This is a genomic window from Micromonospora sp. M71_S20 (genome assembly GCF_003664255.1).
In the GTDB taxonomy this organism is placed as follows: Bacteria; Actinomycetota; Actinomycetes; order Mycobacteriales; family Micromonosporaceae; genus Micromonospora.
On sequence record NZ_RCCV01000001.1, the window covers coordinates 3,310,060 to 3,540,745 of the forward strand.

The following is a 230,686-nucleotide window of genomic DNA, read 5'->3' on the forward strand; positions in this document are numbered from 1 at the left end:
GCTCGGCGCAGTCGGAGCATCCGGGTCGTATCGTCCTGGCGGATGTCGCCGGTGACGTGGACGCCGGTCTGTTGGGTGTGCTGGCTGTGGTGGCTGAGGAGCCGGTGGCGTTCGGCGGTCAGGTGGCGGTGCGGTCGGGTTCGGTGTTCGTGCCGCGTCTGGTGCGCGCGGTCGCCCCGTCGGCGGTGGAGATGCCGGTCGTGGGTGACGGTGCGGTGTTGGTGACCGGTGGCACGGGTGCGTTGGGTGCGTTGGTGGCGGAGCATCTGGTGTCGGCGTACGGGGTGCGGTCGCTGGTGCTGGTGTCGCGGCGTGGCCCGGAGGCCGCGGGTGCGGGTGAGTTGTCGCAGCGGTTGTCGGCGTTGGGTGCGTCGGTGCGGGTGGTCGCGTGTGACGTGACGGACCGGGACCAGGTCGGCGCGTTGGTGGCCGAGGTTTCCGCGGGGGGTCGGCTGGCGGGTGTGGTGCACACGGCCGGTGTCCTGGACGACGGTGTCGTGGAGGGGCTGACCGTCGAGCGGCTCGGTGCGGTGTTGGCGCCGAAGGTGTCGGCGGGTTGGCTGCTGCACGAGGCGACGGCATCGCTCGACCTGGATCTGTTCGTGGTGTTCTCGTCGGTGGCGGGTGTGTTGGGTTCGCCGGGTCAGTCGGCGTACGCGGCGGGCAACGCGTTCCTCGACGGGTTGGCGGTGTACCGGCGGCAGCTGGGGTTGCCGGCGGTCAGCCTGGCGTGGGGCATGTGGGACACCCCCGGCATGGCCGCGTCCCTCGACGAGGCGGACCGGGCGCGATCGACCCGGGGCGGCCTCACCGCGATGAGCGCCGAGACCGGACTGCGGCTGTTCGACGCGGCGCTGACCGCCGACCGCCCCGCCCTGGTGCCGGCCGTGATCGACCTGGCCGCCCTCCGGGCCGCCGCCGGCGCCGGCCTGGTGCCGCCGATGCTCCGCAACCTGGTCGGCACGACCACGACCCGCCGCCAGGCGGGACAGGGCACCACCTGGGCGACCCGCATCAGCGGCCTGACCGCCGACGAGGCGCGCGCCCAGATCGACGTGCTGGTGCGCGGCCTCGTCGCGCAGGTGCTCGGGCACGGCGGCGCCGAGGCCGTGCCGGCCGACCGGGCGTTCCGCGAGTTGGGCTTCGACTCGCTGACGGCCGTGGACCTGCGCAACCGCGTCAACGCGGCCACCGGCCTGCGGCTGCCCTCGACGCTGGTCTTCGACTACCCGACGCCCCAGGCGCTCGCCGCACACGTGCACGCCGAACTGGCCGGCGCCGCCGGCGGCCCCGCCGCGCCGGGCGCGCGGACCACGACCCGGGCCGACGAGCCGCTCGCCATCGTCGGGATGGCCTGCCGCTACCCGGGAGGCGTCGAGACGCCCGATCAGCTCTGGGCGCTGCTGGCTGCCGGCGGCGAGGGCATCGGGGAGTTCCCGACCGACCGCGGCTGGGACCTGGAGAGCCTGTTCGACCCCGACCCCGACCACCCCGGCACCTCGTACACGCGGCACGGCGGCTTCCTCTACGGTGCCGCCGAGTTCGACCCCGGGTTCTTCGGGATCTCGCCGCGTGAGGCCCTGGCGATGGACCCGCAGCAGCGGCTGCTGCTGGAGGCGTCGTGGGAGACGTTCGAGTCGGCCGGTCTCGATCCGCAGCGGCTGCGGGGCAGCCGGACCGGTGTCTTCGCCGGGGTCATGTACCACGACTACGCCTCGCAGCTGATGGAGCTGGCCGACGAGGTGGAGGGCTACGTCGGGACCGGCAACTCGGGCAGCGTCCTGTCCGGCCGGGTCGCGTACACCTTCGGCCTGGAGGGCCCGGCGGTCACCGTCGACACCGCCTGCTCGTCGTCGCTGGTGGCGCTGCACCTTGCCGCGCAGGCGTTGCGCAGCGGTGAGTGCGATCTGGCGTTGGCCGGTGGCGTGACGGTGATGGCGACGCCGGGCACGTTCATCGAGTTCTCGCGGCAGCGGGGCCTTTCCCAGGACGGCCGGTGCAAGTCGTTCGCCGCCTCCGCCGACGGCACCGGCTGGTCCGAGGGCGTCGGCGTGCTGCTCGTGCAGCGGCTCTCCGACGCCCAGCGGGAGGGCCGGCGGATCCACGCCGTCCTGCGCGGCACGGCCGTGAACCAGGACGGCGCGTCGAACGGCCTGACCGCCCCGAACGGCCCGTCGCAGCAGCGCGTGATCCGGCAGGCCCTCGCGAACGCCCGCCTGACCGCCGCCGACGTGGACGCGGTCGAGGCGCACGGCACGGGCACGACGCTCGGCGACCCGATCGAGGCGCAGGCGTTGTTGGCGACGTACGGGCAGGAGCGTCCGCAGGACCGGCCGCTGCTGCTCGGGTCGGTGAAGTCGAACATCGGGCACACGCAGGCCGCCGCCGGTGTGGCCGGTGTGATCAAGATGGTGCTGGCGATGCGGCACGGCCTGGTGCCGCCGACGCTGCACGTGGACGAGGCGTCGCCGCATGTGGACTGGGCCTCCGGGGCGGTGGCCCTCGCGACCGAGGCGACGCCGTGGCCGCAGGTGGACCGGCCGCGTCGGGCGGCGGTGTCGTCGTTCGGGATCTCCGGCACCAACGCCCATGTGATCATCGAGCAGCCGCCCGCCGAGGCGGCCGACGGGCGCGCCGCCGACCGTCCGCGCGCCGGCGTCGTACCCCTGGTGCTCTCCGCCGTGGACGCCCCGGCGCTGCGCGACCAGGCGGCCCGGCTGGGCGCGCACCTGGCGGCGCACCCGGAGCTGGAACCGGCCGACGTCGCCCACGCCCTGGTCACCACCCGGGCCGCGTTCGGACACCGCGCCGTCGTCCTCGGCCGCGACACCGTGGGCCTGACGCGGGCACTGGAGTCGTTCCAGCTCGGCGAGGCCACCCCCGCCACGGTCACCGGCACCGCGCTGCGCGGCGGCGACCCGGTCCTCGTCTTCCCCGGCCACGGCGACCCGTGGCCCGCCACGGCGGTCGAGCTACTGGACCGGTCGCCGGAGTTCGCCGCCGCGATCGCCGAGTGCGAGGCGGCCCTCGCACCCCACGTGGACTGGTCGCTCACCGCCGTGCTGCGCGGCGCGGACGGCGCCCCGACCCCGGCCGACCCCGGGGTGACGCACCCCGTCCGGTGGGCCGTGGCGGTCTCGCTGGCCCGCTGGTGGCGTTCGCTCGGCGTCCGGCCCGCCGCCGTGGTCGGGCACGCCCACGGCGAGGTCGCGGCCGCCTGCGTGGCCGGCGCGCTGTCGCTGGCGGACGCGGCGAAAACGATCGCCCTCGGCAGCCGGACCGAGGTGGACCCGGACGCGCTGACCGGGGTCACCCTCCGGGCGGCCGAGCTGCCGCTGTACTCGGCGGCGACCGGCGGACGGGTCGACACCGACGGCCTCGACGTCGCCCGCTGGTACCGGGGACTGGCCGACGGCGTCGACGTCGACCCGGTCGTACGCGCCCTGCTCGACGAGGGCCACCAGATCCTCGTCGAGGCCGCCCCCGCGCCCGTGCTCGCCGCCGGGATGCGGGAGATCGCGCACGTCGCCGACGCCGTCGTGGTGGCCGCCGCCGACACCGACGCCGGCGGTTGGCTCCGGATGCTGACCGTCCTCGCCGGGCTGCACGTCCACGGCGTGCCCGTGGACTGGACGGCGATCCTGGGCGCCCGCACCGGCCCGCCGGTGCAGCTGCCGACGTACGCCTTCCAGCGCCAGCGCTACTGGCCGCAGGCGCCGGTGGCGACCGGCCCCGCCCTCGCCGGGGCCGACGAGACGGACCGGCACTTCTGGGAGGCCGTGGAGCGCGCCGACCCGCAGGCGTTGGCCGCCGCGATGCGGATCGACGAGACGGCGGCCCGGTCCCTCGACCCCGCGCTGCCGCTGCTCTCCTCGTGGCGCCGCCGCCGCCGCGACGAGTCCACGGTGGACTCGTGGCGGTACCGGGTGACCTGGAAGCCGGTCACGGTCGCGCCGGAGGCCACCCTCTCCGGCGCCTGGCTGCTGCTGGTGCCGGCCGCCGGCGCCGAGCAGCCCCTGGTCGACGGCGCCGCCCGGGCCCTCACCGAGGGCGGGGCAGAGGTCGTCCGGATCGACGTGACGGACCCGGACCGGCAGGCGCTGACCGACCGGCTGGCCCGTACCGGCGTCGCCCCCGGGGCCGTCGCCGGCGTGCTCTCCCTGCTCGGCCTGGACGACGCGCCGCACCCGACCCACCCGGTGGTGCCGGCGGGCCTCGCCGGCACGTACGCCCTGGTCCAGGCCCTCGGCGACGCCGGTGTCACCGCCCCGCTGTGGTGCGCCACCGCCGGCGCGGTCTCCACCGGCCGGGCCGACCCGCTCGACCGGCCCCGCCAGGCGATGCTCTGGGGGCTCGGCCGGGTGGTCGCCCTGGAGCACCCGGACCGCTGGGGCGGCCTCGTGGACCTGCCCACCGAGCCGGACCCGCGGGACCGGGCCCGGCTCGTGGCGGTGCTGGCCGGCGTCGACGCCGAGGACCAGCTGGCGCTGCGCCCCTCCGGGGTGTTCGCCCGGCGACTGGTCCGGGCCCGCACCGACCGGACGGCGACCGGCGACTGGCGTCCCGGAAGCGGCGCCGTCCTGGTCACCGGCGGCCTCGGGTCGATCGGGGCCCAGGTGGCGCGCTGGCTGGCCCGCGAGGGCGTCGGCGAGCTGGTGCTGACCGGCCGCCAGGGCCCCGCCACGCCCGGCGCCGACGAGCTGGCCGGCGAACTGCGCGCCGCCGGCGCCACCGTCACCGTGGCCGCCTGCGACGTCGCCGACCGCGACGCCGTGCGGGCCCTCGTCGAGCGGCTCGCCGGGCAGGGCACCCGCGTCGGGGCCGTGTTCCACACCGCCGGGGTCGCCCACGCCGGGCCGATCGCGGCCACCGACGTGGCCGAACTCGCGGACGCCCTGCGGGCCAAGGTGGCCGGCGCGGTCAATCTCGACGAGGTGTGCGGCGACGACCTGTCGGCGTTCGTGCTCTTCTCCTCCGGGGCCGGCGTCTGGGGCGGCGGGCACCAGGGCGGCTACGCCGCGGCCAACGCCTTCCTCGACGCGCTCGCCGAGGACCGGCGACGGCGCGGCCGGGCCGCTACCGCCGTCGCCTGGGGCGCCTGGGACGGCGGCGGCATGGTCGACGCCGAGGGCGCCGCCGACCAGATGTTCCGCTCGGGCGTACGGGCCATGCGTCCCGACCTCGCGGTCTCTGTCCTGGCCGAGGCGCTCGACCACGGCGACACCACGCTCACCGTGGCGGACATCGCCTGGGACCGGTTCCTCCAGACCTACGCGCTGGCCCGCCCCCGGCCGCTGATCGCCGACGTCCCGGAGGTGGCCCGGCTGCTCGCCGCCGGGCAGCGCGACGACACGACCGACGCGGCCTCGCCCCTGCGCGGCCGGCTGGCGGGACTCGCCGCACCGGAACGGCGCCGCGTCCTGCTCGACCTCGTCCGGGTCCACGCGGCGGCGGTGCTGCGCCTGTCCTCGCCGCAGGCGTTGGCGGCGGACCGGTCGTTCCGGGAGATCGGCTTCGACTCGCTCAGCGCCGTCGAAATGCGCAACCGGCTCGCCGAGGCGGTGGGGCTGAACCTGCCGGCGACCCTGGTCTTCGACCGCCCGACGCCCGAAGCCCTCGCCGAGCACCTGGCGACCCGGCTCACCGGCGACGACACCCCGGCGACCGCGCCCGTGCGGGCCGCCACCGCGCTGGACGAGCCGATCGCCATCGTCTCGATGAGCTGCCGCTACCCCGGCGGCGTCGCCGGTCCCGAGGACCTGTGGCGACTGGTCGCCGAGGGCCGGGACGGGATCGCGGAGTTCCCGACCGACCGGGGCTGGGACCTGGAGGCGATCTACCACCCCGACCCCGACCGGCCCGGCACCTCGTACGTGCGGGAGGGCGGCTTCCTCACCGACGCCGCCGGCTTCGACGCCGCCCTGTTCGGCATCTCCCCGCGCGAGGCGATGGTGATGGACCCGCAGCAGCGGGTGCTGCTGGAGAGCGCCTGGGAGCTGTTCGAGCGGTCCGGCACCGCGCCGGCCGACATGCGGGAGACCAACACCGGCGTCTTCGTCGGCACCAACGGCCAGGACTACGCGACGCTGCTGATGGCCGCCCGGGTCGAGACCGAGGGCTACCAGGCCACCGGCAACGTCGCCGCCGTCATCAGCGGTCGGCTCGCGTACCACTTCGGGTTGCAGGGCCCCGCCGTCAGCGTCGACACCGCCTGCTCGTCGTCGCTGGTGGCGCTGCACCTGGCCTGCCAGTCCCTGCGGCAGGGCGAGTGCGACGTCGCGGTCGCCGGCGGCGTGACGGTGATGGCCACCCCCGGGCCGTTCCTGGAGTTCGCCCGGCAGCGCGGGCTGGCCCTCGACGGCCGGTGCAAGTCGTTCGCCGGGGCCGCCGACGGCACCGGCTGGGGCGAGGGCGTGGGCCTGCTGATGTTGCAGCGGCTCTCCGACGCCCAGCGCGACGGCCGGCGGATCCTGGCCGTCGTGCGCGGCTCGGCGATGAACCAGGACGGCGCCAGCAACGGACTGACCGCGCCCAACGGCCCCGCCCAGGAGCGGGTGATCAGCCAGGCGCTGGCCAACGCGCGCCTGACCGCCGCCGACGTGGACGCCGTCGACGGGCACGGCACCGGCACCCGGCTCGGCGACCCCATCGAGGCGCAGGCGCTGCTGGCCACGTACGGGCGGGACCGGCCCGCCGACCGGCCGCTCTGGCTCGGCTCGGTCAAGTCGAACATCGGCCACACCCAGGCCGCCGCCGGCGTCTCCGGCGTGATCAAGATGGTGCTGGCGCTCCAGCACGACCTGCTGCCGCCCACCCTGCACGTGGACGAGCCGTCGCCGCACGTGGACTGGTCGGCGGGCGCGGTCGCGCTGCTGACCGAGGCGCAGCCGTGGCCGGAGGTGGACCGGCCGCGCCGGGCGGGCGTGTCGTCGTTCGGGGTCAGCGGCACCAACGTGCACGTCATCCTCGAACAGGCGCCCGCCGCGCCGCCGGCCGACGCCGGCACGTCCCGGCCGGCCGACGGGCCGCCGGTGCTGCCCTGGGTCGTCTCGGCCGACACCGCCGACAGCTTGCGGGCGCAGGCGGCACGGCTGGCCGACTGGCTGCCGCGCACCGCGACGCCCGCCGCCGACGTGGCCCGGGGACTGGCCACCGGACGGTCCCCGCTGCGGCACCGCGCGGTGCTGCTCGCCGCGGACGCCGACGCGGCCCTCGCCGGCCTGCGGGCCCTCGCCGCCGGGCAGGACCACCCCGGGCTCACCCGGGGCGTCGCCGAGCCGGGCGGCGCGCTGGCGGCGCTCTTCTCCGGCCAGGGCGCCCAGCACGCCGGAATGGGCCGCCGCCTGTACGAGACGTTCCCCGTCTTCGCGGCGACCTTCGACGAGGCGTGTCAGCACCTGGACGCGTACCTGCCGCGACCGCTGCGGCCGGTGCTGTTCGCCGAGCCCGGCACCGCCGAGGCCGACCTGCTCGACCAGACGGCCTTCACCCAGGCGGGACTCTTCGCCGTCGAGGTGGCGCTGTTCCGGCTGCTCGAACACTGGGGGATCCGGCCCGACTTCGTGGCCGGGCACTCCGTCGGGGAGATCAGCGCGGCCCACGTCGCCGGGGTGCTCGACCTGGCCGACGCCTGCGCGCTCGTCGGCAACCGGGGCCGGCTGATGCAGGCCCTGCCCGCCGGTGGCGGGATGCTCGCCGTCGCCGCGCCCGAGGTCGACGTGCTGCGCGCCCTGGACGGCACGGCGGGACAGGTCGCCGTCGCCGCCGTGAACGGGCCGGCCGCCGTCGTCGTCGCCGGCGCCGAGGACGCGCTGACCGGGCTGGCCGCCCACTTCGCCGACCTCGGGGTGCGCACGAAGCGGCTGCGGGTCAGCCACGCCTTCCACAGCCCGCTCATGGAGCCGATGCTCGCCGAGTTCGCGGCCGTGGCGGCGACCCTGGAGTACGCCCCGCCGACGGTGCCGCTGGTGTCGAACCTGACCGGCGCGGTGATCGACGCCGACCAGCTCTGCACCCCCGACTACTGGGTCCGGCACGTCCGCGAGGCGGTCCGCTTCGCCGACACCGTCACCCACCTGCACGCCAACGGGGTGACCCGGTTCCTGGAGATCGGGCCGGACACCGTGCTGACCGCCCTGACCGCCGACGCGCTGCCGGCCGACGCCCCGGTCATCGTGACCGGCGTGCAGCGGCCCGGCCAGGACGAGGTGGCCACCCTGCTCGGCGCGGTGGCCCGACTGCACTGCCACGGCGTGGCCGTAGGCTGGTCGCGGCTGCTGCCCGGCGCCGGCCCCGTGGACCTGCCCACGTACGCGTTCGACCACCAGCGGTTCTGGCCGACCCTCGCGGCGACGACGGCGCACACGCCCGCCGCCACCCACGACGACGTCGACTCGGCGTTCTGGCGGGCCGTGGCGTCGGGCGACGGCGACGCGCTCGCCGACCGGCTCGGCCTCGACGCGGACCGCCCGCTGCGGGAACTGCTGCCGGACCTGGCCCGGTGGCGGCACCAGCAGCAGGAGGACGCCCTCGCCGGCGGCTGGCGGTACCGGATCACCTGGCGTCCGCAGGCACTCGCCGCAGGCGCCGTCGACGGCACGTGGACCCTGGTCCACAGCGGCACGGACCAGCCGGTCGTCGACCGGCTCGCCGAGCTCGTCACCGCCCGGGGCGGCACCGTGCGGCAGCTCGCCGTCGACCCGGCCACGACCGACCGCACGGCGCTCGCCGCGCAGCTGGCCGGCGCCGCGCCGACCCGGATCGTGTCGCTGCTCGCCCTCGACGAGCGTCCGCAGCCCGAGCGGCCCGCCGTGCCCCTGGGCCTGACCGCGAACCTCGCACTGGTGCAGGCGGTCACGGACGCCCTGCCCCCGGTGCCGCTGTGGCTGCTCACCCGGCAGGCCGTCAGCACCGCCGACGGCGACCCCGTCGCCCGCCCCGCCCAGGCCACCACGTGGGGCCTCGGCCTGGTGACCGCGCTGGAACACCCCCGGCACTTCGGTGGCCTGCTGGACCTGCCCGAGACCCTGACCCCGGCCGCCGCCGAGCACGTCCTGGCGGCGCTCACCGCCGCCGGGCACGAGGACCAGCTCGCGGTGCGCGACTCCGGGACGTACCTGCGCCGGCTGGCCCGCGCGCCCCGCGCCGAGGCGCCGGCCGACTGGCAGGCGCCGGACACCGTCCTGGTCACCGGCGGCACCGGCGCCGTCGGCCGGTACGCCGCCGGCTGGTTCGCCCGGCACGGCGCGCGGCGACTGCTGCTGGTCAGCCGGCGCGGCGCGGCGGCCCCCGGGGCCGACGAGGCGGTGGCGGAACTGGCCGCCCTCGGCGCCGAGGCGCGGGTGCTGGCGTGCGACCTGGCTGACCGGGACGCGGTCGCGGACCTGGTGCGCTCCCTGCGCGCCGACGGCGAGACCGTGCACGCGGTGGTGCACGCCGCCGGGGTGGGCCGGCTCAACCCGGTCGCCGCGGTGACCGGGGAGGAACTCGCCGACGTCGTCTCCGGCAAGATCGCCGGCGCCCGCCACCTGGACGAGTTCCTCGACCCGGAGCCGCTCGACCTGGTCGTGCACTTCTCCTCCATCGCCGCCGTCTGGGGCGTCGGCGACCACGGGGCGTACGCCGCCGGCAACGCCTTCCTGGACGCCTGGGCGCAGTCCCGGCCGGCCGGGGGTCCCCGGCACCTCTCGGTGAACTGGGGACCGTGGGCCGGCGGCGGCATGGTGACCGACGCGCACGCGGCGGCGATGAGCCGGCGCGGGGTGTCCCTGCTGGACCGGGAACCGGCGATGGCCGCCCTGCGCGCCGGCCTCGACGGCGACGACACCGCCCTCACCGTCGCCGACATTGACTGGGACCGCTTCGCGCCGGTGTTCGCCTCCGCCCGGCCCCGGCCGCTGATCAGCGAGATCGCCGAGGTGGCCGCCCAGGCCGCGGCGGCACGGACCGACGCCGAGGACGGCGACCAGGTCGCCGGCGAACTGCGAAAGCGGCTCGGCGAGCTGTCGCAGGCCGAACAGGCGCGGCTGCTGGTGGACCTCATCCGCACCGCCGCGGGCGAGGTCATCGGCCACGACAGCCCGTACGCGGTGGAGGCCGGCCGGCCCTTCCGGGACCTCGGCTTCGACTCGCTCACCGCCGTGGAGCTGCGGGGCCGGCTGGCCCGCTCGACCGGACTGAGCCTGCCCAGCTCGGTGGTGTTCGACTACCCGACCCCGCAGGCATTGGCCGAACACCTGCGGGCCGAACTGCTCAGCGAGGCGTCGGTGGAGGCGCTGCCGACGCTGGCGGAACTGGACCAGTTGGAGAGCGCCCTCGCGCTGCGCGACCCGGACGACATCGGCCGGGTGCGCATCACGATGCGGCTGCACAGCCTGCTCGAACGGCTCGGCACGGTCGAGGAACGCCGGGAGGAGACCGCCGAGGTGGCGGACCGGCTGCGGGTGGCCAGCAACCAGGAGCTGTTCGACCTCATCGACCAGGACCTCGGGCTCTCCTGAGCAGCCCGGGGACCTGTGGTGTCACGAGAAAGCGAGATGTCATGGCGGACGAAGAGCGGCTGCGCGAGTACCTGACGCGGGTCGTCGCCGAACTTCAGCAGACCCGCCAACGGCTGCGCGAGGTCACCGCCGAGGAGTCCGAGCCGGTGGCGATCGTGGCGATGAGCTGCCGCTACCCGGGCGGCATCACCTCGCCCGAACAGCTGTGGGAGTTCGTGTCGTCCGGCGGGGACGCCATCGGCGACTTCCCCACCGACCGGGGCTGGGACCTGGAGCGGCTCTACCACGCCGACCCGGACAACGCCGGCACCTCGTACACCACCTCCGGTGGGTTCCTGCACGACGCGGGGCAGTTCGACGCCGCGCTGTTCGGTATCTCGCCGCGCGAGGCGGTCGCCATGGACCCGCAGCAGCGGCTGCTGCTGGAGGTCACCTGGGAGCTGTTCGAGCGGGCCGGCATCGCCCCGCTGTCGCTGCGCGGCAGCCGCTCCGGCGTCTTCGTCGGCACCTCCGGCCAGGACTACGCCGCCGTGCTGCACCGGGCGCCCGGCGTCGAGGGGTACGTGCTGACCGGCACCGCCGCCAGCGTGGTCTCCGGCCGGCTGGCGTACACGTTCGGGCTGGAGGGCCCCACGGTCACCGTGGACACCGCCTGCTCGTCGGCGTCGGTCGCCATCCACCTCGCCTGCCAGGCGCTGCGCCAGCGCGAGTGCGGCCTCGCCCTGGCCGGCGGGGCGACCGTGCTGGCCACCCCCGGCCCGTTCGTCGAGTTCTCCCGGCAGCGTGGTCTCGCCGCCGACGGCCGGTGCAAGTCGTTCGCCGCGTCCGCCGACGGCACCGGCTGGTCCGAGGGCGTCGGCATGCTGCTGCTGGAACGGCTCAGCGACGCCCGCCGCAACGGCCACCCCGTGGTCGGGATCATCCGCAGCTCCGCGGTGAACCAGGACGGCGCGTCCAACGGGCTCACCGCCCCCAACGGCCCGTCCCAGCAGCGGGTCATCCGGCAGGCCCTGGCCGGCGCGAAGCTCACCCCCGACCTGGTCGACGTCGTCGAGGCGCACGGCACCGGCACCACCCTCGGCGACCCGATCGAGGCCCAGGCCCTGCTCGCCACGTACGGCCGGGAGCGCGGCGACGCCGCGCCGCTGCTGCTCGGCTCCATCAAGTCCAACATCGGCCACACCCAGGCCGCCGCCGGCATCGCCGGGGTGATCAAGATGGTGGAGGCGATGCGGCACGGGATCGTGCCGGCCACCCTGCACGTCGACGAGCCCACCCCGCACGTGGACTGGTCCGCCGGCGCGGTCACCCTGGTCACCGAGGCCACGCCGTGGCCGGCCGTGGACCGGCCGCGCCGCGCCGCCGTGTCCTCCTTCGGCATGAGCGGCACCAACACCCACCTCATCCTCGAACAGCCCGAGCCGGCCCGCGCCGAGGCCGACCGGCCGGAGGCGCCCGCGCCCGCGCCGGTGCTGCTCACCGGCCGCACCCGCACCGCGCTGCGCCGCCAGGCCGAGCGCTGGTCGCGGTACGTCGCCGACGACGCGGACCTGTGCCCGGCCGACGTCGCCTGGACCTCGGTGGTCTCCCGCTCGCCCCTGGAACACCGCGCGGTCGTCCTCGCCGACGATCGCGACGGACTGCTCGCCGCCCTGCACGCCCTCGCCGAGGACCGGCCCGCCCCCGGCCTGGTCACCGGCGCCGCCGCCGAACGCGGCGGGGTCGCGTTCCTCTTCTCCGGCCAGGGCGCCCAGCGCGCCGGCGCCGGCCGGGAACTGTACGAGACGTACCCGGTCTTCGCCGAGGCCCTCGACGAGGTCTGCGCCCACCTCGACCACCGGCTGCCCCGCCCGCTGAAGCCGCTGCTGCACGCCGAGCCCGGCACCGACGAGGCCGCGCTGCTCGACCAGACCGCCTTCACCCAGGCCGCCCTGTTCGCCGTCGAGGTGGCGCTGCACCGGCTGCTCGGCTCCTGGGGACTGGCCCCCGACATGGTCGCCGGGCACTCCGTCGGCGAGCTGACCGCCGCCCACGTCGCCGGCGTGCTCACCCTCGACGACGCCTGCGCCCTCGTCGCCGCCCGGGGCCGGCTCATGCAGGCGCTGCCCGCCGGCGGCGCGATGCTCGCCGTCGCCGCCGACGAGGCCCGCGTCGCCGAGTCGATCGCCGCGCTGACCGACCGCGTCGCCGTCGCCGCCGTCAACGGCCCCGTCGCCGTCGTCGTCTCCGGCGACGGCGCGGCCATCGACGAGCTGGCCGAACTCTGGACCGGCCGGGGGGTGAAGGTGCGGCGGCTGCGGGTCAGCCACGCCTTCCACAGCCCGCTGATGGAGCCGATGCTCGCCGATTTCGCCGCCGTCGCCGCCGGCCTCGACCTGCGCGCCCCCACCCTGCCGGTGGTGTCCAACCTGACCGGCGAGCTGGCCGACCCGGCGCAGCTCACCGACCCCGGTTACTGGGTGCGCCACGTCCGGGAGGCGGTCCGCTTCGCCGACGGCGTGCGCACCCTGCGCGCCCACGGCGTCGGCACCTTCGTGGAGGTCGGTCCCGACGCCGTCCTCACCGCCAGCATCGAGCAGACCCTCGCCGGGGCCGAGGCCGGCGACGCCGCCTCCGCCGTGGTGGTGCCGGTGCTGCGCCGGGACCGCCCGGACCGCCGCGCCCTGCTCGCCGCCCTCGCCCAGCTCCACGTCGCCGGCACCCCGGTGCGCTGGGCGGACCTTTTCGCCGACCGGCCTGGGCGGCTCGTCGGCCTGCCCACCTACCCGTTCGAGCGGCAGCACTACTGGGTGCCGGCCGAGGCACCCGCCGACGAGGCCACCGCCAGCGGGACCGGCGTGCTCGACCAGCGGTTCTGGGCGGCCGTCGAACGCGCCGACCTCGACGCGCTGCGGGACACCCTCGCCGTCACCGACTCCGCCGCCGCCGAGTCGCTGCGTACCCTGCTGCCCGTCCTCGCCGACTGGCGGCGGCAGCGGCAGGAACACTCGGTGCTCGACGGCTGGCGCTACCGGGCCGACTGGCAGGTGACCGGCGAACCCACCCCCGCCCGGCTGGGCGGCACCTGGCTGCTGGCCCTGCCCGCCGGCGGCGCCGACGACCCGGCGGCGCGGACCGTCCGGGCCGCGCTGACCGGTGCCGGCGCCGACGTGCTGCCGCTGACCGTCGAGCCGGACGCCGACCGGGCCGGCCTCGCGGCGTCCCTCGCCGGCACCGACCCCGCCGGCGTCGTCTCCCTGCTCGCCGCAGAGCCGCCCGCCACCGACGGCGCCGTCCTGCCCGGCCTGACCGCCACCCTCGCGCTCGTGCAGGCGCTCGGCGACGCCGGCCTGGACGCGCCGCTGTGGCTGGTCACCCGGGGCGCGGTCGCCGCCGCCTCGTACGACCGGCTCACCGATCCGGCCCAGGCCGCGATCTGGGGCCTCGGCCGGGTGGTCGGCGTCGAGGCACCGCACCGCTGGGGCGGCCTGATCGACCTGCCGCCGGAGCCCGACGACCGGGCCGCCACCCGGCTCGCCGCGATCCTCACCGGATCGACCGGCGAGGACCAGCTCGCGGTACGCGGCCCCGGCGTCTTCGCCCGCCGCCTCGTCCGCGCCGCCCTCGGCGACCGCCCGCCGGCGCGCCGGTTCACGCCCACCGGCACGGCCCTGATCACCGGCGGCACCGGCGGACTCGGTGCCCGCGCCGCCCGCTGGCTCGCCGCCGCCGGAGCCGAACACGTCGTGCTGGTCAGCCGGCGCGGACCCGACGCCCCCGGCGCAACCGAGCTGGAGGCCGAGCTGACCGGCCTCGGGGCCCGGGTCACCGTCGCCGCCTGCGACATCGCCGACCGGGCCGCCCTCGCCGAGCTGCTCGACCGGATCGAGGCCGACGGCCCGCCGGTGCGCACCGTCCTGCACACCGCCGGCATCGCGCAGGCCACCCCGCTGGCGGAGGTCACCCCCGCCGAGCTGGCCGAGGTCACCGTCGGCAAGACCGCCGGCGCCGCCCACCTCGCCGACCTCCTCGCCGACCGGGAACTGGACGCCTTCGTCGTCTACTCGTCCATCGCCGCCACCTGGGGCAGCGGCGGGCAGGCCGGGTACGCGGCCGGCAACGCCTACCTGGACGCGCTGGTGCAGCGGCGGCGGGCCGAGGGCCGGGCCGGCACCGCCATCGCCTGGGGACCCTGGTCCGACGGCGGCATGCACGCGGCGGACGCCGAGCGCAACCTGCGCCGCCGGGGCCTGCCCGCCATGGACCCGACCGTGGCCATGGGCGCGTTGCAGCAGGCCCTCGACCACGACGACGTCACCGTGACGGTGGCCGACGTGGACTGGTCCCGGTTCGCCCCCGCGTACGCCTCCGCCCGCCGCCGGCCGCTGCTGGAGGGCGTACCGGAGGCACGGGCCGCCCTCGACGGCGGCGTCGCGGTCGACGACGGCGACGAGGGGCCGGCGGCGACCCTGCGCCGGCGCCTCGCCGGACTGGCCCCGGCGCGGCGTGAGGAGGCCGTCGCCGACCTGGTCCGGGAACTCGCCGCCGACGTGCTCGGCCACGACGGCGGGGCCGCGGCCATCCCGGCGACCACCGCGTTCCGTGACCTCGGCTTCGACTCGCTGACCGCCGTGGAGCTACGCAACCGGCTCGTCGCCGCCACCGGGCAGGCGCTGCCCACCACCCTGGTCTTCGACCACCCCACCCCGGTCGTGCTGGCCCGGCTCCTGCTCGCCGGCCTCTTCGGCGCCGACGCCGACGCAGGGTCGGCCCACGTCGCCGCCCCGGCCGCCGTCGACGACGACGAGCCGGTGGCCATCGTCGCCATGGCCTGCCGCTACCCCGGCGGCGTCGACGACCCCGAGCGGCTGTGGCGCCTCGTCGCCGACGGGGTCGACGCCATCGGCGACTTCCCGACCGACCGGGGCTGGGACCTCGACCGGCTCTACGACCCCGACCCGGCCAACCCCGGCACCACCTACGCCGACAAGGGCGGCTTCCTGCACGGGGCGGCGGAGTTCGACCCGGGCTTCTTCGGGATCTCGCCCCGCGAGGCGGCGGCGATGGACCCGCAGCAGCGGTTGCTGCTGGAGGTTTCGTGGGAGGCGGTCGAGCGGGCAGGGGTTGAGCCTGGGGTTCTTCGGGGTTCGCGAACAGGGGTGTTCGTGGGCACGAATGGTCAGGACTATGGGGCCCTGCTCATGGCTGCGGGGGAGCAGGCCGAAGGGTTCGGGGCCACGGGCAACGCCGCCAGTGTGGTGTCGGGTCGGGTGGCGTACGCGTTGGGGTTGGAGGGGCCGGCGGTGTCGGTGGACACGGCGTGTTCGTCGTCGCTCGTGGCGTTGCACCTGGCGGTGCAGTCGCTGCGGCGCGGCGAGTGCGACCTCGCCCTCGCCGGCGGCGTCACGGTCATGGCCACCCCCGGCACCTTCTTCGAGTTCTCCCGGCAGCGCGGCCTGGCCGCCGACGGCCGGTGCAAGGCGTTCGCGTCGGCCGCCGACGGCACGGGCTGGGGCGAGGGCGTCGGCGTGCTGCTCGTGGAGCGGCTGTCGGACGCGCGGCGCAACGGCCACGAGGTCCTCGCGGTCGTGCGGGGCAGCGCGGTCAACCAGGACGGCGCGTCGAACGGCCTGACGGCGCCGAACGGGCCGTCCCAGCAGCGGGTGATCCGGCACGCCCTCGCGGGTGCCCGACTGGGCACGACGGACGTGGACGTGGTGGAGGCGCACGGGACGGGCACGACGCTCGGCGACCCGATCGAGGCGCAGGCGCTGCTCGCCACGTACGGGCAGGGCCGCGACGGGCACGAGCCGCTGCTGCTCGGCTCGATCAAGTCGAACATCGGGCACACGCAGGCCGCCTCGGGCGTGGCGGGTGTGATCAAGATGGTGCTGGCGATGCGGCACGGCCGCGTCCCGGCGACGCTGCACGTGGACGAACCGTCCCCGCACATCGACTGGACCTCCGGCGCCGTGGAACTGGCGACGGAGTCGCGGCCGTGGCCGGCGGTGGACCGGCCGCGTCGGGCGGCCGTGTCGTCGTTCGGCATGTCCGGCACGAACGCCCACGTGATCATCGAGCTGCCCGACGAGCCGGAGGCGGTGGCCCCGGCGGTGTCCGGGCCGGGCCTGATGGCGTCGGACGTCGTGGTGTGGCCGGTGTCGGCGCGCTCGAAGGGCGCCCTGTCCGGCCAGGCGGCCCGCCTGGCGGAGTTCGTGCGCGAGCGCGGCGAGGTGGATCCGGCGGCGGTGGGCTGGTCGCTGGCCACGACGCGGTCGGTGTTCGACCAGCGGGCCGCCGTGGTCGGGTCGACTGTCGAGGACCTGCTGGCGGGGCTCGACGCCCTGGCGTCGGGGTCGCCGGCCGGCAACGTGGTCGCCGGCACGGCCTCGCCCCACGGCGCTGGCCCGGTGTTCGTGTTCCCGGGTCAGGGTGCGCAGTCGGCGCGGATGGCCGCCGGTCTGGTGGGTCGTACGCCGGTGTTCGACGCGAAGCTGGCCGAGTGTCAGCGGGCCCTGGCGCCGTACCTGGACGTGGACCTGGTGTCGGTGTTAACGGGCGACGACGAGTCGTGGTTGGCGCGGGTCGAGGTCGTGCAGCCGGTGCTGTGGGCCGTGGGCATGGCGTTGGCGGCGGTGTGGCAGCACGCGGGGGTGACCCCGCAGGCGGTGATCGGTCACTCGCAGGGCGAGATCGGTGCGGCGTGCGTGGCCGGCATCCTGTCCCTGGAGGACGCGGCGAAGGCCGTCGCCCTGCGCTCCCGGGCGCTGACGGTGCTGCGCGGCACCGGCACCATGGCGTCGATCGACCTCTCCGCCGACGCGGTCGCCGAGCGTCTGGGGGAGTTCCCGGGCGTGGGTGTCGCGGCCGTCAACGGCCCGTCGACCGTGGTGGTGTCCGGGCCGCCGCAGCCGGTCGCGGACCTCGTCGAGGCGTGTCAGGCCGAGGGTGTGCGGGCGCGGTTGATCCCGGTGGACTACGCGTCGCACTCGGCGGCGGTGCAGGAGGTCGCGGAGCGGTTGCGCGTCGACCTGGCCGACGTCACCCCCCGACAGGGGCACGTCCGGCTGGTGTCGACGTTGACCGGTGACTGGGTCGACCCGGCGTCGATGACGGCGGACTACTGGTACGAGAACCTGCGCCAGACCGTGCGGTTCGACCCGGCCGTCCGCGTCGCCGTCGAGGCGGGGCACACCACGTTCGTGGAGATCAGCCCGCACCCGGTGCTGACCATGCCGGTGACGGCGATCCTCGACGACACCGGCGCGACCGGCCACACCCTGGGCAGCCTGCGGCGGGGTGACGACGACGCGACGCGGCTGCTGACGAACCTCGCGACCGCCCACGCGATCGGCCTGCCCGTCGACCTGACGGCCGTCCTGGCCCCGACCGGCACCGTCGCGCTGCCCACGTACGCCTTCGAGCGGGGACGCTTCTGGCTGGAGGCGCCCGCGCACCGGGTACGCGACGTCGGCTCCGCCGGCCTCCAGGACACCGACCACCCCCTGCTCAGCGCGGCCGTGCCCGTCGCCGACGACCAGACGGTGGTGCTGACCGGTCGGCTGTCGGTGCGTACCCACCCGTGGCTGGCCGACCACGCCGTCGGCGGGACGGTGATCGTCCCCGGCACCGGCCTCGTCGACATGGTGGTCCGGGCCGGCGACGAGGTCGACGCCGGCCAGGTGGGCGACCTGACGCTGATCAACCCGCTGGTGCTCCCGCCGGCCGGCGCGGTGCAGGTGCAGGTACGCGTGGGCCCGCCCGGCGACACCGGCGAGCGGAGCGTCACCGTGCACTCCCGCCCCGAGGAGGCCGCCGACGCCGAGTGGACCCGGCACGCCGAGGGCCTGCTGCTGCCGCAGCTGCCCGCCCCGACGGTCGTACCGGCGCAGTGGCCGCCGGCCGACGCCGTCGAGGTCGACGCCGACCTGGACGCCTGGTACGCCGAGATGGCCGAGGGCGGCCTCGGCTACGGCCCCGCCTTCCGTGGCCTGCGCCGGGTGTGGCGCGGCGACGACGAGGTCTACGCCGAGGTGGCCCTCCCCGAGGAGGCGAGCGCCGACGCGTCCCGCTTCGGGCTGCACCCGGCCCTGTTCGACGCGGCCCTCCAGGCCAGCGGGATCACCGCCCTGCTCGGCGACCCGGCGGACGCCTCCGGGACGGGCTGGATGCCGTTCGCCTTCCGCGCGGTCGCCCTGCACGCCCACGGCGCCACCCGGCTGCGGGCGCGGCTGCGGTCGCTCGGCCCGGACACGGTCGCGGTCACGCTCGCCGACACCGCCGGCCAGCCGGTCGCCACCGTCGAGTCGCTGACCTTCCGCCCGGTCGCCGCAGGCCGGGCCGACGAGGCCGCCGCCCTGCGCCGCACGTCGGTGTTCCACCTGGACTGGACGCCGCTGCCGCGCACCGACGCGCCGGCGGGGGACGCCCGCTGGGCGCTGCTCGGCGACGACACCCTCGGCCTCGCCGGAGCGCTCACCGCGGCCGGGCACCAGGTGCGGGCCCACGCCGACCTGGCCGCACTGGTCGCGGAGGCCGGGGACGTACCCGACGTGGTGCTGGACCTTCGCTCCGGCGCGGAGCCGGACCCGGAGCGGGCCGGCGCGGCCGCGCACGACGCGGCCCGCGACGCGCTCGCGCTGGTGCAGCAGTGGTTGGGCGAGCCCCGGCTGGAGGGGGCCCGGCTGGTCCTGCACACCCGGGGGGCGGTCGGCGCCGCCCCGGGCGAGGCCCCGCGCGACCTGGCCCGGGCGAGCATGTGGGGCCTGGTGCGCTCCGCGCAGTCCGAGCACCCCGGCCGGTTCACGCTGCTCGACACCGACGACGCCGCCGCCTCCCTGGCGGCGGTCCCGGCGGCCGTCGCCTCCGGCGAGCCGCAGCTCGCGGTCCGCGACGGCGCGCCGCTGGTGCCCCGGCTGGCCCGGGCGCGCGACGCCGGGGTGCTGCCGCTGCCCGCCGACGAGGTGCCGTGGCGCCTCGACGTCACCGAGAAGGGCACGCTGGAGAACCTGGCCCTGCTGCCCGCCCCCGCAGCGACCGGGGAACTGCCGGCGGGCCACGTCCTGGTCGGGATGCGCGCCTCCGGGCTGAACTTCCGCGACGTGGTGCTGGCCCTCGGCATGGTTCCCGACCAGGAGGTGCTGGGCAACGAGGGCGCCGGCGTGGTGCTCGGCGTCGGGCCGGGGGTCACCGACCTCGCCCCCGGCGACCGGGTGATGGGCATCTTCTCCGGCTCGTTCTCCTCGGCCGCGGTCACCGACCGCCGGCTGCTCACCCGCATCCCCGACGGCTGGTCGTACACCGACGCCGCCGCCGTGCCCGTGGTCTTCCTGACCGCCTGGTACGGCCTGGTCGAGCTGGCCCGGCTGCGCGCCGGGGAGTCCGTGCTCGTCCACGCGGCGGCCGGCGGCGTCGGCATGGCCGCCGTGCAGATCGCCCGCCACCTCGGCGCGGAGGTCTACGGCACGGCCAGCCCCGGCAAGTGGCCGGCGCTGCGCGCCAACGGCTTCGACGACGCGCACCTCGCCTCCTCCCGCAGCCTCGACTTCGCCGGGGAGTTCGCCCACCGCACCGGCGGGCGGGGCGTCGACGTGGTGCTCAACGCGCTCAGCGGCGAGTACGTCGACGCGTCGCTGCGGCTGCTCGCCGAGGGCGGCCGGTTCGTCGAGATGGGCAAGACCGACAAGCGGGACCCGGCGCGGGTCGCCGCCGCGCACCCCGGCGTGAGCTACCAGGTCTTCGACCTCATCGAGGCCGGCCCGGAGAAGATCGGCGCGATGCTGGGCGAGCTGATGGCGCTCTTCGCCGGCGGGGCGCTGCGGCCGCTGCCCCGGCGCACCTGGGACGTCCGGCGCGCTCCCGAGGCGTTCCGCTTCCTCAGCCAGGCCCGGCACGTCGGCAAACTCGCCCTGAGCGTCCCGCAGGTGCCCCGGCTCGACGGCACGGTCCTGGTCTCCGGGGCGACCGGCACCCTCGGGGCGCTGCTCTGCCGCCACCTGGTCACCGCGCACCACGCCCGGCAGCTGCTCCTGGTCAGCCGGCGCGGCCCGGACGCCGAGGGCGCCGACGAGCTGCTCGCCGACCTCAAGGCGCTCGGCGCGGACGTGTCGATCGTCGCCGCCGACCTGGCCGACCCGGACGCCGTGACGGACGTGCTGTCCATGGTGGACAGGCGGCACCCGCTGCGCGCCGTCGTGCACGCCGCCGGCGTCCTCGACGACGCCACCGTCGAGTCGCTCACCCCCGACCGTCTCGACGCGGTGCTGCGGCCCAAGGTCGACGTGGCCTGGAACCTGCACCGGGCGACCCTCGGCCACGAGCTGACCGCGTTCGTGCTCTTCTCCGCCGCCGCCGGCGTGTTCGGCGGCCCCGGCCAGGGCAACTACGCCGCCGGAAACGCGTTCCTCGACGCCCTCGCCGAGCACCGGCGGGCCCTCGGCCTGCCGGCGGTCGCGCTGGCCTGGGGCCGCTGGGCCCAGGCCAGCGGCATGACGGGGCACCTCGACTCGGCCGACATCCGCCGGCTCGACCGGGGCGGCATGGCCGCGCTGTCCAACGACGAGGGCCTCGCCCTGTTCGACGCGGCCTGGCGCTCCGAGCGGGCGACGCTGATGCCCGCAAAGATCATGACCGGGGTGGCGGCGCCCGGGGCGCCCGTGCACCCGCTGCTGGCGAACCTGGTCCGCGCCGCCGGCCGTCGGGCCGCGGCCGGCGAGGCCGCCGACGGGCAGGCGTACGCCGAGACGCTGCGCGCCCTGCCCGACGACAAGCGGGTACGCGCCCTGCGCGACTTGGTGCTGTCGCACGTGGCGGTCGTCCTCGGCCACGGCGACCCGGGCGGCATCGAGCCGACCCGCGCGTTCCGCGAACTCGGCTTCGACTCGCTCACCGCCGTCGAGCTGCGCAACCGGCTCGGCGCGGCCACCGGGCTGCGGCTGCCGGCGACGCTGGTCTTCGACAACCCGACGCCCGAGGCGCTGGCCGCCCACCTGGCCGGGCAGTTCGCCCCGGCGACCCCGGCGGGCGAGCCGTCGACGGCGGGCCGGGAACTCGACCGGCTGGAGGCGGCGCTCGTCGGGCTCGACCCGACCGACGACGAGTTCCGCCGCATCACCGACCGGCTGCACGGCCTGCTGGGCCGGCTGACCGAGCGGCAGGCGGACGCGGACGGCGACGACGACCTGGAGTCGGCCACCGCCGAGAACATCTTCGACCTGATCGACCGCGAGCTGGAGACGTCGTGACCACCAGCCGCAACGACATCGGCATGCCGAGTGAGGTAGGTCCACGGTGAGCAACGAGGACGAGAAGTACGTCGAGTACCTGAAGCGTACGACCTCGGAGCTGCGGCGTACCCGGCGGCGGCTGCGCGAGCTGGAGACCCGGGACTCCGAGCCCATCGCCATCGTGGCGATGAGCTGCCGCTATCCGGGCGGGGTCGACAGTCCCGAGGCGCTGTGGCAGCTCGTCCGCGACGGCGGGGACGGGATCGGGCCGTTCCCCGCCGACCGGGGCTGGGACCTGGACCGCCTCTTCCACCCCGACCCCGACCACCCGGGCACCAGCTACGTGACCGAGGGCGGCTTCGTCTACTCCGCCGCCGACTTCGACGCCGACCTGTTCGGCATCTCGCCCCGCGAGGCCGTCGCCATGGACCCGCAGCAGCGGCTGCTGCTGGAGACCTCCTGGGAGGCGTTCGAGCGGGCCGGGCTGCCGCTGCCGGCGGTACGGGGCAGCCGCACCGGCGTCTTCGTCGGGGCGTCGTCGCACGGCTACGACGGCATGATGGCGCAGGCCGAGAACGGCGAGGGGCACCTGCTCACCGGCAACGCCACCAGCGTCATCTCCGGGCGTGTCGCGTACACCCTCGGGCTGGAGGGGCCGGCCGTCACCGTCGACACCGCCTGCTCGTCCTCGCTGGTCGCCGTCCACCTGGCCGCCCAGGCACTACGCAACGGCGACTGCGAGCTGGCGCTGGCCGGCGGCGTGACGGTGATGCCCACCCCGGCGGTCTTCGTCGGCTTCAGCCGGCAGCGCGGCCTCGCCGCCGACGGCCGGTGCAAGGCGTTCGCCGCCGGCGCGGACGGCACCTCCTGGTCCGAGGGCATCGGCATGCTGCTGCTCACCCGGCTCTCCGACGCGCAGCGGCACGGGTACCCGGTGCTCGCCGTGGTGCGGGGCAGCGCCGTCAACCAGGACGGCGCGTCCAACGGGCTCAGCGCCCCGCACGGCCCGTCGCAGGTTCGCGTCATCCGCCAGGCCCTGGGCAACGCCCGGCTCACGCCCGAGCAGGTCGACGTGGTGGAGGCGCACGGCACCGGCACCCGGCTCGGCGACCCGATCGAGGCGCAGGCGCTGCTGGCCACGTACGGGCAGGACCGGGGGGACGCCGCGCCGCTGCTGCTCGGGTCGGTGAAGTCGAACATCGGCCACACCCAGGCCGCCGCCGGCGTGGCCGGCGTGATCAAGATGGTGATGGCGATGCGGCACGGCGTCGTGCCGCCCACCCTGCACGTCGACGAGCCGTCCCCGCACATCGACTGGACCGCCGGGGCGGTCACCCTCGCCACCGCCGCGACGCCCTGGCCCGCCGTGGACCGGCCGCGCCGGGCCGCCGTGTCGTCGTTCGGGGTGTCCGGCACCAACGCGCACACCATCATCGAGCAGGCCCCGGCTCCTGCCGAGGTCGAGACCGAGACTGAAACCGAGCCGAGGGTCCCGGCGGCCCGCACGGTGGCGCCCGTGCTGCTTTCCGCCCGCTCCGACGCCGCGCTCGCCGCCCAGGCCGGCCGCTGGGCCGCCCGGTTCGCCGCCGACGACACCCTGCGCCCGCTCGACGTGGCCTTCTCGTCGGTCACCTCCCGCTCCACCCTGGACCGGCGCGCCGTGGTCGCGGCGACCGACCGCGACCACCTGCTCGCCGGGCTGCGCGCCCTCGCCGCCGGGGAACCGGCCGGCACCGTCGTCGCCGGCGCCGGGTCGCCGCGCGGCCAGCTCGCGGTGCTCTTCTCCGGCCAGGGCGCGCAGCGCGCCGGCATGGGCCGGGAGCTGTACGCCGAGTTCCCCGTCTTCGCCGCCGCCCTCGACGAGGTGTGCGGGTACCTGGACCGGGCCCTGCCGCGCCCCCTGCGCGAGGTGCTCTTCGCCGCCGAGGGCTCGGCCGACGCCGAGTTGCTGGACCGGACGGTGTTCACCCAGGCCGGCCTGTTCGCCGTCGAGGTGGCGCTGTTCCGCCTCGTCGAGTCGTTCGGCATCGCCCCCGACATGGTCGCCGGCCACTCGATCGGCGAGGTCACCGCCGCGTACGTGGCCGGGGTGCTGTCGCTGGAGCACGCCTGTGCGCTGGTGGCGGCGCGGGGCCGGCTGATGCAGGCGCTGCCCTCGGGCGGCGGGATGCTGGCCGTCGCGGCGATTGAGGCCGAGGTGCTGGCCACCCTGGACGGTCTGGCCGACGTCGGGATCGCCGCGGTCAACGGGCCGTCGTCGGTCGTGGTCTCCGGTGCCGTCGACGCGCTCGACGAGGTGGAGCGCGTCTGGCGGGAGCGGGGCGTACGCACGCGCCGGCTCGCGGTCAGCCACGCGTTCCACAGCCCGCTGATGGAGCCGATGCTCGCGAGGTTCCGTGCGGTCCTCGACAGGCTGGAGTTCGCCGCGCCGTCGCTGCCGGTGGTGTCGAACGTGACCGGCACGCTCGCCGACGCCGAGGAGATCCGCACCGCCGACTACTGGGTGCGGCACGTGCGGGAGGCCGTCCGGTACGCCGACGGGGTAGCCGCGCTGCGGGCCGCCGGGGCGGACACGTTCCTGGAGATCGGCCCGCAGAGCGTGCTGACCGCGATGGCGGCGGACATCCTGCCCGGCGACGACGGCGTACTGGCCGTCGCCGTGCAGCGCAAGGACCGGCCCGAGGCACAGGGGCTGCTGGCCGGGCTGGCCGAGCTGCACGTGCACGGGGTGGCCGTCGACTGGCGGCCGTGGTTCGCCGACACCGGCGCCCGGCGGGTGGACCTGCCCACGTACGCCTTCCAGCACCAGCGCTACTGGCCCGAGCTCGGCGGCACCGCCGGAGCGACCGCGCCGACCGACACCGCCGAGGGGGACTTCTGGGCGGCGGTGGAGCGCGGCGATCTGACCGGGGTCGCCGCCCACCTGGCCGTGCAGGACGATCCCGCGGCGGTCGAGGCCCTCGCCCCGGCCGTACCGGTGCTGTCGTCGTGGCGGCGGGCCCGGCAGCGCGACGCCGTGGTGGACGGCTGGTCGTACCGGGTCGACTGGGAGCCGGTCCGCCCCGCCGCCGCGCCGGCGCTGACCGGCCGCTGGCTGGTCGTCACCGCCGACGCCGACGACGCCGGGGTGGCCGGGACGCTGACCGGCGCGGGCGCCCACGTCGACGCCCTGACCGTCGCCCCCGGCACCGCCCGCGCGGAGCTGACCGAGCTGCTGCGCCACCACGGCGACCAGGGTTGGACCGGGGTGCTCTGCGTGCTGCCCGCGCACGACCGGGCGCTGCCGGACGCCCCGGCCGTCTCCGCCGGCGCCGCGCTGCTGCTCACCCTCACCCAGGCGCTCGCCGACGCCGGACTGCCCGGCCGGCTCTGGTGCCTCACCCGGGGCGCCGTCCGCGTCGGCGGCGGCGAGGGCCTCGCGGACCCGTGGTCCGCCCTGGCCTGGGGCCTGGGCCGGGTCGTCGCCCTCGAACAGCCCGACCGCTGGGGCGGCCTGGTCGACCTGCCGGCCCGCGCCGACCGCACCGCCGGCGACGCGCTGCTCGCCGTCCTCGCCGACACCGGCCACGACCAGGTGGCGATCCGCCCGCAGGGCGTCCTCGGCCGGCGGCTGGTGTCGGCCGCGCCGCCCGCCGGGTCGGGTTGGCGGCCCGCCGGGACGGTGCTGGTCACCGGCGGTACGGGTGCGTTGGGTCGGCACGTGGCCCGCTGGCTGTTGGCCAACGGGGCAACCGAGGTGGTGCTCGCCTCGCGGCGGGGCCCGGCGGCGCCGGGCGCCGCGGAGCTGGTCGACGAGTTGGGTGCGGTGCGGGTGGTGGCGTGCGACGTCACCGACCGGGCCGCGGTCGACGCCCTCGTGGCCGGCCTGCCGGAGCTGACCGCCATCGTGCACACCGCCGGGGTGGTCGACGACGGCGTCCTCGACGGGCTCGACCTGACCCGGATGCAGACCGTCCTCGACGGCAAGGTCCGCGCCGCCCGGGTGCTGCACGAGGCCACCGCCGACCGCGACCTCGACGCGTTCGTGCTCTTCTCCTCCCTCGCCGGGGTCATCGGCAGCGCCGGACAGGGCAACTACGCGGCGGCCAACGCGTACCTGGACGCGTTCGCGGCCTGGCGACGCGACCAGGGCCTGCCGGGCACCGCCATCGCCTGGGGCGCCTGGGCCGAGGACGGCATGGCCGCCGCGCTGACCGCCCGGCTCGCCCGGGGCGGGGTCAACGCGCTCCCCGTCGCCGAGGCCGTCACCGCCCTCGGCCGGCTGGTCAACACCGCCGAGCCGGCCGTCACCGTCGCCGACGTCGACTGGGGACGCCTCGCCGCCTCCTGGGGCCGCCCGACGCCACTGATCGCCGCCCTGCCCGGGGTGCCCGCCGTGCCCACCGGCCCTGCCCGCGCCGTGGTGGTCGGCCGGTCCCTGCCGCAGCTCGCCGACCTCGTGCGCACCCAGGCCGCCGTGGTGCTCGGCTACCCGGCCGGCCAGCCGCTGCCCGACCGCACCTTCCGCGACCTCGGCTTCGACTCGCTCACCGCCGTCGAGCTGCGCAACCGGCTCACCGCCGAGACCGGCATGACGCTGCCCGCCACGCTGGTCTTCGACCACCCCACGGTCGCCGAGCTCGCCGCGCACCTGCACGGCCTCACCGCCGGGCACACCACCGGCGAGGTGGTCGCCGACGGCACCGGCCGCGACCGCGAGCCCATCGCCATCGTCGCGATGAGCTGCCGCTTCCCCGGCGGGGTCACCTCGCCCGAGCAGCTGTGGGACCTCGTCGCCACCGGCACCGACGCGATGAGCCTGATGCCCGGCGAGCGCGGCTGGAACCTCGCCGAGCTGTACCACCCCGACCCCGAGCACCTCGGCACCAGCTACGTCCGCGAGGGTGGCTTCGTCGCCGGGGCCGGCGAGTTCGACCCGGCGTTCTTCGGCATCAGCCCCCGCGAGGCCCTCGCCATGGACCCGCAGCAGCGGCTGCTGCTGGAGGCCACCTGGGAGGCGTTCGAGCGGGCCCGCATCGACCCGACCGCCCTGCGCGGCAGCCGCACCGGCGTGTACGTCGGCACCAACGGCCAGGACTACGGCTCGCTGCTGATGGCCGCCGGGGACGTCGACGAGAACTACCTCGCCACCGGCACCTCCGCCAGCGTCATCTCCGGTCGCCTGGCGTACACCTTCGGGCTGCACGGCCCGGCGGTCACCGTCGACACCGCCTGCTCGTCGTCGCTCGTCGCGATGCACCTGGCCGCGCAGGCCCTCCAGACGGGGGAGTGCGACCTGGCCCTGGCGGGTGGCGCCACCGTGATGGCCACCCCCGGCATCTTCGTCGGCTTCTCCCGCCAGCGCGGCCTCGCCGCGGACGGCCGGTGCAAGCCGTTCGCCGGGGCCGCCGACGGCACCGGTTGGGGCGAGGGCGTCGGCCTGCTGGTGCTCCAGCGCCTCTCCGACGCGCGCCGCGACGGCAACCCGATCCTCGCCGTGCTGCGCGGCAGCGCCGTCAACCAGGACGGCGCCTCCAACGGCCTCACCGCCCCCAACGGCCCCGCCCAGCAGCGGGTCATCCGGCAGGCCCTGGCCAACGCGGGCCTGACCGCCGACCAGGTGGACGCCGTCGAGGCGCACGGCACGGGCACCACGCTCGGCGACCCCATCGAGGCGCAGGCGTTGCTGGCCACGTACGGCCAGGACCGTCCCGCCGACCGGCCGCTCTGGCTGGGGTCGGTGAAGTCGAACATCGGGCACACCCAGGCCGCCGCCGGTGTGGCCGGCGTGATCAAGATGGTCCTCGCGATGCGGCACGGGGTGCTGCCGCCCACCCTGCACGTGGACGAGCCCACCCCGCACGTCGACTGGAGCGCCGGCAGCGTCGAGCTGCTCACCTCGGCCCGGCCGTGGGAGCCGGCCGACGGCGTACGCCGCGCCGCCGTGTCCTCGTTCGGCATCAGCGGCACCAACGTGCACACCATCCTCGAACAGGCCCCCGCCGACGAACCCGAGCCCGAGCCGGTGGCCGACGGACCGACCGGGGAGCTGCCCTGGGTGCTCTCCGGGCGCACCGTCGACGCCCTCACCGCCCGCACCCGGGACCTGCTCGACCACCTCGAGACGGTCGACGACGACGAACTCGCCGACGTCAGCTGGTCGCTGGCCGCCACCCGCGCGGCCCACGACCACCGCGCCGTCGTCTTCGCCGCGGACCGGGACGACCTGACCGCGGCCCTCGACTCGCTCGCCGCCGGCCGGCCCACCGCGCAGACCGTCACCCGTGCCCCCGGCACGCCGGGCGAGGTCGCCTTCGTCTTCCCCGGCCAGGGCTCCCAGTGGGTCGGCATGGCCGCCGAACTCCTCGACACCGCCCCGGTCTTCGCGGAGAAGTTCGCCGCCTGCGCCGAGGCGCTGCGCCCGTACGTCGACTGGTCGCCGACCGACGTGGTGCGCGGCGCGCCCGACGCCCCGTCGCTGGAGCGCGTCGACGTCGTGCAGCCCACCCTGTTCGCGGTCAGCGTCTCGCTCGCCGCGCTCTGGGAGTCGTACGGGGTGCGCCCCTCCGCCGTCGTCGGCCACTCGCAGGGCGAGATCGCCGCCGCGTACGTCGCCGGCGGCCTCACCCTGGACGACGCGGCCGCCGTGGTCGCGCTGCGCAGCCGGATCATCGCCGGCATCGCCGGGGACGGCGGCATGGTCTCGGTCGCCACCACCGCCGACGAGGCCACCGCGACGATCACCCGCTGGGCCGGCCGGGTCGCCCTGGCCGCCGTCAACGGGCCCACCTCGGTCGTGGTCTCCGGCGACAGCGCCGCCCTCGACGAGCTGGTCGCCCACTACGAGTCCCGCGAGGTGCGGGTGCGCCGCGTCCCGGTGGACTACGCCTCCCACTCCGCCCACGTCGAGCAGCTGCGCGAGCAGCTCCTGGAACTGCTCGCCGGGCTGCGGCCCCGCACCGGCGAGGTCCGGTTCCGCTCCACCGTCGAGGGGGACTGGCTCGACACCGCCGCCCTCGACGCCGACTACTGGTACCGCAACCTGCGGCAGACCGTCCGCTTCGACGAGGCGGTGCGCAGCCTCGTCGCCGCCGGCTACCAGACCTTCGTCGAGGTCAGCGCCCACCCGGTGCTGACCATGGCCGTGCAGGAGAGCGTCGAGCTGACCGCCGCCGACCCGGAGGCGGTCACCGTCACCGGCAGCCTCCGCCGAGGCGAGGGTGGCCTCGGCCGCTTCCTGCGCGCCCTGGCCGAGGTCTGGACCGGGGGTACGCCGGTGGACTGGCGGCCCGCGTTCACCGGCCTCGCCGGACGCCGCCGCGACCTGCCCACGTACCCGTTCCAACGGCAGCTCTACTGGCCGCAGCCGTCCGCCACCCCCACCCCGGCCACCGGCGGCACCGCTCCCGTGGCCGACGACGAGGTCGACGCCCGGTTCTGGGCGGCCGTCGAGGCGGAGGACCTGACCGCGCTCACCGCCGAACTCGCCGGCGCGACCGGGTCGGAGCCCGTGCCGGACGCCGCGTTCGCCGACGTGCTGCCGGTCCTCGCCGCCTGGCGTCGCCGGCACCGCGACCAGGCCACCGTGGACTCCTGGCGGTACCGGGACAGCTGGACATCCGTCGACCCCGACGCCGCCGGCGAGCCCGCCGTCACCGGCACCTGGTGGCTGCTCACCGGCCCCGACGACACCGGCGCGGCCGAGGCCGCCTTCTGTGCCGAGGCGTTGCGGCGCCACGGCGGCACCGTCGTACCGCTGGCGTTGGACGCCGACCGCACGGACCGCGAGGCGCTCGCCGCCCGGCTGCGCGACCTCGCCGCCGGCGGCGCGCCCGCCGGGATCGTGTCGCTGCTGCCGCTCGACGAGACGCCCGCCCCGGCGCATCCGTCGGTGCCGGTCGGCTTCGCCGGCACCGTGACCCTCGTGCAGGCGCTCGGCGACGCCGGCGTCCGCGCACCGCTGTGGTGCCTCACCCGGGGCGCCGTCGCCACCGCCCCGGCCGACCCGCTGCCGCACCCGCTCCAGCAGCTCACCTGGGGCTTCGGCCGGGTCGCCGCGCTGGAGCACCCGGACCGCTGGGGTGGCCTCGTGGACCTCCCCGACGAGCTCGACGACGCGGCCGGCCGCCGGCTGGTCCGCGTCCTCGCCGGCGCCGACGGGGAGGACCAGGTCGCGCTGCGGTGGGCCGGCGCGTTCGGCCGGCGGCTGCTGCACGCCCCACTCGGCGACGCCCCCGCCCCGCGCACCTGGCGACCCTCCGGCACCGCCCTGGTCACCGGCGGCACCGGCGCGCTCGGCGGCCACATGGCCCGCTGGCTCGCCGCCAACGGCGCCGCGCACCTGGTGCTGGTCAGCCGGCGCGGCCGGCAGGCCGAGGGCATCGCCGACCTCGAGGCCGAGCTGGTCGGGCTGGGTGCCCGGGTCACCGTCGCCGCCTGCGACGCCGCCGACCGGTCGGCGCTGGCCGCCGTCCTCGCCGACCTGCCGCCCGAGCACCCGCTGACCACCGTCGTGCACACCGCCGCCGTCCTCGACGACTCGGTGATCAACTCGCTGACCCTGGAGCAGGTCGACTACGCGCTCAGCGCGAAGGTCACCGCCGCGCTGAACCTGCACGAGCTGACCCGCGAGCTGGACCTCGACGCGTTCATCCTGTTCTCCTCGATGGCCGGCACCGTCGGCAGCTCCGGCGTGGGCAACTACGCCCCCGGCAACGCGTTCCTCAATGCCCTCGCCGAGCACCGGCGTGCCCTCGGCCTGCCCGCCACCTCCATCGGCTGGGGCGCCTGGGGAGGCGGCGGCATGGCCGACGGCGAGTTCGGCCGGATGCTGCATCGCCACGGCGCGCCCGAGATGCCGCCGCGGCTCGCCGTCGCAGCCCTGCACCAGGCCGTCGAGCACGACGAGACGTTCCTGACCATCTCGAACATCGCCTGGGACCGGTTCTTCGTCGCCTTCACCGCCACCCGGCCCGGTCCGCTGATCTCGGAGATCCCCGAGGCACAGCGGTTGCAGGCCACCAAGGGCCTGGCCGAGACGAAGGAGACCGACGAGGCCGGCCCGGCCGGCGCGTTCACCCGAATGAGCGCCGCCGAGCGCCAGCAGGCGCTGCTCGACCTGGTCCGCGACCAGGCGGCCACGGTCCTCAAGTACGCCGACGGCCAGGCCGTCGACCCGCACCACGCGTTCCGGGACCTCGGGTTCGACTCGGTGACGGCGGTGGAGCTGCGCAACCGGCTCGCCACCGCCACCTCGCTGCGGCTGCCGGTGACCCTGGTCTTCGACTACCCGTCTCCGACCGCGCTAGCCCGGCACCTGCACGAGGAGCTGGGCGGGGAGGCCGCCGTGGCGGCGGAGACCGCCCCGGTGACGCTCGGCGACGACGAGCCGGTGGCCATCGTCGCCATGTCCTGCCGCTTCCCCGGCGGGGCGAACGACCCCGAGCGGTTCTGGCAGATGCTGCACGCCGGCCGCGACGCCGTGTCCGACCTACCCGGCGATCGCGGTTGGGACGTCGAGCGGCTCTACGACCCCGACCCCTATTCCACCGGCACCTCCTACGTCCGCAGCGGCGCCTTCCTCTACGAGGCGGCGGAGTTTGATGCCGGTTTCTTCGGTATTTCGCCCCGCGAGGCGTTGGCCATGGACCCGCAGCAGCGGTTGTTGCTCGAGGTTTCGTGGGAGGCGGTCGAGCGGGCAGGGGTTGAGCCTGGGGTTCTTCGGGGTTCGCGAACAGGGGTGTTCGTGGGCACCAATGGTCAGGACTATGGGGCCCTGCTGATGGTGGCGGGGGACGAGGTGGAGGGCTTCGCGGGGACGGGCAACGCCGCGAGTGTGGTGTCGGGTCGGGTGGCGTACGCGTTGGGGTTGGAGGGGCCGGCGGTGTCGGTGGACACGGCGTGTTCGTCGTCGTTGGTGGCGTTGCACCTGGCGGTGCAGTCGCTGCGGCGCGGCGAGTGCGACCTCGCCCTCGCCGGTGGCGTGACCGTGATGTCGACGCCCGGGTTGTTCGTGGAGTTCTCCCGGCAGCGCGGTTTGGCCGCCGACGGCCGGTGCAAGGCGTTCGCGGCGGGCGCGGACGGCACCGGTTGGGGCGAGGGCGTGGGCATGCTGCTCGTGGAGCGGCTGTCGGACGCCCGGCGCAACGGCCACGAGGTCCTCGCGATCGTGCGGGGCAGCGCGGTCAACCAGGACGGCGCCTCCAACGGCCTTACGGCGCCGAACGGGCCGTCGCAGCAGCGGGTGATCCGGCAGGCGCTGGCGTCGGCACGGTTGTCGACGGCGGACGTGGACGTGGTCGAGGCGCACGGCACGGGCACGACCTTGGGCGACCCGATCGAGGCGCAGGCCTTGCTGGCCACGTACGGGCAGGAGCGCGACGAGCCGCTGCTGCTGGGGTCGGTGAAGTCGAACATCGGCCACACCCAGGCCGCCGCCGGTGTCGCCGGCGTGATCAAGATGGTGCTGGCGATGCGGGAGGGCGTGGTCCCCGCGACGCTGCACGTGGACGAGCCGTCCCCGCACATCGACTGGACCTCCGGCGCGGTGGAGTTGGCGACGGAGTCGCGGCCGTGGCCGGCGGTGGACCGGCCGCGTCGGTCGGCGGTGTCGTCGTTCGGCATCTCCGGCACCAACGCCCACGTCATCATCGAGCTGCCCGAGGACCTGCCCGCCGAGAGCGCGGAGCCCGACGGCGGGGCCGTCGCGGACCGCGGCCCGGGACTCGTGGCCTCCGACGTCGTCGTCTGGACGGTGTCGGGGCGGTCCAAGGGCGCCCTGGCCGGTCAGGCCGCCCGCCTGGCCCGGTACGTGCGCGAGCACGGCGAGGCGGACCCGGCGGCGGTGGGCTGGTCCCTGGCCACGACCCGGTCGGCGTTCGACCAGCGGGCCGCCGTGGTCGGTGCCAACGTGGCGGACCTGCTGGCGGGGCTGGACGCCCTGGCCGCCGGCGCGCCGGCCGGGAACCTCGTCACGGGTACGGCCTCCGGGACCGGTGCGGTGTTCGTGTTCCCGGGTCAGGGTGCGCAGTCGGCGCGGATGGCCGCCGGTCTGGTGGGTCGTACGCCGGTGTTCGACGCGAAGCTGGCCGAGTGCCAGCGGGCCCTGGCGCCGTACCTGGACGTGGACCTGGTGTCGGTGCTGACCGGTGACGACGAGTCGTGGTTGGCGCGGGTCGAGGTCGTGCAGCCGGTGCTGTGGGCCGTGGGCATGGCGCTGGCGGCGGTGTGGCAGCACGCGGGGGTGACCCCGCAGGCGGTGATCGGTCACTCGCAGGGCGAGATCGGTGCGGCGTGCGTGGCCGGGATCCTCAGCCTGGACGACGCGGCGAAGGCCGTGGCCCTGCGGTCGCGGGCGCTGACGGTGCTGCGGGGCACCGGCACGATGGCCTCGGTGGACCTGTCGGCCGACGCGGTGGCCGCGCGGTTGTCCGCGTTCCCGGGCGTCGGGGTGGCGGCCGTCAACGGCCCCTCCACCGTCGTGGTGTCCGGGCCGCCGCAGCCGGTCGCGGACCTGGTGGAGGCGTGTCAGGCCGACGGGGTGCGGGCCCGGTTGATCCCGGTGGACTACGCGTCGCACTCGGCGGCGGTGCAGGAGGTCGCGGAGCGGTTGCGCGCCGACCTGGCCGACGTCACCCCCCGACAGGGGCACACCCGGCTCGTCTCGACGCTGACCGGGGACTGGGTCGACCCGTCCTCGATGGACGCTGGTTACTGGTACGACAACCTGCGGCAGACCGTGCGGTTCGACCCGGCCGTCCGCGTGGCCGTCGAGGCGGGGCACACCACGTTCGTGGAGATCAGCCCGCACCCGGTGCTGACCATGCCGGTGACGGCGATCCTCGACGACACCGGCGCGACCGGGCACACCCTGGGCAGCCTGCGGCGCGGCGACGACGACGCGACGCGGCTGCTGACGAACCTCGCCACCGCCCACGCGATCGGCCTGCCCGTCGACCTGACGGCCGTCCTGGCCCCGACCGGCACCGTCGCGCTGCCCACGTACGCCTTCGACCGGAGCCGCTTCTGGCCGACCGCGACGACCGGGCAGGACGGCGCCGAGGAGACCCCGAGCGGCGTCGACTCCGCGTTCTGGGCGGCCGTCGAACGGGAGGACCTGGCCGCGCTCGCGGAACTCACCGAGCAGGAGGCGGCGGAGTCCCTGGAGCGGCTGGGCGCGGCCCTGCCGGTGCTCGCCTCCTGGCGGCGCCAGCAGCGCAACCGGTCCACCCTGGACGACCTGAGGTACCGCAGCGTCTGGCAGCCGTACACCGGGACACCGGTCAGCTTCCTCCCCGGCGCCTGGTGGGTCGTCGCCGACGAGCGGCACCCGGAGGAGGGCGAGGCCGCGGTGGTCGAGCTGACCCGCCGGGGCGCCGACGTCCGACTGGTGCTGGTGCCGGAGAACCTGACCGACCGGGCCGCCCTCACCGCGCACCTGACCGGCGCCACCCGGACCGCCGACGGCGAACCGGCCCCGGTCGACGGGGTGCTGTCGCTGCTCGCCCTCGCCGACGGCGCGGTCGACGACACCCAGCCGGTGCCGCCCTTCCTCGCCCGCTCCCTGGCGCTGATCCAGGCGCTCGGGGACCTCGACGTCGCCGCGCCGCTGTGGTGCGTCACCCGGGGTGCCGCGGGCACCACCCGGAGCGGAACGCCCGGCCGGCCGGAGCAGTCGCTGCTCTGGGGCCTCGGCCGGGTCGTGGCCCTCGAACACCCCGAGCGATGGGGCGGCCTGGTCGACGTCCCGGCCACCCTCGACGACCACGGCTGGGACCTGCTCTGCGCCGCGCTCGCCGGCCTCGACGGCGAGGACCAGCTCGCGGTCGACGGCGCCACCATCCTCGTACGCCGGCTGGTGCGGGCGCCCGGCGGCGAGGCGGCCACCGACGAGGCCGGCTACCCGGGCACGACCCTGGTCACCGGCGGCACCGGCGCGCTCGGCGCGGAGGTGGCCCGCTGGCTGGCCGCCCGGGGCGCCGAGCACCTGATGCTGGTCAGCCGTCGCGGCGCGGACGCCCCCGGAGCCACCGAACTGGCCCGGGAGCTGACCGAAACGGGAACCCGGGTGACCGTCGCGGCCTGCGACGTGGCCGACCGGGCGGCGCTGGCGAAGCTGCTCGACGAGGTACCCGTCGACGCGCCGCTGACCAGCGTGGTGCACGCGGCCGGCGTCCTGGAGGACGGGGTGCTCGACGGGCTCACCGCCGACCGCCTCGCCACCGTCCTGCGACCCAAGGTGCTCGGCGCCCTGCACCTGCACGAGCTGACCGTCGGGCGGGAACTGCGCGCGTTCGTGCTGTTCTCCGCGATGGCCGGTCAGCTCGGCGCCGCCGGTCAGGGCAGCTACGCCGCCGCCAACGCCTACCTCGACGCCCTCGCCGAGCAGCGGCACCGGCAGGGCCTGCCGGCCACCTCGGTCGCCTGGGGTCCCTGGGCGGCCGGCGGGATGGCCGCCACCGACCAGGCCGTGGAGGAACGCCGCCGGCGCACCGGCGTGGCCCGCCTCGACACCGGGCCCGCGCTCGCGGCGCTCGCGCAGTGCGTCGCGCGGGGTGAGCCGGCGACGATGGTGGCCGGCATCGACTGGGCCCGGTACGTGCCCGGGTTCGTCGCCGTCCGGCCCAGCCCACTCATCGCGGGCGTGGCCGAGGCGCGGCGGGCGGTCGCCGAGCGCGCCGAGGACACCGGCGTGTCCGCGGAGTCCCTGGCCGCCCTGCTCGCCGGGCAGACCGACGCCGAACGACGCAAGACCCTGCTGGAGCTGGTCCGCGGGCAGGCCGCCGCGGTGCTCGGACACGCCTCGATGGACGCCGTGGAGCCGGACCGGGCGTTCCGCGAACTCGGCTTCGACTCGCTGACCGCCGTGGAGCTGCGCAACCGGCTCACCGCGGCGACCGGCGTCCGGCTGCCCGCCACGGTCGTCTTCGACTACCCGACCGCCGCCGGGCTGGCCGAATACGTGCGGGCCGCGATCGTCGACGGCGGCGTGGTCGGGGTCGCACCGGTCTTCGGTGAGCTGGACAGGTTGGAAGCGGCGCTCTCCGGCTCGGCGCCGGACCGGAGCGCCCGGATTCGGATCACCGAGCGGCTGCGGGCGCTGCTGGCCTCCCTCAACGAGGCCGACGCGCCGGCGGACGGCGACACCGTCGCCGAGAAGCTCCAGGACGCGACGCCGGACGAGGTCTTCGACTTCATCGACCGCGAGCTGGGGATGTCCTGACGTGATCGCTGCTGCGACGACGGGTCAACACAAGGAGTGCGCGGTCCATGGCTGACGAGGCGAAGCTTCTCGACTACCTCAAGCGGGTCACCGCTGACCTGCACCAGGTGCGCCAGCGCCTGCGCGAGGTGGAGGCCGGCGAACAGGAACCGGTCGCCATCGTCTCCATGAGCTGCCGCTTCCCCGGCGGGGTGCGGTCGCCCGAGGACCTGTGGGAGGTCGTCGCGTCCGGCCGGGACGTGGTCTCCGACTTCCCGACCGACCGCGGCTGGGACCTCGGGTCGCTCTACGACAGCGACCCGGAGCAGGCCGGCACGTCGTACACGCGGCAGGGCGGCTTCGTCCACGACCTGGCCGACTTCGACCCGGGCTTCTTCGCGATCTCCCCCCGCGAGGCGCTGGCGATGGACCCGCAGCAGCGCTGGCTGCTGGAGACCTCGTGGGAGGCCCTGGAGCGGGCCGGCATCGACCCGCACTCGCTGCGCGGCAGCCGCACCGGCGTCTTCGCCGGCAGCACCGGCCAGGACTACGGCACCGTGCTCATGGGTGCCGCGCAGGGCCTCGAAGGGCACCTGATGACCGGCAACGCCGGCAGCGTGGTCTCCGGCCGGATCGCCTACACCTTCGGGCTGGAGGGGCCGGCGGTCACCATCGACACCGCCTGCTCGTCGTCCCTGGTCGCCCTGCACCTCGCGGGGCAGGCGCTGCGGCAGCGGGAGTGCACCCTGGCCATCGTCGCCGGGGTCACCGCCATGTGCACCCCGGCCGCCTTCGTCGAGTTCTCCCGGCAGCGCGGCCTCGCCGCCGACGGCCGGTGCAAGGCGTTCGCCGCCGCCGCCGACGGGACCGGCTGGTCCGAGGGTGTCGGCGTCCTGCTGCTGGAGCGGCTCTCGGACGCGCAGCGCAACGGCCACCCGATCCTCGCCGTGGTGCGGGGCAGCGCGGTGAACCAGGACGGCGCCTCCAACGGCCTGAGCGCCCCGAACGGGCCGTCGCAGCAGCGGGTGATCCAGCAGGCCCTGGCCAACGCCGGTCTCGCCGCCGGCGGCGTGGACGTGGTGGAGGCGCACGGCACCGGCACCCGGCTCGGCGACCCGATCGAGGCGCAGGCCCTGCTCGCCACGTACGGGCAGGACCGGGGGGACTCGGCGCCGCTGCTGCTCGGGTCGGTCAAGTCGAACATCGGTCACGCCCAGGCCGCCGCCGGTGTCGCCGGTGTGATCAAGATGGTGATGGCGATGCGGCACGGCGTCGTGCCGCCCACCCTGCACGTGGACGAGCCGACCCCCGAGGTCGACTGGTCGGCCGGCGAGGTGTCGCTGGTGACCGAGGCGACGCCGTGGCCGGCGGTGGGCCGGCCGCGCCGCTCGGCGGTCTCCTCGTTCGGGGTGTCCGGCACCAACGCGCACACCATCCTGGAGCAGGCCCCGGCGCCCCAGCAGCCCCCGTCGGACGCCGCCGCGCCGGTGGTCGAGCGGCCGGTCGTACCGGTGCCGGTGTCGGCCCGGGACGCGGCCGGTCTCGCCGCGCAGGCGGGCCGCTGGGCGGCCCGGCTGGCCGCCGACGAGAGCCTGCGGCCCCTGGACGTGGCGTTCTCGTCGGTCACCTCCCGGTCCATCCTGGACCACCGGGCCGTGGTCGCCGCGACCGGCCGCGACGACCTGCTGGCCGGGCTGCGCGCCCTCGCCGCCGGGCAGCCGTCGGGCGCGGTCGTCACGGGCCAGGCCGGCGGCCGGGGAACGCTGGCGGTGCTCTTCTCGGGCCAGGGCGCGCAGCGCGCCGGCATGGGCCGGGAGCTGTACGCCGGGTTCCCGGTGTTCGCCGCCGCGTTGGACGAGGTGTGCGGGCGGCTCGATCCGCTGCTGCCGCGCCCGCTGCGGGAGGTGCTGTTCGCTGTCGAGGGTTCCGTCGAGGCGGGGTTGTTGGACCAGACGGTGTTCACCCAGGCGGGGCTGTTCGCCGTCGAGGTGGCGCTGTTCCGCCTGGTGGAGTCGTTCGGGATCACGCCGGACTTCGTGGGCGGGCACTCGATCGGTGAGGTCGCCGCCGCGTACGTGGCCGGGGTGCTGTCCCTGGCCGACGCGGCGGCGCTGGTGGCGGCGCGGGGGCGGCTGATGCAGGCCCTGCCCTCGGGCGGTGGGATGCTCGCCGTCGCCGCCGCCGAGGCCGACGTCCTCGCCACGCTGGACGGGCTCGCCGGCCGGGTGGGCGTCGCGGCCGTCAACGGGCCGACCTCGGTGGTCGTCTCCGGCGACGTGGCGGCCCTCGACGAGGTGGAGCGGCTCTGGCGGGAGCGGGGGGCGCGCACACGCCGGCTGACCGTCAGCCACGCGTTCCACAGTCCGCTGATGGAGCCGATGCTCGACGAGTTCCGAGCCGTCCTGGCCGGGCTGACCTTCGCCGCGCCGACCCTGCCGATCGTGTCGAACGTGACCGGCACGCTCGCCGACGCCGACGAGATCCGCACGCCCGACTACTGGGTGCGGCACGTGCGGGAGGCCGTCCGCTTCGCCGACGGGGTAGCCGCGCTGCGGGCCGCCGGGGCGGACACGTTCCTGGAGATCGGCCCGCAGAGCGTGCTGACCGCGATGGCGGCGGACATCCTGCCCGGCGACGACGGCGTACTGGCCGTCGCCGTGCAGCGCAAGGACCGGCCCGAGGCGCACGGGCTGCTGGCCGGGCTGGCCGAGCTGCACGTGCACGGGGTGGCCGTCGACTGGCGGCCGTGGTTCGCCGACACCGGCGCCCGGCGGGTGGACCTGCCCACGTACGCCTTCCAGCACCAGCGCTACTGGCCCGAGGCGGGGGCCGGGTGGACCGGCGACGTCACCGCGGTCGGCCTGCGGCCCGCGCAACACCCCCTGCTCGGGGCCGCCGTCGGCGTCGCGCACGCCGAGGGCTTCCTGTTCACCGGCCGGCTGGCCCGGCGTACCCACCCGTGGATCTCCGACCACGTCGTCTTCGACACCGTGCTGCTGCCCGGCACGGGCTTCGTCGAACTCGCCCTCCAGGCGGGCGCGCACGTCGGCGCGGACCACGTCCGCGAACTCACCCTGGAATCGCCGCTGATCCTGCCGGAGACCGGGGGCGTGGACATCCAGCTCTGGATCGGCCCGGCGGACGAGACCGGCTGCCGCTCCGTGTCGCTGCACTCCGCCCAGGACGGCGAGCCGGCCGAGGGCGCCGGCGAGCGGGCCTGGACCCGCAACGCCAGCGGCGTGCTGGCCGGCGGCCCGGCCGCGCCGAGCGGCCCCGTCGGCTGGTCCGACCTGACCACCTGGCCCCCGCCGGGCGCGACCGAGGTCGGCACCGACGACCTCTACCTGAACCTGGCCGCCCAGGGCTACGACTACGGCCCGTCGTTCATCGCCCTGCGCTCCGCCTGGCGGCGCGGCGACGACCTCTTCGCCGAGCTGGCGCTGCCGGAGGCCCCCGCCGCCGAGGCCGGCGGGTACGGCCTGCACCCGGCGCTGCTCGACGCGGCGCTGCACACCCTCGGCCTGACCACGCCGGCCGGCGAGCCGTCGGGGGCGGACATGCCCCCCGGTTACGGTCGGCTGCCGTTCTCCTGGAACGACGTCGCCCTGCACGGCGCCGGGGCCGCGGCGGCCCGGGTCCGGGTCTCGCACACCGGCCCCGACAGCATCTCGCTGCTGCTCACCGACGTCACCGGCGCCCCCGTCATATCCGTCGGCTCCCTGGTCCTGCGGCCGGTCTCCGCCGACCAGCTCCGCACCGCCGGGGGCGGCGGCACCGACTCGCTGTTCCGGGTCGAGTGGGCCCCGCTCGCGCTGCCCGCCGGCCCGTCCACCGTCGACTGGGCGGTGGTCGGCGACGCGGCGGCGCTCACCGAAGCGGTCGCCGCCACCGGCACGGCCGTGGCGGCGTACCCCGACCTGACCGCCCTGGCCACGGCGATGGACGAGGGGACGGACGCACCCGGCGTGCTGGTCGTGCCGTTCCTCGACCCGCCCGCGTCGGCGGACGTGCCCCGGGCCGTCGCCGAGGTGACCCACCGGGCGCTCGCCGTGCTCCAGCAGTTCCTCGCCGACGACCGCTACACGGCCTCCCGGCTGGTGGTGCTGACCTCGGGCGCGGTCGCCACCGAGTGGGACACCGACCTGACCGACCTGGCCGGCGCCGCCGTGATCGGCCTGCTCCGCTCCGCCCAGTCGGAGAACCCCGAGCGGTTCGTGCTGGTCGACGTCGACGACATCGCCGGCTGCGCCGCCGCGCTCGTCCCGGCCGTCGCGACCGACGAGCCGCAGGTCGTGATCCGCGCGGGCGTCGCCGCCGGCGCCCGGCTCACCCGGGTCCCCGCCCCGAGCGAGCCGCCGGCCGCCCCGTTCGACTCCGACGGCACCGTCCTGATCACCGGCGCCACCGGCACCCTCGGCCAGCTGATGAGCCGGCACCTGGTGGGCACGTACGGCGTCCGGCACCTGATCCTCACCAGCCGGCGCGGCCGCGCCGCCGGGGGCGTCGCGGAGCTCTGCACCGAGCTGGAGGCGCTCGGCGTGAACGTCACCGTCGCCGCCTGCGACGTCGCCGCCCGCGACGCCGTGGCCGAGCTGCTGGCCGGCATCCCGGCGGAGCACCCCCTCACCGCCGTCATCCACGCCGCCGGCGTCCGCGACGACGGGGTCATCTCCTCGCTCACCCCCGAGCGGATGGACGGCGTGCTGCGGCCCAAGGTCGACGCCGCCTGGCACCTGCACGAGCTGACCGCCGACCTCGACCTGAAGGCGTTCATCTCGTACTCCTCGCTCGCCGCCACCGCCGGCGGTCCGGGCCAGGGCAACTACGCCGCCGCCAACGCGTTCCTCGACGGGCTGGCCCAGCACCGCAAGGCGCGCGGCCTCGCCGCGCTCACCCTCGCCTGGGGCCTCTGGGCCGACCGCAGTGGCATGACCACCGAGCTGGACGACGTCCACCTCAACCGGATCTCCCGCTCGGGCGTCGCCGCCATGGAGGCCGAGGAGGGGCTCGCCCTCTTCGACGCGGCCTGCCGCACCACCGACGCCGCGCTGGTCCCGGCCCGGCTGGACCTCGCCGCGATGAAGGTGCAGTTCGCCGGCGGGAGCATCCCGCCGCTGTACCGGGCGCTGATCCGCACGCCCGCCCGCGCCGCCGCGGCCACCACCGGCGCCTCGCTCGTGCAGCAGCTCGCCGGGCTCGGCGACACCGAACGGGCCGCCGCGCTCGTCGAGATCGTCCGGGGCCAGGCCGCCGCCGTGCTCGGCTACCCCGACCCGGCGGCCATCGAGCCGCGCCGCGCGTTCAGCGAGTTCGGCTTCGACTCGCTCACCGCCGTCGAGATGCGCAACCGGCTCAACAACGCCTTCGGCATGCGGCTGCCGGCCACCCTCGTCTTCGACTACCCGACCCCGCACGACCTGGCGGCCTTCCTGGGTACGGAGATCGCCGGCACCCCCGTCCCCGTGCGACCCGCCACCACCGCCGTGTCGGTCGGCGACGACGAGCCCCTCGCCATCATCGGCATGGCCTGCCGGCTGCCCGGCGGCGTGTGGTCGCCCGACGACCTGTGGCGGCTGGTGGTCGACGGCGTCGACGCGATCAGCGACCTGCCGACCGACCGCGGCTGGGACCTCGACAGCCTCTACAGCCCCGACCCGGACGCCCCCGGCACCTTCTACGCCCGCGGCGGCGGCTTCCTCAGCGGCGTGGACAAGTTCGACCCCGGCTTCTTCGGCATCTCGCCCCGCGAGGCCCTGGCCATGGACCCGCAGCAGCGGCTGCTGCTGGAGACCACCTGGGAGTCCTTCGAGTCCGCCGGCATCGACCCCACCGACGTACGGGGCAGCAGCACCGGCGTCTTCGTCGGCACCAGCGGCCAGGACTACGGCTCGCTGCTGGCGTACTCACCGGAGGCCGCCGAGGGCTACATGCTGACCGGGATGACCAGCAGCGTCATCTCGGGACGGGTGGCGTACACGTTCGGGCTGGAGGGGCCGGCGGTGTCGCTGGACACGGCCTGCTCGTCGTCCCTCGTCGCGCTGCACTGGGCCGGCCAGGCGCTGCGGGGCGGCGAGTGCGACATGGCCCTCGCCGGCGGCGTCATGGTGATGGCCACCCCGACCGCGTTCGTCGAGTTCTCCCGGCAGCGCGGCCTCGCCGCCGACGGGCGGTGCAAGTCCTTCGCCGCGTCCGCCGACGGCACCGGGTGGTCCGAGGGCGTCGGCATGCTGCTCGTGCAGCGGCTCTCCGACGCCCGTCGGCAGGGCCGCACCGTGTACGCGGTGGTGCGCGGCTCGGCGATCAACCAGGACGGCGCCTCCAACGGGCTGACCGCCCCGAACGGCCCGTCGCAGCAGCGGGTGATCCGGCAGGCGCTCGCGTCCGCGCGGCTCTCCGCCGCCGACGTGGACGTGGTCGAGGCGCACGGCACGGGCACGACGCTCGGCGACCCGATCGAGGCGCAGGCCCTGCTCGCCACGTACGGGCGGGAGCGGCCCGCCGACCGGCCGCTGCTGCTCGGCTCGATCAAGTCGAACATCGGCCACGCGCAGGCCGCCGCCGGTGTCGCCGGTGTGATCAAGATGGTGCAGGCCATCCGGCACGGCATGGTGCCGGCGACGCTGCACGTGGACGAGCCGTCCCCGCACATCGACTGGACCTCCGGCGCGGTGGAGCTGGCGACGGAGTCGCGGCCGTGGCCGGCGGTGGACCGGCCGCGTCGGGCGGCCGTGTCGTCGTTCGGCATCTCCGGCACCAACGCCCACGTGATCATCGAGCAGGCCGACGAGCCGTTCGAGGTCGCCGCTCCGGCCGAGCCCGGCCCGGGCCTGGTGGCGTCGGACGTCGTGGTGTGGCCGGTGTCGGCGCGCTCGAAGGGCGCCCTGTCCGGTCAGGCGGCCCGCCTGGCGGAGTACGTGCGCGAGCACGGCGAGGTCGATCCGGCTGCCGTGGGCTGGTCCCTGGCCACGACGCGGTCGGTGTTCGACCAGCGGGCCGCCGTGGTCGGGTCGACTGTCGAGGACCTGCTGGCGGGGCTCGACGCCCTGGCGTCCGGCTCGCCGGCCGGCAACGTGGTCGCCGGCACGGCCTTGTCGCACGGCGCGGGTGCCGTGTTCGTGTTCCCGGGTCAGGGTGCGCAGTCCGCGCGGATGGCGGCCGGTCTTGTCGGTTGTACGCCGGTGTTCGACGCGAAGCTGGCCGAGTGCCAGCGGGCCCTGGCGCCGTACCTGGACGTGGACGTGGTGTCGGTGTTGACCGGCGACGACGAGTCGTGGCTGGAGCGGGTCGAGGTCGTGCAGCCGGTGCTGTGGGCTGTCGGCATCGCCCTCGCGGCGGTGTGGCAGCACGCCGGGGTCGCCCCGGCCGCGGTGATCGGTCACTCGCAGGGCGAGATCGGTGCGGCGTGCGTGGCCGGCATCCTCAGCCTGGACGACGCGGCGAAGGCCGTCGCGTTGCGGTCGCGGGCGCTGACGGTGCTGCGCGGCACCGGCACCATGGCGTCGATCGACCTCTCCGCCGACGCGGTCGCCGAGCGTCTCGGGGAGTTCCCGGGCGTGGGTGTCGCGGCGGTCAACGGCCCGTCGACCGTGGTGGTGTCCGGGCCGCCGCAGCCGGTCGCGGACCTGGTGGAGTCCTGCCAGGCCGAGGGCGTGCGGGCCCGGTTGATCCCGGTGGACTACGCGTCGCACTCGGCGGCGGTGCAGGAGGTCGCGGAGCGGTTGCGCGTCGACCTGGCCGACGTCACCCCCCGCCAGGGGCATGTCCGGCTGGTGTCGACGTTGACCGGTGACTGGGTCGACCCGGCGTCGATGACGGCGGACTACTGGTACGAGAACCTGCGGCAGACCGTGCGGTTCGACCCGGCCGTCCGCGTGGCCGTCGAGGCGGGGCACACCACGTTCGTGGAGATCAGCCCGCACCCGGTGCTGACCATGCCGGTGACGGCGATCCTCGACGACACCGGCGCGACCGGGCACACCCTGGGCAGCCTGCGGCGCGGCGACGACGACGCGACGCGGCTGCTGACGAACCTCGCCACCGCCCACGCGATCGGCCTGCCCGTCGACCTGACGGCCGTCCTGGCCCCGACCGGCACCGTCGCGCTGCCCACGTACGCCTTCGACCACCAGCGGTACTGGGTCGAGCCGCCGGTCCACCGGGCGCAGGACGTCAGCTCCGCCGGCCTCCAGGACGCCGGGCACCCGCTGCTCAGCGCCACGCTGACCTTCCCCGACAGCGAGCGGATGGTCTTCACCGGGCGGCTGTCGGTGCGTACCCACCCGTGGCTCGGCGAGCACCGGGTGATGGACAACATCCTGCTGCCCGGCACCGCCTTCGTGGAACTCGCCACGTACGCCGGTGAGCAGGCCGGCTGCCCGACGGTGGAGGAGCTGACCCTGCTCGCCCCGCTCGTCCTGCCCGAACTCGGCGCGCTCCAGGTGCAGCTCATGGTCGGTGACCGGGACGACGACGGGCGGCGTACCGTCCAGCTCTACTCCCGGCCCTACCGGGACGGCTCCGACGAGATCCTGGCCGACGTCGCCTGGACCTGCCACGCCACCGGTCTGCTCGCCCCGCAGCCGGCCGACGCCGCGCCCGCCTTCGACCTGGGGGTGTGGCCGCCGCCCGGCGCGACGCGCGTCGAGTCCGACGACTTCTACTCCGGCATCGAGGCGACCGTCTTCGGGTACGGCCCGGCGTTCCGTGGCCTGCGCGCCGCGTGGACCCGCGACGACGAGGTCTTCGCCGAGGTCGAACTGCCCGCCGACCACCACGCCGAGGCCGGCCGCTTCGGCGTGCACCCGGCGCTGCTGGACGGCGCGTTGCAGGCCATGTCGATCGGCGGCTTCCTCGGCCGGATGGGCGACGGCGCCGACGCCACCGTGCCCCGCCTCCCGTTCGCCTGGACCGGGGTCTCCCTGCTCGCCGCCGGGGCCACCGCCCTGCGCGTACGCGTCGCCGCCGCCGGCGAGGTCGGCGTCTCCTTCCAGGTGGCCGACGCCACCGGCGCGCCGGTGCTGCACGTCGACTCCCTGATCATGCGCCGGGTCTCCGGCGACTCGCTCGGCGCGGCCCGCTCCGGCCGGCACGAGTCGCTGTTCCAGGTGGACTGGCCGGTGCTGCCGGTGCCCACCGGCCCCGTGCCGGCGGCCACCCGCTGGGTGGCGCTCGGCGACGACCTGGCGCTCAGCGCCGCCTGCGAGGCGGCCGGTGCCCGGGTGCGTACCGACGTCGACCTCGACTCGCTGGGCGACCTGCTCGCCGGGGGTGAGCCGGCGCCGGAGGCGGTGATCGTGCCGATCGGCGACGCCGGGGACCCGACGGACCCGGCGCTGGCCAGGCAGGCGCGGGCCACCACGCACCGTACCCTCGCCGCGTTGCGGACCTGGCTCGCCGACGACCGGTTCGCCGAGTCCCGGCTGGTGCTGGTCACCCGCGACGCGGTCGCGGCAGGCGAGCAGCAGGTCGTCAACCTGCGCCAGGCCCCGGTCTGGGGCCTGCTGCGCACCGCGCAGCTCGAACACCCGGGCCGATGCCAGCTCGTCGACCTCGACGACACCCCGGACAGCGCCACCGCGCTGGCCGCCGCGATCGCCTCCGGCGAGCCGCAGCTCGCCGTGCGGGCCGGGCAGGTGCGCACGCCGCGGCTCGGGCGGGTCCCGGCCGGCGTGGAGCCGCTGCCGGGCGGGATCGACCCGGACGGCACCGTGCTGATCACCGGCGGGACGGGCGTGCTGGGCCGCATCCTGGCCCGCCACCTCGCCACCACCCACGGCGTGCGGCACCTGCTGCTGGCCGGGCGGCGCGGCGCGGCGGCCGAGGGGATCGACGACCTCGTCACCGAGCTCGCCGGCGCCGGTACGGAGGTGACCGTCGCGGCCTGCGACGCCGCCGACCCCGACGCCCTGTCGGCGCTGCTGGCCGGGGTGCCCGCCGCGCACCCGCTCACCGCCGTGGTGCACGCCGCCGGCGTCCTCGACGACGGCGTGCTGGAGTCGATGACCCCCGACCGGGTGGACGCGGTCGCCGTGCCGAAGATCGACGCGGCGTGGCACCTGCACCGCCTCACGGCCGGGGCGAACCTCGCGGCCTTCGTCCTCTTCTCCTCGGCGGCGGCCACCCTGGGCAGCGCCGGCCAGTCCAACTACGCGGCGTCGAACGCCTTCCTCGACGCCCTCGCGGCGCACCGCCGGGCCCGCGGGCTCGCCGGCATCTCGCTCGCGTGGGGCCTCTGGGAGCAGGCCAGCGGGATGACCGGCCACCTCGGCGACGACGACGTGCGGCGGATGGCCGAGCAGGGCGCCGCCGGGCTGGCCACCGAGCAGGCGTTGAACCTCTTCGACGCCGCGTGGCGACTCGACGCGGCGGCCGTCGTGCCGATGCGCCTGGACGTCGGGACGCTGCGGGGGCAGGCGGAGGCCGGCACCCTCGCGCCGATGCTCCGGGCCCTGGTCCGGGTGCCGCTGCGGCGCTCGGCCGACGCCACCGGGGCCCGCTCCGGCGGGGTGCAGCTCAGCCAGCGACTCGCCGGCCTGGCCGGTCCGGAGCGGCACAAGGTGGTGCTCGACGTGGTACGGGCGAACATCGCCGCCGTCCTCGGCCACGCCGGAGCCGACGCCGTCGACCCGAACCGGCTCTTCACCGACCTGGGCTTCGACTCGCTCACCGCGGTCGACCTGCGCAACCGGCTCAACGGCCTGTCCGGGCTGCGGCTGCCGGCGACGCTGGTCTTCGACTACCCGACGCCGACCGCCCTCGCCGAGAAGCTGACCAGCGAGATCGCCGCCGACGCGGCGCCCTCCACGCAACCCCTCTTCCAGGGCATCGACACGGTCGAGAGCCTGCTCAACGCCATCCCGCTCGACCCGGCAGCCCGGGCCCGGTTCACCGCCCGGATGCAGGACCTGCTCGCCAAGGCGTCCGACCTGGCGGCGGGGCCCGCCGCCGAGCCGGACCGGCCCGACCTCGACTCGGCCAGCGACGACGAGATCTTCGACTTCATCAGCAAAGAGTTTGGAATCTCCTGAGATGACCAACCTTCCAATCGAGGCAGGTGCCCCCCGATGAGCGATGACAAGCTGCGGTACTTCCTCAAGCGGGTCACCGCCGACCTGCACGAGACCAAGCGCAAGCTGCAGACCGTCGAGGCCCGCGACCAGGAACCCCTGGCCATCGTCTCGATGAGCTGCCGCTTCCCCGGTGGCGTCCGGTCGCCGGAGGACCTGTGGGAGCTTGTCGCCGACGGCCGGGACGCCCTCACCGAGTTCCCCGACGACCGGGGTTGGGACCTGGAGGCGCTCTACGACCCCGACCCCAACAAGCCGGGCAAGAGCTACACCCGCATCGGCGGGTTCCTCGACGGCGCCGGTGACTTCGACCCGTCCCTGTTCGGGATCTCCCCCCGGGAGGCCCTCGCGATGGACCCGCAGCAGCGGCTGCTGCTGGAGACGTCCTGGGAGGCCGTCGAGCGGGCCGGCATCGACCCGCTGTCGCTGCGCGGCAGCTCGACCGGCGTCTTCGTCGGGCTGAGCACCTCGAACTACGGCATGGGTCTGCCCAACGTGCCCGAGGGCGTCGACATGTACATCGGCACCGGGAACACCACCAGCGTCGCGTCCGGCCGGATCTCGTTCACGCTCGGCCTCAACGGCCCGGCCGTGACCGTGGACACCGCCTGCTCCTCCTCGCTGGTGGCCCTGCACCTCGCCGTGAACGCGCTGCGCCGCGGCGAGTGCGACCTGGCCATCGCCGGTGGCGTCACCGTGATGGTCACCCCCGGCGTGTTCGTCGTCTTCTCCCGGCAGCGCGGCATGTCCGTCGACGGCCGGTGCAGGGCGTTCGCCGCGGGCGCGGACGGCACCGGCTGGGGCGAGGGCGGCGGCGTGCTCGTCGTGGAGCGGCTGGCCGACGCCGAGCGCAACGGCCACCCGATCCTCGCCGTGATCCGGGGTAGCGCCCTCAACCAGGACGGCGCGTCCAACGGGCTCACCGCCCCGAACGGCCCCTCCCAGCAGCGGGTCATCCGGCAGGCCCTCGCCAACGCCCGGCTCGGCACCGCCGACGTCGACATGGTCGAGGCGCACGGCACCGGCACCACCCTCGGCGACCCCATCGAGGCGCAGGCGCTCATCGCCACGTACGGGCAGGACCGGCCGGCCGGCCGGCCGCTGTGGCTGGGCTCGGTCAAGTCGAACATCGGCCACACCCAGAGCGCCGCCGGCGTCGCCGGGCTGATCAAGATGGTGATGGCGCTGCGCAACGGCGTCATGCCGGAGACCCTGCACGTCGACGAGCCCTCCCCGCACGTGGACTGGACCGCCGGGGCGGTCTCCCTGCTCACCGAGTCCAAGCCGTGGCCGGAGCTGGACCGCCCCCGCCGCGGCGGCGTCTCCTCGTTCGGCGTGAGCGGCACCAACGCCCACGTGATCCTGGAGGAGTACCGGCCGCGCGTCGCCGACCCGGTCGCCGTCGACGGCGAGGAGGCCGTCGAGGCCACCGCCGTCGAGCCCGCGCGACGGCCCGGCCTGGTCGCCTCCGACGTCACCGTCTGGCCGGTGTCGGCCCGGTCGAGGTCCGCCCTCGCCGGCCAGGCCGCCCGGCTCGCCCAGCACGTGCGCGAGCACGGCGACCTCGCCCCGGCGGCGATCGGCTGGTCGCTCGCCACCACCCGCTCGACGTTCGACCACCGCGCCGCCGTGGTCGGCCTCGGCACCGACGAGCTGCTCACCGGGCTGGACGCCCTCGCCGCCGGCCACCCGGCCGGCAACCTCGTCACCGGTACGGTCACCAGCGCCGGCGCCGGACCCGTCTTCGTCTTCCCCGGTCAGGGCGCGCAGTCGGCGCGGATGGCCGCCGGCCTGGTGGGTCGTACGCCGGTGTTCGACGCGAAGCTGGCCGAGTGCCAGCGGGCCCTGGCGCCGTACCTGGACGTGGACCTGGTGTCGGTGCTGACCGGCGACGACGAGTCGTGGCTGGAGCGGGTCGAGGTCGTGCAGCCCGTGCTGTGGGCCGTCGGCATCGCCCTCGCGGCCGTGTGGCGCGCGGCGGGCGTCGTCCCGGACGCGGTCGTCGGCCACTCGCAGGGCGAGATCGGCGCCGCCTGCGTGGCCGGCATCCTCACCCTGGAGGACGCCGCCCGGACCGTGGCGCTGCGCTCCCGCGCCCTGGCGGTGCTGCGCGGCACCGGCACGATGGCGTCGGTCGACCTGTCCGCCGACGCGGTCGCCGAGCGGCTGCCGGCCTTCCCGGGCGTCGGGGTGGCGGCCGTCAACGGCCCCTCCACCGTCGTGGTCTCCGGCCCGCCACAGCCCGTCGCCGACCTGGTGGCGGCGTGCGAGGCCGAGGGCCTGCGCGCCCGGCTCATCCCGGTCGACTACGCCTCCCACTCCGAGGCCGTGCAGCAGGTCGCCGAGCAGCTCCGCGCGGACCTGGCCGACGTCACCCCGCAGGCCGGCCACACCCGCCTGGTCTCGACGCTGACCGGCGACTGGGTCGACCCGGCCTCGATGACCGCGGACTACTGGTACGACAACCTGCGCCGCACCGTGCGCTTCGACGCCGCCGTCCGCGTCGCCATCGCCGCCGGGCACACCACGTTCGTGGAGATCAGCCCGCACCCCGTGCTGACGATGCCGGTGACGGCCATCCTCGACGACACCGGCGTCACCGGCCACACCCTGGGCAGCCTGCGCCGCGGCGACGACGACGCGACCCGCCTGCTGACCAACCTCGCCACCGCGCACGCCATCGGCCTGCCCGTCGACCTGGCGAACGTCCTCGCCGAGACCGAGGTCGCGCCGCTGCCCACGTACGCCTTCGACCACCAGCGGTTCTGGCTCGACGGCAGCGGCGGCCCCGACCTGGAGAGCCTGCTCCAGGGCGCGGCGGCCGACCCGAGCGACGCGAGCTTCTGGGCCGCCGTGGAACGCGGGGACGTCACCGCCCTCGCCGAGACCATCGCCACCGAGGAGACCCCGGCCCACGAGGTCCTCGACGCGCTGCTGCCGGCCCTGCCGATGCTCACCTCCTGGCGCCGGCAGCGGCGCCGGCAGTCCGACATCGACGGCTGGCGCTACCAGGACACCTGGAAGCCGCTGACCGGCGTCGCCAACCGGGGCATGAGCGGCACCTGGGTCGTCGTCATGCCGACCGGCGACATCATCGAGCCCTGGCAGGACGCCTGCGTGGAGGCGTTCACGGCGGCCGGCGCGACCCTCGTCGAGGTTCCCGTCTCCACCCCCGACGTCGACCGCGACCAGTTCGGCAAGCTGCTGCAGGAGGCGCTCGCCGCCGCACCGGGCGGCGACGCCGCCACCGAGGTGACCGGCGTGGTCTCGCTGCTCGCCTTCGACGAGCTGGCCCACCCGCTGCACCCGTCCGTGCCCGGCGGCTTCGCCGCCACCGTCGCGCTCTTCCAGGCCCTCGGCGACATCGGCCTGCGCGCCCCGATGTGGAGCGTCACCTCCGGTGCCGCCTCCGTCGGCATGGCCGACCTGCTGCGCTCCCCGGTGCAGTCGCTGGTCTGGGGCTTCGGCCGGGTGGCCGCGCTGGAGCACCCGCAGCGCTGGGGCGGTCTCGTGGACCTGCCCGAGGCCGTCGAGGAGCGCTGCGCCGACCTGCTGGTCGCGGCCCTCACCACCGCCGGGGAGGAGGACCAGATCGCGGTACGCCCCAGTGGCCTGCTCGCCCGCCGGCTCACCCGGGTCCCGCTCGGCGACAGCCAGCCCGCGAACCCGTGGCAGCCGTACGGCACGGCGCTGGTCACCGGCGGCACCGGCGCGCTCGGTGGGCACGCCGCCCGCTGGCTGGCCCGCAGCGGTGTGGAGAACGTCGTCGTCGTCAGCCGGCGGGGCATGGCCGCGCCGGGCGCGCAGCAGCTCGTCGACGACCTCACCGCGCTGGGCGCCCAGGCCACCGTGGTCGAGTGCGACGCCTCCGACCGCGACGCGCTGGCCGACCTGATCGATGCGATCCCCGCCGAGTACCCGCTCACCACGGTCGTGCACGCCTCCGCCGTGCTCGATGACGCCATGATCAACGACATCCGGCCGGAGCAGATCGAGCGGGTGCTCCAGGCCAAGGTCGACGTCGCGTACAACCTGCACGAGCTGACCCTCGACCTCGACCTGTCGGCGTTCATCATGTTCTCGTCCTTCGCCGGCAGCGTGGCCAGCTCCGGCGTCGGCAACTACGCCCCGAGCAACGCGTTCCTCGACGCGCTCGCCCAGCACCGGCGTGGTCTCGGCCTGACCGCCACCTCCATCGCCTGGGGGGCGTGGGCCGGCGGCGGCATGGCCGACGGGCCGCTCGGCGAGCTGCTGCACCGCCACGGCGTACCGGAGATGACCCCCGAGGCGGCGATCGCCGCGCTGCACCAGGCCGTGGACCACGGTGAGGCGTTCCTCACCATCGCCGACATCGCCTGGGAACGGTTCTCCGTCGCCTTCACCGCCACCCGGCCCGGCCCGCTGATCAGCGACCTGCCGGACGTGCGCCGCCTCGCCACGGCCGAGAAGGTGGCCAGCGTGGAGGCCGGCGACGGCCCGGAGTCGTTGCAGGACCGGCTCGCCGGGCTGCCCGCCGCCGACCGGCAAGCCGTGCTGCTCGGCCTGGTCCGCAGCCAGGTCGCCGCCGTGCTCAACTATCCGTCCGCCGAGTCGGTGGACGAGCACCGGGCGTTCCGGGAGCTGGGCTTCGACTCCGTCACCGCCGTCGAGCTGCGCAACCGGCTCGGCTCGGCCACCGGCGTGGCCCTGCCGGTCACCCTGGTCTTCGACTACCCGACCCCGACGACCCTGGCGGAGTACCTCTTCGCCGAGGTCGCCCACGACGACGTGGTCACCCCGACCGCCCTCCTCGACGATCTGGACCGGATCGCCGACAGCCTCGACGTGGTGGCGCGGGACGAGGCGGCCCGGGTGCGGGCCACCGTACGTCTCCAGGCGATGCTCTCCCGGCTCGCCCAGGACAGCGGTGGCGCCGACATCGGCCGGCACCTCGACGACGCCACCGACGACGAGTTGTTCGCGATGGTGGACAAGGACCTCGGCATCTCCTGACCTTCCAGCTCCAGCTCTCTCCCGTCCCTTTCGAGGAAGCGGCACTCCGATGGCCAACGAAGACAAGCTCCGCGACTACCTCAAGCGGGTCATGGCTGATCTCCACGACACCCGTCGCCGGCTCAGTGAGGCACAGTCCCAGGAACTGGAGCCGGTGGCGATCGTGGCGATGAGCTGCCGGTTGCCGGGCGGGGTGCGCAACCCCGACGACCTGTGGGAGCTGTTGCGGGACGGCCGGGACGCGGTCACCCCCTTCCCCGACGACCGGGGCTGGGACCTGGAGCGCCTCTACCACCCCGACCCCGACCACCCGGGCACCTCGTACGCCCGGGAGGGCGGGTTCGTCGACGGGGCCGGGGACTTCGACTCCGCCTTCTTCGGCATCTCGCCCCGTGAGGCGTTGACCATGGACCCCCAGCAGCGGTTGCTGCTGGAGACGTCCTGGGAGGCGGTCGAGGCCGCCGGCATCGACCCGGCCTCGCTGCGCGGCAGCCGGACCGGCGTGTTCGTCGGCACCAACGGGCAGGACTACGGCACCCTGCTGATGGTGTCGCCGGACGGCGACGAGGGGCACTCGATGACCGGGGGCGCGGCGGCCGTCGCGTCGGGCCGGGTGTCGTACACCCTCGGCCTGGAGGGGCCCGCCGTCTCCATCGACACGGCCTGCTCGTCGTCGCTGGTGGCGCTGCACCTCGCGGTGCAGGCGCTGCGAGCGGGGGAGTGCGACCTGGCGCTGGCCGGCGGGGTGACCGTGATGGCCACCCCGGGCCTCTACATCGGATCCAGCCGGCAGCGCGCCCTCTCCCCGGACGGGCGGTGCAGGTCGTTCGCGGCCGGCGCCGACGGCGCCGGGTTCTCCGAGGGCGTCGGCTGGCTGCTGGTCGAGCGGCTGTCGGACGCCCGCCGCAACGGCCACCGCGTCCTCGCGGTGGTACGCGGCTCCGCCGTCAACCAGGACGGCGCGTCGAACGGGCTGACCGCCCCGAACGGGCCGGCGCAGCAGCGGGTGATCAGCCAGGCCCTCGCCTCCGCCCGGCTGTCCACGGCGGACGTCGACGTCGTGGAGGCGCACGGCACCGGCACCAAGCTGGGCGACCCGATCGAGGCGCAGGCGCTCATCGCCACGTACGGGCAGGACCGGGGGGAGGCCCCGCCGCTGCTGCTCGGCTCGGTGAAGTCGAACATCGGCCACGCCCAGGCCGCCGCAGGCGTGGCCGGGGTGATCAAGTTGGTGCTCGCCATCCGCCACGGCGTCGTCCCGGCGACGCTGCACGTCGACGCGCCGTCCCCGCACATCGACTGGACGGCCGGCGCGGTGGAACTGGCCACCGAGGCCCGGCCGTGGCCCGAGACGGGCCGGGTGCGGCGGGGCGCCGTCTCCTCGTTCGGCATCTCCGGCACCAACGCCCACGTGATCATCGAGCAGCCGGACGAGCCGGCCGAGGAACGCCCGTCCGGCTCGACCCCCGGCCTGGTCACCGCCGACGCGCTCCTCTGGTCGGTGTCGGCCCGGTCGAAGGCCGCCCTGGCCGGTCAGGCCGCCCGGCTCGCGTCGTACCTGCGCCGGCGGGACGGGCTGGACCCGGCCGCGGTGGGCTGGTCCCTGGCGGCCACCCGGTCGACGTTCGACCACCGGGCCGCCGTGGTCGGGTCGACCGCCGACGAGCTGCTGGCGGGGCTGGACGCGGTCGCGGCCGGCCTGCCGGCCGGAAACGTGGTCGGCGGTGTGGTGTCGGGCCCCGGCGCGGGCCCGGTCTTCGTCTTCCCGGGTCAGGGCGCGCAGTCGGCGCGGATGGCCGCCGGCCTGGTGGGTCGTACGCCGGTGTTCGACGCGAAGCTGGCCGAGTGCCAGCGGGCGCTCGACCCGTACCTGGGCGTGGACCTGGTGTCGGTGCTGACCGGCGACGACGAGTCGTGGCTGGAGCGGGTCGAGGTCGTGCAGCCGGTGCTGTGGGCCGTGGGCATGGCGCTGGCGGCGGTGTGGCAGCACGCGGGGGTGACCCCGCAGGCGGTGATCGGCCACTCGCAGGGCGAGATCGGCGCCGCCTGCGTGGCCGGCATCCTCACCCTGGAGGACGCCGCGCGGACCGTCGCGCTGCGCTCCCGCGCCCTGGCGGTGCTGCGGGGCACCGGCACGATGGCGTCGGTGGACCTGTCGGCCGACGCGGTCGCCGAGCGGCTGCCGGCCTTCCCGGGCGTGGGGGTGGCGGCGGTCAACGGCCCGTCCACCGTCGTGGTCTCCGGCCCGCCGCAGCACGTCGCCGACCTCGTGGCGGCGTGCCAGGCCGAGGGGATCCGGGCCCGGTTGATCCCGGTGGACTACGCCTCGCACTCGCCCGCCGTGCAGGAAGTCGCCGAGCAGCTGCGCGCCGACCTGGCCGACGTGACGCCGCAGGTCGGCCACACCCGGCTGGTCTCCACCCTGACCGGGGACTGGGCCGACCCGATCTCCATGGGCGCCGACTACTGGTACGACAACCTGCGCCGGACGGTGCTCTTCGACGCGGCGGTGCGGGTGGCCGTCGCCGCCGGGCACACCACGTTCGTGGAGATCAGCCCGCACCCCGTGCTGACGATGCCGGTGACGGCCATCCTCGACGACACCGGAGTCACCGGCCACACCCTGGGCAGCCTGCGGCGGGACGACGACGACGCGACCCGGCTGCTGACCAACCTCGCCACCGCGCACGCCATCGGCCTGCCCGTCGACCTGACGAGGATCCTGCCCGCCACACCCACCGTCGACCTGCCCACGTACGCCTTCGACCACCACCGGTACTGGCCCGCGCCGCCGGCCTTCCTCGCCGCGCCCGACGGCGCGCCGGACATCGACGGATGGCGCTACCGGGTCACCTGGCAGGCCGTCCCCGACCTGCCGCTGACCTGGCTCGCCGGCACCTGGCTCGTCCCGGTACCCGCGGCGCTGGGCGGGGACCCCCTGGTCGCCGACGTGCTGTCGGCGCTCGGCAACTTCGGCGCGGACGTCGTACCCGTGGAACTGGACGCCACCGACGACCCGGCGGCGCTGGTCGAGCTGCTGGGCGCCGCGCTCGCCGGCCCGGACGGACCCGTCGCCGTGCTCTCGCTGCTGGGCCTGGACGAGCGGGCGCACCCGGAGCACCCGGCGACCTCGCTGGCCGTCTCGGGCACCGCCCTGCTGGTGCAGGCGCTCGGGGCGCTCGGCGTCGAGGCGCCGCTGTGGTGCGCGACCCGGGGAGCCGTCGCGGCCTGCGCCGACGACCCGGCGCCGAGCCCCGTCGCCGCCTCCGTCTGGGGGCTCGGCCGCGCGGTCGCCCTCGAACACCCCGCCCGCTGGGGCGGCCTGCTCGACCTGCCGCACACCCTCGGCCCACAGGCGGGCGCCCTGCTCTGCGCGGCGCTCGGCGCCGGCGGCGAGGACCAGTTCGGCGGTGGCGCGGACCAGTTCGACGACGGCGAGGGCGCGGAGCAGTTCGGCGCCGGCGAGGACCAGCTCGCCGTGCGCGAGTCCGGTGTCTTCGTCCGCCGGCTCGCCCGGATCACCGGACCCGAGCCGACCGCGTCCGGCGACGCCGCGGACGACGCCTGGCGGATGCGCGGCACCGTGCTGATCACCGGCGGCACCGGCGGGCTGGGCGGGCACCTGGCCCGCTGGGCGGCCCGCTCCGGCGCGGCGCACGTCCTGCTGGCCAGCCGGCGCGGCCCGGACGCCCCGGGCGCCGCCGAGCTGGAGGCGGAGCTGACCGACCTCGGCGTACGGGTCACCGTGGCCCGCTGCGACGTCGCCGACCGGGCGCAGGTGGCCGACCTGCTGGCCGCCGCCCCCGCCGACGCCCCGGTGACCGCCGTGCTGCACACCGCCGCCGTCCTCGACGACGGGATCGTGGACACCGTCACCCCGCAGCGCCTGCACACCGTCGCCGCGCCCAAGTGCGCCGCCGCCGTCCACCTGGACGAGCTGACCCGGGACCTCGACCTGGACGCCTTCGTGCTGTTCTCCTCGGTCGCCGGCACCACCGGCAACGCCGGGCAGGGCGCGTACGGGGCGGCGAACGCGTTCCTCGACGCCCTCGCCGAGCGGCGCCGGGCCGAGGGTCTGCCCGCCCTCTCGGTGGCCTGGGGCGCGTGGAGCGGGGCCGGCCTGCCCGCCGACAACGAACGCGCCCAGCAGCGGCTGCGCCGGGGCGGCATGGTCGGCATGGACCCGGACCTGGCCGTCGAGGCCCTCGCCCGGGCGCTGCGGCGCGGCGAGACCACGACCCTGATCGCCGACATCGACTGGACCCGGTTCGCCCCCGCGTTCACCCTGGTCCGGCCCAGCCCGCTGATCGGCGACCTCGCCGAGGTGCGCGAGGCGACGCGGCCGGACCCGCAGGAGGCCGCCGAGGAGGAGCCGGACGTACCGTCGGCCCTGGCGCGGCGGCTCGCCGGGCTCGCCGCGGCGGAGCGCGCCGCGACGCTGCTGGAGCTGGTCCGCCAGTGCGCGGCGACCGCGCTCGGCTACGGCGCGGCCGACGACATCCCGGCCACCCTGCCCTTCCGCGACCTCGGCCTGGACTCGCTGACCGCCGTGGACATGCGCAACTTCCTGGCCACCGCCACCGACCTGCGGCTGCCCGCGACGCTCGCCTTCGACTACCCGAACCCGACGGTGCTCGCCGCGCACCTCGACGAGCTGCTCACCGGGGCCGTCCCGGAGGCCACCCCCGCCCCGGCCGCGCCGGCCGAGGACGACGACGACCCGATCGCCATCGTGGCGATGAGCTGCCGCCTCCCCGGCGGGGCGGACACCCCGGAGCAGCTCTGGCAGCTCCTCGCCGCCGGCGGCGACGCGATCGGCGAGTTCCCCACCGACCGGGGCTGGGACCTCGACCGGCTCTTCGACTCCGACCCGGAGAAGGAGGGCACCAGCTACGCCCGCGAGGGCGGCTTCGTCACCGGGGCCGCCGACTTCGACGCCGGGTTCTTCGGCATCAGCCCCCGCGAGGCCCTGGCGATGGACCCGCAGCAGCGGCTCCTGCTGGAGGCGGCCTGGGAGGCGATCGAGCGGGCCGGGATCGACCCGCACGCGCTGCGCGGCAGCCCCACCGGTGTCTTCGTCGGCACCAACTACCAGGACTACCGGAACCTGATGTTCAGCGCCGAGGGCGCCGAGGGGCACCTGATGACCGGCAACGCCGGCAGTGTGCTCTCCGGCCGGGTGTCGTACACCCTCGGGCTGGAGGGGCCCGCCGTCTCGGTGGACACCGCCTGCTCGTCGTCGCTGGTCGCGCTGCACTGGGCCTGCCAGGCGCTGCGCCGCTCGGAGTGCTCCCTCGCCCTCGTCGGCGGCGTCACCGTCATGTCCACCCCCGGGGTTTTCGTCGGCTTCAGCCGGCAGCGGGGGCTCGCCCCGGACAGCCGGGTCAAGGCGTTCGCCTCCGCCGCCGACGGCACCAGCTGGGGCGAGGGCCTCGGCCTGCTGCTCGTCGAGCGGCTCTCCGACGCCCGCCGCAACGGCCACCCGGTGCTCGCGGTGATCCGGGGCAGCGCCGTCAACCAGGACGGCGCCTCCAACGGCCTGACCGCCCCGAACGGGCCGTCGCAGCAGCGGGTGATCCGGCAGGCGCTCGCCAACGCCGGCCTCACCCCGGCCGACGTGGACGCCGTCGAGGCGCACGGCACCGGCACCAAGCTCGGCGACCCCATCGAGGCGCAGGCCCTGCTCGCCACGTACGGCCGGGAGCGGCCCGCCGACCAGCCGCTCTGGCTCGGCTCGATCAAGTCCAACATCGGGCACACCCAGGCCGCCGCCGGCGTCGCCGGGATCATCAAGATGGTGCTGGCGCTGCGGCACGGCTACCTCCCGCAGACCCTGCACGTCGACGAGCCGACCGACCAGGTGGACTGGACCGTCGGCGCGGTCGAGCTGCTCGGCGAGGGCCGCCCGTGGCCGGTCACCGGCCACCCGCGCCGGGCCGCCGTCTCCTCGTTCGGCATCAGCGGCACCAACGCGCACACCATCCTGGAGCAGGCCCCGGAGTCGTCCGTCGTGGAGCCGCCGACGGGGGACCCGGCCCGGCTGCCGGTGGTGCCGGTGCTGCTGTCGGGACGTACGGCGGTCGCGCTGGCCGCCCAGGCGGACCGCTGGGCCGAGCAACTCACCGGCCTGGAGTCCCCCCGGACGGTCGACGTCGGCTGGTCGTCGGCGGTCTCCCGGGCCACCCTGGAGCACCGGGCCGTCGTCCTCGCCACCGACCGGATCGCGCTGGGCGCCGGACTGCGCGCCCTCGGCGCCGGCGAGGACTCGCCGCTGGTGGTCACCGGCGTGGCCGCGTCCCGGCCGAAGGTGGCGTACCTGTTCTCCGGGCAGGGGGCGCAGCGGGCCGGGATGGGGCGCGAGCTGGCCGAGGCGTTCCCGGTCTTCGCCGCCGCGCTCGACGAGGCCTGCGCCGCCCTCGACCCGCACCTGCCCCGCCCGCTGAAGCCGCTGATCTTCGCCGAGCCCGACACCCCCGAGGCCGAGTCGCTGGACCGGACCGAGTTCACCCAGCCGGCGCTCTTCGCCGTGGAGGTGGCGCTGTTCCGGCTGTTCGAGGCGTGGGGCGTCCACCCCGACGCGGTCGCCGGGCACTCCATCGGCGAGTTCGCCGCCGCCCACGCCGCCGGGGTGCTCTCCCTGACCGACGCCGCCGAGCTGGTCGCCGCCCGGGGCCGGCTGATGCAGGCGCTGCCGGCCGGCGGGGCGATGCTCGCCATCGCCGCCACCGAGGCCGAGGTCACCGCCGCGCTCGGCGACCGCGCCGACCGGGTCTCCGTCGCCGCCGTCAACGGTCCCGCCGCCGTCGTGGTGTCCGGGGCCGGCGACGCCGTCGAGGAACTGGCCGCGGAGTGGACCGCGCGGGGCGTCCGGATCCGGCGGCTGACGGTCAGCCACGCGTTCCACAGCCCGCTGATGGAACCGGTGCTCGACGACCTGGCCGCCGTCGCCGGACGGCTGCGGTACCAGGAGCCGACCATCCCGATGATCTCCACCGTCACCGGCACGCCGGTCGACGCGGCGGAGATCGGCACGCCGGAGTACTGGGCGCGGCACGCCCGCGACGCGGTGCGCTTCGCCGACGCCGTCACGGCGCTGCGGGAGCGCAACGTCACCGGCTACGTCGAGATCGGCCCGGACGGGGTGCTCACCGCCCTCGCCCAGGCCGTCCTGGCCGAGGACGCCCCGGCCGGCGGCCGGGCCCCGCTGGTCGTGCCCGCCCTGCGCCGCGACCGCTCCGAGCCGACCACCCTGCTGCGGGCGGTCGCCGCGCTGCACACCCACGGCGTCTCCCCGGACTGGTCCGCCCTCTACGACGGCACCGGCGCGCAGCGGGTCGACCTGCCCACCTACACGTTCGACCGGCAGCGCTACTGGCCGGAGCCGCCGCCCTGGGCCGCCCTGGCGGCCGAGGACGACCGCACCGACGTCGAGCGCCGCTTCTGGGCGGCCGTCGAGGCCGAGGACCTCGAGTCGCTGGCCCGCGACCTGGACGTGCACCGCGACCAGCCGTTCGGGACCGTGCTGCCCGCCCTGTCCGCGTGGCGGCGGCGTGGCCGGGAGCGGGCCCTGGTCGACGGCAGCCGGTACCGGGTCGTCTGGGAGCCCATCGAGGAGGCCCCGGAGGAGCAGGATCCCGGCCGCTGGCTGGTGCTGCTGCCCGCCGACCGGGCCGACGACCCCGACCTGAACTCCTGCACCTGGGCCCTGGGCACCGAGGTGACCATCGTGCCCGTGGACACCGCCGCGGATTCCGACGAGCTGTGCGGCGGGTTCGCCGACGTGCTCACCGAGGCCCTCGGCGAGGGCGGGGGGCCGCTGTCGATCCTCTCCTTCCTGGGCCTGGACGACGCCCCGCACGCCGAGCACCCGGCGCTGCCGCGTGGCCTGGCCGCGACCGTGCACCTGCTCCAGCAGCTCGTCGACCTCGACGCCCCGGCCCGGCTCTGGTGCGTCACCCAGGGCGCCGTCGGCGTCGACGACGGCGACGTCCCGGCCAACCCGCGGCAGGCGATGCTGTGGGGCCTGGGCCGGGTGGCCGCGCTGGAACAGCCCGCCCGCTGGGCCGGCCTGGTGGACCTGCCCACCGACCTCGAGCCCTGGACGGCGATGCGGCTCGGCGGCATCCTCACCGGCGGCGGCCTGGAGGACCAACTCGCCGTCCGCGAGTCCGGGGTGCTGGTGCGGCGGCTCGTTCCGGCCGTCACCGCGGGGGACCCCGCGCCGTGGCAGCCCCGGGGCACGGTGCTGATCACCGGCGGCACCGGCGCGCTCGGCGGGCACGTGGCCCGCTGGGTGGCCGGCGCCGGCGCGGAACGGGTGGTCCTGACCAGCCGGCGGGGCACCGACACCCCCGGCGCCGCCGAGCTGCTCGCCGAGCTGACCGGCCTCGGGGTGGACTGCCGGGTCGCCCGCTGCGACGCCGCCGACCGGAGCGCGGTGGCCGAACTCCTGGCCGACCTGGGGCGGGAGGGACCGCCGCTGCGCGCGGTGGTGCACGCCGCGGGCGTCAGCGAGGTGGTGCCGCTGGCCGACACCACCCTGGAGGACCTGGCGTACGTCATCGCCCCGAAGCTGTCCGGCGCCGAGCACCTCGACGAGCTGCTCGACGGCACCGAGCTGGACGCGTTCGTGCTCTTCTCGTCCATCTCTGCGGTGTGGGGCAGCGGCGGGCAGGGCGCGTACGCGGCCGGCAACGCCTACCTGGACGCGCTCGCCGAGCGGCGGCGCGGCCGGGGACTGCCGGCCACGTCCGTGGCGTGGGGGCCGTGGACCGAGTCGGGCATGTTCACCGAGGGCGCGCCGGAGCAGCTGCGCCGCCGTGGCCTGCGGGTGATGCCGCCGGGCGTGGCGATGGCCGGGCTGCGGCACGCCCTGGCCGCCGGGGACACCTGCGTCACCGTCGCCGACGTCGACTGGGCCACCTTCGCGCCGCTGTTCACCTCGCTGCGGCCCAGCCCGCTGCTGGCCGACCTGCCGGCCGTACGCGAGCTGGCCGCCGCCCCCGCCGACGCGCCGGACGCGTCCGCGCCCGTCGCCCGGGACCTGCTCGCCGAGTTGCGGGCGCTGCCCGGTGACGAGCGGCGGGCCGCGCTGCTGGAGATGGTGCGGGTCGACGCGGCGAAGGTGCTCGGCCACTCCTCCGGCGACGTGATCGAGACGGACCGGGGCTTCCTGGACCTCGGCTTCGACTCGCTCACCGCCGTGGAGCTGCGCAACCTGCTCACCGCGGCGACCGGGCACGACCTGCCCACCACGGTCGTCTTCGACTACCCGACCCCGGCCGGCCTGGCCGACCACCTGTACGAGGAGCTCTTCGAGGACGGCGACGGGGAGTTCGGTGACGACGGCGACGAGGAGTCGGTCCGCCGGGCCCTCGCCGCGATCCCGCTGGACGAACTGCGGCGGACGGGCCTGCTCGACCAGCTGCTCCAGCTGGCCCGCACGAGCGCCGGTACGCCGGCCGTGGCGCCCGCCGCCCCGGCCGCGCCCGAGGCCCAGATCCACGAACTCGACGTCGCCGGCCTGGTCCGGATGGCCCTGGAAGGCTCCGACTCGTGACCCGGCCGGCCCTGAGGAGCCCCCGATGAGTGTTTCCCTGGACGAGGTCGTCGGCGCGCTGCGCGCGTCCCTGCTCGACAACCAGAAGCTCAAGCAGCAGAACCAGCAGCTCACCGCCGCGCTCAGCGAGCCGGTGGCGATCATCGGAATGAGCTGCCGGTTCCCCGGCGGCGTCGGGTCGCCGGAGCAGTTGTGGGACCTGGTGGCCGCCGGCACCGACGCGATGTCGGCGTTCCCCGACGACCGGGGCTGGGACCTGGGGGCGCTCTACGACCCCGACCCCGACCCGGACAGCCGGGGCACGTCGTACGTGCGGGAGGGCGGGTTCCTCTACTCCGCCGGGGACTTCGACCCCGCCTTCTTCGGCATCAGCCCCCGCGAGGCCCTCGCCATGGACCCGCAGCAGCGGCTGCTGCTGGAGACCGCCTGGGAGGCGTTCGAGCGGGCCGGCATCGACCCGGCCACGCTGCGCGGCACGCCCACCGGCGTGTACGCGTCGACCAGCAGCCAGGGCGACTACGCCGCGCTGCTCACCGGGGTCAGCGGCGGCGTCGAGGGCTACCTCGGCACCGGTAGCGCCGCCGCCGTGGCCAGCGGCCGGATCTCGTACGCCCTGGGGCTGGAGGGGCCCGCGGTCACCGTGGACACCGCCTGCAGTTCGTCCCTGGTCGCGTTGCACCTCGCCTGCCAGGCGCTGCGGCTGGGGGAGTGCACCATGGCGCTGGTCGGCGGGGTGTCGGTGATGGCCACCCCGACGGTCTTCGTGGAGTTCTCCCGGCAGCGCGGCCTGTCAACCGACGGCCGGTGCAAGTCGTTCGCCGCCGCCGCCGACGGCACCGGCTGGTCCGAGGGGGCCGGCATGCTGCTGGTCGAGCGGCTGTCCGACGCCCGCCGCAACGGCCACCCGATCCTCGCCGTGGTGCGCGGCAGCGCGGTCAACCAGGACGGGGCGAGCAGCGGGCTGACCGCCCCGAACGGCCCGTCCCAGCGCCGGGTGATCCGGCAGGCCCTCACCAACGCGGGGCTGACCGCCGACCAGGTGGACGTCGTCGAGGCGCACGGCACGGGCACCACGCTCGGCGACCCGATCGAGGCGCAGGCATTGCTGGCCACGTACGGCAAGGACCGCCGCGCCGACCGGCCGTTGTGGCTGGGGTCGGTGAAGTCGAACATCGGGCACACCCAGGCCGCCGCCGGTGTGGCCGGGGTGATGAAGATGGTCCTGGCGATGCGGCACGGGGTGCTGCCGCCCACCCTGCACGTGGACGAGCCCACCCCGCACGTCGACTGGTCGGCCGGGGCGGTGTCCCTGCTGACCGGGGCGCAGCCCTGGCCGGAGACCGGGCAGCCGCGCCGGGCCGGGGTCTCCGCGTTCGGCATCAGCGGCACCAACGCGCACGTCATCGTCGAGCAGGCCGACGAGGCGGACACCCACCGCCCCCGGCCGGCCGGTACGCCCGCCCCGCCGACCCCCTGGATCGTCTCCGCCCGGTCCGCGCCGGCCCTGGCCGGGCAGGCCCGACGACTGCTGGACCACCTCGGGGCCCACCCCGGGCTGGCCCCCGCCGACGTGGCGTACTCGTTGGTCACCACCCGGGCGGCGTTGCCGCACCGCGCCGCCGTGATCGGCGACGACCCCGACGGGCTGCTGGCCGGCCTGCGCGCGGTCGCCGAGGAGCGCAACGCCCCCGGCGTGGTGCGCGGGGTGGCCCGCCCGGCCGGCAAGGTCGCGTTCCTCTTCACCGGCCAGGGCGCCCAGCGCCTCGGCATGGGCGCCGAGCTGTGCCGCCGCTTCCCGGTGTTCGCCGCCGCCTTCGACGAGGTGGCTGGGGAGCTGGACCGGCACCTGAGCCGGCCGCTGCGGGAGGTGGTCTTCGCCGAGCCCGACTCGCCCGAGGCGGCGCTGCTGGACCGCACCGAGTTCACCCAGCCGGCGCTGTTCGCCTACGAGGTCGCCGCCTACCGGCTGGTCACGGCGTGGGGGCTGCGCCCGCAGCACCTGCTCGGCCACTCGGTCGGCGAGCTGGCCGCGGCGCACGTCGCCGGCGTGCTGTCGCTGGCCGACGCGGCGGCGCTGGTGGCCGCCCGGGGCCGGCTGATGCAGCAACTGCCGGCCGGCGGGGCGATGCTGGCGGTGCGGGCCTCCGAGGCCGAGGTGACCCCGCTGCTCGACGAGCGGGTGTCGCTGGCCGCCGTGAACGGTCCCCGGTCGGTGGTGCTCTCCGGCGACGAGGAAGCCGTGCTCGCGGCCGGTGCGCGGCTCGCCGCCGAGGGCCGGCGGTCCCGCCGGCTGCGGGTCAGCCACGCCTTCCACTCCGCCCGGATGGACGGCATGCTGGCCGACTTCCGGGTCGTCGCGGAGAAGGTCACCTGGCATCCGCCGACCCTGCCGGTCGTCTCCGACCGCACCGGCGAGGCGCTCACCGCCGCCCAGGCCACCGACCCGGGCTACTGGGTCGACCACGTCCGGGACACCGTCCGCTTCCACGAGGGCGTCGCCACCCTGGCCGCCGCCGGCGTGACGACCTTCCTGGAGCTCGGCCCCGACGGCGCCCTGACCGCGCTGGCCCGCGAGTGTCTGCCCGACGTCGAGCCGGCGGCCTTCGTGCCGCTCGGCCGCCGGGACCAGCCCGAGCCGGCCACCCTGCTCGCCGCGCTCGCCGCCGTCGACCTGCGCGGGGCCGGGGTGGACTGGCCGGCCCTCTTCGCCGGCAGCGACGCCGCGCGCGTCGAGCTGCCCACCTACGCCTTCCACCACGAGCGCTACTGGCCGGATCCGCCCGCCGTCGACCTGCGTCAGCCGGTCGCGCCGAGCGACGACGAGGAGTTCTGGGCCGCCGTGGCGGAGGACCGGCCGGCCGCGCTGGCCGCCGCGCTCGGCCTGGACGCCGACCGGCAGGAGGCGCTCGCCGAACTGTTGCCCGCCCTGGCGTCCTACCGGGACCGGCGACGTCGCGGCTCCGCGTTGGACGGGCTGCGGTACCGCGCCGACTGGGTCCGCGTCGCCGTACCCGCCACCGCCGCGGCGACCGGCGAATGCCTGGTGGTGGCCGGGGCGCGGACCGACGCCACGGCCGTGCTGGCCGCCCTGCGCGCCGAGGGCCTGGACCCGGTGCTCGTGCCCGTGGGCGACGACCCGGACGAGGTCGCCCGCGCCCTGCCCGTCGGGGCCACCCCGTCGGTCGTGGTCTCGCTGCTGGCGGCGGGGGAGCCGGCCGGAGGCACCGGGACGGTCGCGCTGGCGGGGACGGCCGCGCTCGTGCGGGCCCTCGGCGGCGCCGGGAGCAACGCGCCGGTGTGGACCGTGACCCGGGGCGCCGTGGCCGTCGACGCGGACGATCCCGCGCCCGGCGTCGCCGGCGCGTACCTCTGGGGTCTGGGTCGGGTGCTGGCGTTGGAACAACCGCGCCTGTGGGGTGGGCTGGTCGACCTGCCGGCGGAGCCGGACGACGCCGCGCTCGCCGCGCTCGCCCGGCTCGTCGCGGCCGGCGGCGACGAGGACCAGCTGGCGGTGCGCTCCGGCGGGGTGTACGCGCGGCGGCTGTCGCGCGCCCCGGCCGGCGCCGCCGCGGACGCGGACTGGCGGCCCCGGGGCGCGGTCCTGGTGCACGGGACAGCGGCGGTGCGCACCCCGCACCTGCTGCGGTGGCTCGCCGACCGCGGCGCGACCCACCTCGTCCTCGCCGCCGCCGGGGCGCCCGCCGCCACGATCGGCCGGGACGTCGCCGTCACCGTCGTCGACGACCTCGACGGGCTGCCCGGGGCGCTGGACCGGCTGGCCGCCGCCGGCACCGTCGTCCGCACCGTCCTGCACGTCGCCGACTCCGACGGGGCCGGCGACCCGGTCGCGGCGCTGGACCCGCGCGACCTGGCTGACGCCGTGGCCGCCCGCACCGCCGCGGTGGAGCTGCTCGACCGGGCCTGCGCCGGCCGGCCGGTCGACGAGTTCGTCGTCTTCACCTCCACCGCCGCCGTCTGGGGCAGCGGTGGCGCGGCCGTCGCCGCCGCCGCCGGCGCCGGGCTGGAGGCGTTGGCCGCCGGCCGGCGCGCCGCCGGCCACCCGGCCACCGTCGTCGCGTGGGTGCCCTGGGCGGACGAGGTCACCGACCCGGCGCAGCTGCGCCGCCGGGGGGTCCGTCCGCTCCCCGCCGAACTGGCCGTGTCCGCGCTTCAGCAGGCCGTGGGCCGCGGCGACGACCAGCTCGCGGTCGCCGACCTCGACTGGCCGGCGTTCGTGCCGGCCTTCACCGCCGTACGGCCCGCTCCGCTGCTGCGCGGCGTGCCCGAGGCGGCGGTCGCCGCGGACCGGGACGCCGGCCCCGGTGGCGAGGCGACCGACCCGGCCCGCGTGCTGCGGGACCGGCTGGCCGGCGCCCCGGCCGGCGATCGGCACGGGATCCTGCTGGACCTGGTGCGGGCGCGCGTGGCCACGGTGCTCGGGCACGCCTCACCCGGGGCGGTCGAGGCCGACCGGGACTTCCTGGAACTCGGCTTCGACTCGCTGACCGCGTTGGAACTGCGCGACGCGCTGCGCCAGGAGACCGGGGCGGAGCTGTCGGCCACCCTGCTCTTCGACCACCCCACCCCTACCGCGCTGGCCCACCACCTGCTCGGCCAGCTCGTCGGCGCCGACGCGGCCGGGGCCACCCCGGACGCCGCCGGGGGAGCCGCCACGCAGAGTGCCGGCGGTGGACTGCTCGGTGGGCTGTTCAACCAGCCGAAGGCGCGCGAGGATCCCGCCGGGTACGCCGAACTCCTGGTCAAGCTCGCCCAGTTCCGGCCCAGCTTCAGCGAACCGGCGCAGCTCACCCGCCCGGCCGGCATCCTGCGGCTGGCCGAGGGGAATGCGGGGGCGCAGCTGGTGTGCTGCTGCACCATGTCCCTGCTCTCCGGCGCCCACGAGTACGCCCGGCTCGCCTCCGGATTCCGGGGGGTGCGCAACGTCTGGGCCCTGCCCAACCCCGGGTTCGGCGTGGGCGAGGAGCTGCCCGCCGACCTCGACGCCCTGCTGCGGGTGCACGCCGACACGGTGCTGCGCGCCGTCGGCGCCGGCCCGTTCGTGCTGGCCGGCCACTCGGGCGGCGCGATGGTGGCCAACCTGCTCGCCGGCGAGCTGGAACGTCAGGGCCGGTCGCCGGACGCGGTGGTGCTGATGGACACCTACCCGGCGAACAGCGAGGTGCTCGGCGGGTGGGTGCCGCAGCTGCTCGACGGGATGATCGACCGGGACAGCGCGTACACGCCGATGGACGACTGGCGGACGACCGCGTGGGCCGGCTACCTGCCCCTGTTCCTGGACTGGCAGCCGACCGAGATGGCGGCGCCGACCCTGCTGGTCCGGGCCAGCGAGCCGCTGGGGGAGTGGGACGGCGAACAGGACGGCTGGCGGTCCCGCTGGCCCTACCCGCACGAGGTCGCCGACGCCGCCGGTGACCACTTCAGCATGGTCGCCGACCGGGGGCCGGAACTCGCCGGCACGCTACAGCGGTGGCTGACCGCGCGGGGCCTGTGACCGTTCCCGCCCCTGGCGTGCCCCTAGCGCCCCCTATCGGCGCACACACATCTATCGGACCGACGTTTCAGGACGGAGCATGACGACGTGGACGAGGCAGTGGTGGTCACGGAGCTGGTCAAGCGGTACCAGCCCAACATGCCACCGGCGGTGGACGGACTGAGCTTCTCCGTCGCCGCCGGTGAGGTCTTCGGCCTGCTCGGGCCGAACGGCGCGGGCAAGACGACGACGATCGGGGTGCTGACCACTCGGGTGCGGGCCACCTCGGGCCGGGCCCGGGTGTGCGGCGCCGACGTGATCGGCGCGCCCGCCGTCGCGCGGCAACTGCTGGCGGTCGTACCGCAGCGGGTGAACCTGGACCGGGCGCTGACCGTCCGGCAGAACCTGCTGTTCCACGCGGCGTACCACCGGGTGCCCCGGGCGGAGCGCATCCGGCGGGCGGACGAGCTGCTGGACCAGATGGGGCTCAAGGACTTCGCGAACCACCGTACCGACTTCCTGTCCGGCGGCCTCGCCCAGCGCACGATGATCGCCCGCGCGCTGATGCACTCGCCCCGGGTGCTCTTCCTCGACGAGCCGTCCGCTGGCCTCGACCCGCAGTCCCGGCTCTTCGTGCACGACCGGATCGCCGAGCTGAAGCGGGCCGGGGTGACCGTGGTGGTGACCACGCACGACATGGACGAGGCGGAGAAGCTCTGCGACCGCGTCGGCATCGTCGACCACGGCAAGCTGCTCACCATGGACACCCCGTCCGCGCTGACCCGTACGCTGCCGGGCAGCAGCACCCTGACCCTCGTGGTGACCCCCGGCGCCCCCGCCGAGGAGGTGCGGGCCGCGCTCGACGCGATCCCGGACGTGGAGCAGGTGGAACACTTCAAGGTGGCCGCCCCGGCGCCCGTCGCCGCGCCGGCGTTCCCCGGCATGCCGGCGATGCCGATGCCCGCGCCGGCCCCCGACGCGCCCGCCGATCCGGACGCCCCGCTCTCCTTCCGGGTCTACACCAGCGGTCAGCCGGCCAACGCCATCCCGATGGCGATGAAGATCCTCGCCGACCTGGGCTGCGAGGTTCGTGACCTGAACATCGGCCAGCCCAGCCTGGAAGATGTCTTCATCCACCTGACCGGAAGGGAACTTCGGTGAGCGTCGCCGCCCCCGCCCCCCCGTCCGCGCCCTCGACGGCCGCGGCGCCGCCGCCGGTGAGCGCGCTGGACCAGTTCGCCACGTTCCGCGCGGTGCTCTCGCGGGACCTGTTCGTCACCGGCCGGGAGCTGGTCGGCTTCCTGCTCCAGGTCTTCATCCAGCCGCTGTTCATGCTGCTGATCTTCGGCAAGGTGCTCAGCGACCTGGGCTACGCCAGCGCCGACTTCTCCAACGTGCTGCTGCCCGGCGTCATCGCGCTGAACGCCTTCCTGATCGGGCTGGAGAACACCGCGCTGCCGATGATGATGGACTTCTCCTTCACCCGGGAGATCGAGGACCGCCTCCTGTCGCCCATGGCGATTCCGCTGGTGGCCCTGGAGAAGATCGTCTTCGGTGGCATCCGTGGCCTGATCGCCGGCGTGGTGCTGATCCCGGTCGGCATGCTCATGCTCGGTGTCACCTGGCCCTGGGCGGTCGTGCTCAAGGTGGTCGGGGTGTTGGCGATCGGCGCGCTGGTCGGCGCGGCGGTCGGCCTCGCCTTCGGCACGCTGGTGCCGACGCAGCACATCCAGATCATGTTCACCGTGGTGATGACCCCGATCATGTTCACCGGCGCGACCCAGTTCCCGCTGCTCGGCCTGGACTCGCTGCGCTGGTACCAGGTGATCTGCTCGCTGAACCCGCTGACCTACATCAGCGAGGGGACCCGGTCGCTCGTCGGTCCGCCGGGGGTCGAGTCGCTGCCGCTCTGGCTGTGCATGTGCGTCCTCGCCGGGGTCTTCGTGGTGTTCTCGATGATCGGCATGCGTGGCTTCATGCGCCGCGCCATGGACTAGCCCGACAGGATCCGATCCGCCGATGGCCCGAGCCGCTCCTGCGGCCCGGGCCATCGGCGTCGGTGTCGCCGGTGACACCTCGGCCCGTCCGGCCCGCCGGATCACGCGAGTCGAACCCTGCCGGCCGGGACGGGCGTCCCGGTCGCCCCGTTCCGTAGTCACTCGAACACACCCCATTTACCAGCGCAAATGCAGATCGGGTCACTCCATCCGGGAGGATAGAGAGAACAATTCACCTCTCCGCTGGGCGTCGCCAGGTCAGCCGTGGCAGGCTGTACGGACGGCGGTAGTTCACCCTTTCGGCTGTCTTGGAGTGGCAACCATCCCATCCGGCTCCGCCGAACGTCGCCGCACCGACGAACGTCGGTGCCGGCCCGGCCGCAGACCGAACGGCTCCACGATCAGCCACCGGTGCGGCGTACTCCAAGGGCCGGACGGCGCGGGTCGCCGCACAGGCGGGAAGGAGTGACGGACGGTGGACATGACCGGAAACGACCGTGACCGGGCGGTACTCGTCGTCGCCTACAACAGCGCGGGGATGTTCAACCCGCTGCTCAGCATCGTCGGCGAGCTGAAGGCCCGGGGCGTCGGGAACGTCTGGTTCGCGTCGACCGAGGATCGCCGGGGGGACGTCGAAGGGCTGCGCGGGCCGGGCGAGGTCTCGTTCGTCTCGCTCGGCCCGGCCCGGCCGCAGTCGTCACCGGACACCTGGGACGACGCGACGTACCGGCTGCTGACCACCGGCGACCGGGCGATCAGCTTCGCCCGGTACCTCGACGCCAGCACCGACTACGACCACGTGCAGCAGCTCTACCGGCGCTGCCTCGAGGTCATCGACGAGATCCGGCCGGTGGTGGCCGTGGTGGACAGCCTGGCCAGCTGGGCGATGGACGCGGCGCAGACCCGGCAGCTGCCCTTCGTGGTCAGCATCTCGCTGCCGCCGTCCAACTTCCTCCAGGAGCAGCTGCCGTCGCGCTACCCCGCCCCGTTCTCGGGGCTGCCGGAGCGGATGACGCCCCGGCAGCAGGCGGCCAACGTCGGCTTCCGGAACCGGCTGGTGCGGGCGCTGATGGAGCCGGACCGGCTGCGGCGCAGCCTCGCCGCCGTGGCCACCCGGAAGGCGGCCGGCATCCGCAACCCGGAGATGCGCCCGGCGGGCTACGTGGAGGCCGCCGAGGCGCTCATGGCGTACACGGTCTTCGGCTTCGAGTACCCGTTCGCGACCGCCCCGGAGAAGCTGCGGATGCTGGGTCCCGTCGTGCCCCGGGAGCTGCCGCCGGCCGACGGCGACGACGAGCTGACCCGATGGCTCGACGAGCACCCCTCGGTGGTCTACGTCGGGTTCGGCACCATCATGCGACTGACGCGGCGCCAGGTGGACGCGATCGTCGAGATCGCCGAGCGGCTCGGGCCCGAGCACGCCGTGCTGTGGAAGGTGCCCGCGCGCCAGCAGCACCTCCTGCCGCCGGCGGAGCGGCTGCCGGGCAACCTGCGGGTGGAGGCGTGGGTGCCGTCGCAGCACCGGGTGCTGGCCCACCCGCACGTGCGGGTCTTCTTCAACCACGGCGCCGCCAACGCCATCCACGAGGCCGTCCACTTCGCCGTACCGCAGCTGGTGATGCCCTTCTGGCTGGACTGCCCCGACGGGGCGGTGCGCGCGGTCGACAGCGGGGTGGCGCTGTCCGTCGAGCGCGCCGACTCGCTGGACGTCGAGGACGTCCTCGGCAAGCTGGAGCGGCTGCTGGGCGAGGAGACGTTCCGGGCGCGGGCGCGGCTGTGGAGCCGGCGCATGCGGCAGGCCGGCGGGGTCACCGCCGCCGCCGACCTCGTGCTGCGGCACCGCGACGAGGCGGCGGCCCGTCGTGGCGTCGGGCTGGCCGTCGGCTGAGCTTCCGGTCGTCGTACGCGTCGGAGGGGCGCGGTGGGTGTGGCCCACCGCGCCCCTCCGACGTCCGTCAGGACGCGGCGCCCTGGGTCTCGTCAGCCAGCGCCTCCGCGTACGCGACGAGCCGGGACGGCAGGTCCGTGCGCCGCTTGACGTCCAGCTTGCGGTAGACCCGGGTCAGGTGCTGCTCCACAGTGCTCACCGTGATGAAGAGCTTGCTGGAGATCTGCCGGTTGGTGTGCCCCTGGGCGGCCAGCGCGGCGACCCGCCGTTCGGCGTCGCTCAGCCCGTCGTCCGGCTCCTGCAACTCGGCGGCGGCCGGATACGCCGGCAGCCCGCTGCCCGGCTCCCGGCGGATCAGCCGCTGGGCCAGCACCGACGCCCCGCAGTCCTGGGCGAGCTGGTAGGCCCGGCGGACGAGCAGTCGGGCGCGGGCGGAGTCCCCGGCGCGTTGGAGTGTCTGACCGGTGTCGCCGAGAGCCCGGACGAGTTCCAGCCGGTCGCCACTGGACTGCAGCAGGTTGACCGCCTCGGAGAGCAGCTTGCGCCGGTGGTCCTGGGCGGCGGTGGTGGCGAGCAGCCGGAGCGTGCGACCCCGGGTGCGGTCGTCGACCCCGTGCGGCACCCGCAGCTGCTCCTGGAGCAGCTGGGTGGCCTGCGTCTTGTTGCCGACGCTGAGCTGCACCCGGGCCAGCTCCAGCCGCCACGGCACCAGCCCGGCCGCGTCGATGCCCCAGGCGCGCATCAGCTCGCCGCAGCGTCGCAGGTCCGTGGTGGCGGCGTGCGGCCGGCGCACGGCCAGGTGGTGCCGGGCCCGGGCGGCCAGGTAGTGCAGGCCCAGCGGCGTGCGGAACATGCCGGGCGGGACGGGGTGGGCGAGCCACCGTTCGGCCTCCGAGAACCGGCCCGACTCGGTCGCGCAGGCGACCAACGTGGCCAGCGGGCCGGCGACCGCCACCCCCCACGCGGGGGCGGGCATGTCCTCCAGGGCCGCCCGCGCGTGGTGCTCCGCGCCGGGCAGGTCGCCGACGCGCAACGCCGCCTCCGCCCGGACCGCCCGGATGACGGCCCGCCACACCGGGGCGTGCTGGGCGGCCGGCCGGCCGAGCAGCACGTCGCCCCAGACCGCGGCCCGGTCGGACCGGCCCGCCCAGAGCAGCGCCAGCAGGGGAGCGGTCAGCAGACCCAGCGCGCCGTCGTCGGTGTGGTGGCGCTGGAGAAGCTGTTCGGCGGTGGCCACCGTGTCGTTGTCCGCAGCCGGCGTCAGCGCGGTGCCGAGCACCGTCACCGCCTGGAGCAGCGGGCTGATCGTGGTCGGCGCGTTCGCCGCCCGGCTCCAGGTGCTCGGGGTCTCCCGCACGGTGGCCAGGTGGTCCGGGTGGGAGAGGGAGACCAGCAGCTGCATCATCCGCAGGCGACCGGCCGCGCCGACCGAGCCGTGCTCCTCGTCCGACGCGAAGGCGCTGACCGCCTCGGTGGCCTCGTCCACCCGGCCCTGCCAGAGCAGGTAGGGCACGGCGGACAGGCCCGCGTCGGTGGACCAACCGGCGGCCCGCGCCGTCTCCACCAGCTCGGTCAGCTGCCCGTTCACGGTCAGCGGGTTGATCTGCCAGCGGGCGTTCACCAGCATCTCGGTGGTGGCGGTCCGCTGCTGCGCGTCCACCGGGGCGCGGGAGACCAGGCGCAGGCAGGCGGCGGCCACGTCGGGCCGGCCCGACGCCAGCGCGTGGCCGGCGGCGTCCTGGAGCACCGGCACCATCCAGGGCGCGCTCGCCGCGCCGGCGGCCACCAGGTGCTCGGCGACCACGCTCGGCTCGGCGCCGTGGTCGTGCAGCACCTCGGCGGCCCGCTGGTGCAGGCTGCGCCGTTCGTCGGCCGACATGTCGCCCAGGATCGAGCGCACGATGCGCGGGTGGCGCAGCTGGTCGGCCTCCATCAGGCCCGAGGTACGCAGCACGCGTACCGCCGGGGCCGTCGACTCGGGCACCACGTCGAGAAGGTGGCCGAGCAGTTCGGTCGTCGCGGGCCGGTTGAGCACCGCCAGCGCCTGGGCCACCCGGCGCACCCCCGGCTCGTGCCGGTAGAGGCAACCGAGCACGGCCTGGTCGAACGCGTCGCCGACCGACGGGCCGTACTCGTCGCTCGTCTCCCCGCTGGCCCGCTCCTCGAGCAGCGCCCGGGTGAGCAGCGGATTGCCACCGGTCATGCGTACGCAGCGTTCCGCCGTCCTGCGGGCGTCGGCGTTGTCGGCTTCGCCGCCGACCAGCCGGGCGACGGCGTCGACGGTCAGCGGTGGCAGGCCGATCCGGGAGAAGTGCGGCTGGCTGAGCAGCTCGGCCCGGAACAGGGGGTGCGGCGGGCGCAGCGTCGAGGCCTCCGCGAGCACGACCATGATCCGGGCGTGGCGCAGCCGGCGGGTCACGTAGAGAAGGCAGTGCAGCGAGGCGGGGTCCGCGTGGTGCACGTCGTCGACGGCGAGGACCAGGGGCCCGGCGGCGGTCAGGTCGAGCAGGGCGGCGAAGAGACCGTGCAGCAGCGGCGCCCAGGCCCGGTCGCCCTCGGCCGCCTCACCGCCGGGCTCGGGCAGCGGTACGGCGAAGGTGCCGTCCCGCATCAGCTTCTCGACCCGGGCCGCCGCCTCCGGCGTCAGCCGTGCACTGTGGAAGAGCTGCCCGATCACTCCCAGGTGGAGCCCGCGCTCGGCCCGGGAGCCCGCGGCGCTCATCACCTGCCCGCCGGCGCCCGCCGCCCACTCGCTGAACGACTCCAGCAGGCTCGTCTTGCCGCTGCCCACGGCGCCGGTGACCAGCGCGACGTGGCCGCGCTGCTGGTCCTCACAAGCTCGGAATGCGCGCCGGAGGCGGGTGGTCTGTTCCTCTTGCTGCACCAACACCAGCGTGTCAGCCCCTCTCGTACGCGGCGCGGGACCGGGAACCCCGGTGTGACCGACGCCGCCTCCCCCTTGCCGGACAGCCGCCCCTCCACCCGCGTCTTCCGGGTAGGGGTGGAGCGCACCGGGCCGCCGTGCCGGGTGGACCTGGAAATCTTTCGCGGACCGGGGGTTCTCGCCGTACGGTCCGCGTGCTGAGGGGAGTCTGGCACCGGCGCGGGTGTGCGACAACGGGCGCGAGACCCCATCGTTTCGCGCACAAACCTGCGGCCCTGAAACGCATTTAGGGGTTGCGCGGAGCGCAGTGAGGGGTGTCGACATCGACCCGGCAGGGGAGATGGCCACGCGATGAGTGGCTGGTGTCGGGCGTGCGGCTTGATGGTGTCACATCGGGCGTCGCGACGCACGCCCGCTTGCACGGACCGTGGTGGGGCGCGGACACCGGGCGACGGTCGGCGCGGGCGGAGTCCCCAGTGAACGGCCGGCGACGATCGGCGGAAGGCGGGGTGAACGGCCGGCGCCGGTCGGCGGAGGTGACGGCGCAGTTCGCAGTCGACTGCCGGCGACGATCCGCGGAAGCCGGGGTGAACGGCCGGCCAACGATCGGCGGTGGCGTGAGCCGAGGGTGGACAGCGCAGAGCACCGCCGCGTGACCCGCGGCCGTGACGGCCGGGGCGGTGGTCGAGCGGCGGCGGTCAGCGCCGCCGAGGTCCGGCGGTCAGCGCTGCCGGGGCCCGGAAGGCCGGTGGCCCGGGTCGTCCAGAGCGCGCGGCGGTGGGTCCAGGACCGTCGCGCCGGGTCGGTTCATGCGCAGTCGGGCGGCCAGTTCGCTGCGCGAGTTGACGTCCAGCTTCCGGTAGATCCGGGTCAGCCGCTGCTCGATCGCACTGACCGTCAGGAAGAGCTTCTCGGCGATCTCGCGGTTGGTGTGACCCTGGGCGGCGAGGGTGGCCACACTGCACTCCGCGTCGGTCAGCCCCTGGACGACGACCGTCGCGCCGGCACTCCCGGCGGCGCCGCTCCTGGCGGTGGAGAGGCCGGGCCGCAGCATCGGGATCCCGCACTCCTCGGCGAGCATCCGGGCCGACCGCGCCGCGGCGCGGGCCTGCCGCCTGTCGCCGACCTGCTGGTAGGCCTGACCGAGGTCGGCCAGGTTGTGCGCCAGCTCCATCCGGTCACCGCACTGCCGCAGCAGTCGGACAGCGCTGCGCAGGTGCGGGATGCGGTCCGGCCCGTCCTCCGTGGCGGCCAGGACCCGCAGGGCGGCGGCCCGGTACCGGACGTGGACGGGACGCAGCCGGGCCAGCTCGTCGCGGACCAACCTGCCGGCCTGCTGGCGGCGGCCCATCCGGAGCAACGCCCGCGCCGACTCGGTCCGCCACGGGACGAGGCCCGAGAAGTCCAGCCGCCAACGGTTCATCAGCTGCCCGCAGAGCTGGAAGTCGGCCAGTGCGGCCTCCGGGCTCCCGGCGGCGAGGGCGTGCATCCCGCGGGCCTGCAGGTAGTGCAGCCCGATCGGGGTCTCGAACATCGCCGGGGGCACCGGCACCTGGAGGGAGGCCGCCGCCGCGTCGAGCTGGTCCATGAAGGTGAGGGCCCGTACCCGGACGGCGAGCGGTATGCCGATCACCACCCCCCAGCCCTTCGGCGAGAGCTGGTTCAGCGCCTCGTCGGCCAGCTTCTCCGCCCGGGGCAGATCGCCGAGCCGTCCGGCGACGGCTGCCCGCAGGGCCGCGAGCGTCGCCGACGGGGTGGGGTAGCGGGGGGTGGCCGGGTTGCGGTTCAGCCGGTCGCACCAGTCGTCGGCCAGGTCCAGCCGGTCGGCGTAGATCATGGCGATGAGGGCGCAGACGGCGGTCCACATGTTCGGCTCGTCGTCCAGCCCGGTGGTCGACAGCGCCCGCTCGGCCTGCTCGACCGCGCCGGCGTCACCACGGTCGAGTACGGCGGAGAGCAGGGTGGCGCCCTCGATGCCGCGCTTGACCTTGGCCAGCGTGAGCGGGTCCCGGGCGGCCACGGTGGGCGCCGGGCGGTCGACCATCACACCGGGGTAGAGGGTCGACATCCAGGCCGTGGTGACGAGCAGTTCGGCGGCGGACCTCGTGTCCGCCCCTTCGCTCAGGTGGTTGACCAGCTCGACGGCCTTGTCGATCTCACCGTGCCAGAGCAGGTAGTGGATGGGACCGGCGGCCTGCTGGCTGCCGAGGTGCCCGGCGCGGATGGCGGTGACGACGTCGACCAGATGGGGGATCGCGGCCTGCGGGTCGAGGCGCCACTCGGCGCGGGCCAGCGCGGACCGGATCCGCGCCCGCAGGCATTCGCCGGCGCAGCCCCGGTGCGCGCGGCGCAGGTATCGCAGCGCGGTCTCCACCTCGCCGTCGCCCAACGCCTGCTCGCCGGCGTCCAGCAGGGTCTGCGCCATCCAGGGCTCGGCCAGCTCGTCGATCCCGACCAGGTGCGGCGCGATCCGCGCCGGGACCGCGCCGTCGTCGTGCAGCAGGCAGGCCGCCTCCAGGTGCAGCCGTGCGCGTTCCTCGGCCGTCATTCCGTCGATCACGGCCTGGCTCACCGCCGGATGGCGCAACCCCTGCTCGGTGATCAGCCCCGCGCTGGTCGAGTCGTCGATCGCGCCGAGCGCGGTCCGTGACCGTGCGTCCACGAGGTGGGGCAGCAGGTTGCCGTGCAGCGGCTCGCCGGTCACGGCCAGTACCCGGGCGGCGTCGAGCACCAGGTGGTCGCAGCGGTACAGGCAGCTCAGCACGGCTTCCCGGAACGACTCCCCGACCACCGGGCGGTCGGTGGGCCGGGGCGCGGCCGCCTGATCCTCGGCAAGCGCCTGCACCAGCAGCGGGTTGCCGCCGCTGATCCGGTGGCTCTCCTCGGCGATGCTCCGGGCGACCGGAACGCCGAGTCGCTGGGCGAGCAGTTGGAACGTCCCCTCGGCGGTGAGCAGCGGCAGGCGGATGCGCTGGAGCCTCGTGGGTTGCAGCAGCTCGGCGTGTACGTCGGGCCGCCACGGCCGGGTGCGCGGCGCCTCCGTCAGGATGATCAGCACGGGTAGATTGGAGATCCGGCGGGCCACGTAGTCGAGGCAACGCAGCGACGGCACGTCGGCGTGGTGGACGTCGTCGACCGCGATGACCAGCGGCCCCTGCGCGGTCATCTCCAGCAGGGCCGCACCGATCGCGGCGGTGGCCAGGGCGGTGTCCTCCTGGTCCGTGTCGTCGGCGTCGGCCCAGGTGAGGGCGCCCGCGTCCAGCAGCCGCCCGAGGCGGGCCCAGATGTCGGGATTGCCGGCCCCACTCAACGGCGCCGCCCGGACGAGTTGCCGGACGACCTCCAGCGGGACGGTGCGTTCGGCGCGGGAGGCGCTCGCGCCGAGGACACGCGCCCCGGAGTCGCAGGCCCGCCGGGCGAAGGTCTGCAACAGCGTGGTCTTGCCGGAGCCGACCGGACCGGTCAGCACGGTCACGGTCCGGTTGGTCGGGGAGGCGTCGCTCCGGGACAGGTCCGTCAGCCGGCGTTCCAGCATGCTGAGCAGGCACGACCGCTCGGTCAGCTCCATCGACACGGCCCCCGGAGGAACGTGCGGCCCGCGGTCACCGGAGGGGCCGCCCGCCCTGCGCGCCCCTGGAGCTCGACGAAATCGGAGACCGGCAATTCTTGACCCATTCCATTATTAGCAAATATAGACGACCGTCGAGCATGGCCTGTGAACCATCGACCGACTTGACCTGCTGGGTGACTCCGGTCGCGCTCCCATCAGTGTCGGCGATATTCCCCAGGCCTCCGGGCCGGTCTCCCCTATCGACCACCGTGATGGTGGGAGTATGGCAGTTCGGCAATTGGGCGGCAAGCCGAGGTTTGTAAAGGATGGGCAAACATCGGTTCTGTGTCCCGCCGCCCGACTGGGCCCTTCGGTGCGCGGTTGACAGCGGAAAGTCGCCGGGCGGTCCCGTAACGTGACAGCATGCCGTTGCGGCCCCATTGGTCACGCCTTTCCGACCCGCTCGGCGATTGGCGGACGAGTTCTTGCGTGCTAGGTGTCCGGTGCGCTTCCGCGTCGTCGCCGCGACGGGGCTCCGGCCATTGACCCGTCGGCGGCGGGGCCGCCTCCGTCGGCGGCGTTCCGGGGCCGTCCCGCTGCGGGGTGCGCCGGAAGCCTCGAAGGTCATCCCGCGTAAGCGCTGCTCAACTCAGTGTCAACATGGTCAACGGCCGGTCCGGCGGCCATGTGCGCGGCTCGGCCCGGCGCGGGGGCGCCGACGCGTCCCGCCTGTCGGGCCGGACCGGCAGGGAGTCGCTCCGGTCCCGGGCGGGCGGCTCGACAATTGTTAAAGGTTCCCGATTGTTGCGGCGTGCAACATTGTCGGCCCGAGTGCGACTGCGGGCCGCCGGGTCGGGGCCGGGGATCGGGACTCGGCGCCCGCCGCCGGCGCGCCACTGATTCGGACCTTTGGGAAAATCGCCGATTATGTTGTTAAAAAAGAATTATGTGCCCAGGGATCTGTGGTCGGACGTTGGCGGCGTCAAGTGACCGACGAAATGCGATCGGACAATGGTGACCGGCATCAATGCATCTACGATTCGCTCGCGCCGGCCGACGATTTTGCGTCAAAAGTCGACTCCAATGTCTGCCACTCCCGACGGCTCGTCGTCCATCCATAGTGTCGGCCACGGGAAAGGGCGGCCGGGCCTGCCGTCGCCGAAAACCGGACGAGATCCTGTCCTACCTGGCCTGTCGGCCTCGCAGGGGGCCCCGGGCCGGGCGGCTAGGGGTTGTGCCGGGCCGATAGCCCGGCCTAATTTCGGGGCACCCGTTTCCAACATCGGGATAGCCGGATATGGGGCCACGCGTGCCCCATGACCTGAAGGGTTCTGTGGCCGTCGTGATGTCCCACCTGCCGCCGCGACTCGTTGCCGCCCTCCGCAGGGGATAGCGCAGATGACACTGCTGCCGGCGCTGCGGGGATTCGGCGCGGACCGGGCCGATGCGGTCACGGTGGCCGGCGGCACGCTCTCCAGCGAGGCCCTGCTCGGCTGCGTCACCGCGGTCGCCGACCGGATCAGGGGCGCGGTCGCGGTCGCGGTTGACGGCACGCCGACCCTGGAGACGGTGGTCGGAATGCTCGGCGCCGTCCACGCGGGCGTCCCGCTCGTACCGCTGCCCCCCGACGCCGACGAGTGCGAACGGGGCCGCATCCTGAGGCAGTCCGGGGCGACGGTGCTCCTCGGCGATAGCCGGTCCGACACCCACGGGCTCCCCACCGTCCCGGTCGACCTGCGCCAGCGCTCCTCGACCCCGCATCCCGAGCCCGCACCGGGCACCGACGCCGTCATCCTCTACACCGGGGGCGCCGGCGGGCCGCCGCGCGGGGTGCGCATCTCGCGCCGCGCCATCGCCGCCGACCTCGACCTGCTGGCCGACGCGTGGCGGTGGAGCGAGGAGGACGTCGTGGTCCAGGGCGCGCCGCTGTTCCGAGCGTACGGCCTCATCGTCGGCCTGCTCGGCGCGCTGCGGGTCGGCAGCCGATTCGTCCACCTCGACCGGAACGCCGCCGCCGGACCGGTCGGCACCATGTACCTGGGGTTGCCCGAACAGTGGGCGAAGATCGCGTTGAACGCCAGGTGGGCCCGGTCGCTGTCGGCGGCGCGGATCCTGGTCTCCGCGGACGCCCCACTGGCCTGCGCCGTGGCCGAACGTCTCCGGCTGCTCACCTCGCACACGCCGGTCCAGGCGTACGGCACCACCGAGACGCTCATCGCGCTGACCGGGCGGGCCGGCGACCCCACGGCCGCCGGTGCCGTCGGCACCCCCCTGCCGGGGGTGGAGACCCGGGTGCTGGACCGCGAGGCCCGACCGGTGCCGGCCGACGGCGAGTCGGTCGGCGAGTTGAGCATCTGCGGGCCGACGCTGTTCAGCGGCTACGTCGGGGGCGGGCGGGGCTCTGCCACCGGTCACTGGCACGCCACCGGCGACCTGGCCACCGTGGCCGCCGACGGCTCGTACCGGATCATCGGGCGGCGCGGGCTCGACGTGGTGCACAGCCGGGGCCGGCGGATGCACGCCGGGCAGATCGAGGAGGCGTTGCTGAGCCATCCCGGGGTCCGGGAGGCCGCCGTCGTCGGCACACCGCACGACGCGCTCGGCGAGCAGGTCACCGCGTACGTCGTCGCCGAGGGGTTGACCGCGCAGATGGTCATCGACCACGTCGGCCGGTACCTCTCGGCGGGTCAACGGCCCCGGCGGGTGCACTTCGTCGACGAGCTGCCGCGCAGCCCGCTCGGCCGGATCAGGAAGTCCCTGCTGATCGCCGCCGGTTGAGCCGACCCGGCCGTGGGCGGGGCCCGGTCGGCCTCCGCCCCGCGCTCAGCCCTCCACCCAGCCGTGCCGCCGCGCCAGGTCCAGCATCCGGGCGCGCACCGCCACGATCTGCGCCCCGGTCAGGTCCGACACGGAGGTCACCAGCGCCTCGGTGGTCTCCGTGCAGAAGGCCCGCTCGGAGAGCACGTCGCACAGGCCCTCGTCGTCCTCCGCGCCCTGCCCGCTGTCCCTGCTGCGCCCGCCGGCGAGCGACCCGGCGGCCCGGGAGGGCCCCGCGGTGCCGGCCGCGCCGGTCCGCTCCGCTCCCGCGGCAGCGCCGACCACCCGCACCAGCACGGCCTTGGGGCCACGATCGGTCCCCACCGCCTCGTACTCCACCGGGACACCGGGCGTCAGCGCCCACTTGTCGCCGTCCAGCATGTTCGCGTGCACGAACACGTCGTCGCTGCCGTCGTCCGGGGCGATGAACCCGTAGCCCCGCACCTCGTCGAACCGCACCACCCTGCCAGTGAGCATCGCTTTCCCGCATCCATCCGACCAAGATCCGCGTACCCCGCCCGTGGGACCGGGGCCCGCCCCCAGACTGGCAGCCGCCCGCGCGGCCCGGCACCCGTACCCGACCCCTATGGTGCACGGTACCGCCGGTGCGGGGGCGGCGAGGGTTGCCACAGCGCCTAGCATCGGCGGACGTGATCGAGCAGATCCTGCCTCCCGCCGTGGCGGTGGCCGAGGCCTTCACGGACCCCGCCGGCCTGACCCTGTTCCCCGAGGAGGAGGCGCTGGTGGCCCGGGCGGTGGAGAAGCGTCGCCGGGAGTTCACCACCGTGCGGCACTGCGCCCGCACCGCCCTCGGCGAGCTGGGCCTCGCGCCGGCGCCGATCGTCTCCGGCGCCCGCGGCGCCCCGGTCTGGCCGGCCGGGGTGGTCGGCAGCATGACGCACTGCGACGGCTACCGGGCGGCGGTCCTCGGCCGTACGACCGCCTTCGCCACCCTCGGCGTGGACGCCGAGCCGCACGCGCCGCTGCCCGACGGGGTGCTCGACGCGATCGCCCTGCCGGTCGAGCGGGAGCGCACCGCCACGCTGGGCGCGGCCCGCCCCGCCGTCTGCTGGGACCGCCTGCTGTTCAGCGCGAAGGAGGCGGTGTACAAGGCGTGGTTCCCGCTCACCGGCCGGTGGCTGGACTTCTCCGAGGCGGACATCGTGATCGATCCGGCCGGCACCTTCGAGGCCCGGCTGCTGGTGCCCGGGCCGGTCCTCGGCGGGACCCCGGTGACGGCCTTCGCCGGCAGGTTCCTGGTCGACCGGGGACTGGTGGCCACCGCGATCAGCATCCCGGCCGTCCAGCCCTAGTCCGCCGTCAGCCTGGTCTTCTGCACCTTGCCGAGGGCGTTGCGGGGCAGCGCGTCGACCAGGCGTACCTCGCGGGGCCGCTTGTGCGCCGACAGGTGCCGGGCCACGAAGTCGATCAGCTCGGCACCGTCCACCCCGTCGCCCACCACGTACGCGGTGACCTGCTGGCCGAGGTCGGGGTGCGGGGTGCCCACCACGGCTGCCTCGCGGACCCCCGGGTGCGCCAGCAGGGCGTCCTCCACCTCGCCCGCGCCGATCCGGTAGCCACCGCTCTTGATCAGGTCGGTGGACGCCCGGCCGACGATCCGGTGCCAGCCGTCCGGGTCGACGGTGGCGACGTCCCCGGTGCGGAACCAGCCGTCCGGGGTGCGGCTCGCCGCGTCGGCATCCGGTCGGTTCAGGTACCCGTCGAACAGGGTGGGGCCGTCGACCTGGAGCTCGCCCATCGCCGCGCCGTCGGCGGGGAGCGTGGCGCCGTTCTCGTCGGCCAGCCGCGTACGCACCCCGGGCAGCGGCAGCCCGACGGTGCCCGGCCGGCGCGGGCCGTCCGCCCGGGCACTCACCGTGATCAGGGTCTCGGTCATCCCGTACCGCTCGACGGGTCGGTGGCCGGTGAGGGTGGCGAGGTCCGCGAAGACCGCCGCCGGCAGCGCCGCGCTGCCCGAGACGAGCAGCCGCGCCGGCCGCAGCGCCCGTGCCGCGTCCGGGTCGGCGGCGATCCGGGACCACACGGTCGGCACGCCGAAGTACATCGAGCCGTTGGCGGCGGCGTAGCGCTCGGGTCGCGGCCGGCCCACGTGGTGCAGCCGGCTGCCCAGCCGCAGCGGCCCGAGCACGCCGAGCACCAGCCCGTGCACGTGGAACAGCGGCAGGCCGTGCACCAGCAGGTCGTCCGGCGTCCACGCCCAGGCGTCGGCGAGGCCGTCCAGGCAGGCGGCGACCGCACGGCGGGAGATCACGGCGCCCTTCGGGGCGCCGGTGGTGCCGCTGGTGTAGAGGATCACCGCCGTACGGGCCGGGTCCGGCTCGGGGTGGACGGTGTCCGAGCGCCGGGTCAGGTCGACGGGCACGACGGCCCGGCCCGCGCCCGCGGCGGTGTGCTCCGCGCCGGCCGGGACCAGCAGCGCCGTCGACCCCGAGTCGCGCAGGATGTGGTCGCGCTCCATCGGCCCGGCGTCCGGCGGGACCGGGACGACCGCCGCTCCGGCGGTCAGCGCGCCGACCACCCCGACCACCGTCTCCAGGGTGGCGGTGGCCTCGATCGCCACCCGGTCGACGCCGCGCAGCTCGTCGGCCACCGCGGCGGCCAGGCGGCGCAGCTCCACCCAGGACACCGCCCGGTCGTCGACCCGGATCGCGTCCGGACGCTCGTCGGTGCCTCTCGCGAGCCAGCTCAGCAGCGGCATGGTGCGACCCCTCTCCAGCGGCTCGGACCCGGGCCGGCCCGGCCGGGCGCGCCGGCGCCCGACGGTGGGCACCCGGAACGCCGGTAGGGTCGGTGGGCGCGGCGGATCCGAAGCGGTCGCGCGCCGCGCCGGCGGGCCCGGAACGACGTCCTGACCGTAGTCGGGGCTCCCGGGGGCCGGCCACCCCTACGGACGGGCGCGGGCGGGTCGGACGGGAGGTGGCGCCGGTGGTCGCGGAGGCGGCGGCGTGGACGGCGGTACCGGGCGGTGTCCGGGCCGTGGTGCTCGACCTCGACGGGGTGCTGGTCGACAGCCTCGCCGTGGCCAGGGAGGCGTTCGCCCTCGCGTACGCCGAGGTGGTCGGCGACGGCGTCGCCCCGGTCGAGGAGTACTGCCGCCACCCGGGCCGGTACCTGCCGGAGGTGCTGGAGCTGATGGGCCTGCCGGCGGCGCTGGCCGGACCGTTCGTGCGGGAGAGCAACCGCCTCGCGCACCGGGTCACTCCCGTCGACGGGGTGCCGGAGCTCCTCCGCACCCTGCGCGAGCGGGGGGTCGGGCTGGCCGTCGCCACCGGCCGCAGCGGAGTCCGCGCCCGCGACCTGCTCGGCCGGCTCGATCTGCTGCCGCTGGTCGACCACGTGGTGGGCTCGGACGAGGTGCGCCGGCCGAAGCCCGCTCCGGACATCGTGCGGCGGGCGCTGCGGCTGCTCGGGGCTCGCCCCGGTGAGGCGCTGATGGTCGGCGACGCGCCCAGCGACCTGGCCAGCGCGCGGGCGGCGGGGGTGCTGGCGGTGGCCGCGCTGTGGGGCGAGTCCGACGAGGAGACCCTGCGTGCCGCCGGCCCGGACGTCGTCCTGACCCGACTCGACGAGCTGTTGCCGTTCTGCCCGGCCCGTCGGTGACCGGCACGTTGGACGGACACCTGCGGTGACCGGTCGGCACCCCTGCCCCGCGCCGTGTTCGCGGTAGGCACCCCTGTCCCGGGCCGATTCCCGGTTCGATACCCCCGATTTGTCAGCTGATCAGTTGATCGACGCATCGGTTGGCCGGATGATGTCGGGCGTCGGTCGGCCTGGCTCCGGCCGGCACCGGCCCGTTCCCGCAAGCCGACGCCGCGATCAGCCGAGGGGTCCCGCCCTTCTCGACGGCAACCCGCACGTGAAGGAGGACCACCCCCCATGCCGGTCATCGAAGTCGATCATCTGCAGAAACGGTACGGCGAGAAGATCGCGGTCGACGACGTCTCCTTCACCGTGGAACAGGGCGAGATCTTCGGCGTGCTCGGCCCGAACGGGGCCGGCAAGACCACCACGGTCGAGTGCGTGCAGGGGTTGCGTCGTGCCGACGGCGGCACCATCCGGGTGCTCGGGCTCGACCCGATCCGCGACCGCACCGAGGTACGGCAGCGCGTCGGCGCCCAGCTCCAGGAGAGCCAGCTGCCGGACAAGGTGCGGGTATGGGAGGCGCTGGACCTGTACCGGTCCTTCTACCGCAACCGCGCCGACATCGACGAGCTGCTGACCGACCTCGGCCTGGCCGAGCAGCGCAACACCTACTTCCAGAAGCTCTCCGGCGGGCAGAAGCAGCGGTTGTCGGTGGCGCTGGCACTGGTCGGCAGGCCGGAGGTCGCCATCCTCGACGAGCTGACCACCGGCCTCGACCCGCAGGGTCGCCGGGACACCTGGGACCTGGTCGAGCGGATCCGCGACCGGGGCGTCACCGTCGTGCTGGTCACCCACTTCATGGAGGAGGCGCAACGCCTCTGCGACCGGCTCGCGATCATCGACAAGGGGCGGGTGGTGGCCATCGACAGCCCCGCCGGCCTGCTCACCCGGGTCGGCAGCGAGCACCGGGTGCACTTCCGTCCCGCCGAGCCGGTCGAGGACGCCCTGCTGCTCGCGGCGCCCGACGTGACGGGGGTGTCCCGCCACGGCGACGAGGTGACGGTGACCGGCACGAAGGACGTGCTCCAGTCGGTCATGTCCGTGCTCAACGGGCGCGGGATCGAGTACACGGCGCTCCGCGTCGAGCAGCCCACCCTCGACGACGCGTTCGTCTCCCTCACCGGCCGTTCGGGCCGGACCGCCGCGCAGTCCCCGACCGACGGGAGGTCGTCGTGAGCGCCCTGTCCAAGCTGATCGCCGTCGAGACGAAGCTGTTCCTCCGGGAGCCGGTGTCGTTGTTCTTCGTCTTCGCCCTGCCGATCGGCCTGATGCTCGTCTTCGGGCTGCCGCAGCGCGCCGGCACCGCCGCCGACACCGGCCAGCACGCCGAGCAGACCTTCCTGCCGTCCCTGGCGCTGGCCCTCACCATCGGCATGCTCGCGCTCTTCACCCTGCCGATGGCGCTGGGCATCTACCGGGAACGCCGGGTGCTGCGCCGCCTGGCGACCACCCCGGTGCAGCCCGGCCTCCTGCTGGTGGCCCAGGTGGTGGTCAACCTGGTGATGGGCGTCCTCGGGGCGGTGGTCACCGCGATCGCCGTACGGTTCCTGCTGGACCAGCCGGCGCCGGCCAACGTTCCCGGGTTCGTGCTGGCCTTCCTTCTCGGGGTGGCGTGCCTCTTCGCCGTCGGTCTGCTGATCGCGGCGCTGGCGCCGTCCGCCAGGGCGGCGCAGTCGATCGGCCCCGCGCTGTTCTTCCCGCTGCTCTTCCTGGCGGGTGCGTGGCTGCCCCGCGACCGGATGCCGAGCGCGCTGGCCGCCATCGCCGACTACTCGCCGCTGGGTGCCACGGTGGACACGCTCGGTGCGGCGTGGGCGGGCGCAAATCCGGAGCTGCCGCAGCTGATCGCCCTGGCGGTGACGGCCGTGGTCGGTTCCGCAGCGGCCACCCGGTTCTTCCGCTGGGAGTGATCCTCCGCACTCCGGTGGTCGGTGCGAGGGATGTCGTGGCTGCCCAGGGCCGTTCCTAGGGGTGTCCTAAGGGTGTCCGCCAAATGTGATCTGAATTACGTTCAGAGTAGAACGGGCGGCCGGTCACCGGACAAGGACGTTCGACCGTGAAGCGTCCGTTCACCCGGCAACGGGTGTCGTCAGGCCTGTGGACGCGTCCGCCGCCGTGCGGCGGCTCGTCCGAGGTGTGCGGAATGCGACGGAGGTCGTGCCATGAAGGACGTTTCGCAAGCTGATCCGGTCACCCGGGACGCGGTCGGCGTCATCGACGCCGTCCTGGAGGGCGGTCCGGTCGATCTGCCGGCCGACCTGCGCAGCCGCCAGGTGGCGCGGGCGGAGGAGAAGATCAAGGTCCTGCACTACGGCGGGTACGAGCACTTCGAACGGGGCGCCACCCCGCCGGCGGTCGACCTTCCGGTGGTCTTCCGCTGGACCGGTCGGACCCGGATCGCCGAGTAGGGGAAGGGCGGCACCAGTCACATGAGGGCACAGAACCACCGGCCGGGTCCCCACCTGACGGTCGGCGACACGAACGAGGCCATCGCCTTCTACACGGATGTCTTCGACGCCGTCGCGATCGAGCGGGAGTGCCTGCTCGACGGGCGCGTACTGCACGCGGAACTGGCCGTCGGCGGCCACCGCCTGACCGTCAGCGAGTGGTACGAGGCGGGCACGCCGTCGACGGCCGAGGGCCGCGACGACGTGTTGACCATCGAGCGGACCGACCCCGAGTCGGTGCTGCGGCGGGCGGTGGCCGCCGGTGCCCGCGTGGAGACACCGGCGGATCCGTCGCGTCAGGTGACGCTGCGCGATCCCGCCGGCCTGTGCTGGGCCGTCGTCGGCCCGCAGCGGGCGGCGTAGGCGAACGCCCGCAACGCCCACCGCTCAAGTCGGGCCGGCGGTCATTCCGCCGGCCGGGAGCGGTGGGCGTTGCGGGTGCGTAGGGCGAAGAAGAGCGCCGCGGCCCGGCGGACCTCACCCGGTCGTCGCGGATCCGTGGCAATCTCGTGCAGCAGGTCCCGGTCGGCCCGGTCCGCCGCCAGCGTCGTCAACAGCGAGAAGCACTCGCGGGCGGCGTCCCGGCCGCCGGGACCGTCCGCACCGCCGGACCAGTGGGTGAGCAGCGCCGCCAGCACGTCCGCCCGGAACGACGGCGCGCCGGCGGCGGCCGTGCCCCGGCCGGCGAGCAGGTGACCGGCGGCGATCGCCCCGACCGGCTCGGTCAGCCGGGCGCGCAGGAAGGCCGGCGTGACGGCGGCCCGGCTGATCGCCTGCAACGCGACGAACCGCGCCGAGCCGGTGTTCATCAGCGTCACCCACTCGTCCGGCCGCCAGTCGCGGGCGAGCGGCCCGGCGGCCAGGTACTCCACCAGGCTGGGCCAGACCGACGCCAGGGCGTGGCGGTCGGCCCGGAAGAGGTCGGTGGCGAGCAGGATCTGCCGTACGTGCGCGGGCCAGTCGGGCAGCACCGCCGCCGGGGGAGCCGGGGCGTGGGCCGCCGACCAGTCGACGACCGCCGCCACCGGGTCGCGCCCGGCGACGGCGGCGGTCGCCGCCACCTCGACGAGGTCGGTGTGCCGGGTGTCCAGCCAGGCGGCGACGGCCGTGCCCTCGGGCGGGCTGCGCCGCAGCGCCGCGCAGGCGGCGTCGAGGCTGGTCCGGCCGCCGCGCAGCAGGGCGCGGACGAACTCGTCGAGCAGGGCGGCCGGGCCGGGCCGCGTGGCCGCCTCCGCCTGCCCGCCCTCCCAGACCAGCACCGCGACGGTGGCGGTGAGCGGATTGTGCACCGGCTCGGTGATGCGCTGGGCGTGGGTCCAGTCCAGGAACCTGCGGGCCGTGGCGCCGTCGGGGAACCAGCGGGCCGCCAGCAGCGCCACGTCCGCGTCGGTGAAGTGCGCCAGGTGGTACGCCGGATAGCCGTCGCCCAGCACGGCCAGCTCGTCCTCCGCCAGGTGCCGCGTGGTCACCAGGACCCGCCAGGGCCTCGGCGGGCCGGACGGGCCGGGGGAGCGGGCCAGCTCCGCGAGGCGGTTGAGGACGACGGCCCGCTCGTCCGGGTCGGCGACGGCGTCGAGCGCGTCGACGCAGACCAGCCACCGTCGGCCGGGGGCGGGGGCCTGCTCGACGTCGAGCGGGACGCCCTCCCGCGGGTACGCCTCGGCGAGCGCCGCGGGCAGCGGCTGGTGCACCAGGGCGGTGGCCGGCAGGCTCACCAGCACCGGACCGGGCGGGGAGCGCCGGCGTCGGCCGCGCCCGGCGAGCCACCGCCGCGCCGACCGGGCGCTCTCGTAGCGGACGAGCGCCGTCTTCCCGCTGCCCGGCTCCCCGATCAGCAGCACGTTGCCGGTGCCGGTGAGCAGGTCCGCCACGTCGACGCCGTCGCCGGACGGGGCGAGTCGCGGCACCGCGCGGCGCGGCACGTACACCTCGGACAGCGGTTTGACGTAGCCGCCGAAGCGGTGCGGGTGCACGATGCCGGCGTCCGCCGCGCCGCGCCAGACCGGGCGCAACGAGGTCCACCAGTCGCGCCGGCCCCGGGTGTGGCGGCGGACGGCGACGGTCGCGGTGACGATCGCGGTGACGAGCGTCACCGAGCCGCCGACGACACTGGCGACCATGTCCGAGACGTCAAGGTCCATCGACGGTCAGGACCGGCCCGCGCCCGGCTGGTTCGCCGACAGGTGGTGGGCGCCGCATCCCTCGCAGTACGCGCCGCTCTGCTCCTCGCCGCAGTGCCGCCACGGCGCGGACGGTCCGGCCGGCTTGTCCCGCTGCGCCGGCGGCTCCTGCGGCCCCCACCGGGACGTGTGGTGGGCCACGACCAGGGAGGACTGCGTGAGTCGGGCGTCGACGTCGGGCTTGAGCCGGACCCGGCCGCCGGCGGCGTCCAGGACGTCCACGACGCGGGCGAGCAGGGCGACGTCGTCGTCGCGGCCCGAGGCGTGGGCGAGCGCCACCGCGCGCCCGAGGTGCTCCTCCGCCTCGGCGACCCGACCCGCCCGGGCGGCCGCCAGCCCTCGCTGGACCGCCGCCGCGTAGTCCTGCTGGCGGGTGTAGTACGCGACGCTCTCGTTGATCTCCGAGTACCGCAGGGCGTCCTCGGTCCACTCCACGTCGAGCGGCGCCTCCACCGGCGTGGTGTCCGCCCCCGCATGGACGCTCAACCAGCCGATGCGCCGCCGGGCCCCGGGCACCATCGCGTCGACCTCCAGGGCGACGTGGTAGTCCCGCTGGTCGTGCGGGCTCCACGCGCCGACCGGGTAGTCGGTGCCCAGCTCGCCGGCCGGCTCGCCGCGCCCGCTCAGGTCGGCCAGCGCCGGGTGCACCTGCTTGACGAAGCGGACCCGGGCCAGCCCGGTCGTGCGCACCCGGAGCCGGACGTCGGGGATCCGCCGGGACATCGCGCGGGTCAGCACCGCCCGGAAGTCGTCGGCGAGCCCGGTGAGGTCCTCGACCGGCACGACGGGGTTGGCGCCCAACGCCTCCGCGATGCCGAGCAGTTCCGCCGCGTCCCAGTCGTGCACGCCGTCGGCGGAGCCGATGGCGCGGCAGTCGACGGTGAAGCGGCCCACGCAGTCGTCCACCGCCGCCCGCAGGTCGGCGGGGCGCTGGGACTCGTTGCGCCCGTCGGTGAGCAGGATGACGTGCCCGATCGCGCCCGGCCGCGTGGCCAGCAGGTGGCGGGCCAGCAGCAGCCACGTGCCGATGGCGGTGCCGCCGTGCGGCGCCACGTGCCGCAGCGCGTTGCGGGCGGCGGCCCGGGTGGTCTCGTCGGCGACCGCCAGCCGCCGGTCGCCCGGGTAGACCATCGTGGCGTGGGCGGTGCCGGACACCACCGCGAACGCGACCCCGTCGGGCAGGGCTTCGATGGCCGCGGCGGTGGCCTGCCGGGCGGCGCGCATCTTGGCCTGGGGCGCGCCCATCGAGCCCGAGGAGTCGAGCAGGATCACCTCCGCGAGGTCGTCGTGCCGGACGCCCGCGTGGACGGGTTCCTCGCCCCGGACCGTGGCGACCACGTCGAGGACCGCCCCGTCGGCGGAGACGCACTCGGTGTGGTGCACGCGCAGCCGCAGCGGCAGATCGTTGGCGGGGGACACGGGTGACCTCTTTCCGTCGGGGCCGGCGGCCGGGATCACCACCACGTCACCGGCCGGTACGCGTTGGCCAGTTCGACGAGCGCGATCCGTTCGCGCCGGTCGGCGGTGCGCCGGGCGCGGGAGCGGCAGCGGCGTTCGAAGGCGCGGCGGAGGGCGTCCTCGTCGAGCCGGTGACCGAACAGCCGCCGGCCGCCGTGGCGCCCCTCGGTCAGGTCGCAGTCCAGCGCGATCCGCAGGATGTGCGCCTCCACCTCCTCGCGTTCGCCGAACGGGGGCAGCTTGTCGACGATCGCGGCGGCGTCGAGCGCCGTGTCGAGCCGGTGCCCGTCGTCCGGCGCGTCGAGCAGGATCCGCACCGCACAGGTCACCGCCGCCGTCGAGGCGCGGGAGGACTCCGGCACCCGCAGCAGGGCGTCCGCCGCGCTGCGCGCGTCCGCCGTCTCCAGCAGGCAGCGGGCCAGCCCGAACGCCGCGCCCACCACGCCCGGGTCGGCGTCCCACACCCCCCGGTAGTGGTCGGCCGCCGTGCGCGGGTCACCGTCGAGTTCGCAGGCCACCGCGTACGCGAGCCGCGTGGACACCTCGCCGGGCAGCCAGCCGTAGACCTGCCCGAACCAGCGTCGGGCGGTGGCGGCGTCCCGCCCCACCAGGGCCACCAGGCCGCGGTGCCACCACAGTGCCCAGTCCCGCAACTCCTCGGGGAAGTCGGCGAGCAACGGGCCGGCCTCGTCCACCCGCCCGGTGGCGAGGTGGGCCCGGACGGCGCGGTAGGTCACCTGGGCGGTTCGTTCCGGGGCGGTCCGCAACAGCTCGATGAGCTCGGCCGGGTCGGCGGAGCCGAGCGAAGCGAGGAACCCGGCGGCCGGGTCGGCGCCGTCGACCAGGGGCACAGGCAGGCCGAGCATGATCTCCACAACGTCCAGGGCGTCGCGGTCGGTGTGCAGAGCAAAGGCGCACGCGGACGGGCTGAACAGGGTGGACCGGGTCGGCCGGGGCACCCCGTCGGTCGCCGAGCTGACCTGCCGTCGTACCCCCCGGACCTGTTCGCGCATCTCGGCCGCCGAGGCGAACCGGTCCTCCGGCTCGGCGGCGGTGGCGCGGGCGAGCAGCCGCAGGAACGGGTCGAGCCGCGCGGGCACGGGCAGCCGCAGCACGTCCTGCCCCGGCGGGATCCGGGTCACCTCGGTGGAACGGGGCACCAGGGTCAGCGCGGCCAGCGTCCGGCCGACGGTGTAGAGGTCCGACCGCACGCTCGGACCGGCGGGTCCCAGCCGCTCCACCTCCGGCGCGGTGTAGCCCACGGTGCCCCACGCCGGGCTCACCGTGTTGTCGATCCGGCGGGCCGCGCCGAAGTCGACCAGCTTGATCGGGTCGTTGGCGCCCTGGCCGCCGACCCGCATCACGTTCTCGGGCTTCAGGTCGCAGTACAGCCAGCCCTGGTCGTGCAGGTACTCGAAGGCGTCGAGGATCTGCACGGCGTAGCCCAGCGCCTGCGCCGCGTCCACGGCGCAGGACCCGCCGCCCGGGCCGGCCGCGCTGCGGGCCTCCTCCAGGGTGCCGCCGTTGACGTACTCCATCACCAGGTAGCCGGCGTCCCGGTCGGACTCGGGCCGCAGCGCGTGGGTGATGGTGACGATCCTCGGGTGGTTCAGCGCGATCAGCGCCTGCCGTTCGGCGACGAACGCCGCGATGGCCTCCCGGTCCTCCGGGTTGCGCTGCCCCTTCAGCACCCGCCAGGCGCCGTCCATGTCCTCGTCCCGGGCGAGGAACACCCAGCCGACCCCGCCGTTGCCCAGGCAGCCCTCGATCCGGTAGCGCCCGGCGCGCAGGTCGCCGTCGGCCAGGGGCGGGGTGAAGGAGTACCGGGTGCCGCAGTCGGGGCAGAAGCCGGCGACCCGGGGCAGCCGGGGACCGCGGTGGCGGGGGCACCTGGTGTTGCCGCAGTAGCGGGAGTGCTCGGGCACGACCGGCTGCGACACCACCGCCGTCAGGGGGTCGTGGGGTCGCGCGGTCGGCAGCACGGCCGGTCGCTCCCACGGCCGGGACGTCGTCCGCAGCGGCCGTGGGTCGGCCTCCGCGAGCCGGACCGGCCCACCGACGGCGCCGGGCTCGGCACCCGCACCGGCCCCGACGCACTCGTGCCCCCACAGTCGACAGAACCCGTCCTGGTCGACGGTGCCGGGGCAGTTGCGTTCCGCGCAGCCGCGGCTCGCCGTCATCGCGTACCCCCGTTCACGGCTCGCTGGTAGGCCCGTACCGCCCGGCTCGCGGCGGTCACGGCGAAGGCGTCGGGGCGCAGCGCGGCGAGCGCCTCCCGGTAGGCCCGCTCGACCTGCGGGTGCTCGGCCCGGCCCTCGTCGGCGGCCTTCTGCCGGTACGCCTCCAGCCGGCCGGTCAGCTCCGCGTGGCAGCCCCGGCGCAGCCGGCGCCGCGCCGTGTCGGTCCGCTCGACCGCGCGGTCGACGGCGGCCCGAAGGGACCCGTCGTCGCGTTCCGGCTGGACGTCCCCCCGCCACCACTGGCCACGGCCCGCCGCCTCGGCGGCGGTCAGCCGGTCCAGCAACCCGTCGACCGCGAGCGCCGGCAGGGGATCCGTCCCGTCGCCCAGCCCCTCGCCGGCGGCCTCCGTCGCGAGCTGCCGGAGCCGCTCGACCGAGGAGCGCAGCCGCTGGGCCCGGACCGCCAGCCGGTCCCGGCCGTACGCGTCGACGATCCGGCGGATCCGGGCCACGTGTTCGCGGGCCGCGACCAGGATCTCCTGGACACCCATCGCCTGCACCTGCACCGGCTCGCCGGTGGCGGCGGTGAACCGGACCTGGCACGGGTCGGCCAGCAGCCGGGCCAGGGCCTGCTCGCCCGCGTCCGTCGACCGGTCGATCCCGTCGAGGTCGTCGACCAGCCGGTCGAGGGCCAGCGACAGGCAGCCGAGCCGGTGCAGCAGCTCCCGGGCCTCCTGCGCGGGCGCGGCGGCCGGACCGTCGGGCTGCCGGAAGGCGTCCGTCACCAGTTGCTGCACGTCGAGCAGGTGCTCGCAGACCCAGGCGTGCGCGGCCAGGGTGGCGTCGAGACTTTCCCGCACGGCCATTCGCCCACCGCCCATCAGTCGGCCGGCCGGGGGGTGGCCGGCGCGGGGTCCGGCGGCGGCCACACGGTGGTGACCGGCCCCGGCGACGGCATGCCCCGGTCCCGGTGGCCGGCGAGCCACCGGTCGTGGGCCTGCTGCCACACCACCGCCGTACGCGGCTGCGCCAGCACGTGGTTGACGAACGCGACCAGGTCCCGGCCGTCGGTCAGGCGGAACGCGAAGGCGTGCGGCTCGTCGGTGAACCACGTGCAGTTCTCGTCCCGGTGGTACGCGCAGGACCGCCGCTCCGACCGGGGCGCCTCGGTCACCAGCGTCGTGTCCGGGGTCATCCGGGCGAAGCCCAGCAGGATGTTGTCGTCGGTGCTGACCCCGTCGACCTGGCCCTGACGCAGCATGACCAGGCAGTCGACCGGGTGCGGAGCGTGCACCGGGACCGGACGCAGGCCTCCCGTGGTGCGGTAGCCGGCGATCATCGCCAGCGAGGTGGTGTTCGTGGCGGCGCAGACCCGCCGGCCGCCGAGCTGTTCCATGCCCGCGAACTCGGGCGTGCCGTCGGCGCGCTTGCGGACCAGCACCGTCTGCCCGGAGTCGAGGTAGTCGTTGGAGAAGAGCACCCGCCGGGCCCGCTCGCAGGACGCGGTCAGCGACGTGGCGACGACGTCGATCTCACCCTTGTCGAGCATGGTGAAGGCGCCCTGACCGGGCGGCACCGCCTTGAAGGTGAGCCGGTTGCGCGGGTCGTCGGCCGGCCAGAGGGCGCGGGCCACCGCCAGCATCAGCTCGATGTTGAAACCCTCGAACCGCTGGGTGCTGGCGTCCCAGTGGCTCATGGTGGCGTCGGACGGGTCCACGCCCGCGACCAGTTCGCCCCTGTCGAGGATCCGGCGCGGCGGCGTCGGGTCGGGCGGGAGGCTGCTGCGCACCGGGCAGACCCCGCCGGTCGCGTCGGTGGTCGGCGTCGTGGCCACCCCCGGTGGCCGCGCGGGGGGCGCGGGAGCGGGCGTCGCGGGCGCGGCGCACCCGGCCAGCGCCGCCAGGAGCGCGAGCGACGCGACCCGGCGTCGGGTCGGCTTCGGAGTCCGCCGGGACGCGGTCACTGGTACTCCAGGTGGCGCTGGCGCAGCCCGGCCACCACACCGGCGGCGGCGAGCAGGGTGACCCAGGCGGCCGGGCCGCCCAGGTGGCGGCGCGCCTCGGGCAGGTCGGCGACCATCCGGGAGACCTCCTCGTTGCGGGTGGTCAGTTCGGTCAGCAGGTGCCCCTCCGCGGCGACGAACGCCCGGCCCGCCGATCCCTCGGCGAGCACGGTGTCGACCGCGGCGCGGAACGCGTTGGGCGTCTTGATCTGCCGGGCCGGCCAGACGTCCTCCGTCAGGGCGGTGCAGTCGATCCGGTCCTTTGGCGGTTCCCGCCCGACGGCCGGGTCGAAGCAGAGGTCCCGGCCGTCGAAGTCCGCCTTGTGCCCGGCCGGGTCGACGCTCGCGCCGAGCCCCAGGTAGACGTCGGCCCGGCCGGCGAGCAGGGCGCCGAGCCGCTGCTGGGTGGCGCTCTGCGCGTCGATCGCCCGTTCCAGTTCCGGGAAGCCCCGGTCGGCGTCCGGCCAGTGCCACCACGAGGAGACCAGCATGGCCAGGACGGCGGTGGTGCCCACCGAGGCCAGCAGCAGGCCCGCGTTGAGCCGGCGCCGGGTCCGCCGGCGCAGCCACACCTGCACCACCACCAGGGCGGCGAGGGTGGCCAGCGGCACCAGCACGGACGCGGCCAGCCAGCGTCGGGCGTCGGCGCGGGCGTCGAGCAGCAGCCTCGTGTCGTAGTTCCACAGGCCCTGGGCCGCGGTGAGCAGCTCGGTGGACATGTAGTGCGACGCTTCCCGTGCGTAGGCCGAGGCGAGCACCGCGCGGGCCGCCGGACTGCCCGTCCCGGCCTGCTCGGCCGCCCCGGCCGGCGGGCAGGGTTGCCGGTTGCCCGTGGCCGCCGTGGAGAGCGGACCGGCGACCCGCAGGGCGGCGCACACCACGTCGCGGTAGACCTTCAACCGGGCGGCGATGGTCGCCAGCCGGGTCAGCCGGTCCGGGTCGCCGACGGCGTTGCCCATCGAGTCGGTCAGCGTGCGTTCCACCTCGTGCACGGACGCGTCGTAGGCGGCCACCAGCGGGGCCCGCCGGTCCTCGGCGGGCGGCAGCAGGAAGACGGCGCTGGCGGCGACGTCCGCGTCGGCGAGGCCCTGGTAGATCTGCCGGGCGGTCGTGCTGGTGCCCACGGCGGTCGCCGCGGACCGCTCGCCCAGCGTGGTGGCCGACGCGCGGGACTGCACGGCGACGGCGGCGGTGGCGGCCAGCGCGGCGACCAGTACGGCGCCGCTGAGCACGATCAGCGCCGGGGTCGTCCGGAGCGCGTCGCGGAGCCGGCCCGTGCCACCGGAGCGTGTCGGCCGGCTGGCCGGAGCCGGCCGGTCGACCCCGGCCTCGTCCCCCGTGTGCGACGCCATGCCCGTCCTCCCGCTCGCCGTGGGCCCTCCGGCGGCCTCCTGGCGGAAGGCGTCGCGGTACCGGAGACGGCCCCGTCCGCCCCGCCGGGCGGTCACACCGGCGGCCTCCGGCGGAGGCCGGCAGCCGGGGTGGGTGAGCGCGGGCGGGGGAGGACCAGGGTGGCATCCCGGGTGCACGGGTGGCACGCGTATGTCCGGTATCTGACCTCAGCGTCACCGGCCGGCCACGGCGGGAGACGGCCGGTCCGGTCAGGACGGTGGGTCGTCGGCCTCGGTCCGGGGCGGGAAGGCCAGGGCGAGGGTGAGGTCGAGGACGGTCGCCGGGTCGGTCAGGCGCTCGCCGTACAGCTCGCGGAGCTTGCCCATCCGGTAGCGGACGGTCTGCGCGTGCACGAAGAGGTCGGCGGCCACGTCGTCGCGCCGGCCCTGGTGCAGCAGCCAGGAGCGCAGGGTCTCGGCGAGCCGGTCGGCGGTGCCGGGCGGCAGTGCCGCGAGCGGCGCCAGGACCCGGGCGCGCAGGTCGGCGAGCCCTTCCGGGTCGGTGCTCAGCACCAGCTCGGCGAGGTGCTCCTCGGTGTCCAGCGCCGGCCCGTCGTCGGCCGGGCGCAGGCCGAGCGACAGGGCCCGGACCGCCCGCTGGTAGGACGAGGCGACCAGGGCCCAGGGCCGGGCGGGGCCGAGCACGGCGCGGCGGCCGTGCAGCACCCGGGCGAGCTGCCGCCGCCGGTCGCCGTGCGTGTCGGGCACCAGCAGCACCGCCAGGTCCTCGCCCGCCCCGCCCGCCGGAAGGTCGTCGCCGCTCTCCAGGGTGTGCGGGTGCAGCCGCGCGAGCGCCGCGCGGAGGTTGGCCCGGGGCAGCAGGACGACGGTGAGGGTCTGCGGCGGCGGCCAGTCGGCCCGCTCAGCGCTGCGCAGCAGGGCCTCCTCGGGCTCCCCGGCGAGCAGCCGCTGGGTGAGCCGCTCCAGGTTGCGTCGCCGGGCCCGGCCAGCGCTGGCCAGCTCGTCGGCGTGACCGGCCACGCTGGCGGCGGAGAGCTCGTCGATGTACGCGAACATCAGCTCGGCGAACTCGGCGACGGTGGCGGCCGACGACCCGCCCTGCACGGTGGTGGTGGACATCTCCCGCCAGGAGACCCGGGCGCCGACGCGGTACGCGGCGAGCAAAGCGTCCATGCTCCGGCCGGAGCGTGCCTCCCCGCTGCCGAGGGCGTACGCGGCCTCCAGCGCGCCGACGAGCGGGGTGCTCGGGTCGCCGCCCTGGGTACGCCCGATGAGCTGGAGGAAAGTGCCGAGCGCGATCTGCACCGCCGTCTCGATCTTCTCGCGCATCTGGCCGGTCAGGGCGCCGGAGTAGCTTGGCACCTCCGCGGTGATGGCGGTCACCGTGCGCTCGGCGAGCAGGGGCAGCCGGTCGTGCAGCGCGCCGGCCACCCGGGCGTCCAACTCGAGGCGGGCCGCGCGCCGCGTGGCCTCGGAGCGTTCGGACACGTTTGTTCCCTCCGCACAAAAAGCCTCGTCCGGTTCACCTTCGCAGGTCAAGATTTTATGCCATTCTGCGGGCGACCATCGAATCATGACCACCACCGTCCCGAACCCCTCCGGGAAGGCGGCCCTGCGGGGCCGGATCCTTCGGCTGGCCGCGTCGGTCACCACCCCGCTGCTGCCCGACGACTACCTCGACATGGTCGCCCCGCTGCGCTCCGGCGCGGACCTGCGCGGCCGGATCCTCGCCGTGCGCCCCGAGACCGCCGACGCGGCGACGCTGGTGATCCGGCCCGGCCGCGACTGGCGCGGGCACACCCCCGGGCAGTACGTCCGCCTCGGCGTCGACGTCGACGGCGTACGCCAGTGGCGGGCCTACTCGGTCACCTCCGCCCCCGCCCGCCGGGGCGCGCCGATCTCGGTCACCGTGAAGGCCATCCCCGACGGTGTCGTCAGCAACCACCTCGTCCGCCGCACCCGGCCCGGGACGCTGGTCCAGCTCGACCAGGCCCAGGGCGACTTCGTGCTGCCGGGCCGGCCGCCGGCCCGGGTGCTCTTCGTGACCGCGGGCAGCGGCGTCACCCCCGTGATGGGGATGCTGCGCGCCGGCGCGCCGGGCGACGCCGACGTCGTCGTGGTGCACTCGGCGCCCACCCCCGCCGACGTGATCTTCGGCGCCGAGCTGCGGGACCTGGCCGCGCGGGGCGCGATCCGGCTGGTGGAGCGGCACACCGACACCGACGGGCTGCTCACCGTGGCCGACCTCGACCGCCTAGTGCCCGACCACCTCGACCGGGAGACCTGGGCCTGCGGCCCGCTCGGCCTGCTCGACGCCCTGGAGGCGCACTGGACGGCCGCGGGGCACGGCGACCGGCTGCACACCGAGCGGTTCCGGCCGACCGTCATCTCGCCCGGCGAGGGCGGCACCGTCACCTTCGCCCGCTCGGGCGTCACCGTCGACGCCGACGGCGCCACCCCGCTGCTCGACGCCGGCGAGAACGCCGGGGTGCTGATGCCCTCGGGCTGCCGGATGGGCATCTGCTTCGGCTGCGTCCTGCCGCTGCGCCAGGGCGCGGTTCGGGACCTGCGCAACGGGGAACTGACCACGGCGGTGCCCGGTGACGGCGTCCGCATCCAGACCTGCGTGTCGGCCGCCGCCGGCCCCTGCGACATCGACCACTGACCGGAGTAGCCGACGTGACCGTGATCCAGAACAAGCCCGACAACCCGATCGCCCACCTGAGCGCCGAGGACATCGAGACCATCGGCAGGGAACTCGACGCGATCCGCGAACGGGTGGTCGCCAGCCGGGGCGAGCGCGACGCCGCCTACATCCGCCGGGTCATCTCCACGCAGCGCAAGCTGGAGATCGGCAGCCGGGTCGTGCTGCTGTTCTCCCTCTTCCCGCCCGCCTGGATCGTGGGCACGGCCGGCCTGACGGTGGCGAAGATCCTGGAGAACATGGAGGTCGGGCACAACGTCCTGCACGGCCAGTGGGACTGGATGCGCGACCCGAAGATCCACTCCACCACCTGGGAGTGGGACCACGTCTCGCCCGCCGAGCAGTGGAAGCACTCGCACAACGAGCTGCACCACACGTACACGAACGTCCTCGGCAAGGACAACGACCTCGGCTACGGCATCATGCGCGTCGACGAGGACCAGCGGTGGCACCCGTTCCACCTGGGCCAGCCGCTGTGGAACTTCATCAACGCCTGCTTCTTCGAGTACGGCATCGCCGCGTACGACCTGGAGCTGGGGCGCAACCTGCGCAAGGGCCGGCACAAGAAACCGGAGTTCCGGGCCCGGGCGCGCGCCGTGGGCCGAAAGATCCGTCGGCAGGTGCTCAAGGACTACATCGTGCACCCGCTGCTGTCCGGGCCCTCGTTCCTGCACACGCTGGCCGCCACCTTCACCGCCAACCTCCTGCGCAACCTGTGGAGCCACTCGGTGATCATGTGCGGGCACTTCCCGGAGGGCGTGGAGACCTTCTCCAGGCGCTCGATCGAGGGCGAGACCCGCGGCGAGTGGTACCTGCGGCAGATGCTCGGCTCGGCCAACATCAGCGGCAGCCGGCTGATGCACATCATGACCGGCAACCTGTCGTTCCAGATCGAGCACCACCTCTTCCCGGACCTGCCCAGCAACCGCTACCAGGAGATCGCCCCCGAGGTGCGGGCCCTGTTCGACCGCTACGGGCTGAAGTACACCACCGGCTCGCTGCCCCGGCAGGTCTTCTCCGCCTGGAAGAAGGTCGTCCGGCTGTCGTTGCCGAACCGCAAGGCGCCCCGCCGGGTCGACGACCGCCCCGCCCCGGCCCTCGCCGCGTCCGGGGTCTGACCCGCCGCCGGCGCCGCCGCCCGCCGCGAAACGCGCTGGGCGGCGGCGCCGGCGTCCGCGTACAGTCGGGGCATGGAGATCAGGCACCTCTTCGCCGCCACGGCCGCGCGAGCTTCGCGCTCGTCGGTCGCCGCCGCCTGACCTCACCAACACCCGCCGGCGACCGGAAACGGTCCGCCGGCTTCTTCGTACCCGTCGGCCCGCCGGTCTCCGGCGGCGGACCCTTTCCGGTCGTCTGACCCGGAAAGGCCACCGCCATGACGTACGACCCGATCAGCCGCACCTTCCTCGACTTCTTTCGCGAGCGCGGCCACGAACTCGTGCCCGACGGCTCCCTGATCCCGCCGCCGGGCGACCCGGTGCTCTTCACCACCTCCGGGATGCACCCCCTGACCCCCTACCTGGAGGGTCGGCCCCACCCGCTGGGCCGGCGGCTGGTGAACGTGCAGCGCTGCCTGCGCACCACCGACCTGGACGAGGTGGGCGACCCGACCCACCTGACCCTGTTCCGGATGCTGGGCTCCTGGTCGCTCGGCGACTACGACCTGCCCCGCAGCCTGCGGTGGGGCTACGAGCTGCTGCGCGACGGCTTCGGCGTGCCGCACGACCGGATGCACGTGACGGTCTTCGGCGGCGACGACCAGGTCGGCCCCGACGAGCCGTCGCTGCGTACGTGGGGGGAGCTGGGCCTGCCCGTGGAGCTGACCGGGGAGGAGAACTGGTGGTCCAACGGGCCCACCGGGCCGTGCGGGCCCGACACGGAGATCTTCCTCTGGACCGGCGACGGCCCGCCCCACGGCACCCCCGGCACCGACGAGCGGTGGATGGAGGTCTGGAACCACGTGGGGATGCGCTACCACCGGCACCCCGACGGTCGGCTGTCGCCGCTGCGGCAGCCCAACGTGGACACCGGGATGGGCCTCGAACGGCTGGAGATGGTGCTGCGCGGGCACCGCTCGGTCCACGAGGGCGAGGGCCTCGTGCCGTGGGCGCGCGGCGTGTCCGACGTGTGGGGCCTGCGGGACGGGGCGCTGCGCGTGGTCGGCGACCACCTGCGCACGGGCGTGGTGGTGGTCGGCGACGGCGTACGGCCCTCGAACACCGGCCGCGGCTACGTGCTGCGCCGGCTGTTGCGCCGCACGCTCACCACGCTGTGGCGCGACGACGCGTCCAGGACCCTGTCCGACCTGCCGACCGGGCCGGTGCGACACACCCTCGACGGGTTCCGGCAGCCCGTCACCGTCGACGAGGTGCGGGACGTGTTCTCCGGCGAGGAGCGGCGGTTCCGGGAGCTGCTGCGGCGCGGGCGGCCGGTGGTCTCCCGGCGCCGGTCCCGGGGACCGCTGACCGAGGAGGACTACCGCGACCTGCACGACACCCACGGCCTGCCGCGCGACCTCGTCGACGGCCTGCTGGCCGAGGTGGCCTGACCGCGTCGCCCGTCGCGGCGCACCGGTGGCGCGCGGTGCGCGCCGTGCCGACGGCCATCCTCGCGAGTACGGCCCGTTTCCCCGGGCGGGCCGCCGCTGCCGTCCGGGACCGGCGACTCCGGTCCCGGACGGCAGCGGGAGCTGGCAACTAGCTGGCGTAGGTCTCGAACTCGGCGACCTTCGGCGCGCCACTCGAGCCGGTGATCCTGAAGGTGATCTTGGTCAGGGACGTCGCGGGGAAGGTGATGACGCCCGCCCCGCTGCCGGCGGCCAGGACGGCGCCGGTGCCGTGGTTGACGAGCTGCCAGGACCCGATGCTGCCCTGGGTGCCCGACGGCTCACGGATGACGACTCTGGCCACCCTGGTGGCGGAGCCCCACTTGATCGAGATGTCGCCGGTCGCGCCGGACGGCGACCAGTGGGTGCTCAGGCTGCCGTCGCGCACGTTGCCGTAACTCGTGCCGTCGGCCTTGCTGGAGCCGTCGGAGCCGGCCCCGATGCTGAGGTTGGGCCCGCCGGGCTGCTGGGTCGGTCCCGGCGTGGGGCTGGTGGTGGGCCCGGGCGTGGGGGTGGTCGGCGTCGGTGCCGGCGTCTGCGGCGAGCAACTGCCGTTCGACTCCCGCAGGCCCGTGTTGGCGCCCGCCGTCTGGCGCACGACGTCCGGCACGCAGGCGGCCCCGTCCAGGCTGTACGGGTACGGGATGCTGACGCTGGTGTTGGACTGCGGGTTGGGCCCGGCGGGGTTGTTGTCGGTGCCGGGGCTGGACCAGGTCACGTTGTCGAAGACGTTGCCGGCGACCTGCCAGTAGCCGGCCTCGCTGGTGTAGAAGGTGCCCAGGACGTCCTTGGAGTTGCGGAAGTAGTTGTTCTCCACCTTGGCCCTGGCCCCGGCCCGCGAGTTGATGCCGGACTCGTGGAGGCTCACGTAGTGGTTGTTGTAGATGTGGGCGATGCCACCGCGCAGCAGGGGCGTGCGGGAGTCGATGTTCTCGTACAGGTTGTGGTGGAACGTGACGAAGCCGTTCGAGCGGTCGCTCTCGCTGGACCCGATGAGGCCGCCGCGGCCGGAGTTGCGCAGGATGCTGTACGACAGGGTGACGTACTGGGTGTTGTCCTTCATGTCGAAGAGGCCGTCGAAGCCCTCCGACTCCCCGCCCGAGGCCTCCAGGGTGGCGTGGTCCACCCAGACGTTGCGGACGCCGCTCTCCATGCCGATGGCGTCACCGCCGTTGGAGGTGGGCGAGCCGGACTTCTTGACGTTCCGGATGGTCACGTTCCGGATGATGATGTTGCGGGACTCGCGGATGTGGATGCCCAGTTGGTCGAAGACGGCTCCGGTGCCGACCCCGATGATCGTGACGTTGCTGATCTGCTTGAGCTCGATCACGCCGTCGGCGGTGCTGCAGCTGCCGCCCGACACCTTGGTGGTGTTGCCGTGGTTGATGGTCCCCTGGACCTCGATGATGATCGGGGTGCTGCTGCTGGCCCGGGTGCACAGGGCCGTGTGGATTCCGGTGCCCGTGCTGACCCGCACCGTCTGCCCGCCCGCGCCGCCGGTGGTCCCGCCGTTCTGGGTCGCGTAGCCGGTGGCGGCGCCGGCGGCCGCCGAGGCCTCCTGCGTCGGCAGGACCGCCACGCCGATCGCGGCCCCGACGGCTGTCGTGGCCAGTGCCACCTGGAGTCGCAGTGCGACTGGTCGTCTCATCTTCGCCTCACCTCGTGTGAAATGCCGGGTGTTGCTGCCACGAGCCGTGTCCTGCCGGCGGTGCCGTCGTGGCTGCCGACGTGGCGCCGGTCGCCGGACGGGTCGCTCGTCGACCCGGCTGTGGGGTGCTCTTCTCGATATGGATCGGGTCGGCGGTTCCGCTCCGGCCTCGACCCGTCGAGGTCGTCAGCGTCGACCGCGAGGCCGCCCTGACCGTGCTTCCGCCCGTTCCGCCTGTGGTGGTGCCGTCGCCCGTGTCCCGGAAAGCGCTTTCCAGCGAGGATAGGGACCTGTCTATCGCTATGGCAAGAACCTGTCCGGATTGCGGTGTGATGCCCCGCTCCGCCCGCCGCAGCGGCCGGCGGCGGTCGCCGCGCCCCGCCCACCGGCCACCGGCGTCGGGTGGTGCGGCGGCCGGCCGGATCAGTCAGGATGACCTGCGCGAGGGCATGCCGGGCCGCGCCGCGGCCGACGGCCCGCCCGTCGACGGAAGGAGACCCGTGTCGTCCACCCTGCTCTCCCGTCGTGACCTGCGCTTCCTGCTGCACGACTGGCTGGACGTGACCCGGCTGACCGAGCGGCACCGCTATGCCGAGCACTCCCGGGAGACCTTCGACGCCGTACTGGAGCTCGCCGAGCGGGTCGCCGCCGAGCGGTTCGCCCCGCACAACCGGGCCGCCGACCTCGCCGAGCCCACCTTCGACGGCCGCCGGGTGCACACCATCCCGCAGGTCAAGCAGGCCCTCGACGTCTTCGCCGAGACCGGGCTGCTGGGTGCCGGCATGGACGCGTCGGTCGGCGGCATGCAGCTTCCGCACGTCGTACGGGCCGCCTGCTTCGCCTGGCTCCAGGCCGCCAACGTCGGCACCTCGGCGTACCCGCTGCTGACCCTCGGCAACGCCAACCTGCTGCTGGCGCACGGCAGCGCCGAGCAGATCGACACCTGGGTCCGGCCGATGGTGCAGGGGCGCTTCTTCGGCACCATGTGCCTGTCCGAGCCGCAGGCCGGCAGCTCGCTGGCCGACATCACCACCCGCGCCGAGCCGCAGGACGACGGGACGTACCGGCTGCACGGCACCAAGATGTGGATCTCCGGCGGCGACCACGAGCTGTCGGAGAACATCGTCCACCTGGTGCTCGCCCGGATCCCCGGCGGCCCGCCCGGGGTCAAGGGGATCTCGCTGTTCATCGTCCCGAAGGTGCTGCTGCGCGACGACGGCACGCTCGGCGCCCGCAACGACGTCGTGCTGGTCGGCCTCAACCACAAGATGGGCTACCGGGGCACCACCAACACGCTGCTCAACTTCGGCGAGGGCGTGCACCGCCCCGGCGGGCGCCCCGGCGCGGTCGGCTACCTGGTCGGCGAGCCGCACCAGGGACTGGCGCAGATGTTCCACATGATGAACGAGGCGCGCATCGGGGTGGGGGCCGGCGCCACCGCCCTCGGCTACACCGGCTACCTCAAGTCCCTCGCGTACGCCCGGCAGCGGCCGCAGGGCCGCCCGCTGGCAGACAAGGACCCGGCCACGCCGCAGGTGCCCATCGTCGCCCACCCGGACGTACGACGGATGCTGCTGGCGCAGAAGAGTTACGTGGAGGGCGCCATGGCGCTCGTCCTCTACTGCGGTCGGCTGCTCGACGAGGAGCACACCGCGCCGGAGGCGGCGGACCGGGAGCGGGCGCGGCTGCTGTTGGACGTGCTCACCCCGATCGCGAAGAGCTGGCCGTCGCAGTGGTGCCTGGCCGCCAACGACCTGGCCATCCAGGTGCACGGCGGCTCCGGCTACACCCGCGACTACGACGTCGAGCAGCACTGGCGGGACAACCGGCTCAACCCGATCCACGAGGGCACCCACGGCATCCAGGCGCTGGACCTGCTGGGGCGCAAGGTCACCATGCGCGACGGGGCCGGGTTGGCGCTGCTGGTGGAGACGGTCCGGGCCACGACCACCCGCGCATGGAAGGCCGGGGGCGAGGCCGCCGACCTGGCCGCCTCGCTCGGCGCCGCCCTCGACCGGGTCGCCCTGGTCACCCGGCGGCTGTGGAGCACCGGCGATCCGGAGGTGGCGCTGGCCAACGCCAGCGTCTACCTGGAGGCGGTCGGCCACGTGGTGATCGCGTGGATGTGGCTGGAGCAGCTGCTCGTCGTCGAGGCGGCCGGCGGCCCCGGCGACGGCCCGGACGCCGACCTGCACGCCGGCAAGCGGCAGGCCGCCCGGTACTTCTTCCGACACGAGCTGCCCCGCACCGGCCCGCAGTTCGACCTGCTGGACAGCCTCGACCGGACCACGCTGGAGATGCGCGACGACTGGTTCTGACCGCCGCCCCGCCGCGACCGCCCCTCTGCCGCGATCACCGCCCCGCCGGGACCGCCGCCCGCCGCGACCGGCCGCAGCCTGTCGGGATTGACCGCCGCCGTCGGGACCGCCCGTGCGCGGCCCGCCTATCCTTGCCAGCCATGAACCCCGGTGACGTGACCGCCCCACCGCCAGCCGACGGCGCCGAGGAACGGCTGGAGATCCTGCGGCGCTGGTGGCGGCTGCCGGCTCCCGCGCGACGCGAGGTCCGGCTGCTCAGCCGCTCCGGACGGCACCACCCGGACCGGGAGATCGCCTGGGTGGCCTGGCGGTGGGCGCAGGTCGTGCTGCCGCCGGGAGCGCCGGAACCGGGCCGCGCCCGCAACATCCTCAGCGCGGCCGGCTTCTGGGTGCTGATCCTGCTGGACCTGGCCACCGGCGTCGATCCGACGGACCCGCCCGAGCCACGGTGGCTCGACCGCCGCCGGGCCCGGCGCGTCCTGCGGGCCGGCCCACCCGTCGCCTGACCGGGCCGCGGCCGGGGCAACCGCGATGACGCCCGACGGGGTGCCGGCCGCCCCGAACCGCACCCCCGCGGCGGCACCGCCTGACCTGTGACACCGGGTCGCCCACCACGGACGGCCGGGCCCGGCGGTGTCAGCCGTCGGCGAGCAGCCGGTCGCGGACCTCGCGGCGCAGGACCTTGCCGATCTGGGAGCGGGGCAGGTCCTCGACGACGACCACGCGGCGGGGCACCTTGTACCCGGCCAGGTGCCGCCGGCACGCCGCCCGGACGTCCGCCTCGTCAGGCGGCTCGGCGCCCTCCTCCAGGACGACCGCCCCCACCACCTCCTCGCCGCCGTGCTCGCCGGGCAGGCCGACCACCGCGGCGTCGCGGACGCCGGGGACGCGGCGCAGCGCGTCCTCCACCTCCGACGGGTAGACGTTGAACCCGCCGGTGATGATCAGCTCCTTGATCCGGTCGACCACGCTGACGAAGCCGTCGGCGTCGGCCACCACGACGTCCCCGGTGCGCAGCCAGCCGTCGGGCAGCAGCGCCGCCGCCGTCTCCGCCGGGCGGTTCCAGTAGCCGGCGAACACCTGCGGGCCCCGGATCAGCAGCTCGCCCGCCTCGCCCGGGGCGCGGTCGCGCGACGGGTCCTCGGGGTCGACGATGCGGATGTCGGTGGACGGGAACGGCACGCCGACCGTGCCCGGCCGGCGGGCGGGGGAGACCGGGTTGCCGAGCGCGACAGGGGAGGTCTCGGTCATGCCGTAGCCCTCGACGAGCAGCCCGCCGGTGACCGACTCCCACAGCTCGACCGTCGCCGGGGGCAGCGCCATGGCGCCGGAGATGGCGTACCGGGCCGAGGAGAGGTCGACCCCGCGTTCCCGGGCGGTAGTGGCGAGCTTCTCGTAGATCGGCGGGACGGCGGGCAGGAAGGTCGGCGGCCGGCGACGCACCGCCTCCAGCGTCTGGTCCAGGTCGAAGCGGGGGAAGAGCACCAGCGTGGCGCCGATGCCCACCGAGAAGGTGAGGCAGAGCGTCAGCCCGTACGCGTGGAACAGCGGCAGCACCGCGTACACCGTCTCCTCGCCGTCGCGCAGGCCGGGCACCCAGGCGCGGCCCTGCGCCGCGTTGGTCCGCAGGTTGCGATGGCTCAGGATGGCGCCCTTCGGCGTGCCGGTGGTGCCGCCCGTGTACTGCAACAGCGCCGTGTCGTCCGGGCCGGGGGCGCGGTGCGCGGCGTCGAGGGGGGTGGTCGCGGCCACCATCCGTTCCCAGGACAGCGCCCCGGGCGCGGGACCGGTCATCGCCGCGCGGGTGGCCCGCGCCCGGGCCAGCGGCAGCCGCAGCGCCCAGCGCTTGCGCCGGGGCAGCGCCCGGGTGAGGTCCACCGCGACCACCGTCTCGACGGCCGTCGCGCCGGCGCTGTCGCGGACGAGGGGGACGATCTTGTCCCAGACCACCGCGACCCGGGCGCCGTGGTCGGCGAGCTGCCGGGTGAGCTCCTGCGCGGTGTAGAGCGGGTTGTGCTCCACCACCACCGCGCCGAGTCGCAGCACGGCGTAGAAGGCGACCACGTGCTGCGGGCAGTTCGGCAGCACCAGCGCCACCCGGTCGCCCCGGCCGACGCCGAGCCGGCGCAGCGCCTCGGCCGCCCGGCCCACCTGGTCGTCCAGCTCGGCGTACGTGGTGCTGGCGCCGAAGAAGTCCAGGGCGACCCGGGGACCGAACCGGCGGGCGGCGTCGCGCAGCAGGTCGACCAGGGACTCGTCGGACGGCGCGACGGTCGCCGGTACGCCCGGGGCGTAGCTGCGCAGCCAGGGCCGATCCGCGCTCAGGTCCATGTCTCTCCTCCGCCCGCACGTACGATCGCCTACCCCACGGTAACCTACGGTCGCGTAGGTAGCGGCCGGGGTCTCCGGGGGCACCGGTCGCGGGCACGCCGGGGCTCGGCCTCGACCAGGCGTCGTCAGCGGTGCCCGGCGGAATGGCGCATCGCCTGCCGTCCCTTGACCACCGCCAGGACGACGACCACGGCCAGCGCCACCGCGCCGATGATCACCAGCCAGCGGACCGCCTCCAGCAGCAGCCCGAGCAGGACGAGCGCGCCGGCGATGACGCCGACGACCCAGAGCATGCTCCGCATGTCCACCTCCCGTGACTCCGGCCGCAGCGGCGCGGCCTCCGGGCCCGCCTTCCCGGTCCGTCCCGGGCCATGCCGCCGCGACCCCGATGCCGGGGGCCCGACGGGCCGCAGGGCCGGGTCAGCGCTGGGCGACGTAGACCGTGTTGGCCGACTGCCCGCCGGTCAGCGGGTTGGCGAACGGGACGACGTGCGTCCGCGCGGTGCGGAACACCGCGGTGAGGACCGCCTCGAAGTCGGCATCGGGCGGGTCGTCCGACCAGAGGGCGAACACCCCGTCCGGGTGCAGGTGGGCGGCGAGCCGGCGCAGGCCGTCGGCGGTGTAGAAGGGGGCGTGGCCGGGGTGCAGCACGTTGCGCGGCGAGTGGTCCACGTCGAGCAGCACGGCGTGGAACCGCCGGCCCGGCTCCTGCGGGTCGAAGCCGGTGCCGTCGGCCACCGCGGCGAAGAAGTCGGCCCGCACGAACCGGGTACGCGGGTCGGCGGCCAGCCCGGCGGCGAAGGGCAGCAGCCCCCGGCGGTGCCAGTCGATGACGTCCTCGATCGCCTCCACCACCAGCAGCGAGCCGACCCGGTCGTCGGAGAGCGCGGTGCGGGCGGTGTAGCCGAGGCCGAGGCCGCCGACGACCACGTCGAGCCCCTGCCCGGACAGGGGAGCCAGGCCCAGCCGGGCCAGCTCGATCTCCGCGACGGGAAAGAGGCTGGACATCAGGAACTCGTCGTCGAGCTTGACCTCGTACACCTCGACGTCGAGCGACGGGTCGCGGCGCCGGCGCAGGCTGATGAGGCCGATCGGGGTCTCCCGCCAGGCTAGTTCCTCGAATCGCACGCCCACGGGCCCGGATGCTACCCGTCGCCGCCCCGGGCCCCGGTGGCCGGCACGCGCATTCCTCTCGCCCGGCCGGGTATGCCCACCCGTCGAGGGCCACCCGATCGGGGGCCGGGCAGGGGGCGCGCGGTGGCGGACATGCTGGCCGGACGGCTGCACCTGACGGAACGGGCGCTGCGGATGGAGTCGGTGCCGGTGCCCGAGCCGCAGGACGGGCAGGTGCGCATCCGGGTCGAGGCGGCGGGGGTCTGCCTGTCCGACGTGCACCTGATCGACGGCACCCTCACACCGCTGTACCTGCCCGGCGACGTGGTGACGCTGGGGCACGAGGTCGCCGGGGTGGTCGACGCGTTCGGCGACGACGTCGAGGGCTGGCAGCCCGGCCAGCGGGTGCTGCTCCAGGCGGGGGAGCGGGACCGGCGCGGCACCGTGCTGACCCGGGGCGTGGACTACGACGGCGGCTGGGCCGAGTACGTCGTCGCCAGCGAGGACACGGTGGTGCCGATCCCGGACGACCTGCCCTTCGAGCAGGCCTGCATCATTCCCGACGCGGTCTCCACCCCCTGGGCGGCGGTGACGGACACCGCGCGGACCCGCCCCGGCGAGGCGGTCGGGGTGTGGGGCGTGGGCGGGCTGGGCGCGCACGCCGTGCAACTGCTGCGCCTGGTGGGCGCGGCCCCGGTGATCGCGGTGGAACCGCTGGCGGCGGCGCGGGACCGGGCGGCGGCCCTGGGGGCCGACGCGGTGCTCGACCCGGCCGACACCGCGTTCCGCGAGGCCGTGCTGGAGTTGACGGGCGGGCGAGGGCTGGACGTCGCGTTCGACTTCGCCGGGGTGACCGCCGTACGCGAGCAGGCGTTGACCGTGCTCGCCCGCCGGGGCCGGCTGGTCCTCGCGGGCATCGCCAACAAGCCGGTGACGATCGCCTCGGACAGCCCGTTCAACTACTTCCAGCAGGCGGTGCTCGGCCACTACGGCTCGGAGCCCGAGCATGTCGAGCGGTTGGTGTCCCTGGCCCGGCAGGGGCGGCTCGACCTGTCGGCGTCGATCAGCGACGTGCTGCCGCTGGCCGACGCCGAGGAGGCGGTGCGGCGGGTGCAGACCAAGCAGGGCGACCCGATCCGGCTGATCCTGCGCCCCTGACCGGTTCCGCTACGTCCGGTCCGGCCGGTCCGAGCGGTCGGGCCGGCTCCGATGATCGGGCCGGCGGGAACGCCGGCGTCGCACCCCCGCCACCGCGACCGCCGTCGCCGCCGTCGCCAGGGCGACGGTCCACAGCCGGGGGTCCGTCCGCAGGTGCGCGGGCAGTTGCCCGGCCAGGACGAGCACGCCCATCGCCGCCACGAACCAGCCGAACGCCCGGCGCAGCACGTCCTCCCGGACGCGCCCCGCGAGCCGGCCGCCGGCGAGGCTGCCGACCACGGCGGCGGTCGTCACGGCGGTGGCCAGGCCCGGGTCGATGTCGACGGTGGACAGGTAGCCGGCCAGCCCGGCGAACGACTTCATCGCGATGACCACGAGCGAGGTGCCGACCGCGACCGGCATCGGCAGGCCGCCCAGCAGCGCGAGGGCCGGCACCACCAGGAACCCGCCGCCGGCGCCGACCAGCCCGGTGACCAGTCCGACCACGACGCCGTCGAGGAGCACCCGCGCCACGGGCAGCTCACGCCGCTGCCGCCCGGGGCTGTCGCGCCGGCCCCGCAGCATGGCCGTCGCGGTGGCGAGCATCATGACGGCGAAGCCGGCGAGCAGGACGGCGGGCGGGACGAACGCGGCGAGGCGTCCGCCGCCGTACGCGCCGGCCATGCCTGCGGCCCCGAAGAGCAGGCCGGTGCGCCACCGGACCCGGCCGGCCCGGGCGTGCGGCAGCGCGCCGACGGCACTGGTCACCCCGACGACGAGCAGCGAGGTGGCGATCGCCTCGCGGGCCGGCAGGTCGGCCACGTAGACCAGCAGCGGTACGGCGAGGATGGATCCGCCGCCGCCGAGCAGGCCGAGGCTCACCCCGATGAGGACGGCCAGCGCGACGGTCAGCGCGAGGCTGCCGGTCACGGCAGGGGCCGGGGCGTCGGGTGGTCTCCGAGCCGACCGACGACGGTCTCCACGTCGCAGCTCGCGCCGCGGTTGTAGGGGAGCCTGCCGAGCAGCATGCCCATCGCGCAGGTGTCGGTGACGGCGGCGAAGGTGAGGCCGGCGCCGACAAGGCCGGCGACCCACTTCAGGCCGGGTACGAACACCGAACCGAGGATGCTGAGCAGGACGATCGAGCCGGCGACGAGGCGGACCTGCCGCTCCAGTTCCCAGCGGGGCGTACCCCGTCGGACCGGTCCCCGGGCGGCCTGCCACGCGGTCATCCCGCCGTCGAGGATCCTGAGGTCGGGCAGCCCGACACCCGCGAGGGCCTGCCCGGCCCGGGCGGCGCGGGCCCCGGAGCGGCAGATGAGCACCACGGTCTCGTCGAGGTGCCGCCGCAGCTCCTCGCGGTGCTCCCTGAGCACGTCGAGCGGCACGTTGTAGGCGCCGGGGACGTGGGCCGTCTCGAACTCGGCGGGGGTGCGCACGTCCAGCATGCGGGGAGCGTGGCCGGATTCGATCAGCTCGCGCAGCGTGACGGCGTCGAGGGTGGGCAGGGCGCTCGGTGAAGTGGTCATCTCTCCTCGTTCAGAGGTCGATCGCCCGTGGAAGGGCAGGGTGAGTCGGCCCGGCGCCGATCGGCGGCGGGCGCGCGTCGCCGTGCGGACGACCGGTGGCGTACGCAGGGGGCGGGGCCGGCGGTGCGGGGGGCGGTCAGGCGTCGCCGGGGCTCATGGCGACCCCGGCGGCTTCGGCCCGGCCGAACTTGTCGTCGATCACGACGACCTCGCGGCCCGCGTTGGCCAGCAGCGAGGCGGCGACCGTGGCCCGGTAGCCGGAGCCGCAGTGCACCCAGACGGTGCCGTCGGGCACCTCGGCGAGGCGCCCGGGCAGGTCGGGCAGGGGGATGTGCACGGCGCCCTCGACGTGACCGGCGGTCCACTCGTTGGTCATCCGGACGTCGAGCACCACGTCCGGGGCGGGCAGCCCCGCCGGGGTGTCGCCGGCCCGGGCGGCGGCCAGCGCGGGAAAGTCGGCCATCCGCAGCTCGCGGAGCTGTCCCGGCTCCGTGGACCACCGGTCGGGGTCGCCGGTGGCCTGGGCGGCCGGCCGGTCGATGCCGATGCGGACCAGCTCGCGCTGGGCGTCGGCGACCTGCTCCTCGGTCTCCGCCAGCAGGGTGAGCGGTGCGCCCCAGTCGATGAGCCAGCCAAGCCAGGTCGACATCGGGCCGTCGAGCCCGAGGGCGACCGTGCCCGCCAGGTGCGACGTGGCGTACGCCTTGCGGTGGCGCAGGTCGACGACCCACTGGCCGGCGGCGATCCGCTCCCGCAGCTCGGCGGCGTCGGCCCGGGCGACCGGAGTGAGGTCCACCGGCGTCGGGCCGGCGAGGTTCGCCACGCCCATGTGGGCGTAGTACGCCGGGTAGGCGTCGAGCCCGGCCAGGGCCTCGGTGACGAACTCGTCGGCGGCCAGCCGCAGCACGGGGTTGGCCCGCTTCTCCCGGCCGATTGTCGACTCGGGCGCGTCGGACTGGCCGGCGGAGCAGAAGCTGCCGAACCCGTGGGTGGGCCACACCTCGACGCCGTCGGGCAGCAGGTCGGCCAGGCGCCGGGCCGAGGCGTGCTGGTGGTGGGCGAGTTCGTGGGCGTGCCGCTCGCCGAGCAGGTCGGTGCGGCCGGTGGTGCCGAAGAGTAACGAGCCGCCCGTGAACACGCCGACGGGGCGCCAGCCGGCGTCGTCCGCCTCGTCGAGCACGTACGACAGGTGGTGGAACGTGTGCCCCGGCGTGGCGAGCACCCGCAGCCGCAGCGCGCCGGAGACGGGCACGGTGTCGCCGTCGGCGACCGGCGTCCGGTCGAAGTCGACCTCGTCGTCCGCGGCGACGAGGTAGCGGGCGCCGGTCAGCCGGGCCAGCTCCAGGCCGCCGGAGACGTAGTCGTTGTGGATGTGGGTCTCCACCACGTGGGTGACGCGTACGCCCTTCTCGCCCGCGAGGTACAGGATGCGGTCGACGTCGCGCTGCGGGTCGACCACGATCGCCACCGTGCCGTCGGAGGCCAGGTAGCTGCGGTCGCCGAGCGAGGACGTCGCGATGACGGACACCTCGACTGCCATTGCCGTGCTCCTTGTGGGATCAAATACCCCGGGGGGTATGCGGCGGACACACGTCGGGGTTTTGACGTGTGCAATCTGTCTACCCGGACACGTTGCTGTCACGCAACGTGTGCGGTGCGTTTCTTCCCGTGGTGGTCAGGCGAGGGCGAGGAAGAGCTTCTCCAGCTCCTCCTCGGTCATCTCCGGGGAGTCGCCCCGCTCGCGGGCGGCGGTGCAGTGCCGCATGCCGGAGGCGATGATCTTGAAGCCGGCCCGGTCGATCGCCTTCGACACCGCCGCGAGCTGGGTCAGCGCCTCGCGGCAGTCCTGGCCGGTCTCCATCATCTCGATGACCGCGTTGAGCTGACCTCGGGCCCGCTTCAGGCGGGTCAGGGCCTCGCTCGTCATCTCGGGTCGCAGCTTCACCGCGCGCCTCCTCGCTCTCTCCCGGCATACCCCGGGGGGTACCCGACGTGCCCATGCTATCCCCTCAGGCGAGAGGCGTCCGCGTCCGCGCGGTGATCCCGGTCGCCCGCCGGGGATCCCGACGCCGTCGCGACGCAGGGTCCTCGGGGCATCGACGCAACGCTTATCCTGTGGCCCGACCGCCCCACGGGAAGGGATGCGATGCCGTCGCGGCAGGACCAGCTGCACTCGTACCAGTTCACCGTCCAGCGGGCCGTCGCCGCCCTGGTGATGCGGGAGACCGACCCGGCGCAGTCGCCGTTCCGGCGGCTCGCCGGCGCCGGCCTGGCCAGCGTGCTGGTCGCGGCCATCGGCCTGGGCGGCTTCGCCCTCTACGGCCTCTTCACCGGGGGCGGCAGCACCTGGCGCGACCCGGGCGCGGTGATCGTGGAGAAGGAGTCCGGCGCCCGGTTCGTCTACCGGGAGGAGAAGCTGCACCCGGTGCTCAACTACGCGTCGGCTCTGCTGATCATCGGCGCGGACCGGCCGAAGACCGTGCTCGTCTCCCGGCGCGCCATCGACGGGGTGCCGCGCGGGCTGCCGCTGGGCATCGCCGACGCCCCCGACTCGCTGCCCGACAGGGGCCGGCTCTCCACCGCGCCGTGGACGGTCTGCTCCGTCGCCGCCGAGGCCGACCGGACGACGCCCCGCTCGGCGCTGCTGATCGGCGCGACCGCTGGCGGCGGCCGGGCCCTGGGCGAGGACGCGCTGCTGCTGCGCCACCCCGACGGCGGACTGCACCTCGTCTGGCACCAGCGCCGCTACCTGGTGCGCGACCCCAACCGGGTGCTGGCCGCCCTGGCGGCCACCCGGGCCCGGGCGGTCCCGGCGGCCCCGGCCCTGCTCAACAGCCTGCCCGCCGGCGCCGACCTCGCCCCGCTGGCCCTGCCGGCCGAGGGGGAGCGCTCCGCGCGGGTGTCCGGGGCGCGGATCGGCGACGTCTACCTGGTGCGCAACTCCGGCGGCGGCCGGCAGTACGCCGTCGCGCTGCGGGACGGACTGGCCGGCATCACCGAGTTGCAGGCCGGCCTGCTGCTGGCCCGCACCGGCCAGGGCGAGCCGGAGCCGATCACGCTCGGGCGGTTCGCGGCGCTGCCCAAGCTGCCCGACCTGGCTCCGACGGGCCCCGCCGCCCCGCCGACCGTGCCGCCCCGGCTGGCCGCCTCCGACGGGGCCGGGCTCTGCGCCCGGGTGGGCGACGACGGCGGCGTCACGGAGGTCCGGCTCGGCGTACGGCTGCCCGACCTCGCCGCCGCGCCGCGCACCGTCCCGGTGGCCGGGGGCGGGGTGCGCGCCGACCACGTCGTGGTGGAGCCGGGCCGTGGCGCGGTGGTCGAGGCGGTCGCGGCGCCCGGTGCGACCGGCGGCGCGGTTTCCGTGGTCACCGACCTGGGCCGGCGCTACGTCCTCGCTGGCGGTGAGGTGCTGGGCACGCTCGGCTACCGCGACGTGCGGCCGGTGCGGCTGCCGGCCAGCCTGGTCGCCCTGGTGCCCGCCGGCGCCACGCTCGACCCGGCCGCCGCGCGAATCGTCGCCGCCCCCGCCTGAGCGCGCCGCCGGCTGGGCCGGTGCCGGGTGCCCCCGCGACCTCGGGTGAGCGCGGCGAGGGCGAACCGGTCGGGCCCGGCCGGCCCGGGTTCAGTCGGCGGGGCGGCGCAGCACGGTGACGGCGAAGTCGGCGTCGTCGCGCCACGGGCGCAGGTCCCAGGTGGCGAAGCGGTGCTCCAGCCGCAGGCCGGCGGCCACCGCGTCGGCGTCGAACCCGGTCAGCGGGTAGCCCCGGTCGGTGCCGAAGCCGACCGCCAGCACGCCGTCGGGGCGCAGGTGGGCGGCGACGCGGCGCAGCACCTCCCGCTCGGTGCCGGGGGCGACGAAGGCCAGCACGTTCCCGGCCACGACCGCCGCGTCGAACGGCTCCGGCTCGCCGGCCGCCGCCAGGTCCAGCTCGGCCAGGTCGGCGACCAGCCAGCGCGGGCCCGGGTGGTCGGTGCGGGCGGCCTCCACCAGCGCCGGGTCGGCGTCCACCCCGACCACGGTGTGGCCCCGGGCGGCCAGCGCCGCGCCCACCCGGCCGGTGCCGCAGCCGGCGTCGAGGATCCGGGACCCGGGCGCGACCAGCGCGTCCAGCAGGCGGGCCTCGCCGGCCAGGTCGGCCCCCTCGGCGGCCAGCCGGCGGAACCGGTCGATGTACCACTGCGAGTGCTCCGGACCGGTCTCGGTCTGCCAACGGGTCGGGTTTCCCATGCCGCCACCGTAGCCGGGTCCCCGGTGCTCCCCGGGGGGCGGGGCGGACGGGGCAATGCCCGCCGGTGTCGTGGACCGGGAAGCCGTGGCCGCTCAGGTCGGGGGGACGTCGCCGCCCGGGCCTCCCGCCGACGAGTCGGCAGCGCCGGCCGACGGATCGACGACCCAGTGGTTGGTGCGGAAGAGACGGCCGGCGAACTCCCTCTGTTCCTCGCCGACGAGGGCGAAGCCGACCGACCGGCAGATCGCGTTCGACGCGGCGTTGGTCGTGGCGGGGAAGGCGTGGATGCGGCTCCACCGGCCGTCCGTCCGGGCCAGGGCGAGCACGGCGCGGACGGCTCTGCCCGCCAGGCCCCTGCCCTGGAACTCCGGCACGACCATCCAGCCGATCTCGGAGACGCCCCCGTGGGAGTACAACGTCACCGTCCCCGCCACCTGCGCGGAGCCGCCGGGGACGATCATCTTGATCCAGGCGCTTCCGTCGCGGACGGTCTCGAGGTCACGCCGAAGCTGGGCGGCCACGCGCTCACGCGGCTGCGGGCCGCCCAGCTCCGCCATCACGGCCGGATCGCAGCGCATCCGCACGTACGCGTCGAGGTCGCCCGGCTCCACGTCGCGCAGCCGCATACCGACCGCGGGCGGGGCAGCCGTGGGCGCGTCGTCGTCGGGGGCGGCGCCGGGGGAGGCATCCACCCGGCACATCCTCGGTCAGCGCTAACGGCGCGGCAACCCCGCCCACGGCCTCAGCCCTTCTCCGCGCCGCTGGTGAGCCCCTCGGTGAGCAGGCGCTCGCTGGCGAAGAAGAGGATCACGATGGGCAGGGTGAGGATCACAGAGCCGGCCATCAGCACCGTCTTCGGCACCTCGACGCCGTCCGCGAGCTGCGCCAGCCCCAGCGACACCGTCCACCGGTGCGGCTTGTCCACCAGGAACAGCAGGGCGAACAGGAACTCGTTCCAGGCGATCATGAAGTCGTACAGGGCGACGGCCATGATGGACGGCGCCGCCAGGGGGAGGCTGATCCGGCGGATGATGCCGAGCCGCCCGGCGCCGTCGATCGCGGCCGACTCCTCCAGGCTGACCGGGATGGTCTCGAAGTAGTTGCGCAGCATGTAGACCGAGACCGGCAGGGTCTGCGAGATGTAGACCAGCACCAGGCCGAGCAGCGAGCCGCGCAGCCCGGCCCGGGTGAAGACCACGAAGAGCGGGATGGCGATGACGATCGACGGGAACAGGTAGACCGCCAGGAAGAGGAAGTCGACCTGCCGCCGGCCGAAGAACCGCAGCCGGGCGACCGCGTACGCGCCGGGGATCGCCACGGCCAGCGTCAGCAGCGTCGCCGCGACGGCGACCAGGCCGCTGTTGCGCATGAAGGTGAGGAACCCCTGGCCGCCGTCGTCGACGGCCTTCACCACCTCGGCGTACGTGTCGAAGGTCAGCTCGCCGAGGCCCACCACCAGCGAGCCGGGGTCGAGCAGCAGCCGCTCGATGGGGCGCACCGAGAGCACCAGCATGTAGTAGAAGGGGAAGACGGTGACCAGCAGGAACGCGGCGATCACCAACCGGCGCAGCCAGCGCAGGCCCACCGTCTCGATCCGGTCCCGGTCCATCAGCCGTCCCTCCGTCCGCCGAAGAAGCGCAGGTACACCACCACGAACACGATGAGCACCACGGCGAGCACGACCGCCTGCGCCGCCGCCGCGCCGATGTCCGTACGCGCGGTCAGGAACTCGTAGACCCGGACGCTGACCACCTCGGTGCCGGCGGCCCCGCCGGTGAGCAGGTAGACGTCGTCGAACTTGTTGAACGTCATGATGAACCGCAGCACCCCCAGCAGGCCGATCACCGGCAGCAGCTGCGGCAGCAGGATGTGCCGGAACCGCTGGCTGGGCGTGGCCCCGTCGACCCGGGCCGCCTCCTCCAGCTCCCCTGGCACCGCCTGGAGCCGGGCGAGCAGGAACAGGAAGGCGAAGGGGAAGTAGCGCCACGCCTCGAAGGCGACGACCGTGGCCAGGGCGGTCGACTCCTGGGACAGGAACGGCACCGGGGTGTCCCAGCCCAGGAACCGCCGGCCCCAGTCGTTGACGATGCCGAGCTGCGGGTCGAGCATCACCTGCCAGACGAAGGTGACCGCGACCACCGGCGCCACGTACGGCAGCAGCATCGACGCGCGCACCAGGGTGCGACCCCGGAACGGCCGGCGGACGACCAGCGCCGCCACCAGGCCGAGCACGATCGAGCCGGCGGTGCTCGCCACGGCGTAGACCAGGGTGGTCCACAGCGTGTCGGCGAAGCCCGGGGTGTTCAGCACCCGCTGGACGTTGTCCATCGTGAACTCGCCGAACAGCCCCGTACGCCGCAGCGTCGCCAGGCGTACGCGCTGGAAGGCCAGCACGACGGTCCAGACGATGGGGATGCCGATCACGGCGACCACGACGAGCAGGGTCGGGGCGACCAGCGCGAGCCCGGCGCGGGACTCGCGGCGGCGCAGGGTCAGTGGTCTGCGGCGGCGGGCCGGGGCCGGCCGCTCCCGGGCGGGGGAGCGGCCGGTGTCCGGTGGGGCGGTGGTCAATTGACGCCCGCCTTGATCGCCTCCACGTCCTTCTTCGCCCGCCCGGCGGCCGCGGCGGCGTCGGTCTTGCCGGCGACCACGTCGTTCAGGGCCTTGGGCACCGGCAGCTCGCCGAGGATCGCGCCGACGAGCTTGCCCTGGCCCTGCGTGAGGCCCCAGCGCTGGAAGGTGTCGGGGCTGCGGCGCAGGGCCGCCAGCACCTCGTCGCCGTAGACCTCGGAGAGCGGCTTCTTGGCGTCGACGCCGGCCTGACTGGTGTTCCAGGCGGTGAGGAACTTCTCCGGCTCCTGGGCGGTGCCCTTACGGACGGGGAAGCGCCCCTCGGGGGACATGCCGAACCAGCGCGGGTAGCCGTCGCCGAGCATGTGCTCCACGAAGGACCTCGCCGGGTCGGCGGCGGCGCCGTCGAGCACGGCCCAGGAGCTGATCTCGCCGTACTGGGCGGGTTCGGCGCCGTTCGGGCCCTTGACCGCGGTGACGAAGCCGCTGTTCTTCGCGAGGAACGTCGGGTCGGCCTGGCACTGCGGGCAGGTCGGCTTGGCGTCGTTGCGCAGGCCGGCCAGCTCGTCGAGGATGAACGGCGACCAGACCAGCATGGCCGCCTTGCCGGCGAAGTAGGTGGCCCGGGTGGTGTCGACGTCCTGCGCGCCCTTGACCGAGCTGGTGCGCATCAGGTCGCCGTAGAACCGGAACGCCTCGACGCACTCCGGTGAGTCCAGCCGCACGGCCCCGGAGTCGTCGGTGAGCTGGCAGTTGTTGGCCAGCGCGAGGTGTTCGAAGGTCTGCTGGGTGAACACGTCGCCGGGGGCGGTGGCGGCGGTGATGCCCGCGACGCCGCCGGTGTTGAGCTTCGTCGCGGCGGCGACGATCCTCTCGTACGTGTCGGGGGCGGGCAGCCCGGCGGCGGCGAACAGGTCCTTGCGGTAGACGAGCAGTTGGCCCCAGCCGTCGCTGGGCACGGCGAGCTGCCGGCCGTCGTCGGCGGTCAGCTCCAGGGCCCGCGGCGAGAAGGTCTGCCGACCGAGCTTCTCGACGACCTCCGCGTTCGCCGAGGGGTGCAGCAGTTCGTTGCCGGCGAGGGTGCGCACGCCGGCGAGCGACACCGAACCGACCACGTCGGGCAGTTCACCGGCGGCGGCGCTGGAGGCGATCAGGGCGGGGAACTGGTCCTCGTTGACGGTGACCAGGTCGACGGCGATGCCGGTGCTGGCGGTGAAGTCCGCGATGATCGCCTTGGTTGCGGTGACCCGGTCGGCCACGTCCTCCAGGCTCCACACGGTGATCTTTTTGCTGTTGCTGTCGGATTCTTCGTCGCCGCAGGCCAGCAGGCCGGCCCCGGTGACTGCCATGATCAGGGTGGCGGCGAGTATCCGCATCGGAGGTGCTGACATCGGTGGCACTCCTCTCGAAGGGTATAGAAGGGATTCAACGCGTTGGATTGATCAATTACAAGACATATACCGATTTTCTGCCTACGATGGAGCCCAGTGCTACCGGGATGTGACTCATGGTCAACTGGGTTGTCTCACTCGCCGGGCCCCGACGGATCAGCCTCGAGCCCTGCCCCCCGGATCCGCTCGGCCCCGGCCAGGTCCGGATCCGCACCTGCTACTCCGGCATCTCGGCCGGCACGGAGCTCACCCTCTACCGGGGCAGCAATCCCCGGCTGAGCAAGGACTGGGACGACGTCAGCCGGATGTTCGTGCCCCGGCAGACCGCCGTGCCGTACCCGCTGGTGGGCTTCGGCTACGAGGAGGTCGGCGAGATCGTCGAGGTCGCGCCCGACGTGGCCGACCGCCGGGCCGGGCAGGTCGTCTGGGGCATCTGGGGGCACCGCGCCGAGGCGGTCGTGCCCGCCGACGCGGTGCATCCGCTGCCCGCCGGGCTGGACCCCCTCGCCGCGGTCTTCGCCCGCCCCGGGGAGATCGCCCTCACCACCGTGCTCGCCGGTGACCTGCACCTGGGCGACTGGGTCGCGGTCTTCGGGCAGGGCGTCATCGGGCTGCTCGCCACCCGGCTCGCCGTCCTCTCCGGCGCGCGGGTGGTCGCCGTCGACCGGGTGCCCGCCCGGCTGGCGCACGCCGGCCGGCTTGGCGCCCGGACCGTCGTCGACGCGGGCGCCGAGTCGGCCGCGGCCGTGTTGCGCCGGGCCACCGGCGGCCGGGGCGCGGACGTCTGCCTGGAACTGTCCGGGGCGTACCCGGCGCTGCACGAGGCGATCCGCTCCACCGCCCACGCCGGCCGCGTCGTGGCCGCCGGCTTCTACCAGGGACAGGCCGACGGGCTCGGCCTGGGTGAGGAGTTCCACCACAACCGGATCCAGCTGGTGGCGGCCCAGGTCTCCGGGCCGACCCCGGCGCCCGGCATGGCCGGCCGGTGGACCGGGGCCCGCGTCGCACACACCTTCATGGACCTGGTGGCCGAGGGCAGCGTCGACCCGCTGCCGCTGGTGAGCCACGTCGTCGACGCGAGCGCGGTGGCCGACGCGCTGGCGCTGCTCGACCGCGGTGACGCTGACGTCCTCCAAGTGGTGCTGAGGTTCTGATGACGATTCCCCTGGCCTGTCAGGAGCAGCTCCTGCCGGGCACCGACCTGATCCAGAAGTACGCGCTCGCCACCGCGCTCGGCTACGACGCGATCGAGCTGCGCGGCTCCGGCGACCTCGGCCTCGCCCGCCGGCTGCCCGAGCTGCGCCGGGCCCGCGCCGCCGGGGTGCTCATGCCCACCGTCTGCGTGGAGATGGACCACTTCATCGGCGACTTCGACCCCGATCGCTCCCGCGACGCGGTGCGCAACCTGCGCTCCCAGCTCTCCGTGATCGCCGAGGTCGGCGGCGTCGGCGCGATGACCCCGGCCGCGTGGGGGATGTTCTCCCGGCGGCTGCCGCCGTTCGAGCCGCCCCGCTCACCCGCCGGCGACCGGCAGGTGCTCGTCGACGCCCTGGGCGAGCTGGGGGAGCACGCCCGCGCCGAGGGGGTCACCCTCTTCCTGGAACCGCTCAACCGGTACGAGGACCACATGGTCAACCGGCTCGCCGACGCGGTCGCCCTCTGCGCGGCCGTCGGGCTGCCCTCGGTGCGGGTGGTGGCGGACACCTTCCACATGAACATCGAGGAGGACGACGTGCACCGGGCGGTGCGCGCCGCCGCGCCGTACCTCGGGCACGTGCAGGTCAGCGACTCCAACCGCCACCAGCCCGGCGCCGGGCACCTCGACTGGCCGGCACTGGTCCGCACCCTGCTGGAGATCGACTACCGGGGCTGGCTGGCGCTGGAGTGCCGGCTGCGCGGCGACCCCGTACGCGCCCTGCACCAGGCCGCCGCCGTGCTGCGGCACGCCCAGCCCCGGCAGGCGGCGGCGTGAGCACCGGGACCGCCGGCGGCCCGCACACCACCGCCGGGGCCCGCGACGTCGCGGCCCTGCGCCGCCTCGCCGTCGCCACCCTCGAAGCCAACTGGGAACACGACCACACGGTGCCCTCGCGCACCCTCTACCCGCACCAGTGGAGCTGGGACTCGGCGTTCATCGCCATCGGCTGGTCCCACGTCCGCCCCGACCGCGCCTGGTGCGAGCTGGCCAGCCTGTTCCGGGCCCAGTGGGTCGACGGGCGGGTGCCGCACATCGTGTTCAACCCCGCGCTGCGGGTCGGCTCGTACTTCCCGGGGCCGGAGTTCTGGGAGTCGGGGCTCGCCGAGGGCGCCCCGGCGGTCGCCACCTCCGGGCTGATCCAGCCGCCCGTGCACGCGCCCGCCGCCTGGCTGGCGTACCGGCGGTCCCCCTCCGGGGCCGGGCGGGCGGCGCTGCGCCGGCTCTATCCCCGGCTGGTGGCCCAGCAGCGCTACCTCGCCACCCGCCGGGACGTCGGCGGGGGCGGGCTGGCCTGCATCGTCCACCCGTGGGAGTCCGGGCTGGACAACAGCCCCGCCTGGGACGCCCCGATGGCGGCAGTGCCCGCCGACGCGGCCGTCATGCGCGCGTACCGCCGGCACGACACCGCGCACGCCGACGCCGCGCACCGCCCCACGGACCTCGACTACGCGCGCTACGTCGCGATCGTGGCGGCCTACCGCGAGCGCCGCTACCGCGACGACGACCTCGCCGGCCGGCACCCGTTCCTGGTGGAGTGCCCGCTGGTTAACGCCGCCATGGGCGCCGCGGAGCACGCCCTCGCCCGGATCGCGCCGCTGGTCGGCGCCGACCCCGGCCCGCACCGGGAGCGCGCCGCGCGGATCACCGAGGCCCTGGTGCGCCGGCTGTACGACCCGACGACCGGCACCTTCCACCCCCGGGACCTGCGCGCCGACCGCCTCGTGCCGGCCCGCACGGTGCTCGGCCTGGCCCCGCTGGTCCTGCCCGACCTGCCCGCGCGGCAGGTGTCGGCGCTGGTCGCGGAGGCGTGCTCGCCGCGCTTCGGGCTGGCCGCCCGGATGGACCGGCCGCTGCCCAGCCACGACCGCACCGCGCCGGACTTCGAGCCGCTGCGCTACTGGCGCGGGCCGAGCTGGATGAACGTCAACTGGCTGGTGCGTCGGGGGCTGCTGCGCCACGGCCGCCCGGACCTGGCGGCCGGCCTGCGCGACTCGATGATCGAGCTGGTGGCCCGCTCCGGCTGCCACGAGTACTTCCACCCGGACACCGGGGCCGGGCTGGGCTCGCCGGCGTTCGGCTGGACGGCCGCGCTGCTGCTCGACGTCCTCGCCGACGACCCGGCCGGCTGAGCCGGCCCGCGCCGCTCAGCCGGCCGGGACCAGCTCGCGCAGCAGCCGCTGCACCCGCGCCCGGATCTCGTCGCGGATCGGCCGGACGTCCTCGACGCCCTTGCCGGCCGGGTCGTCGAGCTGCCAGTCCTCGTAGCGCCGGCCGGGGAAGACCGGGCAGGCGTCGCCGCAGCCCATCGTGACGATCACGTCGGAGGACTCGGCGGTGGCGTACTCGAGCAGGGTCGGCGTCTGTGCGCTGATGTCGATGCCGACCTCCCGCATCGCCTCGACGGCGGCCGGGTTGACGGTCCCGGCCGGCGCCGACCCGGCGGAGCGCACCTCGACGGCGTCGCCGGCGAGGTGCCGCAGCCAGCCGGCGGCCATCTGCGAACGGCCGGCGTTGTGTACGCAGACGAAGAGGACGGTGGGCTTCGTGGTCATGGAAGGTGCTTCCTCTCAGCGCGCGACGGGGACGGTGGGCCGGCCCGGGACGGGCGACGGGAAGAACCGGTGGCGTGCCCACAGCGAGACGTGGACGAGGGCGACCAGGACCGGCACCTCGATCAGCGGCCCGACCACGCCCGCCAGGGCCTGCCCGGACGTGACGCCGAAGGTGCCGATGGCGACGGCGATGGCGAGCTCGAAGTTGTTGCCGGCGGCGGTGAAGGCCAGCGTCGTGGTGCGCGCGTAGCTGAGGCCGACCGCCCGTCCGAGGGCGTACGACCCGGCCCACATCACCGCGAAGTAGACCAGCAGCGGCAGGGCGATGCGGGCCACGTCCAGCGGTCGGTCGGTGATCGCCTCGCCCTGGAGGGCGAACAGGACGACGATGGTGAAGAGCAGCCCGTACAGCGCCGTGGGGCCGATCCTCGGCAGGAACCGGCGCTCGTACCAGTCGCGGCCCCGGGCCCGCTCGCCGAGACGGCGGGTGAGGTAGCCGGCGAGCAGCGGGACGCCGAGGAAGATCAGCACGTTACGGGCGATGTCCCAGCCCGACACGGTCAGCTCGGCGCCCTCCAGGCCCAGCCAGCCCGGCAGGACCGCGAGGTAGAACCAGCCGAGCACGCCGAACGCGAGCACCTGGAACACCGAGTTGAGCGCGACCAGCACGGCGGCGGCGTCCCGGTCGCCGCAGGCCAGGTCGTTCCAGATGACCACCATGGCGATGCAGCGGGCCAGCCCGACGATGATCAGGCCGGTGCGGTACTCCGGCTGGTCGGCCAGGAAGAACCAGGCCAGCGCGAACATCAGCGCGGGCCCGACGATCCAGTTCAGGGCCAGCGAGGAGAGCAGCAGCCGCCGGTCACCGGTGACGGCGCCGAGCCGGTCGTAGCGGACCTTGGCCAGCACCGGGTACATCATGATCAGCAGCCCGAGGGCGATGGGCAGCGAGACGCCGCCGATCCGTACCGCGTCCAGCGCGGCGTCCAGGCCCGGGACCAGCCGGCCGAGGAGGAGGCCGGCAGCCATCGCGAGGCCGATCCAGAGCGGCAGGAACCGGTCGAGGCGGGACAGGCGTCCCACCACGGCCACGTCGGCCGGATCGTCGTGGGTGGTGGTGCTCACGGGGCTCCCGTTCGGGTCGTCGGTGCGGGTGCGGCGGTCGGGTGGTGCGGGCGGACGGCGGTCAGCTCGGCGCTCCGGCGGCGGCGACGGCGGGGGCGAGCCGGTCGACCCGCGCCTCGAGTTCGGCGTACGCCGCCTCGAACGCCTCGTCGGTGTCGACGCGGACGGGATCCGGCACCGACCAGTGCAGGCGGGGCCGGGCCGCACCGCCGAAGCCCTCGTGCGCGTTGTCGCAGACGGCGACGACCAGGTCCCCGGCGCGGACGACGTCGTCGACGTGGGCGGTGCCGACCGGGTCGAGGCGCAGTCCGTGGCGGCGGGCCACCGCCACGGCGCGCGGGTGCACCCGGGGGGCGGGGTCGGTGCCTGCCGACGCGGCCGGGGCGTGCGTGCGCCGCGCCCAGAGGGCGGCGGCGAGCTGGGAGCGGGCCGAGTTGTGGGTGCAGACGAAGACCACCCGGCCCGCCTCGGCCAGTGGCGGCGGGGCCAGCGTCGACAGGGCCGCCGGGCGCAGCCGCAGGTAGGTGCGGCGCCGGTCGCCCTCGGAACGCGTGCGGGTGACCAGGCCGGCGTCGGTGAGCACCTTGACGTGGTGGGCCACCAGGTTGGTTGGCAGGTCCAGGGCGTGGGCTATCTCGCCGGGGGAGGCGTCGCCGAGCAGCAGCGCGTCCACGATCGCCAGGCGCGCCGGGTCGCCGAGGGCGGCGTGGATCCGGGCGCGCGCAGCCAGGGAAGCTTCAGCGTTCATTGACTCAACCATGACTGAGCTATCTGGTCGGTGTCAAGCGGCGGTGGCGCGGCGCACCTTCCGTACGCGCGACGCCCGCCCCCGGCGGGGAGGCCGTTTGCCGGCACCGGGGGCGGGTAAGCGCGGGCCCGGTGACGACAGGAGCCTGCCGTGCGGTTTCCCCTATTCGTCGATGCGGTGTCCCGCCGCGCCGGACTGCCCACCGCCCAGGCCGCCACGATCGCCCGGGCCGTGTTGCAGACCATGGTGGAACGGATGGGCGGCGGTGCGGCCGGTCGCCTCCCCGACGAACTCGACGGCTATCTCGCGGGGACCGGCTCCGGCGACGGCCCGGGCGGCGCGCCCGGTCCGGCGGACTTCGTGCGTCGGGTGGGGGAGCGGGCCGGGACGGACGAGGCCACCGCCCGGGCGGGAACCGGTGCCGTCTTCGCCACCCTGCGGGAGGCGGTCACCGTCGACGAGTTCCGCGAGATGGTGGCCCGGCTGCCCCGGGACTTCGACGGCATGACCCAACCGATCCCCCGGCCGGACGACGCCTGACCGGCCACTCCGTCACCGCCCGCTCACCCGTCGCCGCGGCATGCCACGCGGATCCTCGCGGGGCGCGGGCATCGAGCCTATGCTGCTTCCGACGTGAAGGTATAGGCAGACCATGAGGCCCCTCCTGGAGCATGGCGAGCGGCCCGATCGCGGTCGGCCCGCCGATGCCTCGGAGGGCGCCGCACCTCGGTCGGTCCGGCGCGCCGGACCGACCCGTCACCCCGTTCCGGCGGCAGCGGCACCGGAGCGGTCCCCCTCGACGGAAGGCGCGCGGTGACCTGGTTCCTCTCCGCCGGCGGCTGGCACCCGGCGCCGGTCCAACTGTTCTGCCTGCCCTACGCGGGCGGAGGCGCGACCGTCTTCCGGCGCTGGCAGGACGGGCTCGGCCCCGACGTCGAGGTGCTGCCGGTGCAACTGCCCGGCCGCGAGAACCGGATCGGCGAGAACCCGGTGTTCGAGGTCGTCGACGTCGCGTACGCCATCGCCGAACGGATCCGTGGCCCGTACGCGATCTACGGTCACTCGATGGGCGGCCGGGTCGGCTTCGAGGTCGTCCGTGAACTGCGCCGCGCCGGACGTCCACTGCCGCTGCGGCTCTACGTCGGCGGCGCCCGCGCCCCGCACGTCCACGCGCCCAGCCACTTCGACGGGCTGTCCCGGGTGGACGACGGCGAGCTGCTGCGCCGCCTGGAGGCCGGCGGCGGGATGCCGGCCGGGCTGCTGGAGTATCCGGAGCTGGTCGAGTTGCTGCTACCCCTGCTGCGCGCCGACTTCGCCCAGGTGGACGACTACCGCTACACCCCCGAGGAGCCGCTGCCGATGCCGATCGTGGCGTTCAGCGGCCGCGGCGACAACACCGTCAGCCGGGAGCACAGCGACGGCTGGCGGGAGCACAGCGCCGCCGGCTTCACCCTGCACGAGATCGACGGCGGGCACTTCTTTCTCAACGAGCGGCTGCCCGATCTGCTCGCCGTGATCCGGGCGGACCTCACCGCCGCCCGCACCGACGCGGCCACCCGCCACCACGGGTGAGCCGCCCGCCCCGGCCGCCGTCGGGGCCGCCATCCCGCTGTCCCGCGACCGCCCGCGGCGACGGCGGGCGACGACAGGAGTGAGAGCATGAGTGACCGGACCGCCACGCTGCCGGTCGTCGTCGAGAACGACGGCCGCGAGCTGACCGAGCTGATCGCCGCCCGGCGCGCGGAGTTGCGGGCGAGCCTGGTGGAGCACGGCGGGCTGTTGTTCCGCGGGTTCGACGTCGGCGGCGTCGAGGGCTTCGACCGGGCGGTGCGGGCGCTGTCCGGTGAGCCGCTGGTCTACACCGAGCGTTCGTCGCCCCGGCACGCCATCGCCGGCCGGGTCTACACCTCGACCGACTACCCGCCGAACGAGGAGATCTTCCTGCACAACGAGAACTCGTACCAGGCCCGCTGGCCGCTGACGTTGTTCTTCTACTGCCTCACCCCGCCGCAGACGCGGGGCGCCACCCCGCTGGCCGACGTCCGCCGGGTGTACGCCGAGATCGATCCGGCGGTACGCGAGGAGTTTGTCCGCCGCCGTTGGATGCTGGTGCGCAACTTCCACGGTGACTTCGGCACCCCGTGGCAGCACGTCTTCGGCACCGACGACCGTGCCGAGGTCGAGGCGTACGCGGCGGCGAACCGGATCGAGCTGGAGTGGCGGGGCGCCGACGGGCTGCGTACCCGCGCCGTGCGTGACGTCGTGCACCACCGGCCCGGCTCGGACACCCCGCGCTGGTTCAACCACGCCACGTTCTTCCACGTGAGCACCCTCGCCGAGGACCTCCAGGAAGGGCTGCTGGCCATGTTCGGCACCGAGGGACTGCCGGCCAACACGTACTACGGCGACGGCGGCGAGATCCCCGCCGACGTCGTGGACCACCTGCGGGCCGCGTACCGGGCGGCCAGCGTCCGCTTCGACTACCGGCGCGACGACGTGCTGGTCGTGGACAACATGACCGCCGCGCACGGGCGGGAGCCGTTCACCGGCCCCCGCAAGATCGCCGTCGCCATGGCCGAGCCGCACACCCCCTGATCCGGGTCGCGTCCCGGTCAGGGCTACGCCTCGTAGCGGTCCGCGACGTCGGCCTCCGGCAGCTCCTCCGGGTCGGCGACCCAGGCGGAGAAGACCGGCACCCCGTGCCACGGGCCGGCCGCGCCGTCGCCGGCCCGCTCGTCGGTGGCGACCGCCACCACGGCGTACGGGTGGCCGAAGCGCAGCTCCGCGACCCGGGCCACCCCCTCCGGCGGCAGGCTGAGCGTCGCGCCGAAGGCGGTGACGGCCGCCGCCTCGAAGCCGTACCGGCCGTAGCGGGCCATGGCCGCCTGGGCCGCCTCGAACTCGAGCCCCGGCGAATCCAGCAACTCGCCGAACGCCCGCGCGACGGCGGGGAAGCCCAGCCCGGGCGCGGTCAGCTCGTGCCGGCTGCGGGCCGACCAGCAGGGCAGCACCGCCGTCGCCCGCTCCTCCCGGCCGTCCGGCGCGTACGTCCGGGTCGGCTCCTCGCGCAGCGTCCACAGCGGGCCCTCGCCCAGCGGCACGTCGAACAGGGAACGCCGCCGTGCGGGCAGCTCACGCTCGGGCGTGTCGGCGGCGGTCGTCGCCAGCTCGTGGGCCGCCGCGAGGACGTCCCCGGCGGGCACGTCGGGTGCCGCGACGACGGAGACCACCAGCAGCCCGGCAGCCCCGTCGGCGGTCCGCGCCGGCTGGGCGGGGGCGGCGTGCGCGGCGACGGTGCCGGCCCGCGCGGTGTCGGCGATCCAGCAGCGGTGGCCGTGCTCCGGGCTGCGCAGCGCCCGGCGCAGCCCGCCGGCCCAGGCGCTGCCGGGCCCGAGCGCGTCGGCCGGCGCCACCTCGAACGGGGCCGCCCACGAGACCCGGGTGGCCAGGGCGCTGGCCAGCACCAGCAGCACCTGCGGCGTGACCGTCAGCGGGAACGCCTCGATCAGGCCGAGCGTGTGCTCGCGGGCCCACGCGTCGAGCCCGGCCTGGTCCGGCAGCGGCCCGGTCCCGGTCGACGCGGGCAGGGCGGCCCGCCACCCGTCGAGCCCGGGCGTCTCGACGCCGGGCCGGTGCCAGAACGCGGTCGCCGAGGGCACCAGCGGGTGCGGCGCCGCCAGCAGGCCGTGAGCCGCCTCGGCGGCGGCCGCCACGTCGGTGCCGAGCACCTCCTCCAGCGCCGCACGGGTCGGGCCGGTGGCGGCCGGCGCGGCGAGCGCCAGCAGCAGCCACGCGCCGAGCGGTGAGGCGACGTGGTGCCCATCGCCGATCACGGCGTGCAGGCGGTCGGCGTAGCGGGCCAGGGGGGTACGGATGTCGGTCGTCACCGCTTCACTGTGTCCGCTCGGGGGGCCGCTCACCACCTGTCTACTCAGCGGGGACGGGAACCGGTGATCCGCCGGCCCGCCGGTTTTGTCACTGGACTGTCACGAAACCGCAGGGTCCCCTCCAACATCGACGCCGAAAGTAATCGCCGGTCGTCGCCGACGTCCGCGGCAACCGAGCCCCGGCGGACCGTACGCCCGCCGGAACGACGTCGGCACGGTCAGCGACAACTTTCCGAGTTCCCGGGCGCCCAGAAGGGGTGCGGGACAACCCGAGATGCGGGCCGACCGGCGCGCGCGGAGCCGGGAACGCGGCCTGCGGGCCCGGCAGCCCACGGAGGTCCACAGACCATGACCGTGTCCGCGACAGGTCCGGCAACCGACGACAACACCCCGCCGGGCGACGCGCCACCCCGACCGGGCCGCCCCGCGCAGGGCATCGACCGGACGGTGCTGGGCGTCGCCGCCGCGGTGACCGTCCTCTTCGTCGCGTGGGGCATCCTGGCCACCGACAACCTCGCCTCGGTCACCGGCACCGCGCTCGACTGGGTGGTCCGGTCGTTCGGCTGGGTCTTCGTGCTGGCCAGCACGGGCTTCGTGGTGCTGTCGGCCTGGTTGGCGCTCAGCCGGTACGGCCGGATCAAGCTCGGCCGCGACGACGACGAACCCGAGTTCTCCACCGTCTCCTGGGTGGCGATGATGTTCAGCGCCGGCATGGGCATCGGCCTGATGTTCTGGGGCGCCGCCGAGCCGCTGTCGCACCTGGCGACCCCGCCGCGCGGCCTCAACGAACCGAACTCACCGCAGGCCGCGCGGGAGGCCATGGAGTACTCCTTCTTCCACTGGGCGCTGCACCCGTGGGCGATCTACGCCGTGGTGGGCCTCGCGCTGGCCTACTTCACCTTCCGCAAGGGGCGGCGCGGCCTGATCAGCAGCGCCTTCTTCCCGCTCATCGGGGAGCGCGCCGACCGTGGACCCGGCCGGGCCATCGACATCTTCGCGATCTTCGCGACGCTGTTCGGGTCGGCCGTCTCCCTCGGTCTGGGCGCCCTGCAGATCAACAGCGGCCTGACGAACCTCTGGGACGTGCCGAAGTCCACCCCACTGGCGATCGGCATCATCGCGGTGCTCACCGTGGCGTTCGTGGTCTCCGCCGTCACGGGCGTCAAGCGGGGCATCCAGTTCCTGTCGAACACCAACATGGTGCTCGCGGTGGCGCTGATGTTCTTCCTGCTCGTGGTGGGCCCGACGGTCTTCGTCCTCAACACGCTCACCGCGTCGACCGGCGGGTACCTCTACGACCTCATCCCGATGAGCTTCCGCACCGGCGCCTTCGGCGGCGAGCAGTGGATGGCGGGCTGGACCATCTTCTACTGGGCGTGGTGGATCTCCTGGACCCCGTTCGTCGGCGCCTTCATCGCCCGCATCTCCAAGGGCCGCACCATCCGCCAGTTCGTCCTCGGTGTGGTGGCCATCCCGAGCCTCGTCAGCTTCGTCTGGTTCTCGGTGTTCGGCGGTACCGCCATCAACCTGCAACTCAACGGCACGGACCTGTCGGCCGCGGTGAAGGAGAGCCCGGAGGCGGCGCTCTTCGCGGTCCTGCGGGAGTTCCCGTTCTTCACCGTCACCGCGATCCTGGTCATGGTGCTGGTGGCGCTCTTCTTCGTCAGCGGCGCCGACGCCGCCTCGGTGGTGATGGGCACGCTCTCCTCGCGCGGCAACCTGGAGCCGAAGGCCTGGCTGGTCTCGATGTGGGGCGTCCTGACCGGCCTGGTGGCCGCGGTGCTGCTGCTCGCCGGCGGGCTGTCCGCCCTGCAGTCGCTGACCATCCTCGCCGCGCTGCCGTTCCTGTTCGTGATGGTCGGCATGGTCGTCGGGCTGCTCCGCGAGCTGCGTCGCGAGCCCGACAGCGCCACGATGGCCCCGCAACTGCGGGCCCTCGTGACCGCCGGCGCGCCACCGGCCGCCACGAAGCCCGAATCCTCCTGAGCCGGCGCGTGCGGCCCGGGCCGTCCCCGAACCTGGGGCGGCCCGGGCCGCACGTGGGCTCCGGGCCGGCGGACGTACCATCGTGGCGTCCGTACGGGCGGCGCCTCCCGGCGGCGCGGGCCGACCGAGGAGGCGTGTCGTGACACAGGCTCAGCCGGCTGCCGCGTCGGCGCCGCGCCTGATCGTGCTCAACGGGCCACCCGGGTGCGGCAAGTCGACGCTGGCCCGCAGGTACGTCGAGGACCACCCTCTCGCGCTCGACCTCGACATCGACCGGATCCGTGACCTCATCGGGCAGTGGCGTGACCATGCCGGTCCCGCCGGTCTGCTCGCGCGCGCCGTCGCGCTGGCGGCGGCCCGGGCGCACCTGGCCGGCCACCACGACGTGATCGTCCCGCAGTTCCTCGGCCGTCCCGAGTTCATCGAACAGGCCGAGCGGGTGGCGCACGACACCGGCGCCCGGTTCCACGAGATCGTCCTGCTCGACGGCAAGGAGAACGCGCTGCGGCGATTCGCCGAACGCAGCCGTACCTCCACGGATCCGGCGCATCTCGACGCCCAGCGCATGCTCGACCGGCACGGCGGGACCACCGAGCTGGCGGCGATGTACGACCGCCTGCTCGCGGTCGTCGCCGCCCGGCCCGGGACCAGGGTGGTGCGCAGCGAGCACGGCAGGGTGGACGAGGCCTACCGGGCCCTCCTCGCCTGCCTCAGCTAGGGCGCGGATCCGGCCGCGTTCCAGGCCATCCAGGCAGAACGAGCAGGAGCCGGGCAGCATCGCTTCGGTGGCGCTGGTCGGCATGGGCGCGGCGTCCGGGTCCCGCCGGTCACGAGGCTGACGCGTCCCGGCGGCGGGGGGAGCGCCCCCGGTCTCGGCGCGTCCGCCGCGGCGGGCCTGCCTCCTGCCCCGGCGGTTCCGGGCGTTCGACGCGGGTGGGGTCGCCGCGGACGAGTTCGTCGTGGATACGCCAGCGGGCGGTGACGACGGCGCGCTCAGTGGCCTCGTCGTCGTGTGCGATCCGCTGCCGCAGCAACTGGATGGCGAGGCGGCGGTTGAGGCAGAACTGCCGTTCGGTGTCGACCACGACGACGATGCCCGACGGGCGGTGGGTCGCCCGTACCGCCGTGCTGGCCTTGTTCCGGTGCTGGCCGCCGGGGCCGCCGGTACGGCAGGCCACGATGTCGACATCCGCCTCCGCGAACGCCGTCGTCGGGCTGTCGAGCTGGCACGGTCGGGCGACGACGTACCAGTTCTTCCGGCCGGTGCTCGCCCGGTAGGGGCTGGAGGCCTGCCAGCACAGGGTGCCGGTCCACGCGGCGGCGAACGCCTCGGCGCCGCCGCCGGTGATCCGGATCAGGGCCGACCGGTAGGTGTCGGGCCGGTCGCCGGGCACGGTCCGGACCCGATGGGTCGTCAGGCCCTGTCGGGCGGCCTCGGCTTCCAGGCGGTGCAGCAGCCGGGCCAGCGCCCAGGCGCACTCCTGCGGGCCGCGCCCGGCGGACATGAGCAGGTGCAGGCTCATGCCCGACCCCGCTTGCGGCGGTCGTCGCGACGGTCGGATCGGGTGGTGGAGCCGGCGTCGGGCGTCTTGTAGGTGACCAGGGGGACCGTGGTGGCCACGGGCGTGGCCAGGTCGTGGTCGACGAGATCCGCGATCACGCGTTCGATGCGCTTGTAGGCCGTGGGCGCCTCCTCGAAGAGCAGTTGGCGGTCGCCGCACACCACCAGCGACCCCACCGGGGTGCGCCGCAGTTCCTCGACGGTGTGCTTGGCCCGGCTGCGCCGCAGGGCGTCGGCGCGGGACATCTTGCGGCCCGCGCCGTGCGCCACCGAGTGGTTGGCGTCCGGACCGGCGTGGGCGGCCACGAGGTAGGAGGCGGTGCCCCGGGTGCCGGCGACGAGCACGTCGCGGCCGTCGCCCGGCGCCGCGCCCTTGCGGTGCAGGTAGACCCCGTCGTGGACCGCCACCAGGTTGTGGCACTGGTCGACGACGGGCTCGGTGGGCTCGGCCCCCAGGGCGTGGGCGACCCGGGCGGCCAGCAGCCGCCGGTTGAGCGAGCCCCACCGTACGGCGTCGTCGTGCGCCGCCAGGTAGGCGGCGGGATCAGGGGCGGCGCCCGCGCCGTGGACCTCGGTGTGCGCCCGCAGGATGCGCTCACCCAGACCCCGGGAGCCGGTGTGGACGACGAGCACGAGATCGCCAGCGTCGAGCCCGAGACGACTCGCGTGCCCCGGCTCGAAGACCGTGTCGACGCGCGCCAGCTCGACGAAGTGGTTGCCCCGACCGACCGTCCCGAGTCCGTCGACGTGACCGGCGGGGATGTCGCCCGCCACGACGGCCCAGGCGGGGTCGCCGGCGTCCCGCTCGGGGTCGAGCGGGCGGTCGAGGTCGGGGAACCGGGCGGCGAGCCGCTCCGGCACGGCACGCTTGAGCCTGATGGGGAACACGGCGATGCCGCAGCCGATGTCGGAGCCCACCAGGAACGGGTACAGCACGGTCGACGCCATGGCGGCGCCGATGGGGGCACCCTTGCCCGGGTGCAGGTCCGGCATGGCGGCGACATGGATCATGCCGGGGAGGGCGGCCACCTGCCGGCACTGCGTCAGGGCCTCGGACTCGATCCAGCTCGTGGGAGAGGCGAAGACGGTGACGGTGGCCGGGGTGGACTGCGGCAGGGACTGGTGCTGAGACAAGGACGCTCGCTTCTCGCGGAAACGGGAATGGACGGACGGCACCACGACACCGGTCGGTGCCGCGCGCCTCGGCGATGGGGATGCTGCCCGTCAGAACGTCATGGACGACACCATTCCGGAGCCGGCCGCCTGCGGCAACCGACTTTCCCCCGCGCCGGCGACCTGTGCGACGCCCCGCCAGGGTCCCGGGTCGTCGCGGCGGCGCGCGGTGGGTCAGGGGGCGGGTAGGGCGCCGAGGCGGTGCAGCAGCTGCCGGCCCAGCGGCAGGCGCTTGTCGGCGTCGCCGTCCGCGCGGACGTCCACGTTCAGCGCGAAGCAGTACAGCCGGTCGCCGCGCTCGACCCAGCCGACCCACCATCCCGTGCCCGGGTCGGTGGCGTCCGTCCAGCCGGTCTTGCCGTACAGGGCGTACCCGGCGGTGCGCTCCAGGCGCAGGATGTCCCGGACGGTGGCCTGATGCCCCCGGTCGGCCGGCAGCTCGCCCCGGGCCAGCCGGGCCAGCCACCGCGCCTGCTCGTCGGCCGAGATCTCCAGCGGCCCGTTCAACCAGAACCGGTCCACGGCCGGCCCGACCTCGCCGTTGCCGTAGCCGAGCCGGTGCAGCCACTCCCGCTCCCGGTCCGGCCCGATGCGGCGGGCCAGCTCCTGGAACACCGGCACGTTGGAGACCCGGACCGCGTCGCGCAGCCCCATGTCCCGCTCCCAGGCGGCGACGCGCTGCGGGCCGCCGCCGTACGGCACCTTCTCCCGCTCGTCGCGCACCACGCCGGTCTCGAGCGCGATCAGGCTGTGCGCGATCTTGAACGTCGAGGCGGGGACGAAGCGCCGCTCGGCCCGCTCCCGGTCGACCATGACGACGCGTCCGGCGGTCACGTCGTACATCACGAAGGTGCCCCGGAGGCCGGCCTGCCGGAACAGGCCTGCCAGGTCGTCGCGGACCTCGACGGCCGGCGCGGTCGGCGTGGGCGACGGGCCCGTGGCGGCGGTGGCGGACGCGGCGTCGGCCGGCGGCGGCTGCGAACGCCCGCTGCCGGTGCAACCGGTCGCGCCGGCCAGCAGGACCAGGGCGGCGGCCGCGGCGCCCGCGACCCGCCGCCGGGGGCGGGCGCCCGGGCCGACCGCCGCCGGCGGCGCGGCCAGGCTCCGCGTGCGTGTCTCGAAGACCATCCGCCACCGCCTCCGTCCGTGCCGGCACCGACACCCCAGTGAAGCACGCGCCAGGGGGGACGGCGGTCGCCCGACCGCCCCGCGCCGCCGGTCGGCTCAGGGCCTCGCCGGGGCGTCCGGTTCCGACACCCGCAGGTGCCGGTCCAGGTTCGCCACCAGCTCGTCCGCGCCGGCGGGAACGACGTCGTCGGCCCAGCTCCGCAGTGCCCGCAGGAACCCGGCCAGGTTCGTCCGGACGCCGTCGACGAGCCCCGTCAGCTCGTCGACGGGGACGTCCACCCAGGAACTGCCCTCCTCGTCCGCCCACACCCGGACCGTGCCGTCGGGGCGCCGCTCCACCCAGGGGTCGGGGTCGTGGCCCAGGTTCGGTGAGCGGCCCGCCGGGATCTCGTACCACTCGCGCCAGTCGTTGAGGTCACTGCAGCAGCCCGGGTCGACCCGTGCCCCCGTCGTCGGGTCGGTGAGGCGCAGGCCGCCGGGCACCAGCAGGGAACCGGGCTCCGGGCCGGCCGCCACCAGCGGCAGCACGGCGGTCAGCGGATCGTCGCCCCCGGGCCACACCGTGCGGTCGTCGAGATGGTTGTACGCCGCGATCCGCGCCACGGCGGCGCCCACCTCGGCGGAGGTCAGGGCCTCGGAGAGCGCCAGCCACGGCCCGACGTCGGCCACCGGCCAGAGCGGGAAGTCGTCGAGGCGACCCACCTCGAGCACCGGCTGGAGCCGTGGCGCGTGGCGGGCGGAGGCGGACCGGTGCCCGGCGGGGGTAGGGGGTCCGGTCACGGCGCGGACGCGCCGATCACGGCGGCCACGTCGGGCGGCAGCGGGTACGGGCGCTCCGGGGGCAGCAGCGCCCCGGCGGCGGCGTCGTCGCCGGCGTCGAGCGCCGCGCGCACCGCGTGGGCGGTCGGGGTCACGTCGCTGAGACCGACCAGCCACTCCTCGACGTACCGGCGCACCGCTTCGCCGGAGAGACCCACCTGTAGGGAACGGTGCGGCAGCGGGGCCAGGCGCAGCGACCGTTCCGGGTCCCACTGCACCCGCACCGGGCTGGCCCGCAGCCGTCGCGACCAGTCCTCCCGGTCCGGGTGGCGGGCGCGGTCGAAGCCGCTCAGGCAGGAGTTGGTCAGCGCCCACTCGAAGCCGGCGCGGGTGATCTCGACGGCCAGCACCCGCTCCTGCCCGGGCTTCGCGCCCCAGCCGCAGCGGTACATCATCCACCGGAACGACGGCTTGATCCACGTCATCCGTTCCCGTTTGAACGGCGGGACGAAGCGGCCGGCGGCCAGCGCCGGGTGGGCGATCTCCGGCGGGTACGCCTGGTACACGGTCACGGTGTCGGCGGTGAAGCGGGCGCGAACCTGGTGGGCGGGGACCGGCATGGCGCTGATCCTGACCGATCGTCCGGGCCCGGTCCACCGGATTGTCCCGCCCGGGCCGGCGCCTCCGACGGGGGATAGGCTGCCGGTCGTGGCAGGTCTTCTCAGGAGTGTGGCGGCCCGTATCGGCGGGGTGATCCCGTCGCCGCGCCGGCCCCGGCCGGGCCCGGCGCAGGTCGCCCGCCCCCGCCAGGTCGCCGCGTTGCAGCGCCGGCAACTGGCGTACGCCCCGGAGCTCGACGGGCACGCCGATCCGGGCGAGATCGTCTGGACCTGGGTGCCGTACGAGGACGACCCGCGCCAGGGCAAGGACCGCCCCGTGCTGGTGGTGGGCCGGCACAGCCGGACGTTGTTCGGGCTGATGCTGTCCAGCCAGGCCGAGCGCGACGGGCAGCGGCACTGGCTCGCGCTCGGCCCGGGCGAGTGGGACCGGGACAACCGGCCGAGCTGGGTGCGGCTGGACCGGGTGCTGACCATGCGGGAGGACGGCATCCGCCGGGAGGGCGCGGTGTTGGACCGGGCCCGTTTCGACCGGGTGGGGCGGGCCCTGCGCGCCGGCTACGGCTGGCGCTGACCGTCAGGCCGGCTCGCGGCTCGGCCCGATCCCGGCGCCGTGGGCGTCCGGCGGCGGGTACGGCTGCTCGGCCAGCAGCCGGGCCAGGTGTGCGCTGTTGAGCGCCAGCGCCTTCGTGGTGCGTCCCGTGGTGTCGGGCTTGGGCCGGGCGTCGATGTAGTCCACCTTGTGCAGCGCCTCGCCGACCCAGTAGGTGGCGCCCGCCGCGGGGCAGGTGAAACCGACCTCGTTGAGGGCCTGCTGGACCTCGCCGATGGTGTGGTGCGCGCCGTCCTCGTTGCCGACGACCGCGACTGCGCCCACCTTGCCGTAGGTGAGCAGCCGGCCCTCGGCGTCGGTCTCGGAGAGCTCGGCGTCGAGCCGTTCGAGGACCATCTTGCACACGGCGGACGGCTGACCGAGCCAGATCGGCGTGGCGATGACGAGGATCTGCGCGGCCATCAGCCGGGACCGGATGACCGGCCAGCCGTCGCCGTCGCCCTCGTCGGTGGAGACGCCGAAGCGCACGTCGTGGTCGACGACCCGGATCAGGTCGCCGGCCACACTCTGCTCGGCGAGGGCGTCGAGCACCTCGCGCCCGAGCACCTCGGCGCTCGACGGGGCGGGGGAGCGCTTGAGGGTGCAGTTCAGGACCAGGGCCCGGATGCTCGCCACGGTGGTTCCTCCCTCGGCCGGCGCGGCGCTGACCATGCCGGCATACCCGGCAACCGGCGCGAGACACGTCCAAACGCGTCGTGTCCCGACCGGCGGTCCGGTGGCGCGGCTTGCGCGCTCAGCACTCCGCCAGGTGGGCGGTGTCGACGAGTTGCCGGGGCGGGCGGGCCACTCCGAGGCTCTTGGCCCGGTACATCGCGGCGTCGGCGCGGTCGAGCGCCTCGGTGAGCTGCCCCGGCCCGGTGACGGGGGCGAGCCCGACGGAGGCGGTCACCCGGACGCTCAGCCCACCCAGCGGGATCGGCGCGGCAAGGCTGTCGCAGAGCCGCCGGGTGGCGTGCTCGATCCACCGCCGGTCGATCGTCGGGCTGGCCAGCAGCCCGGCGAACTCGTCGCCGCCGAGCCGGGCGACCAGGTTGTCCCCGGCGAACGCGGCGAGCCGTTGGGCGACGCTGACCAGCACCTGGTCGCCGGCGGCGTGACCGTAGCGGTCGTTGATCTGCTTGAAGTCGTCGAGATCGAGCACCACGGCGATCAGCGGCTGCCCGGCCGCGTCGGTGAGCAGCGTGGCGGCCAGGCGGTAGAACGCGCGGCGGTTGGGCAGGCCGGTCAGGGGATCGTGGCTGGCGGCGTGCCGCTCGGCGGCGAGCTCGGCCTGGAGGTGCCTGATCTCGACCTCGGCCTGGACCGCGCGGCGGTGCAGCTGCCAGGAGGTGACGAGAGCCCCGGCGGCACAGATGCCGGACGCGATGGTCAACGGATCCGGCACGAGACCTCCCATCAGCACGATGCCGCCGGCCCCCGCGCGCGGCGGTCCGCGCCCGCGCATCGGGCCCCGTCCTTCCTGGTCGCAGCCCAGGTCAGGTAACTCAGAGTGAACAGATGGGCACTGTTCACGTGCGTTATCATGCTCGCTGTCCGATGCAGATGCAATAGCAGATGCACGTGCAGGAAGCCCCTTCGTCGATATCGTGCCCCCTCTGTCAGGCACCGCTGCCCGGCGTCACGGGGGGCTCGCGAGAGAAAGACGTCCATGCAGCAGCCTCCGAACGGCGTTCCCACCGACCAGCTGCCCCCGCTCGCCTGGCAGAAGAGCCGCCGGAGCAATCCCAGCGGCAACTGCGTCGAGCTGGCCGAACTGCCCGGCGGCGCCGGCATCGCACTGCGCAACTCCCGGCACCCGGAGGGGCCGGCGTTGATCTACACGGTGGACGAGATCGCCGCCTTCGTGCTCGGCGCCCGCGACGGGGACTTCGACAATCTGATCGCCTGACGCTCGCCTGCCGGCGGCGAGCGCGTCGCCGAGCGCGTCCCGATGACCGGGACGAATTGTCCGCACCGAGGAAGTTCACCTCACTCACGGTTCATGGCATGCTTACACGTCGGCCGCGGGAGGGCACCTGGTCGGCACGAACCGGCATGTGGAGGTCGGCTGTGACGATGGGTCCCGCCGAGGGCGGTCCGGGGACCGGCCCGACCGTGCTGCGCATGTTGCTCGGCGCCCAGTTGCGCCGGCTGCGCGAGTCCAGCGGCGTGACCCGGGAGGGCGCCGGCTGGGAGATCCGCGCCTCCGAGTCGAAGATCAGCCGGATGGAGCTGGGCCGGGTCGGCTTCAAGGAGCGCGACGTCGCGGACCTGCTCACCCTCTACGGCGTCACCGCGCCCGAGGAGCGGGAGGCGCTGCTCAAGCTCGCCCGCGACGCCAACAGCCCGGGCTGGTGGCACCGCTACGGCGACGTGCTGCCGAACTGGTTCCAGTCGTACCTCGGGCTGGAGGCGGCCGCCGCGCTCATCCGCAGCTACGAGGTTCAGTTCGTTCCCGGCCTGCTCCAGACCCGGGAGTACGCCCGGGCGGTGGTGCTGCTCGGGCACGGCCGGGCCGCCCCGGCGGAGATCGAGCGTCGGGTCGCGTTGCGCATGCAGCGCCAGCGGTTGCTGCACCGCGAGAACCCGCCGCAGCTCTGGGCGGTGGTGGACGAGGCCGCGCTGCGCCGGCCGATGGGCGGCCCACGGGTGATGCGTGAGCAGGTGGCGGCGTTGATCGAGGCCACCAAGTCGCCGAACATCCGGCTCCAGGTCATCCCGTTCGCCGCCGGTGGGCACGCCGCCGCGGGCGGGGCCTTCACCATCCTGCGCTTCGGTGACCGGGAGCTGCCCGACATCGTCTACATCGAACAGCTCACCAGCGCGCTCTACCTCGACAAGCGCGACGACCTCGACTACTACGCGGTGGCGATGGAACGCCTCTGCGTGGAGGCCGAGCCGCCGGAGCGTACGCCGGAGATCCTCGGCGCGATCCTGGACGACCTCTACCCGGGGTGACCACCGCGGGGCCTCGCCCGGGTGGCGGTGCGGCTAGCATGGTCGCCGACCGGCGACAGTGGACGGACGCCCCCGGTCGCGGGTGGCGCAGAGTCGTGGAGGCTGCCTTGACCACCGATGCCCCGGGTACGACGACCGGCCCCGCCCACCCGAGCGACCGCATCGACACCTCGGTGGCCCACCCCGCCCGCCGGTACAACTACTGGCTCGGTGGCAAGGACAACTTCCAGGCCGACCGGGACTCCGGCGACATCGTGGCGGCGTCCTTCCCGACCATCCGCACCGCCGCCTTGGAGAACCGCCGTTTTCTCCAGCGGGCCGTGCGTCACCTCGCCCGGGAGGCGGGCATCCGCCAGTTCCTCGACATCGGCACCGGCATCCCGACCGCCGACAACACCCACGAGGTCGCGCAGGCGATCGCCCCCGAGTCGCGGGTGGTCTACGTCGACAACGACCCGATCGTGCTCGCACACGCCCGGGCGCTGCTGACCAGCTCGCCCGAGGGCGCCACCGCCTACATCGACGCCGACCTGCGCGACCCGGAACGGATCCTGCGCCACCCCGACCTGCTGCGCACCATCGACCTGTCCCGGCCGGTCGGCCTGATGCTGGTCGCGATCCTGCACTTCGTCGGCGACGAGGACGACCCGTACGCCGTGGTCACGCGGCTGCTCGACGCGCTGCCGCCGGGCAGCTACCTGGCGGCCTCGCACGCCACCCACGACTACCTGCCCCCGCACGTGGCGCAGGAGGCGAAGGCGGCGGCCCGGGGCGGCAGCCCGCACGGCCTGATCAACCTGCGCACCCGGGCCGAGTTCACCCGGTTCTTCGACGGGCTGGAGCTGATGGAGCCCGGCGTCACCTCGGTCGCCGAGTGGCGTGCCGAGGACGCGCCGCAGCCCCGCCCGGCGGCGGCCGAGGTCAGCATGTACGGCGGGGTGGCCCGCAAGGGCTGACCGTCCACTCCGACCACCCCGTCCGGCCGACCGGGCGGGGTGGATTCGTTGCGCCCACCGGACGGCGTTGACGGAGGTGGCCCCTTGACCTAGTCTCTGTATCGATCCAGTCTGAATCGATACAGAGGGGGTGCGGTGAAGCCGACCCTGCAGGCCGTCGCGGACGCCGTCGGCGTGTCCCGCAGCACCGTCTCCAACGCCTACAGCCGACCCGACCAGCTCTCCGCCGCCCTGCGCCAGCGGATCCTGGACGCCGCACGGCAGCTCGGCTACCCCGGCCCCAACCCCACCGCCCGGTCGCTGCGGCGCGGGTACGTGGGCGCCATCGGAGTGCTCTTCGAGTCGCGGCTGTCGTACGCCTTCACCGACCCCTTCGCGGTCCGCTTCCTGGCCGGCGTCGCCGAGGCGGCCGAGCGGCACGGCACCAGCCTGCTGCTCGTGCCGCTGCCGGCCGACGAGCCGGCAGCGCGGCGGGCGGTGGAGAACGCCGCCGTCGACGGCTTCTGCGTCTACTGCGTCGGCGACGAGGGCTGGGTCGTCGACGTGCTCCGAGAGCGCGGCCTGCCCGTCGTCACGACCGCCCCCCGCGACGACGCCGGCCCCGACGACCGCTACGTCGGCATCGACGAGCGGGCCGCCGCCCGGGCCGTCGCCGCCCACGTGGCGGGGCTCGGGCACCGGCGGGTCGCCCTGCTCGGCGACGCCGTGCGCCCCGGCGCGGCCCCGGGCGAACTGCGCCTCGCCGACGTGGCCGACGTCGCCCACCCGACGACCCGGGCGCGGCTGGCCGGGTTCGCCGACGCCTTCGCCGAGGTCGGGGTCGCCTGGTCCGAGCTGACCGTGCTCGCCGCCACCGACAACAGCCGGTCGGCGGGCGCCACGGCCGTCGCCGCCGCCCTCGCCGCCCCCGAACCGCCCACGGCGGTACTGGCCTGCGCGGACGTGCTCGCCCTCGGCGTCCTCGACGCGCTCGTCGAGGCCGGCCGGCCGCCCGTGTCGGTCACCGGCTTCGACGACATCGCCGAGGCCGCCACCGCCGGCCTGACCACCGTGCGGCAACCAGCCGAGGAGAAGGGGCGCATCGCCGCCCGGCTCCTGCTCGACCCGCCCGCCGACCCGGCGGCCGGCCACGTCCTGCTACCCACCGCACTCGTCGTCCGGTCCTCCACCGGACCCGTCCCAGGGAGCTGACCATGGAACAGCCCACCGGCTTCGTCCTCGCCGTCGACGCGGTGACCCGACACGTCAACTCCGCCCGGCCGGACGCCCCCGTCCGCCCGGAGCGGCCCCGCGTCGCGCGACTCGCCCCCACCCGGCTGGCCGCCGCCGGCGTCCTGCGCCGGCTCGCCGACCGCATCCAGCCGCCGCCGGTCGCCGCCGCGCCGCGCTGCTCCTGACGTCGGTACGGGCCGGTCGTCGCCGCCCGAACCGCGACGACCGGCCCGCGACCGGGCACCACGCTGGTGGCCGACCCCGGCGGCAGGGCAGACTGAACGGCTATGTCGCCGTTCTCGCCCACCCTGCGGTTGCACGACCGTTACGTCCTGCGCGAGCGCATCGGCCTCGGCGGGATGTCCGAGGTGTGGCGCGCCGACGACGAGGTGCTGCACCGGCCCGTCGCCGTCAAGGCCCTCACCCGGGAGTTCGCCACCGACCCGCAACTGCGGGCCACCATCCAGCGCGAGGCCCGCGCCGCCGCGCGGCTGACCCACCCGCACGTCACCCAGGTGTACGACTACGGCGAGGCGGCCCTGGACGGCGGCATCGTCGTGCCGTACCTGGTGATGGAGCTGGTGGAGGGGCGCAGCCTCGCCGACCGGCTCGCCGCCGGGCCGCTGCCCTGGCCGGAGGCGGTCCGGATGGCCGGCCAGATCGCAGCGGCGCTCGCCGCCGCCCACCGCATCGGCGTGGTGCACCGCGACGTCAAGCCCGGCAACGTCATGCTCACCGAGACCGGCGCCAAGGTGCTCGACTTCGGCATCGCCGCGCTCGCGGGGCCGCACCACCCGCGGGCGGGGCAGACCGGCGAGCTGCTGATGGGCACACCCGCGTACTTCGCCCCGGAGCGGATGCGGCCCGGGCCGCCGAACCCGGCCAGCGACGTCTACGCCCTCGGTGCGCTGCTCTACCGCACCCTCACCGGCCGGGCCCCGCTGCCCGTGCAGACCTGGGAGGACGCGCTGGAGGTGCACGCCGGGCACCCACCGGTGCCGCCCCCGCGGGTCCCCGGGCTGCCGCCCGACATCGCCGAGTTGACCCTGGCCTGCCTCGCCACCGATCCGGCGCGGCGGCCGAGCGCGGCCCAGCTCGCCGCCCGCTTCGGCCCACAGGCGCCGGCCCACCCGACCACGGCCGTCCTGCCGACCGTGTCCGCCGGCGCATCGTCTGCGACTTCCCCTTCGTCGGCAAGCGCCGAGCACCCGCCGACCCTGATCGACCGCTCACCGCCGTCCCCGAATCCCACCGGCACCGGCCGCGCGGGGGTGCCGTACCCCGCCCCGCCGGGCGGGCGCCATCCCGTGGTCGCCCGCCCCGGCCGTCCCGCCCCGGCCGGCGGCGCGGGGGCGACGCGCAACAGGCCCGGCACCGCGCTGGTCGCCGTCGGCGTCGCGCTGCTCGTCGGGCTCGTCGGGGCGCTCGTCCTCGGCGACGGCGGAAGCCCGCCCCCGGCGGCGGCCCCCGCCACCGGCGCACCGGCCGCCAAACCGACCTCGTCCAGGCCGACGCCGACGCCGACCAGGACCTCCGCCCCGCCGCCGGTGACCGCGCGGCCCGAGCCGGTCGGCCTGCCGCAGTTCGTCGCCGAGTTCGCCGCGGTGCTCGCCTGGGCGCAGGCCCGCGGCGAGATCGACCGCAAGACTGTCGAGGGGCTACGGGACAAGCTCGCGGACCTGAGCCGGGGCAAGCAGAAGGACCGGGCCAAGCGGGTCGAGCAGCTGCGGGAGCGCCTCGCCGAGGCGGCCGAGGAGGGACAGATCCCGCCCGACACGGCGGCCCGACTCGACGCCCTGCTCGACCGGGTCGCCACGCCGTCGCAGGACGACGGCGAGGACGACGACTGAACCGGCTCAGCCGACCTCGACCACGGACCCCTGTTCCACCCGTCCACCTCGCACCACCTGCGCGTACGCGCCCACGCACGGCTGCGGACCGAGCTGCGGCAGCGGCGCGACCCGGTTGAGGCGGGCCGGGACGCGCAACGCCTCGATCTGCCGGGGGAGCGACCCGTGCGCCAGGGTCGGCACCGCGCACCGCGGGGTGGGGGCGATCACCCGCAGCACCAGCTCGGGGCCGATCCGCAGCTCGCGGCCGACCCAGTCGTTCTCGGCGAAGCCGTCCACGTCGACGTCGAGCACGAGGTTGGGCCGGTAGCGGACCGCCTCGACGGCGCCGCCTGGAAGCTCGGCGGCCACCCGGGCCAGGGTGGCCGCCGTGACCAGGTGCACCGGGGCGAAGTCGAAGAAGGTGCCCGGTGCCGCCGCCCCGAGCGGGTTGGCGTCGACCGGCACCTCGGCGGCGAGACCGGCCGCCAGCACCGCGTCCGGGTCGGCCCGGTCCAGGACCGCCCCGGCGGGCGGCCGGTCGATCAGCGTCACCGGGACGTCGAGCACCCGGGACAGCACGTCGTCGACGTCGGCGTCCACGCTGGACAGCGACCGCCCGTCGGGCAGCGTGATCCGTACCGGGTCGGGTGCGGCGCCGGCCGCGCGGAGCGTGAGCAGGTCGCGCCAGAGCCGGGGATGCTTCGCGCTGGCCACCCGTCCGGTGTCCCGGTGCCGCAGGGCCAGCCGCCGGTCGCCCGCCACGCCCGCCGGGCCGACGTCGGCGGCGGGCAGCCGCTCACCCAGCATCGACTTCACCGGGTACCGCCACAGCTGCGCCAGCCGGCCGGTCATCGTGCCGCCGTCCCGGTGCGGGGCGCCGCAACCCGGATCGGGGCCGCGTCGGCGATCGTGGTGCGCGTCGTCACGGGGCCACCCTAGTGCGAACCCCCGATCCGGACCGCCCCGACGAGCGCACCTCACCTCGCCGACGGCGCGGCCGGCGCCGGGCCGTCCGACGAGGCCCACCGCGTGCCGCCGGGTCGTGCGGCGGGGTCGTCGTGTGTCGGTGGGTCGTGCGGCGGGGCTGTCGTGTGTCGGTGGGTCGTGCGGCGGGGTCGTCGTGTGTCGGTGGGTCGTGCGGCGGGGCTGTCGTGTGTCGGTGGGTCGTGCGGCGGGAGCGTCGCGTACCGTCGGATCGCCCGACGAGGTCGCCACGCGGGCGGCCCGCCGGACCCGGACGGCCCCTGTGGTCTGCCGCCTCCCGCCGCTGTGGACCGTCCGCGGGACGCAAGGGCCGGCCCCTTGGCGGGCTCCCAGGATCGGTTCGTAGCGTGTGAGCCATGATTCGTACCGCGCACGCCCTGCTCGCCTCCGGCTCCACCACCGGGGAGGCCGCGCCGCCCGAGGACGGACTGGTCGGCTTCGTCATCGGCCTGGTCGAGCGGCTCGGCGGCCCCGGCGCGGGTCTGGCCGTGGCACTGGAGAATCTCTTCCCGCCGATCCCCAGCGAGGTGATCCTGCCGCTGGCCGGTTTCGTCGCCGGTCAGGGCCGGATGAGCGTGGTCAGCGCGATCTTCTGGACCACCCTCGGCTCGCTGATCGGCGCCCTCGCCCTGTATTGGATCGGCGCCGCGCTGGGCCGGGAACGGATCCGCGCGATCGCGCAGCGGCTGCCGCTGGTCAAGCTCAGCGACGTGGACCGCACGGAGGAGTGGTTCCTGCGGCACGGGGTGAAGGCCGTCTTCTTCGGCCGGATGATCCCCATCTTCCGTAGCCTGATCTCCATCCCGGCCGGCGTGGAGCGGATGCCGGTGCTGACCTTCGCGGTCTACACGACGCTCGGCAGCCTGATCTGGAACACCACCTTCGTGATGGCCGGCTACCTGCTCGGCGACAACTGGCACCTGGTCGAGGGGTACGCCGGCGTGCTCCAGAAGGTGGTCATCGTCGCCTGCGTGGCGGCCGCCGGCTGGTTCGTGGTCTCCCGGATCATCCGGGCCCGGCGCGGCGCGGCGGCGGACGTCGAACCCGTCCCGCCCGTCGACCCCGCCCCGCTGCCCTACGCGCCGGACCCGACGGGGCGGGGCACGATCTACCGCAGCGCGTACTCGGACGGCCAGGCGCCCGACCGCGACCTGTCCCACTGAGCCGGTAGCACGCCGCTCGTCGGGGCGATCATGCAGTTGTGGTGGGCGTCGTGCCCTGAATTGCGCCTTATGCGGAACTCCACAACTGCATGATCGGCGCCCGCCTGCCTGCCCGTCTGTCTGGGTGCCCGGGTGCTCGGGTGTTCGGGTGTTCGGGTGTTCGGGTGTTCGGGAGATCTTGGTAGGTAGGGGCCCTTTGAGGGGCGTTTACCTACCAAGATCTGGGACGTGCGGGCGGATCCGGTGCGCCGGTTGTCCGGGTTCGGGGTTGTCGTTCGGTGGGGGTGTCGGTGGTCGATCGCCCTGGGATGGCGCAATGAGGCGGTTGTCCGGTTTCGGGGTGTGATCGGGGGCATCGTGGGGGCGGAATCGTGGCGGGGGTGGGGTCGTTACACCCTGCGTACGACCGAGCAAGGCAAGGCCACGCCGCCCGATGGGATGGTGGGCCGGGGCCCCGGAATGATGGCGGGCCGGCGGTCGTTACACATGGTCCGGCCGACGTGAGGGCAACCCCCGCCCCCGCGAGACAGCCCCGGTGCCGGCCTCTACGGCTCGGACAGTGGCCGGTAGGGCCGATCTGATCTTCCTTCGGTGTGACGCCGGAGATCCCTCCAGTTCGTGCTGGAGTTTCCCTCTTGAAGTTCATGGGCGCCGGACGGTGCTTGCATGCATCCGCGTAGCCGATCCCCCTCGGTGTGGGTGCCAACCCCCGAATGGAGCATCTTCGATGAACACGATCCTGCGTAAGAGCGTTCTTGGTGTTGCGGGTCTGGCGTTTGCCGGTGGTCTGGCTGCCGGTCCGCTGAACCACAGTGACGGCGCCGCCGTGGTGCAGTCGGCGGCCCCGATCACTGCCGTGGCGGTGGACAAGCCGGACATGGGCGTGCTGGTGCCGCATGGTGTGCAGGGTGCGCAGTCGCGTATCGACCTGTCCGACGAGCAGGTCGCCAACGTCAAGGCCATCATCGCCGCGACGAAGAAGGCCGGCATGAACGAGCGCGCCGCCGTGGTCTCGATCGCGACCGCGCTGCAGGAGTCGAAGCTGGAGAACCTGGGTCACCTGGGTGACCGCAACGACCACGACTCGCAGGGCCTGTTCCAGCAGCGCCCCTCCAGCGGGTGGGGCACCGTCGAGCAGATCACCGACCCCGAGTACTCGACGACGGCGTTCCTCAAGGGCCTCAAGCAGGTCGACGGCTGGCAGGACATGCCGCTGACCGAGGCGGCGCAGACGGTGCAGGTGTCGGCGTACCCCGACCACTACGCCCAGTGGGAGCAGCAGGCCGCCGACCTCGTCGCCGAGCACTGGAACAGCTGACAGCAAGACATGAACGCCGCTGGCCGGCACCCCACCCCGGGGTGCCGGCCAGCCGCATGTCCGGAGTCCCGGCGTCGCCGCACCGGCCCAGCGAACGCAGGGCCCAGCGAATGCACGGACCAGCGGACGCAGGGCCCAGCGAATGCACGGCCCAGCGAATGCATGGCCAGGCGGCGACGGACGGAGCCGGCGCCGCAGTTGGCTGAGCGGTGGGGCGACCGACGGGTTCGGGTCCTGCCCGGGCGTACAGTCGGGCGGTGGAGCGCACCGAGAAGATGCCCGCGGAGACCCGACCACCCGGCGTGGCCACCGCCGATCCCGGCAGCGTCCTGCTGCCGGGCCACGACGTGCCGCTGGGCCGCTACACGACCGTTCGTCGGCTGCTCCCGCAGCGGCAGCGGCGAATGGTCGGCGCCTGGTGCTTCGTGGACCACTTCGGTCCGGACGACGTGGCCGAGCGGCCCGGCATGGAGGTGCCGCCGCATCCGCACACCGGCCTGCAGACCGTGACCTGGCTGCTCGACGGGGAGATCCTGCACCGGGACAGCCTGGGCAACGTGCAGCCGATCCGCCCGGGCCAGCTCAACGTGATGACCTCGGGGCACGGGATCGCGCACTCCGAGCGGTCGCCCGAGCGGCATCCGCCACTGATGCACGGCATGCAGCTCTGGGTCGCGCTGCCGGACCCGGCCCGCGCCGGGGCCGCCGACTTCGCCCACCACGCCGACCTGCCGCGCTGGCGCGACGGTGAACTGGACGTCACCCTGCTGGTCGGCGAGCTCGCGGGCGAGCGGTCACCGGCCCTGACGTACACCCCGCTGCTCGGCGCGCAGGTGGAGCTGCACGGGCCCGCGCCGGCCACGCTGCCGCTGCGGCCAGACTTCGAGTACGGGCTGCTGGCCATGTCCGGCGCCGCCGAGGTCGACGGGGTGCGCTTCGCCCCCGGGGCGCTGCTCTACCTCGGCGCCGGCCGGGAGCGGCTCGCCCTGACGGGCGTGCCGGGGAGCCGGCTGCTGCTGCTCGGCGGGGCCCCGTTCGAGGAGCCGCTGGTGATGTGGTGGAACTTCGTGGGCCGCTCGCACGAGGAGGTGGCCGCCGCGCGGGAGGACTGGATGGCCGGGCGGCGTTTTGGCGTCGTCGCCGACGATCCCGCCCCGCCGTTGCCCGCCCCGGCACTGCCGACCACCCGCCTCAAGGCGCGCGACCGCAGCGGCGGGCTGCACGGCTGAGGCAGGCAGGCGTGGCCGGGCGCGGCGCGGGTAGTCGCCGGCATGCCGACCACAGCCATTTCCCACGTCGAGGACAGGAAACGCCTGGTACGCCGGCTCGCCGGCAGTGGGCGCGGCTTCGCCGAGCAGTACGGCTTCCGGGTCGTCAACAACCCGTCGAGCCTGTTCCAGGTGCTCTGCCTCGCCGTGCTGCTGGCCCGCCGGGGCGACTTCCGGCGGGCCGTGGACAGCGCGCACGCCCTGCCCGCCGCGGGCTGGGACAGCGCCGCCCGGCTGGCCCGGTCCCTGCACGGCGACCGGGTACGCGTGCTGCGCGACAGCGGCCAACGCGGCGACGTCGACGCGCTCGCCGACACGCTCGGCGACCTGGCCCGCGCCGTAGTGGAGCGCTACCGGGGCGACCTGCGCCGGCTGCGTACGGTGGCCCACCACGACCCGGCCCGGGAGCGGGAACTGCTCACCGAGCTGCCCGGGGTCGACGCCGCGGTGGTCGACCTGTTCCTGCGCGAGGCCCAGGCACTGTGGCGGGAGGTGGCGCCGGTGGCCGACCGGAGGGCGCTCGTCGCGGCCCGCCGGCTGGGGCTGGGCCGCTCCGCCGACGACCTGGCGGGCCTGGCCGGCAGCGGGGAGTCCGAGCGCCTGGCCTGGCTGGTCGGGGCGCTGGCCCGGGTCGACCTGGAGAAGCGCTACGCGGAGTTGACCGCCTGACGCCGTGGTGGGCTGGCCCACACTTCCTTCGTAATCGTCCGAACGGGTGATGTTCCATCGTATGATGGTCGCGGCACTGATGCCCGCCCGGTTCGGGCGTACATCGACAGCCTGGTGGTCGCGGCCCGGTTCGGGCCCGACCGGCCACCGGACAGGTTCTGTGTGGCGCCCCGGTCGCGGTTCGCGACGGGGGCGCCCGCCTGTCCGGCACTCCGCCGGGCGCCGGGCCCACCGCACCGCACCGCACCGCACCCGGGCGCCGGCTCATCTCGCCAGGCCGGCCAGCAGGTTCACCGTGACCGCGATGACGAACGCCCCGAACAGGTACGACACCATCGAGTGTCGCAGTGCCGTCCGGCGCATCTCGTTGCTGGTCAGTGACGTGTCGGAGACCTGGAAGGTCGTCCCGACGGTGAACGCCACGTAGGCGAAGTCCGAGTAGCGGGGCGGCTCCGACTGGTTGAAGTCGATCCCACCGTCCGGCCCGGTGTAGTAGATCCGCGCGTACCGGGCGGCGAACACGGTGTGCACCACCAGCCAGGACAGCAGCACGCTCAGCACGCCCAGCCCGCCGTAGACGTTGCGGGCGGCCGTGGCGGGCCCCCCGTGCGCGCTGGTCAACACGACGCCGACGGCCAGCAGGCTGGCCAGGCAGGCGGCGAGCAGCAGCGCGTCACGCGCCGCCCGGTTCGGGTCCTCGTACACCGCCAGTCGGGCCGTCCGCCGCGCGTCCATCGGCCACAGCTTGTGCCAGACCAGCACCAGCCAGCTCAGCGCCGCGGCGTCCCAGCCGGCCAGCGGCGCCAGCGCCGGCGTGGCGGCCAGCGCGGTGAGCCCGCCGACCAGCAGGCCGATCGCGCCCATCACGGTGAGCTGGACCGCGGCCGGGGTGTGCCCGACCGGCCCGCGCGTCGTCACCCGTCACCGGCGCGGGCCCGCCCGGCGCGGGCGCCACGCTCCGGCCCGGGAACGCCCGGGCCGGGCGCGCTGCTGGCCCGCGACGGCAAGGCTCAGATGCCGCGCAGGTGTTGCGACACGCGCTGGTGCCGCTCCCGGGCCTGCGCCGCCCGCTGCGCGGGGCCGACCTCGGGGGCCGCCTCGATGCCCGCGGAGCGGGCCACCTCGTTGCCGTTGGCGTAGTCGACCGGCGGCAGGGCCCGCAACGCCCGCAGTACGTCCGGCGGGGCGCCCTCCCGTTCGGCCTCGCGTACCACGTCGTCCTTCTCGGCCGGGTAGTCCAGGCTCGACAGGTACTGCAGCACGTCGGCGTAACTCGCCATGGTGTCGGCTCCTCCGGGGCATCGATCCGGTCACGACCGGCGGCGGTTACCCGCCCGGCGGGCCGTCACGCGCCGTCCCGCGCGGAAATCCCCGTCGTTTCCCGGCCGCGTCGGCGGGTACGCGCAGGCCCCGACGCAGCCCCAAGGAGCCCGGATGAACTACGACACCTTCGTCGACCAGGTCGCCCAGCGCACCCGTACCTCCTCGGAGCAGGCGGTGGCGCTGACCCGGGCGACGCTGGAGACCCTCGCCGAGCGGCTGACCGGTGGGGAGGTGCTGGACCTGGCCGCGCAGCTACCCAGGCCGTTGCAGCTCGTGCTGAAGCCGAGCCCGCGCACCGAGTCGGCGGAGCGGTTCGGCGCGGCCGAGTTCGTCGCCCGCGTCGCCGTGCGGGCCGGCGTGACCGAGCCCGCGGCGCGCGACGCCGCCCGGGCGGTCTTCGTCACCCTGCGCGAGGCGATCAGCGGCGGCGAGTTCGACGACGTGGTGGTTCAGCTCCCGCGCGACTTCCGGGACATGGTCGAGCCCGCGATGGCGCCGGGCGCGACCCTGCGCCGTTCCTGACCGCGCCGCCCGCCCGGCGGTGCCGGTCGTGAAGACCAAGCCGCGGTGGGAACCGGACGGTAGCGGCACCGCCCGCACGCGCCGCCCGTGGTGGTACGCCGCCTCAGGCGACGGCGCCGGCGGCGCGCAGGGCGGCGACCCGCTCCGGGGCGAAGCCCGCCCCGGCCAGCAGTTCGTCGGTGTGCTCGCCCGGCTGGGGCGGGGGGCGGCGCAGCGCGGTGGGGGTGCCCGAGAAACGGGGCGCCGGGGCCGGCTGGGTGACCCCGTCCCGCTCCACGAAGGTGCCCCGCGCGGCCAGGTGCGGGTGCTCCGGCGCCTCCCGCCAGTCGAGCACCGGCGCCACGCAGGCGTCGGAGGAGCCCAGCAGCGCCGTCCACTCGTCCCTGGTCCGGGTGCGCAACAGCCGCGCCCACGACCGGCGCAGCGCCGGCCAGTTCGCCGGGTCGGTGCGGTCCAGCGCCTCGTCCGGGGCCAGCGGGAAGCCGGTGCGCCGGACGAGTTCGTCGTAGAACCGCGGCTCCAGCGCGCCGACCGCCAGGTACCGGCCGTCGGCGCACTCGTAGGTGTCGTAGAAGGGAGCGCCGCCGTCGAGCAGGTTCACCCCGCGCGGGTCCTGCCACATGCCGAGCCGGCGCAGCGCGTGGATCTGGGTGCTGAGCACCGCCACGCCGTCGACGATGGCCGCGTCGACCACCTGCCCCCGCGCGCCGCCGCGCACCGCGTACAGGGCGGAGACCAGGCCGAGGGCGAGCATCATGCCGCCGCCGCCGAAGTCGCCGAGCAGGTTCATCGGCGGCACCGGGCGCTCGCCGGCCCGGCCGATGCCGTGCAGCGCGCCCGTCAACGCCAGGTAGTCGATGTCGTGCCCCGCGTACGGCGCCGCCGGCCCGTCCTGCCCCCAGCCGGTCATCCGCCCGTACACCAGCCGGGGATTCACCGCGAGGCAGTCTGCCGGGCCGACACCGAGCCGCTCGGTGACCCCCGGGCGGAATCCCTCGATCAGCGCGTCGGCGCCGGCGACCAGGGCCAGCACCACCTCCCGGCCGCCGGGGGACTTCAGGTCGACCCCGATCGAGCGGCGTCCCCGGTTGAGCAGGTCCGGGTGCGGGGTGCCGAAGGCGTCCGGGTCGACGTCCGTGGCCCGGTCCACCCGGACCACGTCCGCGCCCAGGTCGGCCAGCATCATCGCGGCGAACGGGCCGGGACCGATGCCGGCCAGCTCGATCACCCGCACGCCGGCCAGCGGGCCGGCCGGGACGTCCTCGGTCATCGGCACACCATAGGCGAGGCGCGTTTGCGTGGTAAGGGGTCGGGAACCCGCCCGCCGAGAAGCGGGAGGTGGCGTGGCCGACGACCGGATCAGGGTGGCGATGCTGCACGGTCCCGGTCGGCCCGACGCCGACGGCGTCAGCGACTACGTGACGCACCTGGTCGAGGCGCTCGACGGCGTCGGTGTCGAGGTGACCCCGGTGCCGGTGCGCCCCGACGCCGACCGGGGACGCTGGCGGGCCGCCACCGCCCGGGCCGCCCGCCGGGTCCGCGAGTTGGCCCCCGACGTGGTGCACGTGCAGTTCGCCCCGTCGGCGTACCGGTTCTCGGGGCAGCCCGGACTGCTGCCGTGGCGGCTGCCCCGGCGGGTGCCGCTGGTCACCACCCTGCACGAGTACGGCTGGTGGGCCTGCCCCGGCTGGCTGCCGGGGCGGCTCTGGTCGGCGGTGGAGCGGGCCCGCTGCTGGGACCGGGAGTCCGGCCGGCTGGTGCCCGCCAGCGCGGCCGTGATCGTCACGAACCCCGGCCACGGCGACGTGGTCCACGCGCGTACCGGCCGCCGGGCCACGCACATCCCGATCGCCCCGAACGTCGTCGACCACGTCGGCGCGTCCACCGCGGGGCTGCGCCTGCGGGCGGAGCTGGGCCTGCCGGAGGGCGCGCCGCTGCTGGCCTTCTTCGGTTTCGTGCATCCGGTGAAGGGACTGCGGTACCTCGTCGAGGCGCTGCCCGAGCTGCGGCGCGACCACCCGGACCTCCGGCTGCTGGTGGTCGGCGGCTTCACCTCCCAGGCGCTGCCCGAGCGGGAGGCGCGGGCGTTCCGCGCCGAGCTGACCGGGCTGGCCGGGCGGTGCGGTGTGGCCGACGCGGTGACGTTCACCGGGCACCTGCCCGCCGACCGGGTCTCCGCCGCGCTGCACGCCGCCGACGTGGCGGTGCTGCCGTTCACCACGGGGGCGAGCACGAAGAGCGGGGCCCTGCTCGCCGCGCTCGCGCACGGCGTGCCGACCGCGGTGACGCAGTCCGACGCCGGCGACGACGGATTGCGGCGCAGCGGCGCGGTGGCGGTGATCGGCGCCCGCCGGGACAGCGCGGCGGTCGCACGTACCGTCGGCAGGCTGCTCGCCGACCCGGTGCTGCGCCGCCGGCTCGCCGAACGCGGGCGGGCCTTCGCCGCCGCGTACTCCTGGCCGAGGGGCGCCGCCGCGCACCGTGACCTCTACGCCCGGACCCTGGGGCGCGCGGATGCCTGACCGGTACGCGGACATCCTGGTGGTCGACCTGCTCGGCGGGATCGGCGACCTGCTGATGCTGCTGCCGGCGGTGCACGGCCTGGCCCGCCGCAACCCCGGCGCGCGACTGCGGGTGCTCACCCACGATCCCGGGGCGGAGCTGGTGCGCGCCGACCCGGCGGTCGCCGAGGTGCGCACCCCCCGGCACGGCCGGCCGGGCGCCGAGCGGGACGCGGTCGTCGAGGCCCTCGCGGCCTCCCGGCCGGACCTGGCGGTCACCACCACCCGCTACGACGGCATCCCCGAGCTGCTCGAGGCCGGGGCCGGGCGGGCCGTGACGAACCTGTGGCGCGGCCCGCCGCCGGAGCAGCCGGTCGGCGACCGCTACCTGGAGATCCTCCGCGCCGAAGGGCTGCTCGGCACGGCCGACCAGGCCGCCCGGCCCCGGGTGCACCTGGGCGACGAGGCCCGGCGCGCGGGGGAGCGGGCGGTGGCTCGGCTGGTGGGGGAGCCCCTCGCGCCGCCGGTGGTGCTCGTCACCGACGCCGGGATGGCGGTCAAGCGCTGGCCGGACCGGCACTGGCGGGGGCTGGCCGGCGCCCTGACCCGGCGCGGACACCCGGTGCTCACCGTCGGCCCGGTCGACCCCGCCGCGCCGCTCGGGGTGCCGCTTCCCCGGGCCGACCTGCCCACCCTCGCCGGGCAGTTCGCGGCGGTGGGCCGGCGCGGCGGGGTGGTGGTCGGGCCGGACACCGGGCCGGTGCGCCTCGCCGCCGCGACCGGCGCCACGACCGTGGCGCTGTTCGGCCCCACCGACGCCCGGCGGTACGGGATGGGCGGCACCGACCTCCAGGGCCTGCCCGGCTGCGGCTACCGGCGGGCCACCGCCATCACCGAGCAGCCCTGCTGGTGGGAGGCGCGCTGCCCGCTCGACGCGGCCGGCCCGGCGTGCATGGCCGACCTCGACGTGGCAACCGTGCTCGCCGCCGTCACCGCCCGCTGAGCGGGGACGAAAGCCCCTCGACGACCCGTACCACACCGTGCGCGCGTGCTCCGGCGTGCCCCGTTTGCCGAGCCCACGGGCCTGCCCTAACCTTGTCGCGACGAGGGGAGTACTTCCCACGAGCCATCCCGGTCAGTACGGCGTGCCCGGAGCACGCCTCGGGTGGCTGCCCACGAAAAGTGGGTGAAGGAGACCTCGAACATGACAGGGTGTTCGAGGAGGCTCCATGTCCGATTTGCCATATCTTGCTGCCACCAGTCTCCAGTCGGTCGGCACCCCCACGCTGTGGGGCGTCACCATCGCCGCCGTGATCGCCCTGCTGGTGCTGGACTTCCTGGTCACCCGCAAGCCGCACGAGGTGTCGATGCGGGAGGCGCTGGGCTGGTCCGCCTTCTACATCGCCCTGCCGCTGGCCTTCGGCGTCTGGGTCTGGTCCCGCTTCGGCTCGAAGCAGGGCGTGGAGTACCTCACCGGTTACCTGGTCGAGAAGTCCCTCTCGGTCGACAACCTGTTCGTCTTCATGCTGCTGCTGGCCGCGTTCGCGGTGCCGGCCGAGCTGGCCCAGCGGGCCCTGCTCTACGGCATCGCCGGCGCGCTGGTGCTGCGGGCGGTGTTCATCGCCGTCGGCGCGGCGGCCCTGCAGACCCTGGACTTCGCCTTCCTGCTCTTCGCGATCATCCTGCTGCTCACGGCGGCGAAGCTGCTGCGCGACGCCGTCACCGGGCACGAGCAGGAAGTCGACATCAGCAAGATGCGCTCGGTGCGGCTGCTGCGCAGGTTCATGCCGGTCACCGAGGACTACCACGGCCCCAAGATGGTCGTCCGCCTCGCCGGCCGGCGGACGCTCACCCCGTTCGCCCTCGTGGTGACCGCGCTGCTCGCCACGGACATCGTCTTCGCCGTCGACTCCGTGCCCGCCGTCTACGGCATCACCAAGGACCCGTACCTGGTCTTCGCCACCAACGCGTTCGCCCTGCTGGGGCTGCGGGCGCTCTACTTCGTGCTGCACGCCGCGCTCAGCCGGCTCGTGCACCTCAGCTACGGCCTGGCGATCATCCTGGCGTTCATCGGCCTCAAGCTCGGCCTGCACTGGGCGCACGGCATCTGGAAGGGCGTGCCGGAGATCCCGACCCTCGCCTCCCTGGGCGTCATCATCGGCGTGCTGGTGATCGTCACCCTCACCAGCCTGCGGGCCACCAGCAAGGCCGGCGGGAAGGAGAAGGAGGTCGTGGTCGAACGGAACTGAGGCGTCACCCGTCACGGTGCGGTCCGGCCGACGCCGCCCCGCCGCCGCAGCCCCGGTGGTACGACTGACGGGTGGGAATCGTGTCACCGGGCTTCCAGGGCCGGCCCCGCTCCGCGGAGCCGGCCCTGCCGCCGGGGCAGTACCTGACGCAGGACTTCCCGGTGCTCTCCGCCGGCCCGACGCCGCGGGTGCCGCTGGAGACCTGGGAGTTCGTCGTCTCCACCGAGTCCGGCGCCGAGTTCCGTTGGAGCTGGGACGAGCTGATGGCGCTGCCCCAGGAGACCCCGGCCGTGGACATCCACTGCGTCACCCGCTGGTCGAAGCGGAACACCGACTGGCAGGGGGTCTCCCTGGACACGCTGCTGGAGGGCATCGGCACCGGCGCCCGGTACGCGCAGGCCCACTCGTACGGCGGCTACACCACGAACCTGCCGCTGGCCGACCTGCGCGGCGGGCGGGCCTGGATCGCACACCGGTACGACGGCGGCCCGCTGCCGGCCGAGCACGGCGGCCCGGCCCGGCTGCTCGTGCCGCACCTCTACTTCTGGAAGTCCGCCAAGTGGGTGCGCGGCATCCGGCTCACCACGGACGACCAGCCCGGGTTCTGGGAGACCGCCGGCTACCACGACTACGGTGACCCGTGGCGTGAGCAGCGGTATCAGGGCGATTGACCGCCCCGCTGCGTTGGCGGGTGGCCCGGCTGTGCGAACGCCGGGTGGAGACGCCGACCGCGCACACCCTGGTGCTGGAGGCGCCCGGCTGGCCGGGGCACCTGCCCGGGCAGCACGTCGACGTGCGGCTGACCGCCCCCGACGGCTACCAGGCGGCCCGGTCGTACTCGCTGGCCGGCCCGGCCGAGGGCGACCGGATCGTGCTGACCGTGCAGCGGGTGCCCGACGGCGAGGTGTCGCCGTACCTGATCGACGTCTACGCCGAGGGCGACCCGGTCGAGGTGCGCGGCCCGGTCGGCGGCTGGTTCGTCTGGCGGCCGGAGGAGACCGCCCCGGTGCTGCTGGTGGCCGGCGGGTCGGGCGTCGTGCCGCTGATGGCGATGGTCCGCGCCCGCCGCGCCGCCGGCAGCCGGGTGCCGTTCCGGCTGATCTACTCGGTGCGCACCCCGGCCGACGTGTTCTACGCCGACGAGCTGCGCCGCCGGGTCCGCGACGACCTGGGCCTGGACGTCGCGTACGTGTACACCCGCGAGGCGCCGCCGGGCTGGCGGGGCGAGCCGCACCGGATCGGGCTGGCCGACGTCAACAGCCACGGCTGGCCGCCCGAGCTGGAGCCGCTCTGTTACGTCTGCGGCCCGACCGGCTTCGTCGAGACGGTGGCGGACGTGCTGGTCGGGCTCGGCCACCAGAGCCGGCGGGTGAAGACCGAACGGTTCGGCCCCACCGGCTGAGCGTCGAGGAGGAGCACCCGATGACCGACACGTCGTACCTGGACGGCAACATGCTCGACGGCCCGCTGCGGGAGCTGTTCGCCGTCGACCTGAGCACCGCCGCCGGGCGGTGCGAACACTGCCGCGCGCTCGGCCCGCTGGCCGGGCTGCGGGTCTACCCGCACGCGCCCGGCCTCGTCGGCCGCTGCCCGAACTGCGCCGAGGTGATGCTGCGGCTCGTCCGCTCGCCCGGGCACGCCTGGCTGGACCTGCGCGGGGCCACCTTCCTGCGGGTGCCGATGCCGGCCGAGCAGCCGTACCCGGGCCCGCTGTGACGGCGGGTGAGGGCGACCCGACGCCGGCGGCCGGGCCGGACGGGGGCGACGTGACGGACGAGGCCCTGCGGACGCGGTCGGCGCGGGAGGTGTTCGACGACCACCTGCGGCTGGCCGCCGAGCACCGGTTCGCGGAGGACCTGGCGCGCAACGTCTCGCCGTCGTGCGTGGTCCTGGAACGCCGGGGCGTGTTCCGCGGGCACGCGGGCGTCGGGGAGCTGGCGCGCCTGCTGGAGGAGGAACTGCCCGGCGCCCGCTACGTGTACACGAACCGGCTGGTCGAGGGCCGGGTGGCGTTCCTGGAGTGGACGGCGCGGATCGAGGGCGTACGGGTCCGCGACGGGGCGGACTCGTTCCTCATCGAGCAGGGCTGGATCGTCGCCCAGACCATCCACTACACCGTGGAGCGGGTCGCCGGGGAGGCGGACCCTCCCGCGGGTCCGTGAGGGCCGGGGCGCGCCCGGGAGCGACTGGACAACGGCACAGACCACGGCGACAGTGGTTCGCCGTGAGATATCTGCGTACGGCGGGACCGGCCGCCATCCGTCGCCCCCGGCCGGACGACGAGGCCGAGTTCGTCGCGGCGGCCCGGCGCAGCCGCGACCTGCACCATCCCTGGCTCGCCGCGCCCGACGACCCGGCGCGGTACGCCGCCTACCTGCGCAAGATCCGCCGTCGGGACCACGCCGGTTACCTGATCTGCGACCGGGACTCCGGGGCGATCGCCGGCTACGTGAACATCAGCGGGATCCTCATGGGCGCGCTGCGCGGCGGCTACCTCGGCTACGCCGCCTTCCTGCCGTACAGCGGCACCGGGCACGCCTCCGCCGGCATCGGCCTGGTGGTGCGGCACGCCTTCGAGGCGCTCGGCCTGCACCGGCTGGAGGCGAACATCCAGCCGGGCAACGAGCCGTCCCGCCGGGTGGCCCGCAAGCTCGGTTTCCGGCTGGAGGGCTACTCGCCGGACTACCTGTTCATCGACGGGGCGTGGCGCGACCACGAACGGTGGGCGATCACGGCGCCGGCGCGTACGTAGGCCGGTGGCGGCCGGTCACGACCGCCACCGGCCGCCGGGTCAGCGTCCGGGCCGGCGTGCCTCGGGCCGCTGGCCGTCGAGGCGCACGAACCGCCCCTGCTTGTGCTCGACGCGCCGACGCTGCCGGGGCGTGAGCCGCGTGCGACCGCTCTGCCGCAGGTAGATCGGCTGCCGCCGGTCGTTCGACATCGGTGTGCTCATGGCGCTGTCCTCCCGTCGCTCGGGTGGCGGTGGAGCACCACCGTGCCGCCGGGGCGGGTGAGGTGAACCCACCCGCCCCGGGTGATCCGGCGCGGCCGAAGCGACGCGGTCGCGTCAGGCGCGCGAGGTGAAGGTCGCCAGGAACCGGTGCGGGGTGATCACCCCGGCGTTGTCGAAACAGACCACGTCCACCTCGACGTCCAGCCCCGTGGACCAGGGCTGGGTCAGGTGGCAGTAGTTCGACCCGACGCCCTGCGCCACCACCTGGGCGTGCGTCTGGCTGACCCCGAGCTGCGGGAACTTCGCCAGGTAGCGGCCGGCCGGGGCGATCGCGCCGACGGTGTTGGCGCCGACGCCCAGCACCGAGTTGTCGTTGGTCGGCCCGCCGACCGCGGTGCCCAGGTAACCGAAGCGCGACGGCGGGGCGAGCGAGCCGATCACCGGCCGCCGCCGGTGGTAGGACAGGGCGAAGTCGGTGGCCGCCGGCGCCCCGGCCTGGTCGAAGCAGGACACGTTCGCGGCCACGTCGATCCCGGCGGCGGACCAGCTGTCGATCTTGCAACGGCGCGGCGCCGCGTTCGGCTGCACCGCGGTGACCTGCACGTCACCGGCCAGTGCGCCGGCGAGCCCGACGCCCGGCAGCTTCACCGCCCACTGGCCGATCCCCAGCGGGCCGAGGCCGTTCGCCGCCCCCGTCGAGTTGTACGACTGGACCAACGCCCCGCCGGCCTGCTGGACGTACGCGTGGGCGGTGCCCGCCGGCAGCACGCCGCTGCTGGTGGTCCACAGGACGGTGAACGGGGTGTCGTCGCGGTCCCCGCCCGGCTTGTGGCACTGCACGTCGACGATCTGGTCGGCGCCGGAGGAGAACCAGCGGACGACCTCGCAGTAGTGGCCGGTGCGGTTGACCGGGGTCACGTGCGGCACCCCCCGCGCGCCGGCGCCGATCTGCGGGAAGCGCACCTGGAAGCGGCCCGGGGCGAGCTTGCCGCCCTGCGCCCAGGCGGCGGGGAAGGCGGTCTTCCAACTGCCCCACTGCCGGGTGGTGTCGAGCACCGTCCAGGCCGGAACGGTCGGGTCCTGGACGTAGGCGAAGCCCCACCGGTCGGCGGTGGCCGCCGCGGCCGGGCTGGCGGGCGCGAGCGTGCCGGCCGCCAGCACGGCGGTCAGCGCGGCGGCGGCGAGCGAACGGAGTCGCATCTTTCCTCCTGGTGACGAGGGACGGTGGGCAAGCAGCATGCGCCCGTCATCCGGGCCGTCACAGTCGGCAACCGCACAGTCGCGTGTCGCAAGTCCGCCGCTGTCGGCTCCCGGCCTCGGTGCCCCGTCGGTCGCGTGCGCGTCGTTCGCCGCACACGGTCCGCGCCGCTTCGGTCCGCGCCGCTTCACCCGGAGCGGGTGATGACTCACAGCGACGGTCTTCCTACGGTGGAGTCATGGCTGTCGTCCGTCCGACCCCCGCCGACCCCACACCCGGCCTGCGGGCCACCGCCGGGGAGAGCGGCGACCAGCGGGCCATGCCGCCCGAGCTGGGCCCTGACTCCATCGCCGTGCTCAGCGGCCCGACCTTCATGTACTCCGACCCCTGCGGGGACGTGCCGCCGGGCAGCATCGGCGGCCTGGTGCACCTGGACACCCGGCTGCTCAGCGGCTGGGTGCTCACCGTCAACGGCGAGCAACTGCTGGTGCTGCGCGCCGAGACCATCGACCACTACTCGGCCCAGTACGTGCTGACCAACCCGGCCCAGCCGGACCTGCCGCCGGACAGCCTGGGCATCCGGCGGCTGCGCTACGTCGGCGACGGCTTCCACGAGCGGGTGGAGATGGTCTCCTTCCGGCCGGAGCCGGTCCGGTTCGAGCTGCGGCTGGCCGTCGGCGCCGACTTCGCGGACCTGTTCGAGGTCAAGTCCGGGGTCCGGGACCGCTCCGCGGAGATCACCCGCGACCACGCGCCGGACGGCTCGGAGCTGTGCTTCTTCTACGCGCGGGGGGACTTCGCCGCCGAGACCCGGGTCCGCTGTTCCCGGCCGGCCGACCGCGTCGAGGGCGACGAGTTGGTCTGGGACGTCACCCTCGACCGCCGCGAGGAGTGGCAGCTCGACCTGCACGTGCCGCTGCCGCCGGGGATGGGGGTGGTGGAGCCGGTCCGGGGCGACATCGCCGACGTGTTCCACCGGCGGGCGGACGACCCGGTGCGCCGGTGGACCCTCGGGCGGGCGGTGCTGCGCAGCGACAACCAGGCCCTGGAACGGACGATCCGGCAGTCCCGCGACGACCTGGCGGCCCTGCGGTTGGACCTGGAGGTCAAGGGGCAGCGCATCATGCTCCCCGGTGCCGGCCTGCCCTGGTTCCTCTCCGTCTTCGGCCGCGACACGCTGATCACCGCCTACCAGACGCTGGTCGCGGGCCCGACCCTGGCCAAGGGCGCGCTGCTCGCGCTGGCCCGGTTGCAGGGCGACACGTGCGACGACTTCACCGACGAGGAGCCCGGCAAGATCCTGCACGAGGTGCGCAGCGGTGAGCTGACCCGGACGGGGCTGAAGCCGTACGGGCCCTACTACGGCTCGGCGGACGCCACCCAGCTCTGGCTGATCCTGCTCTCGGAGTACTGGCGGTGGACCGGCGACGACGACACCGTCCGCTTCCTGCGCGACGACGCGCTCGCCGCGCTGCACTGGATCGACCGGTACGGCGACCGGGACGACGACGGCTACGTCGAGTACGCGACGCGCTCCCCGGAGGGGCTCGGCAACCAGTGCTGGCGCGACTCCCCGGACGGGGTCTGCTTCGCCGACGGCCGCATCCCGGTGCTGCCGATCGCCACCAGCGACCTGCAGGGCTACACCTACGACGCGAAGCTGCGGCTGGCCGAGCTGGCCGACGGCCCGCTCGCCGACGCCGGCCTCGCCCGGCGGCTGCGCGCCGAGGCAGCCGCGTTGTACGAGCGGTTCAACCGCGACTACTGGCTCGACGAGCGGGGTGGCTTCTACGCCGTCGGGCTGGACGGCGACAAGAACCCGATCGACTCGAAGACCTCGAACATGGGCCACCTGCTGTGGAGCGGGATCGTGCCGGCGGAGCGGGCCGGGACGGTCGTGCGGCAGCTGATGGCCGACGACATGTTCTCCGGCTGGGGGATCCGCACCCTCTCCAAAGACGAGCGGCTCTACAACGCCCTCGGCTACCACCTGGGCACCGTCTGGCCGCACGACAACTCGCTCGCGGTGCTCGGCATGGCCCGTTACGGCTACCGCGCGGAGGCGAACCGGGTCAGCCTGGCCCTGCTGGAGGCGGCCGAGCAGTTCGGTCACCGCCTGCCGGAAGCGATCAGCGGGTTTCCCCGGGAGCGGCTGCTGTTCGCCGTGCCGTACCCGACCGCGTGCAGCCCGCAGGCGTGGGCGACCGGCACCCCGCTGGCCCTGGTCAGGGCGATGCTCGACATCAACCCGGTGGACGGCCGGCTGGTGCTCGATCCCGACATCCCGCCCGAGATCGGGCGGATCGCCGCCGACCGGGTGCGGGCCTTCGGACGCTGCTGGGAGGTGGAGGCGGTCGGGCGGACCGGACACGTCCGGCTGGCCGAGTGCTGAAACGTCCGACCCGCCACGTTTGTCCCGCCCCGGGGTGGGAACGGGGCCGCAATGACGAAACCTCGTGTGGTGATCGTGGGGGCCGGGTTCGCCGGTTACCACGCGGCGAAGACGTTGAGCCGGCTGGCCCGGGGTCGGGCCGAGATCGTGGTGCTGAACTCCACCGACTACTTCCTCTACCTGCCGCTGCTGCCCGAGGTGGCCGCCGGCGTGGTCGAGCCCCGGCGGATCTCCGTGCCGCTGACCGGGACGCTCGACGGGGTGCGGGTGCTGATCGGCGAGGCCGACCACGTCGACCTGCAGAACCGCTGGGTCGGCTTCACCCAGCCGGAGGGGGACCGTAACCGGATCGCGTACGACCGGCTGGTGCTGGCCGTCGGCAGCGTCAACAAGCTGCTGCCGATCCCCGGCGTGACCGAGTACGCCCACGGCTTCCGCGGCCTGCCGGAGGCCCTCTATCTGCACGACCACGTGATCCGGCAGATCGAGCTGGCCGAGCAGACCGAGGACCCGGCCGAGCAGCAGGCGCGCGCCACCTTCGTGGTCGTCGGCGCCGGCTACACCGGTACCGAGGTGGCCGCGCACGGCCAGCTCTTCACCGACGAACTGGTCTCCCAGCGGCCCCGACTCAAGATCCGCCCGAAGTGGCTGCTGCTCGACGTCGCGCCCCGGGTGCTGCCGGAGCTGGACCAGCGGATGTCAAAGACCGCCGACCGGGTGCTGCGCCGCCGGGGCGTGGACGTGCGGATGGGCACCTCGGTGGCCGTGGCGACCGCCGACGGGGTGACGCTCACCGACGGCGACTACGTGCCCACCTGCACCCTGGTCTGGTGCGTCGGCGTGCGTCCCGACCCGTTCGTCGCGGAGCTGGGACTGCGCACCGAGCGGGGCCGCCTGGTCGTCGACGAGTTCCTCAGCGTCCCCGGCTTCCCCGAGGTGTACGCCTGCGGCGACGCGGCCGCCGTACCGGACCTGACCCGGCCCGGGGAGATCTGCACCATGACGGCGCAGCACGCGCAGCGGCAGGGCAAGCTGGCCGCGCACAACATCGCCGCCTCCTACGGGCAGGGGAAGCGCCGGCCGTACCGGCACCACGACCTGGGCTGGGTGGTCGACCTGGGGGGCAAGGACGCGGCGGCGAACCCGCTGAAGGTGTCGCTGTCCGGGCTGCCCGCCAAGGCGGTCACCCGCGGCTACCACCTGCTGGCGATGCCGGGCAACCGGATCCGGGTGGGCGCCGACTGGATGCTCGACGCCGCGCTGCCGCGCCCGGCCGTGCAGCTCGGCCTGGTCCCGGCCAACGCCGTGCCGCTGGAGAGCTCCTCGCCGGAGGTGGCCGTCCGGGCGCGCTGACCCGCCGTCGACCGGGCGAGGAGACGCTGAACCTGGCGCCCGCCGCCGCCATGGAGGTGGTCACGGCCTCCCGGCGCGCGTGTGCGGAACGGAAGGCCCGCCCCGGTGCCCTGCCCCAGGGGCCGCCCGCGCCGAGAGTCCCGGGGCAGGGCCGCCTCAGCGCGCGGCGAGGGCGGCGTCGGTGGCGGGACGGGCACCGGCGACGAACGCGTCCAGGGCCGCCCCGTGCAGCACCCCGCCGGGCACCGGATCCCGTGCGACCCGGGCGGACAACCGGGCCACCGGCAGCCGGCCGGGGCTCGGCGCGGCGGCGAACACCACGTTGCCGTACCGCCGCCCGCGCAGCATCCGGCGGTCGGCGACCAGGCAGACGTCGGCGAAGACCGCCCGCAGGGTGGCCGCCTGGACCCGGGCGAAGACCAGCGGCGGCAGGTCGGTCACGTTGACCAGGAGTACCCCGTCGGGGCGCAGCGTCCGGGCCACCTCGGCGACGAACTCGACGCTGCGCACGTGGGCGGGCATCCGCGCCGCCCGGTAGATGTCGGCGAGCACCAGGTCGTAGCCGGCCGAGGGCGCCCGGGTCACCGCGTCCCGGGCGTCGGCCACCCGCACGTCGATGCTGGCGGGCAGCGCGGGCAGGTGCCGCGCCACCAGGTCGACCACGGCGGGATCGCGTTCCACGACCAGCTGCGGCGAGCCGGGCCGGGTGGCGGCCACGTAGCGGGGCAGGGTCAGCGCGCCGCCGCCCAGGTGCAGCACGTCCAGCGGGCGGCCGGACGGCGCCGCCAGGTCGGCCACGGCGGCCATCCGCCGCACGTACTCGAAGTGCAGGTGCCGGGGGTCCGCCACGTCCACATAGGACTGCTCGACGCCGGCGGCGAGGAGCGTACGCCCGGTGGGGCGGGCCGGGTCGACGACCAGCTCCAGCCGGGGCGCGTCGGAGGGGTGGTCCACTCCGGCAGGCTAGCCGAGCCGGGGCGGGCCGGCGGGTGGCGCCCGCCGGCCCGTACGCCGGTCAGCCGGCCGCCATCCCGGCGCCCGCCTCGTCGATCGCGTCGTCGACGGCGTGGGCGAGGTCCACGTCCATCGCGGTCACCGCGCCGGCCTGCCGGGACCGTACGGTCAGCACGGCGGTGGTCGGGTCGGGGCGGCCGATGCGCGGGCCGCGACCGGTCTCCTGCCGCAGCCGGTCGATCCGGTCCAGCACCCGGTCCAGGTTGTCCGCCGGCAGTTCCAGCGTGCGGGACAGCGCCTCGCCGTCGCCAGACCAGTACGGCAGCTCGCTGAGCGCCTCCCGCAGGTCCGTGTCGCGCAGCGGGGGTGTCGCGCTGACCGCGCCGACCACCCCGCCGCCGACGGACGGCGGCTCCAGCAGGTCACGCAGGCCGTCCGGCACGTGCAGCGACTCGATCAGGTCGCCGTCGTGGTCGGCCAGCGCCGCCACGGTCGCCTCCGCCTGGTAGCGGGCCTGCTCCGGGGTACGGCCGCTGATCCGGCCCACCTCGGCCAGGAAGCCGGGCAGGTCCGGGCGTCGCCTGATACCGTCCACCGGCAGGACGTCGTGCAGCTTCGTCGGCACCGCCGCCAGCAGCCGCCGGCGTTCCGTCTCGCCGAGGGCGAAGGCCAGCACCAGCACGGTCGACTCGACGCCCACCTTGGCGGTCCGGAAGTCGGCCCCGGTACGGCGGACGACGTCGTCGACCAGCGCGTGGTAGCCCAGCGGAGTCCCCTCCGGCGTGCCCGCGCCCTGGTCGGGCAGGGGGCGGGGGGACTCCGCGACGCCCGCCGGTGGCGGCGCCGGCCCGCCCCGGGTGCTGTCCGGCTTGTGGCGGCTGCCGGCCGGCGGCGGACCGGCGCGCTTGCCCTGCTCCAGGTGGGTGAGCTGCTTGGAGGCGCTCAGGCTGGCCCCCGTCTCGCTGGCCTGCATGCCGCGCTCGCGGGCCTGGCGGGCCAGCGCGCGGCGACGCTGGTTGTCGCCCTCCATCTGCTTGCGCATGGTGACACCTCGCTTCCGCTGGTGTTCCTCGCTTCCGCCGGTCGCCTTCCCGCCGTCGCCGGCACCGAAACGGACGCCGGCGGCCGGGCCGGCGACGCCCGGGCGGGCGGCGGGACAGCTTCATCCGGCGGGGGTGAGGGGCGGTCACCCGGCGGGAGCCGACGATCGCAGCGGACCGGAGAACTTCCGAGAACGCGGAAGGACAGGTCGTGATGAAGAGGATCGTCGAGATCGTTCCCGCCCGGCCCGGCTGGTACGCCCGCTGGCGCCTCTCGGCCGAGGACACCCGCTGCTACCCGGTGAGCCTGTGGGCGCTGCTGGAGGAGGGCGACGGCTCGGGTCGCGAGGTGGTCGGGGTGGACTGCATCGGGCAGTGGCCCGGAGCGGACGACAACGAGGCGGGTGGGGTGTTCGTCCGTTATCTCTTCCAGACTCCCGATTCCGGGCCGCCGGAGGACGCCGAGCCGCCGTCGACGGGGCAGCGGCGGACCACCGGACCCCGGCTGCAACCGCTCACCGCACCCTGATCCTCACTCCGGCCCCCGGCCCCTGGTCCCAGGGTCGGGGGCCACCCCTCGCCCGTGCGGAGCGGGCCGGACTCAGCCCGCCCGGCGGGCGGCGCCGTCGATGGCGTGTTCCACCGCGAGCAGCTCGGTCAGGCCGGTGCGGTCGAGCAGCTGCCGGAGCTGGGGACCGACCCCGGCGAGCCGGACCGCGCCCGGGCCGCCGTGACGGGCGGTCAGCAACGCGCTGAGCCCGGACGAGTCGCACAGGCTGACGGCGCTCAGATCGAACAGGAGCTCCTGGTGGCCGTCGCGGCGCAGTTCGGCGGCGGCGGCGACGAGCTGCGGGGCGGTGTCGAAGTCCAGCTCACCGGACAGCCGGAGCCGGGCGCGCCCGGCGTCGAGCCGGGTCACCTCGATGGTCAACAGCTGGGCGGCCATGCGCCCATGTTCCCAGTCGCGGGGCCGGGTGCAAAGCGGGGGGCCGGGCGAACTTCGTCAGGCCATGCCGGTGGCACCCTCCGCCGCCGCCAGGCCCTCGCCGAGCGGCCGGGCGAGCAGGCCCGTGACGCCGGTCATGTCGAGGATCGTCTCCAGGAACCGGGGCACGGCGCGCAGCCGGAGGGCGGTGCCGCACTGCTGCCCCTCGCGCCACGCGTGCACGATCACCCCCAGGCCGGTGCTGTCGATGAAGAGCAGGCCGGAGAAGTCGAGGACGAGGGCCGCCGGAGCGTCGGCGAGCACCCGGTCGACCTCGGCGCGCAGCGGCCCGGCGGTGGTGTAGGCGAGGTCGCCCCCGACCCGGATGAGCGGTGCGGCCGGATCCGACCGGTCGACGGTCATGCTCAACGGAGTCGCCTCGGGTTGGCTCCGATGGGACAGCAACGATCACGCCCTTTCGCCGGCCGCCGAGGGGCGGGGTGAGGGGATCGTAACAACGCGGAGCAGGTCCCGCCCGGCACGCGACCGCCGACCGCACGACGGGCGTCGGGTGGCGGTCGCGGCACACGGGCGTAGGGTGGGTGTCAGAGATCTGACCACATGTGCCGCCTCGCGGTGGTACGGGTGTCGACAAGGAGTGGGGCTCAGCTGGTGACTGCTGCGGACGTCCGGGACTGGGATCCCGGCGACGGGCGGATCTCCACGCCGAGTGCCGCACGGGCCACGGCGTGGTCCGCCGGCACCCCGGCACGCCCGGCCTCCGCGCTGCCCGGGCTCGCGGCCGACCGGGAGCACGCGACGCCCGACTGGTCCGAGGTCGTCGAGCACTTCCGCGAGGGCCTGGTCGTCTGCGACGCGCAGGGCGTCGTCCGGCACGTCAGCCCGGTGGCCGAGCGGCTGCTGCCCGAGGTCACCCCGGGCGAGCTGCTCGCGGCGGCCAATGTCTCGGGGCTGAGCGCCGACGGCGAGTTCACCCACCACGGCCGTCGACTGCGCGCGCGCCGGGTGCCGCTGTCGGCCGCCCGCTGCTGCTGGTACGTCGAGGACGTCACCGAGAGCGTCACCCGTGCCGACGCCCTGCTCGCCGAGCGGGCCCGCTCGGCGTTCCTGGCGGTCGTCGGCGAGAAGCTGGGCAATCCCCTGCACCCGGACCGGGCCGCCGCGGCGGTGGTCCGCCTCGCCGTGCCGACGTTGGCCGAGGTGGCGGTGCTGGTGCTGGCACCCCGTTCCGGTCGGGCCCGCTGGTGGCGGGCCGCCCGCAGCGACGACGACGCCCCCGTGGTGGACAGCGGCGTACTGCCTGCCGTCGACCTGCCCGCGGCGATCACCGAGGGGCTGGACGGCGTGGAACCGCACACCGTCGACTGGCTGGCGGAGCAGGCCGTGGACGCCGGCTGGCTGCCCGGGCTGACCGCGGCGGAGGCCTGCGCGCGGGTGGTGCCGCTGCCCGGTCGCGACGCCCCGGCCGGCGTGCTGCTGGTCGCGCGGCGCGTCGACCGCTGGTACGACGAGGCCGACCTGGACCTGGCCCGTGCCTTCGCGGCCCGGGCGGGGGCGGCGCTGACCACGGCGCTGCTCTACCGCGACCAGGCCGAGGTCGCCGACACGCTCCAGGCGAGCCTGGTGCCGGTGGAGCCGGCCGAGGCGACCGGGGTGCAGTGGGGCACCGCCTACCGGCCGGCCCAGGCCGGGTTGCGCATCGGTGGCGACTTCTACGGCTCGCACCGGCTGGCCGACGGCGGCTCCGTGTTCTTCCTGGGCGACGTCTCCGGCAAGGGCGTCGAGGCGGCGGTCTTCACCGGCCAGCTGCGTCAGTGCCTTCAGGCGCTGCACCGGGTCGAGTCGCAGCCGGGGCGCCTGCTGAAGCTGCTCAACGACGCGCTGCTGGAGACCAGCCAGGCGCAGGGGCAGGGACGTTTCGCGACAATGGTGCTGGGAGTGGTCCGCGCGCACCGCGAGGGTGGCCTCACCCTGACGCTGGCCGGCGGTGGTCACCTGCCGCCGCTGGTGCTGCGCGGCTCCGGCGAGGTCGAGCCGGTCCCGCTGTCGGGCATGCTGGTCGGCGTGGTCCCCGATCCCCGGATCGGGGAGGTGACCGTCCGGCTGGAGCCGGGCGAGACCTGCCTGCTCTACAGCGACGGGGTCACCGAGGCGCGCGGGGGCCGCCGCGGCAACGAGCAGTTCGGCACGGAGCGGCTGGTGCACGCGGTCACCGGCTGCCAGCGGATGCCCGCACCCGCCCTGGCCGAGCGCGTCGAGCAGGTGACCTGCGACTGGCTGGCCCACGGCGACCACGACGACATCGCCGTGCTCGCGCTGCGCGCGACCGGTCCGGGCGGGCGTACGCCCAGGCACCTGCACGCGGTGCCCGACGCGAGCGGCACCGCCGAGGTGAGGGAGACCCGACCGTGACCGCCGCCCCGACCGCCGGGGTCACCCCGGCCGACGCCTGGAGCGGATACCTGGACTGCCTCCAGGAGGCGGACGAGTACGCCGCCATCGAGGTGGCCACCGGCCTGCTCGAGGCCGGCGTGCCCGCCGAGCGTGTCCTGCTCGACCTGGTCGCCCCGGCGCAGGCCGAGGTGGGGGAGCGGTGGGCGCGCAACGAGTGGAGCGTCGCCCAGGAGCACGCCGCGACACACATCAGCGAGCGGGTGGTGGCGGCGGTGGCGGCGTACGCGAACCCGCGCCCGACGCGGGGCCGGGTCGTGGTGGCCTGCATGGACGGCGAGTGGCACGCCCTGCCGCCCCGGCTGGTCGCCGAGGTGCTGCGGCTGCGGGGCTGGCAGGTCACCTTCCTCGGCGCGAGCGTCCCCGCCCCGCACCTGGTGTCGTACCTGCACCGGCACGACGCCCACGCGGTCGCGCTCGCCTGCGCGCTGCCGATGCGCCTGCCGCACGCGCACCGCATGATCGAGGCGTGCCGGCGCGTGGACGTCCCCGTGGTGGTGGGGGGCCGGGGGTTCGGCGCGGACGGCCGCTGGGCCCGGCGGCTCGGCGTCGCCTGGGCGCCCGACGCCCCGACCGCCGCAGACCTGGTCGCCGACGAGCGCGCGCTGCGCCGCGTCCCGCCGGCGGAGTTGAGCCACCTGGCCGACGACGAGTACACCAGCCTGGTCAAGCGGCGCGGCGAGCTGATCGACGGCGCGCTGGCGGACCTGCGGGAACGCAGCCCCGGGACGCGGGACTACACGCCCAGCCAGCTGGACTCCACCGTCAGCGACCTCGGCTACATCGTGGACTTCCTGGCCGCCGCGCTCTACGTCGACGACGGCTCGCTGTTCACCGAGTTCGTCGACTGGCTGGTCGAGATCCTCACCAGCCGGGGTGTGCCGGCCCCCACGCTGCGGTCGACTCTGGAACACTACGGACGGGTCCTGCGCGACTTCCCCCGGGCCGCGCGGTTCCTCGGGGCGGCGCGGGCGTCCGTGGCCACGGTGGGCGGCGCCGGGTCGCGCTGAGCGCCGGTGCGACCGCGTCCGGCACCCCTGCTTATACTTGCCACACTGCAAGCATCCGCCTGCGGTGGAGCGAGGGGGACCAGGGGTGACGTTCACCGTCACGTACGCCGACCGCGAGGGCGGGGCGACGCGCCTGCGGCTGACCGGCGAACTCGACCTGAGCACCGCGCCCGAACTCAACGCCGCCATCGACCGGCTGGTCGACGCCGGCGAGCGCCGCCTGCTGGTCGACCTGACGGAGCTGACCTTCTGCGACTCCACCGGGATCGCCGCCTTCGTCCGGGGCGACAACCGGGTCGCCGCCGACGGCGGGTGGCTGCGGGTGACCGGCGCCACCGGCCGGGTCGACCGCGTGCTCCAGGTGACGGGGCTGGCCGAGGTGCTGCGACACGAGTCCGGCAGGGCCGACCCGACAGCGCGGTCCGCCGGCTGATGGGCTAGATTTCCCCGCCGGCACAGAGCGCCTTGCGATTCTCCGTTCCACCGACCCGAAGCAGGTAGTGATGGGTGCAGACAGCCCGAGTCCGGTTCGCATCCTGGTGGTGGACGACGACCCGGGTGACGTGTTGATGATCGAGGAGGCCCTCGCGGACTCCGACGTCGACAAGGTCATCGACGTCGTCAGCGACGGCCAGGAGGCGATGGAGTTCCTGCGCCGCGAGGGGCGGCACACCGACGCCCGGCGGCCGGACGTCATCCTGCTCGACCTGAACATGCCCCGGATGGACGGGCGGCAGGTGCTCGGCGAGGTCAAGAGCGACGAGGACCTGCGCACGATCCCGATCGTCGTGCTGACCACCTCCAACGCCGACACGGACATCGTGGGCAGCTACACCCTCCAGGCCAACGCCTACGTGACCAAGCCGATCGACCTGGACGACTTCAACGACGTGGTGCGCCGGATCGACGAGTTCTTCGGCCGGGTGGTCGTGCTCCCGAAGCGCTCCTGAGGCGCCCCCGGGCGGTCGTCCACGCCGGGCCGCGCGCCGGCACCCGCGACGCGCCCGGTCCCGGGCGCGTCCGCATGGTGAACAATTTTCCCGAAGCCCCTCCGCTGCCGCCCCCAGCGTCGAGGATCCAGGGTGGGGAAGGAAACACCAGCTGCCTGGGGGGCGACAGTATGAGGTTCTGCGTCGTGGAGACCGGCTACGACCAGCGGCAGGTCGATTCCTGCCTGGACCAGATCGGCGTCCGGTTGGCCCGGCTCGCCGCCCGGGCGGAGGGCGCCGCGAGGGCCGGTCGCGAGTGGGACGAGATCCGTGACGAGGCGACGGCGCTCCGCGGCCTGCTCGAACGGCTGGACCTCGGCGACGCGGACCGGGCCCGGCGCGGCGCGGACGACGCCGGCCGCGAGGCGGCCGACCTGCTGACCCGGGCGCGGGTCGAGCTCGACGCGGCCCGGGAGGAGGCCCGGCAGGTGCGCGAGCGCGTCTACGCCGAGGCCGTGCAGGCCCGCCGGGACTTCGAGGAGGCGCTGTACGCCCGGCGCAGGCGCGAGGCCCGGGTGGACCGGATCCTCGACGGGTTGACCGTCGAACCGGTCCCGGCGGACACCCCGACCGCCGCGGCCGGGGTGCCCGGCAACGGGGTGCCGGCGACCCGGATCGCCGCCGGTGGCGGCGCGGAAGCCTCCACCGAGCCACCGGGCGGCCGCGCCGGGATCCGCTGACCCTCGTCGGCCCGGGCCGACGACCGCGTCAGGTCAGCGCGGCGACGACCGTCGTGGCCAGCTGCTCGTGCTGGGCGTACGCGTCGGGGAAGGCCGAGATCTGCACGGCCTGGGCGGCGCCGGCAACGCTCATCTGCTGCCAGCCCGGGACGTCCCGCAGCGCCAGGTAGAAGGCCCGCGCGGCGTACGACGGGCGCATCAGCTCGCGTACGGTGCCCCAGCCGCTGCTCGGGCGCTGCTGGAACAGGCCCACGGAGTCGTGGTCGGAGCCGCTGCCCTGGTGCGGGTACCGGCTGGACTCCGGAAGCACGTCGCTGGCGAGGTTGTAGAGCCGGCTCTCCTGCATCGCGGTCGCCACGGCGACCACCATGGCGCGGCGGGGCATCTTCAGCTCGGCGCCCACGTCGACGATGACCTTGGCGTTGTCCATCTGCGCCTGGGTGAGCCCGGCGACCGGGCGTGGGCGGGGCGGCGGGGCCGGCTTGCGCGGGGCCTTGCGGGTGGCCGAGGGGGCCGGCTTCGGCGTCGGGCTGGGACTGAGCGAGGGCGAGGGCGAGGGGGAGACGGCCCGGTCCAGGGACCGTGAGGCGCGGTCGTCGTCGACGGCCCGCTCGGCCAGCGCCTCGGCCACGGGTTCCCGCGCGGCGTCGGCGTCCTCGCGCGTGGAGGCGAACGCGGCCACGCCGAGGCAGCAGGTCACACCGGTGGCGAGCGCGACCCGGACGGGGGTCGAGGCGAGCAGGGCCCGGCCGCCGCGACGCTGCCGCTCCGCAGCGCGATGACGGCCGATCGTCCGTTTGGTCGAGGCGGGGTCGTCCGGGCGGGCGGCCGGCCGATCCTGGGACAGCGTCTGGTCGAGGGGGTCGTCGGGGTGCACCCGCCGAGGCTAGAAAGGCGAGCCCGTCTTGCCATCGGCCTGGTTGGTGGCATGCGCCACAATTTGCGCCGATCTGCGGGGCGATTACGCCCGACGGGCCATCAATGCCGCGATCTCATCGTGTCTATTCTTTCGCATATATGCGATAAGGAGTGCCTAACCGGGCGGGGAACCGATCTTGCGCCGGCGCGTGCGAGCCGAGCCGAGCCTCCACCGAACGGTGGAGGCCGCTTCGGACCGCCCGGACGACCGCCCGTCGGCCCGGAGGCGAACGCGCGGGTCGTGCCACCCGCGACGGTGACGGAGTCCCGTCCCGCCACTGGGCCCGCCACGGAGGGGCGGTCGGTGCCGGGCCCTCACAGTTGACCAGTGACGGGCCCACCCGGCGGCCGGTCGGTGCCGGACCCGCGTGGCGGGCGGTCAGTGCCGGCCGTTCTCCGCCGGGGTGACGGTGAGCCGGTGCCGGCTGCCGTCGCCGCTGGAGAAGGGCCACAGCCGGTCCGCGTGCTCGACCAGCTCGGCCAGCTGTTGCCGGCTCAGTCCCGCCGACGAGATGGAGGCGTGCACGTCGGCCCGGTACCGGCCGTCGTCGTCGCGCCCGAGCTTCGCCTCCGCGCGTACCTGCACGGTGTGCGCCTCGTCGGTGATCTCGCCCGCCGCCTCCACCGCCGCGTGGTGCAGGCAGGACGCGAAGGCGGCGGCGAGCAGCTGCTCCGGGGTCAGTCCCGAGCAGTGCGGTGCCAGTGGGGACGCCAGGGGCGTGGACAGGCTCCCGTCGTCGGTGCGTACGTGGCCGCCCTCGGCGGTCGCGGTGGCCGTCTCGTTCAGCCAGGAGCTCGATTCCGGCATCGCGTTCCTCCCGTCGCTCACCCGCCCGGCTACCCGGCCCCCGGGCGGTGAAACCGCAGGCGACGGGTGGGAGGGCCCGAGGACGCCGGACGGGAGCGGCCACGACGCCGGCGTGCCGGGGCGCGGGAGGAGGCTCAGCCGGCCTGGGTGGACCAGTCGGGAAGGGGGGCCGCCTCGGTCACCTCGGCCGCCGCCCGCTCGGTCCACGGCGACATCGACCCGACGCGCTGCCGGGGCGCCGTGGGCTGCCCCAGCGGCACGTACACCCGGGCGTCCACCGCCTCGGCCAGCAACAGGGCCGCCATCAGGCTGGACGGTCGGTCGGCCGGGTCGTCGGCGAGGCAGCTCGCGCACAGGTCGGCCACCTCCGGCGGCAGCCCCTCGATCTCCGGTAGCGGCCTCGGCGGTTGCCGCCGGCGCGCGCCGAGCAGTTGGGTCGTGGTGCCCGCCTGGTACGGCAGCCGCCCGGTCAGGCAGTAGTAGAGCAGGACGCCGAGGGCGTACATGTCGGCGGCCGGTGTGGCGGGCGCCCGCTCCAGCTGCTCCGGCGCGAGGTAGGCCGGCGTGCCGACCACCATCCCCTCCGGTGACCGGTCCGGGGTGCCGGACGGGGTGGCGATGCCGAAGTCGAGCACCTTCACGCCGGCCGGGGTCAGGATCACGTTCGCCGGCTTGACGTCGCGGTGCACGATGCCGTGCGCGTGGGCCGCGGCCAGCGCGGCGCTCACCTCGGCGCAGACGCGTACGGCGATGCGCCAGTCCAATGGTCCGGCCCGCAGGTGCGCGGCCAGCGTCTCGCCCTCGGCCAACTCCATGACGATGTAGGGCACCTGCCCCTCGGGGCCCGTCCCGCAGGTGCCGAAGTCGTGCACGAAGGCCACGTTCGGGTGCACCAGCCGGGCGGCGGAGCGGGCCTCCGCGCGGATGCGCTCCACAGAGGTGTCCTCACCCTCCTGCCCGGGGGACATCACCTTCACCGCGACCGGTCGGTCCAGCACCGCGTCGTGGGCCCGCCAGACCTCCGACATGCCGCCGATGCCGATGCGCTGTTCGAGCCGGTACCGCCCGTCCAGCGTTCTCATCGACCGCTCCCTGCGCCTCCTGGCCCGTCCCTCGACGGGCGCCCGATGCTGCGGTACCCGGGCTCCGATCAGGGCAAACCGCTGCCGGATCCGGGCGGGGCCGCCCGCTGCTGCGGTAGCTTGCGAGCCGGGGCCGCTGTCGGGGCGGCACTGCGGGAAGGCGGGCGCGCGGATGAGCGAGGTGACCGTACGCTTCGTCGGCGGCCCGGCCCACGACCTGGTCCGGGCGGTGCCCGCCGAGCCGGACGGCTCCCCGCCGGCGCACTGGATCCTGCGCCACCCCGACGGCGTCGGGCCGGCCACGGGCGGCGGACCGGACCACCTCTACCGGCGCGAGCGTCCCACCGGCGGCGGCACCTGGACGATGCGCTTCGTGCACACCTACCCGGTGGGCATGACCGAGTGAGACCGTCCGTCGCACGTCGGTCCGAGCGCCCACCGGGGCGGTCGGCCGCCCGACGGTGGACGGGGCGGCCGACGCACAGCGGGGGCACAGGTGGCGCACAAGCCGGGCACAGCGGCCCGGCGCACGATGGGGGCCATGGTGACGGACGGGCGGGCCGGGGCGGGCCGGGTCGAGCTGCGCCGCCCCGACGGGGAGCCGGTGCGGGTGCTGGTGGTCGACGACGAGCCGACCTTGGCCGACCTGCTGTCGATGGCGTTGCGCTACGAGGGCTGGCAGGTGCGTACGGCGGGCGACGGCACGTCGGCGCTGAGCGCGGCGCGGCAGTTCCGGCCGGACGCCGTGGTGCTCGACGTGATGCTGCCCGACCTGGACGGCTTCCAGGTGCTGCGCCGGCTGCGTGAGCAGGCCCCGACGGTGCCGGTGCTCTTCCTGACCGCCCGCGACGCGGTGGAGGAGCGGATCGCCGGGCTGACCGTCGGCGGCGACGACTACGTCACCAAGCCGTTCAGCCTGGAGGAGGTGATCGCCCGGCTGCGGGCGCTGCTGCGCCGCTCGGGCTTCGCCGTCGCCGCCCGCCCCGACGCCGTGCTCACCGTCGGCGACCTCAGCCTCGACGAGGACAGCCACGAGGTGCGCCGCGACGGCTGCCCCATCACCCTCACCGTCACCGAGTTCGAGCTGCTGCGTTACCTCATGCGCAACCCGCGCCGGGTGCTCAGCAAGGCGCAGATCCTCGACCGGGTCTGGAACTACGACTTCGGCGGCCAGGCCAACGTGGTGGAGCTGTACATCTCGTACCTGCGGAAGAAGATCGACGCGGGCCGGAAGCCGATGATCCACACGCTGCGCGGCGCGGGGTATGTCCTCCGGCCGGCGGAGTGAGCGGGCCGCCGGCCGGCTCCGCCGCCGGCTGGCCGGGGTGTCGCTGCTGACCCGCCTGGTGGTCATCCTGGTCGGTCTGCTGGCCCTGGTCAGCGTCGCCATCGGCGGCATCACCACGGTCGCGCTGCGGCAGTTCCTGATCGACCGGGTCGACGACCAGCTGACGCCGATGCGGGCCGGTCCCGGTCGGGGGGCGCCGTCGCCCTTCGAGGTGCCACCCGGCGGGCCGGACGCGCGCATCCCCCGGGGCCTTCCGCCGGGGACCGTCGCCGCCGAGCTGGCCGACGGCCGGGTGGTCCGGGCCTGGACCCTGGCCGACCGGCAGGAACGCGCCGTCCCCGCCGAGGACCTGGCCGGCCTCGCCGACCTGCCCACGGACGGCCGACCCCGCACCCGCGAGCTGGGGGAGCGCGGCGACTACCGGGTGGTGGCGCGCCAGCTTCCGGGCGGGACCGTGCGGGTGCTCGGCCTGCCGCTGTCGGGCGTGTCGGAGACCGTCTGGTGGCTGGTCGCCGCGCAGGCCGGCGTGGCGACCGCAGGGCTGCTCGTCGCCGGTGGGGCCGGTGCCCTGATCGTGCGGGCGACCCTGCGCCCGCTGCGCCGGGTCGCCACCACCGCCGGCCGGGTCAGCGAGCTGCCCCTGGACCGCGGCGAGGTCGCGCTGTCGGTGCGGGTCCCGGCCGCCGACACCGACCCGCGTACCGAGGTCGGGCAGGTGGGCGCGGCGCTGAACCGGATGCTGGGGCACGTCGGCGCCGCGCTCGCCGCCCGCCAGGCCACCGAGACCCGGGTACGCCAGTTCGTCGCCGACGCCAGCCACGAGCTGCGTACGCCGCTGGCGGCCATCCGGGGCTACGCCGAGGTCGCCCGGCGCGGCCGGGACGAGGTGCCGCCCGACGTGGCCCACGCGTTGCGCCGGGTCGAGTCCGAGAGCACCCGGATGACCCGCCTCGTCGACGACCTGCTGCTGCTCGCCCGGCTCGACTCGGGCCGGCCGCTCGTGGTCGAGCCGGTGGACCTGTCCGCGCTGGCGGTGGACGCGGTCGGCGACGCGCACGTGGCGGGGCCGGAGCACCGGTGGCGGCTCGACCTGTCGGACACCGTGGTCCGCGTCCCCGGCGACCCGGCCCGGCTGCACCAGGTGCTGGCGAACCTGCTGGCCAACGCCCGGGTGCACACCCCGCCCGGCACCACGGTCACCACCACCCTGGGGGTCACCGGCGACGTCGCCGTGCTCGGCGTCGCCGACGACGGGCCCGGCGTGCCGCCGGCGCTGCGGGCCGAGGTGTTCGAGCGCTTCTCCCGGGGTGACAGCTCCCGGTCCCGGGCGCACGGCAGCACCGGTCTGGGCCTGGCGATCGTGGCCGCCGTGGTGGAGGCCCACCGCGGCACGGTCGAGCTGGACAGCCGGCCCGGCCGGACCGTGTTCACCGTCCGGCTGCCGGGCGCCACCACCGACGCCTGAGCGCGCGGCGTCGGTCAGTCGGCCAGCAGCTCGGCGAGGGTCTGCCCGATCCGCTCCGCGTGCCGCCCGTCCGGGTCCTCGTCGGCGTTGAAGTCGGTGACGCTCATCCCGATCAGCCGACCCGAGCACACCAGTGGGCGGGCCAGCGCGACGAGGTCGGCCCAGTCCAGCCCGTCCGGCTCGGGGTAGCTGACCGCCGGGAGCACGAGCGGGTCGAGCACGTCGAGGTCGAGGTGCAGCCAGGCCGGCGTCGTACCGACGGCGAGATCCCGGCCCACCGCCGCCGCGTCGGCGCCCCGCAGCCGGGTGGCCGGCACCAGGTGGACGGCGGGGTCGACCCGGGAGGCCTCCTTCCCGTCCGTCGCGGCCCGGTCGAGCGGCCGGTGACCGAGCAGGTACACCTGGTCGGGGTCGACCAGCGGCCCCTCGCGGTCGAGGACCCCCGCCGGACCGTGGTCGGTGACGATCGACAGGTCCATGTCCGCCCCCTCGCCGGTGGGCGAGGTGCGACCGTCCTCGAAGTCGAGGTGGGCGTCGAGGAACCACAGGTCGAAGCCGGAGGGCAGCCCCTGCAGGATGCCGGGCAGGATCGCGCAGTCGCCCCCGAGCACCAGCGGGTGCCGTCCCGCGCCGATCAGCGTCGTGGTGCGGGCGGCGATCGCCCGGCCGGCGCGGCGCACCTGGTCGACGCCGATCACCCCGGTCTCCGGGTCCCGTACCGGGTCGGTGATCAGGGCGTCGGCCGCGCCGGCGTCGGCCGCGCCCACCCGGCCCAGCAGCCCGGCGGCCCGCAGCGCCGCAGGCGCGCGGTGCTCGCCCCGGCCGCGTCCGGAGGAGTCGAGGGGAGCGTCCAGCACCGACCATCGCACACCCGGAGGCTAGCCCGGTCGTGGCAGGCTGGGCGGCATGTACCGGGAACGTCCGGCCGGGTTCGCCGGCGCGGTGCTCTGGACCAGCGCCACGACGGCGGGCGCCGCGCCGACCAGGGTGCTCCCCGACGGCTGCCTCGACCTGCTCTGGTCGAGCCGCTCGGGGCTGACGGTGGCCGGTCCGGACCGCACCGCGCACCTCAGCGGCGGCGGGCCGGCGCAGCGCTGGGTGGGGCTGCGGCTGCCGCCGGGGACCGGCCCGGCGGTGCTCGACGTACCGGCCGTCGAGCTGCGCGACCGGCGGGTTCCCCTGGCCGAGCTGTGGGGCGACCGGGACGTCGCCCGGCTGGCCGAGCGGGCGGAGGCGGCCCCGGCCGAGGTGCTGACGGAGGTCGTCGTGCGGCGGCTGCGGGCGGTCGGCGGGCCCGATCCGATCGGGGCTCGGATCGCCGCCGCGCTGGCCGCCGGCGCCAGCGTGACCGAGACCGCCGCCGGTACCGGCCTCGATCCGCGCACCCTGCACCGTCGGTGTCGACACCTGTTCGGGTACGGCCCGAAGACCCTGGCCCGGATCCTGCGGATGCGGCGCGCGCTGGCGCTGGCCCGCGCCGGCACCCCGCTGGCCGAGGTGGCGGTCCGCTGCGGTTACGCCGACCAGGCCCACCTGACCCGTGACGTGCGGGACCTGGCCGGGGTGCCACCCACCGCCCTGCTGCCCCGTTGAGCCGGCCGCGCGGGCGGGCCCGTTCATCCCCGCGGGAGGGGAGCGAACAGGTCCACGCCGTTGCCGTCGGGGTCGAGCACCACCGCGTACCGCTGGCCCCAGTAGGCGTCCCACGGGGGCAGGTGACCCTCGTGGCCCTCCGCGACCAACTCCGCGTAGAGCCGGTCCACCTCGGCCGGGTCTGCGCACCGGAAGGCGAGGCTGGCCCCGCCGCCGCCCCCGGGCTTCCAGTCGGGGTCGAACGCGCGGACGGTGTCGGCGGTGTCCCAGGCCAGCCGCAGGCCCCCGGGCAGGGTGACCTCCACGTGCGGCGCGGTGTCGGCGTCGGCGGGGATGTCGAGGCCGAGCCGCCGGTAGAAGGCGAGGGAACGGGGCAGGTCACTGGTGACCATGCCGATGAGGTCGAGTGTCGGTGCCATGGCCATCACCGTAGGGACGTCCCCCGGTGCTCGTCTTGAACGAAACGGACAACCGGGCGGAGTGCCGGGTGTGCCCTTCACGACCGGGACGATCGGCGTAGCGTGTCAGACAAGTCCGGCTTTCCGGGCAAATCCCTCAGGGGGGCTGTCCGCGTACGCCGATCTCGAGACGCGACGGAAGGAGCGGTCGGTGGAACACCTGGCCTACCTGGACGCGGGGTCCGGCAGCCTGATCGTGCAGGCGGTGGTCGGCGGGGTGGCCGGCGCCGCGGTGGCGGCCAAGCTCTACTGGCGGCGACTGGTCGACCGGTTCCGCCGCCAGCCCACCGACCAGCGCTGACCCCGGCCGATGGCGAACTCCCGCACCGGCCTGCGCGCCGAGCCCGGCTCCTTCCGCGACCCCGCCAACCGGGTCTTCCACCTCGACGGCGACGTGCTGCGCGGGCTGGACGCGCAGGCCGCCGGGGAGTGGCGGGCGCTGACCGCCACCGAGTTCTTCCCGCCGCTGCTCGCCGCCGGCAAGGTGTGCGGCACCGAGGCGGTCGAGTCGCCGGCCGTGCCGTCGGCCGACCGGTGGGCCGCCGTCCTCCGCCACGAGCGCATCCCGTTCGTCTCCCACCCGTACGAGTGGTCGTTCACCATGCTGCGCGACGCGGCGCTGCTGCACCTGGAGATCCTGCGGGCGGCCCTGCCGGCCGGGTTCACCACGAAGGACGGCTCGGCCTACAACCTCCAGTGGCGGGGTGCGGAACCGGTGTTCATCGACGTCGGCTCGTTCACCCCGGCACGCGACGGGGAGCCCTGGGCCGGCTACCGGCAGTTCTGCCAGACGCTGCTCTACCCGCTGCTGATCGGCGCCCACCTCGGGCTGGACTTCCAGCCCTGGCTGCGCGCGCGGGTCGACGGCATCGAGCCCGACCAGATGCGCCGGCTGTTCGGCGGCGTCCGGCGGCTGCTGCCCGGCGTGCCCACCCACGTGCACCTGCACGACTCCATGCAGCGGCGCAACGCCCGGGCCAGCACCGCCGACGTCCGGTCCCAGTTGCGGGCCGCCGGCTACTCCCGGGAGCTGGCGCTGGCCACCGTACGCGGGATCGAGAAGCTCGTCCGGCGGCTGGAGCCCCGCCCGGCGGCCAGCCACTGGGTCGACTACCAGCGCACCTGCGCGTACACCGCCGAAGACCGGGCCGCGAAGGAACGCTTCGTCGCCGAGGCGCTGGCCGACGGGGCGCGGCCCCGCCTGGCGCTGGACCTCGGCGCCAACGACGGGCGGTACGCCCGCCTCGCCGCCCGGCACGCCGACTACGTCGTCGCGGTCGAGCAGGACCCCGGCGTGGTGGACGGGCTCTACCGGGATCTGCGCGCGGCCGGGGAGCGGCGGATCCTGCCCCTGGTGATGGACCTCGCCGACCCGTCGCCGGGCGGCGGCTGGCGCGGCGTCGAGCGGGCCTCGTTCGCGGACCGGGTCGAGGCGGACGCGGTCCTCGCCCTGGCCGTGGTGCACCACCTGGCGATCGGGCGCAACGTGCCGCTGCCCGAGGTGCTGGACTGGCTCGTCGGGCTCGCCGCCCCCGGTGCCCGGGTGGTGGTGGAGTTCGTCCACCCCGAGGACCCGATGGCCCGACGGCTGCTGGCCAACAAGCCCGAGGGACTCTTCCCGGACTACCGGCCGGCCGAGTTCGAGCGGCTGCTCGCCGCGCGCTGCCGGATCGCGCGGCGACTCGACCTGCCCTCGGGCACCCGGACGCTCTACACGGCGGTCGTGGGTGGCTGAGCCGGCGCCCGCGCCGGACCGCGCGTGCGGCGACCGGCCGCCGGGCGACCCGCTGTCCGGCGATCGGGCCTCCGGTGGCCGGCCGTCGGGCGACCGGGCTTCCGGTGGCCGGCCGGGCGGCTGGCGTACGGAGCTGGGCCGGCTGGCCGAGGTGGCGGGGCTGGTCGGGCTCGTGGTCACCCAGCCGCTGCTGGACGTCCTCGGGCGCAGTCCCGACTTCTTCCTGTTCCACCGGGCGGACCGCCGCGAGATCATGCTGCTGGTGGCGTTGGTCGCGCTGGTGCCCACCGCCGCCCTCGCGCTGCCCGGCGCGCTGTCCCGCCTGGCCGGACGCGCCGCCCGCTCCGCCACGCACACCCTGCTGGTGGGCCTGCTGCTCGCCGCGCTGGCCGTGCAGGTCGGCCGGCACGGTACGCCGCTGCGGGGCGTACCGCTGCTGCTGCTCGCCGCGGTGGCCGGGGCCGCCGGGGCCGCCGCACACCGGCGGTGGCGCGCGCCCGGGCGGGTGCTGCGGCTGGCCGCGGTCGGGCCGCTGCTGTTCGTGGGGCTGTTCGTGTTCGCCTCGCCCACCTCCACGGTGGTGCTGCCCCGGGGCGAGGGCGGCGCCGCCGGGGTGGCCGGGCCCGGCAACCATCCGCCGGTGGTCGTGCTGGTCCTCGACGAGCTGCCCCTGGTGTCCCTGCTCGGCCCGGACGGGCGCGTCGACGCCGCCCGGTTCCCGCACTTCGCGGAGCTGGCCGGCGGCTCCACCTGGTACCGCAACGCCACCGGCGTCAGCGGCTGGACGCCCTACGCGCTGCCGGCCATGCTCACCGGCCGGTACCCGCAGCGCGAGGCGGCGCCGCACTACTCGCAGTACCCGGACAACCTCTTCACCGCCCTCGGCGGCCTGTACGACGTCCGCGCCGAGGAGAGCATCACCCGGCTCTGCCCACCCAGCCGCTGCGAGCAGCCGGTCAGCCCCGAGCAGGGGATGGGCGTGCTGATCCGCCAGGCCGGCGGGCTGCTGCGCCAGGTCACCGCCCCGGTCGACAGCCGCGTCGACCCGGAGGACTCGTACCGCGAGCAGACCCGCGCGGAGGCGGGCATCGACGCCGCCGAGCCGGTGCCGGCGGACCCGAAGTTCCGCTGGGACAGCCTCGACGACAACCAGCCGGCCCGGTTCACCAGCTTCCTCGCCGGGCTCCGGCCGGCGCCCCGGCCCACCCTGCACTTCCTGCACCTGCTGATGCCGCACTCGCCGTGGGCGTACCTGCCGTCGGGGGCGCGCTACGACGCCCCGGCGGACCTGCCGAACGACGGCGACGGCTGGGCGGAACTGGCCCGCCGGCGGCACCTGGCGCAGCTCGGCTACACCGACCGGCTGATCGGCGAGACCCTGCGTACCCTGCGCTCCACCGGCCTCTACGACCAGGCGCTGCTGGTGGTCACCGCCGACCACGGCGTCAGCTTCACCCCCGGCGCCCAGGGCCGGGGCATGGGCGCCATCCGGACCGCCCCCGGCGAGGTCGCCTGGGTGCCCACGTTCGTCAAGACACCGGGCCAGCGCGCCGGGCGGATCGACGACCGGAACTGGCAGCACGTCGACCTGCTGCCCACCATCGCCGACGAGGCGGCCATCCGGCTCCCCTGGCCCGTCGACGGCCGGTCCGCCCGGCAGGCCCCGCGTACCGAGGCGGGCAAGGTCTTCTACGACCGCCCCGGCCAGCCGACCCCCATCACGGGCGGCGTGCCGGCCCCGATCGCGCCGCCCGCGCCCCATCCGCTGGTGGGCACCGCCGTCGGCGCCCGTCCGACCGGCGGCACCATCCGCGTCGCCGACCTGGCCGCGTTCGACGCCGTGGACCCGGACACCGGGCGGCTGCCAGCCGCCGTCTGGGGCGACGTGCCGGACGACGTACCCGACGGCACACGGCTGGCGATCGCCGTCAACGGCCGGGTCGGCGCGGTCGTCCCGGTGGTGCCCCGCGACGCCGGCGGACGCCGGTTCGCCGCCCTGCTCGCCGACGACCGGCTCTTCCACGCCGGCGCCAACCGCCTCACCGTCTACCGCATCACCACCGACAACACCCTCCTCCACCTGACCCTCACCTGACCCGCCGCTCACCCCTCACCCGGCCCCGGGGCGCTCGCCGCCGTTCCGGGCCCCGCCCCCGCCCCCGGCCTCCGCCCTCCGCCCTCGGGCCCCCGGCCCCCCGGCCCCCGCCCTCGGCCCCCGCCCTCGGCCCCGGCCCGGGGCGCTCGGCGCCGTCCCCGGGTGCTGGTGATCATGAGGTTTGCGTCTGGGAACGCGCTTACCCAGGACGCAAACCTCATGATCACCGCCGAGGGACCGCGCGAGGGGCCGCGCGAGGGGCCGCGCGAGGGCTGGGCGAGGGCCGGGCGGGGGCGCGCGAGGCCACGCGAGGCCACGCGGGGGCGGGCCGGGGAACGGGGGCCGGGGGGCGGGGGGCGGCGGAGCGTGGGCGGGCGCCGGGGCGGGGACGGTAGCGTTCCCATGCCTCGTCGGCGCCGGCGCGTCCGGATTGCGCGGGTTTCCCGGCTCCCTGGTCGGGAAACGGGTGACGCATGCCTCACCGTCGAACCACGACAGGCGGTATCTCCTCGACCGTGATTACGGTAAAAGCGAAGGCAATTCAACGCAGATCTGCCGGCGAAGCGAGGGAACCATGACGGAAGTCAAGCTCGATCACCCCGGTGGGCAGCTTTCGATGCCGGTGCAATCCGCGGTCGAGGGCCCCGCCGGCATCGGGGTGGGCAAGCTGCTGAAGGAAACCGGGATGACGACGTACGACCCCGGTTTCGTCAACACCGCGGCCTGCTCGTCCGACATCACCTACATCGACGGCGACGCGGGGATCCTGCGTTACCGTGGGTACCCGATCGAGCAGCTCGCGGAGAAGTCCTCGTTCCTGGAGGTCTCCTACCTGCTGATCTACGGTGAGCTGCCGACCCAGCAGCAGTTGACCGAGTTCACCGAGCGGATCCGTCGGCACTCGCTGCTGCACGAGGAGATGCGCCGCTTCTTCGACGGCTTCCCGCGCGACGCGCACCCGATGGCCGTGCTCTCGTCGGCCGTCAGCGCCATCTCCACCTTCTACCAGGACAGCCTGGACCCGTTCGACTCCAGGCACGTCGAGATGTCCACGGTGCGCCTGATGGCGAAGGTGCCCACCATCGCCTCGTACGCCTACAAGAAGTCGATCGGCCAGCCGCTGCTGTACCCGGACAACTCGCTGGGCTACGTGGAGAACTTCCTGCGGATGACCTTCGGCGTGCCGGCGGAGCCGTACGAGGTCGACCCGGTGATGGCCAAGGTGCTGGACATGCTGTTCATCCTGCACGCCGACCACGAGCAGAACTGCTCCACGTCGACCGTGCGGCTGGTCGGCTCCAGCAACGCCAACCTCTTCGCCTCGGTCTCGGCGGGCGTGAACGCGCTCTTCGGCCCGCTGCACGGCGGCGCCAACCAGGCCGTGCTGGAGATGCTGGAGCAGATCCAGGCCGACGGCGGCGACGTCGGGTCCTTCGTGCGCAAGGTGAAGGACAAGCAGGACGGCGTGAAGCTGATGGGCTTCGGCCACCGGGTCTACAAGAACTACGACCCGCGCGCGGCGATCGTGAAGAAGGCGGCCCAGGACGTGCTCGGCCGGATGGCCAAGCCCGACCCGCTGCTGGACATCGCCATGCAGCTGGAGGAGATCGCCCTCGCCGACGAGTTCTTCGTCTCCCGCAAGCTCTACCCGAACGTGGACTTCTACACCGGCCTGATCTACAAGGCCATGGGCTTCCCGACCAAGATGTTCACGGTGCTCTTCGCGCTGGGCCGGCTCCCCGGCTGGATCGCGCAGTGGCGCGAGATGATCAACGACCCGGAGACCAAGATCGGCCGCCCGCGCCAGATCTACACCGGTGCCCCCGAGCGGGCGTACGCCCCGTTCTCGGAGCGCTGAGCTCCGGCCGTACCGACGACGAAGGCCGCCGACCCGCACCGGGTCGGCGGCCTTCGTCGTGTCGTGCTCCCGGCGCCCGTCAGCGCAGGCCGGCGGCGGCCAGCAGGTTGCCCTCGGCGATCGACGGCACGGCGCGACCCCGGGTCACCCGCTCGGCGGCGAACGACCCGGCGGTGGCGATCGCCGCGGCGTAGGCGGCGGCCGTGCGCTGTGCGATGGCCGACCAGCCGTACCGCTCGTGCACCATGACGCGGGCCCGGCGGGCGAGCTGGCGGGCCCGCTCCCGGTCCGACAGCAGCGCGTCGACGGCCTCGGTCAGCCCGTCCGGGTCGTGCGGCCGGAAGGTCATCCCGGTCACCCCGGGCTCGACGATCTCGGCGAGCCCGCCGGTCGCGGCGACGGCCAGGGGCGCGCCGGCGGCGGCGCCCTCCAGGGCCACCATGCCGAACGGCTCGTAGATGCTCGGCACGGCGAAGCAGTCCGACGCGGCCATCACGGCGGGCAGGTCGGTGCCGCCGAGGAAGCCGGGGAGGCTGACCGTGCCGCCGAGGCCCAGGCGGTGCACCTCGGCCTCCAGTTCGCCGCGGTACGGCCCGTCGCCGACGATGACCGCGCGCAGCCCGGGGTGCCGCTCGCGCAGCCGGGGCAGCCCGGCGATCAGGTGCTGCACGCCCTTCTCGTAGACCAGCCGGCCGGCGAAGGTGACCAGTGGCCCGTCCCCGGCGAAGCGGGCGCGGGCCTGCGCCACCGCGGCGGCCGGGACCCGCCAGCGGTGCGGCTCCACGCCGTTGGGCACCACGTCGACCCGGCCGGCCGGTACGCCGAACAGCCCGGTCACCTCGTCGCGCATGTAGCCGGAGCAGACGATCACCCGGCCCGACTCGCCGGCCAGCCAGTGCTCCACGCCGTGGATGGTGCGGTTCATCTCCTCGGGCAGCCAGCCCTGGTGCCGGCCGGCCTCGGTGGCGTGGATCGTGCTGACCAGCGGGATGTCGAGGTGCTCGCGCAGGGTCATGGCGGTGTGGGCGACGAGCCAGTCGTGGGCGTGGATGACGTCGTAGGTGCCGGCCTCGGTGGCGCGCAGCGCGGCGCGGGTGAGGGTGTGGTTGAACGCCATGGTCCAGGCCAGCAGGGAGGAGGTGGCCAGGGGGAAGGTGACGGGGTCCTCGGCGGCGCGGACGATGCGGACGCCGTCGGCGTACTCCTCCAGGGGTGCGCCGTCGGTGTGTCGGGTGACGACGGTGACCTCGTGCCCGGCGGCGAGGGCGACCGAGAGGGCGTGCACGTGCCGGCCGAGGCCGCCGACCAGGACCGGCGGGTACTCCCAGGAGAGCATGAGGATGCGGCGGGTCTGCGGGGGCGTGCCCGTCGTCCCGGAATGCGCCGGAACCTGGGGCCGGGAGGTGAGGGTGGGCCGGTGGACCCGGCCCGGGATGCTGGTGGGCTGCTCGCCGACCCGCAGGGTCGTCACATCGATCTCCGTCCGTGCATGGTGGAAGAACGCGCCGGCAGCGGTGGCGGCGGAACAGTGCTGAGGGATGGCCGAGGGGCCGGGCGGGGGCGCGCGGGCGCGCCCCGCGAACAAGCAAAAGGCATCCCGACCGATCCCGCATCTCGAAAGGGGCCAAGGTGACGGAGGACACCCGAAAGTCTCGGGTCGTGTCAGTCGGGTGGATTCCGGTCATCGTCTGATCGGGCGAAAACGGCCGGACCTGGTTCGCCTCGCGCACCCGTTCGGCGAGCGCCACGAAGGACGCCGGCCGCCGACCCCGCGAAACGGGTCGGCGGCCGGCGTCGTCGGGCCACTCAGTGGTGGTGCTCCTCCTCGTGGGCGGTGTCCGGCAGGCCGCCGAGCACCTTGTCGATCACGTGGATCCGGGCGCCGGTCGCCCGGTAGTCGGCGCAGACCGTCTCGGCCCGGTCGGCCAGCCGGGCCCCCGACCCGGCCGGGGTGACGGCGAGGGTGGTGCCCGCCAGGGTGGTGACGGTGCCGGCGGAGGCCAGGTCGGCCACCGGGCGAGCCCCGGCGACCAGGTGCTCCCTGAGCAGCCCGCGCAGCGTCGCGGTGTCCTTGAGCAGCAGTTGGTCCACGTTGGCGGTGGAGAACTTGGCCCGGAAGGCGTCGTCGGTCGGGGCGAGGATCGTGAGCCCGCCGGCGGCGGACAACTCCTCGGCCATCCCGGTGGCCCGCACCGCCGCCTCGAACGTGGTGAGCACGGGAATCCAGGTCAGGGCCTGGGCGGGGGACCGGTCCACCAGCGAGCCCGGGCTACCCGGCTCGGTCCCCGAGGGCAGCACGTCGCACAGCGGTCCGGTGACCGCGACCGGTGTGCTGTCGCCGGTGCCCTCCGCCGCGGCGGACCGCACCGGCGAGCCGGTGCATCCGGTCACCGTGACCAGGAGGGCCAGGGCCGTCCCGGCCACCGCCCGCCGGCGGCAGGTGGCCCGGGACGCGGGGCCGGGGATGAGGGTCTCGGACACGCTCTCTCCACTCCAGAACCGGTACGGGAGGCGCCGGCAGGTCGGCGGTGGGCCGACCTGCCGGCACCTCGGGCGGACTCAGCAGGTCACAGCTGGGCGCACTGGCTGAACTTCGGACCACTCACGGAGTTGGCGACCTCCATGTTCGTCGGCGCCGGGGAGTTGCCGGTGCAGGTCAGCGGACCGTTGACGGTGTTGCCGGCCACCAGCGGGGCCACGACCCCGCTGCCGACCACGCCGACCGGGCCGGTCACCTGGTTGCCGACCAGGACGACCGGGCCCTGGGTGCCGGTGGCGCGCACCGGGCCGTTGACCCTGCTGTCGGTCAGGACGAACCCGGCGGCGCCGGTGGCGTCGACGGGACCGTTGATCGAGCTGCCGTTGACGATCAGCGCGGCGCCGGGGCGCACCTGGACCGGTCCCCGGACGGTGGCCCCGTCCAGGCAGGCGACGCCGGAGACGACCAGCGGGCCGTTGCGGGTGCCGGTCAGGGTGGGGGCGACCCGCTCGCCGGCGACCAGGCCCTCGACGGCCTGCTCGTCGAGCAGCAGCGGGATCAGGCCCCGCTGCGGCTGGGACAGCGGCACCAGGTAGCTGTCGCCGACCTTGATCACCTTCCAGCCGTGGGCGGCGAGCCGCTGGGCGACGGTGGTGCGCTGGCCGGTCGGGCCGTCGGTGCGCTCGCCGTGGTACTGCTGCTCGGTCAGCCGGTAGGCGCACGGCGGCTGTTCGAGGATCCGCTCCGGGGTGGGGGCGTCCGCGGGCGGCGGGGCCTCACCCGGGTGCGGGGCCGGGTACGCCTCGATCTTGCGGGAGCCCCGGAACACGATCCGTCCCTCGTTGGCGGACTGCGACGTGATCGCCTCGGCGCGGGCCTTCGTGATGGCCTGGACGCTGGCGCCGTGGTAGCGCAGGAACTCGGTGAACGTCCACAGCGCGGAGTAGGTCTTGCGCCGGCGGTTGTTGGCGGTGTTGGACTCGTCGGGTCGCGTCGGGCCGCCGGAGCTGCGCAGCTCCAGCAGGGAGTTGACCACGTTCTTCAGGCCGAGGGTGTTGCGCAGGATGGTCTCCTCGCTCAGGCCCACGGTGGCTCCGGCGGTGCACCCGTACGGGCAGGCCCACCAGCCGTCCCGGGCGCCCTGCGAGTACATGTGCCCCTCGATCATCTTCTGTGACTCGTCGAAGATGCCCTGCGCCACGTTCTGGTGCCGCGGCGGCAGCATCGGCAGGTCACCGGTGTTGGTGTTGCCGTACTCGTGGCCGTCGTAACCGGCGATCGGCCGGTAGTCGCGGACCATCCCGGCCAGCGCGTGGGTCTCCGGCTGGCGGATCAGCGAGTGGTCCCGGTTGAGGTCCTGACCGGTGGAGTTGCCCCGGGTGTTGGCCGCCCGGCCGTCGCCGTTGAGCGTCGGGACGATCAGCATGGTGGTCTTCGACAGCAGGTCGAGGGTCCTGGCGTCCTTGGTGAAGGCGAGCTGCCGGGCCATGATCAGGCAGGCCTCGCGGTCGCCCGGCTCGTTGCCGTGCACGTTGCAGTTGACCATCAGCGGGTTGGTCGCGGCCACCGCCTCCGGCGTCGCCGCCGGCCGGGGGTAGCCGATGACCAGCATGTTGATCGGCCGGTTCAGCACGGTACGGCCGATCTCGACGACGCGGACCCGGTCGCTGGCCCCGTCGAGCGCGGCGGTGTACGCGTACTCGTTGACGTCGCTGGTGTACTGCGCGCCCAGCGTCTCCTCCCACTGGGTGCGCAGGTTCTCACCCGGGGTGCCCGGGTCGCCCCAGTGGCCGCGGGTGGTGCCGCTGACCGGCGCCGAGTAGGGCTGGGCCTCGGTGCCGAACCGGGCCCGCACCCGCCACTGGAAGCCGTTGCCCGGGGCGAAGCCGGCGTCGGCGAAGGTCGGCTCGTCGTTGTTGACCTGCCGGTTCGGGCGCCACACGCCGGCGATCACCGGAGTGCCGGGCGTGCCGTCCGCGGCGAGCGGGGTCCGCTCGATCTGGTAGTCGGTGGCCCCTTCCACCCGGGTCCACGCCAGCGTGGCGTACCCGTCACCCTGCACGACCGTGAGGCCCTGCACCTGGTTCGGCTCCGCCTGCTGCAGGGCCGCGCTCGGCCGCCCCTGCGCCTGCGCGGGCACCGCCGTCGCCACGAGGGCGGCGGCGACCAGCGCGGAGAACACACCGGCCGTTGTCCGTCTGTATCTCAAAGGGATCTCCAAACAGGAGGGATGGCTGGGTGCGCCCAGCACACCCGCAGTCGGCCCACCGTAGGCGCACAACCTGCGATTCTTGAGGATCACCTGAGATTTGCGGGCCGGTCACCGGACCTCGGCCGGCACGCCGGTCGTCCCGGCCGTGCACCGACCGTCGTCAGCCCGCGCGCAGCCGGTAGCCGACGCCGCGCACGGTCTCGACCAGGCCGGCGTCGTCGAGCTTGCCCCGCAGGGCCGCGACGTGGACGTCGAGGTTGTGCCGGGTGCCCCAGGTGGTCTGCCAGACGTCCAGCTGCAACCGGTCCCGGGGCACCACCGTGCCGGCCTGCCGGGCCAGCGCCACCAGCAGGTCGAACTCCTTGCGGGCCAGCCCGACCTCCCGCTCGCCCAGCCAGACCTGCCGGGCGTGCACGTCGATGCGCAGCCTGCCGACCCGCAGCTCGCTCGTGCTCCGGACGCTGCGGGCGGTACGCCGCATCACCGCCTCGATGCGGGCCTGCAACTCCACCATCGAGAACGGCTTGACGACGTAGTCGTCGGCGCCGGCCCGCAGGCCGGCCACCCGGTCGTGCTCCTCGGCGCGGGCGGTGACCGCGATGATGGCGACGTCCTCGTCGGCCTGCCGCAGCCGCCGGCACACCTCCAGGCCGTCGCCGTCGGGCAGGTTGAGGTCCAGCAGGACCAGGTCGACGGCGCCGGCCCGGACCGCCTCGGCGGCCGTCAGCGCCGACACCACCTCGTGCCCCCGGCGGCGCAGCGCCTTGCCGAGGGCAGACGCCACGCGTAGGTCGTCTTCGACCAGGAGTACCCGCACGCACATCCCCCCGGACCTCGTCGCCGCCGGATCATGCGAGTCTTGCCGACGATCATCGACTTGACCAGTGCGGACGCAAGATCGTGACCGCAGCATGATCCGATCCGGACCCGACAGCGGGGCCTCGGTGACGGGGGCCGCCGAACCCTCCGGCGGCTACCAGTCGGGGGTGTTCCGGGCATCCACCGATCGGGTGGATTGACGGCGGAACGCGCGGGGCAATACCCGCACGCGCGCCACCGGCCCCGCCGTGTGGTGCGCTCATGGTGCGGTGCGCGCTCATGATCTTGCGCATAGGGAGCGACATGCAGGTCTGGCCGGGTGAGCGGTACCCCCTGGGGGCCACCTATGACGGGATGGGCACCAACTTCGCCATCTTCTCGGAGGTGGCCGAGCGGATCGAGCTGTGCCTGTTCGACGAGTGGGACACCGGCGCGGAGCGGCGGGTCGAGCTGCGTGAGGTCGACGCGTACGTCTGGCACGCGTACATCCCCGGCATCGAGCCGGGGCAGCGCTACGGCTACCGCGTGCACGGGCCCTACGACCCGGCGAACGGGCTGCGCTGCAACCCGGCCAAGCTGCTGCTCGACCCGTACGCCAAGGCGGTCGACGGCGACGTGCGCTGGGACCCGGCCGTCTACGACTACGAGCACGGCGACCCGGAGCGGATGAACACCACCGACTCGGCGCCGTTCATGCCGAAGTCCGTGGTGGTCAACCCGTACTTCGACTGGGGCAACGACTCCCCGCCCCGCATCCCCTACCACCACTCGGTGATCTACGAGGCGCACGTGCGCGGCCTGACGATGCGCCACCCGGACATCCCCGACGAGCTGCGCGGCACGTACGCGGGCCTCGCCTCCCCGCCGATGATCGAGCACCTGACGAAGCTCGGCGTGACCGCCATCGAGCTGATGCCGGTGCACCAGTTCGTGCACGACCACCGGCTGACCGACCTGGGGCTGCGCAACTACTGGGGCTACAACACCATCGGCTTCTTCGCCCCGCACCACGGCTACTCGGCGCTCGGGCACCTCGGCCAGCAGGTGCAGGAGTTCCGGGGCATGGTCAAGGCGCTGCACGCCGCCGGCATCGAGGTCATCCTCGACGTGGTCTACAACCACACCGCCGAGGGCAACCACCTCGGCCCGACGCTGAGCTTCAAGGGCGTCGACAACGCCAGCTACTACCGGCTCAGCGAGGACGACCGCCGCTACTACGTCGACTACACCGGCACCGGCAACAGCCTCAACGTCCGCAGCCCCCACTCGCTCCAGCTGATCATGGACTCGCTGCGGTACTGGGTGACCGAGATGCACGTCGACGGGTTCCGCTTCGACCTCGCCGCCACCCTCGCCCGGGAGTTCTACGAGGTCGACCGCCTCTCCACCTTCTTCGAGGTGGTGCAGCAGGACCCGGTGGTCAGCCAGGTCAAGCTGATCGCCGAGCCGTGGGACGTCGGGCCGGGCGGCTACCAGGTGGGCAACTTCCCGCCGGTGTGGACCGAGTGGAACGGCAAGTACCGCGACACCGTGCGCGACTTCTGGCGCGGCGAGCCGGCCACCCTCGCCGAGTTCGCCTCCCGCATCTCCGGCTCCGCCGACCTCTACCAGGACGACGGGCGCCGTCCGTTCCACAGCATCAACTTCGTCACCTGCCACGACGGCTTCACCCTGCGTGACCTGGTGTCGTACAACGACAAGCACAACGAGGCCAACGGGGAGTCCAACCGCGACGGCGAGAGCCACAACCGGTCCTGGAACTGCGGCGTCGAGGGCGACACCGACGACGAGGCCGTACGCGCCCTGCGGGCCCGACAGCGGCGCAACTTCCTGGCCACCCTGGTGCTGTCGCAGGGCGTGCCGATGATCGGCCACGGCGACGAGCTGGGCCGCACCCAGCGCGGCAACAACAACGCCTACTGCCAGGACAGCGAGCTGGCCTGGGTCGACTGGGACGACGCCGACACCGACCTGCTGGAGTTCACCCGCAAGCTGGTCGACTTCCGCCGCCGCCACCAGGTGTTCCGCCGGCGGCGCTTCTTCACCGGCCTGCCGGTGCGCTCCCGGCTGGTCGACGAGCCCCTGCCGGACCTGGCCTGGTACACCCCCGACGGGCGGGAGATGACCGGCGAGGACTGGGGCAACGACTTCGGCCGCGCCGTCGCGCTCTTCGTCAACGGCGAGGGCATCCGCGAGCGCGGCCCGTACGGCCAGCGCCACCTGGACGCCTCCTTCCTGCTCTGCTTCAACGCCCACGACGCCCCGCTGGACTTCACCGTGCCCGGCCCCGAGTTCGGGCAGCGCTGGGAACTGGTGATCAGCACCGCGGAACCGGAACCGGAGAAGACCACGGTGGTCGAGGCGGGCGGCACCCTCTGCGTGCCCGACCGGTGCGTCGTGGTGCTGGAGAGGAAGGCCTGACATGTCGACCCCTCGACCCGACGCGCCCCGGGTGGGCGCCACCTACCGGGTGCAGGTCCGCCCCGGCTTCGACCTGGACGCCACCGCCGAGCTGACCGACTACCTCGCCGGCCTCGGCGTCACCCACCTCTACAGCGCGCCCCTGCTCACCGCCACCCCCGGCTCCGCGCACGGCTACGACGTGGTCGACCACCGCGCCGTCAACCCCGAGCTGGGCGGCGAGGCGGCCCGGCAGCGGCTGCTGCGGGCACTGCGCGCGGCCGGCCTCGGCCTGGTCGTCGACATCGTGCCCAACCACGCCGGCGTGGCCGTGCCCGCCGCGAACCCCGCCTGGTGGGACGTGCTGCGCCGGGGCCGGGACTCGGCGTACGCGGCCTGGTTCGACGTCGACTGGGACCGGGGGCGGCTGCTGCTGCCGGTGTTGGCCGACTCCCCGGACGCCCTCGACGACCTCAAGCTCGCCGACGGGGAGCTGCGCTACCACGAGCACCGCTTCCCGGTCGCCGACGGCACCGGCGACGGCACCCCCCGCGAGGTGCACGACCGGCAGCACTACGAGCTGGTCTCCTGGCGGCGCGGCGACACCGAACTGACGTACCGCCGGTTCTTCGCCGTCTCCGACCTGGCCGGGCTGCGGGTGGAGGACCCGGAGGTGTTCGCCGCCACCCACGAGCAGGTCCTGCGGTGGGCGGCGGCCGGCGAGGTCGACGGCATCCGCGTCGACCACCCGGACGGGCTGCGCGACCCCTCGGCCTACCTGGCCCGGCTGCGCGCCGCCGCCGGTGACGCGTGGCTGGTGGTGGAGAAGATCCTGGAGTACGGCGAGGAGCTGCCGGACTGGCCGGTGGACGGCACCACCGGCTACGACGCCCTCGCCGCCGTCTGCGGGCTCTTCGTCGACCCCGACGCGGAGGGTGACTTCACCGCCCTGGACACCCACCTCGTCGGCCGGCGCACCTCCTGGCAGGACCTCACCCACGACACCAAGCTCGCCGCGGCCACCCGGCTGCTTTCGGCCGAGCTGACCCGCCTCGCCGCGCTCGCCCCCGACGTCGACCCCGACGCCGCCCGCGCGGGACTGGCCGAGCTGGCCGCCGCGTTCCCGGTTTACCGGGGCTACCCGCCGCACGGCGCCCGGCACTTGGCCACCGCCCGCGCCGAGGCCGGCCGCCGCCGCCCCGACCTGACCGCCGTGCTGGACGCGCTCACCCGCCGGCTGCGCGACCCCGACGACGAGCTGGCGAAGCGCTTCCCGCAGCTCACCGGCGCGGTCATGGCCAAGGGCGTGGAGGACACCGCCTTCTACCGGTGGAGCCGCTTCGTCGCGCTCAACGAGGTCGGCGGCAGCCCCGCGCACTTCGGCGTGCCGCCGGCCGAGTTCCACCGCTTCGCCGCCGCCCGGCAGGTGCGCTGGCCGGCGAGCATGACCACGCTCTCCACCCACGACACCAAGCGCTCCGAGGACGTGCGGGCCCGCCTCGCGGTGCTCAGCGAGCTGCCGGGGCGCTGGGCCGACCTCGTCGGCGCGTGGACGGCCCGCGCGCCGCTGCCCGACCCGGCCTTCGCGCACCTGCTGTGGCAGACCGCCGTGGGCGCCTGGCCGATCGAACGGGAGCGGCTGCACGCGTACGTGGAGAAGGCCGCCCGCGAGGCGTCGGCCGCCACGAGCTGGGCCGACCCTGACCCGGTCTTCGAGCGGGCCATGCACGACGTGGTCGACGCGATGTACGACGACCCGCAGCTGCACGCCGAGCTGACCGCCTTCGCCGACGAGATCGCCCCCGCCGGCTGGTCCAACTCGCTGGGGCAGAAGCTGGTGCAGCTCGCCATGCCCGGGGTGCCCGACACCTACCAGGGCACCGAGCTGTGGGACAACTCGCTGGTGGACCCCGACAACCGTCGCCCGGTCGACTTCGCCGTACGCCGGCAGCTGCTGGCCCGCCTCGACGCCGGACCGCCCCCACCGGTGGACGCGGACGGCGCGGCGAAGCTGCTGGTGGTGTCGCGGACCCTGCGGCTGCGCCGCGACCGCCCGGAGCTGTTCGGCGGCTACCGGCCGGTGCCCGCCCACGGGCGCGCCGGCCGGCATGCGCTCGCCTTCGACCGGGGCGGCGCCGTCGCGGTCGCCACCCGGCTGCCGCTCGGCCTGGCGCGCGCCGGTGGCTGGGGCGACACCACCCTGTCACTCCCCGTTCACGAGCTGACCGACGTGTTCACGGGCCGGGCCTACAGTGGCGGACAGACCCCGCTGGCCGACCTGCTGGCCACCTACCCCGTCGCGCTGCTGGCTCCCACCAACGAGTCCGTGGAGGCTTCATGACCGAGTTCACGGTGTGGGCGCCGCAGGCCGCCCGCGTCCGGCTGCGCCTGCCGGGCGACGCCGACCACGAGATGCGCTCCGGCCCGGACGGCTGGTGGCGGGTCGAGGTGCCCGCCGCCGGCCCCGGCACCGACTACGCCTTCCTGCTCGACGACGACGAGCGGGCCCTGCCCGATCCTCGCTCGCCCTGGCAGCCGGAGGGCGTGCACGGGCCGAGCCGGCGCTACGACCACGCGGCGTTCGCGTGGACCGACGAGGCCTGGACCGGCCGGCAGCTGCCCGGCGCCGTCCTCTACGAGCTGCACGTCGGCACCTTCACCCCCGAGGGCACCTTCGACGCCGCCATCGGCCGCCTCGACCACCTCGTCGACCTCGGCGTCGACATGATCGAGCTGCTGCCGGTCAACGCCTTCAACGGCGAGCACAACTGGGGCTACGACGGGGTCTGCTGGTATGCCCCGCACCAGCCCTACGGCGGGCCGGACGGCCTGAAACGACTGGTCGACGCCGCCCACGCCAAGGGCCTGGGGGGTGATCCTCGACGTCGTCTACAACCATTTCGGGCCCTCCGGGGCCTACGCGCCGATGTTCGCGCCGTACCTCACCGAGCAGAGCAACACCTGGGGCCGCACCGTCAACCTCGACGGACCGCACTCCGACGGCGTGCGCCGCTACATCGTCGACAGCATCCTGATGTGGCTGCGCGACTACCACGTCGACGGCCTGCGGCTCGACGCCGTGCACGCCATGCCCGACTCGCGCGCCACACCCTGGCTCGAGGAGGTGGCCGTCGAGGTCGAGGCGCTCGCCACCCACCTCGGCCGGCCGCTGTCGCTGATCGCCGAGTCCGACCTCAACGACCCCCGGCTGATCACGCCCCGGGAGGCCGGCGGCTTCGGCCTGCACGCCCAGTGGAACGACGACGCCCACCACGCCCTGCACACCCTGCTCACCGGCGAACGGCAGGGCTACTACGGCGACTTCGGCTCGCTGGAATGCCTCACCGACGTGCTCACCGGCGGGTTCTTCCACGCCGGCACCTGGTCCAGCTTCCGCAACCGCCACCACGGCCGGCCCGTCGACCGGCAGCGCACCCCCGGCCACCGGTTCGTCGCGTACCTGCAGAACCACGACCAGATCGGCAACCGGGCCACCGGCGACCGGATCTCCGCCACCCTCTCCCCGGGGCTGCTGCGCGTCGGCGCGACGCTGCTGTTCACCGCCCCGTTCACCCCGATGCTGTTCATGGGGGAGGAGTGGGCGGCCAGCACCCCGTGGCAGTTCTTCACCAGCCACCCCGAGCCGGAGCTGGCGACCGCCGTCGCCACCGGCCGCAAGCGGGAGTTCGCCGCGCACGGCTGGCCGGAGGGCGACGTGCCGGACCCGCAGGACCCGCAGACCTTCGTCCGCTCCCGGCTCGACTGGGCCGAGCTGGACAAACCCGAACACCGCGAGATGTACGAGTTCCACAAGCGGCTCATCGCGCTGCGCAAGAGCCGCCCCGACCTGTCCGACCCGAGGCTGCACGCCGTGGACGTACGCCCCGGCGACCAGTTCCTGGTGATGCGCCGGGGCGGGACGCTGGTGGCGGCGAACCTGGCCGCCAAGCCGCAGCGGATCACGCTGCCGGGGGTGGCGCGCCGGGTGCTGCTCGCGACGGGGGAGGGGGTCACGGTGATGCGGGACCGCATCGAACTGCCGGCGGAGTCGGCGGCGATCGTGGCGCTCTGAGGGGCGCTCGGCGTCGCTTCGCCGCCGGCAGTGGCGTCGCGGCTGCCGGCGGCGGTCAGGCCCGTCCCCGCTGGCGGTGGTCAGCCGGCGGCCAGCACCTCGCGCAGCTTGGCCGCGAACTCGGCGGGCTTGCCCGCGTAGCCGAACTCGCCGCCGAGGAAGCCGCCGTGGTGGCTCGGGAACACCACGGCCTCCTGCCCGAGCAGCGCCGCGGTGGCGACGGCCGTACGGGCCGTGTACGTCCCCGCCGTCTCCTCGCCGACCGCAATCACGATCCGGGTCGGCGCCGCCGTGAGCGCCGCCGCGTCGGGCCGGTAGTCGATGACCGCCTCGGAGGCCTTCGACAGCAGCGGGTCGTCGCGGGAGCCGTCGTCCTCGGTCGGCAGGCCGAACGCCGCCGGGTCGGGCGTGGGCTGGGCGAAGTAGGCGTCGGTGTACTCGCCCTGCCAGGACGTCATCGCGATGAACGCGGCCATGCCCGCGCCCTGGCCCTTCGCCTGGTAAGCCTCGTGGACGGCGGCCTGCGCGCGCTCGGCCGCCGCCGCGTCGGGAAGCACGGAGTTGATCGGCGGCTCGTGCGCCACCAGCGTGGCGACGTCGCCGGGGTGGGACGCGACCAGCTCCAGCGCGGTCACCGCCCCGCCGCTGCTGGCGAACACGTCGACCGGAGCCGCGCCGAGCGCCTCGATCAGCAGGTGCAGGTCGGCCGCCTGCTGCTGCGGCGTGTGGTCCGTCCGCCCGTCGGTGCGTAGGCTGCGGCCCAGGCCGCGCGGGTCGTAGGTCACGACCGTCCGGTCGGTGAAGTGGGGGGCGAGCGCGTTGAAGCCCTCCGCCGTCATCGGTTGGCCGATCATGAGCAGGGTGCGGTGCCCGCCGGAGGCCGACAGCGGACTGCACACGTCATAGACCAGGTCGACGCCGGGCGCGGCGAGGGTGTGGGTCTCCATCGTCGTCATGCCGGCGAGCGTACGACCGAGGGGTGACAGAACGGGCGCCACGCGCCGTGGAGCGGCACCCACTCGCCCCGGCCGCCCGTGCCGGCGTCAGGATCTGCGGCATGGAGTTCTTCTGCTACCACCGCGACCGGCGCGACTCGCTGGGACTTCGCACCGAGCTGCGCGAGGAGCACTGGTCCTACATGGACCGGTATGCAGCCCGGATGATCGCCCGTGGGCCAACCTTCGCCCCCGACGGGAGGACCCCCACGGGCAGCGTGCACATCGTCGACCTGCCAAATTCCGCCGCCGCCCGCGCGTTCGCCTTCGACGAGCCCAACTACCAGGCCGGCGCGTACCGGGACGTGCTGCTGCGCCGGTGGCACAACACGCTGGGACGCACCATGTGGGACTGGCCCGGCGGCCGTAGCGGCGGCGACCGCTACCTGGTGCTCGGACTCGGCGCGGGGCAGGCGGCCGACCTGGACGTGAGCGCGGACCGGGACGAGTTGATCGCGTACGGGCCGCTGCTGTCCGACGACGGCGCAAACTGGCTGGGCACGGCGGCGCTGGTCCGAGCGGAGGACCCGGACGAGGCGCGTGCCCTGCTCACCCCGGACCGGTACGCCGAGATCGAGGTCCACGGTTGGGCGTTCGGCGGACGACCGCCGTCATAACCCATAGATGTCGGTTCTGACCAGCCGCCTACACAGAAAAGCGGTCACTGATAGCCGACGTAGAGGACCAACTGGTCCTCGCTGGGCTTGGCCCCCCACTTAGATGAAACCAGGATCGAGAAGAGTGGGAGGTCTGCGCCGCTCCTTGGAAAGACCCATTTCCTGTGCCAGGTCCTCCGGTGACTGCCCCGCCATTGGCGGCCACGGTGATGTGCCACCAACATCCAGCATCACGGCGAGGTAGTGACGCCGCTGGCGAGGTATACCGGGGTTTGCCGGGCCCGGGCTTGTATCGCCGCGTTGGCTCGGGGCGCGACGTTGACTGGCAGTCGCTGCTCGGCCTCCTGAGGCGAGAAGAAGGCGACATCCTCCAGCTCCTGTCCAGGCAGGTCAATACTGTCGAGGCCGACGAGTGTCCCGCAGTCGAAGGTGAAGTGGATCAGGGCGCGTGGCCGCGGGCCCGCAGGAGGCGCCCAGTCCACAACGAGGAGATCGCCTACAGCCACGGCCAGACCCAGCTCTTCGCGGAGCTCGCGAGTGCAGGCGTGATGCGGATACTCGTCCTCTTCCACGTACCCGCCGGGGAAAGCCCAGTGGTCGCGGTACGTGGGCTTGACGAGCAGAAGGTTCTTGCCCGCAGGGTCCGTGATAAGTGCTCCTGCGGCTGCGTGGAAGGTGGGCAGGTTGGCATACCAGGTGGCGGGGTCCGTCCAGGTCACCTCTGTGACGCTAGCCCTCATATCCCGGTGTTGTCTCGCGTCAGTTGTGCCCTGCAAGGGCTGGGAGATGCACAAGCAATTCGTTGACCTCAGGCATTGCTCGATAAGGGCTCAGCGTGGCGGTGAGTTCGCGGATGCGATGCGTCACGCGAGCGGAGCGGACGGCCGGCACGTGCGCCGCCAGTTTTCGTCCCCACTCGCAGGCGGCTTCGACGTCCCCGGAACGGGCGTGGATCGTTGCAACGAGCGCCGTATGTAGAGCGCACGTTCGGGCGTTTCGATTGGCCAGATCGACCGCGCCGGGCGCATGTCGCAGGGCCTGCCGGTGCAGGTGCAGGTCGCTCAGGGACTTCAGTGCAGTGCCGGAAAAGTGGGCCGCGCTGAAGTATGCGGCCCAGCGTGGGCTGCTGCCCGCGTCCGTCCGGTCCAGGGCACGTTCCGCCTTGGCGAGTGCGTTTTGACAGGCACGTCGTTCGCCCGATCGGCCGTATGCGCTTGCGGCGGTCGTGTACAGCCGGGCGCGCACTGCGGCGGGCGCACGGCCTGCTCCGTCGATAGCTGCCTCGGCGAGCCGAGCAGCGTCCTGGGCATGCCCGAGGTAGACGGCCTGCGTGGCGAGGTTGGCCAGCAGATGGGCGCCGTAAAGGCGGTCGTTGGCAGCCTTGGCTAGCCGTAAGGCGACGGTCAGAAGATGTTGAGCGACGCCGTGTTCGCCTGCGTCGTAGGACATGAAGGCGAGCTGCCCGGAGAGCGTTGCGACTGCTCGCATGAGATCGCGCCCGATGGCATCCGTGTAGGTACCGCCCAGCATGGGCGAGACCTGGCGTACAAGGAAGTCGGTCATGAGCGTCCGCGTGCGCGGCGAACCACCTCCATGACGTCGGTCGAGGTCGGTGAAATGGTCGGCGAGTGCGTACAGGGAGTCGATGTCAGCAGTGGTGACGGGCTGCCGGCCGCTGTGCGTGACCGTCCCATCCGGGAGGTCGTACCGCCAGGCGAGCGCAGCATGTAGGGCGACGTCGTTCTGGAACGTCCCGCCGGACTGCGGACCGAGTTGCTTGGCGAGCATCGCCCAGAGTTGCTCGGCGACCTTGATCCCGTGGCTCACGGACAGGGGATAGGCGATATTGGGGACGAGCGGAGCGGCGGCGAATCCCAGCTCCGCGACGGTGACGGGACGGCCGAGCTTTCGCACGAAGACGTCCGCCATCGTGACTTGGACGTGCTCGGCCGGGCGACGTCCTCGGAGCCACCAGTACACGCTGGCCGCGTCGTAGCGCCACGTGCCGTGGACGCGACCCGCGTAGTTGAGCTGACGCGCGAAGGCGGCGTGGGCGTTGCCGTAGCCGGCGGCGCGAAGAAGAGCCTCGAACGCCGTATTCGTGACCGGCCGCGCCATGGATGAGCCTCCAGGTATCGAGCGACTACCAGCAGTGACGAGCCTATGCGGCTACTGCGGCACCATGGGGCCCCACGCAACCCGACGCAACACGGCACGAGGGCGACGCAACCGCGCGCATCGCTTGCCATCTGGTCCGCCGCTCACCAGTCGACTTCGCTGGTCTCAGGAGCCGGTGGGCGCGGCGACAGGGGGTGCTTCCAGGCCCTACCGCCGCGCCCCTCGATCGAGGGAGATCGCATGCAGGGCAACGAGTCGGCACAGAGTCGAAGTGAGCAGGTCGAGGCGGCGGAGCGGGAGGCTGCCAAGCAACGCCTCCTGGAACAGGCCGAGGCGGAGCGCGTACCGGTGGAGGAGACCACCCGGGCGGTGCCGGACCGACGGTGGCGGCGTGACCAGCGCTGACGAGCCGATCGGTCGCCGCGTCGCCCGCTGGCGGGCGCGGCGGCGGATGACGCAGCAGATGTTCGCCGACCGGCTCGGCAGGTCGAAGAGCTGGGTGGACAAGACCGAGCGGGGCGTACGTCCGCTCGACCGCTACCCGGTCATCCAGGAGATCGCCCGCGTGCTGCGGGTCGACCCGCTGGTGCTGCTCGGCGAGCACCGCCCGCCGCCGATCGGGGCCGGTCCGGTGGACGGGGTCGACGGCATCCGGGCCGCCCTCGCCCGCTACGACGACCACCGGGCGACGGCGTCCGTGGCAGAGACGGGCCGGCACGTCGCGCACGCCTGGCTGACCTACCAGCACGCGCACTACGCCCAGGTGGTGCGGCTGCTGCCGAGGCTGCTGCACGCCGCGCAGGGCGTGCGGGCGCAGGAGCCGGGGTTGCTGGTGCAGGCGTACCGGATCACCTCGTCGGTGCTGGTGAAGCTCGGCGAGGCCGACCTCGGGTGGCTGGCCGCCGACCGGGCGGTGGCCGTGGCCGGTGGCGACGCGGCGCTGGCGGGGGCGGCAGCCGTGTCGGTCGGTCAGGCGCTGCGCGCGCTGGGCCGCGACCGGCTGGCGCTGGTGGCGACGCTGGCCGCCGCGCGTCGTGCCGCGCCCGCGTCGGAGGCGGTGCACGGGGCGTTGCTGCTCCAGGCCGCGCTGGCCGCCGCCGGCTGCGGCGACGCCCACCGGGCCGAGGAACTGATCGAGCGGGCTGCCGAGGTGGCGGCGCGGGTCGCCGGGGACGACCCGCACCGGACCGGCTTCGGGCCGGGCGCCGTCGAGGCCGCCCGGGTGGTGGCAGCTCTCGAGCGGGGGGACGCCGAGGAGGCGGTGCGCCGGCACGAGCAGACGGTACGGGGGCAGGCGTGGCGGCGGCTGCCGACCGAGTACCGGGCCGCCTACCTGGTGGACGCCGCGCGGGCGCTCGTCGACGCGGACGCCGTCGCGCCCGCCGAGGTCCGGTGCCGGCCGTTGGCGCGTACGGTCGTCGCCGAGGTCGCCCGGGCCCACCCGGCGCCGGCCGGCGTGGCGCGCCTGGCGACGCTGGTCGGCCTGACCCGCTGACGGACCGGCACCTCCGTCGGCGGACGACCAGCATGATCCCCGCGCCGCTGGCGGGTCAGCCGTCGGTGAACACCTCGCGAAGCTTGACGAGGCTGGCACCGTCGCCGACGACCACCAGCGAGTCACCGGACTGGAAGACGAAGTCGGGGTCGGGCGACGGGATCACGCGGTCGTCGCGGATCACCGCGACGATCGACGCGCCGGTGCGGGTCCGCGCCCGCGTCTCACCGAGCCGGCGCCCGACGAACGGCGACCGGGCGGGAACCGGCAGGCGTACGGTCTCGACGCCCTCCAGCGGCGGCGTCAGCTCCGTCAGGTGGTCCATGACCAGGGGCAGACCGAGCAGTTCGGCGATCGTCCGCGGCTCCGTGCCCTCCAGCGTCAACGTGTGCCTGACCCGTTCGGGGTCGGCGGGGTCGTAGAGCACGATGTCGCGTCGGCCGTCGAAGTGCACGATCACGGCGCCGCGCTGACCCGCCGCGGTGGTGAAGCCGTACGACTCTCCCACGCCGAACAGCCGGGTCCTCTCCAGGTCCACGTTTCCACCTTCCGAGGATGACGCGCCGCGGTCGCACACCTTGCCGCCCAGACTAGTACTCCGGCCGGGATCATGAGGATGGCTCGGTGGAGGCCTGCCGGGCGTGGTGGCTGTGCGGTGTCTGGCTCTGGTGACGGCACCGGCCGTGTGTTCGGTTACCGGGGCGTCAGGTATTGACCGGGCGGCGGGCGACCAGGCGCACGTGGGTGACCGGCCAGTCCAGCGGTTCGCCGGCCGGGGTGCTGAGGGCGGCCACCGGGGCGAGACGGTTGGTGACGATCCAGTCGTTGCGGGACGTTCCGCTCGCGGCGTCGATCTCGAAGCCGACGTCGGTGAGCAACGACTTCCAGTCGGCGTACTCCAGGCCGCAGAACTGCTCCTGGGTCTCCGACAGCCAGTTGTCGGTGTAGTCCTTGCGGGTGAGGAAGTCCATCGCCGCGCCGAGGGTCAGCTCGACCACGCCGTCCGCCCCGTCCACCGGGCGGTAGGCGAACGGGAACCGGTAGTCGACGGCGAACTGGTCCAGCCGGGCCCGGGTCGACAGCGCCCCGACGTACGCCGCCACCTCGTCGGCCGGCCCGGCCGCCAGGTCGGTACGCGGCCCGGGCGGGTTGACGCCGTCCGTCGTCGCCAGCCGCAGGTGCACCGTCCGGTCCTGACCGTCCGGCCCGCACACGTCACTGTTGATCCACACCCCGCCGGGCACGGTGTGGTCGTAGAGGGCCTGCACGAACCGGCGCAGCGAGGCCATCCGCTCGCCGTACGACCAGATCTCGTGGGTCAGCGCGAAGGTCATCGTGGTGTCCACCGAGCGCGGCGCGAACACCGCCCCGCCGAGCACGTTGCGCCGGTAGAAGAAGACGTTCGGGTTGGTGAACACGCCCTGCGCCTTCTTGTGGACGCACTCCTCGAACAGGTGCCGGGCCACCTCGACGCCGATCAGGTCGCTCTCCCGCAGGGCCGGCTCCCGGTCGGCCAGCTCCAGCACGGCGCCCGCGCCGCAGCCGACGTCGACGATCCGCCCCGGCCGCACGTGCTCGCGCACCGCGTCCCACTTGCGCTGCGCGGCGTCGCTGAACGCCTCGGCGTACGTCCGGTAGTCGCGGGTGGCGGTCAGTCCGCCCTCGTCGCCGACCACCGGGTCGTTCACCACCGAACGGACCAGCTCGTCGAGCCGGTAGCGGCGGTACACGTCGACGGTCGCCGGGTGGGTCAGGTCCCGCCACGACGGGTCGTCGTCCGCCAGCCGCAGCAGGACGTCCCACGGCCGGACCGGCGTCGGCTCGACATCGGCCTCCACGCCGGCGATCCGGAAACCGAGCCGCTCGTACATCGCGGCGACCTCCGGCGTCGAGCAGGCGACCACCGTGTCCGCCGGGGTCAGCTCCAACCCGGTGGACGCCGCGACGGTCTTGAGGGTCACCTCCGCGAACCTGTCCGTCGGTACGGTGTCGAAGACCGGTACCACCACGGACCGGAGCCCGGCGAGCACGCTGAACCGTTCGATCGCCGCCTCCCGCCGGTGGTACGGGACCGGGTTGCGCCGGGTGTTCTCGTGGTTGGCCGAGGTGACCGCCCAGACCACGGTCGCCCCGCCGGCGTCCTCGCCTCCGGTCGCGCCGTCACCGTCGGCGAGAGGAGTGTCACCGTCGGCGGGAGGGGCGTCGCCCTGCGCCGCGAGCTGGCGGAGGTACGCGGCCTGGAAGCGGGTCAGCAGGTGATGGCGGCCGGGAAAGAGCAGGTAGCGGGGCATGTCACGTTCCTAGCCGATGGCTGGTGGGCAGTGCGCGGCAGGGGTGGGTACCTCGACCGGCTGAGGGCCGGGCATCGCACGTGGCCCCGCCTGCGCGTCAGTGCGGGTGGCGTAACCACCGGAGTCGCCGCGGGCTGCTACGGCAGCTGTTCGAGTGGGAACCGGCGGCCGGTATCGACCCAATGGGTATCCGTTTCTGCTGAATCGAGCGCGGTCAGTGTCGTCGCTCCTCCCAGATTGGCTCCTGGGGCTCGTCGTTGTGCACGACAATGATGCTGATCGAGGCAGGGGCGGGTGCCGGGTGGCGACTCGGGATGTGTTCTCGGCGGAGGAGCAGGCCCAGCTTGCCCGGCCCAACAAGGGCCGGGCCGGCCAGTCAGCCTTCCGTTGCGGGAGCCGAGGAGCGAGCTGACCGCCCGCCGCTGACCGAACGGCACGACGCCCCCGCACCGGCTTGGTGCGGGGGCGTCCCCCAGTTTCGCTGGGTGCTAGCTGTGGGATTTGATGGCGCTGACCCAGGGGCCGATGTTGCTCCAGCCGCTGCTGTCAACGACGATGGAGTAGCCGGTGCAGTTGCTGTGCTCCCACATCTCCACTGTGCCGCTGCTCTCCGTGCGAGCGGACCGGATTCCGTCGTTCCACGCACCGACGCCCGTGCAGTAGTTGTCCTCGGCCGTGTACAGCCATTGGGAGACACCTGACCAGCCGATCCCGCTCCAGACCTTCACGACAGGCCCCGCCGCGTGAGCCGGGCTAGCCGCCAGGGCGGGCGCCAGCATGACGGCGGCGGCGACGGCGCCAAGAACCTTCTTCTTCATGTCCCCGTTCCTTTCAGTGAGGTTTTATCCCGGGACCGGACACCGGAGTTTCATGCCGCGAGGGCAATGAATCGACGATAGCAGATACGTGCTTCGCGAGGTGTGTGGATTTTCACAGTAGAATGCAACCTTTTATTGTTGTGGTGATGCAGGTGTCGGCGTGATCGGCCGGGCGGACGGTGGCGAAGTACAACTTCTGGGAGGGGATGTAGCGCTCGCGCCAGCGCCGTTCGATTTCAGCCCGAGATGACGTCCGGCGCTCTCGGAGCACGGCACGATCCACGGTCTTCTCAAGCGCGGTTGACACGAAGATGCCCAGGTCCCACCTGCCGATCAGTTCCGGACGCATGAGGAAGACGCCGTCGCAGACCAGCGCGGCGTCGGCGGTGGCAGTGCTGACCGGCGGGGACAGCGCGGCATCCGCGGTGCGGTCGTGGACCGCGTGGTCGAGCCGACCTTTGTGCGCGTCAGCCCCTCCCCGCCCGCCCCTCCCGGGTGAGCGGGATCGCCGCGTACGCGAGTGGCTGCGGTCGCGGTGCGAACGGGCAGCCGGACGCGCTCTGGACAACGTCCTCAACTGCCGCGATTCGCAATTCCCACCTGTCGACAGCGGCGAGCGCCCTGAAATCGAGAGCGCGGATTTGCGGCGATGGGATTTGCGAGGTCAATTTCGGGGCTTCTGTTCGGGGTGGGCACGCTTTGTTTGCCGCCGGTCGTGGTCCTTTTCGGCCGCCAGGAAGCCAGTGTCAATTACCTGTCATTCCATCACGTTGCGATCAAAGGAATTCGATCGCTACCTTTCACTGGTCCACAAAGGAGTACCCGGAAGAGGGGGCAACTGTTGAGATCAACCCTACGCTGGTCGGCATCGGCCAGCCTGGCGCTCGCGATGGTGCTGACCGCTCCGGCGGTCGCCCAGGCGAAGCCGACCCCGGTCGAGACGAACGGCAACACCACCGCCGTCGCCCGCACCAGTGACGGCCGTGCGATCACCAACGAAAAGATCGCCCAGGAGGTCACCAGGTTCTGGACGCCGGAGCGGATGGCGAACGCCGTCGACCTCGACCTCGCGAAGTCGCCGAAGGCCACCGAGTCGACGACCCGGGCGCCGAAGCCGGACGGGCCGGCGGGCTCGGTCGCGCCGGTGCGACCGAGCGTCGCCAGCGGCGCCGACGTCGGCATCCAGCTCAACGAGTCGGCGGTCGTCGGCAAGGTCTACTTCACCACCCCCAACGGCGGCGGCGCCTCCTGCTCCGCGAGCGCGGTCGCCAGCGGCAAGGCACGACTGGTCATGACCGCCGGGCACTGCGTGCACCAGGGCGCCGGCGGGCAGTGGTACAGCAACTGGCAGTTCGTGCCGCGGTACCGCGACGGCGCGCGGCCGTTCGGCACGTTCGTGGCGTACCAGCTCGCGGCCCGCACCGCGTGGATCAACAGCAGCAGCTACGACGAGGACATGGCCATCGCCATCATGCACAACGGCGGTAACTGGGGCCTGAAGGTCGTGGAGACCGTCGGCGGCCACGGCATGCGCTGGAACTGGGGCTACAACATCTCCCTGATGACCGCCCTCGGCTACCCGTCCAACCTCGGCGGCGGCGAGAGCCAGTACTACTGCCAGAGCGGCACCTGGCACGCCGGTAGCCAGCAGATCCGGATGTGGTGCAACATGACCTACGGCTCCAGCGGCGGACCGTGGTTGCAGGAGTACAACGACCAGAACGGCCTCGGGTTCATCAATAGCGTCGTGAGTCACGGCGACAACCCGGGCAACGGTCAGTTCGACGGCCCGTACTTCGACGACGACATCAAGAGCCTCTACGACTTCGCGGAGGGTCTCTCCCCGGCGTAAGGCATGAAACGGCAGAGCCCCGGCCACCGGCCGGGGCTCTGCGCGTGGTGCTCCGTCATCGGCGGAAAGGCTCCCCTCCGGGGCGGAGGGTCACTTGAAGCGGATGAACTTGGAGAACTGGTTGTTGGCGGTTCCCACCGACACCGTCCGGTGGCTGTACCTGTCGGCGGAGACGTAGTTGTACTCGTCGATCTCGAAGGTGCCGTTCGCGTTCACCCGGGTCACGAACGCGACGTGACCGTAGGTGCCGCCCAGGCGGACCGCGACGTCACCGGCCTTCGGGCTGTTGTACACCGGCACGCCGGCGCGTCCGGCGGCGGCGACCCACTCCTTGGCGTTGCCCCAGCGCGCCTGGCCCTTGTACTGATTGTGGAAGGCGACGCCGACCCGGCTGCGCACCGCCCAGGCCGCGAAGCTGGTGCACTGTCCCTTGTAGAAGTTCCAGGGATCGATGCCGGAGGTCTGACCCTTGTAGGGGTAGTCGTCCTTGGCCGGGTAGCTGGACCCGGCGGAGATCAGCTGGTGGGAGGCGTTGTTGTTCTTCAGCGTGGAGCTGAGGTTCTTCTTCGCCCCGGGCGCGAAGTCCTGGTACGCGTGGGAGCCGTTGTAGCCGGTGTTGTAGTAGACGCGCACCGTCTTGCCGGTGCGGTTCCACGCCGAAGCGGCGTTGTTCTTGATGCACTGGCCCTTGCCGCCGCCGGCGCCCTTGAACTCGTAGCAGCCCGGCTGGGTCGAGCCGTAGTCGGCCAGCGAGCCGGCGTGATCCGAGACCGAGCCCGCGTGGTCGCTGTTGTAGTAGTAACAGAACTCGCCGGTGTTGCAGGCTCCGTCGCGGGCCGCGGCCTGGGCGGGCGCGGCGACCGCCAGGACGCCGAGAGTCGCGCTCAGCACGCTCGCACTGAGGGCACCGAGGACGCGAACGGTGACCGTGGGCATGACCACTTCCCTCCTGGGGTGGGTGAGGAGGGACCCACGCTACAAGCCATCGATCGATCGCCATACCCCTCAATTGCGAGCGGCGGGAGCAAGACGGCGATGCGGGCGATGCCGGACCGGACGGCGTGCGCGTTCAGGTCGCCGAAGCCGAGGACGACGGCGGGACCGTCGGCGCTACGACAACCCGGCGTCAGGGGAGCCGTGCCAGGTGCGCGGCGATGTCGGCGGCGATCTGCTCCGGCTGCTCGCCGTTGATGGCGTGCGAGGCATCGGGGTAGACCTTCACCACGGCGTGCGGCAGGACGTGCCGGGCGTGCGCGGCACCGGCCGCGGCGTCGTGCATCCGGGACTTCCCGGCGAACAGCGTGAGGACCGGCATCCGCACCCCGGCGAGACGTTCGTCGGTGAGCCGGCCGGGAGCGGAGAGCTTGAGCACGTAGGACTGCATCCCGGCCTCGATCATCTCGGCGACCGGGACGTCCTCGACGGGTGCCCCGTTGGCCGTCCAGCTCGCGAAGTCGTCCCGCCAGGAGCGGGGCAGCCAGCGCACGCTGGCCGGGATGGAACGGACGATCGCCGCCGGTGACAGATCGGTGAAGACCAGGACCGGATCCAGCAGGATCACGCTGGCGACCTTCTCCGGGCGGCGCGCCGCCAGGTTGGTCGCGGTCCAGCCGCCGATGGACAGCCCGACCAGGTGGAGCCGTGCCTCGGGCAGGCCCCGCAGCAGCTCGTGCAGCCACTGCGCGTGGTCGCGGGCGGAACTGATCGGTCGTTGCTGGACGCTCATGCCCGGCTCGCCCAGCAGGTCCACCGTGTACACGCTGCGCAACCGCAGCAGCGAGGGCAGGTTGTCGGCCCAGACGGGGGAGGGGGCGGCCCGGCCCGGCAGCAGCAGCAGCGGAGGGGCGGAGGAAGAGGAGGCGGGGCCGGCGAAGTGGTAGACGCGGACCACCCCGTAGCTGGTCCGCACGTCGAGCATGCGGTCCGGTTCGGGCAGGTCCGCCATCGCCCGGTCGTAGGCGCGCAGGAAGCGGTCCTGCGCCTGGGCGGAGACGAAGTAGCCGACGGGGGCGGGGTGATGCAGGGCGAACCCCGCAGCCACCACGAGGGCGGTGGCGAGCGCGGCGCCGCCGCCGACGAGCCAACGCCGGCGGTGCCTGATCCGAGGTGCGCGTACTCGCATGGTGCCACCTTCCGTTTCCGTGGTGGTCGTCGATGTCGCCCTGCGCGTTCCATAATTCTACCGCTCGGTCAGATTTTCTAATGCGTGGTAGAAAATCTGACCGAGCGGTTATCCTGCGCGTGGCGCGGCTACCCTTTTCCGGGCACGGGCCGCCACGACACCCGAGGGACGCCGAATGACACGGGATGCCGCCACCCGGAAGGACCGGTCGCGCCGGCCGCTGACCATCACCGAACAGGCCCGTCGCGCCCAGCTCGTCCGGGTGACCACCGACCTCGTCGCCCGGCACGGCTACGCCGGCACCTCGCTGGCGCGCATCGCCGAGGCGGCGGGCCTGTCCAAGGCCGCTGTCCTTTACCACTTCCCGTCGAAGGACGCGGTGGTGCAGGCCGCGTACGCGACGGTCATCGAGGCCCTCATCGCGGACGTCGGCGCGGCCGTCGAGCAGGCCTCCGGGGCCGCCGCGGTGGCGGCGTACGTCCGCTCGCTCGTGGCCCACCTGCGGATGCACCCCGAGCACGCTCGGATGATCATCGAGGCCGTCACTGAGGAGACCGGCATCAGCGACGGGCCGGACGCGCCCAGCCGGCGGCGGAGCGTCGCGGACCTCATCGAGGCGGCCCGCTCCGCCGGGGACTACCGCGAGGACACCGACGCCGACCTGCTCGCCATCGTGGTCAACGGCGCGATCGACGCCATCGTCGCCGAGCAGCTCGCCAGGCCCGGGTTCGACGGTGGCCGCGCCGCCGACGAGCTGATCGGGATCCTGGACCGGGCGTACCGCCGCCGGCCGGGGCCCGACGCCGGCTGAACGCCGCAGTACGGCGAGCGCCGTCCGCGCTCGTCGGCGCGGTCGGACCGGCAGGCGCGGACCCGCGACGACGGGGGGCGGGTTGTGTGCCGATTCGGGGTTCGTTAGGCGATTCTCGGGCATAGCGTCAGGCGTGGCGGCTTCCCGCCGCCGGGCCAACCGGGGGCGGGTCAGGACGATCTGACGGTGGTGCGACGTGGACGAGACCGATCCGATGATGCTGGATCAGCGGGGACGACGCGGCCAGGGCGCCGGGCTGCCCCGGCTGCTGGGCGTGGTCAGCCTCGCCCTCGGGGCCGGCAGCCTGCTCGCCCCGCGCGCGGTGGCACGGCTGACCGGCGTGGACGACTCACCCGCCGCGGGCGGGGTGATCATGGCCGTGGGCGCCCGCGAGCTGGTCCACGCGGCGGGCCTGCTCGGCGGCCGCCGGCCGGCCGGCTGGGCGTGGACCCGGGTGGCCGGCGACGCGCTGGACCTCACCCTGCTCGGGCGGGCCTGGGCGGACCGGTGCGGCGAGCGGCGTCGGCGGGTCGGCCTCACCACCGCCGCCGTCGCCGGCATCGCCGCCGTCGACCTGGTTGCCGCCGTGCGCGCCGGACGGGCCCGGGCCGCGCGCCGACGGGTCATCGACATGGAGGTCGCGGTAACCGTGAACCGGTCCCCGGCCGAGGCGTACCGGTTCTGGCGGGACCTGGAGAACCTGCCCCGCTTCATGTCCCACCTGGAGTCGGTACGCGCCGACGATCTGCGCCGGTCGCACTGGACCGCGCGCGGCCCGGCCGGCCGCAGGGTCGAGTGGGACGCGGAGATCGTTGACGACCAGCCGAACCGGTCGCTCGCCTGGCGGTCGCTGCCCGGCACCCGCGTGCCCAACGCGGGCCGGGTCCGGTTCGTGCCCGCGCCGGGCGATCGCGGGACCGAGGTCCGGGTGCGGCTGCGCTACGCCCCGCCGGCCGGCGCGCTGGGCCGGGCCGTGGCGAAGCTCTTCGGCGAGGAACCCGAGCAGCAGGTACGCGACGACCTGCGCCGGTTCAAGCAGGTGGTGGAGACCGGCGAGGTGGTCCGCTCCGAGGGCAGCCCGGACGGCATCTCCGTACGCCAGCAGGTCATGCAACGCCCCGCCCAGCCGCTGCCCATCGCCCGCCGCTGACCACCGGCCACCCGAGAGGACGAACGATGAAGGCCACCGCCTGGATGGGCAAGGACAGCGTCAAGGTCGTCGACGTGCCCGACCCGACCATCATGAACGCGCGCGACGCGATCGTACGGATCACCACGACCGCCATCTGCGGTTCCGACCTGCACCTCTACCACGGCTACATCCCCGCCATGCGCAAGGGCGACATCCTCGGCCACGAGTTCATGGGCGAGGTGGTGGAGGTCGGCCCGCAGGTACGCAACCTGCGCCCCGGCGACCGGGTGGTGGTGCCGTTCCCGATCGCCTGCGGGCACTGCTCCTCGTGCCAGCGCGGGCTCTTCTCGGTCTGCGAGAACTCCAACCCCAACGCAGGGGTGGCCGAGAAGATCATGGGGCACTCGCCGGCCGGCATCTTCGGCTACTCCCACCTGCTCGGCGGCTACGCCGGCGGCCAGGCCGAGTACGCCCGGGTGCCGTTCGCCGACGTCGGCCCGATCAAGGTTCCCGACGAGGTGCCCGACGACCAGGCTGTGATGCTCGCCGACGTGCTGCCGACCGGCTTCATGGGCGCGGAGATGTGCGACATCAAGCCGGGCGACGTGATCGCCGTGTGGGGGGCCGGCCCGGTGGGGCTGCTCGCCGCCGCCAGCGCCCGGATGCTCGGCGCGGAACGGGTGATCGTCATCGACCGGTACCCGTACCGGCTGCGGCTCGCCGAGGAGCACACCGGCGCGGAGACCATCAACTACGACGACACCGACGTGCTCGACGCGTTGAACGCGATGACCGCCGGCCGGGGGCCCGACGCCTGCATCGACGCCGTCGGCCTGGAAGGACACCACGGCAACACCGCCGTCTACGCGTACGACCGGGCCAAGCAGGCCGCCCGGGTCGAGACGGAACGGCCGTTCGCGCTGCGCCAGGCCATCCTCGCCTGCCGCAGCGGCGGCGTCGTCTCGGTGATCGGCGCGTACGGGGGCGTCGTCGACAAGTTCCCGATGGGCGCGTTCATGAACCGGTCGTTGATCATGCGTACGGGTCAGTGTCACGTCCAGCGCTACACCCGTCCGTTGCTCAACCGCATCCAGCGCGGCGACATCGACCCCAGCTTCATCATCAGCCACCGCATGCGGCTCAAGGACGCGGCCAAGGGCTACAAGATCTTCCAGAAGAAGCAGGACGAGTGCACCAAGGTCGTCCTCAAGGTCTGAGCCGGCCGTCGGCAGGGCCCTGTATTCCGGGGCCGCGCCGGTGCCGGCGGGCCGGCACCGTGCCGGGAGGGCGACAGGTCGATCGACGTACCCGGGCGCGGACGTGGCCCGCGACGGCGTGCGGCTGCCGTGGGTCACCCGGTCCGGTGGGGCGGGCGGCCCTGCGGTCGGCCGGGCCCGGGAACGGCGGGGCACCGCCGTCCCCGGACCTCGTCAGGGCCGGCTCAGGCCCAGGGGGCCGTCGGGTACCAGGGGATGATCTCGCGGCGGGCCAGCAGCCGCACGTCCCAGTACAGGAACGTGAAGGCGCCGGCGACGATGAACGCGACCGCGGTCAGGACCGCCAGGCGGCTCGGCCGGGCGCTGAACCAGCGTTGCAGGCGGGAACCGGCGAGCCAGGCCAGCAGCAGGAACAGCACCGCCATGATGACGATGTTGCCGAGGGACTGCAGCGTGAACGCCGCCGCGCCGTAGAGCGGGTTGCCGCTCTCGGCGGCGTCGCGGAACATCTGCCGGAACAACGCGAAGGGCCGGCCGATCAGGAAGCCGGCGATCAGTGCGCCCATGAAGACCATCGGGGCGTGGGGGAACCGTCGGGCGATGCGGGCGAACGGGTCCGGCACGACGCCCAGCGCGGCCAGACCGAGATAGATCATGATGAGCCCGATCACACCGAAGACCACCATGGACTGGATGCTCCTCGGCGACAGCCCGCCGGGGGCATTGGGCGCGGTGGAGAACTGCGGCATCGACGTGCCGACCAGGCCGACGACCGCGCCGTAGGCGGCCGACACCGCGACCATGCCCACTGACATCCAACCCAGCGGCTTCAGCGGCGCGACGATCCGGCTGAACCTGCCGCCCGTGGTGCCGGTCAGCGGGGCCAGGGCGCCGAACGCGGCGATGTTGCAGGCGGTGAACGTGCCCGCGATGCCGGAGACGAAGGCGAACATGATGCCGGCCGCGATGCCCTGGATGGGCGTCTCCTTGGCGTCGTGGCCGAGCAGCGTGTTGGCGACGTTGTCGCCGATGGTCCGGTCCACGAACTCCGCCGACCAGATGACGGTCAGCAGGAACCCGCCGAGGACGCTGAGGAGGATGATCAGCCCTCGCCGCCGGGGAAAGTGCCCGTTGACGAAGGCGGACGTCCCGATCCGCGCGGTGTCGGGGCCGAGCCGGACGGGCGCGTCGAGTCGCTGGGGGGACCTCTGGGTCTGCGTCACATGCGCTCCTCGGGGTCAGGGGAGGGACCTGTGGGGGAGGGACCGGTGGGTGGGAACGCGGGTGCCGTGGCGACGCGGGCACCGACGCCCGGGAGCGCGTCGACGGTCGCCGATCGACGTGGACGCGCCCGCACGGCGCCTCCGGGGAACAATGGCGCGGGTCGATGTCCGCGTTTCATCATGGGGTGGCCGTCGTCGGCCCGGTTCTTCCATCGTGCGCAGTCTCCCGGGCCGTTCTGCCCGCTCCGGGTACCGGTCAACTCCTGAACCAGCCGACTGCCCGCCTCGGCCCGCGCTCGGCGCACCCTGGTGAATCCTGAGGTGGCAAGGAACAACGCCGGCCGGCGGGACGCGACGCCGGTTGCGGCGGGGAGCAATGCCGGTCGCGGCAAGGAACGATGCGGGCGGCTGCGGGAACAACCCCGGCGGCGGCAGGAACAACGCCGGGCGCGGTGGCGCCGGCCTGAGACCGGGAACGTGCGGCGTCCACCCCGTCGGGCCTGTCGTCGGGCGCGCGATCGGAAGGGCGACCACGTTGCGCTTGTTGCCAAGAGGTTGCAATAAGCTGGGCGGGACGACGGCTTCCCCGAAAGGACCACGCATGCCGGACGCGCTCACCCGGACCGCCGTGGACGGCTCGCCGCACACCGTGTCCGAGCTGATGACGGCCTGGGGGCGCGGCTGGGCCGTCTGCCGGGGCACCCCCGCCCCCGTCGCCGTTCCCGGCGGCTTCCGGGTCGACGTGGGCCTGCCCGGTCACCGCGTACGCCACGTGCTGCACACCTACGACGCCTGCTCGCTCGGGCGGCTCGGCCGGGAGCTGACGGAGCCGGGCACCTGGATCAAGGTCAGCGGGGACCGCGCCGGCCTCCGCGCCGCCCTGCCCGACGCCTGGACGCTGGACGACGTCGGACACCTCATGAGCGCGCCGCTGACCCCGGGCGCGGTCGAGCCGCCCGCCCCGTACGCGACGCGGGTCGTCGTCGAGGGCGGGGGCGTCGTCGCGACGGTCCTGGACGCGGCCGGGCACCGGGCGGCGTCCGGGCGGCTGGCCGGCGCCGGGGAGTTCGGCATCGTCGACCAGGTCGAGACGGAGCCCGCCCATCGGCGGCGCGGGCTGGGTAGCGCCGTCGTGCGGGCGCTCTGCGACCACGCGGCGAGGCTCGGGATGCGCACCGGGATCCTCGTCGCCACCGACGACGGACGCGCCCTGTACCGCGCGCTCGGCTGGACGGTGCGGTCGGACGTGTCGGGGGCGTACCTCAGGGAGGACCCGGGCCCGACCTGACGTCCGGCCGAGCCGGGCGACGGGCGGAGCCGACCCGTGGACGGTGGCGCGTGGTGGCCCCGGTCAGGGGATGGGCCACTCGTGGACCGGCCGGTTGCTGTGCATCAGCGTCACGTAGTGCCGCACCACCTCGCGCAGCGCCTCCGGCCGGTCGAGATGGTCGGCTGACTCCAGCCGGTGCAGGGTCTCCACCTGCCAGCTCGCCCCGTTGCGCCCGGTCAGGCACCGTTGCTCGATGACGCCGAGCAGCCGGTCCCGCTCGTCCGGGTCGAGGCCCCACCGGTCCAGCCCGTGGTGGGCCAGCGGCAGCAGCCGGCGCAGCACCAGTTCGGTGACCGGGAGGTAACCGAGGCCGGGCCAGAAGACCTGGGCATCGATGCCGTGCCGGGCGCAGGCGTTGAAGTTCTCCTCGGCCGCGCTGAACGACATCTGCGACCACAGCGGCCGGTCGGCCTCGGCGAGCGCCCGGACGAGACCGAAGTAGAAGGCGCCGTTGGCCACGGTGTCGAGCACCGTCGGCCCGGCCGGCAGCACACGGTTCTCCACCCGCAGGTGCGGGCGGCCCTTCAGCACGTCGTACACGGGGCGGTTCCAGCGGTAGACGGTGCCGTTGTGCAGCCGCAGCTCGGCGAGCTTCGGCACGTCCCCCCGGGCCAGGGCCTCGGCCGGGTCCTCCGCGTCGCAGACGGGCAGCAGCGCCGGGAAGTAGCGCACGTTCTCCTCGAACAGGTCGAACACCGTGGTGATCCACCGCTCGCCGAACCACACCCGGGGGCGTACGCCCTGGGCCTTGATCTCCTCCGGACGGGTGTCGGTCGCCTGCTGGAACAGTGGGATGCGGGTCTCCCGCCACAACTCCCGGCCGAAGAGCAGCGGCGAGTTCGCCCCCAGGGCCACCTGGATGCCGGCGATCACCTGCGCGGCGTTCCAGTAGTCGGCGAACTGGGCCGGGCTGACCTGGAGGTGGAACTGGGTGCTCGTGCAGGCCGCCTCCGGGGTGATGGTGTCGGCGGTGACCGCGAGCCGTTCCACGCCGTTGATCGCGATCCGCAGGTCCTCGCCGCGGGCGGCGAAGATCTGCTCGTTGAGCAGCGCGTAGCGCGGGTTGGCCGACAGCGTCTCGGCGGTCAGGTGCTCCGGCCGCAGCGTCGGCAGGATGCCGATCATCACCATGTGCGCGTCGACGTCGCGGGCCCTGGTCTCGGCGGCGTTGAGGCTGGCCCGTACGGTCTCCTCGAACTCGCGGGTGCCGGTGCCGGCCAGCCGGCGCGGGGCCACGTTGATCTCGACGTTGAACTGGCCCAGCTCCGTCTGGAAGCTCGGGTCGGCGATGGCGGCCAGCACGTCGGCGTTGCGCATGGTCGGCATCGAGTCGTCGTCGACCAGGTTCAGCTCGATCTCCAGCCCGGTCATCGGCCGTTCGACGTCGAACCGGGACTCCCGGAGCATCTCGGCGAAGACGTCCAGGCACCGCCGTACCTTCTCGCGATAGCGGGCCCGGTCCTCGCGACTGAAGGTCCGTACGCCGACGTCCTCGCCCATGGTCACCGCCCTGTCACCGTTGGTTCCCCTAACCTCGCACGTCCGGGGCGGGCCGGGGAAGACCCGAAGCTTCTTGTACGTACCCACCTCGGGCCCGCGTGATCCCTGTCGCCTCCACCGCTCGTGCGTCCGTCCGGGCCGGCGGGGTGGCTAGCATGTGCGGCAACCGGTGGGGGAGTGACGATGCGCGAGAAGATCACCAGGCTCTTCGTGGCGGCGGCGATCGCCGAGGCCTGCTCCTGGCTGGCCCTGCTGATCGGCATGGCCGTCAAGTACGGCCCCCCGGGCAACGAGATCGGCGTGAAGATCTTCGGCCCGGTCCACGGCGCGCTCTTCGTCGCGTACGGCCTGCTGGTCCTCGCGGTGGCCCGGCTGCACCGGTGGCGGCTCTGGCCCACCCTCGTGGCCCTGGCCTGCGCCGTACCGCCGTTCGCCACCCTGATCTTCGAGCGCTGGGCCGCCCGGCGGGGGATGCTGCGCGCCGCGGGCGAACCGGACCGGCCGCTGACCCCCGTCGGCTGACCGCCGCCCCGCAGGCCGGAGGGCCGGCCGGCAGCCGCGCGGTCAGCCCGCGAGGAAGTCGGCCAGCGCGGCGGCGAGCTGCTCCGGGGCCTCCTCGGCCATGTGGTGGCCCGAGTCGACCGAGGCCACCCGCACGTCGTCGGCCCAGTCCCGCCAGATGGCCGCCGGGTCGCCGTACAGCTCGACCATGTCGTCGCGCTCAGACCAGCAGAACAGCACCGGGCAGGCGATCCGCCGCCCGGCGGCCCGGTCGGCGTCGTCGGCCGCCCGGTCCGGGCCGAGCCCGGCCCGGTAGTCCTCGCACATCGCGTGCACCGTCGCCGGGTCGTGGATGGCCCGGCGGTAGTCGGCGTACGCCTCCTCGCCCATGGCCGCCGGCGACCCGTCGTACCAGGCGTCCGGGTCGGCGGTGATCACCCGCTCCGCCGGCTTGTCCGACTGGCCGAGGAAGAACCAGTGCCACCAGCGGGCCGCGAACCTCGCGTCGGCGCGTGCCAGGGCCTCGCCGATCGGTACCCCGTCGAGCACGCCCAGCCGGCTGACCCGCTCCGGGTGGTCCAGCGCCGTGCGCATCGCCACGTAGCAGCCCCGGTCGTGCCCGACCACCGCCGCGCGGTCGTGTCCGAGCGCGTCGAGCAGGCCGACCACGTCGCGGGCCATCGCCCGCTTGGCGTACGCGGTGTGCCCGGGGTCGCTCGGCGGCTTCGACGAGCCGCCGTAGCCGCGCAGGTCCGGGCAGATGACCGTGTGTTCGCGGGCCAGCAGCGGCGCGACCCGGTGCCAGGTCGCGTGGGTGCGCGGATGCCCGTGCAGCAGCACCACGGGTGGGCCCGAACCGCCGTGTCGTACCCGCAGCCGGACCTCGCCGACGTCGATGCGCTCCAGCGTGAATCCCTCGAACATGCTCGCCACGGTGCCCGCCGGCGCGCCGCCGGAAACCGTGCCGGCCGTCAGGTCAGCGCGGACCAGGCCACCACGGCGGCGACCAGCAGCGCGCCCAGCACCGCCTGGAGCAGCAGCGGCGGCCCGAGGTGCGACCACAGGGTGGCGGTACGCGGGATGAGCAGCTGGCCCGTCGTCAGGTTCACGATCCGCTCGATCTTCGGCGGCAGGTCCGGGTCGCCCTGCCGGCGCAGCGTGAGCTGCACGTGGTCGGCGGGGTGCAGGGCGCTCTGCGGCAGGTGCCCGTGCAGCTCGACCTCGCAGAGCCGCCCGGCCGTGTCGCGCAGCCGCACCGGGGTGACCAGGTATTCCGGGCCCTTCTTCAGGTCCTTGAACCGTCGACGCGCGGCGCCGGAGCCGGCGGAGAACAGGGATCGGACCAGCGCCATCAGCAGTCCGGCCACCCCGGCCGCCGCGAGCACCGCCACCAGCACCGGCTGGCCGATGCGCACCTCGCGCGGGTAGCCGTCCATCAGCCGGACGATCCGCCCCGTCACGATCCGGTCGGTCGGGTGGACGATCCGCCGGATGTGCAGGTCGCTGTCCATCTCCACCACCCAGAGTCCGGTTGCGTTCACTCATGGTATCGGTCGTCCGGGTTGAACGACATGAATGAAATGCCCTCACGCGCTCGCGGCGGGCCAGGTGACAACCGCAGCGGCGCGGGTAAGCGGGGGGCCGAGCTGGAAAGGGGTCGAGCATGCAGCTGTCCTTCCTGCGCCCGCTCTACGACCGGCCGGGACCGTGGGTCTCGGTGTACCTGGACGCGTCCGCCAACACCGAGGACGCCCACCCGGCGCTCGATCTGCGCTGGCGGGCCCTGCGTCAACAACTTCAGCAGCAGCGCGCCGACGTGGACACCATCGACGCCGTCGAACGCGTCGTCCGGGGCCACGATCCGATGCCCGGCAGCTACGGGCTGGCGGTCTTCGGCGCCCGGGGCCGGGTGGTGCTGTCGGAGTACCTCTCCGCCCCGCCGCTGCGGGACCTGGCCGCGTACACCTCGCTGCCGCACGTGATGCCCATGCTGGCGCAGCGCGGCGAGCAGGTCGCCTGGGTGCGGGTGCTGGCCGACCGCACCGGTGCCGACGCCATGGCGATCAGCGCCGGCGGCGTGCCGCGCCGCGCCCACGTGACCGGCCGGGAGGACTTCCAACTGCGTCGGGTGCAGCCCGGCGGCTGGTCGCAGTCGCACCACCAGCGGGCCGCGATGGAGGCCTGGCACCACAACGCGGGCGACGTCACCGCGGCCACGGTGGAGCTGGCCGAGAAGGTCGGCGCGGAGGTGGTGGTGGTCGCCGGCGACGTGCGCGCCACCGGCGTGATCGCCGCCCAGATGCCGGAACGCTGGCAGGACCTGATGGTCCGCACCGACGCCGGGTCCCGGGGCGGCGGCGCCGACCAGAGCCTGCTCGACGACCTCACGGTGCAGACCATCGCCGAGGTGGCCGACCAGCGGATCTCCGCAGTGCTGGACCGGTTCGGCATGCAGGAGGACGTCGGCGCCGGGCTGGACGCCGTGGTGTCCGCCCTGCAACGCAACCAGGTCGAGACGATGCTGATCGTCGACGACCCGTCCGCCACTGGGGAACTCTGGATCGGGCCGGACCCGACCGAGATCGCCACCGACCCGGGGCAGCTCGCCGCCATGTCCGTACGCGACCCGGAGAAGGTCCGCGCCGACGCCGCCCTCGTGCGCGCGCTGGTCGGCACCGACGCCGAGCTGACCGTGCTGGGTCCGGACGAGGCGCCGGAGTTGACCGACGGCGTCGGCGCGGTGCTGCGGTACGTCGACGCCGGCACGCCGGGGCGTGGCGATGGCTGAGCGTACGGTGGCCGACCTGGTGGTCGAGCGACTGCGCGCCTGGCGGGTGCCGCGGGTCTTCGGCTACCCCGGGGAGGCCATCGCCCCGGTGGTCGAGGCGTTGGACGCCTCGGGCGGGGACCCGGCGTTCGTGCCGGCCCGGCACGAGGAGACCGCCTCCTACATGGCCACCGGGCACGCCAAGTTCACCGGCGGGATCGGGGTCTGCCTGGCCACCCAGGGGCCGAGCGCCGTCCAGCTGCTCAACGGCCTCTACGACGCCAAGCTGGACAGCAAGCCGGTGGTGGCGATCGTCGGCGAGGACGTTTCGGGTCCGCTCGGCGCCGCCCACCAGGAGATCGGGCTGAGCCGGCTGTTCGCCGACGCCTGCAACCAGTTCGTCCGCTACGGCCGCGTCCCCGACGGGGTGCCGGCCCTGCTCGACCAGGCGTTCCGAACCGCCGCCGCCACCCGCAGCCCGGTCTGCGTGGTGCTGCCGCGCCAGTTGCAGGAGGCCACCGTGCCCGACCTGCAGTCGCACGCGGCCGGGGTGCTCTCGGCGACGCCGGGGGAGCCGCTGGCGCGGGTCCTGCCGCACGACGCCGACCTGGACGCGGCCGCCCAGCTGTTCGCCAACGGCCAGCGGACCGCGATCCTGGTCGGCCAGGGCGGCCGGGGCGCGGCCGGAGAGATCGTCGCCCTCGCCGACCGGCTCGGCGCCGGGGTGGCGGCCTCGCTGCTGGGCAAGCCGGTGCTCGACGAGCGGCTGCCCTTCCACGCCGGCGTGCTCGGCGAGGTCGGCACCCCGGCCGCCGCCGAGCTGATGGGCGGCTGCGACACGCTGCTGCTGGTCGGCACGAACGACCCGTGGACGGACTACTTCCCGATGCCGGGGCAGGCGCGCACGGTGCAGATCGACATCGACGGGCGCCGGATCGGCACCCGCTACCCGGTGGACGTGCCGCTCGTGGGCGACGCCCAGGAGACGCTGCGGGCGTTGCTGGCCCGCGTGCCCGACCGGCCGAACGCCCGGTGGCGGGAGACCGTCGAGGGCTCGGTCGACCGGTGGCGGGCCGAGCGGGCGGACCGGGCCGCCGCCCCCGCCGAGCCGGTGAACCCGCAGCTCGTGCTGCACGAACTCTCCACCCGGATCCCGCGCCGCGGGGCGGTGGCGGTGGACGTCGGATCGGTCATGTACTGGTACGCCCGGCACCTGGAACTGCCCCCGGGCGTCACCGCCCAGCTCTGCGGCACGCTCGGCTCGATGGGCTGTGCCCTGCCGTACGCCGTGGCGGCCAAGCTCGCCGCCCCGGACCAGCCCGTGATCGCCCTGCTCGGCGACGGCGCGATGCAGCTCAACGGGCTGGCGGAGCTGATCACCGTGGCGCACCACTGGCGGGAGTGGCGCGATCCCCGCCTGGTGGTGCTGGTGCTCAACAACCGGGACCACTCCGGCATGGGCGGCGGCCGTACGCCCACCGCCCCGACGCTCCGCCGACCCGATGTGCCGTACGCCGGCTGGGCGCGCCTGCTCGGCCTGCACGGGGTGCGGGTGGACCGGCCGGAGCTGGTGGGGGCGGCCTGGGACGAGGCGCTGGCCGCCGACCGGCCCTGCGTACTGGAGGCGGTGGTCGACCCGGCGGTGCGGCTGGCGCCGCCCGAGCCCGCGTTCGCGGACCTGCGCGAGGTGTTCGCCGAGGGCGACGCCGCCCGACGGGTGCGCGACCGCATGCTCGCCGCCGGGGTGGCCGTGGAGGTCGACGACCTCGTTTAACGGCCCACCCGACGGGCACTGAGGACGGGCAGTACGACGTTGGAGGTCACCTTGTCCGAGTCCCCGGATCGCCGGTACGGTCCCGCGCCCCTGCCGCAGCCCCGTGGACCGGTCTCGGCGGCGCTGCTGGACGCGCTGCGGCGGGCGCCGCACGACCTCCCGGCGGGGCTCGGCGACGGGCTCGACCCGGCCGACCCGCTCACCGACGAGGACCTTCAGCTCACCCTCTTCTGCTGCTACGAGCTGCACTACCGCGGCTGGCGGGGCGTCGACGAGGGCTGGGAGTGGCAGCCGTCCCTGCTCGCGCTGCGCGCGTACGCCGAACGGCACTTCGAGGCGGCGGTGCGCGCGCTGGTGGGACCCCTGCCGACGGCGCTGCCCGGCGGGGTGCCGGCGGCCCTGGCCGACGTGGTCGCCGCCGACGACGGGCCCTCGCTCGCCGGCTATCTGCAACGCCGGGCGTCGCTGGCCCAGTTCCGGGAGTTCGTCACCCACCGCTCGATCTACCACCTGCGCGAGGCCGACCCGCACAGCTGGGCCCTGCCGCGCCTCGGCGGGCCGGCGAAGGCCGCCCTGGTGGAGATCCAGATGGACGAGTACGGCAACGGGCGGCTGGACCGGATGCACGCCGAGCTGTTCCGGGTCACCCTGGACGAGCTGGGCCTGGACACCGGCTACGCCGCCCACCTGGACGCCGTGCCGGCGGTCACCCTGGCCACCAACAACCTCATGTCGCTGTTCGGGTTGCACCGGCGGCTGCGCGGCGCGCTGCTGGGGCACCTCGCCGCGTACGAGATGACCTCCTCGCTGCCGAACCGCCGCTACGGCAACGGGCTGCGCCGCCTCGGCCTGGACGCGCGGGCCACCCGCTTCTACGACGAGCACGTGGAGGCCGACGCGGTGCACGAGCAGATCGCCGCGCACGACCTCTGTGGGGGACTGGTCCGGGTGGAGCCGGGGCTCGCCCCGGACGTCCTCTTCGGCGCCGCCGCCGCGCTGGCGGTGGACCGGCTCTTCGCCGCGCACCTGCTGGACGCCTGGACCGCCGGCCGCACCTCCCTGCGCCCCACCGCCGCACCGATCCGAATCGACCTGCGCGACCGCCCGCGCCCCGCCGACCTCCCCGCCGCCGTAGCCTGACCCCCGCCTCCCACCCCACCCGCCCCACCCGCGCCCCGCCCCCGGGGCGGTGATGGCCGTCGATCATGCAGTTGTGGTGCCCCGCAAAGGCCGCGGGACGCTGCTCTCCGCCCACCACAACTGCAAGATCGACATGCAGGGGTGGGGAAACAGCGGGGTGGTCAGGGGGTTTCGCGGGTGGTGCCGGCGCGGAAGTTGACGGCCTTGTGGGTGCCGTCGCAGAACGGCTTGAGCGCCGACTTCCCGCAGCGGCACAGGGCCACCGTGCCCCGCCGCGCGTCGATCGTCTCCCCGTCGGGGGTGACCAGGGCGAAGTCGCCCCGGACCAGCAACGGCCCGTCCTGGTAGGGGGTGATGGTGGCCGCCGCGGGAGTGTCGTCGTCGGTGCGCATGGGCGCTGAAGTGCCCCTTGCTCCGGCACTGAAACCCCTGCTCACCGGCGTGCCGTCGCGACGGTCGACCGGCGTCGTCGCCCGGTTGGGCGGCTCGGCGGCGGCCCGCCCGGGATCTTCTGATTACTCCCGCCCGGTGGGGGATGCCCCGTTTGAACCCCATCGGGACGGGAAGCCGGGCCGCGTGGTGAGCGAACGAGGCAAGGTGGAGCCGGGGCCCAAGGTGCGCAAGGGGCTCACGGCCGAGGGCGCCGGGCTGGCGGGCGACCGGGTCGTGGCGGCCGGCAGTGCCGCGCGGGTCCTGGTGGCCGCCACCGCGCGGGCGCTGCGCGGCACCGACTGCGCCGACCTGGGACATCCGGGACACCCGGGACCGCTGTCGCGGTTCGTCGGCGCGCCCGAGCCGGTGCGCCGGGCGGCGCTGATCCGGGCGGCCGGCCGGGTGGCGCTCACCCCCGGCCAGACCGCCGAGGTCGACGCGGGCCGGGTCGCCCGCTGGTTCACCGACCAGTACCCGCGCCGCCGCTACCCCGGCGCCCTGATCGGCTCCCCGCACGGCGCGCTCGCGCACCTGGCGATGGCGCTCGGCGTGCCCTGGCTGCCGGCCGGGTTCGAGATGACCGTGCACTGGGCGCAGGGCGCCGTCGACCGGCCGCAGGCCGCCCTGGACCACGGCGCCGCGCTCACCGCCCGGCTCCTCGGCGGCAACGCCGACCTGCACGTCCGGCAGGTGCACTGCCCCGCCAGCCGGGGCGCGTTGGCCGGCGCCACGGTGTCGCTGGCGGCCCGGTGGCGGTCCCTGCCGGCCGCGTACGCGCGGTTCCTGGCCGACCGGCTGGAGCCCGGCGCCCCGGTGCTGCTGCTGCGCGACGCCCGCACCTGGCCGGTGTTCGACTCCGCCCCGGGGCACAGCTTCCAGGTCGGCTGCCCGGGCAGTGGCCTCGACCCGGTCGACTTCCACCCGGACAGCCACGCCCTGCGCCAGGTGCTCCGCTCGGCCGGCGGGGACGGCGCGCACTGGGAGCCGCCGGAGGTCGCCGCGCCGCCCGAGCCGGCGGAACACGGCGTGGAGTCCGGTTTCGAGGCCGGCGTCCAGGAGTGGACCGCCGGGCACGGCCACCCGCTGCACCGGGTCCTCGTGCCACGGCCGGAGGCGCTCAGCGCCGCGACCGCGGACCTGTACCGGCGTTGGCTGCGCGCGGCCGGCAAGACCGGCGACCGGCTGGTGGTGGAGTGCGGCCGGCTGCTCGACCCGTGGCAGGTGGTGCGCGCCGGGATGGTGCCGTACTGGTGCGAGAACGCCACCCGGCGCAGCGTCGAGGGGGTCGAGTGGTGGCTCGCCGGGAGCGAGCCGTTCAGCTCGGTGGACGTGCTGCCCGAGCCACCCGGCCTGCGGTCGCCGGCGCTGGCCGGGCTGCCGCAGTGGCTGGCCGTCGCCGGCTTCGGGCGCCGCCGGCGGGCGCTGGACCGCACCTCGGCACGCGGCTACCCGATCACCTCTGTGCCCACCCGCCGGGCGACGGAGGTGCTGCGGGCACAGCCGTACGACCTGCCGACGCCACCGCCGATGACCGTCCCCGAGGCCCTCGCGGCACTGCGCGACGGCGGCGGCGACCAGGGATTACTGGTCTGTTGAGTCGGCCCTTTCGAAACATCCTCGCGAACCCCGGGTCCCGTGATTGAGTACCTACGGAGCGGGAACACCGCTGGCTGCGACGGCCTGATCACGCCGTCCGGCGTGGCGCCGTCGCCCGCTGACATCCCAGTCATGTGACCCATTTTCCGGCCCGGGCGTGGTGCGACCACGCGCGCGCACGACCGGTTTCCTGAATCCGGGCGGGGGACCTTCCTGAGGGAGGCGCGGATGTTCGGACAGACCACCACGACCACACCACCTCCGACCGATCGGGGCCTGGAGGACCTCGACGCGGCCGCACTGGCGTACGCGGCCCGGATCGAGGGCCTACCGCCCGAACGACGCCAGGAGGCGCGTGACGACCTGGTCCGGTTCGCCCTGCCGTTCGCGGGCCGGCTGGCCCGCCGCTACCGGGGGCGGGGCGAGCCGCTGGAGGACCTGGAGCAGGTCGCCCGGCTGGGCCTGGTCAACGCCGTCGACCGGTACGACCCGGAGCGGGGCTCCTTCACCGCGTACGCGGCCATCACCATCGTCGGCGAGATCAAGCGGCACTTCCGCGACCGGACCTGGGGCGTGCACGTGCCGCGCCGGCTGCGCGACCTGATCCTGGAGGTCGGGCAGGCTACCTCCGCGCTGACCAGCGAGCTGTCCCGGGCCCCGACGGTGGCCGAGCTGGCGGAGCGGCTGGAGACGCCGCAGGAGGAGATCCTCGCCGCGCTGGAGTCGGCCGCCGGCTACAGCCCGGCCTCGCTGAACGCCCCCGTCGGCGGGGAGAGCTCGGCCGAGTTCGGCGACCTGGTCGGCGAGTCCGACAACGCGCTGGAATCCGTCGACGACCGGGTGACGGTCAGCGGGCTGCTGCACCGGCTGCCCTGGCGGGAGCGGCGCATCCTGGCCATGCGCTTCTACGGCAACCAGACCCAGGCGGAGATCGCCGCCCGCTTCGGCATCTCCCAGATGCACGTGTCCCGGCTGCTGTCCCGGGCGCTGACCTGGCTGCGCCAGGCGATGCTCGCCGACGCCCCGCCGCCGTGGCAGAACGGGGCCGCCGAGTCGGAGCCGGCGAAGACCAGGATCTCGGTGCGGCACAACGGCGACCGGGTGGTCGTGGAGGTCGGCGGGGAGGTCGACCGGGACGGCGCGGACCAGCTCCGCCGGGCGATGCTGGAGGCGGTGACCGGGCAACCCGCCGAGGTGGTGGTCGACCTGGTGGGCGCCGGGGGCTTCGACGCCGGCGGCATCGCCGCGCTGATGGCGGGCCGCGAGGCCGCCGCCCGCACGGGGGTCCCGCTGCGGCTGACCCGCGTCCAGCCGGCCGTGCGCCGCTCGCTCACGGCGGCGGGCCTGGCGGCGGCCCGCGAGGGCTGAGCACGTCGCGAGAGGGCCGGCACCCCGCGGGTGCCGGCCCTCTCCGCGCGTACGCCCGCTCAGCGCTCGGGGGTGTCGCCGGGCCCGCGCGGGTGCCGCCAGCGGTCGTTGGCCTGCGGCTCCCGGTCGGCGCCGAGGCGGGTCTCCTCCGGCTCGTCGGTCTGCTCGAAGCTGGGCCGACGGATGTCGTTCGGCTCGGGGACGTCCACCGGCCTGGCCCCGGACTGCGGGGCCGGCTGGTACTCGGTGGCCTCCCGCGCGCCGTGCGCCCCCTCGGCGGCCGGCGCCTCGGGCACGTGCTTCTCGCGGTGCAACTCGTCGCGGAAGTCCTGCGGCGGCTTGGTGCTGCGCTGGGGCAGGTCCCGACCGAGGTCGGCGACGAGCGGGCCGTACTTGGCGTCGAAGGCGGGCCGCTCGGAGCGGATGCGGGGCATCCGGTCGAAGTTGCGCAGCGGCGGCGGGCAGGTGGTGGCCCACTCCAGCGAGTTGCCGAAGCCCCACGGGTCGTCGACGTTCACCATCGCCCCGTAGCGCCAGGACTTCCAGGCGTTCCACATGAAGAAGAGCGTGGACGCGCCGAGCACGAAGGCGGAGATGCTGGAGAAGGTGTTCAGGGCGGTGAACCCGTCGTTCGGCAGGTAGTCGGCGTACCGGCGGGGGAAGCCCTCGTTGCCCAGCCAGTGCTGCACGAGGAAGGTGCCGTGGAAGCCGAGGAACATGGTCCAGAAGTGGGCCTTGCCGAGGCGGTCGTCCAGCAGCCGCCCGGTCATCTTCGGCCACCAGAAGTAGAAGCCGCCGAAGAGCGCGAAGACCACCGTGCCGAACAGCACGTAGTGGAAGTGCCCGACGACGAAGTACGTGTCGTGGGTGTGCCAGTCCGCCGGCGGGCTGGCCAGCAGCACCCCGGTGAGACCGCCGAAGAGGAAGGTGACCAGGAAGCCGATCGCGAAGAGCATCGGCGTCTCGAAGGTGATCTGCCCCTTCCACATGGTGCCGATCCAGTTGAAGAACTTCACCCCGGTGGGCACCGCGATCAGGTAGCTCAGGATGCTGAAGAACGGCAGCAGCACCTGGCCGGTGGCGAACATGTGGTGCGCCCACACGGTCATCGACAGCACGGTGATCGCGATGGTGGCGAGCACCAGGCCGGTGTAGCCGAAGATCGGCTTGCGGGCGAAGACGGGGATGATCTCGGTGATGATGCCGAAGAACGGCAGCGCGATGATGTAGACCTCGGGATGGCCGAAGAACCAGAACAGGTGCTGGTAGAGCATCGGGCCGGCGGTCATCGGGTCGTAGACGTGGGCGTTGAGCAGCCGGTCCGCGGCGAGCGCCAGCAGCGCGGCGGCGAGCAGCGGGAACACCAGGATGACCAGCACGCTGGTGAAGAGCATGTTCCAGGTGAAGATCGGCATCCGGAACATGGTCATGCCCGGCGCGCGCAGGGTGAGGATCGTGGTGATCAGGTTGACCGCCCCGAGGATGGTGCCCAGTCCCGAGACCACCAGGCCGATCACCCACATGTTGGCGCCGACGCCGGGGGAGTGCTCCTGGCTGCTCAGCGGCGAGTACGCGGTCCACCCGAAGTCGGCGGAGCCGCCCGGGGTGAGGAAGCCGCCGAGCACCATCAGGCCGCCGAACAGGTAGAGCCAGTACGCGAGGGCGTTGAGCCGGGGGAACGACACGTCGGGGGCGCCGATCTGGATCGGCACGATGTAGTTGGCGAACCCGAACGCCGCCGGGGTGGCGAACAGCAGCAGCATGACCGCGCCGTGCGAGGTGAAGAGCTGGTTGTACTGCTCGGCGGAGAGGATCTGCATGCCGGGCCGGGCCAGTTCGGCCCGCATCAGCATCGCCTGGATTCCGGCGACCAGGAAGAAGCCGAACGAGCTCAGCAGGTAGAGCAGGCCGATCTGCTTGTGGTCGGTGGTGGCCAGGAACCGGGTCAGTTTGCCGCCGGGGAGCGCCTTGCGCAGCGGCCCGGGGTAGCCACCGAAGCGTGCCGGCGCCAGGATCGCCGGTCCTCGGTCGCGTGGTTCCGTGGTTACCCGCTTGGGCATGTGACTCTCACCCCGCCAGACGACAGATAGGACGGCGCGGCTACCCGCCCCTCACCCCATGAAACCAGGCGACAGCGGATATTCAGGCGAGAGTGGTAAATCCGGTCAATTCGCGGGCAGTATGGCCCAGACGACCTTCCCGTCGCCGGCCGGGGCGCTGCCCCACCGCTGGGCCGTCTCGCGGACGAGCATCAGTCCCCGGCCGCCCTCGGCCCGCAGGTCGGCGACGCCGGCCCGGACCGCGGTCCGGCTGCCGTCGGCGACCACCACGTGCAGGTACGGCCGGCGCAGGGTCAGCGTCACCTGCATCGGCGTGCCGGCGTGCCGGACGACGTTGCCGACCAGCTCGCTGAGCACCAGCGACGCCGGCCCGACGGTCTCCGGCAGGTTCCAGCGGGCGCACGCGTCGGTGACCAGCTCCCGCGCCCGCCGGCAGGCCTCCGCCACCGGTTCTAGCCGGGCCCGCAGCCGGGGCGCCGCCGCCGCGTTCGCCACCCGGGTCGCCTCGTCGCAGTCGCGGCGCACGGGCACCACGCGGCAGGCCGTCGACTGGGCCAGCCAGGTCGCCGCCTCGCCCGGCGGGGCGCACAGCACGACGGGCACCGCCGGCCAGCCGGCCGCCCGGCGGGCGATGGCGGCGAAGACCGAGAGGGCGAGCCGGTCACGGACGGTGACGTCGGTGAGGTCGACCACGAGCGCGTCGGGCTGGCTGGCGAGGTAGCCGTCCAGCGCGTCGTGCACCGTGCGCATCGTGCCGAGGTCGAGGTCGCCACGAAGGCGTACGACGGTCACCGGCGACTCGTCGTGCACCTCGCAGGTGATCCGGCTCGGCATCGGGCGTCCTCGTTTCGCGTCGTCGGGAATCTGGGAACTACCCGGACGCGGGGAGGGCCAAACGGACCGGCCGGGGCGTCGCGCCCCGGCCGGTCACGGTGCGTCATCGACGGGTGCGGCCCCGCGTCGTCAGGATGCCGAGCGCGATCATGCCCAGGCCGAGGAACAGGTGCAGCCAGTTGTCGGCGTTGTTGACCGGGATGAAGTTGGCCCCGCTGTCGTGGTCGATCACCAGGCCGTAGAGCCAGAGCACCAGGTAGATCGCGCCGCCGCCGACCAGGTACGTCCGCGCGCCCGTGACGGTGCGGGCCAGCAGCAGCCCCGCCACCCCGAAGAGCAGGTGGACGATGTTGTGCAGCACCGAGACCTGGAACAGGCCGAGCAACTTGGCGTCGGAGTCGTGCCCGGCGAAGCGCAGGTCGCCGAAGTTGCTCGTGATGCCCGGCACGAAGCCGAGCACGCCGACCAGGAGGAAGACCACCGCCACGGCGGTGGCGGCCCGCCGGACGGGAGCCCTGCCGTCAGCCGGGTTGTGCCGGGCGCGGGAGCGCGCCATGGGACCGGTCACCGCAGTCTCCTCACTGTGCGGAACGCTGAGCGGATGGCGCCTTCCCGCTGCTCCCACCGCCAAACCCCGCCGCCGACCGATCGCCCCGATTCACCCGTCCGGGCGCCGGCACGGAAACCGGGGCCGGCCCACCGTGACGGCGGGCCGGCCCCGGGACGCGCGATCGCCGGTCAGGCCGGTTGCAGGCGCGGGGCGGCGGCGAGCTGACGGACCCGCTCGTAGAGACCCACGTACTTCTCGGCCATCACCGCGGGGGTGAAGCGGACGGCGGCCTCGCGCCGGCACTCGTCCGGATCCAGCAGATTCGCGGCCAGCAGCAGGTCGCCCAGTTCCTCCTCGTCGGTGGTGAGCAGGCCGGTGCGGCCGTGCTCGATCAGCTCGGGCAGGCAGCCCCGGGCGGTGGCCACCACCGGCGTGCCCAGGGCCAGCGACTCCACCACCGCAGTGCCGCCCGGCTCCTCCCACCGCAGCGGGAACAGCGAGGCCCGGGCACCGGCCAGCAGGTCGTCGCGTTCCTGCCCGGCCACGGTGCCCACCCAGCGGACCAGGTCGCCGTCGACGTGCGGCGCCACCTCGTCGTAGAAGAACCGGACGTCCGGGTTCTGCCGGGCCTCGTCCCCGGCGGCGGCCAGGTCCTCCGGCCGGTGGTACGGGCCGACGGGCCCGGCGAGCACCAGCGGCACCCCCACCCGCCGGGCGAGGCGCGCGCCCACGTCCTGGCCCTTGCCCGGGTTGATCCGGCCCAGGATGATCAGGTAGTCGCCCTTCTCCGCCCGGGGCCGCCGGTCCGCGTCGACGGCGAGCGGGGTGGACAGGTGCACGTGGCCCACCGAGTGCTCCCGCAACGCCCGGGGCGCGCGGGCCAGCTGCGAGGCGGAGACCCCGTTGACCCGGACCCGGTCGCCGCCGTCGACGTTGCCGTAGAGCGCCGGGTGCTTGGCCAGGTCCCAGTGCAGCGTGTGCAGGGCCGGCGGGGCGTCCGGGCCCATCGCGGCGAGCGTCGCCAGGCCGACCGCCTCCACGTGGTCGTGCACCAGGTCGATGTCGTCGCGCGAGTGCAGCGCCCGCACCACCCCGTTCAGGTGTGCCTGCGAGATGCCGCAGACCTGGTTGTAGGGCCGTTGCAGGGCGTGGAACTGCCCGTCGGGGAAGACGGAGAACTTCTCGTCCACCGGAAGGGTGCTGCTGTCGACCGACGCGAGCACCACCCGGACGCCGAGGCGGCGCAGCTCCGGCACCAGCGTCGCGATCACGTTCTCGATGCCGCCGTAGCCGGGCGGCGGCACGGACAGCCACGGACCGGCGTTCATCAGGACGGTGAGGCTCATGCGGGATTCCTTCCCTCGGCGGGGGCCTGGGCCGTCCGCGCCCGGTCGTTCGCGGTCACGGGGGGTCGCGTGGTCACGCCGCGGCGACCCGTCGGCGGGGGATCCGGTGCCGCAGCTCGGCCAGGGGCGGCCGCTCCTCGACGGAGACGTCGCTGACGACGATCTCCCGGTCCAGGTTCGGCAGGGCGTCGGAACCGCCGCGTCGGAACTGGGTCAGCAGGGCGGCGGGCATCGCGCCCGGTGCCGCCCAGCCGCGCCGCTGCAACCGCGACCAGGCGGTGAGC

General features: G+C 74.8%; 154 protein-coding genes and 4 pseudogenes (2 of these 158 running past the window's edge). 85 read left to right on the top strand and 73 right to left on the bottom strand.

The genetic code is table 11. The annotated features are described in order from the left end of the window. The 10 genes and pseudogenes from DER29_RS14425 to DER29_RS14470 form a co-directional block, all read left to right on the top strand. A protein-coding gene (locus DER29_RS14425; RefSeq protein WP_121397800.1) for a type I polyketide synthase crosses the window boundary here: on the top strand, positions 1-10,499 show its 3' portion. 4,063 nt of this gene lie to the left of the window's left edge; only the last 10,499 of its 14,562 coding nucleotides appear in the window; its start codon lies off the left edge, out of view; its stop codon occupies positions 10,497-10,499. Positions 10,500-10,540: 41 nt separating this feature from the next. Next, positions 10,541-21,721: pseudogene (locus tag DER29_RS14430) on the top strand (type I polyketide synthase); the annotation flags it as partial. Between the two features lie 46 nt (positions 21,722-21,767). Next, the gene (locus DER29_RS14435) at positions 21,768-35,903 is read left to right on the top strand and encodes a type I polyketide synthase (protein WP_121397802.1); all 14,136 of its coding nucleotides are present in this window, start codon (positions 21,768-21,770) and stop codon (positions 35,901-35,903) included. 47 nt (positions 35,904-35,950) lie between these two features. Beyond that, a complete protein-coding gene (locus tag DER29_RS14440; RefSeq protein WP_121397803.1) occupies positions 35,951-46,909 on the top strand; it encodes a type I polyketide synthase in 10,959 nt (3,652 codons plus the stop codon). Between the two features lie 51 nt (positions 46,910-46,960). After that, positions 46,961-51,940, top strand: a complete 4,980-nt coding sequence (locus tag DER29_RS14445) for a type I polyketide synthase (RefSeq protein WP_370040296.1) — start codon at positions 46,961-46,963, stop codon at positions 51,938-51,940. A gap of 49 nt (positions 51,941-51,989) precedes the next feature. Then, on the top strand, positions 51,990-61,499 hold the full coding sequence (locus tag DER29_RS14450) for a type I polyketide synthase (protein WP_121397805.1): 9,510 nt from the start codon (positions 51,990-51,992) through the stop codon (positions 61,497-61,499). A gap of 25 nt (positions 61,500-61,524) precedes the next feature. Then, a pseudogene (locus tag DER29_RS14455) lies at positions 61,525-67,011 on the top strand (type I polyketide synthase); the annotation flags it as partial. Positions 67,012-67,098: 87 nt separating this feature from the next. After that, positions 67,099-68,151 carry an ABC transporter ATP-binding protein gene (locus DER29_RS14460; RefSeq protein WP_121397807.1) on the top strand — a complete coding sequence of 351 codons (1,053 nt, stop codon included), beginning with the start codon at positions 67,099-67,101 and terminating at the stop codon, positions 68,149-68,151. After that, entirely contained in the window at positions 68,148-68,987 is an 840-nt protein-coding gene (locus tag DER29_RS14465) for an ABC transporter permease (protein ID WP_121397808.1), read from the top strand. The genes DER29_RS14460 and DER29_RS14465 overlap by 4 nt, the downstream gene beginning before the upstream one ends. Positions 68,988-69,468: 481 nt before the next feature. Then, positions 69,469-70,875: a glycosyltransferase gene (locus DER29_RS14470; RefSeq protein WP_121397809.1), complete on the top strand. Its 1,407-nt coding sequence runs from the start codon at positions 69,469-69,471 to the stop codon at positions 70,873-70,875. Positions 70,876-70,942: 67 nt separating this feature from the next. On the opposite strand, the gene DER29_RS14475 is transcribed toward DER29_RS14470, so the two are convergent. Together DER29_RS14475 and DER29_RS14480 are read right to left on the bottom strand one after the other, a co-directional pair. Next, positions 70,943-73,759 (bottom strand): LuxR family transcriptional regulator, encoded by a 2,817-nt coding sequence (locus DER29_RS14475; RefSeq protein ID WP_233599802.1) that lies wholly within the window; start codon positions 73,757-73,759, stop codon positions 70,943-70,945. A gap of 721 nt (positions 73,760-74,480) precedes the next feature. Further along, positions 74,481-77,327 carry an AAA family ATPase gene (locus DER29_RS14480; RefSeq protein WP_121397811.1) on the bottom strand — a complete coding sequence of 949 codons (2,847 nt, stop codon included), beginning with the start codon at positions 77,325-77,327 and terminating at the stop codon, positions 74,481-74,483. A gap of 1,380 nt (positions 77,328-78,707) precedes the next feature. On the opposite strand from DER29_RS14480, the gene DER29_RS14490 reads away from it, so the two are divergent. Next, positions 78,708-80,087, top strand: coding sequence for an AMP-binding protein (locus DER29_RS14490; RefSeq protein ID WP_121397813.1), 1,380 nt, complete (start codon positions 78,708-78,710; stop codon positions 80,085-80,087). Positions 80,088-80,132: 45 nt separating this feature from the next. On the opposite strand, the gene DER29_RS14495 is transcribed toward DER29_RS14490, so the two are convergent. Further along, positions 80,133-80,603 carry a cold-shock protein gene (locus DER29_RS14495; protein WP_121397814.1) on the bottom strand — a complete coding sequence of 157 codons (471 nt, stop codon included), beginning with the start codon at positions 80,601-80,603 and terminating at the stop codon, positions 80,133-80,135. Between the two features lie 173 nt (positions 80,604-80,776). On the opposite strand from DER29_RS14495, the gene DER29_RS14500 reads away from it, so the two are divergent. After that, positions 80,777-81,439: a 4'-phosphopantetheinyl transferase gene (locus DER29_RS14500; protein WP_121397815.1), complete on the top strand. Its 663-nt coding sequence runs from the start codon at positions 80,777-80,779 to the stop codon at positions 81,437-81,439. On the opposite strand, the gene DER29_RS14505 is transcribed toward DER29_RS14500, so the two are convergent. Beyond that, positions 81,436-82,845 carry an acyl-CoA synthetase gene (locus DER29_RS14505; RefSeq protein WP_121397816.1) on the bottom strand — a complete coding sequence of 470 codons (1,410 nt, stop codon included), beginning with the start codon at positions 82,843-82,845 and terminating at the stop codon, positions 81,436-81,438. The genes DER29_RS14500 and DER29_RS14505 overlap by 4 nt on opposite strands. Positions 82,846-83,072: 227 nt before the next feature. Here DER29_RS14505 and DER29_RS14510 point away from each other — a divergent pair, with 227 nt between their 5' ends. The 5 genes from DER29_RS14510 (at position 83,073) to DER29_RS14530 (ending at position 86,599) form a co-directional block, all read left to right on the top strand. Then, positions 83,073-83,747, top strand: a complete 675-nt coding sequence (locus DER29_RS14510; RefSeq protein ID WP_121399219.1) for an HAD-IA family hydrolase — start codon at positions 83,073-83,075, stop codon at positions 83,745-83,747. 276 nt (positions 83,748-84,023) lie between these two features. Next, entirely contained in the window at positions 84,024-84,965 is a 942-nt protein-coding gene (locus DER29_RS14515) for an ABC transporter ATP-binding protein (RefSeq protein ID WP_121397817.1), read from the top strand. After that, on the top strand, positions 84,962-85,699 hold the full coding sequence (locus DER29_RS14520) for an ABC transporter permease (RefSeq protein WP_121397818.1): 738 nt from the start codon (positions 84,962-84,964) through the stop codon (positions 85,697-85,699). Before DER29_RS14515 ends, DER29_RS14520 begins: the two co-directional genes overlap by 4 nt. A gap of 252 nt (positions 85,700-85,951) precedes the next feature. Then, complete coding sequence (locus DER29_RS14525) at positions 85,952-86,197, top strand: DUF5988 family protein (protein ID WP_121397819.1); 246 nt, start codon at positions 85,952-85,954, stop codon at positions 86,195-86,197. Between the two features lie 21 nt (positions 86,198-86,218). Next, entirely contained in the window at positions 86,219-86,599 is a 381-nt protein-coding gene (locus DER29_RS14530) for a glyoxalase/bleomycin resistance/extradiol dioxygenase family protein (RefSeq protein ID WP_121397820.1), read from the top strand. Positions 86,600-86,640: 41 nt separating this feature from the next. Here the strand turns inward: DER29_RS14530 and DER29_RS14535 are convergent, their stop codons facing one another. From DER29_RS14535 to DER29_RS14565, 7 genes are all read right to left on the bottom strand, one after another. Continuing rightward, entirely contained in the window at positions 86,641-88,377 is a 1,737-nt protein-coding gene (locus tag DER29_RS14535) for a hypothetical protein (RefSeq protein ID WP_121397821.1), read from the bottom strand. 6 nt (positions 88,378-88,383) lie between these two features. Then, positions 88,384-89,835 (bottom strand): VWA domain-containing protein, encoded by a 1,452-nt coding sequence (locus tag DER29_RS14540; RefSeq protein ID WP_148710052.1) that lies wholly within the window; start codon positions 89,833-89,835, stop codon positions 88,384-88,386. Positions 89,836-89,870: 35 nt separating this feature from the next. Then, entirely contained in the window at positions 89,871-92,054 is a 2,184-nt protein-coding gene (locus DER29_RS14545) for a serine/threonine-protein kinase (protein ID WP_121397823.1), read from the bottom strand. Then, positions 92,051-92,920, bottom strand: a complete 870-nt coding sequence (locus DER29_RS14550; protein WP_148710053.1) for a hypothetical protein — start codon at positions 92,918-92,920, stop codon at positions 92,051-92,053. Before DER29_RS14550 ends, DER29_RS14545 begins: the two co-directional genes overlap by 4 nt. A gap of 14 nt (positions 92,921-92,934) precedes the next feature. Beyond that, on the bottom strand, positions 92,935-94,017 hold the full coding sequence (locus DER29_RS14555) for a transporter substrate-binding domain-containing protein (protein ID WP_121397825.1): 1,083 nt from the start codon (positions 94,015-94,017) through the stop codon (positions 92,935-92,937). Next, complete coding sequence (locus tag DER29_RS14560; protein ID WP_121397826.1) at positions 94,014-95,408, bottom strand: hypothetical protein; 1,395 nt, start codon at positions 95,406-95,408, stop codon at positions 94,014-94,016. Before DER29_RS14560 ends, DER29_RS14555 begins: the two co-directional genes overlap by 4 nt. A gap of 249 nt (positions 95,409-95,657) precedes the next feature. Continuing rightward, entirely contained in the window at positions 95,658-96,896 is a 1,239-nt protein-coding gene (locus DER29_RS14565; protein WP_121397827.1) for a CdaR family transcriptional regulator, read from the bottom strand. Positions 96,897-96,981: 85 nt separating this feature from the next. Between DER29_RS14565 and DER29_RS14570 the strand changes: the two genes are divergently transcribed. The 3 genes from DER29_RS14570 to DER29_RS14580 all read left to right on the top strand — a co-directional run bounded on the left by DER29_RS14570 (position 96,982) and on the right by DER29_RS14580 (position 100,660). Next, positions 96,982-98,073 carry a ferredoxin reductase gene (locus DER29_RS14570; protein ID WP_121397828.1) on the top strand — a complete coding sequence of 364 codons (1,092 nt, stop codon included), beginning with the start codon at positions 96,982-96,984 and terminating at the stop codon, positions 98,071-98,073. Positions 98,074-98,087: 14 nt separating this feature from the next. After that, entirely contained in the window at positions 98,088-99,230 is a 1,143-nt protein-coding gene (locus DER29_RS14575) for an acyl-CoA desaturase (RefSeq protein WP_121397829.1), read from the top strand. A 257-nt stretch (positions 99,231-99,487) separates the two neighbouring features. Next, entirely contained in the window at positions 99,488-100,660 is a 1,173-nt protein-coding gene (locus DER29_RS14580) for an alanine--tRNA ligase-related protein (protein ID WP_121397830.1), read from the top strand. A gap of 148 nt (positions 100,661-100,808) precedes the next feature. Here the strand turns inward: DER29_RS14580 and DER29_RS14585 are convergent, their stop codons facing one another. Beyond that, entirely contained in the window at positions 100,809-102,365 is a 1,557-nt protein-coding gene (locus DER29_RS14585) for a polysaccharide lyase family 1 protein (RefSeq protein WP_121397831.1), read from the bottom strand. A 449-nt stretch (positions 102,366-102,814) separates the two neighbouring features. On the opposite strand from DER29_RS14585, the gene DER29_RS14590 reads away from it, so the two are divergent. Together DER29_RS14590 and DER29_RS14595 are read left to right on the top strand one after the other, a co-directional pair. Then, positions 102,815-104,683, top strand: a complete 1,869-nt coding sequence (locus DER29_RS14590; RefSeq protein ID WP_121397832.1) for an acyl-CoA dehydrogenase — start codon at positions 102,815-102,817, stop codon at positions 104,681-104,683. Between the two features lie 140 nt (positions 104,684-104,823). Continuing rightward, on the top strand, positions 104,824-105,189 hold the full coding sequence (locus DER29_RS14595; RefSeq protein WP_121397833.1) for a hypothetical protein: 366 nt from the start codon (positions 104,824-104,826) through the stop codon (positions 105,187-105,189). 130 nt (positions 105,190-105,319) lie between these two features. On the opposite strand, the gene DER29_RS14600 is transcribed toward DER29_RS14595, so the two are convergent. The 3 genes from DER29_RS14600 to DER29_RS14610 all read right to left on the bottom strand — a co-directional run bounded on the left by DER29_RS14600 (position 105,320) and on the right by DER29_RS14610 (position 108,148). Then, positions 105,320-107,014, bottom strand: coding sequence for a long-chain-fatty-acid--CoA ligase (locus DER29_RS14600; RefSeq protein WP_121397834.1), 1,695 nt, complete (start codon positions 107,012-107,014; stop codon positions 105,320-105,322). Between the two features lie 125 nt (positions 107,015-107,139). After that, positions 107,140-107,316 (bottom strand): hypothetical protein, encoded by a 177-nt coding sequence (locus DER29_RS34595; RefSeq protein ID WP_199729289.1) that lies wholly within the window; start codon positions 107,314-107,316, stop codon positions 107,140-107,142. 118 nt (positions 107,317-107,434) lie between these two features. Then, entirely contained in the window at positions 107,435-108,148 is a 714-nt protein-coding gene (locus DER29_RS14610) for a spermidine synthase (RefSeq protein ID WP_121397836.1), read from the bottom strand. A gap of 132 nt (positions 108,149-108,280) precedes the next feature. Here DER29_RS14610 and DER29_RS14615 point away from each other — a divergent pair, with 132 nt between their 5' ends. Next, positions 108,281-109,285 (top strand): zinc-binding dehydrogenase, encoded by a 1,005-nt coding sequence (locus DER29_RS14615; protein ID WP_199729445.1) that lies wholly within the window; start codon positions 108,281-108,283, stop codon positions 109,283-109,285. Positions 109,286-109,294: 9 nt separating this feature from the next. On the opposite strand, the gene DER29_RS14620 is transcribed toward DER29_RS14615, so the two are convergent. From DER29_RS14620 to DER29_RS14635, 4 genes are all read right to left on the bottom strand, one after another. Continuing rightward, complete coding sequence (locus tag DER29_RS14620; RefSeq protein WP_121397838.1) at positions 109,295-110,194, bottom strand: sulfite exporter TauE/SafE family protein; 900 nt, start codon at positions 110,192-110,194, stop codon at positions 109,295-109,297. After that, a complete protein-coding gene (locus DER29_RS14625) occupies positions 110,191-110,793 on the bottom strand; it encodes a rhodanese-like domain-containing protein (protein ID WP_121397839.1) in 603 nt (200 codons plus the stop codon). Before DER29_RS14625 ends, DER29_RS14620 begins: the two co-directional genes overlap by 4 nt. Before the next feature lie 136 nt (positions 110,794-110,929). Beyond that, positions 110,930-112,333, bottom strand: a complete 1,404-nt coding sequence (locus tag DER29_RS14630; protein ID WP_121397840.1) for a rhodanese-like domain-containing protein — start codon at positions 112,331-112,333, stop codon at positions 110,930-110,932. Positions 112,334-112,468: 135 nt separating this feature from the next. Further along, positions 112,469-112,738 carry a metal-sensitive transcriptional regulator gene (locus DER29_RS14635; RefSeq protein WP_089000744.1) on the bottom strand — a complete coding sequence of 90 codons (270 nt, stop codon included), beginning with the start codon at positions 112,736-112,738 and terminating at the stop codon, positions 112,469-112,471. A gap of 201 nt (positions 112,739-112,939) precedes the next feature. Here DER29_RS14635 and eccB point away from each other — a divergent pair, with 201 nt between their 5' ends. Further along, on the top strand, positions 112,940-114,325 hold the full coding sequence (gene eccB, locus DER29_RS14640; RefSeq protein ID WP_121397841.1) for a type VII secretion protein EccB: 1,386 nt from the start codon (positions 112,940-112,942) through the stop codon (positions 114,323-114,325). 90 nt (positions 114,326-114,415) lie between these two features. Here the strand turns inward: eccB and DER29_RS14645 are convergent, their stop codons facing one another. The 5 genes from DER29_RS14645 to DER29_RS14665 all read right to left on the bottom strand — a co-directional run bounded on the left by DER29_RS14645 (position 114,416) and on the right by DER29_RS14665 (position 118,984). Next, positions 114,416-115,021, bottom strand: coding sequence for a bifunctional 2-polyprenyl-6-hydroxyphenol methylase/3-demethylubiquinol 3-O-methyltransferase UbiG (locus DER29_RS14645; RefSeq protein WP_121397842.1), 606 nt, complete (start codon positions 115,019-115,021; stop codon positions 114,416-114,418). A gap of 93 nt (positions 115,022-115,114) precedes the next feature. Continuing rightward, on the bottom strand, positions 115,115-115,714 hold the full coding sequence (locus DER29_RS14650) for a GNAT family N-acetyltransferase (RefSeq protein ID WP_199729291.1): 600 nt from the start codon (positions 115,712-115,714) through the stop codon (positions 115,115-115,117). Between the two features lie 50 nt (positions 115,715-115,764). Then, positions 115,765-116,631 carry a carbohydrate ABC transporter permease gene (locus DER29_RS14655; protein ID WP_121397843.1) on the bottom strand — a complete coding sequence of 289 codons (867 nt, stop codon included), beginning with the start codon at positions 116,629-116,631 and terminating at the stop codon, positions 115,765-115,767. Then, positions 116,631-117,593, bottom strand: a complete 963-nt coding sequence (locus DER29_RS14660; protein WP_121397844.1) for a carbohydrate ABC transporter permease — start codon at positions 117,591-117,593, stop codon at positions 116,631-116,633. The genes DER29_RS14655 and DER29_RS14660 overlap by 1 nt, the downstream gene beginning before the upstream one ends. Then, positions 117,590-118,984, bottom strand: a complete 1,395-nt coding sequence (locus DER29_RS14665) for an ABC transporter substrate-binding protein (protein ID WP_121397845.1) — start codon at positions 118,982-118,984, stop codon at positions 117,590-117,592. The genes DER29_RS14660 and DER29_RS14665 overlap by 4 nt, the downstream gene beginning before the upstream one ends. Before the next feature lie 116 nt (positions 118,985-119,100). Here DER29_RS14665 and DER29_RS14670 point away from each other — a divergent pair, with 116 nt between their 5' ends. Genes DER29_RS14670 through DER29_RS14680 form a run of 3 tightly spaced genes read left to right on the top strand, consistent with a single transcriptional unit; the run spans position 119,101 to position 122,311 of the window. Next, a complete protein-coding gene (locus DER29_RS14670) occupies positions 119,101-120,138 on the top strand; it encodes a zinc-binding dehydrogenase (protein ID WP_121397846.1) in 1,038 nt (345 codons plus the stop codon). Next, on the top strand, positions 120,138-120,956 hold the full coding sequence (locus DER29_RS14675; protein ID WP_121397847.1) for a sugar phosphate isomerase/epimerase family protein: 819 nt from the start codon (positions 120,138-120,140) through the stop codon (positions 120,954-120,956). The genes DER29_RS14670 and DER29_RS14675 overlap by 1 nt, the downstream gene beginning before the upstream one ends. After that, positions 120,953-122,311 (top strand): hypothetical protein, encoded by a 1,359-nt coding sequence (locus DER29_RS14680; protein WP_199729293.1) that lies wholly within the window; start codon positions 120,953-120,955, stop codon positions 122,309-122,311. The genes DER29_RS14675 and DER29_RS14680 overlap by 4 nt, the downstream gene beginning before the upstream one ends. 15 nt (positions 122,312-122,326) lie before the next feature. On the opposite strand, the gene DER29_RS14685 is transcribed toward DER29_RS14680, so the two are convergent. The 3 genes from DER29_RS14685 to DER29_RS14695 form a co-directional block, all read right to left on the bottom strand. Further along, positions 122,327-122,734, bottom strand: coding sequence for an arsenate reductase ArsC (locus DER29_RS14685; RefSeq protein WP_121397848.1), 408 nt, complete (start codon positions 122,732-122,734; stop codon positions 122,327-122,329). A 15-nt stretch (positions 122,735-122,749) separates the two neighbouring features. Further along, the gene (arsB, locus tag DER29_RS14690; protein ID WP_305036122.1) at positions 122,750-123,859 is read right to left on the bottom strand and encodes an ACR3 family arsenite efflux transporter; all 1,110 of its coding nucleotides are present in this window, start codon (positions 123,857-123,859) and stop codon (positions 122,750-122,752) included. A gap of 61 nt (positions 123,860-123,920) precedes the next feature. Next, positions 123,921-124,607, bottom strand: coding sequence for a helix-turn-helix domain-containing protein (locus DER29_RS14695; protein ID WP_121397849.1), 687 nt, complete (start codon positions 124,605-124,607; stop codon positions 123,921-123,923). A 150-nt stretch (positions 124,608-124,757) separates the two neighbouring features. On the opposite strand from DER29_RS14695, the gene DER29_RS14700 reads away from it, so the two are divergent. The 3 genes from DER29_RS14700 (at position 124,758) to DER29_RS14710 (ending at position 127,202) form a co-directional block, all read left to right on the top strand. Continuing rightward, entirely contained in the window at positions 124,758-125,147 is a 390-nt protein-coding gene (locus DER29_RS14700; RefSeq protein ID WP_121397850.1) for a DUF2267 domain-containing protein, read from the top strand. 273 nt (positions 125,148-125,420) lie between these two features. Next, positions 125,421-126,179 (top strand): thioesterase II family protein, encoded by a 759-nt coding sequence (locus DER29_RS14705; protein WP_121397851.1) that lies wholly within the window; start codon positions 125,421-125,423, stop codon positions 126,177-126,179. Between the two features lie 87 nt (positions 126,180-126,266). Next, positions 126,267-127,202, top strand: coding sequence for a TauD/TfdA family dioxygenase (locus tag DER29_RS14710; protein WP_121397852.1), 936 nt, complete (start codon positions 126,267-126,269; stop codon positions 127,200-127,202). 23 nt (positions 127,203-127,225) lie between these two features. On the opposite strand, the gene DER29_RS14715 is transcribed toward DER29_RS14710, so the two are convergent. After that, positions 127,226-128,494 (bottom strand): hypothetical protein, encoded by a 1,269-nt coding sequence (locus tag DER29_RS14715; RefSeq protein ID WP_121397853.1) that lies wholly within the window; start codon positions 128,492-128,494, stop codon positions 127,226-127,228. 348 nt (positions 128,495-128,842) lie between these two features. Between DER29_RS14715 and DER29_RS14720 the strand changes: the two genes are divergently transcribed. Both DER29_RS14720 and DER29_RS14725 read left to right on the top strand, forming a co-directional pair. Continuing rightward, positions 128,843-130,480, top strand: coding sequence for a BCCT family transporter (locus tag DER29_RS14720; protein WP_121397854.1), 1,638 nt, complete (start codon positions 128,843-128,845; stop codon positions 130,478-130,480). Positions 130,481-130,619: 139 nt separating this feature from the next. After that, positions 130,620-131,198, top strand: coding sequence for an AAA family ATPase (locus tag DER29_RS14725; RefSeq protein ID WP_121397855.1), 579 nt, complete (start codon positions 130,620-130,622; stop codon positions 131,196-131,198). A 109-nt stretch (positions 131,199-131,307) separates the two neighbouring features. Here DER29_RS14725 and prfH read toward each other — a convergent pair whose 3' ends face one another. From prfH to DER29_RS14750, 5 genes are all read right to left on the bottom strand, one after another. After that, on the bottom strand, positions 131,308-132,003 hold the full coding sequence (prfH, locus tag DER29_RS14730) for a peptide chain release factor H (RefSeq protein ID WP_121397856.1): 696 nt from the start codon (positions 132,001-132,003) through the stop codon (positions 131,308-131,310). Beyond that, positions 132,000-133,175 carry an RNA ligase RtcB family protein gene (locus tag DER29_RS14735; protein ID WP_121397857.1) on the bottom strand — a complete coding sequence of 392 codons (1,176 nt, stop codon included), beginning with the start codon at positions 133,173-133,175 and terminating at the stop codon, positions 132,000-132,002. Before DER29_RS14735 ends, prfH begins: the two co-directional genes overlap by 4 nt. 213 nt (positions 133,176-133,388) lie before the next feature. Continuing rightward, complete coding sequence (blaOXA, locus tag DER29_RS14740) at positions 133,389-134,342, bottom strand: class D beta-lactamase (RefSeq protein WP_121397858.1); 954 nt, start codon at positions 134,340-134,342, stop codon at positions 133,389-133,391. Between the two features lie 96 nt (positions 134,343-134,438). Beyond that, positions 134,439-135,122, bottom strand: a complete 684-nt coding sequence (locus DER29_RS14745; RefSeq protein ID WP_148710054.1) for a hypothetical protein — start codon at positions 135,120-135,122, stop codon at positions 134,439-134,441. Further along, positions 135,119-135,721 carry a DUF4291 domain-containing protein gene (locus tag DER29_RS14750; RefSeq protein ID WP_121397860.1) on the bottom strand — a complete coding sequence of 201 codons (603 nt, stop codon included), beginning with the start codon at positions 135,719-135,721 and terminating at the stop codon, positions 135,119-135,121. Before DER29_RS14750 ends, DER29_RS14745 begins: the two co-directional genes overlap by 4 nt. An 88-nt stretch (positions 135,722-135,809) precedes the next feature. Here DER29_RS14750 and DER29_RS14755 point away from each other — a divergent pair, with 88 nt between their 5' ends. Next, positions 135,810-136,292: a type II toxin-antitoxin system PemK/MazF family toxin gene (locus DER29_RS14755; protein WP_121397861.1), complete on the top strand. Its 483-nt coding sequence runs from the start codon at positions 135,810-135,812 to the stop codon at positions 136,290-136,292. 3 nt (positions 136,293-136,295) lie between these two features. Here DER29_RS14755 and DER29_RS14760 read toward each other — a convergent pair whose 3' ends face one another. Continuing rightward, on the bottom strand, positions 136,296-136,946 hold the full coding sequence (locus tag DER29_RS14760; protein ID WP_121399224.1) for a flavodoxin family protein: 651 nt from the start codon (positions 136,944-136,946) through the stop codon (positions 136,296-136,298). A 118-nt stretch (positions 136,947-137,064) separates the two neighbouring features. Continuing rightward, a complete protein-coding gene (locus tag DER29_RS14765) occupies positions 137,065-137,715 on the bottom strand; it encodes a GGDEF domain-containing protein (RefSeq protein ID WP_121399225.1) in 651 nt (216 codons plus the stop codon). Positions 137,716-137,979: 264 nt separating this feature from the next. On the opposite strand from DER29_RS14765, the gene DER29_RS14770 reads away from it, so the two are divergent. The 6 genes from DER29_RS14770 (at position 137,980) to DER29_RS14795 (ending at position 143,286) form a co-directional block, all read left to right on the top strand. Beyond that, complete coding sequence (locus tag DER29_RS14770; protein WP_121397862.1) at positions 137,980-138,219, top strand: DUF397 domain-containing protein; 240 nt, start codon at positions 137,980-137,982, stop codon at positions 138,217-138,219. Between the two features lie 167 nt (positions 138,220-138,386). Continuing rightward, positions 138,387-139,268, top strand: a complete 882-nt coding sequence (locus DER29_RS14775) for a helix-turn-helix transcriptional regulator (RefSeq protein WP_121399227.1) — start codon at positions 138,387-138,389, stop codon at positions 139,266-139,268. 107 nt (positions 139,269-139,375) lie between these two features. Further along, on the top strand, positions 139,376-140,224 hold the full coding sequence (locus DER29_RS14780; RefSeq protein ID WP_121397863.1) for an SAM-dependent methyltransferase: 849 nt from the start codon (positions 139,376-139,378) through the stop codon (positions 140,222-140,224). Positions 140,225-140,359: 135 nt separating this feature from the next. Beyond that, positions 140,360-141,415 (top strand): LacI family DNA-binding transcriptional regulator, encoded by a 1,056-nt coding sequence (locus tag DER29_RS14785; RefSeq protein WP_121397864.1) that lies wholly within the window; start codon positions 140,360-140,362, stop codon positions 141,413-141,415. A gap of 2 nt (positions 141,416-141,417) precedes the next feature. Further along, complete coding sequence (locus tag DER29_RS14790; RefSeq protein WP_121397865.1) at positions 141,418-141,621, top strand: hypothetical protein; 204 nt, start codon at positions 141,418-141,420, stop codon at positions 141,619-141,621. Positions 141,622-141,723: 102 nt separating this feature from the next. Beyond that, the gene (locus DER29_RS14795) at positions 141,724-143,286 is read left to right on the top strand and encodes a serine/threonine-protein kinase (protein WP_121397866.1); all 1,563 of its coding nucleotides are present in this window, start codon (positions 141,724-141,726) and stop codon (positions 143,284-143,286) included. A 6-nt stretch (positions 143,287-143,292) separates the two neighbouring features. Here the strand turns inward: DER29_RS14795 and DER29_RS14800 are convergent, their stop codons facing one another. Further along, entirely contained in the window at positions 143,293-144,120 is an 828-nt protein-coding gene (locus tag DER29_RS14800; RefSeq protein ID WP_121397867.1) for an MOSC domain-containing protein, read from the bottom strand. Between the two features lie 488 nt (positions 144,121-144,608). Between DER29_RS14800 and DER29_RS14805 the strand changes: the two genes are divergently transcribed. The 4 genes from DER29_RS14805 to DER29_RS14825 all read left to right on the top strand — a co-directional run bounded on the left by DER29_RS14805 (position 144,609) and on the right by DER29_RS14825 (position 148,670). Beyond that, positions 144,609-145,415, top strand: coding sequence for a DedA family protein (locus DER29_RS14805; protein WP_121397868.1), 807 nt, complete (start codon positions 144,609-144,611; stop codon positions 145,413-145,415). Between the two features lie 727 nt (positions 145,416-146,142). Then, entirely contained in the window at positions 146,143-146,733 is a 591-nt protein-coding gene (locus tag DER29_RS14815; RefSeq protein WP_121397869.1) for a hypothetical protein, read from the top strand. Between the two features lie 257 nt (positions 146,734-146,990). After that, a complete protein-coding gene (locus DER29_RS14820) occupies positions 146,991-147,962 on the top strand; it encodes a pirin family protein (protein WP_121397870.1) in 972 nt (323 codons plus the stop codon). Positions 147,963-148,004: 42 nt separating this feature from the next. Beyond that, entirely contained in the window at positions 148,005-148,670 is a 666-nt protein-coding gene (locus DER29_RS14825) for a hypothetical protein (protein WP_121397871.1), read from the top strand. A 264-nt stretch (positions 148,671-148,934) separates the two neighbouring features. Here the strand turns inward: DER29_RS14825 and DER29_RS14830 are convergent, their stop codons facing one another. Then, positions 148,935-149,588, bottom strand: coding sequence for a DUF1345 domain-containing protein (locus DER29_RS14830; RefSeq protein ID WP_199729297.1), 654 nt, complete (start codon positions 149,586-149,588; stop codon positions 148,935-148,937). A 92-nt stretch (positions 149,589-149,680) separates the two neighbouring features. Further along, on the bottom strand, positions 149,681-149,950 hold the full coding sequence (locus DER29_RS14835; protein ID WP_121397872.1) for a DUF2795 domain-containing protein: 270 nt from the start codon (positions 149,948-149,950) through the stop codon (positions 149,681-149,683). Positions 149,951-150,104: 154 nt separating this feature from the next. Between DER29_RS14835 and DER29_RS14840 the strand changes: the two genes are divergently transcribed. Beyond that, positions 150,105-150,515, top strand: coding sequence for a DUF2267 domain-containing protein (locus DER29_RS14840; protein ID WP_121397873.1), 411 nt, complete (start codon positions 150,105-150,107; stop codon positions 150,513-150,515). Positions 150,516-150,618: 103 nt separating this feature from the next. On the opposite strand, the gene DER29_RS14845 is transcribed toward DER29_RS14840, so the two are convergent. Further along, entirely contained in the window at positions 150,619-151,785 is a 1,167-nt protein-coding gene (locus tag DER29_RS14845; protein ID WP_121397874.1) for a CaiB/BaiF CoA-transferase family protein, read from the bottom strand. A 73-nt stretch (positions 151,786-151,858) separates the two neighbouring features. Here DER29_RS14845 and DER29_RS14850 point away from each other — a divergent pair, with 73 nt between their 5' ends. From DER29_RS14850 to DER29_RS14885, 8 genes are all read left to right on the top strand, one after another. Then, positions 151,859-153,037 carry a glycosyltransferase family 4 protein gene (locus DER29_RS14850; RefSeq protein WP_121397875.1) on the top strand — a complete coding sequence of 393 codons (1,179 nt, stop codon included), beginning with the start codon at positions 151,859-151,861 and terminating at the stop codon, positions 153,035-153,037. Beyond that, the gene (locus tag DER29_RS14855) at positions 153,030-154,019 is read left to right on the top strand and encodes a glycosyltransferase family 9 protein (protein WP_121397876.1); all 990 of its coding nucleotides are present in this window, start codon (positions 153,030-153,032) and stop codon (positions 154,017-154,019) included. Before DER29_RS14850 ends, DER29_RS14855 begins: the two co-directional genes overlap by 8 nt. A 226-nt stretch (positions 154,020-154,245) precedes the next feature. Continuing rightward, positions 154,246-155,265, top strand: a complete 1,020-nt coding sequence (locus DER29_RS14860; RefSeq protein WP_121397877.1) for a TerC/Alx family metal homeostasis membrane protein — start codon at positions 154,246-154,248, stop codon at positions 155,263-155,265. 80 nt (positions 155,266-155,345) lie between these two features. Next, the gene (locus DER29_RS14865) at positions 155,346-155,936 is read left to right on the top strand and encodes a sulfite oxidase-like oxidoreductase (RefSeq protein ID WP_199729447.1); all 591 of its coding nucleotides are present in this window, start codon (positions 155,346-155,348) and stop codon (positions 155,934-155,936) included. After that, on the top strand, positions 155,933-156,667 hold the full coding sequence (locus tag DER29_RS14870; RefSeq protein WP_121397879.1) for a ferredoxin reductase: 735 nt from the start codon (positions 155,933-155,935) through the stop codon (positions 156,665-156,667). The genes DER29_RS14865 and DER29_RS14870 overlap by 4 nt, the downstream gene beginning before the upstream one ends. 20 nt (positions 156,668-156,687) lie before the next feature. After that, entirely contained in the window at positions 156,688-156,981 is a 294-nt protein-coding gene (locus tag DER29_RS14875) for a DUF6510 family protein (protein WP_121397880.1), read from the top strand. Then, positions 156,978-157,427, top strand: a complete 450-nt coding sequence (locus DER29_RS14880) for a hypothetical protein (RefSeq protein WP_199729299.1) — start codon at positions 156,978-156,980, stop codon at positions 157,425-157,427. The genes DER29_RS14875 and DER29_RS14880 overlap by 4 nt, the downstream gene beginning before the upstream one ends. Positions 157,428-157,489: 62 nt before the next feature. Next, the gene (locus tag DER29_RS14885) at positions 157,490-158,017 is read left to right on the top strand and encodes a GNAT family N-acetyltransferase (protein ID WP_121397881.1); all 528 of its coding nucleotides are present in this window, start codon (positions 157,490-157,492) and stop codon (positions 158,015-158,017) included. A 39-nt stretch (positions 158,018-158,056) separates the two neighbouring features. Here DER29_RS14885 and DER29_RS34165 read toward each other — a convergent pair whose 3' ends face one another. Together DER29_RS34165 and DER29_RS14890 are read right to left on the bottom strand one after the other, a co-directional pair. After that, positions 158,057-158,218, bottom strand: coding sequence for a hypothetical protein (locus DER29_RS34165; protein WP_158619026.1), 162 nt, complete (start codon positions 158,216-158,218; stop codon positions 158,057-158,059). A 114-nt stretch (positions 158,219-158,332) separates the two neighbouring features. Further along, positions 158,333-159,418, bottom strand: coding sequence for a hypothetical protein (locus DER29_RS14890; RefSeq protein ID WP_121397882.1), 1,086 nt, complete (start codon positions 159,416-159,418; stop codon positions 158,333-158,335). Positions 159,419-159,654: 236 nt separating this feature from the next. On the opposite strand from DER29_RS14890, the gene DER29_RS14895 reads away from it, so the two are divergent. Together DER29_RS14895 and DER29_RS14900 are read left to right on the top strand one after the other, a co-directional pair. Beyond that, on the top strand, positions 159,655-161,808 hold the full coding sequence (locus DER29_RS14895) for a glycogen debranching N-terminal domain-containing protein (protein ID WP_121397883.1): 2,154 nt from the start codon (positions 159,655-159,657) through the stop codon (positions 161,806-161,808). Between the two features lie 51 nt (positions 161,809-161,859). Continuing rightward, complete coding sequence (locus DER29_RS14900; RefSeq protein ID WP_121397884.1) at positions 161,860-163,161, top strand: NAD(P)/FAD-dependent oxidoreductase; 1,302 nt, start codon at positions 161,860-161,862, stop codon at positions 163,159-163,161. A 156-nt stretch (positions 163,162-163,317) separates the two neighbouring features. On the opposite strand, the gene DER29_RS14905 is transcribed toward DER29_RS14900, so the two are convergent. Continuing rightward, positions 163,318-164,115, bottom strand: a complete 798-nt coding sequence (locus DER29_RS14905; RefSeq protein WP_121397885.1) for a spermidine synthase — start codon at positions 164,113-164,115, stop codon at positions 163,318-163,320. A gap of 61 nt (positions 164,116-164,176) precedes the next feature. Next, positions 164,177-165,157: a DUF2267 domain-containing protein gene (locus DER29_RS14910; RefSeq protein ID WP_121397886.1), complete on the bottom strand. Its 981-nt coding sequence runs from the start codon at positions 165,155-165,157 to the stop codon at positions 164,177-164,179. Between the two features lie 212 nt (positions 165,158-165,369). On the opposite strand from DER29_RS14910, the gene DER29_RS14915 reads away from it, so the two are divergent. Then, positions 165,370-165,684 carry a hypothetical protein gene (locus tag DER29_RS14915; protein WP_121397887.1) on the top strand — a complete coding sequence of 105 codons (315 nt, stop codon included), beginning with the start codon at positions 165,370-165,372 and terminating at the stop codon, positions 165,682-165,684. A 72-nt stretch (positions 165,685-165,756) separates the two neighbouring features. Here DER29_RS14915 and DER29_RS14920 read toward each other — a convergent pair whose 3' ends face one another. Continuing rightward, entirely contained in the window at positions 165,757-166,101 is a 345-nt protein-coding gene (locus DER29_RS14920; protein ID WP_121397888.1) for an STAS domain-containing protein, read from the bottom strand. A gap of 57 nt (positions 166,102-166,158) precedes the next feature. Next, the gene (locus DER29_RS14925) at positions 166,159-166,503 is read right to left on the bottom strand and encodes an STAS domain-containing protein (protein WP_121397889.1); all 345 of its coding nucleotides are present in this window, start codon (positions 166,501-166,503) and stop codon (positions 166,159-166,161) included. A 249-nt stretch (positions 166,504-166,752) separates the two neighbouring features. Between DER29_RS14925 and DER29_RS14930 the strand changes: the two genes are divergently transcribed. From DER29_RS14930 to DER29_RS14950, 5 genes are all read left to right on the top strand, one after another. Continuing rightward, complete coding sequence (locus DER29_RS14930; protein ID WP_121397890.1) at positions 166,753-168,513, top strand: PP2C family protein-serine/threonine phosphatase; 1,761 nt, start codon at positions 166,753-166,755, stop codon at positions 168,511-168,513. Then, positions 168,510-169,562: a B12-binding domain-containing protein gene (locus tag DER29_RS14935; RefSeq protein WP_121397891.1), complete on the top strand. Its 1,053-nt coding sequence runs from the start codon at positions 168,510-168,512 to the stop codon at positions 169,560-169,562. The genes DER29_RS14930 and DER29_RS14935 overlap by 4 nt, the downstream gene beginning before the upstream one ends. A gap of 85 nt (positions 169,563-169,647) precedes the next feature. Continuing rightward, positions 169,648-169,995, top strand: a complete 348-nt coding sequence (locus DER29_RS14940) for an STAS domain-containing protein (RefSeq protein ID WP_121397892.1) — start codon at positions 169,648-169,650, stop codon at positions 169,993-169,995. Positions 169,996-170,065: 70 nt separating this feature from the next. Next, positions 170,066-170,512, top strand: coding sequence for a response regulator (locus DER29_RS14945; RefSeq protein WP_121397893.1), 447 nt, complete (start codon positions 170,066-170,068; stop codon positions 170,510-170,512). Positions 170,513-170,682: 170 nt separating this feature from the next. After that, a complete protein-coding gene (locus tag DER29_RS14950) occupies positions 170,683-171,231 on the top strand; it encodes an ATPase (protein WP_121397894.1) in 549 nt (182 codons plus the stop codon). Between the two features lie 28 nt (positions 171,232-171,259). Here DER29_RS14950 and DER29_RS14955 read toward each other — a convergent pair whose 3' ends face one another. The 3 genes from DER29_RS14955 to DER29_RS14965 all read right to left on the bottom strand — a co-directional run bounded on the left by DER29_RS14955 (position 171,260) and on the right by DER29_RS14965 (position 174,039). Then, complete coding sequence (locus DER29_RS14955) at positions 171,260-172,108, bottom strand: hypothetical protein (protein ID WP_199729303.1); 849 nt, start codon at positions 172,106-172,108, stop codon at positions 171,260-171,262. 420 nt (positions 172,109-172,528) lie between these two features. After that, on the bottom strand, positions 172,529-172,957 hold the full coding sequence (locus DER29_RS14960; protein ID WP_121397895.1) for an OsmC family protein: 429 nt from the start codon (positions 172,955-172,957) through the stop codon (positions 172,529-172,531). A gap of 134 nt (positions 172,958-173,091) precedes the next feature. Next, complete coding sequence (locus DER29_RS14965) at positions 173,092-174,039, bottom strand: serine/threonine-protein kinase (protein WP_121397896.1); 948 nt, start codon at positions 174,037-174,039, stop codon at positions 173,092-173,094. Positions 174,040-174,211: 172 nt separating this feature from the next. Between DER29_RS14965 and DER29_RS14970 the strand changes: the two genes are divergently transcribed. The 3 genes from DER29_RS14970 (at position 174,212) to DER29_RS14980 (ending at position 176,792) form a co-directional block, all read left to right on the top strand. After that, positions 174,212-174,445: a hypothetical protein gene (locus DER29_RS14970; RefSeq protein ID WP_121397897.1), complete on the top strand. Its 234-nt coding sequence runs from the start codon at positions 174,212-174,214 to the stop codon at positions 174,443-174,445. A 135-nt stretch (positions 174,446-174,580) separates the two neighbouring features. Beyond that, a complete protein-coding gene (locus DER29_RS14975; RefSeq protein WP_121397898.1) occupies positions 174,581-175,327 on the top strand; it encodes a response regulator transcription factor in 747 nt (248 codons plus the stop codon). A 28-nt stretch (positions 175,328-175,355) separates the two neighbouring features. Beyond that, positions 175,356-176,792 (top strand): cell wall metabolism sensor histidine kinase WalK, encoded by a 1,437-nt coding sequence (locus DER29_RS14980; protein ID WP_233600064.1) that lies wholly within the window; start codon positions 175,356-175,358, stop codon positions 176,790-176,792. A 14-nt stretch (positions 176,793-176,806) separates the two neighbouring features. Here the strand turns inward: DER29_RS14980 and DER29_RS14985 are convergent, their stop codons facing one another. After that, on the bottom strand, positions 176,807-177,661 hold the full coding sequence (locus tag DER29_RS14985) for an arginase family protein (protein WP_121397900.1): 855 nt from the start codon (positions 177,659-177,661) through the stop codon (positions 176,807-176,809). 37 nt (positions 177,662-177,698) lie between these two features. Between DER29_RS14985 and DER29_RS14990 the strand changes: the two genes are divergently transcribed. Next, entirely contained in the window at positions 177,699-178,385 is a 687-nt protein-coding gene (locus tag DER29_RS14990; RefSeq protein WP_121397901.1) for a helix-turn-helix transcriptional regulator, read from the top strand. Between the two features lie 23 nt (positions 178,386-178,408). Here the strand turns inward: DER29_RS14990 and DER29_RS14995 are convergent, their stop codons facing one another. Further along, the gene (locus DER29_RS14995; protein ID WP_121399236.1) at positions 178,409-178,804 is read right to left on the bottom strand and encodes a VOC family protein; all 396 of its coding nucleotides are present in this window, start codon (positions 178,802-178,804) and stop codon (positions 178,409-178,411) included. A 190-nt stretch (positions 178,805-178,994) separates the two neighbouring features. Between DER29_RS14995 and DER29_RS34600 the strand changes: the two genes are divergently transcribed. From DER29_RS34600 to DER29_RS15010, 4 genes are all read left to right on the top strand, one after another. Further along, entirely contained in the window at positions 178,995-179,144 is a 150-nt protein-coding gene (locus tag DER29_RS34600; RefSeq protein ID WP_165947858.1) for a hypothetical protein, read from the top strand. A gap of 9 nt (positions 179,145-179,153) precedes the next feature. Beyond that, the gene (locus DER29_RS15000; RefSeq protein ID WP_121397902.1) at positions 179,154-180,578 is read left to right on the top strand and encodes a class I SAM-dependent methyltransferase; all 1,425 of its coding nucleotides are present in this window, start codon (positions 179,154-179,156) and stop codon (positions 180,576-180,578) included. Between the two features lie 52 nt (positions 180,579-180,630). Beyond that, positions 180,631-182,673: a sulfatase-like hydrolase/transferase gene (locus DER29_RS15005; RefSeq protein ID WP_121399237.1), complete on the top strand. Its 2,043-nt coding sequence runs from the start codon at positions 180,631-180,633 to the stop codon at positions 182,671-182,673. A gap of 574 nt (positions 182,674-183,247) precedes the next feature. Next, complete coding sequence (locus DER29_RS15010) at positions 183,248-184,531, top strand: citrate synthase (RefSeq protein WP_121397903.1); 1,284 nt, start codon at positions 183,248-183,250, stop codon at positions 184,529-184,531. Positions 184,532-184,610: 79 nt separating this feature from the next. On the opposite strand, the gene DER29_RS15015 is transcribed toward DER29_RS15010, so the two are convergent. The 4 genes from DER29_RS15015 to DER29_RS15030 form a co-directional block, all read right to left on the bottom strand. Beyond that, positions 184,611-186,002: a glycosyltransferase family 4 protein gene (locus DER29_RS15015; protein ID WP_121397904.1), complete on the bottom strand. Its 1,392-nt coding sequence runs from the start codon at positions 186,000-186,002 to the stop codon at positions 184,611-184,613. Between the two features lie 335 nt (positions 186,003-186,337). Beyond that, a complete protein-coding gene (locus DER29_RS15020) occupies positions 186,338-187,012 on the bottom strand; it encodes a fasciclin domain-containing protein (protein ID WP_121397905.1) in 675 nt (224 codons plus the stop codon). An 86-nt stretch (positions 187,013-187,098) separates the two neighbouring features. Then, positions 187,099-189,219, bottom strand: coding sequence for a M14 family metallocarboxypeptidase (locus tag DER29_RS15025; protein ID WP_233599806.1), 2,121 nt, complete (start codon positions 189,217-189,219; stop codon positions 187,099-187,101). Between the two features lie 163 nt (positions 189,220-189,382). Next, positions 189,383-190,045 carry a response regulator transcription factor gene (locus DER29_RS15030; RefSeq protein ID WP_199729305.1) on the bottom strand — a complete coding sequence of 221 codons (663 nt, stop codon included), beginning with the start codon at positions 190,043-190,045 and terminating at the stop codon, positions 189,383-189,385. A 299-nt stretch (positions 190,046-190,344) separates the two neighbouring features. Between DER29_RS15030 and glgX the strand changes: the two genes are divergently transcribed. The 3 genes and pseudogenes from glgX to treZ all read left to right on the top strand — a co-directional run bounded on the left by glgX (position 190,345) and on the right by treZ (position 196,513). Further along, entirely contained in the window at positions 190,345-192,462 is a 2,118-nt protein-coding gene (gene glgX, locus DER29_RS15035; protein WP_121397906.1) for a glycogen debranching protein GlgX, read from the top strand. A gap of 1 nt (position 192,463) precedes the next feature. Continuing rightward, complete coding sequence (gene treY / locus DER29_RS15040) at positions 192,464-194,782, top strand: malto-oligosyltrehalose synthase (RefSeq protein ID WP_121397907.1); 2,319 nt, start codon at positions 192,464-192,466, stop codon at positions 194,780-194,782. Further along, positions 194,779-196,513, top strand: a pseudogene (treZ, locus tag DER29_RS15045) (malto-oligosyltrehalose trehalohydrolase). Before treY ends, treZ begins: the two are co-directional and overlap by 4 nt. Before the next feature lie 80 nt (positions 196,514-196,593). Here treZ and DER29_RS15050 read toward each other — a convergent pair. Continuing rightward, positions 196,594-197,469, bottom strand: coding sequence for an alpha/beta fold hydrolase (locus DER29_RS15050; protein ID WP_233599808.1), 876 nt, complete (start codon positions 197,467-197,469; stop codon positions 196,594-196,596). A 101-nt stretch (positions 197,470-197,570) separates the two neighbouring features. Between DER29_RS15050 and DER29_RS15055 the strand changes: the two genes are divergently transcribed. After that, entirely contained in the window at positions 197,571-198,125 is a 555-nt protein-coding gene (locus tag DER29_RS15055) for a YciI family protein (protein WP_121397909.1), read from the top strand. Between the two features lie 230 nt (positions 198,126-198,355). On the opposite strand, the gene DER29_RS15060 is transcribed toward DER29_RS15055, so the two are convergent. Both DER29_RS15060 and DER29_RS15065 read right to left on the bottom strand, forming a co-directional pair. Beyond that, positions 198,356-198,844, bottom strand: a complete 489-nt coding sequence (locus tag DER29_RS15060) for an NUDIX hydrolase (protein WP_233599810.1) — start codon at positions 198,842-198,844, stop codon at positions 198,356-198,358. A 40-nt stretch (positions 198,845-198,884) separates the two neighbouring features. After that, a complete protein-coding gene (locus tag DER29_RS15065; protein WP_121397911.1) occupies positions 198,885-200,243 on the bottom strand; it encodes a hypothetical protein in 1,359 nt (452 codons plus the stop codon). 240 nt (positions 200,244-200,483) lie between these two features. Between DER29_RS15065 and DER29_RS34605 the strand changes: the two genes are divergently transcribed. Together DER29_RS34605 and DER29_RS15070 are read left to right on the top strand one after the other, a co-directional pair. Then, positions 200,484-200,648: a hypothetical protein gene (locus DER29_RS34605; protein ID WP_199729307.1), complete on the top strand. Its 165-nt coding sequence runs from the start codon at positions 200,484-200,486 to the stop codon at positions 200,646-200,648. Continuing rightward, a complete protein-coding gene (locus DER29_RS15070) occupies positions 200,635-201,738 on the top strand; it encodes a helix-turn-helix domain-containing protein (RefSeq protein ID WP_121397912.1) in 1,104 nt (367 codons plus the stop codon). Before DER29_RS34605 ends, DER29_RS15070 begins: the two co-directional genes overlap by 14 nt. Positions 201,739-201,793: 55 nt before the next feature. Here DER29_RS15070 and DER29_RS15075 read toward each other — a convergent pair whose 3' ends face one another. The 4 genes and pseudogenes from DER29_RS15075 to DER29_RS36275 form a co-directional block, all read right to left on the bottom strand. Continuing rightward, positions 201,794-202,276 carry a cation:proton antiporter regulatory subunit gene (locus DER29_RS15075; RefSeq protein WP_121397913.1) on the bottom strand — a complete coding sequence of 161 codons (483 nt, stop codon included), beginning with the start codon at positions 202,274-202,276 and terminating at the stop codon, positions 201,794-201,796. Between the two features lie 166 nt (positions 202,277-202,442). Then, positions 202,443-204,029, bottom strand: a complete 1,587-nt coding sequence (locus DER29_RS15080; protein WP_121397914.1) for a class I SAM-dependent methyltransferase — start codon at positions 204,027-204,029, stop codon at positions 202,443-202,445. Between the two features lie 488 nt (positions 204,030-204,517). Further along, the gene (locus DER29_RS15085) at positions 204,518-204,847 is read right to left on the bottom strand and encodes a hypothetical protein (RefSeq protein ID WP_158619027.1); all 330 of its coding nucleotides are present in this window, start codon (positions 204,845-204,847) and stop codon (positions 204,518-204,520) included. 112 nt (positions 204,848-204,959) lie between these two features. Next, a pseudogene (locus DER29_RS36275) lies at positions 204,960-205,375 on the bottom strand (hypothetical protein); the annotation flags it as partial. Positions 205,376-205,736: 361 nt separating this feature from the next. Here DER29_RS36275 and DER29_RS15100 point away from each other — a divergent pair. After that, the gene (locus DER29_RS15100) at positions 205,737-206,699 is read left to right on the top strand and encodes a serine protease (protein WP_370040300.1); all 963 of its coding nucleotides are present in this window, start codon (positions 205,737-205,739) and stop codon (positions 206,697-206,699) included. A 90-nt stretch (positions 206,700-206,789) separates the two neighbouring features. Here the strand turns inward: DER29_RS15100 and DER29_RS15105 are convergent, their stop codons facing one another. Beyond that, a complete protein-coding gene (locus DER29_RS15105) occupies positions 206,790-207,635 on the bottom strand; it encodes a CHAP domain-containing protein (RefSeq protein WP_148710056.1) in 846 nt (281 codons plus the stop codon). 190 nt (positions 207,636-207,825) lie between these two features. Beyond that, a complete protein-coding gene (locus tag DER29_RS15110) occupies positions 207,826-208,821 on the bottom strand; it encodes an alpha/beta fold hydrolase (protein ID WP_121397918.1) in 996 nt (331 codons plus the stop codon). A gap of 175 nt (positions 208,822-208,996) precedes the next feature. Here DER29_RS15110 and DER29_RS15115 point away from each other — a divergent pair, with 175 nt between their 5' ends. The 3 genes from DER29_RS15115 to DER29_RS15125 all read left to right on the top strand — a co-directional run bounded on the left by DER29_RS15115 (position 208,997) and on the right by DER29_RS15125 (position 211,981). Further along, a complete protein-coding gene (locus DER29_RS15115) occupies positions 208,997-209,632 on the top strand; it encodes a TetR/AcrR family transcriptional regulator (protein WP_121397919.1) in 636 nt (211 codons plus the stop codon). Positions 209,633-209,828: 196 nt separating this feature from the next. Next, positions 209,829-210,782, top strand: coding sequence for an SRPBCC family protein (locus DER29_RS36080; RefSeq protein ID WP_305036123.1), 954 nt, complete (start codon positions 209,829-209,831; stop codon positions 210,780-210,782). Between the two features lie 26 nt (positions 210,783-210,808). Continuing rightward, a complete protein-coding gene (locus DER29_RS15125) occupies positions 210,809-211,981 on the top strand; it encodes a zinc-dependent alcohol dehydrogenase (RefSeq protein WP_121397920.1) in 1,173 nt (390 codons plus the stop codon). Positions 211,982-212,205: 224 nt separating this feature from the next. On the opposite strand, the gene DER29_RS15130 is transcribed toward DER29_RS15125, so the two are convergent. Next, entirely contained in the window at positions 212,206-213,204 is a 999-nt protein-coding gene (locus tag DER29_RS15130) for a hypothetical protein (RefSeq protein WP_233599815.1), read from the bottom strand. Positions 213,205-213,805: 601 nt separating this feature from the next. Here DER29_RS15130 and DER29_RS15135 point away from each other — a divergent pair. After that, the gene (locus DER29_RS15135) at positions 213,806-214,492 is read left to right on the top strand and encodes a GNAT family N-acetyltransferase (protein WP_121397921.1); all 687 of its coding nucleotides are present in this window, start codon (positions 213,806-213,808) and stop codon (positions 214,490-214,492) included. Between the two features lie 63 nt (positions 214,493-214,555). On the opposite strand, the gene DER29_RS15140 is transcribed toward DER29_RS15135, so the two are convergent. Continuing rightward, the gene (locus DER29_RS15140) at positions 214,556-216,034 is read right to left on the bottom strand and encodes a glutamate--cysteine ligase (RefSeq protein ID WP_121397922.1); all 1,479 of its coding nucleotides are present in this window, start codon (positions 216,032-216,034) and stop codon (positions 214,556-214,558) included. Positions 216,035-216,217: 183 nt separating this feature from the next. Here DER29_RS15140 and DER29_RS15145 point away from each other — a divergent pair, with 183 nt between their 5' ends. Beyond that, positions 216,218-216,556 (top strand): DUF3817 domain-containing protein, encoded by a 339-nt coding sequence (locus DER29_RS15145; RefSeq protein ID WP_121399244.1) that lies wholly within the window; start codon positions 216,218-216,220, stop codon positions 216,554-216,556. 42 nt (positions 216,557-216,598) lie between these two features. On the opposite strand, the gene DER29_RS15150 is transcribed toward DER29_RS15145, so the two are convergent. Further along, the gene (locus DER29_RS15150) at positions 216,599-217,459 is read right to left on the bottom strand and encodes an alpha/beta fold hydrolase (RefSeq protein ID WP_121397923.1); all 861 of its coding nucleotides are present in this window, start codon (positions 217,457-217,459) and stop codon (positions 216,599-216,601) included. Between the two features lie 47 nt (positions 217,460-217,506). Beyond that, complete coding sequence (locus DER29_RS15155; protein ID WP_121399245.1) at positions 217,507-218,055, bottom strand: hypothetical protein; 549 nt, start codon at positions 218,053-218,055, stop codon at positions 217,507-217,509. Between the two features lie 143 nt (positions 218,056-218,198). Between DER29_RS15155 and DER29_RS15160 the strand changes: the two genes are divergently transcribed. From DER29_RS15160 to DER29_RS15170, 3 genes are read left to right on the top strand one after another with little or no spacing between them, the layout of a single operon-like run. Beyond that, on the top strand, positions 218,199-219,323 hold the full coding sequence (locus DER29_RS15160; RefSeq protein ID WP_121397924.1) for a Vms1/Ankzf1 family peptidyl-tRNA hydrolase: 1,125 nt from the start codon (positions 218,199-218,201) through the stop codon (positions 219,321-219,323). Further along, positions 219,316-221,076 carry a thiamine pyrophosphate-binding protein gene (locus DER29_RS15165; RefSeq protein ID WP_121399246.1) on the top strand — a complete coding sequence of 587 codons (1,761 nt, stop codon included), beginning with the start codon at positions 219,316-219,318 and terminating at the stop codon, positions 221,074-221,076. Before DER29_RS15160 ends, DER29_RS15165 begins: the two co-directional genes overlap by 8 nt. A 51-nt stretch (positions 221,077-221,127) precedes the next feature. Beyond that, positions 221,128-222,216 carry an iron-containing redox enzyme family protein gene (locus DER29_RS15170; RefSeq protein ID WP_121399247.1) on the top strand — a complete coding sequence of 363 codons (1,089 nt, stop codon included), beginning with the start codon at positions 221,128-221,130 and terminating at the stop codon, positions 222,214-222,216. Between the two features lie 161 nt (positions 222,217-222,377). On the opposite strand, the gene DER29_RS15175 is transcribed toward DER29_RS15170, so the two are convergent. After that, complete coding sequence (locus DER29_RS15175) at positions 222,378-222,608, bottom strand: CDGSH iron-sulfur domain-containing protein (protein WP_121397925.1); 231 nt, start codon at positions 222,606-222,608, stop codon at positions 222,378-222,380. 223 nt (positions 222,609-222,831) lie between these two features. Between DER29_RS15175 and DER29_RS15180 the strand changes: the two genes are divergently transcribed. Together DER29_RS15180 and DER29_RS15185 are read left to right on the top strand one after the other, a co-directional pair. After that, a complete protein-coding gene (locus DER29_RS15180; protein WP_121399248.1) occupies positions 222,832-224,244 on the top strand; it encodes a hypothetical protein in 1,413 nt (470 codons plus the stop codon). Positions 224,245-224,472: 228 nt separating this feature from the next. After that, positions 224,473-225,612: a SigB/SigF/SigG family RNA polymerase sigma factor gene (locus tag DER29_RS15185; protein ID WP_121397926.1), complete on the top strand. Its 1,140-nt coding sequence runs from the start codon at positions 224,473-224,475 to the stop codon at positions 225,610-225,612. Between the two features lie 59 nt (positions 225,613-225,671). Here DER29_RS15185 and ctaD read toward each other — a convergent pair whose 3' ends face one another. From ctaD to DER29_RS15210, 5 genes are all read right to left on the bottom strand, one after another. After that, complete coding sequence (gene ctaD / locus DER29_RS15190) at positions 225,672-227,672, bottom strand: cytochrome c oxidase subunit I (RefSeq protein WP_121397927.1); 2,001 nt, start codon at positions 227,670-227,672, stop codon at positions 225,672-225,674. 105 nt (positions 227,673-227,777) lie between these two features. Further along, a complete protein-coding gene (locus tag DER29_RS15195) occupies positions 227,778-228,506 on the bottom strand; it encodes an STAS domain-containing protein (protein WP_121397928.1) in 729 nt (242 codons plus the stop codon). Positions 228,507-228,609: 103 nt separating this feature from the next. Further along, positions 228,610-229,062, bottom strand: coding sequence for a DUF4383 domain-containing protein (locus DER29_RS15200; protein ID WP_121399249.1), 453 nt, complete (start codon positions 229,060-229,062; stop codon positions 228,610-228,612). A gap of 182 nt (positions 229,063-229,244) precedes the next feature. Next, entirely contained in the window at positions 229,245-230,402 is a 1,158-nt protein-coding gene (locus DER29_RS15205; protein ID WP_121397929.1) for a glycosyltransferase, read from the bottom strand. Positions 230,403-230,475: 73 nt separating this feature from the next. Next, on the bottom strand, positions 230,476-230,686 hold the end of the coding sequence (locus DER29_RS15210) for a glucosyl-3-phosphoglycerate synthase (RefSeq protein ID WP_370040073.1). Its footprint extends 788 nt past the window's final position; only the last 211 of its 999 coding nucleotides appear in the window; its start codon lies beyond the right edge, outside the window — the gene reads right to left on this strand; the stop codon is at positions 230,476-230,478.

Bases quoted from the DNA above. Each gene is read 5' to 3' on its own strand.
- DER29_RS14770 (WP_121397862.1), top strand. From the start codon at position 137,980: ATGCAGCAGCCTCCGAACGGCGTTCCCACCGACCAGCTGCCCCCGCTC.
- DER29_RS14440 (WP_121397803.1), top strand. From the start codon at position 35,951: ATGGCTGACGAGGCGAAGCTTCTCGACTACCTCAAGCGGGTCACCGCT.
- DER29_RS14655 (WP_121397843.1), bottom strand. From the start codon at position 116,631: ATGGACCGGGACCGGATCGAGACGGTGGGCCTGCGCTGGCTGCGCCGG.
- DER29_RS14945 (WP_121397893.1), top strand. From the start codon at position 170,066: ATGGGTGCAGACAGCCCGAGTCCGGTTCGCATCCTGGTGGTGGACGAC.
- DER29_RS14895 (WP_121397883.1), top strand. From the start codon at position 159,655: ATGGCTGTCGTCCGTCCGACCCCCGCCGACCCCACACCCGGCCTGCGG.
- DER29_RS14920 (WP_121397888.1), bottom strand. From the start codon at position 166,101: ATGGCCGCCCAGCTGTTGACCATCGAGGTGACCCGGCTCGACGCCGGG.
- DER29_RS14665 (WP_121397845.1), bottom strand. From the start codon at position 118,984: ATGTCAGCACCTCCGATGCGGATACTCGCCGCCACCCTGATCATGGCA.
- DER29_RS14840 (WP_121397873.1), top strand. From the start codon at position 150,105: ATGAACTACGACACCTTCGTCGACCAGGTCGCCCAGCGCACCCGTACC.
- glgX (WP_121397906.1), top strand. From the start codon at position 190,345: ATGCAGGTCTGGCCGGGTGAGCGGTACCCCCTGGGGGCCACCTATGAC.
- DER29_RS14950 (WP_121397894.1), top strand. From the start codon at position 170,683: ATGAGGTTCTGCGTCGTGGAGACCGGCTACGACCAGCGGCAGGTCGAT.
- DER29_RS14480 (WP_121397811.1), bottom strand. From the start codon at position 77,327: ATGGAGCTGACCGAGCGGTCGTGCCTGCTCAGCATGCTGGAACGCCGG.
- DER29_RS14535 (WP_121397821.1), bottom strand. From the start codon at position 88,377: ATGGACCTTGACGTCTCGGACATGGTCGCCAGTGTCGTCGGCGGCTCG.
- blaOXA (WP_121397858.1), bottom strand. From the start codon at position 134,342: ATGGTCTTCGAGACACGCACGCGGAGCCTGGCCGCGCCGCCGGCGGCG.
- treY (WP_121397907.1), top strand. From the start codon at position 192,464: ATGTCGACCCCTCGACCCGACGCGCCCCGGGTGGGCGCCACCTACCGG.
- DER29_RS14805 (WP_121397868.1), top strand. From the start codon at position 144,609: ATGATTCGTACCGCGCACGCCCTGCTCGCCTCCGGCTCCACCACCGGG.
- DER29_RS14545 (WP_121397823.1), bottom strand. From the start codon at position 92,054: ATGACGGCGAGCCGCGGCTGCGCGGAACGCAACTGCCCCGGCACCGTC.
- DER29_RS15150 (WP_121397923.1), bottom strand. From the start codon at position 217,459: ATGTTCGAGGGATTCACGCTGGAGCGCATCGACGTCGGCGAGGTCCGG.
- DER29_RS14675 (WP_121397847.1), top strand. From the start codon at position 120,138: ATGACGATTCCCCTGGCCTGTCAGGAGCAGCTCCTGCCGGGCACCGAC.
- DER29_RS14570 (WP_121397828.1), top strand. From the start codon at position 96,982: ATGACCACCACCGTCCCGAACCCCTCCGGGAAGGCGGCCCTGCGGGGC.
- DER29_RS14825 (WP_121397871.1), top strand. From the start codon at position 148,005: ATGCCGACCACAGCCATTTCCCACGTCGAGGACAGGAAACGCCTGGTA.
- DER29_RS14585 (WP_121397831.1), bottom strand. From the start codon at position 102,365: ATGAGACGACCAGTCGCACTGCGACTCCAGGTGGCACTGGCCACGACA.
- DER29_RS14750 (WP_121397860.1), bottom strand. From the start codon at position 135,721: ATGCCGGTCCCCGCCCACCAGGTTCGCGCCCGCTTCACCGCCGACACC.
- DER29_RS14615 (WP_199729445.1), top strand. From the start codon at position 108,281: ATGCTGGCCGGACGGCTGCACCTGACGGAACGGGCGCTGCGGATGGAG.
- DER29_RS15175 (WP_121397925.1), bottom strand. From the start codon at position 222,608: ATGCGCACCGACGACGACACTCCCGCGGCGGCCACCATCACCCCCTAC.
- DER29_RS15195 (WP_121397928.1), bottom strand. From the start codon at position 228,506: ATGCCGAGCCGGATCACCTGCGAGGTGCACGACGAGTCGCCGGTGACC.
- DER29_RS15085 (WP_158619027.1), bottom strand. From the start codon at position 204,847: ATGAAGAAGAAGGTTCTTGGCGCCGTCGCCGCCGCCGTCATGCTGGCG.
- DER29_RS15000 (WP_121397902.1), top strand. From the start codon at position 179,154: ATGGCGAACTCCCGCACCGGCCTGCGCGCCGAGCCCGGCTCCTTCCGC.
- DER29_RS34605 (WP_199729307.1), top strand. From the start codon at position 200,484: ATGCAGGGCAACGAGTCGGCACAGAGTCGAAGTGAGCAGGTCGAGGCG.
- DER29_RS15135 (WP_121397921.1), top strand. From the start codon at position 213,806: ATGCCGGACGCGCTCACCCGGACCGCCGTGGACGGCTCGCCGCACACC.
- DER29_RS34595 (WP_199729289.1), bottom strand. From the start codon at position 107,316: ATGCGGAGCATGCTCTGGGTCGTCGGCGTCATCGCCGGCGCGCTCGTC.
- DER29_RS14600 (WP_121397834.1), bottom strand. From the start codon at position 107,014: ATGGACCTGAGCGCGGATCGGCCCTGGCTGCGCAGCTACGCCCCGGGC.
- DER29_RS14800 (WP_121397867.1), bottom strand. From the start codon at position 144,120: ATGACCGGCCGGCTGGCGCAGCTGTGGCGGTACCCGGTGAAGTCGATG.
- DER29_RS15110 (WP_121397918.1), bottom strand. From the start codon at position 208,821: ATGCGAGTACGCGCACCTCGGATCAGGCACCGCCGGCGTTGGCTCGTC.
- DER29_RS14775 (WP_121399227.1), top strand. From the start codon at position 138,387: ATGGGTCCCGCCGAGGGCGGTCCGGGGACCGGCCCGACCGTGCTGCGC.
- DER29_RS15030 (WP_199729305.1), bottom strand. From the start codon at position 190,045: ATGTGCGTGCGGGTACTCCTGGTCGAAGACGACCTACGCGTGGCGTCT.
- DER29_RS14470 (WP_121397809.1), top strand. From the start codon at position 69,469: ATGACCGGAAACGACCGTGACCGGGCGGTACTCGTCGTCGCCTACAAC.
- eccB (WP_121397841.1), top strand. From the start codon at position 112,940: ATGCCGTCGCGGCAGGACCAGCTGCACTCGTACCAGTTCACCGTCCAG.
- prfH (WP_121397856.1), bottom strand. From the start codon at position 132,003: ATGAGCCTGCACCTGCTCATGTCCGCCGGGCGCGGCCCGCAGGAGTGC.
- DER29_RS14975 (WP_121397898.1), top strand. From the start codon at position 174,581: ATGGTGACGGACGGGCGGGCCGGGGCGGGCCGGGTCGAGCTGCGCCGC.
- ctaD (WP_121397927.1), bottom strand. From the start codon at position 227,672: ATGCCCAAGCGGGTAACCACGGAACCACGCGACCGAGGACCGGCGATC.
- DER29_RS14525 (WP_121397819.1), top strand. From the start codon at position 85,952: ATGAAGGACGTTTCGCAAGCTGATCCGGTCACCCGGGACGCGGTCGGC.
- DER29_RS14645 (WP_121397842.1), bottom strand. From the start codon at position 115,021: ATGGGAAACCCGACCCGTTGGCAGACCGAGACCGGTCCGGAGCACTCG.
- DER29_RS15065 (WP_121397911.1), bottom strand. From the start codon at position 200,243: ATGGCGCGGCCGGTCACGAATACGGCGTTCGAGGCTCTTCTTCGCGCC.
- DER29_RS14505 (WP_121397816.1), bottom strand. From the start codon at position 82,845: ATGCCGCTGCTGAGCTGGCTCGCGAGAGGCACCGACGAGCGTCCGGAC.
- DER29_RS14795 (WP_121397866.1), top strand. From the start codon at position 141,724: ATGTCGCCGTTCTCGCCCACCCTGCGGTTGCACGACCGTTACGTCCTG.
- DER29_RS14855 (WP_121397876.1), top strand. From the start codon at position 153,030: ATGCCTGACCGGTACGCGGACATCCTGGTGGTCGACCTGCTCGGCGGG.
- DER29_RS14875 (WP_121397880.1), top strand. From the start codon at position 156,688: ATGACCGACACGTCGTACCTGGACGGCAACATGCTCGACGGCCCGCTG.
- DER29_RS14900 (WP_121397884.1), top strand. From the start codon at position 161,860: ATGACGAAACCTCGTGTGGTGATCGTGGGGGCCGGGTTCGCCGGTTAC.
- DER29_RS15140 (WP_121397922.1), bottom strand. From the start codon at position 216,034: ATGGGCGAGGACGTCGGCGTACGGACCTTCAGTCGCGAGGACCGGGCC.
- DER29_RS14845 (WP_121397874.1), bottom strand. From the start codon at position 151,785: ATGACCGAGGACGTCCCGGCCGGCCCGCTGGCCGGCGTGCGGGTGATC.
- DER29_RS15055 (WP_121397909.1), top strand. From the start codon at position 197,571: ATGGAGTTCTTCTGCTACCACCGCGACCGGCGCGACTCGCTGGGACTT.
- DER29_RS14710 (WP_121397852.1), top strand. From the start codon at position 126,267: ATGAGTGACCGGACCGCCACGCTGCCGGTCGTCGTCGAGAACGACGGC.
- DER29_RS14960 (WP_121397895.1), bottom strand. From the start codon at position 172,957: ATGCCGGAATCGAGCTCCTGGCTGAACGAGACGGCCACCGCGACCGCC.
- DER29_RS14685 (WP_121397848.1), bottom strand. From the start codon at position 122,734: ATGACCACGAAGCCCACCGTCCTCTTCGTCTGCGTACACAACGCCGGC.
- DER29_RS14580 (WP_121397830.1), top strand. From the start codon at position 99,488: ATGACGTACGACCCGATCAGCCGCACCTTCCTCGACTTCTTTCGCGAG.
- DER29_RS15100 (WP_370040300.1), top strand. From the start codon at position 205,737: ATGGTGCTGACCGCTCCGGCGGTCGCCCAGGCGAAGCCGACCCCGGTC.
- DER29_RS14965 (WP_121397896.1), bottom strand. From the start codon at position 174,039: ATGAGAACGCTGGACGGGCGGTACCGGCTCGAACAGCGCATCGGCATC.
- DER29_RS15115 (WP_121397919.1), top strand. From the start codon at position 208,997: ATGACACGGGATGCCGCCACCCGGAAGGACCGGTCGCGCCGGCCGCTG.
- DER29_RS15185 (WP_121397926.1), top strand. From the start codon at position 224,473: ATGTTCGGACAGACCACCACGACCACACCACCTCCGACCGATCGGGGC.
- DER29_RS14670 (WP_121397846.1), top strand. From the start codon at position 119,101: ATGGTCAACTGGGTTGTCTCACTCGCCGGGCCCCGACGGATCAGCCTC.
- DER29_RS15105 (WP_148710056.1), bottom strand. From the start codon at position 207,635: ATGCCCACGGTCACCGTTCGCGTCCTCGGTGCCCTCAGTGCGAGCGTG.
- DER29_RS15165 (WP_121399246.1), top strand. From the start codon at position 219,316: ATGGCTGAGCGTACGGTGGCCGACCTGGTGGTCGAGCGACTGCGCGCC.
- DER29_RS14915 (WP_121397887.1), top strand. From the start codon at position 165,370: ATGAAGAGGATCGTCGAGATCGTTCCCGCCCGGCCCGGCTGGTACGCC.
- DER29_RS14970 (WP_121397897.1), top strand. From the start codon at position 174,212: ATGAGCGAGGTGACCGTACGCTTCGTCGGCGGCCCGGCCCACGACCTG.
- DER29_RS14515 (WP_121397817.1), top strand. From the start codon at position 84,024: ATGCCGGTCATCGAAGTCGATCATCTGCAGAAACGGTACGGCGAGAAG.
- DER29_RS14815 (WP_121397869.1), top strand. From the start codon at position 146,143: ATGAACACGATCCTGCGTAAGAGCGTTCTTGGTGTTGCGGGTCTGGCG.
- DER29_RS15080 (WP_121397914.1), bottom strand. From the start codon at position 204,029: ATGCCCCGCTACCTGCTCTTTCCCGGCCGCCATCACCTGCTGACCCGC.
- DER29_RS14450 (WP_121397805.1), top strand. From the start codon at position 51,990: ATGGCCAACGAAGACAAGCTCCGCGACTACCTCAAGCGGGTCATGGCT.
- DER29_RS14490 (WP_121397813.1), top strand. From the start codon at position 78,708: ATGACACTGCTGCCGGCGCTGCGGGGATTCGGCGCGGACCGGGCCGAT.
- DER29_RS15125 (WP_121397920.1), top strand. From the start codon at position 210,809: ATGAAGGCCACCGCCTGGATGGGCAAGGACAGCGTCAAGGTCGTCGAC.
- DER29_RS14995 (WP_121399236.1), bottom strand. From the start codon at position 178,804: ATGGCACCGACACTCGACCTCATCGGCATGGTCACCAGTGACCTGCCC.
- DER29_RS15145 (WP_121399244.1), top strand. From the start codon at position 216,218: ATGCGCGAGAAGATCACCAGGCTCTTCGTGGCGGCGGCGATCGCCGAG.
- DER29_RS15050 (WP_233599808.1), bottom strand. From the start codon at position 197,469: ATGACGACGATGGAGACCCACACCCTCGCCGCGCCCGGCGTCGACCTG.
- DER29_RS14625 (WP_121397839.1), bottom strand. From the start codon at position 110,793: ATGACCACTTCACCGAGCGCCCTGCCCACCCTCGACGCCGTCACGCTG.
- DER29_RS14860 (WP_121397877.1), top strand. From the start codon at position 154,246: ATGTCCGATTTGCCATATCTTGCTGCCACCAGTCTCCAGTCGGTCGGC.
- DER29_RS14530 (WP_121397820.1), top strand. From the start codon at position 86,219: ATGAGGGCACAGAACCACCGGCCGGGTCCCCACCTGACGGTCGGCGAC.
- DER29_RS14495 (WP_121397814.1), bottom strand. From the start codon at position 80,603: ATGCTCACTGGCAGGGTGGTGCGGTTCGACGAGGTGCGGGGCTACGGG.
- DER29_RS15160 (WP_121397924.1), top strand. From the start codon at position 218,199: ATGCAGCTGTCCTTCCTGCGCCCGCTCTACGACCGGCCGGGACCGTGG.
- DER29_RS15205 (WP_121397929.1), bottom strand. From the start codon at position 230,402: ATGAGCCTCACCGTCCTGATGAACGCCGGTCCGTGGCTGTCCGTGCCG.
- DER29_RS14560 (WP_121397826.1), bottom strand. From the start codon at position 95,408: ATGGCGTCGCACACGGGGGACGAGGCCGGGGTCGACCGGCCGGCTCCG.
- DER29_RS15010 (WP_121397903.1), top strand. From the start codon at position 183,248: ATGACGGAAGTCAAGCTCGATCACCCCGGTGGGCAGCTTTCGATGCCG.
- DER29_RS14590 (WP_121397832.1), top strand. From the start codon at position 102,815: ATGCCGGGCCGCGCCGCGGCCGACGGCCCGCCCGTCGACGGAAGGAGA.
- DER29_RS14550 (WP_148710053.1), bottom strand. From the start codon at position 92,920: ATGGCCGTGCGGGAAAGTCTCGACGCCACCCTGGCCGCGCACGCCTGG.
- DER29_RS14630 (WP_121397840.1), bottom strand. From the start codon at position 112,333: ATGGCAGTCGAGGTGTCCGTCATCGCGACGTCCTCGCTCGGCGACCGC.
- DER29_RS14695 (WP_121397849.1), bottom strand. From the start codon at position 124,607: ATGAACGCTGAAGCTTCCCTGGCTGCGCGCGCCCGGATCCACGCCGCC.
- DER29_RS14890 (WP_121397882.1), bottom strand. From the start codon at position 159,418: ATGCGACTCCGTTCGCTCGCCGCCGCCGCGCTGACCGCCGTGCTGGCG.
- DER29_RS34165 (WP_158619026.1), bottom strand. From the start codon at position 158,218: ATGAGCACACCGATGTCGAACGACCGGCGGCAGCCGATCTACCTGCGG.
- DER29_RS14835 (WP_121397872.1), bottom strand. From the start codon at position 149,950: ATGGCGAGTTACGCCGACGTGCTGCAGTACCTGTCGAGCCTGGACTAC.
- DER29_RS14790 (WP_121397865.1), top strand. From the start codon at position 141,418: ATGGAACAGCCCACCGGCTTCGTCCTCGCCGTCGACGCGGTGACCCGA.
- DER29_RS15200 (WP_121399249.1), bottom strand. From the start codon at position 229,062: ATGGCGCGCTCCCGCGCCCGGCACAACCCGGCTGACGGCAGGGCTCCC.
- DER29_RS14910 (WP_121397886.1), bottom strand. From the start codon at position 165,157: ATGCGCAAGCAGATGGAGGGCGACAACCAGCGTCGCCGCGCGCTGGCC.
- DER29_RS14720 (WP_121397854.1), top strand. From the start codon at position 128,843: ATGACCGTGTCCGCGACAGGTCCGGCAACCGACGACAACACCCCGCCG.
- DER29_RS14595 (WP_121397833.1), top strand. From the start codon at position 104,824: ATGAACCCCGGTGACGTGACCGCCCCACCGCCAGCCGACGGCGCCGAG.
- DER29_RS14925 (WP_121397889.1), bottom strand. From the start codon at position 166,503: ATGACCGTCGACCGGTCGGATCCGGCCGCACCGCTCATCCGGGTCGGG.
- DER29_RS14990 (WP_121397901.1), top strand. From the start codon at position 177,699: ATGTACCGGGAACGTCCGGCCGGGTTCGCCGGCGCGGTGCTCTGGACC.